195 protein-coding genes and 2 riboswitches (2 of these 197 only partly in view) are annotated in these 230,686 nt (G+C 35.2%); of the genes, 95 read left to right on the top strand and 100 right to left on the bottom strand.

Annotated features, from left to right (window positions below; genetic code table 11):
- A protein-coding gene (locus QMO11_RS08440) for a phosphohexomutase domain-containing protein (protein ID WP_282036883.1) crosses the window boundary here: on the bottom strand, positions 1 to 241 show its start. It extends 1,268 nt beyond the left edge of the window; the window shows 241 of its 1,509 coding nt (coding positions 1-241); it begins with the start codon at positions 239 to 241; its stop codon lies beyond the left edge, outside the window.
- A 227-nt stretch (positions 242 to 468) separates the two neighbouring features.
- Between QMO11_RS08440 and QMO11_RS08435 the strand changes: the two genes are divergently transcribed.
- A complete protein-coding gene (locus QMO11_RS08435) occupies positions 469 to 1,065 on the top strand; it encodes a lactoylglutathione lyase family protein (RefSeq protein WP_282036882.1) in 597 nt (198 codons plus the stop codon).
- On the opposite strand, the gene QMO11_RS08430 is transcribed toward QMO11_RS08435, so the two are convergent.
- Together QMO11_RS08430 and QMO11_RS08425 are read right to left on the bottom strand one after the other, a co-directional pair.
- The gene (locus QMO11_RS08430) at positions 1,041 to 1,400 is read right to left on the bottom strand and encodes a winged helix-turn-helix transcriptional regulator (protein WP_068473766.1); all 360 of its coding nucleotides are present in this window, start codon (positions 1,398 to 1,400) and stop codon (positions 1,041 to 1,043) included. The genes QMO11_RS08435 and QMO11_RS08430 overlap by 25 nt on opposite strands.
- Before the next feature lie 38 nt (positions 1,401 to 1,438).
- Positions 1,439 to 1,762 (bottom strand): winged helix-turn-helix transcriptional regulator, encoded by a 324-nt coding sequence (locus QMO11_RS08425; RefSeq protein ID WP_282036881.1) that lies wholly within the window; start codon positions 1,760 to 1,762, stop codon positions 1,439 to 1,441.
- A gap of 143 nt (positions 1,763 to 1,905) precedes the next feature.
- On the opposite strand from QMO11_RS08425, the gene QMO11_RS08420 reads away from it, so the two are divergent.
- Positions 1,906 to 2,901, top strand: coding sequence for a YhdH/YhfP family quinone oxidoreductase (locus QMO11_RS08420; RefSeq protein WP_282036880.1), 996 nt, complete (start codon positions 1,906 to 1,908; stop codon positions 2,899 to 2,901).
- Between the two features lie 83 nt (positions 2,902 to 2,984).
- On the opposite strand, the gene QMO11_RS08415 is transcribed toward QMO11_RS08420, so the two are convergent.
- The 3 genes from QMO11_RS08415 to QMO11_RS08405 all read right to left on the bottom strand — a co-directional run bounded on the left by QMO11_RS08415 (position 2,985) and on the right by QMO11_RS08405 (position 5,920).
- On the bottom strand, positions 2,985 to 3,512 hold the full coding sequence (locus QMO11_RS08415) for an RBBP9/YdeN family alpha/beta hydrolase (RefSeq protein WP_282036879.1): 528 nt from the start codon (positions 3,510 to 3,512) through the stop codon (positions 2,985 to 2,987).
- Positions 3,513 to 3,792: 280 nt separating this feature from the next.
- Complete coding sequence (locus tag QMO11_RS08410) at positions 3,793 to 4,482, bottom strand: hypothetical protein (protein WP_282036878.1); 690 nt, start codon at positions 4,480 to 4,482, stop codon at positions 3,793 to 3,795.
- A gap of 478 nt (positions 4,483 to 4,960) precedes the next feature.
- A complete protein-coding gene (locus QMO11_RS08405) occupies positions 4,961 to 5,920 on the bottom strand; it encodes a c-type heme family protein (protein WP_282036877.1) in 960 nt (319 codons plus the stop codon).
- A 221-nt stretch (positions 5,921 to 6,141) separates the two neighbouring features.
- On the opposite strand from QMO11_RS08405, the gene mfd reads away from it, so the two are divergent.
- Positions 6,142 to 9,468: a transcription-repair coupling factor gene (mfd, locus tag QMO11_RS08400; RefSeq protein WP_282036876.1), complete on the top strand. Its 3,327-nt coding sequence runs from the start codon at positions 6,142 to 6,144 to the stop codon at positions 9,466 to 9,468.
- Positions 9,469 to 9,530: 62 nt separating this feature from the next.
- Here the strand turns inward: mfd and QMO11_RS08395 are convergent, their stop codons facing one another.
- The gene (locus QMO11_RS08395; protein ID WP_282036875.1) at positions 9,531 to 10,598 is read right to left on the bottom strand and encodes a response regulator; all 1,068 of its coding nucleotides are present in this window, start codon (positions 10,596 to 10,598) and stop codon (positions 9,531 to 9,533) included.
- 112 nt (positions 10,599 to 10,710) lie between these two features.
- On the opposite strand from QMO11_RS08395, the gene QMO11_RS08390 reads away from it, so the two are divergent.
- From QMO11_RS08390 to QMO11_RS08365, 6 genes are all read left to right on the top strand, one after another.
- Positions 10,711 to 11,445: a type III pantothenate kinase gene (locus tag QMO11_RS08390; protein WP_282036874.1), complete on the top strand. Its 735-nt coding sequence runs from the start codon at positions 10,711 to 10,713 to the stop codon at positions 11,443 to 11,445.
- Positions 11,438 to 12,733: a BamG family beta-barrel-assembly machinery protein gene (gene bamG / locus QMO11_RS08385; RefSeq protein WP_282036873.1), complete on the top strand. Its 1,296-nt coding sequence runs from the start codon at positions 11,438 to 11,440 to the stop codon at positions 12,731 to 12,733. Before QMO11_RS08390 ends, bamG begins: the two co-directional genes overlap by 8 nt.
- Positions 12,734 to 12,761: 28 nt before the next feature.
- The gene (locus tag QMO11_RS08380; protein WP_282036872.1) at positions 12,762 to 14,126 is read left to right on the top strand and encodes a tetratricopeptide repeat protein; all 1,365 of its coding nucleotides are present in this window, start codon (positions 12,762 to 12,764) and stop codon (positions 14,124 to 14,126) included.
- A gap of 6 nt (positions 14,127 to 14,132) precedes the next feature.
- The gene (gene lptC / locus QMO11_RS08375) at positions 14,133 to 14,720 is read left to right on the top strand and encodes an LPS export ABC transporter periplasmic protein LptC (protein ID WP_068473798.1); all 588 of its coding nucleotides are present in this window, start codon (positions 14,133 to 14,135) and stop codon (positions 14,718 to 14,720) included.
- A gap of 75 nt (positions 14,721 to 14,795) precedes the next feature.
- Positions 14,796 to 16,055 (top strand): hemolysin family protein, encoded by a 1,260-nt coding sequence (locus QMO11_RS08370; protein ID WP_282036871.1) that lies wholly within the window; start codon positions 14,796 to 14,798, stop codon positions 16,053 to 16,055.
- 116 nt (positions 16,056 to 16,171) lie between these two features.
- Positions 16,172 to 18,265, top strand: a complete 2,094-nt coding sequence (locus QMO11_RS08365) for a peptidylprolyl isomerase (protein WP_282036870.1) — start codon at positions 16,172 to 16,174, stop codon at positions 18,263 to 18,265.
- Positions 18,266 to 18,397: 132 nt separating this feature from the next.
- On the opposite strand, the gene QMO11_RS08360 is transcribed toward QMO11_RS08365, so the two are convergent.
- Entirely contained in the window at positions 18,398 to 18,775 is a 378-nt protein-coding gene (locus QMO11_RS08360; protein WP_282036869.1) for an HU family DNA-binding protein, read from the bottom strand.
- Positions 18,776 to 19,294: 519 nt separating this feature from the next.
- Here QMO11_RS08360 and QMO11_RS08355 point away from each other — a divergent pair.
- A complete protein-coding gene (locus QMO11_RS08355) occupies positions 19,295 to 20,752 on the top strand; it encodes a helix-turn-helix domain-containing protein (protein WP_282036868.1) in 1,458 nt (485 codons plus the stop codon).
- Here the strand turns inward: QMO11_RS08355 and QMO11_RS08350 are convergent.
- Positions 20,749 to 21,147: a hypothetical protein gene (locus QMO11_RS08350; RefSeq protein WP_282036867.1), complete on the bottom strand. Its 399-nt coding sequence runs from the start codon at positions 21,145 to 21,147 to the stop codon at positions 20,749 to 20,751. The two genes, QMO11_RS08355 and QMO11_RS08350, sit on opposite strands and share 4 nt — an antisense overlap.
- Positions 21,148 to 21,480: 333 nt before the next feature.
- On the opposite strand from QMO11_RS08350, the gene QMO11_RS08345 reads away from it, so the two are divergent.
- From QMO11_RS08345 to QMO11_RS08335, 3 genes are all read left to right on the top strand, one after another.
- Positions 21,481 to 23,001: a SulP family inorganic anion transporter gene (locus QMO11_RS08345; RefSeq protein ID WP_282036866.1), complete on the top strand. Its 1,521-nt coding sequence runs from the start codon at positions 21,481 to 21,483 to the stop codon at positions 22,999 to 23,001.
- Positions 23,002 to 23,043: 42 nt separating this feature from the next.
- On the top strand, positions 23,044 to 23,685 hold the full coding sequence (locus QMO11_RS08340) for a carbonic anhydrase (protein ID WP_282036865.1): 642 nt from the start codon (positions 23,044 to 23,046) through the stop codon (positions 23,683 to 23,685).
- 163 nt (positions 23,686 to 23,848) lie between these two features.
- Positions 23,849 to 24,322 (top strand): hypothetical protein, encoded by a 474-nt coding sequence (locus QMO11_RS08335; RefSeq protein WP_282036864.1) that lies wholly within the window; start codon positions 23,849 to 23,851, stop codon positions 24,320 to 24,322.
- A gap of 4 nt (positions 24,323 to 24,326) precedes the next feature.
- On the opposite strand, the gene QMO11_RS08330 is transcribed toward QMO11_RS08335, so the two are convergent.
- Positions 24,327 to 25,886: a sigma-54 interaction domain-containing protein gene (locus QMO11_RS08330; RefSeq protein WP_282036863.1), complete on the bottom strand. Its 1,560-nt coding sequence runs from the start codon at positions 25,884 to 25,886 to the stop codon at positions 24,327 to 24,329.
- 348 nt (positions 25,887 to 26,234) lie between these two features.
- On the opposite strand from QMO11_RS08330, the gene QMO11_RS08325 reads away from it, so the two are divergent.
- From QMO11_RS08325 to QMO11_RS08315, 3 genes are all read left to right on the top strand, one after another.
- Positions 26,235 to 26,543: a hypothetical protein gene (locus QMO11_RS08325; RefSeq protein ID WP_282036862.1), complete on the top strand. Its 309-nt coding sequence runs from the start codon at positions 26,235 to 26,237 to the stop codon at positions 26,541 to 26,543.
- 75 nt (positions 26,544 to 26,618) lie between these two features.
- Positions 26,619 to 27,260, top strand: coding sequence for a YiiX/YebB-like N1pC/P60 family cysteine hydrolase (locus QMO11_RS08320; RefSeq protein ID WP_282036861.1), 642 nt, complete (start codon positions 26,619 to 26,621; stop codon positions 27,258 to 27,260).
- 7 nt (positions 27,261 to 27,267) lie between these two features.
- Positions 27,268 to 28,467 (top strand): aldo/keto reductase, encoded by a 1,200-nt coding sequence (locus tag QMO11_RS08315; protein ID WP_282036860.1) that lies wholly within the window; start codon positions 27,268 to 27,270, stop codon positions 28,465 to 28,467.
- A gap of 62 nt (positions 28,468 to 28,529) precedes the next feature.
- Here the strand turns inward: QMO11_RS08315 and QMO11_RS08310 are convergent, their stop codons facing one another.
- Positions 28,530 to 29,243, bottom strand: a complete 714-nt coding sequence (locus QMO11_RS08310) for a YebC/PmpR family DNA-binding transcriptional regulator (protein WP_068473833.1) — start codon at positions 29,241 to 29,243, stop codon at positions 28,530 to 28,532.
- Between the two features lie 299 nt (positions 29,244 to 29,542).
- On the opposite strand from QMO11_RS08310, the gene ctlX reads away from it, so the two are divergent.
- Positions 29,543 to 30,466, top strand: a complete 924-nt coding sequence (gene ctlX / locus QMO11_RS08305) for a citrulline utilization hydrolase CtlX (protein ID WP_282036859.1) — start codon at positions 29,543 to 29,545, stop codon at positions 30,464 to 30,466.
- A gap of 107 nt (positions 30,467 to 30,573) precedes the next feature.
- On the opposite strand, the gene QMO11_RS08300 is transcribed toward ctlX, so the two are convergent.
- From QMO11_RS08300 to QMO11_RS08250, 11 genes are all read right to left on the bottom strand, one after another.
- Complete coding sequence (locus QMO11_RS08300; protein WP_282036858.1) at positions 30,574 to 32,295, bottom strand: hypothetical protein; 1,722 nt, start codon at positions 32,293 to 32,295, stop codon at positions 30,574 to 30,576.
- 426 nt (positions 32,296 to 32,721) lie between these two features.
- Entirely contained in the window at positions 32,722 to 33,150 is a 429-nt protein-coding gene (locus QMO11_RS08295) for a hypothetical protein (RefSeq protein WP_282036857.1), read from the bottom strand.
- A 146-nt stretch (positions 33,151 to 33,296) separates the two neighbouring features.
- Positions 33,297 to 35,420, bottom strand: a complete 2,124-nt coding sequence (pnp, locus tag QMO11_RS08290) for a polyribonucleotide nucleotidyltransferase (protein WP_282036856.1) — start codon at positions 35,418 to 35,420, stop codon at positions 33,297 to 33,299.
- Positions 35,421 to 35,558: 138 nt separating this feature from the next.
- Positions 35,559 to 35,828 (bottom strand): 30S ribosomal protein S15, encoded by a 270-nt coding sequence (gene rpsO, locus QMO11_RS08285; protein WP_068473844.1) that lies wholly within the window; start codon positions 35,826 to 35,828, stop codon positions 35,559 to 35,561.
- 125 nt (positions 35,829 to 35,953) lie between these two features.
- The gene (locus QMO11_RS08280; protein WP_068473847.1) at positions 35,954 to 36,541 is read right to left on the bottom strand and encodes a hypothetical protein; all 588 of its coding nucleotides are present in this window, start codon (positions 36,539 to 36,541) and stop codon (positions 35,954 to 35,956) included.
- 92 nt (positions 36,542 to 36,633) lie between these two features.
- Entirely contained in the window at positions 36,634 to 37,668 is a 1,035-nt protein-coding gene (locus QMO11_RS08275; RefSeq protein WP_068473850.1) for a potassium channel family protein, read from the bottom strand.
- Positions 37,669 to 37,673: 5 nt separating this feature from the next.
- On the bottom strand, positions 37,674 to 38,945 hold the full coding sequence (locus tag QMO11_RS08270) for a DUF2851 family protein (RefSeq protein ID WP_282036855.1): 1,272 nt from the start codon (positions 38,943 to 38,945) through the stop codon (positions 37,674 to 37,676).
- A 110-nt stretch (positions 38,946 to 39,055) separates the two neighbouring features.
- On the bottom strand, positions 39,056 to 39,883 hold the full coding sequence (gene pyrF / locus QMO11_RS08265; protein ID WP_068473856.1) for an orotidine-5'-phosphate decarboxylase: 828 nt from the start codon (positions 39,881 to 39,883) through the stop codon (positions 39,056 to 39,058).
- Positions 39,884 to 39,951: 68 nt separating this feature from the next.
- Positions 39,952 to 41,040 (bottom strand): peptide chain release factor 1, encoded by a 1,089-nt coding sequence (gene prfA, locus QMO11_RS08260; protein ID WP_068473859.1) that lies wholly within the window; start codon positions 41,038 to 41,040, stop codon positions 39,952 to 39,954.
- A 77-nt stretch (positions 41,041 to 41,117) separates the two neighbouring features.
- Positions 41,118 to 42,287, bottom strand: a complete 1,170-nt coding sequence (locus tag QMO11_RS08255) for an AIR synthase related protein (protein WP_282036853.1) — start codon at positions 42,285 to 42,287, stop codon at positions 41,118 to 41,120.
- 512 nt (positions 42,288 to 42,799) lie between these two features.
- Positions 42,800 to 44,356: a tetratricopeptide repeat protein gene (locus QMO11_RS08250; protein WP_282036852.1), complete on the bottom strand. Its 1,557-nt coding sequence runs from the start codon at positions 44,354 to 44,356 to the stop codon at positions 42,800 to 42,802.
- A 163-nt stretch (positions 44,357 to 44,519) separates the two neighbouring features.
- Here QMO11_RS08250 and QMO11_RS08245 point away from each other — a divergent pair, with 163 nt between their 5' ends.
- Entirely contained in the window at positions 44,520 to 45,140 is a 621-nt protein-coding gene (locus QMO11_RS08245; RefSeq protein WP_282036851.1) for a MarC family protein, read from the top strand.
- Between the two features lie 64 nt (positions 45,141 to 45,204).
- On the opposite strand, the gene QMO11_RS08240 is transcribed toward QMO11_RS08245, so the two are convergent.
- The 5 genes from QMO11_RS08240 to gpmI form a co-directional block, all read right to left on the bottom strand.
- On the bottom strand, positions 45,205 to 47,394 hold the full coding sequence (locus QMO11_RS08240) for a glutamine synthetase III family protein (protein WP_068473868.1): 2,190 nt from the start codon (positions 47,392 to 47,394) through the stop codon (positions 45,205 to 45,207).
- A gap of 354 nt (positions 47,395 to 47,748) precedes the next feature.
- Positions 47,749 to 49,146, bottom strand: a complete 1,398-nt coding sequence (locus tag QMO11_RS08235; protein WP_282036850.1) for a dipeptidase — start codon at positions 49,144 to 49,146, stop codon at positions 47,749 to 47,751.
- Between the two features lie 171 nt (positions 49,147 to 49,317).
- Positions 49,318 to 49,818 (bottom strand): protein-tyrosine phosphatase family protein, encoded by a 501-nt coding sequence (locus QMO11_RS08230; RefSeq protein WP_282036849.1) that lies wholly within the window; start codon positions 49,816 to 49,818, stop codon positions 49,318 to 49,320.
- A 58-nt stretch (positions 49,819 to 49,876) separates the two neighbouring features.
- A complete protein-coding gene (locus tag QMO11_RS08225; RefSeq protein WP_068473873.1) occupies positions 49,877 to 50,458 on the bottom strand; it encodes a DUF3109 family protein in 582 nt (193 codons plus the stop codon).
- Positions 50,459 to 50,556: 98 nt separating this feature from the next.
- Positions 50,557 to 52,086 (bottom strand): 2,3-bisphosphoglycerate-independent phosphoglycerate mutase, encoded by a 1,530-nt coding sequence (gene gpmI / locus QMO11_RS08220; RefSeq protein ID WP_282036848.1) that lies wholly within the window; start codon positions 52,084 to 52,086, stop codon positions 50,557 to 50,559.
- 281 nt (positions 52,087 to 52,367) lie between these two features.
- Here gpmI and QMO11_RS08215 point away from each other — a divergent pair, with 281 nt between their 5' ends.
- The 9 genes from QMO11_RS08215 to cobU all read left to right on the top strand — a co-directional run bounded on the left by QMO11_RS08215 (position 52,368) and on the right by cobU (position 66,107).
- Complete coding sequence (locus QMO11_RS08215; protein ID WP_282036847.1) at positions 52,368 to 54,827, top strand: DNA translocase FtsK; 2,460 nt, start codon at positions 52,368 to 52,370, stop codon at positions 54,825 to 54,827.
- Between the two features lie 60 nt (positions 54,828 to 54,887).
- Positions 54,888 to 55,526 (top strand): outer membrane lipoprotein periplasmic chaperone LolA1, encoded by a 639-nt coding sequence (gene lolA1, locus QMO11_RS08210; protein WP_282036846.1) that lies wholly within the window; start codon positions 54,888 to 54,890, stop codon positions 55,524 to 55,526.
- Between the two features lie 237 nt (positions 55,527 to 55,763).
- On the top strand, positions 55,764 to 57,080 hold the full coding sequence (locus tag QMO11_RS08205) for a permease (protein WP_282036845.1): 1,317 nt from the start codon (positions 55,764 to 55,766) through the stop codon (positions 57,078 to 57,080).
- A gap of 628 nt (positions 57,081 to 57,708) precedes the next feature.
- Entirely contained in the window at positions 57,709 to 60,822 is a 3,114-nt protein-coding gene (locus QMO11_RS08200; RefSeq protein WP_282036844.1) for a SusC/RagA family TonB-linked outer membrane protein, read from the top strand.
- A gap of 18 nt (positions 60,823 to 60,840) precedes the next feature.
- Positions 60,841 to 62,277 (top strand): RagB/SusD family nutrient uptake outer membrane protein, encoded by a 1,437-nt coding sequence (locus QMO11_RS08195; RefSeq protein ID WP_282036843.1) that lies wholly within the window; start codon positions 60,841 to 60,843, stop codon positions 62,275 to 62,277.
- Positions 62,278 to 62,957: 680 nt separating this feature from the next.
- Complete coding sequence (cobT, locus tag QMO11_RS08190; protein ID WP_282036842.1) at positions 62,958 to 63,992, top strand: nicotinate-nucleotide--dimethylbenzimidazole phosphoribosyltransferase; 1,035 nt, start codon at positions 62,958 to 62,960, stop codon at positions 63,990 to 63,992.
- Positions 63,993 to 64,150: 158 nt separating this feature from the next.
- Entirely contained in the window at positions 64,151 to 64,927 is a 777-nt protein-coding gene (locus QMO11_RS08185) for an adenosylcobinamide-GDP ribazoletransferase (protein ID WP_282036841.1), read from the top strand.
- An 81-nt stretch (positions 64,928 to 65,008) separates the two neighbouring features.
- Positions 65,009 to 65,584, top strand: coding sequence for an alpha-ribazole phosphatase (gene cobC / locus QMO11_RS08180; protein ID WP_282036840.1), 576 nt, complete (start codon positions 65,009 to 65,011; stop codon positions 65,582 to 65,584).
- A gap of 13 nt (positions 65,585 to 65,597) precedes the next feature.
- Positions 65,598 to 66,107 carry a bifunctional adenosylcobinamide kinase/adenosylcobinamide-phosphate guanylyltransferase gene (gene cobU, locus QMO11_RS08175; RefSeq protein WP_282036839.1) on the top strand — a complete coding sequence of 170 codons (510 nt, stop codon included), beginning with the start codon at positions 65,598 to 65,600 and terminating at the stop codon, positions 66,105 to 66,107.
- 166 nt (positions 66,108 to 66,273) lie between these two features.
- Here cobU and QMO11_RS08170 read toward each other — a convergent pair whose 3' ends face one another.
- From QMO11_RS08170 to mce, 9 genes are all read right to left on the bottom strand, one after another.
- Positions 66,274 to 66,762 carry a lipid-binding protein gene (locus tag QMO11_RS08170; protein WP_282036838.1) on the bottom strand — a complete coding sequence of 163 codons (489 nt, stop codon included), beginning with the start codon at positions 66,760 to 66,762 and terminating at the stop codon, positions 66,274 to 66,276.
- 29 nt (positions 66,763 to 66,791) lie between these two features.
- Positions 66,792 to 67,499: a BT_2262 family domain-containing protein gene (locus QMO11_RS08165; protein WP_282036837.1), complete on the bottom strand. Its 708-nt coding sequence runs from the start codon at positions 67,497 to 67,499 to the stop codon at positions 66,792 to 66,794.
- Between the two features lie 15 nt (positions 67,500 to 67,514).
- Positions 67,515 to 69,017, bottom strand: a complete 1,503-nt coding sequence (locus tag QMO11_RS08160; protein ID WP_282036836.1) for a SusD/RagB family nutrient-binding outer membrane lipoprotein — start codon at positions 69,015 to 69,017, stop codon at positions 67,515 to 67,517.
- Positions 69,018 to 69,035: 18 nt separating this feature from the next.
- Positions 69,036 to 72,188, bottom strand: a complete 3,153-nt coding sequence (locus tag QMO11_RS08155) for a SusC/RagA family TonB-linked outer membrane protein (protein ID WP_282036835.1) — start codon at positions 72,186 to 72,188, stop codon at positions 69,036 to 69,038.
- A gap of 829 nt (positions 72,189 to 73,017) precedes the next feature.
- Positions 73,018 to 74,271: a sodium ion-translocating decarboxylase subunit beta gene (locus QMO11_RS08150; protein WP_068473906.1), complete on the bottom strand. Its 1,254-nt coding sequence runs from the start codon at positions 74,269 to 74,271 to the stop codon at positions 73,018 to 73,020.
- 2 nt (positions 74,272 to 74,273) lie between these two features.
- Complete coding sequence (locus QMO11_RS08145; protein WP_282036834.1) at positions 74,274 to 74,699, bottom strand: biotin/lipoyl-containing protein; 426 nt, start codon at positions 74,697 to 74,699, stop codon at positions 74,274 to 74,276.
- Between the two features lie 104 nt (positions 74,700 to 74,803).
- Positions 74,804 to 75,187 carry an OadG family protein gene (locus QMO11_RS08140; protein WP_068473912.1) on the bottom strand — a complete coding sequence of 128 codons (384 nt, stop codon included), beginning with the start codon at positions 75,185 to 75,187 and terminating at the stop codon, positions 74,804 to 74,806.
- Between the two features lie 16 nt (positions 75,188 to 75,203).
- Positions 75,204 to 76,763 carry an acyl-CoA carboxylase subunit beta gene (locus QMO11_RS08135; protein ID WP_068473915.1) on the bottom strand — a complete coding sequence of 520 codons (1,560 nt, stop codon included), beginning with the start codon at positions 76,761 to 76,763 and terminating at the stop codon, positions 75,204 to 75,206.
- Positions 76,764 to 76,787: 24 nt separating this feature from the next.
- Positions 76,788 to 77,198, bottom strand: coding sequence for a methylmalonyl-CoA epimerase (gene mce / locus QMO11_RS08130; protein WP_068473918.1), 411 nt, complete (start codon positions 77,196 to 77,198; stop codon positions 76,788 to 76,790).
- Positions 77,199 to 77,893: 695 nt separating this feature from the next.
- On the opposite strand from mce, the gene QMO11_RS08125 reads away from it, so the two are divergent.
- Complete coding sequence (locus QMO11_RS08125; RefSeq protein ID WP_282036833.1) at positions 77,894 to 80,005, top strand: M3 family metallopeptidase; 2,112 nt, start codon at positions 77,894 to 77,896, stop codon at positions 80,003 to 80,005.
- A gap of 65 nt (positions 80,006 to 80,070) precedes the next feature.
- Here the strand turns inward: QMO11_RS08125 and QMO11_RS08120 are convergent, their stop codons facing one another.
- Positions 80,071 to 80,583, bottom strand: coding sequence for a biopolymer transporter ExbD (locus QMO11_RS08120; RefSeq protein WP_282036832.1), 513 nt, complete (start codon positions 80,581 to 80,583; stop codon positions 80,071 to 80,073).
- 167 nt (positions 80,584 to 80,750) lie between these two features.
- A riboswitch (cobalamin riboswitch) is annotated at positions 80,751 to 80,949 on the top strand.
- 255 nt (positions 80,950 to 81,204) lie between these two features.
- Between QMO11_RS08120 and QMO11_RS08115 the strand changes: the two genes are divergently transcribed.
- The 3 genes from QMO11_RS08115 to QMO11_RS08105 all read left to right on the top strand — a co-directional run bounded on the left by QMO11_RS08115 (position 81,205) and on the right by QMO11_RS08105 (position 84,023).
- A complete protein-coding gene (locus QMO11_RS08115; protein ID WP_282036831.1) occupies positions 81,205 to 81,834 on the top strand; it encodes a peroxiredoxin-like family protein in 630 nt (209 codons plus the stop codon).
- Between the two features lie 193 nt (positions 81,835 to 82,027).
- Positions 82,028 to 83,152: a metallophosphoesterase gene (locus tag QMO11_RS08110; protein ID WP_282036830.1), complete on the top strand. Its 1,125-nt coding sequence runs from the start codon at positions 82,028 to 82,030 to the stop codon at positions 83,150 to 83,152.
- 79 nt (positions 83,153 to 83,231) lie between these two features.
- Positions 83,232 to 84,023: a hypothetical protein gene (locus QMO11_RS08105; RefSeq protein WP_282036829.1), complete on the top strand. Its 792-nt coding sequence runs from the start codon at positions 83,232 to 83,234 to the stop codon at positions 84,021 to 84,023.
- Between the two features lie 121 nt (positions 84,024 to 84,144).
- On the opposite strand, the gene QMO11_RS08100 is transcribed toward QMO11_RS08105, so the two are convergent.
- From QMO11_RS08100 to QMO11_RS08070, 7 genes are all read right to left on the bottom strand, one after another.
- Positions 84,145 to 85,950, bottom strand: coding sequence for a methyl-accepting chemotaxis protein (locus tag QMO11_RS08100; RefSeq protein WP_282036828.1), 1,806 nt, complete (start codon positions 85,948 to 85,950; stop codon positions 84,145 to 84,147).
- A 190-nt stretch (positions 85,951 to 86,140) separates the two neighbouring features.
- Positions 86,141 to 86,926 (bottom strand): T9SS type A sorting domain-containing protein, encoded by a 786-nt coding sequence (locus tag QMO11_RS08095; protein ID WP_282036827.1) that lies wholly within the window; start codon positions 86,924 to 86,926, stop codon positions 86,141 to 86,143.
- A 54-nt stretch (positions 86,927 to 86,980) separates the two neighbouring features.
- Positions 86,981 to 87,928, bottom strand: coding sequence for an aldo/keto reductase (locus QMO11_RS08090; RefSeq protein WP_282036826.1), 948 nt, complete (start codon positions 87,926 to 87,928; stop codon positions 86,981 to 86,983).
- A 69-nt stretch (positions 87,929 to 87,997) separates the two neighbouring features.
- A complete protein-coding gene (locus QMO11_RS08085) occupies positions 87,998 to 89,560 on the bottom strand; it encodes a sulfatase family protein (RefSeq protein WP_282036825.1) in 1,563 nt (520 codons plus the stop codon).
- 322 nt (positions 89,561 to 89,882) lie between these two features.
- Positions 89,883 to 90,593 (bottom strand): SGNH/GDSL hydrolase family protein, encoded by a 711-nt coding sequence (locus QMO11_RS08080; protein ID WP_282036824.1) that lies wholly within the window; start codon positions 90,591 to 90,593, stop codon positions 89,883 to 89,885.
- A gap of 89 nt (positions 90,594 to 90,682) precedes the next feature.
- Entirely contained in the window at positions 90,683 to 93,973 is a 3,291-nt protein-coding gene (locus QMO11_RS08075) for a DUF5107 domain-containing protein (RefSeq protein WP_282036823.1), read from the bottom strand.
- A gap of 111 nt (positions 93,974 to 94,084) precedes the next feature.
- Entirely contained in the window at positions 94,085 to 95,485 is a 1,401-nt protein-coding gene (locus tag QMO11_RS08070; RefSeq protein ID WP_282036822.1) for a sugar porter family MFS transporter, read from the bottom strand.
- A gap of 296 nt (positions 95,486 to 95,781) precedes the next feature.
- On the opposite strand from QMO11_RS08070, the gene QMO11_RS08065 reads away from it, so the two are divergent.
- Entirely contained in the window at positions 95,782 to 96,660 is an 879-nt protein-coding gene (locus QMO11_RS08065; RefSeq protein WP_282036821.1) for an AraC family transcriptional regulator, read from the top strand.
- Positions 96,661 to 96,769: 109 nt separating this feature from the next.
- On the opposite strand, the gene QMO11_RS08060 is transcribed toward QMO11_RS08065, so the two are convergent.
- Positions 96,770 to 98,371 (bottom strand): glycoside hydrolase, encoded by a 1,602-nt coding sequence (locus QMO11_RS08060; RefSeq protein ID WP_282036820.1) that lies wholly within the window; start codon positions 98,369 to 98,371, stop codon positions 96,770 to 96,772.
- Between the two features lie 11 nt (positions 98,372 to 98,382).
- Complete coding sequence (locus tag QMO11_RS08055) at positions 98,383 to 101,592, bottom strand: discoidin domain-containing protein (protein WP_282036819.1); 3,210 nt, start codon at positions 101,590 to 101,592, stop codon at positions 98,383 to 98,385.
- 409 nt (positions 101,593 to 102,001) lie between these two features.
- Between QMO11_RS08055 and QMO11_RS08050 the strand changes: the two genes are divergently transcribed.
- Positions 102,002 to 104,893 carry a sugar-binding domain-containing protein gene (locus QMO11_RS08050; RefSeq protein WP_282036818.1) on the top strand — a complete coding sequence of 964 codons (2,892 nt, stop codon included), beginning with the start codon at positions 102,002 to 102,004 and terminating at the stop codon, positions 104,891 to 104,893.
- A gap of 151 nt (positions 104,894 to 105,044) precedes the next feature.
- Here QMO11_RS08050 and QMO11_RS08045 read toward each other — a convergent pair whose 3' ends face one another.
- From QMO11_RS08045 to QMO11_RS08020, 6 genes are all read right to left on the bottom strand, one after another.
- Positions 105,045 to 106,949: a sulfatase family protein gene (locus QMO11_RS08045; protein ID WP_282036817.1), complete on the bottom strand. Its 1,905-nt coding sequence runs from the start codon at positions 106,947 to 106,949 to the stop codon at positions 105,045 to 105,047.
- 119 nt (positions 106,950 to 107,068) lie between these two features.
- Positions 107,069 to 108,658, bottom strand: coding sequence for a sulfatase (locus QMO11_RS08040; protein WP_282036816.1), 1,590 nt, complete (start codon positions 108,656 to 108,658; stop codon positions 107,069 to 107,071).
- A gap of 28 nt (positions 108,659 to 108,686) precedes the next feature.
- Positions 108,687 to 110,150 (bottom strand): hypothetical protein, encoded by a 1,464-nt coding sequence (locus tag QMO11_RS08035; RefSeq protein WP_282036815.1) that lies wholly within the window; start codon positions 110,148 to 110,150, stop codon positions 108,687 to 108,689.
- A gap of 97 nt (positions 110,151 to 110,247) precedes the next feature.
- Positions 110,248 to 111,816 (bottom strand): RagB/SusD family nutrient uptake outer membrane protein, encoded by a 1,569-nt coding sequence (locus tag QMO11_RS08030; RefSeq protein ID WP_282036814.1) that lies wholly within the window; start codon positions 111,814 to 111,816, stop codon positions 110,248 to 110,250.
- Positions 111,817 to 111,833: 17 nt separating this feature from the next.
- Positions 111,834 to 114,869, bottom strand: coding sequence for a SusC/RagA family TonB-linked outer membrane protein (locus QMO11_RS08025; RefSeq protein ID WP_282036813.1), 3,036 nt, complete (start codon positions 114,867 to 114,869; stop codon positions 111,834 to 111,836).
- Between the two features lie 152 nt (positions 114,870 to 115,021).
- Positions 115,022 to 116,548 carry a cadherin repeat domain-containing protein gene (locus QMO11_RS08020; RefSeq protein ID WP_282036812.1) on the bottom strand — a complete coding sequence of 509 codons (1,527 nt, stop codon included), beginning with the start codon at positions 116,546 to 116,548 and terminating at the stop codon, positions 115,022 to 115,024.
- A 284-nt stretch (positions 116,549 to 116,832) separates the two neighbouring features.
- Positions 116,833 to 117,034, top strand: a riboswitch (cobalamin riboswitch).
- Between the two features lie 131 nt (positions 117,035 to 117,165).
- On the opposite strand from QMO11_RS08020, the gene QMO11_RS08015 reads away from it, so the two are divergent.
- From QMO11_RS08015 to QMO11_RS07880, 28 genes are all read left to right on the top strand, one after another.
- Entirely contained in the window at positions 117,166 to 117,543 is a 378-nt protein-coding gene (locus tag QMO11_RS08015; protein ID WP_282036811.1) for a sirohydrochlorin chelatase, read from the top strand.
- A gap of 5 nt (positions 117,544 to 117,548) precedes the next feature.
- The gene (locus QMO11_RS08010; RefSeq protein ID WP_282036810.1) at positions 117,549 to 118,268 is read left to right on the top strand and encodes an energy-coupling factor ABC transporter permease; all 720 of its coding nucleotides are present in this window, start codon (positions 117,549 to 117,551) and stop codon (positions 118,266 to 118,268) included.
- Between the two features lies 1 nt (position 118,269).
- Positions 118,270 to 118,566, top strand: a complete 297-nt coding sequence (locus QMO11_RS08005) for an energy-coupling factor ABC transporter substrate-binding protein (RefSeq protein ID WP_068473941.1) — start codon at positions 118,270 to 118,272, stop codon at positions 118,564 to 118,566.
- Complete coding sequence (gene cbiQ, locus QMO11_RS08000; protein ID WP_282036809.1) at positions 118,557 to 119,315, top strand: cobalt ECF transporter T component CbiQ; 759 nt, start codon at positions 118,557 to 118,559, stop codon at positions 119,313 to 119,315. The genes QMO11_RS08005 and cbiQ overlap by 10 nt, the downstream gene beginning before the upstream one ends.
- Positions 119,315 to 120,127 carry an energy-coupling factor ABC transporter ATP-binding protein gene (locus tag QMO11_RS07995; RefSeq protein WP_282036808.1) on the top strand — a complete coding sequence of 271 codons (813 nt, stop codon included), beginning with the start codon at positions 119,315 to 119,317 and terminating at the stop codon, positions 120,125 to 120,127. Before cbiQ ends, QMO11_RS07995 begins: the two co-directional genes overlap by 1 nt.
- Positions 120,127 to 121,479, top strand: a complete 1,353-nt coding sequence (locus QMO11_RS07990; RefSeq protein WP_282036807.1) for a cobyrinic acid a,c-diamide synthase CobB — start codon at positions 120,127 to 120,129, stop codon at positions 121,477 to 121,479. The genes QMO11_RS07995 and QMO11_RS07990 overlap by 1 nt, the downstream gene beginning before the upstream one ends.
- Positions 121,458 to 122,093, top strand: coding sequence for a precorrin-8X methylmutase (locus tag QMO11_RS07985; protein WP_282036806.1), 636 nt, complete (start codon positions 121,458 to 121,460; stop codon positions 122,091 to 122,093). Before QMO11_RS07990 ends, QMO11_RS07985 begins: the two co-directional genes overlap by 22 nt.
- 113 nt (positions 122,094 to 122,206) lie before the next feature.
- Positions 122,207 to 123,976, top strand: coding sequence for a cobalt-precorrin-5B (C(1))-methyltransferase CbiD (gene cbiD / locus QMO11_RS07980; protein ID WP_282036805.1), 1,770 nt, complete (start codon positions 122,207 to 122,209; stop codon positions 123,974 to 123,976).
- Positions 123,977 to 124,075: 99 nt separating this feature from the next.
- Positions 124,076 to 124,636 carry a precorrin-6Y C5,15-methyltransferase (decarboxylating) subunit CbiT gene (cbiT, locus tag QMO11_RS07975; protein WP_282036804.1) on the top strand — a complete coding sequence of 187 codons (561 nt, stop codon included), beginning with the start codon at positions 124,076 to 124,078 and terminating at the stop codon, positions 124,634 to 124,636.
- 104 nt (positions 124,637 to 124,740) lie between these two features.
- Complete coding sequence (gene cobI / locus QMO11_RS07970; protein ID WP_282036803.1) at positions 124,741 to 125,427, top strand: precorrin-2 C(20)-methyltransferase; 687 nt, start codon at positions 124,741 to 124,743, stop codon at positions 125,425 to 125,427.
- Positions 125,428 to 125,469: 42 nt separating this feature from the next.
- Positions 125,470 to 126,231, top strand: a complete 762-nt coding sequence (gene cobM / locus QMO11_RS07965) for a precorrin-4 C(11)-methyltransferase (RefSeq protein WP_282036802.1) — start codon at positions 125,470 to 125,472, stop codon at positions 126,229 to 126,231.
- 86 nt (positions 126,232 to 126,317) lie between these two features.
- Positions 126,318 to 127,334, top strand: coding sequence for a cobalt-precorrin 5A hydrolase (gene cbiG, locus QMO11_RS07960; protein ID WP_282036801.1), 1,017 nt, complete (start codon positions 126,318 to 126,320; stop codon positions 127,332 to 127,334).
- 71 nt (positions 127,335 to 127,405) lie between these two features.
- Positions 127,406 to 128,140: a precorrin-3B C(17)-methyltransferase gene (gene cobJ / locus QMO11_RS07955; protein WP_282036800.1), complete on the top strand. Its 735-nt coding sequence runs from the start codon at positions 127,406 to 127,408 to the stop codon at positions 128,138 to 128,140.
- A gap of 65 nt (positions 128,141 to 128,205) precedes the next feature.
- Positions 128,206 to 128,952 carry a precorrin-6A reductase gene (cobK, locus tag QMO11_RS07950; protein WP_282036799.1) on the top strand — a complete coding sequence of 249 codons (747 nt, stop codon included), beginning with the start codon at positions 128,206 to 128,208 and terminating at the stop codon, positions 128,950 to 128,952.
- 78 nt (positions 128,953 to 129,030) lie between these two features.
- Positions 129,031 to 130,170, top strand: a complete 1,140-nt coding sequence (gene cobA / locus QMO11_RS07945) for a uroporphyrinogen-III C-methyltransferase (protein ID WP_282036798.1) — start codon at positions 129,031 to 129,033, stop codon at positions 130,168 to 130,170.
- Positions 130,171 to 130,228: 58 nt separating this feature from the next.
- The gene (locus QMO11_RS07940) at positions 130,229 to 131,017 is read left to right on the top strand and encodes a DUF4382 domain-containing protein (protein WP_282036797.1); all 789 of its coding nucleotides are present in this window, start codon (positions 130,229 to 130,231) and stop codon (positions 131,015 to 131,017) included.
- An 82-nt stretch (positions 131,018 to 131,099) separates the two neighbouring features.
- Positions 131,100 to 131,651, top strand: coding sequence for a sigma-70 family RNA polymerase sigma factor (locus QMO11_RS07935; RefSeq protein WP_282036796.1), 552 nt, complete (start codon positions 131,100 to 131,102; stop codon positions 131,649 to 131,651).
- 5 nt (positions 131,652 to 131,656) lie between these two features.
- On the top strand, positions 131,657 to 131,926 hold the full coding sequence (locus tag QMO11_RS07930) for a hypothetical protein (RefSeq protein WP_282036795.1): 270 nt from the start codon (positions 131,657 to 131,659) through the stop codon (positions 131,924 to 131,926).
- Between the two features lie 152 nt (positions 131,927 to 132,078).
- Complete coding sequence (locus tag QMO11_RS07925; protein ID WP_282036793.1) at positions 132,079 to 132,498, top strand: thioredoxin family protein; 420 nt, start codon at positions 132,079 to 132,081, stop codon at positions 132,496 to 132,498.
- 100 nt (positions 132,499 to 132,598) lie between these two features.
- Positions 132,599 to 133,168 carry a peroxiredoxin family protein gene (locus QMO11_RS07920; protein WP_282036792.1) on the top strand — a complete coding sequence of 190 codons (570 nt, stop codon included), beginning with the start codon at positions 132,599 to 132,601 and terminating at the stop codon, positions 133,166 to 133,168.
- 46 nt (positions 133,169 to 133,214) lie between these two features.
- A complete protein-coding gene (locus tag QMO11_RS07915; protein ID WP_068473999.1) occupies positions 133,215 to 133,721 on the top strand; it encodes a DinB family protein in 507 nt (168 codons plus the stop codon).
- On the top strand, positions 133,709 to 134,434 hold the full coding sequence (locus QMO11_RS07910; RefSeq protein WP_282036791.1) for an NRDE family protein: 726 nt from the start codon (positions 133,709 to 133,711) through the stop codon (positions 134,432 to 134,434). The genes QMO11_RS07915 and QMO11_RS07910 overlap by 13 nt, the downstream gene beginning before the upstream one ends.
- A gap of 5 nt (positions 134,435 to 134,439) precedes the next feature.
- Entirely contained in the window at positions 134,440 to 135,393 is a 954-nt protein-coding gene (locus QMO11_RS07905; protein ID WP_282036790.1) for a DUF6695 family protein, read from the top strand.
- Between the two features lie 605 nt (positions 135,394 to 135,998).
- The gene (locus tag QMO11_RS07900) at positions 135,999 to 136,706 is read left to right on the top strand and encodes a DUF6261 family protein (RefSeq protein ID WP_282036789.1); all 708 of its coding nucleotides are present in this window, start codon (positions 135,999 to 136,001) and stop codon (positions 136,704 to 136,706) included.
- Between the two features lie 82 nt (positions 136,707 to 136,788).
- Positions 136,789 to 137,637, top strand: a complete 849-nt coding sequence (locus QMO11_RS07895; RefSeq protein ID WP_282036788.1) for a pyruvate, water dikinase regulatory protein — start codon at positions 136,789 to 136,791, stop codon at positions 137,635 to 137,637.
- Between the two features lie 189 nt (positions 137,638 to 137,826).
- On the top strand, positions 137,827 to 138,669 hold the full coding sequence (locus tag QMO11_RS07890; protein ID WP_068474016.1) for a GTP cyclohydrolase I: 843 nt from the start codon (positions 137,827 to 137,829) through the stop codon (positions 138,667 to 138,669).
- A gap of 28 nt (positions 138,670 to 138,697) precedes the next feature.
- Complete coding sequence (locus QMO11_RS07885) at positions 138,698 to 139,303, top strand: 6-pyruvoyl trahydropterin synthase family protein (RefSeq protein WP_282036787.1); 606 nt, start codon at positions 138,698 to 138,700, stop codon at positions 139,301 to 139,303.
- Between the two features lie 62 nt (positions 139,304 to 139,365).
- Positions 139,366 to 139,710, top strand: coding sequence for a hypothetical protein (locus QMO11_RS07880; RefSeq protein ID WP_068474023.1), 345 nt, complete (start codon positions 139,366 to 139,368; stop codon positions 139,708 to 139,710).
- A 129-nt stretch (positions 139,711 to 139,839) separates the two neighbouring features.
- Here the strand turns inward: QMO11_RS07880 and QMO11_RS07875 are convergent, their stop codons facing one another.
- The 6 genes from QMO11_RS07875 to frr form a co-directional block, all read right to left on the bottom strand.
- Complete coding sequence (locus QMO11_RS07875; protein WP_282036786.1) at positions 139,840 to 140,127, bottom strand: hypothetical protein; 288 nt, start codon at positions 140,125 to 140,127, stop codon at positions 139,840 to 139,842.
- A gap of 63 nt (positions 140,128 to 140,190) precedes the next feature.
- Positions 140,191 to 140,679: a DUF4252 domain-containing protein gene (locus QMO11_RS07870; RefSeq protein WP_282036785.1), complete on the bottom strand. Its 489-nt coding sequence runs from the start codon at positions 140,677 to 140,679 to the stop codon at positions 140,191 to 140,193.
- A 24-nt stretch (positions 140,680 to 140,703) separates the two neighbouring features.
- On the bottom strand, positions 140,704 to 142,173 hold the full coding sequence (locus QMO11_RS07865; protein ID WP_282036784.1) for a PspC domain-containing protein: 1,470 nt from the start codon (positions 142,171 to 142,173) through the stop codon (positions 140,704 to 140,706).
- A gap of 30 nt (positions 142,174 to 142,203) precedes the next feature.
- Positions 142,204 to 143,169: a PspC domain-containing protein gene (locus QMO11_RS07860; protein ID WP_282036783.1), complete on the bottom strand. Its 966-nt coding sequence runs from the start codon at positions 143,167 to 143,169 to the stop codon at positions 142,204 to 142,206.
- A gap of 20 nt (positions 143,170 to 143,189) precedes the next feature.
- On the bottom strand, positions 143,190 to 143,516 hold the full coding sequence (locus tag QMO11_RS07855) for a PadR family transcriptional regulator (protein ID WP_068474038.1): 327 nt from the start codon (positions 143,514 to 143,516) through the stop codon (positions 143,190 to 143,192).
- Positions 143,517 to 143,757: 241 nt separating this feature from the next.
- Complete coding sequence (gene frr / locus QMO11_RS07850; protein WP_282036782.1) at positions 143,758 to 144,321, bottom strand: ribosome recycling factor; 564 nt, start codon at positions 144,319 to 144,321, stop codon at positions 143,758 to 143,760.
- Between the two features lie 466 nt (positions 144,322 to 144,787).
- Here frr and QMO11_RS07845 point away from each other — a divergent pair, with 466 nt between their 5' ends.
- The 4 genes from QMO11_RS07845 (at position 144,788) to QMO11_RS07830 (ending at position 149,099) form a co-directional block, all read left to right on the top strand.
- Positions 144,788 to 145,474: a succinate dehydrogenase cytochrome b subunit gene (locus tag QMO11_RS07845; RefSeq protein WP_068474043.1), complete on the top strand. Its 687-nt coding sequence runs from the start codon at positions 144,788 to 144,790 to the stop codon at positions 145,472 to 145,474.
- 29 nt (positions 145,475 to 145,503) lie between these two features.
- Positions 145,504 to 147,441 carry a fumarate reductase/succinate dehydrogenase flavoprotein subunit gene (locus QMO11_RS07840; RefSeq protein WP_068474046.1) on the top strand — a complete coding sequence of 646 codons (1,938 nt, stop codon included), beginning with the start codon at positions 145,504 to 145,506 and terminating at the stop codon, positions 147,439 to 147,441.
- A gap of 37 nt (positions 147,442 to 147,478) precedes the next feature.
- Positions 147,479 to 148,234 (top strand): succinate dehydrogenase/fumarate reductase iron-sulfur subunit, encoded by a 756-nt coding sequence (locus QMO11_RS07835; RefSeq protein WP_282036781.1) that lies wholly within the window; start codon positions 147,479 to 147,481, stop codon positions 148,232 to 148,234.
- 166 nt (positions 148,235 to 148,400) lie between these two features.
- Positions 148,401 to 149,099, top strand: a complete 699-nt coding sequence (locus QMO11_RS07830; RefSeq protein WP_282036780.1) for a hypothetical protein — start codon at positions 148,401 to 148,403, stop codon at positions 149,097 to 149,099.
- On the opposite strand, the gene QMO11_RS07825 is transcribed toward QMO11_RS07830, so the two are convergent.
- Positions 149,096 to 149,722, bottom strand: coding sequence for a CPBP family intramembrane glutamic endopeptidase (locus QMO11_RS07825; protein ID WP_282036779.1), 627 nt, complete (start codon positions 149,720 to 149,722; stop codon positions 149,096 to 149,098). The two genes, QMO11_RS07830 and QMO11_RS07825, sit on opposite strands and share 4 nt — an antisense overlap.
- A 127-nt stretch (positions 149,723 to 149,849) precedes the next feature.
- Here QMO11_RS07825 and QMO11_RS07820 point away from each other — a divergent pair, with 127 nt between their 5' ends.
- Positions 149,850 to 150,008 (top strand): hypothetical protein, encoded by a 159-nt coding sequence (locus QMO11_RS07820; protein WP_282036778.1) that lies wholly within the window; start codon positions 149,850 to 149,852, stop codon positions 150,006 to 150,008.
- A gap of 75 nt (positions 150,009 to 150,083) precedes the next feature.
- Here QMO11_RS07820 and QMO11_RS07815 read toward each other — a convergent pair whose 3' ends face one another.
- The 6 genes from QMO11_RS07815 to rsgA form a co-directional block, all read right to left on the bottom strand.
- On the bottom strand, positions 150,084 to 151,079 hold the full coding sequence (locus QMO11_RS07815; RefSeq protein WP_282036777.1) for a beta-ketoacyl-ACP synthase III: 996 nt from the start codon (positions 151,077 to 151,079) through the stop codon (positions 150,084 to 150,086).
- Between the two features lie 250 nt (positions 151,080 to 151,329).
- Positions 151,330 to 151,515, bottom strand: a complete 186-nt coding sequence (rpmF, locus tag QMO11_RS07810; RefSeq protein WP_068474062.1) for a 50S ribosomal protein L32 — start codon at positions 151,513 to 151,515, stop codon at positions 151,330 to 151,332.
- 15 nt (positions 151,516 to 151,530) lie between these two features.
- Positions 151,531 to 152,070: a YceD family protein gene (locus QMO11_RS07805; RefSeq protein ID WP_282036776.1), complete on the bottom strand. Its 540-nt coding sequence runs from the start codon at positions 152,068 to 152,070 to the stop codon at positions 151,531 to 151,533.
- Positions 152,071 to 152,208: 138 nt separating this feature from the next.
- Positions 152,209 to 153,345, bottom strand: coding sequence for a sensor histidine kinase (locus QMO11_RS07800; RefSeq protein ID WP_282036775.1), 1,137 nt, complete (start codon positions 153,343 to 153,345; stop codon positions 152,209 to 152,211).
- A gap of 70 nt (positions 153,346 to 153,415) precedes the next feature.
- Positions 153,416 to 156,226 carry a response regulator gene (locus QMO11_RS07795; protein WP_282036774.1) on the bottom strand — a complete coding sequence of 937 codons (2,811 nt, stop codon included), beginning with the start codon at positions 156,224 to 156,226 and terminating at the stop codon, positions 153,416 to 153,418.
- Positions 156,227 to 156,301: 75 nt separating this feature from the next.
- Positions 156,302 to 157,228, bottom strand: a complete 927-nt coding sequence (gene rsgA / locus QMO11_RS07790) for a ribosome small subunit-dependent GTPase A (RefSeq protein ID WP_282036773.1) — start codon at positions 157,226 to 157,228, stop codon at positions 156,302 to 156,304.
- Positions 157,229 to 157,562: 334 nt separating this feature from the next.
- On the opposite strand from rsgA, the gene QMO11_RS07785 reads away from it, so the two are divergent.
- From QMO11_RS07785 to QMO11_RS07765, 5 genes are all read left to right on the top strand, one after another.
- Positions 157,563 to 158,279 carry an ABC transporter ATP-binding protein gene (locus tag QMO11_RS07785; RefSeq protein ID WP_282036772.1) on the top strand — a complete coding sequence of 239 codons (717 nt, stop codon included), beginning with the start codon at positions 157,563 to 157,565 and terminating at the stop codon, positions 158,277 to 158,279.
- Positions 158,280 to 158,286: 7 nt separating this feature from the next.
- Positions 158,287 to 159,528, top strand: a complete 1,242-nt coding sequence (locus QMO11_RS07780; RefSeq protein ID WP_282036771.1) for an ABC transporter permease — start codon at positions 158,287 to 158,289, stop codon at positions 159,526 to 159,528.
- 20 nt (positions 159,529 to 159,548) lie between these two features.
- Positions 159,549 to 160,829: an ABC transporter permease gene (locus tag QMO11_RS07775; protein WP_282036770.1), complete on the top strand. Its 1,281-nt coding sequence runs from the start codon at positions 159,549 to 159,551 to the stop codon at positions 160,827 to 160,829.
- Positions 160,830 to 160,901: 72 nt separating this feature from the next.
- Positions 160,902 to 161,984, top strand: coding sequence for an efflux RND transporter periplasmic adaptor subunit (locus QMO11_RS07770; protein WP_282036769.1), 1,083 nt, complete (start codon positions 160,902 to 160,904; stop codon positions 161,982 to 161,984).
- Positions 161,985 to 162,027: 43 nt separating this feature from the next.
- Complete coding sequence (locus tag QMO11_RS07765) at positions 162,028 to 163,389, top strand: TolC family protein (protein ID WP_282036768.1); 1,362 nt, start codon at positions 162,028 to 162,030, stop codon at positions 163,387 to 163,389.
- Between the two features lie 39 nt (positions 163,390 to 163,428).
- Here QMO11_RS07765 and QMO11_RS07760 read toward each other — a convergent pair whose 3' ends face one another.
- Positions 163,429 to 164,421, bottom strand: coding sequence for a helix-turn-helix transcriptional regulator (locus QMO11_RS07760; protein ID WP_282036767.1), 993 nt, complete (start codon positions 164,419 to 164,421; stop codon positions 163,429 to 163,431).
- Between the two features lie 158 nt (positions 164,422 to 164,579).
- Here QMO11_RS07760 and QMO11_RS07755 point away from each other — a divergent pair, with 158 nt between their 5' ends.
- Positions 164,580 to 164,741 carry a hypothetical protein gene (locus QMO11_RS07755; RefSeq protein ID WP_282036766.1) on the top strand — a complete coding sequence of 54 codons (162 nt, stop codon included), beginning with the start codon at positions 164,580 to 164,582 and terminating at the stop codon, positions 164,739 to 164,741.
- Between the two features lie 62 nt (positions 164,742 to 164,803).
- Here the strand turns inward: QMO11_RS07755 and QMO11_RS07750 are convergent, their stop codons facing one another.
- On the bottom strand, positions 164,804 to 167,863 hold the full coding sequence (locus QMO11_RS07750) for a cytochrome c biogenesis protein (RefSeq protein WP_282036765.1): 3,060 nt from the start codon (positions 167,861 to 167,863) through the stop codon (positions 164,804 to 164,806).
- 306 nt (positions 167,864 to 168,169) lie between these two features.
- Here QMO11_RS07750 and QMO11_RS07745 point away from each other — a divergent pair, with 306 nt between their 5' ends.
- Together QMO11_RS07745 and QMO11_RS07740 are read left to right on the top strand one after the other, a co-directional pair.
- A complete protein-coding gene (locus QMO11_RS07745; protein ID WP_282036764.1) occupies positions 168,170 to 169,396 on the top strand; it encodes a hypothetical protein in 1,227 nt (408 codons plus the stop codon).
- A 75-nt stretch (positions 169,397 to 169,471) separates the two neighbouring features.
- Positions 169,472 to 169,939 carry a DUF4268 domain-containing protein gene (locus QMO11_RS07740; RefSeq protein WP_282036763.1) on the top strand — a complete coding sequence of 156 codons (468 nt, stop codon included), beginning with the start codon at positions 169,472 to 169,474 and terminating at the stop codon, positions 169,937 to 169,939.
- A gap of 4 nt (positions 169,940 to 169,943) precedes the next feature.
- Here the strand turns inward: QMO11_RS07740 and QMO11_RS07735 are convergent, their stop codons facing one another.
- The 3 genes from QMO11_RS07735 to QMO11_RS07725 all read right to left on the bottom strand — a co-directional run bounded on the left by QMO11_RS07735 (position 169,944) and on the right by QMO11_RS07725 (position 172,294).
- Positions 169,944 to 170,381 carry a hypothetical protein gene (locus QMO11_RS07735; RefSeq protein ID WP_282036762.1) on the bottom strand — a complete coding sequence of 146 codons (438 nt, stop codon included), beginning with the start codon at positions 170,379 to 170,381 and terminating at the stop codon, positions 169,944 to 169,946.
- A 112-nt stretch (positions 170,382 to 170,493) separates the two neighbouring features.
- A complete protein-coding gene (locus tag QMO11_RS07730) occupies positions 170,494 to 171,450 on the bottom strand; it encodes a glycosyltransferase (RefSeq protein ID WP_282036761.1) in 957 nt (318 codons plus the stop codon).
- 64 nt (positions 171,451 to 171,514) lie between these two features.
- On the bottom strand, positions 171,515 to 172,294 hold the full coding sequence (locus tag QMO11_RS07725) for a radical SAM protein (protein ID WP_282036760.1): 780 nt from the start codon (positions 172,292 to 172,294) through the stop codon (positions 171,515 to 171,517).
- 114 nt (positions 172,295 to 172,408) lie between these two features.
- Here QMO11_RS07725 and QMO11_RS07720 point away from each other — a divergent pair, with 114 nt between their 5' ends.
- The 7 genes from QMO11_RS07720 (at position 172,409) to QMO11_RS07690 (ending at position 178,046) form a co-directional block, all read left to right on the top strand.
- Entirely contained in the window at positions 172,409 to 173,551 is a 1,143-nt protein-coding gene (locus QMO11_RS07720; RefSeq protein ID WP_282036759.1) for a DNA polymerase III subunit, read from the top strand.
- 72 nt (positions 173,552 to 173,623) lie between these two features.
- Positions 173,624 to 174,952 carry a PSP1 domain-containing protein gene (locus QMO11_RS07715; RefSeq protein WP_282036758.1) on the top strand — a complete coding sequence of 443 codons (1,329 nt, stop codon included), beginning with the start codon at positions 173,624 to 173,626 and terminating at the stop codon, positions 174,950 to 174,952.
- Positions 174,936 to 175,409 carry a gliding motility lipoprotein GldH gene (locus QMO11_RS07710; protein ID WP_282036757.1) on the top strand — a complete coding sequence of 158 codons (474 nt, stop codon included), beginning with the start codon at positions 174,936 to 174,938 and terminating at the stop codon, positions 175,407 to 175,409. Before QMO11_RS07715 ends, QMO11_RS07710 begins: the two co-directional genes overlap by 17 nt.
- 31 nt (positions 175,410 to 175,440) lie before the next feature.
- A complete protein-coding gene (trmB, locus tag QMO11_RS07705; RefSeq protein ID WP_068474101.1) occupies positions 175,441 to 176,196 on the top strand; it encodes a tRNA (guanosine(46)-N7)-methyltransferase TrmB in 756 nt (251 codons plus the stop codon).
- Between the two features lie 11 nt (positions 176,197 to 176,207).
- Positions 176,208 to 176,546 (top strand): MGMT family protein, encoded by a 339-nt coding sequence (locus QMO11_RS07700; protein ID WP_282036756.1) that lies wholly within the window; start codon positions 176,208 to 176,210, stop codon positions 176,544 to 176,546.
- Positions 176,547 to 176,645: 99 nt separating this feature from the next.
- The gene (locus QMO11_RS07695; protein WP_068474105.1) at positions 176,646 to 177,755 is read left to right on the top strand and encodes an Mrp/NBP35 family ATP-binding protein; all 1,110 of its coding nucleotides are present in this window, start codon (positions 176,646 to 176,648) and stop codon (positions 177,753 to 177,755) included.
- Positions 177,756 to 177,809: 54 nt separating this feature from the next.
- Positions 177,810 to 178,046, top strand: coding sequence for a NifU family protein (locus QMO11_RS07690; RefSeq protein WP_068474107.1), 237 nt, complete (start codon positions 177,810 to 177,812; stop codon positions 178,044 to 178,046).
- A 7-nt stretch (positions 178,047 to 178,053) separates the two neighbouring features.
- Here QMO11_RS07690 and QMO11_RS07685 read toward each other — a convergent pair whose 3' ends face one another.
- Entirely contained in the window at positions 178,054 to 179,391 is a 1,338-nt protein-coding gene (locus tag QMO11_RS07685; protein WP_282036755.1) for a sigma-54-dependent transcriptional regulator, read from the bottom strand.
- A 259-nt stretch (positions 179,392 to 179,650) separates the two neighbouring features.
- Between QMO11_RS07685 and porW the strand changes: the two genes are divergently transcribed.
- The 4 genes from porW (at position 179,651) to trpS (ending at position 186,219) form a co-directional block, all read left to right on the top strand.
- A complete protein-coding gene (porW, locus tag QMO11_RS07680; RefSeq protein WP_486660038.1) occupies positions 179,651 to 183,121 on the top strand; it encodes a type IX secretion system periplasmic lipoprotein PorW/SprE in 3,471 nt (1,156 codons plus the stop codon).
- Positions 183,122 to 183,133: 12 nt separating this feature from the next.
- Complete coding sequence (gene porX, locus QMO11_RS07675) at positions 183,134 to 184,699, top strand: T9SS response regulator signal transducer PorX (RefSeq protein ID WP_282036753.1); 1,566 nt, start codon at positions 183,134 to 183,136, stop codon at positions 184,697 to 184,699.
- Positions 184,700 to 184,701: 2 nt separating this feature from the next.
- On the top strand, positions 184,702 to 185,127 hold the full coding sequence (tsaE, locus tag QMO11_RS07670) for a tRNA (adenosine(37)-N6)-threonylcarbamoyltransferase complex ATPase subunit type 1 TsaE (protein ID WP_282036752.1): 426 nt from the start codon (positions 184,702 to 184,704) through the stop codon (positions 185,125 to 185,127).
- A 102-nt stretch (positions 185,128 to 185,229) separates the two neighbouring features.
- Positions 185,230 to 186,219 (top strand): tryptophan--tRNA ligase, encoded by a 990-nt coding sequence (trpS, locus tag QMO11_RS07665; RefSeq protein ID WP_068474118.1) that lies wholly within the window; start codon positions 185,230 to 185,232, stop codon positions 186,217 to 186,219.
- Between the two features lie 111 nt (positions 186,220 to 186,330).
- Here trpS and QMO11_RS07660 read toward each other — a convergent pair whose 3' ends face one another.
- The 4 genes from QMO11_RS07660 to dxs all read right to left on the bottom strand — a co-directional run bounded on the left by QMO11_RS07660 (position 186,331) and on the right by dxs (position 192,718).
- A complete protein-coding gene (locus QMO11_RS07660; protein ID WP_282036751.1) occupies positions 186,331 to 186,942 on the bottom strand; it encodes a T9SS type A sorting domain-containing protein in 612 nt (203 codons plus the stop codon).
- 459 nt (positions 186,943 to 187,401) lie between these two features.
- A complete protein-coding gene (locus QMO11_RS07655) occupies positions 187,402 to 188,001 on the bottom strand; it encodes a T9SS type A sorting domain-containing protein (RefSeq protein WP_282036750.1) in 600 nt (199 codons plus the stop codon).
- 355 nt (positions 188,002 to 188,356) lie between these two features.
- Positions 188,357 to 190,756: a TonB-dependent receptor plug domain-containing protein gene (locus tag QMO11_RS07650; RefSeq protein ID WP_282036749.1), complete on the bottom strand. Its 2,400-nt coding sequence runs from the start codon at positions 190,754 to 190,756 to the stop codon at positions 188,357 to 188,359.
- A 9-nt stretch (positions 190,757 to 190,765) separates the two neighbouring features.
- Positions 190,766 to 192,718 carry a 1-deoxy-D-xylulose-5-phosphate synthase gene (gene dxs, locus QMO11_RS07645; RefSeq protein ID WP_282036748.1) on the bottom strand — a complete coding sequence of 651 codons (1,953 nt, stop codon included), beginning with the start codon at positions 192,716 to 192,718 and terminating at the stop codon, positions 190,766 to 190,768.
- Positions 192,719 to 193,102: 384 nt separating this feature from the next.
- Here dxs and QMO11_RS07640 point away from each other — a divergent pair, with 384 nt between their 5' ends.
- A complete protein-coding gene (locus QMO11_RS07640) occupies positions 193,103 to 194,110 on the top strand; it encodes an OmpA/MotB family protein (RefSeq protein ID WP_282036746.1) in 1,008 nt (335 codons plus the stop codon).
- A gap of 82 nt (positions 194,111 to 194,192) precedes the next feature.
- The gene (locus tag QMO11_RS07635; RefSeq protein ID WP_282036745.1) at positions 194,193 to 195,131 is read left to right on the top strand and encodes a radical SAM/SPASM domain-containing protein; all 939 of its coding nucleotides are present in this window, start codon (positions 194,193 to 194,195) and stop codon (positions 195,129 to 195,131) included.
- A gap of 58 nt (positions 195,132 to 195,189) precedes the next feature.
- Here QMO11_RS07635 and murA read toward each other — a convergent pair whose 3' ends face one another.
- From murA to QMO11_RS07610, 5 genes are all read right to left on the bottom strand, one after another.
- Positions 195,190 to 196,503 (bottom strand): UDP-N-acetylglucosamine 1-carboxyvinyltransferase, encoded by a 1,314-nt coding sequence (murA, locus tag QMO11_RS07630; protein WP_282036744.1) that lies wholly within the window; start codon positions 196,501 to 196,503, stop codon positions 195,190 to 195,192.
- Positions 196,504 to 196,533: 30 nt separating this feature from the next.
- The gene (locus QMO11_RS07625; RefSeq protein WP_282036743.1) at positions 196,534 to 197,211 is read right to left on the bottom strand and encodes a DUF4290 domain-containing protein; all 678 of its coding nucleotides are present in this window, start codon (positions 197,209 to 197,211) and stop codon (positions 196,534 to 196,536) included.
- A gap of 98 nt (positions 197,212 to 197,309) precedes the next feature.
- Complete coding sequence (locus tag QMO11_RS07620; RefSeq protein ID WP_068474135.1) at positions 197,310 to 199,613, bottom strand: ATP-dependent helicase; 2,304 nt, start codon at positions 199,611 to 199,613, stop codon at positions 197,310 to 197,312.
- A 131-nt stretch (positions 199,614 to 199,744) separates the two neighbouring features.
- Complete coding sequence (locus QMO11_RS07615; RefSeq protein WP_282036742.1) at positions 199,745 to 200,428, bottom strand: GIN domain-containing protein; 684 nt, start codon at positions 200,426 to 200,428, stop codon at positions 199,745 to 199,747.
- 560 nt (positions 200,429 to 200,988) lie between these two features.
- Positions 200,989 to 201,336 (bottom strand): peptidase associated/transthyretin-like domain-containing protein, encoded by a 348-nt coding sequence (locus tag QMO11_RS07610; protein ID WP_282036741.1) that lies wholly within the window; start codon positions 201,334 to 201,336, stop codon positions 200,989 to 200,991.
- 1,016 nt (positions 201,337 to 202,352) lie between these two features.
- Here QMO11_RS07610 and QMO11_RS07605 point away from each other — a divergent pair.
- Positions 202,353 to 203,060, top strand: coding sequence for a DUF6261 family protein (locus QMO11_RS07605; protein ID WP_282036740.1), 708 nt, complete (start codon positions 202,353 to 202,355; stop codon positions 203,058 to 203,060).
- A gap of 465 nt (positions 203,061 to 203,525) precedes the next feature.
- Here the strand turns inward: QMO11_RS07605 and QMO11_RS07600 are convergent, their stop codons facing one another.
- The 3 genes from QMO11_RS07600 to QMO11_RS07590 all read right to left on the bottom strand — a co-directional run bounded on the left by QMO11_RS07600 (position 203,526) and on the right by QMO11_RS07590 (position 207,225).
- Complete coding sequence (locus QMO11_RS07600; protein ID WP_282036739.1) at positions 203,526 to 204,074, bottom strand: REP-associated tyrosine transposase; 549 nt, start codon at positions 204,072 to 204,074, stop codon at positions 203,526 to 203,528.
- A 277-nt stretch (positions 204,075 to 204,351) separates the two neighbouring features.
- Complete coding sequence (locus tag QMO11_RS07595; protein WP_282036738.1) at positions 204,352 to 205,371, bottom strand: 2-oxoacid:ferredoxin oxidoreductase subunit beta; 1,020 nt, start codon at positions 205,369 to 205,371, stop codon at positions 204,352 to 204,354.
- Positions 205,372 to 205,374: 3 nt separating this feature from the next.
- Positions 205,375 to 207,225: a 2-oxoacid:acceptor oxidoreductase subunit alpha gene (locus QMO11_RS07590; RefSeq protein WP_282036737.1), complete on the bottom strand. Its 1,851-nt coding sequence runs from the start codon at positions 207,223 to 207,225 to the stop codon at positions 205,375 to 205,377.
- A 293-nt stretch (positions 207,226 to 207,518) separates the two neighbouring features.
- On the opposite strand from QMO11_RS07590, the gene QMO11_RS07585 reads away from it, so the two are divergent.
- Both QMO11_RS07585 and QMO11_RS07580 read left to right on the top strand, forming a co-directional pair.
- Positions 207,519 to 208,046 (top strand): gamma carbonic anhydrase family protein, encoded by a 528-nt coding sequence (locus tag QMO11_RS07585; protein WP_075603453.1) that lies wholly within the window; start codon positions 207,519 to 207,521, stop codon positions 208,044 to 208,046.
- 58 nt (positions 208,047 to 208,104) lie between these two features.
- Entirely contained in the window at positions 208,105 to 208,329 is a 225-nt protein-coding gene (locus QMO11_RS07580; RefSeq protein WP_075603454.1) for a hypothetical protein, read from the top strand.
- Between the two features lie 100 nt (positions 208,330 to 208,429).
- Here QMO11_RS07580 and QMO11_RS07575 read toward each other — a convergent pair whose 3' ends face one another.
- From QMO11_RS07575 to QMO11_RS07520, 12 genes are all read right to left on the bottom strand, one after another.
- Positions 208,430 to 208,972 (bottom strand): chromate transporter, encoded by a 543-nt coding sequence (locus QMO11_RS07575; RefSeq protein WP_075603455.1) that lies wholly within the window; start codon positions 208,970 to 208,972, stop codon positions 208,430 to 208,432.
- The gene (locus QMO11_RS07570; protein WP_282036736.1) at positions 208,972 to 209,544 is read right to left on the bottom strand and encodes a chromate transporter; all 573 of its coding nucleotides are present in this window, start codon (positions 209,542 to 209,544) and stop codon (positions 208,972 to 208,974) included. The genes QMO11_RS07575 and QMO11_RS07570 overlap by 1 nt, the downstream gene beginning before the upstream one ends.
- Before the next feature lie 45 nt (positions 209,545 to 209,589).
- Positions 209,590 to 210,423 carry a glutamate racemase gene (gene murI / locus QMO11_RS07565; RefSeq protein WP_282036735.1) on the bottom strand — a complete coding sequence of 278 codons (834 nt, stop codon included), beginning with the start codon at positions 210,421 to 210,423 and terminating at the stop codon, positions 209,590 to 209,592.
- 63 nt (positions 210,424 to 210,486) lie between these two features.
- A complete protein-coding gene (locus QMO11_RS07560; RefSeq protein WP_075603458.1) occupies positions 210,487 to 210,999 on the bottom strand; it encodes an OmpH/Skp family outer membrane protein in 513 nt (170 codons plus the stop codon).
- 72 nt (positions 211,000 to 211,071) lie between these two features.
- A complete protein-coding gene (locus tag QMO11_RS07555) occupies positions 211,072 to 211,584 on the bottom strand; it encodes an OmpH/Skp family outer membrane protein (RefSeq protein WP_075603459.1) in 513 nt (170 codons plus the stop codon).
- An 83-nt stretch (positions 211,585 to 211,667) separates the two neighbouring features.
- Positions 211,668 to 212,180 carry an OmpH/Skp family outer membrane protein gene (locus QMO11_RS07550; protein WP_075603460.1) on the bottom strand — a complete coding sequence of 171 codons (513 nt, stop codon included), beginning with the start codon at positions 212,178 to 212,180 and terminating at the stop codon, positions 211,668 to 211,670.
- 55 nt (positions 212,181 to 212,235) lie between these two features.
- Positions 212,236 to 214,842: a BamA/OMP85 family outer membrane protein gene (locus QMO11_RS07545; protein WP_282036734.1), complete on the bottom strand. Its 2,607-nt coding sequence runs from the start codon at positions 214,840 to 214,842 to the stop codon at positions 212,236 to 212,238.
- A 28-nt stretch (positions 214,843 to 214,870) separates the two neighbouring features.
- Positions 214,871 to 215,608: an undecaprenyl pyrophosphate synthase gene (uppS, locus tag QMO11_RS07540; protein ID WP_282036733.1), complete on the bottom strand. Its 738-nt coding sequence runs from the start codon at positions 215,606 to 215,608 to the stop codon at positions 214,871 to 214,873.
- Positions 215,609 to 215,623: 15 nt separating this feature from the next.
- Positions 215,624 to 216,394: a type IX secretion system protein PorG gene (porG, locus tag QMO11_RS07535; protein ID WP_282036732.1), complete on the bottom strand. Its 771-nt coding sequence runs from the start codon at positions 216,392 to 216,394 to the stop codon at positions 215,624 to 215,626.
- Positions 216,395 to 216,629: 235 nt separating this feature from the next.
- Positions 216,630 to 217,511: an NAD kinase gene (locus QMO11_RS07530; RefSeq protein ID WP_282036731.1), complete on the bottom strand. Its 882-nt coding sequence runs from the start codon at positions 217,509 to 217,511 to the stop codon at positions 216,630 to 216,632.
- Positions 217,512 to 217,619: 108 nt separating this feature from the next.
- Complete coding sequence (locus QMO11_RS07525) at positions 217,620 to 218,960, bottom strand: BamA/TamA family outer membrane protein (RefSeq protein ID WP_282036730.1); 1,341 nt, start codon at positions 218,958 to 218,960, stop codon at positions 217,620 to 217,622.
- A 115-nt stretch (positions 218,961 to 219,075) separates the two neighbouring features.
- Positions 219,076 to 219,741, bottom strand: a complete 666-nt coding sequence (locus QMO11_RS07520; protein WP_282036729.1) for a CBS domain-containing protein — start codon at positions 219,739 to 219,741, stop codon at positions 219,076 to 219,078.
- Positions 219,742 to 219,906: 165 nt separating this feature from the next.
- On the opposite strand from QMO11_RS07520, the gene QMO11_RS07515 reads away from it, so the two are divergent.
- Positions 219,907 to 220,623, top strand: a complete 717-nt coding sequence (locus QMO11_RS07515) for a pyridoxine 5'-phosphate synthase (protein WP_075603466.1) — start codon at positions 219,907 to 219,909, stop codon at positions 220,621 to 220,623.
- Positions 220,624 to 221,433 carry an alpha/beta fold hydrolase gene (locus tag QMO11_RS07510; protein ID WP_282036728.1) on the top strand — a complete coding sequence of 270 codons (810 nt, stop codon included), beginning with the start codon at positions 220,624 to 220,626 and terminating at the stop codon, positions 221,431 to 221,433.
- A 256-nt stretch (positions 221,434 to 221,689) separates the two neighbouring features.
- Here the strand turns inward: QMO11_RS07510 and QMO11_RS07505 are convergent, their stop codons facing one another.
- Positions 221,690 to 222,412: a 3'-5' exonuclease gene (locus tag QMO11_RS07505; protein ID WP_282036727.1), complete on the bottom strand. Its 723-nt coding sequence runs from the start codon at positions 222,410 to 222,412 to the stop codon at positions 221,690 to 221,692.
- 82 nt (positions 222,413 to 222,494) lie between these two features.
- Here QMO11_RS07505 and QMO11_RS07500 point away from each other — a divergent pair, with 82 nt between their 5' ends.
- Together QMO11_RS07500 and QMO11_RS07495 are read left to right on the top strand one after the other, a co-directional pair.
- Entirely contained in the window at positions 222,495 to 222,845 is a 351-nt protein-coding gene (locus tag QMO11_RS07500) for a Dabb family protein (RefSeq protein ID WP_282036726.1), read from the top strand.
- A 7-nt stretch (positions 222,846 to 222,852) separates the two neighbouring features.
- Positions 222,853 to 223,941, top strand: a complete 1,089-nt coding sequence (locus QMO11_RS07495) for an SGNH/GDSL hydrolase family protein (RefSeq protein ID WP_282036725.1) — start codon at positions 222,853 to 222,855, stop codon at positions 223,939 to 223,941.
- A gap of 56 nt (positions 223,942 to 223,997) precedes the next feature.
- Here the strand turns inward: QMO11_RS07495 and QMO11_RS07490 are convergent, their stop codons facing one another.
- The 4 genes from QMO11_RS07490 to QMO11_RS07475 all read right to left on the bottom strand — a co-directional run bounded on the left by QMO11_RS07490 (position 223,998) and on the right by QMO11_RS07475 (position 227,882).
- A complete protein-coding gene (locus QMO11_RS07490; protein WP_282036724.1) occupies positions 223,998 to 224,225 on the bottom strand; it encodes a hypothetical protein in 228 nt (75 codons plus the stop codon).
- 260 nt (positions 224,226 to 224,485) lie between these two features.
- Positions 224,486 to 225,334: a hypothetical protein gene (locus QMO11_RS07485; protein WP_282036723.1), complete on the bottom strand. Its 849-nt coding sequence runs from the start codon at positions 225,332 to 225,334 to the stop codon at positions 224,486 to 224,488.
- Positions 225,335 to 225,407: 73 nt separating this feature from the next.
- A complete protein-coding gene (gene lysA, locus QMO11_RS07480) occupies positions 225,408 to 226,559 on the bottom strand; it encodes a diaminopimelate decarboxylase (protein WP_075603472.1) in 1,152 nt (383 codons plus the stop codon).
- Positions 226,560 to 226,571: 12 nt separating this feature from the next.
- Positions 226,572 to 227,882, bottom strand: coding sequence for an aspartate kinase (locus QMO11_RS07475; RefSeq protein ID WP_282036722.1), 1,311 nt, complete (start codon positions 227,880 to 227,882; stop codon positions 226,572 to 226,574).
- Positions 227,883 to 228,391: 509 nt separating this feature from the next.
- Between QMO11_RS07475 and QMO11_RS07470 the strand changes: the two genes are divergently transcribed.
- Positions 228,392 to 230,686, top strand: partial view of a VPS10 domain-containing protein gene (locus QMO11_RS07470; RefSeq protein ID WP_282036721.1) — the 5' portion only. The gene runs 1,602 nt beyond the window's last position; only the first 2,295 of its 3,897 coding nucleotides appear in the window; its start codon is at positions 228,392 to 228,394; the stop codon falls past the right edge of the window.

The following is a 230,686-nucleotide window of genomic DNA, read 5'->3' as shown; positions in this document are numbered from 1 at the left end:
CAGATGTTAAGCCACTAATAAATGCGGCGCTTAAGCTTTCGCCCGTTAAACGCGAATCGCGCCCAACAGCAACTGTAATATCAGTAATGGTTTGATTTTGTTTAACCCACTGTGCAAACGCTTTTCCTAACTGAGTGGCCACCTCAACTGTAAGGTTTACCTTTTCTCCGGCAACGCCATCCATGGCTACCCCTCTAATATCGGAACCGTTCTGAAGTTTCTTCCAATTCACTTGATTCATGCTTGTATTTTTTAGTTTGTGCAAAAGTACATATAGTTTGTTAGTATTTTACAAGTAGTCATTAACGACATCTTAGCCCAACCAAAAATTATTTCATTTTTTTTAATCTAATAAGCCCCTCCAAACCTGTATTATACACATTTATGTTACTATATGCATTTTTTGTAAGCTCTTGTTTCACAACGCAATCCCCTATACTTTTGTTATAAATTAATAACACAACGAAAATGTATAAAGGATTATTTGCAATTGTTATTGCACTACTGATTTCAACGCAAGGTTATTCACAAAAAACAGCTATTATGAATGAGAATAATGGAAATGCCAAAACCTACCCAAAAACATTCTCGCATATCGGAATTACGGTTCCTGATTTAGACGAGGCAGTTAAATTCTACACCGAAGTAATGGGTTTTTATGTAATTATGGAACCTACCGAGGTTATTGAAGAAAATGAAACGGCCATAGGCCAAATGTGTATTGATGTATTTGGCGAAGGATGGGGAACTTTTAGAATTGCACACTTATCAACAGGTGATAAAATTGGTTTTGAGCTTTTTGAGTTTAAAGAAAGTAAAGAGTTAAAGCCTACTTTTGAACCATTCAGAACGGGTTTGTTTCACTTTTCGGTTCAAGATCCGGATGTAGAAGGATTGGTTAAGAAGATTGTGGCTGCCGGAGGAAAACAACGTATGCCTATTCGCGAATATTATCCGGGCGAAAAGCCATTTAGAATGTGCTACGTAGAAGATCCGTTCGGAACGGTATTCGAAATTTACTCTCACTCTTACGAATTACACTACTCTCCAGGCGCATACAAGTGATGATCGGCTGCAAAATCTTGTCCCCATGTATTCAATTGCAATATGATGGGGACTAATGATTTTCCGGCATCGGTTAATTCGTATTCTACCTTTGGTGGTGTAACCGGATGAATAGTCCGCTTTACTAAAGCATCCTTCTCGAGCCCACGAATGGCGTATGTAAACATCCGATTAGAAATATCAGTGATGCTTTTCTGCAATTCTCCCGAACGCATAGCGCCATCCTTAAGGTGATAAATAATTAAACTCTTATACTTATCGCCAATAAGGTGCAAGGTAAAAGCCAAGGAACAATTAAACTCCTTGTCGTTATATTGTATTTTATCTTTACTCATAGCTGCCAAATATAATTATTTTCACTACTCTTTTTCCATCACCCCTCTTCTTCAATAAGCTTTTCAAACATAATACCTCCTCTGAACATGCTCTTTAGTGTTGGGTGAATTTCTTTACCCATATCGCTTAAACTGTACACTACCTTTGGTGGCACTTGCGGAAATACGGTTCTAATAATTAAACCATCTTCTTCCAATTCCTTAAGCTGTTTGGTAAGCATACGCTCACTAATATCGGTTAATAACTTAACCAACTCGCCATAACGTTTATCACCTTGGAATAGATGTAAAATAATAGTTGCTTTTCGTTTTCCCTTTATCACATTAATAAAGGTATCTATGGGACAATAACTTTTTTCCATTTTTTTCTATTCTCAAAACATGCATCAACTCTAAATTCGGAACAAAATGTTCGTATGCGCACCTAATGTAAGCTCTTGTTTTACAACACAAATAGCTCGACCTTTGCTCAAAATAAGAAATTTTATAACACAATAATAAGGCCATGGAAGCAAATACAACATTTAAAGCGCTAAGAATAGAAGAAAACGACGCTACTTTTAGTTCAAGCATAAAAGACATTTCTTTTTCAGCTTTAGCTGAGGATGAAGTATTGATAAAAGTAAAATACAGCTCTTTAAACTATAAGGATGCCCTTTCGGCCTCGGGTAATAAGGGTGTAACACGCAACTTTCCGCATACACCGGGTATTGATGCTGTAGGTACCGTAGCCGAAAGTTCTAATGCTGCCTTTAAAACAGGCGACTCAGTAATTGTAACAAGCTACGACTTGGGTATGAATACCGATGGTGGTTTAGCTGAGTTTGTTAAAGTTCCGGCTGCTTGGGTAGTTGCTTTACCTGAGAATTTAAGCATGCAAGAAGCCATGATTTATGGTACTGCAGGTTTAACTGCCGGCATGTCGGTACAACGATTAATTAAAGAAGTAAAACCTGAGGATGGTAAAATAGCCGTTTCTGGTGCTACTGGTGGTGTTGGTGCAGTTAGTGTGGCTATTTTAGCTAAACTAGGTTATACTGTAGTAGCTATTACTGGTAAAGAATCGGAAAAAGATTACCTAACACAACTTGGTGCTAGCGAAATAATGCTACGTAGCGATATAGAAGCTTTGGATAAAAAACCATTATTAAAACCTCTTTTCGCTGGTGCGATAGATACCGTTGGTGGTGTTATTTTAGAAAACATTATTAAAACCACCAAACCTCTTGGTGCAGTAACCTGCTGCGGAAATGTGGCTAGCATTAAATTAGATTTAACGGTATTTCCATTTATTTTACGCGGAGTTAGTTTAATTGGTATCGACTCGCAAAACTACCCAATGGATGCCCGAACAAAGGTTTGGGAGAATTTATCAACAGCATGGAAACCCGCCGAACTTAATGCGGCATGTGATGAAATTTCACTTGATGAAGTACAAGCTAAGCTTGATTTGATGCTTAAGGGACAAGTAAAAAGAAGAACTGTTGTTAAGATAGGATAATTGAACTCAAGTTCATAAAAAACATATTTCAATTCTGTAAGATAAAAGTCTCACTGGAAAATTATTCCGTGAGACTTTTTCGTTTATACCAAAGTTTTTAAAAGTTCTAAACCATCTGGCCAAGCACCATAACCTGCAGCATCGTTAACATGGCCGGCTTCACCAATTTCAACTATGCTACTCCCCCATTGTTTGGCAAAAAACAAAGCACGATCCTTTGCACACCACACATCGTTGGTACTATAAGCCACTATACTTTTAAATGGCAATGCGTTTAATGGTAAGGGTAAAAAGGTATGTACCCCAAAATCTTCGTGCGGATTTTCGATATCAGGCGGAGCAACTATTAAGGCACCTTTTATTGTTCGTTTGTATTTAGCTACCCAATGCGCCAAGGTAATGCCACCTAAACTATGCGTTATTATAATGGTTTTGGATAAATCCTCGTGCTGAAGCACCTCTCCTATTCGAGTAAGCCAATCTTCAAGAACGGGTTTATCCCAACTATCTTGTTCTATTCTATGGCAATTATCTAGTTTTTGCTCAAAGTAAGTCTGCCAATGCTCAGGGCCAGAGTTCCCATATCCTGGGAGGGTAAAATATTTTATCATAGTAATTTGCTTTACAGTCTTAGTTGATAAAATAAAGCAAAATAATTCGTTTTTGTTTACTGTAAATGCCTCCTCTTTAAGTGAAAAAAACATAAAATGACTCGAGATCTACATTAAACTACACGAGATCAGGTTCAAGTTACTCGAACTCTACTATATTTTGATCGTGTACTATTAATATTTACTCGAGGACTTGCATATATTACTCGTGCACTATTTAAAAGTATTCGTTCATAGATACAACATACTCGGGGACTAGTAAAATTAAGGGTTTTAGTAATTAACTATCGATATATTTAGCTCTTCTTTTATCGTTACGCCAAAAAATGAATCTTCCATATTCTCGTATCTCTCTTACCTTATTTAAAAGTAAGGTATAGGTTTTATCACGCAGAAGTTTAGCCATATTTTCAGAACCCCTATCGCCATTGGCTAATGCCAACAGATCTCTAAGCGAATGCGAAGTATCTTTGGCTAAATCAAGCTTCGATAAATCAAAGCCAATTGTAATTAAAGGCTCTGGATACTTTTTGCCTAAGGTTCCTAACTCCAATAAATTTTGAATCATATCAATATGTCCGGAGCTTTTGCGCATAGGCTGAAGTGCTTTAGTAATATTAGGACTTTTACGATAAGCAAAAGTAAAAAAATGAAGCAGTTCACTTTTTAGTTCATAACCTAATGGATTGGCAGCATTCCATTTCTCCTGAGCTTCTTTTTTTGTTCTAAATTCGCCCATCCATCTTGCCTGACAATAACGTAGAGCTCCTGTTAAGGAAGGCAGCTCATCGAGCAATGTAAGATCTAAACCCACAGTTTTAAGGGATTCCCTATCTTTATTGGCCTCAACAGCTAAGGTTTCACATTTTGCCGCAAACACATCAACAGGTTCGCGAAGCTTGATAAGTTCATTATTTTGTACCGATTTAATTCTCTCTTCCCATATTTCATAGTCACGCTGAAAACTCATATTTTATCCGGGTTTAAAATTAAATTGCGCGAATTCCGTTGGACTAGTCTTTTGTATATGACCAAGCAACGGTTTATTTGCGCAACACCTTACATTAAAACTAATAAAAATAATTTCGAGGGCTTGTAGTTTTTACATCAATGTTGTCCTAATTAAATTTTCACTCAAGCCGTGAAGGCTTCTACTTTTTTCTACAGTCAAAAAAGTAGACAAAAAGACCGTCGACTGCACCCTTTTCACTCAAAAAACTAAAGTCAATGCTGAAACAATTAAGAATACTCAATTCTTAATCGTCCCGATATTTTAAACTCGCACTTTTTCGTGCCTCAAAGTACTCAAACAGAAAACAATTTTTAACCGTCATTTCAATCCAGTTTTTTGGTTCACTGGCTGAGGTCGATGCTAAACAAGGCGTGCAGCACATTATATAAAAACGTTTAGGATGAGATTGTTTTCACATTAAAACAACGCTGCTAAACTATTCCTTATCCATCTCAATAACCCATATACCTCTTAGCTCGTTTTCTTTATAAGCTATGGCTTTATCATTGGGGTAAAGCGTTTTTATTTTAGATAAAACATCAGGTTTGATATCGGAATTAATAGTTCCATGGCATTGCATACACATTTGATTTGTCACTATTGGATAGTAACCCACATGTTTATTATCTGAAGATATTAATTGAGGTTTTACTTTGCTTCCATTGGCTATGGCACGTTGCATTGTGGCAATCACCTTTAACTCATCAGAATTCGCAGCATTATTGGGATTTCGATTTTTATCGGATACTCGTTTCACTGTCGCATTTAATGCGATGGACATACTATCGGTAATTGGTATGGCTTTTATCGAGCAGAAAGATAAAGCTCCTAAAGTTCCTTTTTGTTTAATGGCACCCAATAGGTTTTTACCCAAAACACCCTTGGTATTCATAGCTATTTGTTGTCCTTGCTCTAGAGGCGATAATGCATTACTCTTTATATGCTTATTCATTTCTTTGGGATATTGCTTTGTAAACCAATCGGGGTTTTCAATATCAGAATGATATAAATAGTTGCTTATTTTTGAAATCTGCTCATCAGTAAAACTCATTTTAGGCATCAGATTATACGCTTTGATGGCTTCGGGCATTTTGGAATTTTGCTCGCTTGGATTATTTAAAAATGCACTAATATTATAAGCAAACTCTTTGTAAGATATACCTTCCTCCGCATAATGCTTTTTAATAGATGCCATAGATGGTGCCACTTTATTTTGTATTCCTGCATTTGGACTGTGGCACGAGAAACAATTGTTTTTCATCAGGTGAAAACCTTCGGAAAATTCTTTTTTACTTTCTGCTAGAGATGCACTTTCAGCTTTCTTTTTTTTAGAACTATTACAAGCTAATAACAGAAAGGGTATAACTGCGATGAAATAAAGGAACTTACTTTTCATATAACTAAAGTTTACATATCAACATAAATCATATTCATTTTTGTCAGACACTAACAAGCAGACCTTAATATAAGGATTTACTAATAATAACTTAATTCTAAAGAATTAGCAATTCATTAAGGAACGGACACCCAGATACACCCAATATTAAATAAGGATGTGAATACCTTTTTAATAATTAGTTTTACTTTTGTGAGCATTAACAATTAGTACTATCTGTAATGATTTCGCAATATCAGAACCATCCTTTAATAGAGAAGTTAAATAAAAGTTTAAAACAACAGCATTTATTTCTGTCGGGAGCCACAGGTTCATACAAAAGTATGCTACTTGCCATGATGCATAATCAAGGTGCACACTTGGCAATACTAAACGATAAAGAAGAAGCAGCATATGTGTATAATGATTTGTGCCAATTAATAGGCGAAGATCAGGTGTACTTTTTACCTTCTACATACAAGCGCTCGCCAGAGTATGGTAACTTAGAATCAAGCAACATAATATTACGTACCGAGGCATTAAATTATTTAGCCAACACATCTAAGCCATCTATTGTGCTTACTTATCCCTTGGCAATGTTTGAGAAGGTGCCTACCAATTCTGCTTTGCAGGATTCTACTTTAAATATTAACACCAACGAGCAGTTGGATATTGCTTTTGTAACCGAAGTATTAACTGAGTATGCTTTTGAGCGAGTAGATTTTGTGTATGAGCCTGGACAGTATTCAGTGCGTGGTAGTATTATTGATATTTATTCTTTTGCAAACGAAGATCCATATCGCATCGACTTTTTTGGTGATGAAGTGGATAGCATCCGAACATTCGATTTAGAAAACCAGCTTTCAAAAACTAAATTAGAGTCGGTGGCTATTATTCCGAATATGAATAGTGAAGAACAACAAAAGGAGTTTATTTCGCTATTTGAATTTATAAATAAGGAAACACGTGTTTGGGCTTACGATTTTAGTTTTGCTTTTGGCAAAGTGCAAGAGGCTTACAGCAAAGTAAAACACCGCAACGAGAGTCATAACGAGGAAGAAGATATTCCTAGCTTGAGCCTTTTTGAAAGTAGCGAAAACCTAAATAAACAAATTAGTGGCAGACAAACCATTGAATTTGGCAAACGAAGTATTTTTAAAGATGCTGAAGAAATTGCGTTTAAAACATCGCCACAGCCAAGCTTTAATAAAAACTTTGATTTACTAGAGGAGAATTTACTTGCCAACGAAAATTCAGGATATACCAATTATATATTATCGGATAACGAGAAACAACACGAACGCCTTAAGGCAATATTTGAAGATAAGGGTAGTAATATAAAATATACGCCCATCAATAAAACATTGCACGAAGGGTTTATTGATCATGATTTGATGTTGTGCTATTACACCGATCATCAAATTTTTGAACGTTACCATAAATTCAGTCTTAGAACAGATAAGGCACGCATTGCTAAACAAGCTATTTCACTTAAGGAACTCAGCCAGCTTAATCCGGGTGATTACGTAGTTCATGTGGATCATGGCATTGGTAAGTTCGGAGGATTGGTTACGTCTACACAAAATGGAGCCAAGCAAGAGGCCATCCGATTAATATTTAAAGATAACGATGCCCTTTTGGTAAGTATTCACTCGCTGCATCGTATTAGTAAATACAAAGGTAAGGATGGTGAACCACCACGTGTTAATAAACTGGGCACACCTGCATGGCAAAAGCTAAAGGACAAAACAAAGAAAAAGGTTAAGGATATTGCACGTGAGTTGATAACGCTTTATGCCCAACGCAAAGAGGAACCAGGTTATCAGTTTTCACCGGATACTTATATGCAAACCGAATTAGAATCTTCATTTATATATGAGGATACTCCCGATCAGGAAAAATCCACTCGCTTGGTGAAAGAAGCCATGGAGAAGGAAACTCCAATGGATATGCTAGTTTGTGGTGATGTAGGTTTCGGAAAAACCGAAATTGCCATACGAGCAGCCTTCAAGGCTTTGGCCGATAATAAACAAGTAGCAGTTTTAGTGCCTACTACTATTTTAGCCATGCAGCATTACAATACTTTTAAGGAGCGATTGAAAGAATTCCCTGCGGAGATTGATTATGTGAGTAGATTACGCAAACCTAAGGAAATAAAAAATGCACTGAAAAGGTTAGAAGACGGTGAGGTAAATATTTTAATTGGTACACATCGCCTTATAGGAAAAGATGTGAAGTTTAAAGATTTAGGACTTTTAATTATTGACGAAGAGCAACGTTTTGGAGTTAGCATAAAAGAAAAATTAAAGAAAATAAAGGTGAATGTAGATACATTAACACTAACCGCTACTCCAATTCCACGTACATTACAATTCTCGTTAATGGGCGCACGCGATTTGTCTATTCTAAATACCCCTCCGCCTAACCGCCAACCCATATTAACTGAACTGCATACCATAAATGATGAAATTATTAAGGAGGCCATTAGCTATGAAATAGATAGAAATGGTCAGGTTTTCTTTATTCACAATAGAGTACAGAATATATTTGAGGTAGAAGCGATGGTAAACCGCATTATGCCTCAGGTAAAAACCATTGTTGCCCACGGCCAGATGGATGGCCCACAGCTTGAGAAGATAATGCTAGGGTTTATCAATGGCGATTATGATGTTCTGATTGCTACCACTATTATTGAATCGGGCTTAGATATTCCAAACGCCAACACCATTATAATAAATAATGCACATCACTTTGGACTAAGTGAATTACACCAGTTACGCGGACGTGTTGGCCGATCAAATAAAAAAGCTTTTTGTTATTTATTAGCTCCTCCACTAACGGGGGTTACACAAGAAGCGCGCAGAAGACTCAAAATTATTGAAGAATTCTCTGATTTAGGAAGTGGTTTTAATATATCGATGCAAGATTTGGATATTCGCGGAGCAGGTAACTTACTCGGAGGTGAGCAGAGTGGTTTTATTGCTGATATTGGTTTTGAAACTTATCACCGTATACTTAATGAGGCTATACTTGAGCTTAAGGAGACCGAATTTAAAGAGGTGTACAAAAAAGAAATGGAAGCAGAAGACATCAACATGAAATTTGTGAACGACTGCACCATTGAAACGGATGCTGCATTGCTTCTACCAAACGATTATGTAGAGAATGTAGCTGAACGTATGCAACTATACCGTAAGTTGGATGGACTAAAAAATGAAGAAGAACTAGAAAAATATAAATCAGAACTAATTGACCGATTTGGCCCGATACCTGATACTACTGAAGAGTTAATACAAGTGGTACAAATAAGGTGGTTAGCTATTGATTTGGGGATTGAAAAAATCATCTTCAAACATGGCAAAATGATTATATACTTTGTTTCTAATCAAGAGTCTCCATATTATCAATCTAAAGTATTTACTAACATGCTTGGCTTTATTCAGGCCATGAAGCGACAGGTCAAATTACAAGAAAAAAGCAACAAGCTTAGTGTGGTATTTACTGATATTAAATCAATATCTGAAATAAAGGCCATATTTGAAGATATACATACTGGTGTACTAGCATAAAAAAGAAAGGTCCAACTCAATAAGGCATATTATTAAGTTGGACCATTTATTCTTTAGTAAAGCTATTGTTGAATAAATAAAATTTCTTGAAACTTTTTGACAGTACAAGTTTTAGGAAAGCCTGTAAAAGAAATACAGTCGTCATTCTTAAGCATTAATTTAATATCAAAGCTCTCACAACTTTCAGTCTGAACTTTATCTATTTGTTCCTTAAAAGAGTCGACATCCTTAATTATATCCGAAATTTCTGCTTCAACCTCTCTTTCTCCAAAGAGATTGCTTTTTAGACTATAACTTAACAATGTTGGTTTGTATTTCTCATCAATTCGGAAAACATACTTATCACCTTCGGCAATAACAGAATCAAGTGCTTTTTCCTTTTTTAAACAGCTATTATCCAACGAAATGTTATTCAATAATAATTGAACAGTTTCCTGATTATTAAACATCACTTTAGATCCCTTTATTTCACACCAAAAAGCATCACCATGAACCGTACGAAACTGAACTGTTTGAGGAGTCAATCTACTGCCCTTATTTAATAAATCTTCAATACCCTTTTTTAATACAGCGTAGCTTTCTTCACCGATAAAAGATTTAATACCTTGCCCCATTACATCCTCAATATAATGCGTTTTCAAAGTATCGAGAGCGGAGTTATTTATATATAGTATACGCCCATCTCTAATTAATATAATAGGCATGGGTGAATCTGAAATAAACTCCCTATAACCTTGTTCACGTTGCTTTTGCTCCTGATCCACCTTATACTTATAATAAGCCAAATCCACAGCAATACTTAACTCTTGCTTATTAATGGGCTTTACTAAGAAGCCATAAGAGTTAGAAACAACAGCTCGTTCTATCACATCGGTTGAAGTGTCACTTGAAACATAAATAACTGGTACACCAATTTCTCGCTGCAAACGAGCAGAGGTTTGAATACCATCAAGCTCACCCTCTAAATGTATATCCATTAATACAACATCAGGTTTCACCTTTTTAGAAATCTCGAGAGCCTCAATACCTGAAGCACATCTGCCAATCAACTCATGACCAAGTTCTTTAATAAACATGGTGAATATCGCTGTTATAAAACGATCATCCTCAACAATCAAAATTCTCCTCATAAAATATATGGCTATGTTTCAACTCTCTTATATATTTAAAAGCATGATTAAGAACATCTTTTATATCGAATTTAAAAATGCTATTTTTGGACGCTTTTAAAATTAATTATTCGTGAATTTAGTCATTGATCAGGGAAATACCTTCAATAAAATAGGGGTTTTTGATAAGGGTCAACTTGAATATTCTTATTCAGGCAAATCTCTTGATGAAAATACTCTTAAGCAGTTACAAGTAAACTACCCGATTAAAAATGTGATTATATCATCGGTACGTGATAAAGTAGAACAGAGTGCTATCTTTAATGGAAGTGAAAAAGTATTTGGCTCTTCAAATATTTTATTGCTTGATACTAACACTCCCGTACCCTTTAAAAATGAATATTTAAGTCCGCAAACACTCGGCAAAGATAGAATTGCAGCGCTCGCTGGAGCTTATAACTTATTTCCAGATAATCCGAAATTAATTATCGATGCTGGCACGGCAATAACGATTGACTATTTACGTTCTGATAATGTGTTTAATGGTGGAAATATATCTCCAGGATTACAAACACGTTTCAATTCATTAAAGCAGAATACAGGTAAATTACCACTATTGGAACTGAATAATAATTCGCCCTTTTTGGGTCAAAATACTCAAGAGGCAATTTGGTCAGGGGTACAAAACAGCCTTATTTTCGAAATAGAAGGCTACATAAACCACTTTAAAACACTGAATAACAACACCAAAACTATTTTAACAGGTGGAGATGTAGATTTTTTTGCCAACAATCTAAAAAATCGCATCTTTGTAATTCCAAATTTGGTACTAACCGGATTAAATACAATACTAGATTATAATGCATAAATACAATAAATTAACACTCTTGCTAGTGTTATGCGTAACCATTTTAAGCACACTTTCAGTTTCGGCTCAGCAACGTACGTATTCTCCATTATCGAGATATGGTTATGGTGAGATGCAAAATATTTCCTATTCGGGATATGGAGCTATGGGACACACCGGAATTGCATTCCAATCAGCATATGGAATTAACAATTTAAATCCAGCTGCTAATGCATCGATGGATTCGCTTTCATTCTACTTTGATGCTGGTATGTCGTATTTTTGGCAAGGAATAAATAGTGGAAATGAAAAAGCGTACTATAGCAATACCGTATTTGATTACGTAGCACTAGGTTTTTCAATTACCCCCAAAGCATCTGCAACAGCAGGGTTTAAGCCATTCTCAAGTGGTGGGTATAAATATCAAACCATTACAGAATACGACAATACCACTTCTGTTTCAAATTTAACTGGTGATGGAAACTTAACAGAACTCTATCTAGGTTTATCTTATAAAATAGGGTCTAACCTTTCGATCGGAGCAAATGTAAATTACATTTTTGGTACACTTGAGAATATGTCTCAAGCTACATTCAGTGATGCCACAGCTCAAAAGTATGGTTCACACAGAAAGATGACTGTAGGAAGCGTAAATTTTGACTTTGGTGCACAGTATAAAATAAATATTGCTGATGATAAATCATTAATCATTGGAGCTACATATCAACCAAAACAAGGCCTTAGCGGTGAGAGAACCTTATACCAAGCAAGTGGAGAGACTTTTGGTGATGATTTTAACCTATTTAGCCCTTCAGGCAGAATTGACACGATAACCTATAATACTGGATCGTATGATGGTGATGAATTTCAGATACCAGCCAAACTTGGTTTAGGATTATCGTACAACATAGAAGAAAAACTAAAGTTAGGGTTTGATTACGAATTTGAACAATGGGAAGATATCAACTTTAGTGATGACTACTTAAGAAATACTCAAAGATACTCCGTTGGAGCCGAGTTTATTCCAAAAGATAGAGCCGTTAATAATTATCTATCGCGTATTAGATATAGAGCAGGTGGATTCTACAAAAACGAATACGTAAGTCTCTCAGGAGAAGACCTTAACAACTATGGCATAACTTTTGGACTAGGTTTACCACTAAGGAGATCTAAAACAATGATAAATCTTTCGTTTGAATACGGACAACGAAATTTATCTGGCGCAAGCGATTACACTGAAGATTATGGTCGTATTACTGTTAACTTTAGTTTACACGAATTTTGGTTCGCTAAACGCAAATTAGATTAATAAACAATTAATATAACAATTAAGCATCATGCCAACATTATTTAAAAAATTATTATTCACAGGAGTGATAGCCCTTTTTTGTGCTTCATCATTTGCTCAAAAAGGTGTTGAAGATGGTTCAAAGTATGGACACGGAGAAGACAGTGTACGTTGTTTAAAGAACTATTCCTTATTTACTGAGTATGTAAAACAAAAAGCCTATTTGGATGCTCTTCCTTCATGGCAAATTGTGTATAACGAATGTCCTTTAGCAGGTAAATCAGTATACTCTGACGGTATCAAAATTATAGAGTACCGCATTAACAAAGAAAAAGATAAAGCTAAAAAAGATGAGTTAATCTCAGAAATGATAGCTATTTATGACCAACGTATTAAATACTTTGGTAACGACAGAAAGTATAACGAAAGTTGGATTGTAGGTCGTAAAGCAACATCTCTATACAAATACAAAAAATCTGATAGAGATTCTAGAGTACAAATACAAGAGTGGTTAAAACAATCGATTGATGCCAGAAAAACGTCAAGTGAAATTACTGTTTTAGTTACTTATATGCAGAATACAGAAAGAATGTATGAAGCTGGTCAGGCTGGTCCTGAGGATATGGTTAATAGCTACATCTATGTAAATGACATTCTTGGTCAGATGATTGAGAAAACATCAAAAGAGAAATCTAAAGAAAAGATACGTTCTATTAAAGATAACGTAGAGAAGTTATTTGCTACAAGTGGAGCAGCAGACTGTGAAACAATTGAGAAAATTTTTGGTCCTCAATTAGCAGAGAACACAGAGAATTTAGACTGGCTTAAAATGGTTAACAAACTATTAGCTAGAGCTGATTGTGAAGACGCACAGTTATTATATGATATCTCAGAGAATCTTCATGTAATTGAGCCTTCTTCTTCATCTGCTTATGGTTTAGCTCGCATGTACTTAAAAACACAAGATCTAGATAAAGCTGTTGAGTATTATAACGAAGCTATTTCACTAGAGGAAGATCCTGAACAAAAAGGTACTTTCCACTATCAGTTAGGTTTAATCATGTATAACAAAGGTAAATTAGCTGATGCTAGATCTAATGCTAGAAAAGCCATTGAATTAAGATCAGACTGGGGTGAGCCATATATCTTAATAGGTAACCTATATGCACAGTCGGCTAAAAACTTTGGTTCTAATGAATTTGAGCACAAAACTGCTTATTGGGCAGCTGTTGATCAGTTTGTTAAAGCAAAAAGTGTTGATTCTAATTCTGCGGCTAAAGCAAATGAGTTAATCAAGCTATACTCACAATACTTCCCAGGAACTGAAGAGATTTTCTTTAATGGTTTAACAGTAGGTTCGTCTTATAAACTTGGGGGATGGATTAATACATCAACAAAAGTAAGAGCTAAATAATTAACAATGAAGTTTAGTTATTCAGAACATAAAAACATAAATCAAATAATAAAAACAGCAAGTAGCTTAGTGCTACTTGCTGTTTTATTTTTAGCAGTAGCCTGTACTTCTAATAATCCAGAAGAACTAAAAGCTATAGAAGACCAAACTATATTACCTTCGCTAGAGGTTACTGACTTCGAAACATTTGTTACCGATTCAGGTAAGGTTCGGTATCATATTATTACACCTCTATTATTAAACTTTGATAAAAAAGACGACCCTTATACTGAGTACCCAAAGGGAGGACAAATTATCACCTTTAAAGAGGATGAAGTAATTGATGCCCAAATTAAGTGTAAATACGCAATTCATAAGGATAAAGACCAACTTTGGGATTTACGCAACAATGTGGAAGCTGTAAACCAAGATGGTGTTGTTTTCAACTCAGAACAACTTTATTGGGATGAAAAAGAGGAAAAGATTTACACCGATAAATTTATTAAAATTACCACTGAGGATGAAGTAATAACCGGATATGGTCTTACTGCAAACCAGAATATGAGTGAATACGAAATTACCAAAGTTAGTGGGATACTAGATATCAAAGAGTAATAAATAACCCAAACAACAATTACATTATAATATCATTTTTATAAATTTGTAATTCATCACACCCTATATTCCAATATGGACCAAATAACAGTCATTCTTTTAGTACTTGTATTTTCAGCCTTCTTTTCGGGCTGTGAAATGGCGTTTATTTCATCCAATAAATTATTGATTGAGCTTAATAAAAAGAAGTATCCACGCTTAAGTAAGATAATTGACCTCTTTCATAACAATTCTCCCACATTTATTTCCACTCTACTCATCGGTAACAATATTGCCTTGGTAATATATGGTTTGCAAATGGGTAGAATATTGGAGCCGATTATAGCAGGTTATGTTGATAGTTCACTAGGGATATTATTGACACAAACTTTAATATCAACCATAATCATACTGATAACAGCAGAGTTTCTGCCAAAGGTATTGTTCAGAATCAACCCTATATTGGTTCTTAATATTGCGGCAATTCCTTTAATGTTATTTTATATTATCCTCTACCCTATTTCAAAAATTACAGTTTCATTATCTGATTTTTTAATGAAAACTGTTCTGAAAACAGAACACGATCAGTCTCCTATTGTAATTGGCCGCTTGGATTTAGATAACCTATTATCCGAACACCAAGATAAAGCCATTGATACAGAGCAAGGCTCAAGTGAAGTGAAATTACTCAAGAATGCATTAGACTTTAGTAAGGTAAAAGTACGTGAGTGCATCATTCCGCGTACCGAGATCGAAGCCATTGAAGTAAACGATACCTTAGATGTACTACAAAATGCATTTATAGAAACCGGATATTCAAAAATATTAGTTTACAAGGATTCCATCGATAATATTATTGGATACGTTCATGTATCGCAATTATTTAAGAAACCCCAAAAGCTAAAAAACATCGTTAGCTCAATCTCTATCGTACCAGAAACCATGACGGCAAATAAATTGCTCGAAGTTTTTACAAAACAACACAGAAGTATTGCACTTGTTGTGGATGAATTTGGAGGAACAGCAGGCATTGTGACAATGGAAGATATCCTAGAGGAGATATTTGGCGAAATTGATGATGAACATGATATTTCCGATTTAATTGAAAAGAAAATATCTGATACTGAGTATGTTTTTTCTGGTAGAACCGAGATTGATTACCTAAACGAAAAATATGCTCTTAATATTCCTGAATCTGAAAATTTTGAAACTTTAGCAGGATATATACTTCATCATAATGAATCTATACCAAAAAATGATGAAATTATTGAAATTAAGAACCTCAGATTCAAAATACAGATTGCATCAAACAATCGTATAGACCTAGTTAACACCCAGTTAATAAACCAACATTAAACATTTAACTTTTTTTCATCTTTTTTCTCAATAGCCCGTGTTATCAGGCTCGTGTTATCCTTTTTTTTGTATATTCGTACCCTATTTTTGAAGAGTATAAATAAACATAATTTAGAATGGCAACATTAGAAAGAATAAGGAACAAAGGTGGGATTCTTGTCGCATTTATGATTGGATTCGCCTTACTTGCTTTTATCTTAACTGACTTCTTCGCTGGTAAAGGCGGAAATCAACCACAAAGCATGGAAATTGGCGAAGTAAACAATTCAACAATATCTTACAATGCTTACCAAAGAGAATTAAGCCAAGCAGAGGATTTTAATAAACTACGTACAGGACAGTCTTCTGTAGACGAGAATACTCGTTACCAATTGCGCGAGCAAGCCTGGAACCAAATGGTTCAGGATATAGTAATGGGCGAAAAATACGAAAGTTTAGGTATTGATGTAACTACTGATGAAGTATTAGACTTAGCAACAGGAACTAACGTTCACCCTGCAATTAGTCAAATGTTTACTGACCCGCAAACTGGTGTATTTAATCAAGCTGCAGTAGTAAACTTTTTACGTAACAGAAAAGCAGATCCGAATGCGAACTTCTATTGGGAATACCTAAAAAAGGTAATCGTTAGCGAGAAGTTATTTGCAAAATATTCAAACCTTGTTAAAAAAGGGTTATACATTACGGATGCTCAAATCAACAGCGAAGCAGCTGCTAAACAACGTTCAGTTGATTTTGACTTTGTAGCAATTAAGTATAATACAATTGCAGATAGCACACTTAATATCAGCTCAAGCGATATTAAAACATACTACAATAAAAATAAAGAAGACTTTAAGCAAGATGCTGAAAGAGGTATTGAGTATGTAACCTTTACTGTAAATCCTTCTCAAGAAGATAAGGATATGGCAGAAAAGTGGATTACAGATACTAAAACTGAATTTGCTGCTGAGAGTACTGACCCAGTTCAGTTTATTGCAATGAACTCGGATATTCCTTACACAGATATCAACTCGAAACTTGAAAATGTTGAGATTGTATTAAAAGACTTTGCTAAGGATGGTGAAAAAGGTGATGTTTACGGACCATACTTCGAAAACAATACTTATAAATTAAGCCGCATTGTTGACGTTAAAATGTTAGCTGATTCAGTTAAAGCACGTCATATCTTAATTCAAGAGCAAAACCCAACTGAAGCCAATAAAATTGCTGATAGTTTAATGACAATCATTAATAAAGGTGGCGATTTTGCGGCATTAGCTCGTAAGAACTCTAAGGATACGGGAAGCGCAGTAAACGGTGGCGACTTAAACTGGTTTACTGAAGGTCAAATGGTAAAACCTTTTAACGACGCTTGTTTTAACGGTAAAAAAGGTGATGTTGTTAAGGTTGAAACACAGTTTGGTGTTCATATCATCAACATTCAGGCTGTTGGTAAAAAAGTGAAGAAATACAACATTGCTACCTTAGGTAGAGAAGTAAAGTATAGCTCTAAAACATACCAACAAGTATATTCAGAGGCCAATAAATTTGCTGCAAACAACAATACAGCAGATAAATTTACTGCTGCCATTAAAGAGCAAAACTTAACACCTCGTTTTGCAACACTTAAAGCAAATGATAAAGATGTTAGCGGATTAGAAAACTCAAGACCATTAATCCAATGGGCTTTTGAAGCTTCTGTTAACGATATGTCTCCAACTATCTATGAATTCGGTAACCAATTTGTTATTGCTGCGGTTACAGAAGCTAAAGAAGACGGTTATGCCTCAGTAAGCGACGAAGATGTTGTAAGAAACATTAAGCGTATTGTTGCTAAGGATAAAAAAGCAGAAAAGATAATTGCTAAATTCAATAAAGAAGCTGCTTCAAGCCAAAGCTTGTCGTCTGTAGCACAAAAAATGAATAGCAATGTACAATCAGCAAACAACATCAACTTTGGTTCATTCCAAGTTCCTGGTGCTGGTGTTGAGCCTGCTTTAGTTGCTTTAGCAAGTGTTAGCGAAGTAAATGCTATATCTTCTGCAGTTCAAGGAAACGACGCAGTATATATTGTTAAAGTTACTTCTGAAACAATTGCTGAAAACCCAGATGTAAGCACTACTAAATTACAGTTAACTCAAGGTAATGGATATAAAGTGGATTACCAGTTAATGCAATCATTAGTTGATGAAGCTAAAATTACTGATGAAAGAGCTAAGTTCTTTTAATCATAAGTAATTAAAATATATTAAGAAAGGCTATCCGATTTGGATAGCCTTTCTTGCTTTACAACGCAACAGTTTGTTGCAAAAAAACCGGATCTATAGAACCGGTTCTCCCATTTTAATCAAGTATTTCTTTTATTGAACCTTTGTATATTCAACGTTTTTCATTTCTTTCTTCACCTTTACGCTGGCCTGATAACTGATCTTATTACTTTTGATCATTTCCTTTTTAAAGTCTTCTTCTGATTCAGCACCATCGCTTGATATATTTACTCTAAACCGGCCTAAATCACCAAGCTCAACAGTTGCACCTTCTTTTAAAAACTCAGGTAATATTTTAGTAAAGGCTACTAAAGCTGTTTGAGTGTCTAACTCATTAACTGGTGATACTTCTGAGATACGTTTAGCTAACATATCTAATGAAACATTTTTAGGGCGAACAATGCTTGCGTAAAATTTTACAGGAAGTTCAGGTTTGCCCGGAATCGGTCTGCTGATTAATTTGTAATCCATAATTAAAGATACTATTAGGTTATTCTTAGATACTGGCAACTAAAATAGCATTCCTTATTGTTAAACACAAATTCTTCAACAATTAATTATAAATCGACTAAAATAAATTACAAAGCATCCATAATCAATAAGTTCGCGTTGTAAACTAATTTGGGTTCTGTCTATTTTCAATAATGATCCTACATTTTAAAAAAAACACCCAATGTTTTTTAAAAATTACCCAACGTTTTTCAAAAAATGTTGGGTGTTTTATTCGGTGAATGAGATGTTAATCCCCGCACCCTATTACTAAGGTTAATCAAAGTATCAAAAATAAAAAAAATAGATACATTAGTAACTATGTCTTTCACGTATTAAATGTAATTCTCCTCCCAATAAATATGGTTAGTATTACTAATGAATATGCTTATTGGCTCATTTCTAATCTGTTTAATAACATAGTAAAATGATATAGTTTAACCGCTAGTTGGCATATTGTTTGAGGATTTAAAGTCAGCTTTGATCTACAAATTAATACTTATGAAAGGAACTCGTATTTTTAAAATACTATTTACCCTGCTGGTTATTGGTATTCTGGTAACCCATTGGTCGGTAAAATCGAAAAGTCAGGATCATTTTAAAGATACCCGGGTACACACCTTTACTAGGTACATAGAAGATGACATTTATGAGCTGGTAAGAATTATAAAATCAAAGAAACTTTTACTGGCAAGCATTGGCGATGGGCATTTATATTCGAGTGATGATATTGTGAGCTGCAATGCCGATTTTAAACATGTGATATCAGTTCTTCTGAAAAACAACGAACACATTAGCTCCATCAAATTATATTGCGATAACAACAAGCAAACTACATTTTATAAAAAAAACGATAAAGTTTATACTGCCACCGAAGCCATCGATTATGCGGCACAACGCACATTACATCTCCAAAATTTTGGCAGCAAGCACAGGGCCATGATAAGCAAAGGAGAATCTGCTCTTTTATGGGATAAACCACATATCAATAGTTTCGATAAATACTTAAACTTTAATGCTTGGTATTTTAAAGATCATTATCACATGGTGGTAAAATCAGATATTAGCTCCATTAACTCAGCTTACCTATTCAATAGCAAAAATGACTATTACCGTTTTTTAGTAGACTCGGCAGGAAATCCCATATCGAAACACAAATTAGGCTTTAATACTGGCGGCTTAAACAGGAGTCTTATTCCTATAAAAATGCTTCCTACTGATACCTTTAAGCTCGATAGTGGCATTGAAAAACCAACGTTTAAGAATACCTATAAAACCATTCACCGAAAGGAAGGCGATTATGCCATTAAACTTGTAAAGCTTAATAAATCGAACTTAGACTCATTGTACCTATTGTTTATGATTCCGTATGACCATCTTGAGATGCACAGTAGTTATGCTCGAGTGTTGGGAATATTGGAATGGATACTGCCGCTATTATTACTTTTAATTACTGTTTTTTATTTTGTAACACATAAAACCATCCGTAATAACAGAGTAACAAAGGTGCTTGAAAAGGGTGCATCTAGCCTTTTGAAAACATTCAATAGTAACAAAGCTAGTGGTGGAATGCTAAATGCAGCATCAGGCAACATTAACGAGGCAACTTTTTCGCATACCAAACAAAAGGTATATGCCATGATTGCCGATAAACTGTATTTACAAAATCAGTTATCGCTTGAAAAGTGCGCGGCAGAATTAAAAATTGACAAACAAATACTCTCTCAATTCATACAATTTACCTACAACTGCTCGTACAGAAATTTTATTAATGAATTGCGCATCAAGGAAGCTTTAAAAATTATGCAGCGCAATCCTGATTTTGTAGATAAATACTCATTTGAGCACTTGGGTGAGATGGTGGGTTTTAACTCGAGAACTTCATTTTATCGGGCATTTAAACATCATGCAGGTTGTGCTCCTACCGAATATTTTAAAAACGAAACCGAATTGACTTAGTTCTTCTTCTCAAATTCTTTACGTTTTCGCAATGCCCATCCATAAAAACCTCCCGGAGCAAATACAAAAGTAGGTATTGTAGATATAAAAGGCTCTGGAGTTCCCTTTATAGAATGCATACCATAAGTGAGGATGGAGGTTAATAATGTAGGCACTAGCGTAGCCAATAATAAGGCTTGCTTTCTATTGGTGAATCGCAGTGCTAGGTTCTCAGCCATTTTTGTCATTACTCCTCCAATAAAAAAGGTATAAAGGGCTTGCTTTCCGGCAGCAATACTCGCCAATTCCCAACCATGATTATAATTAATCATAAAAACTATACCTCCTAGAAAGAAGGCACCAATGGTTCCCATCTTTACATCAAAGAATGAATTCTTGCCTAATTTATTCGCCATATACTGAGCTTAACAAATAATGAACCATAATATTCTTAAATCTCCGTTTCACTTTTTATAAAAATGCGAGTTGAAGTTGCAAATTATACAATCTCCTTCTGAAAACTGAATAATTCATCCTTTTATTTCTGAAAATTAAAAGCCACACCTAATTGCGTTTGAAAGCGTGTAAGCATATGCTTTTATTCATTTTTAGAGTGTTTCAATTTTTCTGCAACTGTTTCACTTTAGCAAATGGGAATTAACAAACTGAAAATGGGATTCTACAAACAACTGGAATTCATAGCTTAGCCATACATCATTCGTAAACTATTAACAACAAAACATACAACTATGAAAACAATAAAGTTTGATGCCATGGCTAGCATCGTAGTATTTTTAGTGGCGCTTCCGCTTTGTTTAGGAATTGCATTAGCATCTGGCGCACCACTTATATCAGGATTAATTACCGGTATAATTGGTGGTATTGTAGTAGGATCGCTCAGCGACTCAAAAGTAAGCGTTAGTGGACCGGCCGCAGGATTAACTGTAATTGTATTTAGTGCCATTGCCACAATTGGTTCGTTTCAGGCATTTTTGGTGGCCGTAGTATTATCAGGTGTAATACAATTAATACTGGGTTATCTAAAGGCCGGAGTTATTGGTCACTTCTTTCCATCGTCGGTAATTATGGCAATGTTAACGGCAATTGGTATTACTATTATTATTTCTCAAATACCACATGCCATTGGCTACGATATTGTAGAACAGATGCGCGAACATGGCCTAGTAGCCTTGGCACATAGTTTTGAACATGCCATAATTGGGGCTACAATAGTGAGCATTATTTCTTTGGTAATATTATTAGTGTGGGATACGCCAAAATTTAAAAATCATAAGATACTGAAATTAATACCGGCTCCTTTGGTGGTTGTGTTTGTTGGGGTATTGTGTAATTTGGTATTTAAGAAATGGTTCCCTGCTTTTTATATAGATACCACGCACCTGGTGGCTTTACCCGAGTTTACTTCAGCTGCTTCTGTATGGAACGAGATGAACTGGCCCGACTTTAAAGGCCTTTTAAATACCAATGTGTATATGGCTGCAATTACAATTGCCATTATAGGAAGTTTAGAATCGCTTTTAAGCTTGGAGGCGGCCGATAAATTAGATCCTGCCAAACGAATTTCATCACCAAACCAGGAGTTGAAAGCACAGGGTATTGGTAATATAATAGCTGGGTTACTCGGTGGTATTCCTTTAACTGCAGTAATAGTGCGTAGCTCAGCAAATATAAACGCTGGGGCTAAATCAAAAAAATCAGCCATCTTACATGGTGTGCTTCTTCTTATTGCTGTTCTTTTCTGTGGTTCCGTTCTTAATTACATTCCTCTAGCTGCTTTAGCTGCCATACTTATTCATGTAGGTTTAAAACTTAATAAAATCTCGACCTACAAAAAGGTTATTGCAGGCGGGGCCGATCAATATATCCCCTTCTTCACAACCATTGCCGTAGTATTGGCTACCGATTTACTTAAAGGAATTATAGTGGGAATTACGGTAGGATTCATTTTCATGATAAAATCAAACTTTCGTTCTGCCATTCTCAAGGCCAATGTGAATAACAACTATTTAATTAAAATGACGAACAACATGTACTTTTTTAATAAAGCGCAACTCCGTAAAGCATTACAGAAAATACCTGCTAACTCTAACGTATTAATTGATGGTACACACATCGACTTTATTGATCATGATGTTGAAGAAATTATTGAAGATTACATTGCAATGGCAGCTGATAATAACATTACCGTTACCCTAAAAAAGTCAACTACAGCAAACATCTCCCTTTTTAAACAAGATGCTAGTGCGTAAAAAACGGCGCACTAGAAAACAATCACTTTAAACTTTGAAACAATGAAATCATACGAACAAATATTTTTAGCTAACAGAGAGTGGTCACAGTCGAAACTAATAAAAGACCCCAATTACTTTAAACGATTATCTCTTAACCAAAGTCCACAATATTTATGGATAGGCTGTAGCGATAGTAGAGTTCCGGCAAACGAAGTAACAGGTACCGGTGCAGGCGAATTATTTGTACACCGAAATATTGCCAACCAAGTATTTAGTACCGATAAAAACTTTATGAGCGTACTAAAATATGCGGTCGACTATCTAAAGGTTGAACACATTGTTATATGTGGGCATTATGGTTGTGGTGGTGTAAAAGCTGCCATGTCTGATTTGCAAGATGAACATATTACCCCTTGGATAAATGGAATTAAAAAAACTGCAGAGTGTAATAAAGATACCCTTAACCAGATTAAAGACGAAACAACTAAGATTAACAGCATGATTGAGATTAATGTAATTGAGCAGGTGGATCGCTTATATAATAATCCCATTGTTAGGGCAGCTTGGGCACGAGGGCATCATTTACATATTCATGGATGGATATTCGATCTTGAAACAGGAGAGTTAAGCACTTTAAAAGAAGTGAACCCCGACGAACTACCCCTTGATATTTATAATAATCAGGAAACATTAGTCAATTAGTTTGTAATAATAACCTGAGCTCTTCAAATACGGCTGAGCTCAGGTTAATAGTATGGCCTCTATTATTACTCCAGGCTATTATATAATATCAGAAGCATTTACTCACCAATAGCAATTACCATGATTTGATAACAGTACTAACACATTACCAAAAAACTACATCATGAAAATCTATCATCTATTTACAACTATATGCATTCTATTTATAGGAAGTATTGAATGCACAGCAAATACCGATTCTATATCTACTAATAAATATGCTGAAACAACATTTCATTATGCACACCACAAACCAGTTATACTAAAATGTGAACAAGGAGATGCTTTTGAATTGAGTATTAGAAAATACAGAACAAAGCATGCTTTTAAAATTATCCCTTGCGGATTTAAGTACATCAACTTTAACAAATTAAGCTTTGTATTTTCTGATGGACAAGCAGTTACCATAGAAAACAAAACCCCTACAAATGGGATAACTTGCTATTTTGGTGATATTTGGGAGAATGAAGAGTTATGGCATTGGCTAGAGAATAAAGATTTAGAATCCCTTGTAATAAATGATATGAATGAAATCTACCTGAAAGATAAATCCTTAATAAAGTCGATACTAAGCACCTTAGAAGACAAACGTTTATAAAACACTAAACCTTATACCTCCAAGCATCAATATTGTATTTTTTGATACGAGTACCAAGCTTACGTTCTGTTATCTTAAGAATTTCAGCTGCTTTTGATATGTTTCCTTTGGTTGAAGTTAAACCTTCAAGGATTAATTGTTTTTCCAAACGTTCTAATACTCCTTGCATACCATCTTGCGAGCCTGTTGCGGTAGAATCAGCAGTTTGCAATGTTGGAGGTAAGTTATAACTATGCACAACATTATCTTTTGATAAGATACAAGCACGCTCAATTACATTTTCTAATTCTCTTACATTTCCGGGCCAGCCATAAACCATCAACATATTAATGGCCGAGGTGGTAATACGCGTAATGTTGGCTCTATTTTTATTATTAAACTTACTAATAAAATGATCTGCCAATAATGGTATATCATTTCTTCTTTCACGAAGCGCAGGCACAAATATCGGAAATACATTTATTCGATAAAAAAAGTCCTCACGGAACAAACCATCCTCAATAGATTGTTCAAGATGCTTGTTGGTAGCACATACAATTCTAACATCAACCTTAATTGTTTCAGAACCTCCCAAGCGTTCAAATTCGCGCTCTTGTAGAATTCTCAATAATTTAACTTGCGTTTGAAGCGGAAGGTCTCCAATTTCATCTAAAAATATGGTTCCTCCATCAGCCAACTCAAACCTACCTACCCTTCTTTGATCTGCTCCTGTAAAAGCACCTTTCTCATGCCCAAACAATTCACTCTCAATTAAAGAATCTGGCAGAGCTGAACAGTTTACCTTAACCATTTTTTTATTAGCTCTCTCACTCCTATTATGAATGGCCTCAGCAACCAACTCCTTCCCAATTCCACTTTCACCTCGTATCATTACAGTACTATTGGTTTTAGCCACCATTTCAACAAGTGAAAATACATCTTGCATCTTAGTACTATTCCCCACCATATTCGACGAGAAATTACCTCTATCAATTTCTGATTGTAACTCTTTATTTTTTTGCTTCAGTTCTTCAAGCTCTTCAAGTTTAACTTGTCGAGTTTCAACCGTTTTTGCAATTAATGAACCAATAATTGAAAGTAAATGAATATCTTCTTCATAAGTAATGTGTGGGTTAAAAGGACGAACAACACTTAAAGCACCCGAGGTTTTATTAAGTACCATAATGGGTACACATATAAAGGTTAGCTCTCGACCTGCCTTACGCACTTCGGAACGGGTTTTATTTAAAAATAAATTTGATTTTGATATTTCTTGTATCACAATTGGTTGTCCCAGTTCAACAACTTTACCAATTACGCCTTCTCCTAATCGGTACTTTCCTCGAGATTGTTGCTGATGACTAAGACCATAGGCAGCCTCAATCCCTATATTTGAGTTGTTTCTATTGTATATTGTTAAAAAGCTTCGCTCCGCATCTAAGTACTCCACGAGCATTTTAAGAATAGGACTTAAATCGTTCTTTAATTCTTTACTGGTAATTAAGCGTTGACCAATTTCAAATAGTAGGGTCATTTCTTTTAACCCATAACATTGCTCGCTTCCTTTCTTACACTTTGTATGCATCTGCTTCGGTATATTTCAGTTTATAACTTAGGTTCGACCAAATATAACAATTCCTAAGTCCAATAAACCAAACTAACAAAACAATTAACACAATTTATAACTAATAAAAACAAAACCCCCTCAAAATAGTTCATTATTCACATAAAATTAACTTAATATAAATATACCCCCATCATATTAAGCCTGCACAAATAAAATAACTCAACTTAAACCAATAACAATTTATAAGCACTATAATATAATTCCTTTATTAACTACAGGGTAAATTTTGATAAAAAAATAATTATCAATAACTTAACAATAAATTAGTCTACATATACAATAGTAAAACCCTTAAATTTATTTCTTATGATTCACTTTTCTGATATTGAGATTAACAAGTTTCAACTAAACTCTCTATTAAATCAACACGAAAAAAAAGGATTTAAGTTTTTATTACGAAACGAAATTTGTTGTTCTTCTTGTAAGAATAAAGATTCTCAAATTATTAACAAACATACTTTGTATTTAGATCGGTTTAATGATTTAAAAATTAGTGGTGAGTGTAGTAATTGCGGATCAAGTATAAATTACATAATACCATTTGGCCATAGCGAAACCTTTTTCAGAAAAGCAATACAATTCAGACACAAGCAGCTCGAAACAGTAGACAATTAAGTCTATTTCAATAAATCAATAAAAGCATAAAGGCTCGAAGTACCCCCTTCGAGCTTTTTTTATTAGTTTTGCTCCATGAAAAATAAAGAATACCTATTGAGTGTTATTATACTACTTACATTCTCAATAGCTTGTACAAGTCCAAACTCAATGAATCAAATTAAAACAGGAGATATACTTTTTAGAGGTAATACACAACAAGGTCTTTCCGACGCAATTAATAAAGTAACTCAAACCCAAAAAAATACGAACTATTCACACATGGGAATCTGTTATGTTTCAGCTGACACCATTTGGATTTTTCATGCTGCTCCTGAGAAAGGTGTATGTAAAGAAGAGATTAATTTATTTTTATCTCCGAACAACGAAGCTAAATACACTACTGATTTGTATCGTTTGAAACCAGATTTAGCGCAGTCAGCTATTAAAGCTAGCCATAAAGCTAAAAAATATATAGGCCTACCTTATAACTACTCCTATATTATTGAAGATACTGGCATGTACTGCTCTGAGTACATCTATGAACTATTTAAAGAAGATAGTGTTTTCACCTTAGATCCAATGACTTTTAAAGATGCACATAGCAATACTTTCAATAAAACTTGGATACAACATTATCAAAATTTAGGCATTGAAATTCCAGAAGGCGAGCTAGGATGTAACCCAAATGGAATGGCGGCTAGCGAAAATTTAATATACATAACGAATATTCAGTAAGAACATAATGGAATATAGAAGGTTTGGCAAAACAGAAAAAATGCTGAGTGCCATAACTATGGGAGGAATGCGCTTTAAGCATTGTTGGGAAGATCCGTATGATGAAATACCGTCAGATACGCAAGAACATTGCAACCAATTGGTACAATTAGCTCTTGACTATGGTATCAATCATTTTGAAACTGCACGTGGCTACAAAAAAAGTGAAACTGTATTTGGTCGTACATTAAACGAACACCTTAAGGTAAAAAGAGATCGCTACTTTTTAATGACAAAAGGTGCTCCGGTTACTGCCGAAGATATGCGTATTAAAGTTGAAGAACAATTAACTACGCTAAAAACAGATTACCTAGATTTTTATGCCTGGCACGGCATTAATAACTTTGATATACTTAAAGAATCGTGCAAAACAGGTGGCGCAATTGAAGAGCTTCATAAGCTTAAGGAAGAAGGTATTGTTAAACACATCGGTTTTAGTACGCATGCTCCGCTAGAAGTTATTATTAAAACAATTGAAACCGATTTATTTGAATTTGTAAATCTTCATTATTATTACTTTAATCAACGAAATGAGGCCGCAATATCTATGGCTGAATTAAAGGATATGGGAGTGTTTATAATTTCTCCAAACGATAAGGGTGGCCAATTATTTAATGCTCCTCAAAAAGTGAGGAATGCCATACCGCATGCTACACCAATACAGTGGAATGCGCGTTTTTGCCTACAGAACCCTTCTGTTCACACCTTATCTTTTGGTATGACAGAGCCAGAACATTATGCAGAAATGAATAAAATTTTCCCATCTCACATACCATTATCTGGCAATGATTTGGAAAGTAAATTTAAGTTGGATAAAATGATAGGCGACGATCCCTACGCGGCCTATGGTGGATTTAATTTAGGTAATGATCGTTCTAATATCGACATACCAGAGATTTTAAGATGGCGTAAACTTTGGAAATGCTACGATATGCTTGATTTTGCAAGGTATAGATACAAAGAGCTGAACAATGAAAATCATTGGGTAAGAGGAGTTCTTGCAACACCCTCAAATATTAATAAAATAAATTGGGATAAAGTTCCTCAAGATATTCCTCTAAAAGAAATGCTAACTGAAGCGCATGAAGCTTTTTACAAAAATCCATCTGTAATAAAAAGCATCAACCCTAAAGACCTCACTTTCATTAAAAACAAGAATACAAATTAAAAAAAACGCCTTCTAACAATAAATGTTAGAAGGCGCATATATACTTTTAGCTTAATCAAATACTAAAGCTCTGCTGTATGATAAACATTTACAACGTCATCATCTTCCTCAAATTTACCTAGCATTTTCTCAAACTTAACTGTTTCTTCTTCAGAAAGTTTCTTAGTTGTTGTTGGAATTCTTTCGAACTCAGCACTTACTAATTCAAATTCATTTTCCTCCAAAAATGCTTGGATAGAACCGAAGCTACCAAAATCACCATAAATAATGATATTCCCTTCTTCTTCGAAAATTTCATTAGCCCCTGCATCAATCATTTCGAGCTCTAATTCCTCAAGGTCTAATCCTTCCTTTGATTTAACCTTAAAGTGACAATTATGCTCAAACATATAATCAACACTACCTGTTGTACCTAATGAACCACCAGCTTTACTAAAGTAACTACGAACGGCGCCAACAGTACGCGTATTATTATTGGTTGTCGTTTCAACTAATACTGCAACACCAAATGGACCATAGCCTTCAAAAACAACTTCTTTCCAATCCTCTTGATCTTTTTCTGTGGCCTTTTTTATAGCACGCTCAACATTATCCTTAGGCATATTAGCTGCCTTTGCATTTTGGATAAGTACTCTTAAACGTGGGTTAGCTTTTGGATCAGGACCGCTCTCTTTAACAGCAGTGGTTATTTCACGGCCAATTTTAGTGAAAGTTTTGGCCATTGTTCCCCAACGTTTTAGTTTCGTTGCCTTACGATATTCAAATGCGCGTCCCATATTTATATTTTAATATTCTGATTTTATAATTTGACTGACAAAGCTATAATTCCTATCATAAAAAATCAAACAATGCGATAAGTTTTATACTAAATATAAACAATAAGTTGTGTTGGGGTATAATTATCTATCTAATCAGATTGATTTGAACAAGTATGCCAAGCATCATTCTTTAGAAATATTGATAATAATATATTTAGCTTTTATAAGCTAAGGTAATATTCATTGAATTTTAAACTAATTACAACTCTGGTAAAACTATATTACTTCGAGTTAATACATGAATTAAACAAAATTATATGCAACAAGTAACCGACACTATCTTACTAATCAGACCTGCTAATTTTGGATACAATACGGAGACAGCAAGCTCAAATGCATTCCAGAATAACGTAGAACTATCTCCTAACCAAATTAAGGATAAATCATTATTAGAGTTTGATGAAGTAGTTAAACAATTAAGAGAAAACTTTATTAATGTAATCGTATTTGATGATACAATATCCCCAATCAAACCTGATGCTATATTTCCTAATAATTGGGCAAGCTATCATCATGATGGAAAGGTTTTATTATACCCAATGGCTGCGCCTAACAGACGCCTTGAGCGTAGAATGGATATTATTAATTCACTCTCTAAAGAATTTGAAATAAGTGAAATGATAGACTTATCTCATCACGAAAAAAAAGGTAAATATCTTGAATCTACCGGAAGTATAATATTCGATCATGTAAATAAAATAGCTTACGCTTGCTTATCAGATCGTACCAATAAGGAACTCTTGTTAGAAGTGTGTGATCTATTAAAATATAAACCAATACATTTTAACGCACTGGATGATAAAAATAAGGCTATATATCATACCAATGTAATGATGTGTATAACCGAAAATACAGCAATTGTATGCTTAGAGAGCATAAAAGATGCATCAGAAAAAAAGATAGTTACAGACTCATTAACCGAATCTGGTCACGAAATTATAGATATATCATTAAAACAAGTGAAGGCTTTAGCGGGAAATATGTTAGGCGTTATCAACAAAATGGGCGATCGCATATTAGTTATGTCGAAAAGCGCACACGAAAGTCTCAATACTGATCAGATAAACAATATATCAGAACATTCTAAAATACTACCATTAGATGTTAGTACAATTGAGAAGATAGGAGGAGGAAGCATAAGATGCATGATAGCTGAAATCTTTTTACAAAAGAAACCGTAGCATCATATTTTAATCTAAAGATTCTAATTCTGATCAAACAGAAAATACAAGAGCATAAAAAAGGCTGTCCAAAATGGACAGCCTTTATATTTTAGACTTAAATCTAATTATTGAATAATAGACTTAAATGTAGCATCTTCGATGAATTTACCGAACTCCATGTCTTTAGCAGCAGCAGCTTTTAAAGAATCATCAAGCTTAACAGCTTTACGTAAGCTATCAAATAATAAATCGTTATCAGCAGTGCGAGCACCAACGATAGCTTTTAAATAATATTTGAAACCTACTTCATGAGTATTTGCGTTTAATGTTGATAAAGCAGCATCATATTTAGTAGCTAATATTTTAGCTAAAGCAGCGTTACAAGATGTAGAGTTTCCGAAATAACGCATAGCAGCATCATAATCACCTTTGTGAATTGAAACGATTCCTAAGTTCTCATCTAACTCAGGTCCAGCTCCAGCAGCAGCTCCAAAAAACTCTTCAGCTTTAGCTAAATCACCTTCACGTAAAGCAATTACACCCAAATTATTGTTAATGATAGGATTGTTAGCGCTGATTTCATTAGCTTTTGTTAAAGAAGCTTTAGCTTCAGCTAATTTATCTTGCTTCACTAAGATGTAAGCTACATCGTTGTGACCTCTCCAACATTTAGGGAATACTTCGTTTACACTTTTGTAAATAGATAATTGCTCATCTAAATCTTCAGTTAAAGTAGCAGCATATAATAATTCTTCAACATTTAACTCTGAAGGATTAGAAGCAGCTAATTCTTTAATTTCTTCATCAGACTTACCAATTACTTCAACATCTACAGAAATCTGTGAACGACGTAATTTTGGTAAAACTTCATCAGCAATTGCTTTATAAGCCTCTGCCATATTTTTGATTTCTTTTTCACGTACTTCAGGATCTGAGTACATAGAAAGAACTCTTAAGATTAACTCTTTGTCTTGAATACTTGACTTCTCCATCATTTCTTGGAAACCTTCCCAATCTTCAGGAGTATTTTTTGTAGTTACAAAACCTTCTTCAGAAACATCAACTTTTGATCTTTTTAACTCTCTAGTTAAATAAGAAGCAGAGGCTTTTTGTCTTTTCTCAGAAAGAGATGTATTTAAATCTGTAGGACCATCTGGAGATGCATAAGCAGAAACTTTAGCTCCTTTGAAATTAATATTTTCAGCAGCTTTTGATTCTTTTACAAATGCTTTTAAAGCAGCAACCTCATCTTTTCTTAATTCAGTACCTCTCAATGAAGCTTGTTGAATAAGGAAGTAAACGTATGCCTCTTTAGACTCGTTAATTACTCTTTGGAAATTATCTTTTCCTAAAGCAACAGCAGCACCTTTATCTTTTACTAACTCGGCTGTAGCAATAACACCATCAGCAATTTTGTAATCATCAAACTCAGCAACTTTACTTCCTTTTGTAGCCTTGATACGAACTACTAACTCAGACACTTTCATGTTTTCGTTGTAAGGAACTGTTCCTGTGTAAGAATATTGTCCACCGTTAGCATAAGAAATAACTTGATTGTTACCTTCTACGCTCTCACCTTGTACTGTTTTTGATGGGAAAACTGTTTCACCACCATCATACTTAAGTACTGGCGTTAACTCAATAACAGCTTTCTTATCCATGTACTTTTCTGGAACTTTTACACTGATAGCTACATCTACGTTACCTGCATGTGCCTCCAATACTTCTGGAGTAACAGTATATTGTACGTCTGACGCTCCACCTTTCATCTTATTTAACCCAGCACAGCTAGCTAATAACGCTACTAAGGCTAATGAAGCAAAAATGTTGATACTTGATCTTTTCATAATAATTTAACCTAATTATATGTTTCCAATTAACTTTCTAAAATAATTGCACCTTCCATTTTTAGAGAGGTGCTACAAATTTAGTAATGTTTTTAATAAAAAAAAGAGTACTATTAATTAAATGCAAATATACACATCATAGGCAAATAACATAAATTTCACCTTGATTATGCTAAAAAAAAAATTCTGTTAATTATTTAAGGATATCCTTCTTATCACAATGATTAAAAAGTCAACTTAATTTTTCCTTAAAAAGTAATCCAATTAATAAATTTCCGTTTAAAAAAGGATATACTCGCTACAATCTTAAGATTTCTAACTAATGCATAGTAATACTAGCCAAGTTAGTAAATTCATTGATTCGACAACTTATGGTATCTATGTTGTAAAACAGACAAAAAACAATCGTTAGTGAATAATCCAAAACTAGAAAATTAGTCCGTTTTTTTTCATCTTCTTTTCAACACGCTTTCCCCAAAACCATCCCGATAATGTACCTAACAGCCATCCCATAACAACACCTGTTTTCATTAACTGTGGTTCGATAAGTCCTAAGAGAAACCCTATAAATAATCCCACTACCATCAATACAACAGTTTTATAAGATAAAACCAACCCTTTAGGGCGAATGCCATGAGCAGACTTGAGGTGTTGCATTGTTTCGTCCACCACGTTCTCAAATTCTACCAAATGATCATTCCCATCATCAAAAAATTCTTCAAATGCAATTGTAGATTCTTGTAGTTTACACCAATAATTTCTGCAATCAGGACATGAATCCTTTTTCGCCTCAAGCAATTCTCCAAGGCGCGGTAACATTTCAAAATTTGCTAAACGAGACTGAATTCGTGGCATTTTTTCCACTTTTTGATCAAGCTCATTTATCCAATCTTCACATGACTTTAATTCATTCATAATAATATATTATAATCTAAATGTAGAAATTTAGACAAAAAAAAAGGCCTCGAAAGGCCTTTTAATTATAGTAATCGTTTTATCAACTAGTTTTTCGGCTTACGCTCTGGACGAGGTAAAAGCACTTTGCGAGATAATTTTAATTTACCAGAACGCTGGTCAACTTCAATTAACTTCACTTCTACTTCTTCGCCTTCTTTAAGTGCATCTTCAACTTTCTCAAGTCTTTTCCACTCAATTTCAGAGATGTGTAATAAACCATCTTTACCTGGCATAATCTCAACGAATGCACCAAAAGGAACGATAGATTTTACTTTACCTTTGTAAACCTCTCCTACTTCAGGAACAGCTACAATACCTTTAATTTTTGCTAATGCAGCATTAATTGAATCCGCATTATCAGCAGAAATACTTACTTGTCCGAAATCACCATCTTCTTCGATAGTAACTGTAGACTCTGTAGTAGCTTGAATCTCTTGAATAATTTTTCCACCTGGTCCGATTACTGCACCGATCATATCTTTCGGAATAGTAATTTTCTCCATACGTGGAGCATGAGGCTTAAGATCGGCACGTGGCTCAGTCATTGTTTCCTCAATCTTATCCATAATATGTAAACGACCTTCGCGCGCTTGTAATAAAGCTTGCTCTAACACTTCGTAAGGTAAACCATCTACTTTAATATCCATTTGCGTAGCAGTAATACCATCGCGAGTACCTGTTACTTTAAAGTCCATATCACCTAAGTGATCCTCATCTCCTAAGATATCAGAAAGAACTGCAAATTTTTCAGAATCGGTAATTAATCCCATTGCAATACCTGTAACTGGTTTTTTAATAGGTACACCCGCGTCCATTAGAGCTAATGTTCCTGCACAAACTGTTGCCATTGATGACGAACCGTTTGATTCAAGAATATCAGACATAATACGAACTGTATATGGATAATCCTCAGGTAACATATCTTTTAGTGCTCTAAATGCTAAGTTACCATGACCAATCTCACGGCGGCTCGTACCACGTGAAGCACGTGCATCACCAGTTGAGAATGGAGGAAAGTTATAGTGTAATAAGAATCTTTCAGTTGTTCTGTTTAATACATCATCAACTAATTTTTCATCTAATTTAGTACCTAAAGTAACTGTTGCTAATGCTTGAGTTTCTCCACGTGTAAAGATAGATGAACCATGAGGACCTGGAAGGTAATCAACCTCAGACCAAATAGGACGAATCTCGTCAGTTTTACGACCATCTAAACGTACTCTTTCATCAAGAACACAACGGCGAACTGCTTCTTTTTCAACATCGTGGTAATATTTACCAATTAAACCTGCAGGAATTTCATCTTCCTCAGTATAATTAGCTGCAACATACTCTTCTTTAATGGCTGCAAATTTATCTGCACGCTCATGCTTTGGAAGACCTGCTTTTGCTACTTCGTATACTTTATCGTAGGTAGCTGCTTTGATATGATCAAATAATTCTTGATCATTCTCTTCGTGACAATACTCACGCTTAGTAGTAGCACCAACTGCTTCTGCTAATTCTATTTGAGCTTGACACTGAACTTTAATTGCATCGTGGGCGAATTTCATAGCTTCAAGCATTTCTGCTTCAGAAACTTCTTCCATTTCACCCTCTACCATTAAAATATTTTCCATCGTTGCACCAACAACAACTTCCATATCAGCAGCAGCTAATTGTGTACGTGTTGGATTAAGAATTAATTCTCCTTCAACGCGAGCTACTCTACATTCAGAGATTGGCCCATTAAACGGAATATCTGAAACTGCTAATGCAGCAGAAGCAGCTAAACCAGCTAAAGCATCAGGTAAATCTTCTTTATCACCAGAAATTAAGTTAATGGTAACAAATGTATCAGCGTGATAATCCTCTGGAAATAGAGGACGTAATGCTCTATCGACTAAACGACAAACCAATATTTCATTATCAGAAGGACGAGCCTCCCTTTTCATAAATCCACCTGGGAAACGACCTACGGCCGAAAATTTCTCTCTGTACTCTACAGATAAAGGCATAAAATCTGTACCCGGTGTAGCATCTTTTGCAGAAACTACTGTGGCTAGCAAATAAGTATTGCCCATTTTAACAACTACCGAACCGTCAGCCTGTTTAGCTAACTTCCCTGTTTCGATAGTAATTGATCTTCCATCGCCAAGATCAATAACTTTTTCAATTGGAGTAATCATATCTCTTTTCTTTTTCTCTTATTGTCGCCCAAATATATAGATTATATTCTTAATCAGCGATTTATTTTATGTGAAATACCTTGGTCCATAAAAAAAGGCAACCCACAATGGATTGCCTTTTTAATTTTTGAAGTTGGATTACTTACGAATACCTAATTCTTTAATTAAAGAACGGTATTTTTCAATGTCTTTGCTCTTGATATAATCAAGAAGACTTCTACGCTTACCAACTAATTTTTTCAAAGCGTGCTCTGTGCTATAATCTTTTCTATTAACCTTTAAATGCTCGGTTAAATGCGAGATACGGTAGGTAAATAGTGCCACCTGGCCTTCAGAAGAACCAGTATCAGTATTAGACTTTCCGTATTTTTCGAAGATTTCTTGCTTCTTTTCTGCTGTTAAATACATAACGCTGTTTATTTATATGATAAAAATTGCGGTGCAAAGATAATTATAATTTGATTCTCTGCAACCTATAGCTTAATTTATTTTTAATCAAGTAATTATTCAGCATCAATGCATTTGACTAATGCTTATTTCCCTTGCTCCTCAGCCATTTTATTCATCTCTTGATTGTAAATTTCTTCAAATTTCTTTTTGTCATAGTCAACTTGAAGTTTAGCATCATTAGAGATTCTGTTATTCATGCTATTCATCAAGTCTTCTTTATCAACCTCAATGGCAACAAATGATCTGTATTTTCCATCTGGCAATACACTTGATTTCTCGCAAGCAACAACAATATTACTAATTGTTTCATCAGCAACCTCACGAGTTAAGTTCTCAAATTTTTGTTCAAATTCTGATGCTGATCCCATTTCACGTTCATTCACATAACGATCCGTAACCGATTTTGTGTTTGATTGAATTAAAGTTACCAAACGTTGTTTGGCTAATAACAATGCTTTTTCTTTTGAAAGAGTTAAATCACTACTTGTTGCCATTGAGAATGAACGGAAAGTATTTTTATCTGACCTACCATCTTTTTCACAAGGTAAATCTTCTAAAACTTGACCAACCTCGCTATTAGTTGCTACTTTCTCTTTCGACTTACAGCTGTATACTCCAAATGATACTACTAGAGCTATGGCGCTCAACTTTAATACTTTTGATAATTTCATAACTATTCGTTTTTGGTTTTTTATACTAATACTCTTAACCTAAGCAACAAAAAATAGGCCATTAAACTTAGGATAATGAATACAATTAAAACTTATACTTGAGATTCTTGCAATATTTTTTTAAACTTTTCAACCTGCTCGTGTGTACCTAAAATAAAAAGCTTATCTTCTTTTGATATCTTTATTTGAGGAGAAGGGTTAAAAATATAAGTACCTTCTGGTGTTTTTAAGCCCACCAAATTAGCACCTGTTTTCTTTCTAAGGTTCAACTCATGAATATTCATTTTAGTATTCTCTTCAGAAATATGATCGCACGAAATCTCGGTTAAACGCACATCCATACTTCGTTGTAAAAGAATATTCTCAACAAACTCCACTACATCGGGCTGAGTAACAAGCTTAGCCATACGCTGCCCTCCTATTCTATCCGGCATGATAACATTAGTAGCACCAGCATGTCTCAACTTTAAGTCAGACCTAAACTCGCTTGCTCTACTAATAATTTTAAGCTTCGGATTCATTTCACGGGCTGTTAAAACTACAAAAATATTATCAGCATCATTGGGCAAAGCTGTAATTAATGCCTTTGCTTTTCTAATTTGAGCCATTTCAAGCACCTCTTCAGAACTTGCATCACCCTGTACGTATAGTAGTTTCGGATCTTCGAGAATACGCGCCACAACATGATCGCGTTTTTCTAAAATAACAAACTTCTCCCCATGTTCTTTTAATTCAACACAGGCCTGAAATCCGTTACGCCCATAACCACAAACCACCACATGGTTTTCGAGTTTTACAATTTGTTTTTTCACTTGATACTGTTTATATGATTGTTGCAATGCTCCTTCTACCACCAAACGAGTAACAGAAGTAATTACATAACCGAAAATTCCGAAACTAAAGATAATGAGAAGAACTGTAAATAACTTACCGCCATCTGACAAAGGAACAACTTCTCTGAACCCCACAGTGGAAATTGTAATCATGGTCATGTAAAGTGCATCGATAAAACGTGCACCTTCAATAAGCATAAAACCAATAGCACCAACAACAACTATTAATAGCAAGGCACTTACGCCATATACAATGGCTCTAAAATTATCTAAGTAGGGTACTCCTTTATTCACAGTTACTATTTAATGGCTAATACTTGATGACCTATTCTGCAGTGCAAGCACTTTTTAAGTTTACAATAATTATTAAACAAATATATTAAAGCCTGAGAATCTCCGGCACTTTTAACAGGTATTTCATTACACTTCCATTGATTAATTATTGAATTTCGTTCAGGTTTCATTTCAGAAAGCCATTTTAAGGCCTTTTGTTCATAGCTTACATTGCCATTCTTTTTACCAAATGTAAAAATATAAGGTATTATTGTATTGATGATGATATTTGAAATTGAAGTTTTTCCTAATCGTTTCTGAGTATCTTTAGATTCTTTACTGAAGGTATAATGCTTATCCCAGTAAACTGAGGCATCTACATTTAATAGTTTCTCAATATTTCTAATTTCTTGCTCCTCGGTTAAATTGCCAAAAACGCCTTTTAATTTATGCATCAAATTGGCTAACTGAGATATTCTAATGGTCGGGAAATTACTCGGACGCAATCTTAAAAATTTCCAAAGAAAAGAATCCATCGGCTTTAAGCCGTGCTTTTGTTTTAAAAACTGATAATCTGTCTGAAGCCGGGCGTAGTAATTATCGCCACCTGGCTCACTTAACATTCCGGCCTGACCGAATAGTAAAGCCTCTAATAAATCAATATCGTTACTATATTTTAAAAGGACTGATAGCGGAATAGATTGAGCCAATAGCTCAAAGGCAGTGCCATTTACACCCAATCCGAAACTTCGAAATAAGAGACGATAAAAAACCTCATCCCAATTATTGGTTGTATTATTTAACAAATGCTCTATGGAGTTTACTTTATGCTCTAAACGTTCAACTAACATTCGTTGTACCCATAAAGATATTTCAAAGGAGTTAATCTGATGCAAATGAGAGGCACATGCTAAATCGTGTACACTTGATGTTAAACTTAAATATTCATCATATAAATCTTCTGAATATTTTATCTCCAAACATGGAATTACCTCACCTTTCTGGTTTATTGCATCCTGATCAAACTGAGTAACAACATGCAAAATAACATTACTGTAGGCCTTATCTGTTTGGTGATTATGAGCAAGCCAATCGGAACTTTTTATATGAATTTCAACATTGCCAGCCCAAAGTGTATTCTCAATCTTAACTTTTGAGTTAAAGAAATCGGCACCAGCATTTGTATTTAGTTCACCAGGATTTATAATCTCAATTGTTTTACCACAAACAGTAAGGAGGTTATCGAGCTTGAATAATTTATGCTTCCATATATATTGTATGAATTCTTCATTTATCATGGAGTGTAAGTCTTAGGTTTAATACTGACCATTAAGATACACAACAATATATACAAACAAAAAAAGCTCCCATAAATGGAAGCTTTTTAAATATGATAATAGTTTTTTATCTACAATAAACCTTTGGCTTTTAAAAGATCAGCCATTTCTAACTGAACCTCTTTGGCTGCCTCGCCTGCTTTTACAGCAAAGTCTTCTTGGTTGCTAGCATAAATAATACCACGCGAAGAGTTTACTAATAAACCACACTTGCTATTTAATCCGTTTTCGGCCACTTCTTTTAAGCTTCCGCCCTGAGCACCAACTCCAGGTACTAATAAAAAGTGATTTGGAATTATATTTCTAATCTCTTGAAGCTTTTCTGCTTTAGTAGCTCCAACAACGTACATTAAATTCTCTTCGGTACCCCACTCTGATGACTTTTTAATTACTTTTTCAAATAATCTTTCATCCCCTTCGGTTACATACTGAAAATCTGCAGCTCCTTTATTCGATGTTAAAGCCAATAAAATAACCCACTTATCAAGGTAAGTCATAAAAGGCTTCACTGAATCCTCGCCCATATAAGGCGCAACAGTTACTGAATCAAAGTCCATTGTATCGAAGAATGCTTTGGCATACATATTAGAAGTATTTCCAATATCACCACGTTTAGCATCTGCAATAACAAAAATCTCAGGATAGTTATTTTTAATATACTTCACAGTTTTATCTAAACTGTTCCATCCTTCAACACCCATACTTTCGTAGAATGCTAAGTTTGGCTTGTAAGCAACAGTGAATTCCTGAGTAGCATCAATAATTTCTTTATTGAATGCGAAAATAGGATCTGTTGTTTCTTTAAGATGTTGAGGAATTTTAGCGATATCAGTATCTAAACCAACGCATAAAAAACTTTTCTTCTTCTTTATATTTTCAAATAACTCTTGAGAATTCATTACTTCTAATTTAGCATCTAGCAACAGCTAGATTTATTACTAACTAATTTTTAATACTCTACCGAACCTTATTCAAGTTCACTAGCCTTTAAGCGCTCTGCATTTTCCTCTACAATTAAGCGATCGATGATACCTTGAATATCACCATCCATAACTGCAGGAAGATTATACATTGTAAAGTTTACGCGGTGATCGGTAACTCTACCTTGTGGATAATTGTAAGTACGAATCTTAGCTGAACGGTCACCAGTAGAAACCATTGTTTTACGCTTAGATGAAATAGCATCCAGGTACTTTTGGTACTCTAAATTGTATAAACGAGTACGTAACTCGATCATTGCTTTATCTAAGTTTTTAAGCTGCGATTTCTGATCCTGACAAGTAACCACAATACCTGAAGGAATGTGTGTTAAACGGATGGCCGAATAAGTAGTATTTACCGACTGACCACCAGGCCCTGATGAACAATAAGTATCCTTACGAATATCCTCTGTTCTTAAATCGATATCAAACTCTTCAGCCTCAGGTAATACAGCAACCGAAATAGCTGAAGTATGTACACGACCTTGTGTTTCTGTTTGCGGTACACGTTGCACACGATGAACACCCGATTCGTATTTTAAGATACCATAAACGCCGTTTCCGGTAACATTAAAAACCACCTCTTTAAAACCACCAGAAGTACCTTCGCTTGAATTAGTAACAGATACTTTCCAACCTTGTTTTTCGCAATATTTGGTGTACATGCGGAACATTTCACCAGCAAAAATACTGGCCTCATCGCCACCTGCACCTGCGCGTAATTCAACCACACAGTTTTTATCATCTTCGGGATCGGCAGGAATTAACAGTAACTTGATATCTTCTTCCATTTGCGGAAGTTTAGCCTCAAGCTCGTCTAATTCCATTTTAGCCATCTCCTTCATTTCAGCATCGTCCTCTTCCTTAAGAATAGTTCTAGCCTCGTCGATGTTTTCGAGCGTAGTTTTATACTCATCGTGAGCAGTTACTACACGCTCTAATTCTTTATATTCTTTATTGAGCTTGATATACCTTTTAGTATCAGCAATCACCTCTGGGTCTGTAATTTGTTCCGACACTTCTTGGAACTTGATTACTACGCCACCCAACATTTCTAATAATTTATTCTCGCCCATTTTATTTTTGTTTTAAATATTCAATTATCAAGTTATTCTTCACACAATAGTGTTATTTGTTTACCAGATAATTGTAGCTAATATTTAAACTTACCGAATTCACTTTCGATAGTTAATTCAGTTTTTTCGCTTGCCTCAACTCTACCCACAATTTGTGCATCGATATTGAAAGACTCGCTTATTTTAATAATGTCTTCTGCAATTTCTTGAGGAACATAAATCTCCATACGGTGTCCCATATTGAACACTTTATACATTTCGTCCCAAGCTGTACCCGATTGTTCTTGAATTGTTTTAAACAATGGAGGAACCGGGAATAAGTTATCTTTTATAACATGTACATTCTCAACAAAGTGAAGCACTTTTGTTTGTGCACCACCAGAACAATGCACCATTCCGCTAATTTGAGAACGATGTGCATCTAAAATTTTCTTGATTACCGGAGCATAAGTACGTGTTGCAGATAAAACTAATTTACCGGCATCAATATCTACACCTTCAACAGCATCCGTTAATTTTAATCCGCCCGAGTAAACTAAATCAGAAGGAACTGAAGGATCGAAACTCTCAGGGTATTTATCGGCTAAATATTTAGCAAATACATCGTGACGAGCAGAAGTTAATCCGTTACTTCCCATACCACCGTTGTACTCTTTTTCGTAGCTAGCCGTACCTGAAGATGAAAGACCAACAATTACATCGCCCGCTTTAATGTTATGATTTGAGATTACCTCATTGCGCTTCATACGGCAAGTAACCGTTGAATCAACAATAATGGTACGCACTAAATCACCCACATCAGCCGTTTCGCCGCCTGTTCCATGAATAGAAATACCCATTTCGCGTAGCTCAGCCAATAACTCCTCAGTACCATTAATGATAGCTGAGATTACCTCACCAGGCACTAAATTTTTATTTCTACCGATGGTTGATGAAACTAAGATACTGTCGGTAGCACCAACACATAATAAATCATCAAGGTTCATGATAAGGGCATCTTGAGCAATACCTTTCCAAACAGAAATATCTCCTGTTTCTTTCCAATATAAATAGGCTAAAGAAGACTTTGTACCAGCACCATCAGCGTGCATGATATTACAATATGCTTCATCACCGCCCAAAATATCAGGTATAATTTTACAAAATGCTTTTGGATATAAGCCTTTATCAATGTTTTTTATTGCGTTATGAACATCCTCTTTAGATGCCGAAACGCCTCTCTGATTGTATCTTGAATCTGAACTCACAAATTTTTCTTTAAGAAATTCGGAGGACAAAAGTAATACAAATTACTTAGAAAAATGAAGTTTATGGTTTAAAAGCTTTCGTAAAACAATTCTTAAACAAGCTTAGCATTAGTAAAAAATCAATGGTAAACACTCAAAAATGATTTCAATTGATTTTAAGCTGTTTTGCCGTGGCAAAGTGCCAAAGCTCATTTAAGACTTAGGCAGTGAATGGCAGTTTGCCAAAGCTTATTTAAAACCTAGGCACGTAATGGCAAAGCGCCAAAGCTAATTTAAGACTTAAGCAGCGAATGGCATTTTGCCAAAGCTCAACCAAAACCTAAGTAGCCAATGGCAAGATGCCAAAGCCCGTTTAAAACATAAGTATAGAATGGCAAGGTGCCAACGCTCGAAAAAAACCTAGGCAAGCTTTGGCAACACGTAAACGACTTCAACAATAAGCATAGATTTAAACGGTACCTTATCAAAGGTAAAAATCTACAATGTCACAGATATATAGATTTACCCCAACCTTAGTTTACCTTCTGAAGGGGCTTTTCCATTACTATATTGTATTCGAAGCTTTTATCATTCACTTCTCCACTGGTAGAAAACTTCACCTTTTTATTAAGATATCCTTCCGCTGCAACTAAGAAAACATAATCGGTATTTGGCTTTAGTTTTACCTTAAACTTACCATCCGATGGTGATTTTACTTTCATAGTAGTACCATCACTTCCAATCAATCGCAGATAAGAACCTGTTACTATTTCCTCGTTATTATTGGTAATTAAACCGGTAAGATAAAAGTTTAATTTAGGTAAAACGAAACTATATATATTATCAATCCCTTTTGTACTGCCTCGCGAAGACGAAAATAATCCTACTTCATCCTTCCCTTGAAATACGATGCCAAAATCATCGCCAATACTATTTATTGGTTCACCCATATTGGTAACATCCCAGTTACCTTCTTCATTTAATTCTGCTTTAAATAAATCTAAACCACCGAATCCAATATGTGTATCTGAACTAAAGTACAGAATGCCATCCTTACGGATAAAAGGAAACATTTCGTTACCCGGAGTATTTATTGCCGATCCCATATTTATAGGTTCACCCCATTGTCCTTCTCCTGCTTTTTCAGCTTTCCAAATATCCTTACCTCCATAACCACCTTCCATATCGCTAACAAAGTATAAGGTTTCTCCATCAGCAGAAAGAGCTGGATGTGCAATTACAGTACTGTCGAGCAAAGTACTATCCAAGGCCAGACTTGCGTTAATTGGTTCGCCCCACTGCCCTCCTTGTCGTTTACACGAAACAACCTCGGCCCCTGTAGGTTTTTCATTATCGAATTTACACCTGGTAAAAAACAGCTCTTTGCCATCGTGAGAAACAAATGGAGAACCATCGTCGAATTTAGGATTATTGATGGGCTCCTCAAATGGAGCCGGATCTTCCCATGCCCCTTTGGCATTCTTCTTAGAATAAAAGATACTTGAGGTACCCTGACCGGTAATTCTATTTTTACGCTTACTTTTTCCCTCTACACGCATAGAGGCGAAAACCACGTAATCAAACTCTGTACCTGCATAGGTAGGAGAATAATCGCTGTATTTACTGTTTAAATCTTTCTCCTTAGCTATAATGTATCGATTGGGTTGTGGTTCTTTTTGCAGCATCATGCACGATGCTAAACCACGTTGTGCTCTAATATCAGCAGGCACCTTCTCTAAATATTCTTCATACTCAGGTATTGCCTTATCAAGCTTACCGGCTTTACGGTAACTTTCGGCCATGTAAAATTGAGCCTCACGTTCTGGGTACTCGTAACGAACCGCTTTTGAGTAGGCTGATGCGGCCTTCAAAGGTTTATTGGTTATACGATAACTCTCGCCCATATACCAGGCATATTCACCTTTATAGTATCTGTTTTTCTCTTTTGCATAAGCTTTTTTGTATAACTCAGCAGCACGAGTATATTCACCAATAGAAAACGACTTTTTGGCTTGAGTAAGTTTCTTACTTCCAGAACACGCAGTGATCAAGACAATAACAACTAAGTAAAGTATATTAAATTTTCGCATTGGTATAAACCACAATTTTCAAATGAGTTGTAAAAATAGATAAAAATACCTCAATAAAAACGTTGATAAGAAGTGTTATATTGTACAAACTTATAAAAACAGTTTTTTTTTATAAACTAAAACCAGTATTACATATTACAACAAATAAAGATATTTACACTTTATGTACGAAAACTTAATAACATTTACATTTTCAGCATTAACTGCATTCTTTGCTATAATGAATCCCATAGCAAACACTCCAATTTTCATAGGATTGGTAGATGGACAGAACCCTAAGCAGAAAAAGAAAACAGCTAAAACTGCTTGCATCACCGCATTTTTAATTGTTACTGTTTTTATTCTATTAGGCAAATATATCTTTAGCGCTTTTGGCATTACCATTCCTGCTTTTAAAATTACTGGTGGTATCCTATTGTTTTATGTAGGATTTGAAATGCTACAGTCTAAAAAATCTAAAATTAAACACAACCAAATTGAAATTGAAGAAGATGACACTCTCGCTATTTCTCCTTTAGCAATCCCGATATTAGCAGGCCCTGGAACTATAGTAACAGCTATGAACTTTGTAACAAAAAGCGATTTTATCCATATAGGAATACTAATAGCCTCATTTGCAATAATGATAGGCTTAACTTACCTATTTTTTAGATTAAGCGATAAGGTAGTGAGTATTTTAGGAGTCAACTTAATTACTGTTATACGCAAAATTATGGGGCTAATACTTGCGATTATGGGCACTGGAATGACAATAGAAGGAGTAAAGCTAGCTTTCCTGAATTAATACATATTACAAAAACAAAAAAGGGTCGCAAATTGCGACCCTTATATCTGAAGTATTCTGAATACTATAAGTTGAATAAAATCTCACGATATTTTGGCAATGGCCACATTTCATCGTCAACGATTAATTCTAATTTATCAACATGATAACGAATTTGATCTAAGAAAGGACGAACTTTTTCATCGTAAGCATAAGCTTTATCTAAACCTTCTTCGATTTTATTACACTCTTTACGAGCTTCAATCATTTCTCCTCTCATCTTCTTAATTGCAGAAGTATGTGAAGAAATAGCTTTAATTAACTCTAAACGACTTCCAGCAAGAGCTTCAAACTCATCAGCAGGGAAAAGATCTTTAAGACCTTGTACATTCTGAATTAACTTAGTTTGATAAGCTACTGCAGTTGGTACAATATGGTTGATTGCTAAATCACCTAATACACGCGCTTCAATTTGAATTTTGTAAGTGAACTTCTCTAATTCAACTTCAACACGAGCCTCAAGCTCTTTTTCACTCATAATACCACCGTCAACTAATACTTTTTTAGATGGAGCATCAAGGTAAGTACTTAATGATTGTGGTACACTTGTAATGTTAGTTAAACCTCTTTTTTCAGCTTCAACTTTCCACTCATCAGAGTAACCATCACCATTAAAACGAATTGGTTCGAAAGCAATAATCATCTTCTTAAGAACTTGGAAGATAGCTTCGTCTTTCTTAACACCTGATTCAATAATAGCGTCTACAGCTACTTTAAACTCTTTTAATTCAGCTGCAACAGCTGCACTTAACATTGTTGTAGATACAGCTGCATTAGAAGCAGAACCTACAGCACGGAACTCAAAACGGTTTCCTGTAAATGCAAACGGTGAAGTACGGTTACGATCTGTATTATCTAAGATAATTTCAGGAATACGTCCGATACCTAATTTAAGAGCTGTTTTCTCATCCGGAGTCATTTTGTGATCTGGTACCTCAGCTACAATTTTATCTAACATGGCAGAAACTTCAGTTCCTAAGAATGCAGAGATAATTGCTGGAGGAGCCTCGTTAGCACCTAAACGGTGGCTATTAGAAGCTGTTAATATAGATGCACGTAATAAATCTTGGTTTTTATATACAGCCATTAATGTGTTAACCACAAAAGTTAAGAACTGTAAGTTTCCTTTAGGATTTTTACCAGGAGCTAATAAAACTACACCTGTATCAGTTCCTAAAGACCAGTTGTTATGCTTACCAGAACCGTTGATTCCAGCATATGGCTTCTCATGGAATAAAACACGGAATTTATGGTGACGCGCAACACGCTTCATCACATCCATGATTAACTGGTTATGGTCATTACCTAAGTTAGCCTCTTCGTAAATTGGAGCAAGCTCGAATTGTGAAGGAGCCACCTCGTTATGACGAGTTTTAATAGGCATACCTAATTTATGCGCTTCAACTTCTAACTCAATCATGAATTTAGATACACGCTCTGGAATAGAACCAAAGTAGTGGTCATCTAATTGTTGATCTTTAGAAGAAGAGTGTCCCATTAAAGTACGACCTGTTAAAGCGATATCAGGACGAGCTTGATAAAGAGCCTCATCAATTAAGAAATACTCTTGCTCCCAACCCATGTTGGTATGTACTTTTGTTACATTTTTATCAAAATATTGACAAACTGCAGTTGCAGCCTCATCAACAGCAGCTAGTGCTTTTAATAAAGGAGTTTTATAATCTAATGCCTCACCTGTATATGAAATAAATACAGTAGGAATACATAATGTAGTACCTACGATAAATGCTGGTGAAGAAGTATCCCAAGCTGTATAACCACGAGCTTCGAATGTTTGACGAATACCACCATTAGGGAAAGAAGAAGCATCAGGCTCTTGCTGTGCTAATAATTTTCCTGAAAAGTTTTCGATGATAGAACCATCATCACCATAATCGATAAAACCATCATGCTTTTCAGCAGTTCCATCAGTTAATGGTTGAAACCAGTGAGTATAGTGTGTTGCACCATTTTCAATAGCCCAAGCTTTCATACCTGAAGCAATACCATCGGCTTGCTTACGGTCAATTGTACCACCTTTTTGGCTTGCAGATTGAACTGCTTGGAAAGCATCTCCTGAAAGGTACTTTCTCATTGTATCCTTATTGAATACATTTTGCCCGTAATAATCAGTTACCTTATTTGATGGTAACGTTACTTCTTTAGCTGATCTAGAAAGAAGCTCTGATAATGCTTGAAATCTTAATGTTGCCATAATTCTTTATAAAAATTAAGTTTTTCTTCGAGTTAGCGAAGCAAAAATATATAATTTCAATTTAAAACCTCGAAAAAATGCTTTTTTTTTCAAAAAAGTGAGGACTTTAACAAAAATAAAGACATTTTTAAGCCAAATACACCCTATTTATTAACACTTCCTTAATTATTTTTTAATTTCAATCGGATCTAAGCTCAAAAAAACACGGAGCCCAAAATATTTTAACACTTTCAAAGCTTATTTACTTACAAATTGTAAGTAAAGTGAACTTTTATTTGTTTATTCTAGCTGTATAAAACCAAAAATAGGCTGAATAAAGAATTATTCAGCCTACTTATTAACAAAATATAAGTTTTACTTAGATAAGTCTGCAAACTCTTTATAAAAGTATGGAATAGCTTCGATACCTGTATAAAATTGCTCTAAAGGATAATTCTCATTTGGTGAGTGAATAGCATCCGACTCTAAACCAAAGCCCATTAAAACAGTTTTTACACCTAATATTTTTTCAAACTCAGATATAATTGGAATTGATCCTCCGCTACGAACAGGAACTGGTTTACGACTGTATACCTTTTCATAGGCACGCTCTGCTGCCTGATAGGCCGGCAAGTCAATAGGACAAACATAACCTTGACCTCCGTGTAAGGATGTTACTTTTACTTTTACACAATCGGGCGCAATGCTTTCAAAATGCGCTTTAAATAACTCCGCTATCTTTTCATGATCTTGATTTGGCACTAAACGTGATGAAATTTTAGCGTAAGCTTTTGATGGTAGCACTGTTTTTGCACCTTCGCCAGTATAGCCACCCCATATACCACAAACATCAAATGATGGACGAATTCCGGTATGCTCACTTGGTGTATACCCAGCTTCACCCAATAAGGCATCTACCCCAATAGCGCTTTTATACACTTCGGGATCGAATGGTGCTTGTGCCATTTTTTTACGTTCGGCATCTGAAACCTCAATCACATCATCGTAAAAACCAGGTATAGTTATATGACCATTCTCGTCGGTCATTTGAGCAATTAACTTAGTAAGTTCGTTAATTGGATTCGCAACTGCTCCTCCAAATAAACCAGAGTGCAAATCTCTATTAGGACCTGTTACTTCAACCTCCCAATAAGCCAAGCCACGCAGACCGGTGGTAATTGATGGAATACCTGGCGCTATCATAGAGGTATCTGAAACCAAAATCACATCACTCTTCAACATTTCTTTATGTGCCTCGCAAAAAGCAGGTAAATTCACAGAACCCACTTCCTCCTCACCTTCGATAAGGAATTTTACATTGCAAGGCAGCTGATTGGTTTTAACCATAAACTCAAAAGCCTTTGCATGCATAAAACTTTGTCCTTTATCATCATCCGCACCACGAGCTATTATTTTACCATCTTTAATAATCGGTTCAAACGGATCGCTTTCCCATAAATCAACCGGATCAACAGGCATCACATCCATATGAGCATAAACCAAAACTGTTGGTAATTTCTCATCAATTATTTTTTCGCCATAGGTAATTGGATTACCTGGCGTTTCAAAAATCTTTGCTTTATCAGCACCACCCTCCAATAGAATTTTCTTCCATTGCTCAGCACATTTGTACATATCAGGCTTATGACTTTCGATACTACTAATAGATGGAATTCGAATTAATTCAAATAACTCATCTAAAAAACGTTGCTTATTATCGCTTATGTATGTTTTTAACCCTTCCATAATAATTGTATTTTTTACCTTATCCATGCATTGTTATATCATAATAATAAGGTAACGATTAAATTTAGTGCAATGTAGAGAAGCAAAAGAGCTGAAAGAATGAGCATTGTCAAGTATCTATAAAAATAGATCGCCAGAATTTAGATAATAGGCATTAAAAATTCGCCGCAACATGAATTATCACAAAATTAGGCACGACTATTTAAAATTAATCACAAAATTACGTTGCGTATCTCTACCTGGAGATTTCTTCTCGTTAAATGGACTAGTGCGTTTTAAATAATCAATGATATCAAAAACATTATCGGCATTAGCCATTTTACTATGCATTAAATAGCTGCCCGCAACCGTTCCAGTTCTGCCAACACCTCCAACACAATGGAAATAAACGGGCTTATTTTCCACTAAACTGTCATCTATTATTTCAGCAATCTCACGCATGGTTTCAACAGTAGGAATTGAGGCATCTTCAACTGGTTTTCTGTACATTTTAGCCTCTGATGAATTAAAGTGTGCATCGTACCTAAAGTTAGGCGATCCATCTTTTTGTGTTTCATCTTCTTCAGTCAGGTTTACAAAGGTTTTTATACCAAGTGCTAATAAAGCATCTAATTCTTCTTGCGTTTTAGGATATTTACCTGCCAATAATTTACCGGGTATAATCCAATAACTATGCTCAAAAGGCAATACATTACTCATACCATCACATTTTAAAATTTTACTCTGATAAAGATATACCAAACAAAAAAAGGAATGATTAAATCATTCCTTTTTCTTTTAAATATTCTTCTGAAGCTTCCATTTCTTTATAGAACTCTTCTCCGTATTTTCTGATAAGAGGTTCTTTCAGGAATCGATATACCGAAACTCCCTTCTTCTCTCCCAACTCGATAGCATCTTTGCAAATTGGCCAAACATCATAATTTAATGCTTCGCCTTGCGATAACTTTTTAGTACGAATTGGATATAGATGACAAGAAATTGGTTTACGGAAATTTACCTTACCTTCTTTCCAGGCCATCTCTATAGCACAATGTATTCCACCTTTCTCATCAAAGTAAGTATACACGCACTCTTTACCATTTACTATAGGCGTTACCAATTCATCTTCAAAGTCGATTACCGAAGTACCTTCTTCTTCAATTACCTGAATTGATTCTTCAGAAAGTAAATCTTTAATTTTAGGATAGATTTCTTCAATAATATCAGCTTCCTCTTTTTCAAGTGGCGCACCAGAATCACCTTCAACACAGCAAATGCCATGACACTTGGCAATATTACAGATGAACTTTTTTTCGAATAGGTCGAGGCTTAATATTTTATCTTCGATTTGAATCATGTGAAATAAGTATAAAGGTTATAGTATAAAGACAAAAGACTGATCTGCAACACAAAGAAGCAAATCAGTCTTAATACTTATGTCTTGATACTTATGTCTTATTTTAAAGTAATTAAAGACTTACCTGTCATGTCAGCAGGTTGCTCAACTCCCATTAATTGTAGGATTGATGGAGCAACATCAGCTAATACACCATCAGCAACTTCACCTTGACGCTCAGTAACCCAAACAAATGGTACTGGGTTTAAGGAGTGAGCTGTATTTGGAGAGCCATCAGCATTAACAGCATTATCAGCATTACCATGATCGGCAATAATAATAGCTTCGTAACCATTTGCTTTGGCAGCTTCAATAACTCCTTCTAAACACTCATCAACAGCAGCAACTGCTTTTTCGATTGCTTCATAAACTCCTGTATGACCAACCATATCAGTATTGGCAAAGTTTAATGTGATGTAGTCAAATTTATTAGCATTTAACTCAGCAACAACTTTATCTTTTACCTCGTAAGCACTCATCTCAGGCTGTAAATCGTAAGTAGCTACTTTTGGAGAGTTTACTAAGATACGCTCTTCGCCTTCGAACTCAGCCTCGCGACCTCCTGAAAAGAAGAATGTAACGTGTGCATATTTTTCTGTTTCAGCAATACGTAATTGCTTTAAACCTGCAGTTGCCACAACTTCACCAATTGTATTTTGTACATTTTCTTTATCAAAAAGAATGTGCATTCCTTCGAATTTAGCATCATAAGGAGTCATTGTACAATAGTGTAAAGGAATTGTTTTCATTCCTTCTTCTGGCATATCTTGTTGAGTTAATACTTGCGTTAACTCTTTTGCTCTATCGTTACGGTAGTTGAAGAATACAATTACATCACCTTCTTCGATTTTTGCAACTGCATTTCCATCAGCATCAACTTTTACAATTGGCTTGATGAACTCATCAGTTACATCAGCATCGTAAGAAGCTTGAATAGCAGCAGTCACATCTGTAGTTGACTCTTCGCCAACACCAGCTACCATTGCATCGTAAGCTACTTTGATACGCTCCCATCGCTTATCGCGATCCATTGCATAATAACGACCTGTAGCACTTGCTACTTGACCTACTGATTTAGCCATGTGAGCTTCTAACTCAGTCATGAAACCTTTACCACTTTTTGGGTCAGTATCTCTACCATCCATAAAAGCATGTACAAAAACATCAGTTAAACCATTGTCTTTAGCTACATCTAATAAAGCGTGAATGTGTGCTTGACTACTATGAACACCACCTTGAGACATTAATCCTAAAAGGTGAACTTTTTTGTTGTTTTCTTTAGCGTAAGCATATGCTTTTTTAAGCTCTGGGTTTTCAGCAAGAGATCCGTCTTCACAAGCTTTGTTAATTTTAACTAAGTCTTGAAAAACAACTCTACCAGCACCAATATTAAGGTGACCTACTTCAGAATTTCCCATTTGCCCATCAGGCAAACCAACAAATTCGCCAGAAGCTTGCAGTTGAGAGGTTGGATATTTTTCAACTAATTTATTCCAATAAGGAGGATTTACAGTTGAGATTACGTCAGATTTTGATTTGTTTCCAAATCCCCATCCATCAAGAATAACAAGAATCGTTTTCTTATCCATGATAATTATATTTTATTATATGTATTAACTATTTTGAATAATTCTAAATTGTGCGCAAAATTATCTAATTATAAGCTAAAAACAAATTATATAGACAGCTACTTATTGTATCAGCGCCTCTTTTAATAATTTATAACTTTAGTTTTACATACATCTATTTAAAAAATGGGTTTAATAATAAATATTAAGCACAAAAGTTTTACGTTGATTTAAAGGATAAGTAGGAGCAATTATTAATTTTGTGAACCGATAAGTATAATGTAAAAAACATAATATTTCGTATGGCGAGTAAGTCAAGAAAAAGTAAAGCAAAACAACCAAGCCTAATCGACAAGCTAAAGGTGAAGCTAAGTGATTTTAGAGTTCGTATTATTAGCGGATTGTTCTTAATAGGCTTTTCAATATTTTTATTTGTTGCATTTATATCCTTCATTTTTACAGGAGGTGCTGATCACAGTAAGTTTAACATCGATTTTTTTGAGTTTATTAGTAATTCAGATATCAATGTTGAGAACTGGACTGGTAAAATTGGTGCCTATTTTGCTGATTTATTTATCAACACAGGGGCAGGCATTAGTGCCATTTCAATTATTGCAGTATTAATTGTTTTGGCATTCCGTTTATTTAGAATACGAATTACATCGCTAAAGAAAACCGTGCTCAATAGTTTTTTTATTACAGCGTGGCTATCTACTTTTTTAGGTTATCTGTTTATCTCATCAGTTAACGATAGATATTTACTACTAGGTGGCGAGATGGGCTATTTCACCAGCAAATGGATTGTATCTGCCTTGGGCAATGTGGGTATAATTTTAGTTCTTTGCTTTACTCTTACTACTTATTTAGCCTTTACCTTTGAAGGATTTATTCCGGCGGTTAAAAAGCTATTCGCAAAGAAAGAACCCATCCCAAATACGGTATCAAATGCTAACACAAGTGTTGATAATGTACAAAACGAAGAAACTGTAATTACGGAAGAACCAATAGCAGAAGAAGAGATAACTACTACTGATAGTAAGGAAGAGACTGTTGCTGAAGAGGAGGAATCGTTTACCATTACAAAACCCATTGAAGAAGAAACTATAGAAGCGACTACTCCTGTTGAAAAAGAAACTGAACTTACGTTTGATATTTCTGAAAACAAAGGAAGTGATTCTGAATCAGAAGATACATTTACAGTTGAACAAGGTGTAGAAGAAGAGGTATTGGAAAGTAACGACAATACACCTTTGGGAGATTATGACCCAACCCTAGATTTATCGAATTACCAATTACCTCCGCTTGATTTACTCGAAGAACACCATTTAGGAAACCAACAAGTTAGCGAAGAAGAATTAAATGCTAACAAAGACAATATTGTAAATACACTTATTGATTACAAAATTGAAATTAAAAGCATTAAAGCCACAGTAGGGCCAACCATTACTCTATATGAAATAGTTCCTGCTCCAGGTGTTCGCATCTCAAAAATTAAGAATCTTGAAGATGATATTGCCTTATCACTAGCTGCATTGGGTATTCGTATTATTGCCCCAATACCAGGTAGAGGTACTATTGGTATTGAAGTGCCAAATTCGGTACCTGAAGTGGTATCGATGAAAACAATATTAAGCGCAAAAAAATACCAGACATCTAAATATGAATTACCAGTAGCCTTAGGTAAAACCATTTCGAACGAAACCTATGTTATTGATTTAGCAAAGGCTCCGCACATGCTTGTGGCCGGTGCTACAGGTCAGGGTAAATCGGTTGGTTTAAATGCCATTATTACATCTCTACTATACAAGAAACATCCATCGCAATTAAAGTTTGTTTTAGTTGATCCTAAAAAAGTAGAGCTGAACATCTATAGCAAAATAGAACGTCATTTCTTGGCTAAAATGCCTAGTGAAGATGATGATGCCATTATCACCGATGTACAAAAAGTGGTTAATACACTTAACTCATTAACCATTGAAATGGATACGCGTTACGATTTGCTAAAAAAAGCACATGCTCGTAACATTAAAGAATACAACCATAAGTTTGTCAAACGAAGCTTAAACCCCGAGAACGGTCACCGTTTTTTACCGTATATAGTGGTTATTATTGATGAGTTTGCCGACTTAATAATGACGGCTGGTAAGGAAGTAGAAATGCCAATTGCCCGTATTGCACAGCTTGCACGTGCCGTGGGTATACATATGATAGTTGCTACTCAGCGCCCATCAACCAATATTATTACGGGGGTTATTAAAGCCAACTTCCCAACTAGGGTGGCATTTAAAGTTGCTTCGATGATTGACTCGCGAACTATTTTAGATTCCCCGGGTGCTAACCAACTTATCGGACGTGGTGATATGCTTATTTCTCAGGGTAGTGACTTGGTTCGTGTACAGTGCGCCTTTGTAGATACACCAGAAGTGGAACAAATTAACGACTTTATTGGATCGCAGAAAGGATATGCCAGTGCATTTGAATTGCCCGAGTATGTTGGTGAATCGGCAGATAGCGGACCAGGCGAGGTAGACATGAGTAACCGAGATGCCATTTTTGAGGAAGCTGCTAAAATTGTAGTGGCCAATCAATCAGGATCAACCTCTCTTATTCAACGTCGTTTTTCTATTGGTTACAACAGAGCAGGTAGGGTTATTGACCAACTTGAAGCTGCTGGAGTTGTGGGCGAATTTAAGGGAAGTAAAGCACGCGAAGTTAAAATACAAGATGAAGCTGAGCTACAAAGACTATTAGATAGCTTGTAATGATGGTATCATTTTTGAAACACTAAAGAGTAAACTCATTAATTATAGATTAAAAAACGCATGAAGAAACTACTATTTATACTAGCTATTTTACCCACTTTGGTAATGGCGCAAGATGCTGAAAAAGCAAAAGGAATACTTGATAAGGTTACTAACAAAACAAAAACGTATACTACCATTCAAGCTGATTTTTCGTTTGGAATGGAAAACAAACAAGAAGAAATAAGTGAAGAGTACGACGGTATCATATTTATTAAAGGAGAAAAATACAAAGCTTCATTAATGGATGTGGACTCTTATTTTGATGGCAAAACATTATGGACGCATATGATAGATGCGGAAGAAGTAAATGTAGATGAACCCGATCCGGAAGATGAAGAAACTTTAAATCCTGCTACTATTTTTACTATTTATCAAAGCGGTTTTAAGTTCGCATATAAAGGCGAAGAAACTATTGATGGCGTCACAGTTGAAGTAATTGATCTTTATCCTGAAAACAGAGATAAACCTTATTCTCGCATTAAATTAAAGGTAATTAAAGAGAGTAACGATATTTACTCAATAGAGCAGGTAGGAAAAGATGGCAATAATTACACCATCACAATCAAAAATATGAATACCAATAACACAATGGAAGACGCTATGTTTGTATTTGACACAAATGCAAATCCTGATGTTGATGTGATTGATATGCGTTAATCCTATCGTTTTTTAAGTTTTCGGTTAGAAGTCAGAAGAATAAAGTGCAAAATATTAAGCACTCTTCACTTCGCAATACACTCATTGCTCAACAAACTTTTTAAGATTTTAAAAATCATTAGATACAAAATCCCCTTTCGAGGGGATTTTTTTATGCCTAATAATTAAATACTTTTACAAGCCCAATTCAAACACTAGTCCTTTTAATACGTTTAGTATAAAACAGAAAAAAACATCATGCAATATATATATCAATTCTTTCAGGAACTAATCAGCATCACCAATGAAATGGCCCCATATTTATTATTAGGCTTTTTCTTTGCAGGAGTACTTAAGGTATGGTTTCCGCAAAAGTGGATTAACAGATATATGGGCAAAAATAATTTGATGTCGGTTATTAACACGGCACTATTAGGCATCCCACTTCCTTTGTGTTCATGCGGAGTTATACCTACCGGGATTTCTTTTTATAAGAACGGAGCTTCAAAAGGTTCTAGTGTTTCCTTTCTGATTTCAACACCCCAAACAGGTGTAGATAGCGTATTGGTAAGTTATTCTCTTTTAGGTTTGCCCTTTGCAATCATCAGAGTTATTGTTGCACTTATAACAGGTGTATTAGGAGGTGTTTTAACTAACGCGATTGATAAAGAGGAAAAAATAGAGGCAGCTCCCATAAAAAGTGGCACAAAAAAAACGGATCATTCCTTAGGCCGAGTCTTAAAATATGGTTTCAATGAATTTTTAATGGATATAGCCAAATGGTTAATTATAGGTTTATTGATTGCCGCTGCACTGGCAACCATAATTCCAGATAACTTTTTCATCCAATACATCAACAACGAACCATTAAGCATGCTTATGGTACTATTGGCTTCTATCCCACTTTATGTATGTGCCACAGCTTCGGTACCCATTGCGGCCATATTAATGATGAAAGGTTTATCACCTGGGGCTGCACTTATTTTTTTAATGGCCGGACCAGCAACAAATGCGGCAACCATAACAGTAATAAAAAAGGTATTTGGTAATAAAACACTATTCAGTTACCTATTTTCAATCATTGGAGGTGCAATTGCTTTTGGATTTCTTATCAATCACTTTTTACCAAGTGAATGGTTCAATATTGCTCAAAATGAGCACATGCATCACAACCATGAAATGTTACCGCATTGGTTTAAAATATTATCGTCTTTAACACTTGTGGGGTTAGTAATTTATGGATATATAAAAAGACATAAAAAGAACAATTCCTACTCAGCTCCAATAACTACCAATACCAGCATTAATATTACCAACAACAAACCTAACTTAAATCCTCAGCAGATGAATTTTGTTGGTGTTAGTAAAACTGCAGAATATTCGGTTACTGGGATGACATGTAGCCATTGCAAGGCTAATGTTGAAAACAACCTTAAACAAAAGGATGGGGTTAGTACAGCAAGTGCCAATCCGCAAAAAAACACAGTTATTGTAACAGGGACCTCAATAAATGATGATATGGTTAAAGAAACTGTTAATTCTTTAGGGTATTCTTACGTAAAAAGGATAAAATAAGAATTACCCCCTATAAAAAGAGGATTTATTTCAAATATTTTTCACTCCAACAATACCTTACATTTACATATCACAGCTTTCAAATTGTAAGCCGCGTATGTCATTTATATACAAGCCATTTACCCAACAACAACTACTACTCACTATTTTTTTGCAAATATTCACACCCACGTTTTATACCTTTTTACTAAAAGATGTAAGTCTCTGATATTTGCATAAATATTTTAGTCAATCTATATTTGCAGCACCTAAAACACACACAAATTACCTTTCACCCTACTCTTATGAATTACCCATTAAACCCGGGTATTACCTTATAATTTGATAAACTCTCAAACCAATACATCACTGTATTAAACTTGCTTTTTGCTTTTACCTAAGCATAACATCTCTCTGTTTTTCGCATTTGGGAATTATACCAAAAACATCATCAAATGATTGATACAAATTGTTTATATAAAGCTTCTACAGCTTCATAAAATATCAATGTAGCCATGGCTATATCTCTATTTTATTCATCGTAGAATCTATAAATAATTCAATTTCTGATCCATCATTCAATAATGCATTTGGTATTACACGCCCAAATAATAGCTATCAACTATTTACACTATTATAATTATTATTTATGCGAAAATTAAAAACCTTACTGTTTTTGCTTGTTATGGCTACGAGCGTAGCTTTTGCCCAAGACAAGAACATTACAGGACACATTTCAGAAAGTGGGACAGATGAACCTTTACCGGGAGTATCAATTGTAATTAAAGGCACTACTGTAGGTACAGTAACCGACCTTGATGGTAACTACAACCTTACAGTGCCTGCCGATGCAGAAACATTAGTATTCTCTTTCATTGGTATGGAGACTATTGAAAGAGCTATAACTTCAGACGTGATAAACGTATTGATGGGCGATGATGCTGTGGCCGTTGAAGAAGTAATGGTAGTTGCTTATGGTGTTGCAAAAAAAGAATCATTTACTGGTTCGGCAACCTCTATTAACAACGAAAAATTAAAAAGTAACTCATCCGTTGAGTCTGTAGATAAAGCCCTAGCTGGTAAAGTTTCAGGGGTACGTATTTCTTCAACCAATGGTGATCCAGGTTCGGCTGGTGAGGTTCAAATACGTGGTGTAGGATCAATGAATGCTTCTACTCAACCACTATATGTAATCGACGGCGTACCAATGGAGACTGGTGATTTCGGTCATGCAGAAAGATCTTCAAACTTATTAGCAACCATGAACCCCGATGATATTGAAACAATGACAGTATTAAAAGATGCTGCTGCTGCTTCATTATACGGATCGCGTGCTGCCAATGGTGTTATCATCATCACCACTAAAAAAGGTAAAGAAGGTAAAACACAGTTTAACTTTAAAGCAGAGCACGGTATTTCAGAGTTAGCAACTAACTCGTTTGAAATGATGAGTGGTTCTCAATACGAACAATGGGTACACGATGGTTTTGCTAACGAATACTTAGCTAAGCAAGGTGTATTTAACCCATCAAGCCCAAACTATGGCAATAGAGATGCTCATATGAATGAGGCTAATGCATATGCTAACGGAGCTTCTGGCGCATATATCAATACACCAGGACATAGCACCGATTACCGCGATATTGTTTATGGCAACGGTTCTTCTATGGACTACCAATTCTCAGCTTCTGGTGGAAACGAGAAAACAAACTTTTATGCTGGTGCCGGATATAACAAAGTTAACGGTATGGTTTTAGGTACTGATTTTGAGCGTATCTCTGGTCGTGTTAACTTAAACCACAAAGCCAACAACTGGTTTTCGTTTGGTGTAAATCAGTCGGTAAGTAATACAACACAGAATGGTAAACGAGATCAAAGTGATCAATCGCAAGGTATTGGAACCACTTCTCCTCTTGGAATTTTATTCCAGATGAACCCAACAGCTCCAGCTTATTTGGCAGATGGATCATATAACCCAGAATCAACAAACCCATACAGTAGAGCCCCTCACCCCGAAGTTGGTTTAGGCGGAACGGGTCGTGAGCGCGAAACATTAACTACAACTACATTCCGTTACTTAGCTACAACTTATGCTCAGGCGGATATCACAGAAGATTTAATGGTTAAAACTACTGTTGGTATTGATCATTCAGCAATTGATAGCAAAGAATTTTGGAGTCCATATTCATTAAACGGAATGAATTACAATGGATATTTAAATATGCAAGGTTACAATAACACTAGCATAACCAACTCAAATATCTTAAGCTACACTAAAACTTTAAACGAAAAACATAACATTAATGCCATTGGTGGTATGGAAGTGCAAGCTCAAACTTATCAATTTAAAGGTATGACCATGCAAAACATGCCTACCGATAAATTGGATGAAGCTTCTTTAGGTACTCCAACTAGCTCAGACTCACAAACTGATGTTGCAAAATTAGTTTCTTATTTATCTAGTTTTAACTACAACTACGATAACAGATATTACGCTTCTGCATCATTACGTGCGGATGGTTCTTCTCGTTTAGCTTCAGATAACAGATGGGGACAATTCTGGTCTGTATCAGGTAGCTGGAGAATTTCTCAGGAAAGCTTTATGTCTGATGCCACTTGGGTTGATGACTTAAAAGTTCGTTCATCGTATGGTACTAATGGTACTTTACCTCCAGGGTATTACGATTATATGTCGTACTATTTCTTAACAGGAAGTATTAATGGTGCCCCTGGATTTTTCCCAGGAAACCTAGGTAATGATGAGTTAACTTGGGAGAAATCGAAAAACTTTAACATAGGAGTTGACTTTTCTTTTCTAAGCCGATTTAATGCTACGGTTGAGTACTACAACAAATACACTGATGACCTTATTATTGAGTTCCCAACTAGTTGGGTAAATAACGGATTTGGAAGTTATGTTGGTAATGCAGGTTCTATTATTAACTCTGGAGTTGAGTTTCAATTTAACGCAAACATAATCGACAAAGGCGACTGGCGTTGGGATGTTGGTTTTAACGTTACCAAGCAAAAAGCTATTGTTGATCAATTACCAAATAACGAAGATATTGTTACAGGTGATGGTGGTATGTATATTTATCGCGAAGGCGAAAGTATGTACTCTTATTACTTACCTGAATGGGCTGGCGTTGATAGCCAAACTGGTTTAGGAACATGGTATAAAGAAGATGGCTCAACAACTACCAACATTAACGAAGCTGAAAGAAGAGTTGTTGGTAAAGCAGTTCCTGATTTTATGGGATCGGTAAATACCGGATTGAAATTTAAAAACTGGGAATTAAGCGCCTTAGTAACCTATAGTTTTGGTGGCGAAATGTTTAACTACCCAGGTTATTTCTCTCATCACGATGGTTTAAGAGCAGGTAACTTTACTCCTGAATCTACTGCTTCTGATTATTGGCAACAACCTGGTGACGATGCAAAAAACCCAATTCCTGTTTTTGGTGGAATGTTAGGTGGTACTGATGTAACAGGATCTTACTACAGATCTGATCAATTTTCATCACGTCATATCTTATCAACAGATCACATCAGATTAAAAGAGCTACGTATTGGATACACTTTACCAAAGCAAATGCTTACCAAAGCAGGCTTTAGCGATGTTACCGTATATTTTGTAGGTGGTAACTTATTAACATGGACTAAAGAAGACAACATTGAGCCTGAAGTACCATTAAATGGATACAGAACGGCAGATACACCTGCGGCACGTACTTATACTTTAGGGGTTAACTTAAGTTTCTAATCACAAAACACTACAATTATGTACAAAATAAAATTATATACAATTCTACTGACTATTGCATTTGCTTTTAGCTCATGTATGGAAAGTTTCTTAAACGAAGACCCTTCAACAGGTCTTCCCGACGATGAAGTCGTTGAATCATTAACTGATTTTGATTACGTTGTAAATGGTGTTTACCATTTAATGAATCACCGTTATTACTATTCAGGCGATTTTGGTGTAACAGGTGCTTTACGTGGCGATGGTTACAAATCATTAAAATCGTTCAACCAGTTTTCACCTGTAGGTCGTTACGATACCAACCCAGTTTCGCATTTCGCATTAGGTTATTGGGAGCAAATGTACAAAGCTCTTGGTGCAGTTAACAGAGCAATTGAACTAAAAGAAAATGTACCTGCCGACGAACAAGAAGATCCTAAGTACGATCAATTAGTAGGCGAGCTTTATGCAATTAGAGCTACCATCCATTTTGATGTGGCCCGTACGTTTGCCGACCTACCAACTTATGCATCTCAATCGAGTAATAAAGATGCAAATGGTAATGTAATGGGAATTCCTTTGGCTGATAAATTATATGGTACCGATCATTTGCCAACAAGAGCAAGTCTTGAGGAAACCTACGATTTTATTGTAGCCGATTACGATACAGCAATCACTTTCTTAAACGAAGATATTACACGCGGTGGCGGTGGTGTTGGTGTTTCGGCAGCTAAAGGCCTTAAGGCAAGAGTTCTTTTATATTTAGAAAGAGACCAAGAAGCTTTAGACCTAGCCAAAGAAGTTATTGAAGGGTCAAGTATTCCTTTGGTAGATGCCTCAAACTATGTGGATGCATGGACTAAAGAAAACGGACCGGGTAACTTATTTGCCATTATAGCTAATGCACGTTACAATGCTTCATTAAACAGTGTTGGTTACTATACACAGCCCGATTCGTACGAAGAGGTATTTCCAACAGATGAAGAAATTGCATTTATTCAATCTGATGCCAATGATGTACGTAAAGACGTTATCATCACAAGCCTTAACGAAGGTGGTGAAGAAATGACTCATTTAAATAAATTTGCAGGTAGAGATAACCAAGTAACCATTAACCCGGTTCAGGTAATCCGTATTGCCGAGCTTTATTTAATTGCTGCCGAAGCTGCTGTTAAAGAAGGTAACAGCACCGACGCACTTAAATATTACAACGATCTACGCAGAAACAGATTCACTAATTACACAGATGCTACTGAGGTAACATTAGATGATATTTTAGATGAGCGTAGAAGAGAATTTACTGGTGAAAACCACCGTTCGTACGACTTATTAAGAAACAACAGATCTTTCTTAGTACCTAACGTTGGTGAAGAGGAAATTTCTCAAGCTTCAGGTAAAAACTTATTTGCCATTCCGCAGCGCGAAATTGACGCATCAAAAGGAAGCATACAGCAAAATAGCTACTATGCCAACTAAGTATTTGTAATACCAATTACATCATATTCAAAAGCCACTTTGTATCCGTACAAAGTGGCTTTCTTCATTTATAGTTATTCTGTCCCATTCACAACAAAAGCCATCAAAAACCATATAATTACAAGTCAAACTAATTTCAAGGGCAGCTAAACGGGCTTTACACATTATTGGGCACCGTGTTGGCTAAGTATTATATGGTTGCTGCGTGGGCTTCCTGCGGTCGCCTCCACCCTCCCTATAAAACTAAGCCAACAAGGCACCCAATGTCATTCCAATCCCTGCTGCTAAAGCATATATAAACCTCTTAAACCCGAAAAACTAAACCACAGCCCAAAAAGGCAATGCCCTTTTTCAAAAACTGTCTCCTTGACATAAAAAGGAGAGGTATAGTGGTAAAAAGGCAAGGTATGGTGATAAAAAGGAGAGGTATTATTGTAAAAAGTGACTCTTTGTCATAAAAAGGCTAGGTATAGCGGTGCAAAGGCTAGGTATGGCAACAAAATGGATCATTTCATCACAAAAGAAGAAAACAAAGCATTAACCCTGTTGAATGCAATCAAAGTCATACCATTATTATGGCAAATATTACTATCCGCAAACTAAAATTTAAACTAAATTAGCCTTACATTTAGACTCTTGTTAAATAAAAAACTAAAAAGTCTAAACACATATCAACGCTTATGAATTTCAACATCGAACCCATTTCTACTCAAATAGAGGAAGCACTTCAACAAAAAATAGATACCAAAACCAAACCACAAGGATCGCTAGGTAAATTAGAAACCATCGCACTCAAAATTGGTAAAATTCAGGATACATTAAGTCCTGCCTTAAACAAACCGGCTATTTTAGTTTGTGCGGCCGATCATGGCATAACGCAAGAAGGTATTAGCCCATTCCCTCAAGAAGTAACCTTTCAAATGGTGATGAACTTTTTAGGTGGTGGTGCTGCAATAAATGTTTTCACACAGCAAAACAACATAGAACTTGTGCTAGCCGACACGGGTGTTAACTTCGATTTTGAAAAACATCCTAGTTTACTAGATTACAAAATTGCCAAAGGCACAAAAAACTTTGCCTCCGAAGCTGCCATGACTATCGCTCAGTGCGAACAAGCCATGCAAAATGGTGCGGCAATTACCGAAAAATTGCACGCCAACGGAACTAATATTATTGGTTTTGGCGAAATGGGCATAGGTAACACCACCGCTGCAGCAGCACTTCTCACGGCTTATACCAATATTGATGCTAAAGATGCTGCCGGAGCAGGTACCGGGCTCGATGAAAAAGGAATTGCACACAAGGCTGAAGTTATTGCTAAAGCCATAGCCAAACAAGGCATACCCAATTCTCCACTAGAAATTTTGGCCACCTATGGCGGTTTCGAAATTGCCACCATATGCGGAGCTATGCTTAAGGCAGCAGAATTAAAAATGATTGTGATGGTAGATGGTTTTATTGTTACTGCGGCATTTTTAGCAGCTTCAAAAATAAATGTAACCATTGCTGATTATGCACTATTCTGCCATAAATCAAACGAAAAAGGGCACGCATTAATGCTCGATCATTTAAATGCAGAACCCATTCTAGACTTAGGCATGCGCTTGGGCGAAGGTACCGGAAATGCGGTTGCTTATCCAGTTATTAAAAGTGCGGTTCAATTCCTAAATAATATGAGTAGTTTTGCCGATGCTGGAGTAGCCACAGAAAAATAAATTATTCAAAATAGACATAAGTCCAAAGTATAAAGACATAAGATTTATTGCCTATAGAAAAAGCAAGGATGCTACATATAGAGTAACGAACGCTTATATCATCTCGATAATTCGAAATAAATCTTTATACTTTTGTCTTTATACTTGATACTTATTAAATGAAACATCAATTACGCTTATTCTTCACGGCCCTAATGTTTATAACGCGCATACCTGTGCCAAAGTGGGTTGGGTATTCTGAGCACAATTTAAACAAATGCAATCGTTACTTTCCTCTTGTGGGAATAGTAGTTGGAAGCATTGGGGCATTGGCCTTTTATGTAGCTAATTTTCTTTTCAATATTGAAATAGCCGTCATATTATCTATGATCGCCACAATTATAACAACGGGTGCTTTTCATGAGGATGGTTTCGCCGATGTTTGTGATGGTTTTGGCGGAGGTTGGACTACCGAAAAAATAATGGATATCATGAAGGATTCAAGAGTAGGCGCCTATGCCTTGATTGGCACTATAATGCTACTACTTTTGAAGTTTTATTCCATTACCTCGCTACCACTTGGCATCATCATTCCTAGTATTATTGCCGGGCACAGCATTAGTCGCTTATTTGCCGTTTCTACCATGTATTCCCTCTCGTATGTAAGAGAGGATGAATTAAGCAAATCGAAACCAGTAACTAAAAATTTAAAGTTTAAAGATTTATTCATTGCATCCATTATTGGTCTACTCCCCTTGCTTTTATTCAAAAACTGGATCATATTTCTAAGTATTGTACCACTTGTTATTACGAAAGTTTGGTTGGAAAAATACTATAAAAAATGGATAGGTGGTTATGTGGGAGATGCTCTTGGAACAGTTCAGCAGGTAACCGAGATAGTATTTTACCTAAGCATAATTGCACTCGGCACTTTAATTGAAAAAGGTATTATTTAGAAATTGTTTGAATCGTATCAGAAATCAATATCCCGACAAAGTCGTGATACTTGATACTTGATACTTGATACTATTTAACTGATGAAAACACTATATATCATTCGTCATACCACACCCAAGGTAGAACCTGGTGTATGTTACGGGCAAGCCGATTTAGATATTACAGCTTCATTTCACCATGAAGCTAATGAAATCAATCAACTACTAAATCAGGCCGAGATTGATACCGTATATTCCAGCCCCCTAAAAAGGTGCAAAGTATTGGCACAGGAGTTATTTACGGATAAAACCATTCGTTACAATGACTTGCTCAAAGAAATTGATTTTGGCGATTGGGAGCTAATGAAATGGAATGATATACCCAAAGAGCAAATGGAAACTTGGTCGGCCGACTTCGTTCACCTACCCCCTCCAAATGGAGAGTCGCTCGGTGATATGAACAACAGAGCCAATGCCTTTTTAAAACATTGCAAAACTTCAATTGAGGATGACAGCACAGCAGCAATAGTAACTCATTCTGGTATAATACGCTGCTTAATTGCACAATGCTTAAGCATTCCTTTAAACAAAATATTCCGACTTAAATTAAACTATGCATCTGTTGTAAAAATAGTTTTATTTGATTCGCATGAAGAAGTAGAAATACTCAAATCTTAATTAACAATTACATATGGCACATATAATATTTGTAACAGGAGGACAACGCTCTGGAAAAAGCCGTTGGGCTGAGGAAAAAGCCTTAGAACTGAGCGACAATCCCATATACCTAGCCACATCACGTATCTGGGACGATGAACATGCTGCACGCATTCAGCGCCATAAAGATGACAGAGACGACAGGTGGGAGAATATTGAAGAGGAGAAGAACATATCGAAATACAATTTCACCAATCGAGTAGTATTAATTGATTGCGTTACGCTTTGGTTAACTAACTTCTTCTTTGATAATGATAGTAACATTGATGTTGCCTTAAATTTAGCCAAGGAAGAGATTAACAAGCTCAAAAAACAAGATGCAACCTTTATCATAGTTACTAACGAAATAGGCCTAGGCGGAATGCCTCAAAATGCCGTACAACGCAAATTTACCGACCTACAAGGTTGGATGAACCAATATATTGCCCAACAAGCTAACGAAGTAAATTTAATGGTAAGTGGCATCCCTGTAAAAGTAAAATAGCACAGAACGAAATAACACAAAAGCCCCATTGCAGATCTAATGCAATGGGGCTTTTTGTTTACGTAAGAAAGGGCAGATTCTCAAGAATCTGCCCCCACTCACACAACTAAACCTTTAATCTATGTCCCACCATAGCTTAGCTGTAAGTTTTTATGGGAATGCTTCATTAATGTTCGTCTTCTAGGAAACCAGTTCTTCTTATACCTGCAACGACATAAACATTACCAGGATCATCACTATACTCGATTTCCATATAAATACTATCAGTTACATTACCTACCTCTGTAATGCCTTTTCCTGGAAAGACTTCACCATTAGTAACGGTAAAAGTCATATCATAATAACTATTTTCAACGTCAGTACCACTAAATGTATTATTTTTAGTATCGCAGTCTAGAACACCCTTCATATCCCATACATTTTCATGATCATCGATCTGCATCTTCGTTGAAGTATTAGCAGCAGTATTAGTGGTTGTAATTTTATTATAACCAGTAAGAGCACTTTCTTCTAGATAAAACTTTACATACCATTCGCCTGCTAGCATTTTACCAACTTCGGTTGTAGCTTTTTCTGGTTCGCCCATTGTATCGTATGGATCACAAGAATATAATCCAACCAACACTAACAACACTATTATATAATTTAATTTCATAAGAATATTTTTAAGTTATAAATCATAGATTAGTCCTTTTGAAGACTAATATCAAAATTATATTTACCTAACCATTTTGCTGTATATGTAATAGAACCCGTAGAAGCATCAACAATTACGCTTTCCACACTATCAAATGGATCACCCCAAGCATTTGACATTGATACATGCTCGAATTCAGTATCACTAATCATTTGTAAGTATCCCGGAAATGCATAACCTGCTCCATATCCATACCCTACAGCATAAAATCCAGCAATCCAATCACTAATCATATATAACCCTTCAACTGAAGTCTTACTAATTACAACTGGATTACCCGCAAAAGAGACACTTGAATTATCGTCAGTATTTAGACGAAAAACATCACCAGTATACTCCCCAGATATATCAACAGAAGACAAACCTGAACTATGCACTATAACCTCTCTGCTAACTGCACCACTATAACCATCAGAATTAGTAGCTGAATAACTTAGAGTATTACTCCCTAATACAGAAACATCTGGTTCTGTTGCAATAACGGCATCTGTTACATCATCCTCTCCTTCAGTAGCAGAATAGCCTGGCTCTACCCAAGGTGTATCCTTTTCGTGATATACAATTTCATCACCCTCTAATACAATTGTTACATAATATGTAATATCAGAAATTCCTTCAGTCTCCTTTTCTGCACATGAAGCAAAAACTAAAACAGCGAATATAAATGCTATGTATTTAAATATATTTATTTTCATATCTTTTATGTTTAATTATTTTGCCCACCATACATTTGTTGATATATCAACTTTTTCTGGCGTATTGGGATTACGAGAATATTCAATATCTGGATACACAACCCTTTTTGGAAACTTACCACTTGTTACACCTTCCAATGAATAAGTCAATTCGCCTGCAACATAAGTAGGATCAGACCCTTTAACAGCACTATACTTAGGATAACCAGTCCTATTTGTTTCAAAGTATGCTTCTAAGGAATGTGAACCAACACATGATAACCATTTTTGAGTAATAATAGCCTCTAATTTATCCTCAAAGGCACCTGTTGGATATTCATAACTTCCACCAACGGCAATTAGGTTGGTTGGATCTAAATCTAAACTACCATATAGAACCGGATCGAAATCAAATTGGCTAAATGCTGCTTGTACACCCAAATCATACAAAGCTTTTGCATCACCTGCAACGCCATATCTTTCTACAGCTTCAGCTTGCATAAAATAAGACTCTGCAGCAGAAATGAATCTAACAGGCTCTAAGGCTGATTGTTTCGCGACTGAAGGTTTATCTGGATCAACTTCTGTAGATGGAGCACTGAATTGCCCCTGATAAAGAGCAAAATGACCTTCACTACCCTCTTTATAAAAAGCATCGATACGAGGATCTCCATTAGATATTAAGTAAGACATCATAGTATTACTAGCCCTAAGGTTTGTTGCTACATTTAATTGTCTAAAATTATATTCATAAAACGGATTACTTTTATCCGGAGCATCTTCAAACTGAGTCATAGCAGCATCGATACTAATAAATCCAATTCCACTACTAAAAACAGCTTTTACTCCATTTTCCGCAGCCGTAGGATCAACATTAACCATTCTTAAATACATCTTTAATTTAAGAGTATTTGCAAACTTTAACCAACTATCCACATCTCCATTAAAAATAAAGTCTTTAGATCCCGGTTTTGAGTTAGTAGCTGACGATAAATCGGTAGCCATAGCAACATCAAGTTCTGCTAATAAGGCATCATAAATTGCACTTCCATTGTCATAACTAGGTGTTAAATTCTCATTACCCATAAAGGCTTCAGAATATGGTAAGTTATCATACAAATCAGCCATTACTTGCATGGTATATGCCTTCATAACTGTACCCATTAGATAATATATCCAATTTTCTGTTTCCTCTGCCTTATTTATAACCGCATTATAATCATTTAATGCACCTGCATAAATTTCTTGGAAAGAACCATTTAAATTATTTGTTGTAACATTATATTGATCAATATACTTATACTGATTAGCGGCATTACTTTGAGTCCAAAATTGAGACCACATTCCACCTAGTATTGCATATTCTCCGCCAATTCTAACGGCACTTGATGCAACTGCAGCAGGAAAAATCAACTCCGGCGTTCCTTCCTCTGCAGCTGGATTATTCGGATCAACATTTATATCTAAAAAGTCCTTTTCACAGCTAACAATTGAAAAGGCAGCCACTAGAACTAATATATATTTAAATATGTTTTTCATATTATTTAGTTTTAAAAATTAGAATGAAGCCTTAAGCGAAAAACCATAACTTCTTACAGATGGCCCACCTGCGAATTCTCCGAATTCACTTCTTAAATCATTACCATATGTAGAACCCTCTGGATCAACAAAATTATTCTCCTTTGGAGTCCACAAGAATAAGTTACGTCCATATCCAGTTATCGTTAATTGTGATAAAGGTGTATTCTTCAAGACGTCGTTGCTAAATCTATAAGAAAGAGTTAAGTCTCTTAGTTTAATGTAAGTTTTATCTACAACGTGCTCACGAGACATTGAAGGGTTGTTAGTTTGATTCCAATACTCATTAATATGCTGCTTATCTACAGGCGTTGTATTTTCAGAATAACTTCCATCATCATTTTGTATAACAGAACCTGGCACAATAAATGGATTACGATCATTATAAGATGTTTTTGTTGCATTACCAACAAAATAGTTAAGTCTAGCTGTATATGAATACATCAAACCGCCTTGCCTATAATCAAATGAAAAACCTAAATTCCAGTTCTTATAATTTAAGTTATTCACTAAGCCCATCTGAAAATCACTTTGAGCATTTCCATATACCTCTTTCTCACCTTCTAATGGAATACCAGTACTTGGATTAACTACAATATTTCCTTCAGGATCCTTAAGCGCAGAATGCCCTCTAAATACCCCTATTGGCTCATCAACATATGCATTAAATTCTATTCCATATGCATCATAAATAGTTACTTTATCAAGCCCATCAGGAAGCTCTAAAACTTTATTCTTATTATTGGCATAAGTCCAAGTAAGATCCCAAACAAAATCTTTAGTCTTTATAGGAACTAAATTTACCGCTAATTCAACACCCTTATTTTCTACAACTCCAAAGTTAACTATTTGTGTTGTATAACCTGTTGTTGCAGCAATATCAACCGGTAGTATCTGACCATCTGTTTCTTTAGAATAATAAGCAAAATCAACACCAACACGGCTTCTGAAAAATCTAGCATCTAAACCGAATTCTATTTCACTAGTAAGTTCAGGTTTTAATGCTGCATTTCCTAACTGATTTGACACTTCAAATCCAGCCACTCCCCCGAGAGGAAAAACCAATTGTCCAAATCCTCCATTAGCAGATCCACTAACTAATGTATTATATATTTGGTAAGGGTCAGCATCATTACCCGTTTTACCCCAACTTGTTCTTAACTTAACAAACGATAAAACGTCTGATTTTAATGACTCAACGGCATCAGTCAAGATAAAACTAAGGCTAGCTCCCGGATAGAAAAAAGAGTTTGCATCCGTTGGAAGTGTAGACGACCAATCATTACGCGCAACTGCTGTTAAGAAAAGATAGTTCCTAAAAGATACATCTACTTGCCCATACACACCAAAAAGTCGTTTTTTGCTGTAATATGTTTCCGTAGTTGCTGGATTAGGGCTATTGGAAAGATCATAAAATCCTGGGATAGTTAACTCCTCGATAGAACTAGTCTGTCTTCTATAATTATTTTGATTAACATTAAAACCAGCAAGGCCATTTAATCTGAAATCATCACTTAATTGCTTATCATATTTCAATAAAACATCAGTATTAAATTCCCTTGAGTGTCTTGATTCTTCAAGAACACCACCTACATCTGGAGTTCTACTATAGTTTGGGCTACCTTCACTAGGGCGTCCAATTGCCTGCCAATCTTTTAAATAAGAATTTGTAACATCTGTACCAATACGCGCTGTTGCAGATAACTCATCAGTAAAATCATAATCTAAAGAAACGTTTCCATAAACTCTATCAGATATGAAATTATTACCATTTTCATTTAATACAAAATATGGATTTTGCGCATAAGGGGTATAAAAATTATCAACATTATTAAACTTATTGTTATAATCTTTCATATCCACAATACTAATATCCCTAGGTATCTGCAATATTTCCTGAAATAAAGTTGCTCCTGTACTACTTCCTTGTCCTGTCGCTACAGATTGAGCTTCTTTTCGCACATAATTCATATTAGCCGAAGCTTTAAATTTCTTGTATTTTGTGGATCCAGAGAAAGATAAAGCATTTCTATTGTAAGAATCTGCATCTGTTGGGATAATACCATCTTGCCTAACGTTATTATATGATAAGAAAAAAGTAGTATTCTCAGAACCTCCACTAACAGAAAGTGAATTATTATAAGAAGTACCAATATCGTAAAAATCTCTCATATTATTTTCTTGCGCAGCAAAAGGTTTTGTTTGTTGAGAGTTATCAACAACATTACCCCAAGGACGAACAACACCATCCATTTTAGGTCCCCAAGATCCATTTTCATTTGAAGCCCAATGACCATTCCAACCCTGACCGAATTCGTTCTGTAATTGAGGTAACCTAAGTGGTGTACTCCAATCAAAAGCTCCGGAATAATCCACTTTAACCTTACCGGCTTTACCCTTCTTTGTGGTTATCATAACCACACCGTTAGCAGCACGAGATCCATATAATGCGGTTGCAGAGGCACCCTTAAGAATTGTCATTGACTCAATATTCTCAGGATTTATATCATTTGCATTATTACCAAAATCAGTAGATCTTGTTGATCCATTTTCTCCCACACGTCTATTGTCAACAGGTGTACCATCAACAACATATAAAGGTTGATTACTACCTGTAATGGAAGAATACCCTCTAAGAATCACTTTAGTAGAAGCTCCTGGCGCTCCCGAAGCAGTAGAAATATTAACTCCGGCCACTTTTCCCTGTATACCCGCAAGAGCACTTACAGGAGCAGCTTTTAGAAGCTCTTCATTACTAACTGAAGTAGCAGCATATCCAAGGCTTTTTTCAGACCTTGAAACACCAATTGCAGTAACAACAACCTCATCCAAATCTTCAGAATCTGAAGCTAAGGTGACATTAATTGTAGTTTGATCTCCTACAACAACTTCTTGTTCTGCCATACCTATATAGGTAAAAACTAAAGTTGTATTAGTTGGCACCTGTAATGTATAAGTACCATCGAAACGAGTTGTAGTCCCGTTAGTTGTGCCCTTGATTACAACAGCTACACCAGGTAATGCCTCGCCAAGATCGTCGACAACTTTACCTGATATGGCTTTTGTTTGAGCCGTAATCGTTTGTAACCCTACAAATAGAGTCAAAAACAGAAATAATGCTAATTTCCGCATAAAACAAAAGATTTAAATTAATAATAGTGTATTTAAATAAAAGACAATGCAATATAATAGACCATTAAGATGACAAGTCTTAATAGCATAACAAACCCAATAATGTACTATCTTTAGTACAATAGAGGTTATGGAATATTTATTCCTTTAATAATGTTGTTCTGATTTTATGTTTTTGATATTCATGAGACAAAAGGTTTTTGTTGTTTTTTTTTGATAATTACAATAGTTATGTGAGTTGTATTTATAAAAGCGGGGGAACACTTAAACTTATAAATACGCTACAAATATAGTAATGATTTTTAAAACTGCAATTACAATCCATAATCTAAAGCAATTCTAAAGTAATAAATCATAAGACAAAACTTGTCTTTTGTAATACTCTTGATTAGATATGAATCACATTGCAAATGTATATATAAATCTATATTTTCCAAACATACCCCTAAATATTTTATAATAATTAGCAATTATTATCATTTACAGGAGGTGTTTGAGCAAAAAAATAGGGGTGTGAAAAGATTTTTTACAATTACAATCACTAAGCAGACATTCCAATTTCCATAATTAAATCGCCACATATGACATATGTAATCAAATACCAGATATATTATTTTTCCGACGATAAAAATAAAAATGTAAGTAAAACACCCTAATTAATAACAGTCAATAACTGAACCTACACAAACGAAAACCGTAATTTATCAACCACAATTCATCATATAAACAGTAATAAACCTATACAAGCTGCACAACCCCAATACTACTAAATAAAAAAAGCCGATTCGTAAGAACGAATCGGCCATTATATAAATCAAAGATGATATATCTATTTCATCAAGAAACTAAGCATAATACCTGCAGCTACAGCAGATCCAATTACACCAGATACATTTGGTGCCATTGCATGCATAAGCAAGTGATTATTAGGGTCAGTCTTTAAACCTTCCATCTGAACCACCCTTGCAGAATCAGGAACTGCAGAAACACCAGCAGCCCCGATAAGAGGATTAATCTTATTATCTTTATTTACAAAAACATTTAAAAAGCGAGCAAATAAGAGACCTCCTGCTGTTGCAACAACAAATGATAGCGCTCCTAATCCGAATATTTTAAGTGAATCAGTGGTTAAAAACACATTAGCTTGCGTTGACGCACCAACAGTTACACCTAATAATATGGTAACAATATTAATTAACGAATTTCGAGCTGTATCCGCTAAACGCTCTGTTACTCCAGATTCCTTCAATAAATTACCAAAGAATAACATACCTAATAACGGTAGAGCTGATGGAGAAATAAATGTAGTTAATAATAGAGCAATTAACGGGAACATTATTTTCTCTGTCTTTGAAACTGCTCTAGGCGGTTTCATTTTAATAGCACGCTCTTTTTTAGGAATAATTAATCGCATAATTGGTGGTTGTATAACCGGAACCAGAGCCATATAAGAATAGGCTGCAATTGCAATTGCCCCCATAAGGTGAGGAGCCAACTTAGAAGAAAGGAAGATTGCCGTTGGACCATCTGCTCCACCAATAATACCGATCGCTCCAGCTTCTTGAGGCGTAAAACCAATAGCAGATGCACCTAAGAAAGTTGCAAAAATACCTATTTGTGCTGCTGCTCCCAATATCATTAACTTAGGATTTGATATCAACGAGGAAAAATCTGTCATTGCGCCAATACCTAAAAATATAAGAGGCGGATATATACCCTGCTCAACACCAAAGTATAAGTAATTCAATACAGATCCTTGCTCATAAATACCAATTTTATAACCTTCTGAAAAAGGAATATTCCCTAAAAGAATACCAGTTCCAATAGGAATTAATAATAAAGGTTCGTAATCGTACTTAACTGCAAGAAAAATAAAGAAGAGACCTACAGCAATCATAATAAGATTGCTGTAACTACCATGCAAATTAGCAAAGCCTGTGAAATTCCACAGTTCTGTTAATCCATCTGCTGCACTCAGTCCACCAGTACTTTCAGTTACGGCTGCCATAACATCAGTACCAAAAACTATTTGCAAGCAAAACAAAAGTGCTAAAACACTATAAACTGTTACAAATTTTCTCATGGCTATTCGAATTCAATTAAGATATCATTTTGAAGAACTGCATCACCTAAACCTACCTTAATCTCTTTCACTACACCATCTTTCTCTGCTAAAACATTATTCTCCATTTTCATGGCTTCCATTACTAAAAGCACATCTCCTTTAGATACAGAATCGCCAACCGCAACATTTAATTGAAAAATATTACCTGGAAGTGGAGCTTTTACAGCACCTGCTCCTGTTGCCTTTTGAGGCACTGCACCTTCACCCGGCTTGCGAGCAACAGGTTTGCGTACTAACTTAGGCGTTTTTGAAACTGCCTTTTTTTCTTGATGAACCTCAACCTCATACACTGTACCATTAACAGACACTGTAGCAATTGAGTCTTCGAAGTCTTTAACTTCTACATTATATTTATTTCCAGATACGGAAAAATCAAATTTCTTCATTTGAACTAAGTTTATTTCATTATCCTAAACGAAAATGATAGTCACACCTGCATTTACGAAATGAAAGATTTAAAATATAAATCAAAAAAACCCGAAATAATAAATTATTTACGGGCGTAACGATTTTGCTTTGAAACGTTATGAGGAAATCCATAATTGGTCATCCCATACAGCTTAGAACTCCATGGTGAGTATCGCTTCCACACTTGTTTTATTGTGATTACATTACTCTCATCATCGTGTTGCTCGTTTAAAAACAGGTGCAATGCGGTAGCAATTACCGCATTGGTTTCTCCTGAAATATCGTTAATATCCTTAACAACTTCTTGCCCGTTTTCAACGACTTTAATTTTTCTGTTGGTAACCCATTTTAAAATTTTAGGAACCGTAAGAAAAATACCAACCAAAAAGAGAAGTGCGCAAAAAACAATTGCCCACCCCAATAAGGTAATGGTCCATGTACTTGAATCAACAAATAGTAAAGTCATATCTACTTATATAATATTATAAAGGAATATTTCCATGTTTTTTTGGTGGCATACTTGCCTTCTTAGTTTGAAGCGACTGGAATCCTCTAATAACACGGAATCTTGTGTTACGAGGTTCAATAACATCATCAATATAACCATGAGCGGCTGCATTGTATGGGTTAGAGAATTTCTCAGTATACTCAGCTTCTTTTTCGGCTGCGTATTTAGCTCTTTCTGCTGGATCTTCAATTTTTGACATTGCACGACCCTCTAGAACTTCGATAGCACCTTTAGCTCCCATAACTGCAATCTCAGCTGTTGGCCAAGCATAGTTAAGGTCAGATTTCAATTGCTTACAGCTCATTACATCGTGTGCACCACCATACGACTTACGTAGGGTTACTGTAATTTTTGGAACAGTAGCCTCACCATAAGCAAACATTAATTTAGCACCATGTGTAATAATACCTGCATACTCTTGTCCTGATCCTGGTAAGAATCCTGGAACATCAACAAGTGTTAACAATGGAATGTTAAATGCATCACAGAAACGTACAAAACGAGCTGCTTTACGAGAAGCATCACAATCTAATACACCTGCAAGGAAACTTGGTTGATTTGCTACAACACCTACTGATTGACCGCCCATACGAACAAAACCAACTAAGATGTTTTTAGCGTAATTTCTATGTACTTCTAAAAACTCGCTATCATCAGCTAAAGTATGAATAACCTCTTTCATGTCATAAGGCATGTTAGGGTTATCAGGAATAATTTCGTTTAAGGCATCATCCATACGATCGATAGGATCGCTAACCTCTAACATTGGTGGTTCCTCAAGATTGTTTTGAGGCATATAAGAAAGAAGTTTTCTAATTAATAAGATTCCTTCTTCTTCATTTTCTAACTCAAAGTGAGACACACCTGATTTAGACGCGTGTACGTGAGCACCACCTAAATCTGCAACTGTAATATCTTCACCCGTTACTGTTTTTACAACCTTAGGACCTGTTACAAACATGTAAGAGTTATCCTCAGTCATCATAATAAAGTCAGTTAGTGCAGGAGAATAAACGTCACCACCAGCACAAGGACCGAAGATTGCAGAGATTTGTGGAATAACACCAGAAGCCTCGATATTACGTTGGAATATCTCAGCGTAACCAGCTAATGCAGTAACACCCTCTTGTATACGCGCACCACCTGAATCGTTAATTCCGATCATTGGAGCACCAGCTTGCATTGCCATATCCATTACCTTACAGATTTTTCCGGCCATTGTTTCTGACAATGAACCACCTAAAACAGTAAAGTCTTTAGAGAAAACATAAACAATACGACCGTCGATTGTACCGTGACCAGTAACAACACCATCGCCCATGAATTTCTTCTTCTCCATACCGAAGTTTACACAACGGTGTGTAACAAACATATCAAACTCTTCGAAGCTACCCTCATCTAAAAGAGCCTCGATACGCTCGCGAGCTGTTAATTTACCTTTTGCGTGTTGCGCATCGATACGCTTTTGACCACCACCTAATTTAGCTTCGGCGCGTAGGTCAATTAATTTTTGTACTTTATCTTTATTAGACATCTTATCTAAGTTATAATCTGTTTATTATTTATTTGGATCTTCGCAAAGCTCAGTTAATACACCGAAAGTTGATTTTGGGTGAAGGAAACCTATATTTAAACCTTCAGCTCCTTTACGAGGTGTTTTATCGATAACTTTTACACCAGCTTCTTCGATAGAAACCAATTTCTCAGCTAAGTTCTCAACAGCAAAAGCAATGTGATGAACACCAGGGCCTTTTTTCTCAACAAATTTACCAATTGGGCCTTCTGGATCAGTAGACTCTAACAACTCAATTTTTGTTTGACCTACCATAAAAAAAGCAGTTTTCACTTTTTGCTCTGCAACTTCTTCCACTGCATAACACTCTAAACCAAAAACGTTTTCATAAAAAGGAATAGCCTCTTCAAGACTTTTTACTGCAATACCAATGTGCTCAATGTGCGATGGTTTCATATCTAAATTGTTTTAATAATTATACTACTTAAAGTACTGTTTATAAATCTATTAAATTTAGGCGTGTTTTCTACTTTATAAGATTACACCCCCTATTTTAACCTATGTTGTTAAAATTAACGGCGCAAAAATACGATATATTACCACGTTTTCAATAGGTTTATTTTAATTATTTGATTGTTCTACAACATAAGAACTGAGCGTGACAAGTTATAAATCAAACATTTATGAGACTACTTATATTAAAGAAGTTTTTCTTTAATTACTATATTTCAGCTACTTATACATACCTAAAGAGATGTGAAAAACACAAGCTTATAAAAATAGCTTAATATTTTGATGTATAACATTTAACAGTTATTCACAATTACACTTGCTGCTTATTTTAAACAATGCATTTCTGCGAATAAGATTGCGTTAGCGATTGCAGCGGATACCCCACAGCGAGGAACGAAGCGAGGAGTATGAGCGTAAAGCGCGCCCCCAAATTATAGTTTTATTATTAATTACTATATTCTTTATGGGGGAACGCCCTAAAAAACATAACTATATTAATTAGCTAGGGGTATTTAAAAAGCTGCAATATGTCATACACTATGTTTTTTCAAAGTAATAGCTTTGCGAGTTAAACTAAAAAACAAACTATTGAGTATCTATATGGTGGGACTATGGAGCTCGGTAATAAAAATAAGTAAATGAAGTATTTATTAACTGTAAGTATTTGTATGGCCCTATTATTTAATGCCTGCACAAACAACCAAAAAAAATGCTGCGATGGAAATCCTTTTTTCCACGAGTATAGCACTCCTTTTGGAGTAGCTCCTTTTAACGAAATTAAAATAGAGCATTATTTGCCTGCATTTGAAAAAGGAATGGCTCAACAAAGTGCAAACATTGAAGCTATTGTAAACAACGCAGAAGCTCCAACGTTTGAGAACACTATTGAAGCAATAGAATACAGCGGTCCGCTTTTAACAAAAGTGAGCAGTGTATTTTTTAACATGACAGGTGCTAACACAAACGATGATATTAAGGCTATTGCAAAAGAACTGGCACCTAAATTATCGAAACACAGTGATGACATTAATTTGAATCCTGCTCTTTTTACTAGAGTTAAAGCTGTTTACGAACAGAAAGACGGTTTAAACTTGAATCAGGAGCAAGGTATGTTACTAGAGAAGACATACCAAGGTTTTGTTCGCGGTGGTGCTAACCTTGAAGGAGAAGCTAAAGAGAAATTCAGAAAGATAAACCAAGAGTTGTCGTTACTTACTCTAAAATTTGGCGATAATGTATTGGCTGAAACCAACAGTTTTGTAATGGTGGTTGATAATGAAGCCGACTTAGCTGGCTTACCGAAAGGAAGTATTGATGCAGCTGCAGCAACGGCAGAAGAAAAAGGAATGGCTGGCAAATGGGTTTTTACCATTCACAAGCCTAGTATGATTCCATTTTTACAGTACGCTGAAAATCGTGAGTTGAGAGAGAAAATATTCAAAGCCTATATTAATAAAGGCGATAACAATAACGAGTTTGACAATAAGGAAACTATTAAAAAGATTGCTTCGTTACGTGTTGAACGCGCTAATTTATTAGGTTTCGAAAGTCATGCTGCTTTTATACTTGATAAGAACATGGCAAAAACGCCAGAGGTTGTAAACGAGAAGTTGGCCTTTTTAATGGAGCGCTCTACCAAAGTAGCTAAGCAAGAATTAAAAGATATGCAAGCTATTGTTAATGCTGAGGGTGGCAAATTTAAAATTGAGGCTTGGGATTGGTGGTTCTACTCTGAAAAAGTAAAACAAAAGAAGTTTAACTTAGATGAGAACGACATTAAGCCTTATTTTGAATTAGAAAATGTGGTTAAAGGTGCTTTATATACCGCCGAGCAATTATATGGTTTACAATTTGAGGCACGTGCTGATATCCCTACTCCGCATGCTGAGGCGAGAGCTTACGAGGTAAAGGAAGCTAACGGTGACCATATTGGTGTTTTATTTATGGACTTTCACCCGAGAGAAAGTAAAAGAGGTGGTGCATGGATGAACTCGTACCGCAAGCAAGAGGTTGTGAACGGAGAATTTATTCACCCTGTAATTACAATGGTGTGTAACTTCACAAAACCAACTACCGACACCCCTGCCCTATTGAGCTTTGAAGAGGTCACTACTTTATTCCACGAGTTTGGGCATGCTTTACATGGTTTATTATCTAAGTGTACTTATTATTCGTTATCAGGAACAGCAGTGCCTAGAGATTTTGTTGAGTTACCATCGCAAGTGATGGAACATTGGGCATCGGAACCTGAGGTTTTAAATGTATATGCAAAACATTATAAAACAGGAGAAATTATCCCAACTGACTTGGTAAATAAAATTCAAAAAAGTGGAACTTTCAACCAAGGTTTTATTACAACTGAATATCTAGCCGCAGCTATTTTAGATATGGACTACCATACGTTAACAGCTCCGTTAACACAAGATATTAATGCTTTTGAGACAGCTTCTAACAAAAAGATGGGTTTAATTCCTGAAATTGTAACACGCTACCGCAGCACCTATTTTAACCATGTGTTTAGTGGTGGATATTCTGCAGGATACTATGCTTACATTTGGGCTGCCATTTTAGATTCGGATGCTTTTGATGCTTTTGAAGAGAACGGTATTTTTGATAAAGAAACTGCTGCCAAATTTAGAACTAATGTACTTGAAAAAGGAGGCACTGAAGATCCAATGGTATTGTATAAAAACTTTAGAGGACAAGAACCAAACGAAAAAGCTTTATTAGAAGATAGAGGGCTTTTATAAAATTCAAAATATCGAAAATTTTAGCTTCGTAATTAAGGGCATTCAGAAATGGATGCCCTTTTATGTTAATAATACCAAGAAGAATTTCGCCTTAACTCCCCATCTTTTCCTCTTACCCAATTTGGTTCTGCTTCGGATATTCGAATTGGAAATACGGTATTAATTGCCTTTTGCTTTTTTGAAGATAAAGAACCATAAGTAGTCCCAAATTTCTTTTGAGCCAATTCTTCTCGCAGTTCAGCATATGCTTTCTCTAACTCATTCTGAACATCGATATAAAACCCATACGTAACATCACGATCTGTTTGTATTGAAACAACTGCTATAGACACTTGAGTATCTCCGAAAAAGTGCACACGCTTTGAACGTTTACTAGGCAACCAAGACTCATTGTTAGGGTTTGCAATGTATTCCTTCGTTAGTTCTTTTAAATCAGATAACTTTCTTTCTTCTCCTTTAACTAAAATAATATCACCACTCTTTACCCATACTGTAAAAAGATTCCTATCTGTCCACGAAGTACAAACTACCAAAACAACGAAATAAGACACCAAATAACAATAATATTTTTTTGACATAAACCACACTTTTTAGGAGACTAAATCTACAGATAATTCCTACAAAAGAAAACAATACTATTTTTACTCTATCACTAAATTCAGAATACCAACACTATAGAGGAATATTTTGGACAACTTTTAAATAAATCCGTTTAATAACATTGCCAAATAGATAAACATTACATACATTTGTTTCAGATTTTGGAAGTGCAAATATTTTATTTGCCAAGGGAATTAGGTGAGAATCCTAAACAGTACCCGCTGCTGTAATCTCTAGCCGTTAGGCTAATCTTTTAATTAACATGTCACTGTTGCTCCCAAAGCAATGGGAAGGCAATTAAAGGAGGAGTAAGTCAGAATACCTACCAATAATCAATATTTGAAAGTAGCTTTCGGGAGTTAAAGCAAAATCGGTTAAGTACCTAGGGTACTTTCTATCCGTAAATTATATCCCCACGCATTTTCAAAAACATTTTATTGCAACAACGTAGACCGATATGCCAATTGGTCGAATCTAGTATTATCTGTATAACAATGTTTTTCAAAGAAAAGCGCTCCAAAGGGGGTGCTTTTTTTTATTCATACTGTCAGGTTCATTAATTTATACGACAATAAGAATAAACAACTAATACTAGCATCATGAAAACATTATCACTAATAGCCGCAATACTATTAAGTATTAATATTTATTCGCAAGAAAAAATTAAAGCCATAGATGCAAAAGGCATAGATATAGGAAGCTACATTAATAATTTTAAGGCCACTACGGATAAGGGCGAATTGTTTTCGTTAAACGATGCTTTAAAAGATGGCCCTGTTGTGATTATATTCTATCGAGGATTTTGGTGCCCTGTGTGCAACAAACATTTGGCTGCAATGCAAGATAGCTTACACTTAATTGCAGATAGAGGTGCACAACTAATAGCCATATCTCCAGAAAAACCAGAGTATCTTAATATCATGAAAGATAAAACTGGTGCCAAATTCACACTTCTTCATGATGAAAATTACGAAATATCGGATACTTTTGGTGTTACCTTTACTCCTTCTAAAACAACGCGAACCATTTACAATATAGCTTTAGGTGCCAAATTAAAAGAAACACATTCCGACGAATCAGAACAACTACCCATACCCGCCACATATATTATTAATACAGATGGTACAATCATATGGCGCCATATTGATCCGTATTATAAAAACCGAGCAAACGTAAAAGATATTCTTAATAATTTGCCAGTTATAATAGATACTAATCCATTATATTAAGATTAAACCACCCAAGATCTTATTTAGAAATTCTGCACAAATGGCTTAATCTAATTAATAGATATACATGATAATATGCAAATACTTTTGATGGAACTACAAGAGCTTTTTCAACAATTACTATATCCATTATACTATTTATAATATTAAAATTACTATCTTAAAACTTCGAAAATCAAACCCTTATATTTATATGAGACATTTATTCTTCACTCTACTACCTACCTTTGTGTCCATTGCAATTATTGTTGTTAACATCTATCTCATTAAACGATTCTACGGTTATTTCATCAAAGAATTAAACAAACCTTTTTATGCAATGCTTTGTATTGTACTATTCTTTGTAGCTACAAGCTTCTTAATGATTAGACATGAAATGGGGAGCTTTAGCGATTCGCAATTTATTATTGCCTCCGTATTAATGGGAACATTAGCATTCTTAGTATTCGCTGTTGTATTAGTAGACATTGTATTAATCTTCATACATATTGAGCCCAAATACGCAGGTATCGTTGTATTATCTACCACCCTTTTGATTATTGCTTACTCTATTTGTAATGCATCACACACACGTGTAAAACATCAGGAAATAAAAATAGAAGGCCTAAAAAAAGAATTACACATAATGCACTTATCTGATATGCACATTGGTCCATTTAGAGGGCACGAATTTGTTAAAAACATTGTAAACAAAACTATTGATGCCCATGTTGATGCAGTTGTAATAACAGGCGACTTATTTGATGGCGTTGTTGAATTAGACAAAAACAGCATCGCTCCCTTCAAAAAACTAGATGTTCCCATATTCTTTATCGAAGGTAATCATGATATTATTATAGGTTCAAAAAGGGCGAAGGAGGCTGTACGGGAAATTGGAATTACGGTTCTTGAAAACGAAATATTCAATTTTGAAGGAGTACAACTTATTGGACTTAATTACATGGCAGAGGACGACTCTGCATATTACAAAGAAGAACATATTGAGGATAAAACAGCTGAAAGAAAAACCATAAAAAGCGTATTGGATGATTTAGTATTAGACGATAATAAACCTAGTATTTTGCTACACCATAGCCCTGCTGGCATTAAATATATCAATGAAAAAGGTATTGATTTATTTCTTTCAGGACATACGCATGCCGGGCAATTGTTTCCATTTACCTGGCTCATTAAATTAATTTTTAAATATTCGTATGGCTATCATAACTTCAACGGAACCCAGATGTTTGTTTCGCAAGGTATTGGGACTTCCGGCCCTCCCATGCGATTAGGCTCCAAGAGTGAGATGGTAGTGTTGGATTTAATGCCACTTGATTAATAATACGTGAAATTCGAGATTAGATTGTCTAAATATTGAGTTCAAAAAACTCATAACCAAAAACTAAGACAATCTAATCATGAAAAATAACATTCTGCTAATCACCAGTTTTACTCTTATTAGCTTTACAGCATGTACCTCTTTTCAATTTACATCGCTGCAGAGCAATCTCCTAAATCTTGATTCAAATTATTTCTTATATCAGGATGATACGCTAGAAGTAAAATACTCTTTTGCAGGCAGAAACTGCCCATTACAACTAACCATCTACAATAAATCGGACGACCCAATTTTTATCAACTGGGAACAATCGGCAGTAATAATTAATGGACAAAGCCTACCAATTAACCCCTTAAATTCAATAATGTCGTCCAGAAGCCAAACTTCTACTTATGCAATCGGAAATCACTACGAAAGTAGCAGTAGTATCAGCAATGGAGTTATTGAACATTCCGACAGGTCGGGTTTTATACCACCTAAAGCTAGTATTACAATAAACAGTTATAATCTAAGCAGTGGTTTTATTAACACTACCCTAGCCGATTCTACACAAAAAGTATACGAAGAAAGCGCACTCAGAACAGTAACCAAACACTTCTTCACAAAAGAAAATTCACCCCTTAAAATCAATTGTTTCTTAACTTACAATAACGATACTAAAACTCAGAAGAATTATATCAAAAGCAAATTTTGGTGTGCTTCAGTTTATAAAACCAACTACCAATCGTATAATAATAGAGGCGATCAATATTTTGTTTCTCGCTCTAGCGTTGCTGGCGATATATTAAGTACAGCAGCCATTGTTGGCGTAGCCATAGTAGCCGTTAAAGCAGACCTTGAATATGACGACGAATGTTGTCACGAGCGATAACACAATAATAATGAAGCTACAATATACATTAAGACTTTCGCATATATAGCTTGCAAGAAATTCAGTCTTAATATAAAACATATTTTTGCTTTATATTAAGACTATTTACAAATGGTTAAACTTATAATTTAAAGAATTTAACCTGCTCCCTCAATAAAGAAGCATGCGAATTTAACTCCTCAGCTTGAGCTGATAACTCTTCGGCTTGAGAAACGTTATTTTGTGATACATTACTCAAAGCAATCAAGGCATCCTTGATGTATTCTGATTTCTGACGTTGAGAATTACTAGCCCCTGAGATATCTTGTATAAGTGCGTTTACATTTTGGATATTTGGCAATATTACCTCTAACATCTCACCACCCTCTTCTGATAATTTAACACCATCTTTGGTTATGCCTGTTATTACCATCGAGGCCTCTTTACTGCTTTCTGCTAATCTTTTTACCTCATTAGAAACCACACCAAACCCTTTACCTGCATCACCTGCTTTAGCCGCTTCAATAGCCGCATTTAAGGCTAAAATATTAGTTTGAAGAGCTAAATGATTAACAAACTTAGTTTGAGCCAATATTTCCATTGATTTTGATAATTGCTCAGAGTTCTGATTCCCTAAATTCACAATATGATTAACAGACTCATCAGAAAGTTTACTTGTTTTAATCGAATTATTAGCATTCTTATCTATTTCAACAGTAATATCCTCAACAGTAGCACTTATTTCTTCAATCGAGGCTGCTTGGTTATTTGCATCTGCGGATAAGTTTTGAGCACCACCATTTAGTTCCTTAGCCGATTCTTCAAGTGTATCCGATGTGTGTTCAATATTCTTAATGATACTTATCAAACTTTCCATCATTTTTGAGAAAGATACATTTACAGCTCCTATCTCATCTTTTCTGCTTAACTGACTTTGAGTAAAATTTACTTTTAAATCACCATTGGCAATACTCTCTGCTGCATTAGCTACAATACCGAGTCCGTTAGAGATTGATCTATTAATTAAAACAGCAACCAAACAAATTAAGATAATTGATAAAAGAATAACTATTCCGATAATAATAATTTGTTGATGCAATGATTCTTTAAAAACTAAGGCAGACTTTTTAGAAATTTTTGCCAAGCGTACCGTTGAATTGCTCGAAAATTGTTCAACTTTCCACCCTAACCAACCTGCATTTTTTGCCTGAGCTCGAAATTCGATTATAGTTGTATGGAGTTTATCTGCACAATTAACTAATTCGGGCGACAAATTTTTATTTAAACTTACAAGCTTATCACCCATTAAAGATAAGTTTGCCATAAGCTCCTCATCTTCGGTATACCTCCCCAATTGAAAAGAATGAGATTTTAGTTCAACATTTATTACATTTAGATAACTATTAAACTCAAATTTTGCCCTATTTGAAATATTTTTTTCTTTATTGAGTAAAGAATAAAAATCAGTAAGACTCTGTATACTAACACCCATTAGACTATCACACTCTTGGGCCTTATCAAAATATTTACGTGCGTAATTTGGCATTTGAGCAATCTCGCTTTGTACTGAATCAAAAACCAAAACCAATTCGTTAGGAATATCCTGTTTAATAGCATCCAATTCTTTTGCTGCTGCCGCTGCCCTATCTATTACAATCCTTGGCCTATAGTCTTTCCTATCCGTACGATAGGCAATCATATGCTGGTCGGTTATCCTAAGTATCGAAATAGAATATTCTATTTTAGCTTGAATAGTAGATAATTTTTCAGATTTGTAAACTGTAATAACACTTATTACGGCAACCAATAACATTAACGTTAACACTATCGCATATGAACCTACAAGTTTTGTAGATATTTTAATATGATCCGGATTTAGTTTCTGTAATATCTCGGAAAGTTTACGTTTTTTGTTCAGCTCTCGTAACTCTTCTACCCCTCTTTTCATGCTCTGTAAATCAATATAATCAGCCTAATTCTTTAACTCATTTATAATCTTACTCTAGCTGCGCATCAAGAATCAATAAATTGTAATATTGAACTATGACTGTATAGCAACTGTAAAAATAACCAAGCCCTTATCATTGTTATAAATAATAAGGGCATATTTGGCTATTTAATATGTGTATAATTTGAGATTACTGTACAATAAGTTTTTGAGTTGTTGTGCCTACTTTAACAATATATAATCCTTTTGCTGCTACGTTATACTCCATTGAAATCTGCTTTGCAGAATACACCAAGGCTCCTGTACTATTAAATATCTTTATCTGCTGAGCATCGTTTGTTCCTGTTTTTACAATTATCGAACTATTACGACTGTAAACCTGGTGTTGACTTGGAGACTTATCAAAATCAACTGACGTTGAAGTACTGCGAGGCTCTGATTCACTATTCACAATAATTTCATCGATTAAACCAACCTTTCCATCTACCAAAATCCCATTAAATACATATCCTGGAAGTGTATAGGCTACATCTCCTAAAACTCGTATATATGTTACATCAATATCTGTTGCTCCTGCAGTATATTCAAAAACAAGATCTTGCCATTCTCCACGATTTGTGTAAGCATTAGAAGTTGGCGCTGGCGTATTATTGTTAATTCGAATACTGATAGCTGGTATATCTTGATAATTTACCATCATATGTAAATAACGAGTTTCTCCTGCAGGCACAGTAAAATTGCATGGTATATCAACGAGTGCATACCAATTATTGGTATTATTTCTACCAAACTGACCACAAGTATTACTTGTATTCAACCCTGTATTTGATGGGTTAGAGATAGTCTCAAAGGATGCCCCAAAATATGGTGTAACATCAATTGGACTTTCAAAATCAGTAATTAAAATGTCCTGAGCATTTACATTTAAAAATGCTAAAATTGTAGCTGTTAGAATAAGTGTAATTCTTTTTTTCATATTGTTTAATTTATATTAATTAGTGTGTTTCTACGGTTAAATATTCAGGGCAAATCAATCCCATAAATTAGCTAAAGAATAAGGGCCACCTTCGGTAACAAAAAAGTTACCGTGAATAAATCTATGATTCATATCCATATTATGCATAGCAGCTATATCATCAGCATTCAGTTTTACATTTATAGCTTCAAGGTTCTGTTTTAAACGAGCTTCGTTGGTTGATTTTGGTATTACCACAATACCTTTTGCAACACTATATGCTAATACCAATTGCGCTATGGAGCAATTATTCTTTTCAGCCAATATTTTAAGCTTTGGATCGGTAAGTACACTTGGGTCATTTATATGCTTCAGGTGATCGGGCCTGTCTGACGATCCCAATGGAGAATATGCAGTAACTACAATATTATTGGAATTACAAAAGTTAACCAGTTCTTTTTGCTGTAGATAAACATGTAACTCAACTTGGTTTACTGCAGGTTTTATTTCCGCTTTACTAAGTAGATTCGAGAGTTTTTTAACACTAAAATTGCTTACACCTATGTTACTTACTAAATTCAATTGATATGCTTCTTCAAGACCTCTCCAGGTATCAATAAGTGGTTGTTCCTCTAAAGATAAGTAGTGAGATGCCTCTGTAGCATCATTTACGTCAGGCTTAAAAGCAACAGGCCAATGAATTAAATATAAATCAAGATAATCTAATTGTAGATCAGCAAGGGTTTGTTTTAAGGCTGGCATTACATTGGATTTGCCATGTGCATTATTCCACAATTTTGAGGTAATCCACAAATCAGAACGTTTAACAACGCCTTCGGCTATTGACTCAGAAATTGCTTTACCAACTTCCCTTTCGTTACCATAAACACTAGCACAATCAATGTGCCTATAACCGATTCGAATCGCTGCTTTTACAGCCACATATACTTCACCAGCACTTGCTTTCCAAGTTCCGAGGCCCACAAGGGGCATATGCCCTTTATTCAATTTAATAGTATTCATAAGGTAATCATTTAGATAAATTGAAACATATCAATCTCTAATACTTTTAGTATTAAAACGATACTTGTTTTATTCTCTAGTTACTAGGTGTGATTGCTTAGCTTTAAGTAAAAGATTTTTGAGCTCTTCTGTTTTATCAAGATACTGATCAACAACATTATTTTTCTCCTCCGGATCATCTTCTAAGTTATACAACTCATAACCCACAACTGGTCTTTGCTCAAAGGGTTTTCCCCAGGTATGAGGCTTGTGTAACTCTACATACTTCCACTGTGCTTTTCGGATAGCTAAACCTGGTTTTAAGCCGGTAGCTTGTTCTATTAATATATCTGCCCCTTTAGAGTCTTTACCTATTAATGACGGCCATAAATTGCGACTATCGGGAGCAGCATCTGTGGGCACATCGATATTTAGCATTCCTGCAAATGAGGCAAACAAATCAGCCTGACTAATTAATGCATCACTAACTCCTGGTATAATTTTATTGGGCCAATTAATAATAAATGGTACCCTTGTTCCACCTTCCCATATTCTGTACTTCCCTCCAGTATATATAGACGATGCATCATGACCTCTATCAACTTCTTCAGTCATTGCAACACAACCATCTTCATAACCTCCATCTTCATAAATAGGACCATTGTCGCTTGAGAATATCACAATCGTATTATCATCAATTCCTAATTCATTAATGGCACGCATTACTTCACCTACACACCAATCAAGCTGAACCATATTGTCTCCTCGATAGCCCAAAGTAGTTGCCCCTCTAAAACGTGGGTGAGGAATACGCGGTGCATGAATATCACTTGTTGTAAAGCATAATAAGAAAGGACTTTTACAATTATTAGTCATAAAATCCTTGGCTTTTAAGTATAAATCCTCAGCCATATTCTCATCGCTCCATAATGCACTCTTGCCACCTTTCATATAACCGATACGACTTACTCCATTTATTACAGAGCAACTGTGCTGACCATCACTTTTATACAGTGTAACTGCTTCTGGTTCTAATCTCGCATCAGGATACTGAGTACCCTTTACCGATTCCGGTATTCTTTTCCAATAAGAAACCGTTAAAGGATCTTCCGGTGAAAGGTTTACAACAGCGCCATTTTCAACATAAACACAAGGTACTCGGTCGTTTGTGGCTGGTATTATATATGAATAATCGAAACCCAAAGAGTTGGGAGTTAAATTTATTTGGTTATTCCAGTCGATGGTTCCATCGCCTAACCCTAAGTGCCACTTGCCAACAATGCCAGTTTTGTAACCCGCATCTTGAAATAAATTAGCTAAAGTATATTGTTCTGGTTTAATCAGCATTTCAGAGTCGCCCTGTAGAATGGCTGCTTTGGGATTTCTAAAAGCAAGTTCGCCTGTAAATAGCGAATATCGCGAAGGAGAACATGTAGCTGCCACTGAATGAGCATCGGTAAATCGCAATCCGTTATTGGCTAAAGCATCAATATTTGGGGTGGGAATTAATTCAGAACCATACACTCCAATGTCTCCAAAACCTACATCATCAGTATAGATGATAACCACATTGGGTTTGTTTTCTTTTACTTTACATGAGGTAAATAGAATTCCGAAAAGGAATATTGCGAGTAACTTAAATGTGCTTTCCAATTTGCTTATTTATTTAGTAATCAACATTGCTTTATAGCTCAAGAATTCATTCTTGATTAATTAGAGAAAACCCTAATATTTGTAGAGAATGATTTATATCTATAAACAACATTTAACAAATAAACAAAAACTCAAAAGCGTGTCAAATAGACAATATTGGCATAAACCTAGATTATCTTACTACAAAAAACCCATAGAACCGAAGTTCTATGGATTCCCTTTACAATAAACATTCGATTACCAAATAACCTTAAATAAAGGTAAAATTAATGGCTCTAAATAAATATTGCACTCTTACTAAAACCAGATATCACTCAAGTTTCTATTTATTAAAATAGCTCATGATTTTTTTTGCTATTAATATATGACCTGCGTCATTAGGATGATTAACTGTAGCCATGAAATCCTCAACTTTGGCTCCTGCTGCAATAGCATCTTTAAATCCTCTATAACTATCTACTAATCCTACTTCATATTCTGCAGCTAGCGCTCTAATTTGATCGCTATGCTGATCTAAAATAGTTGTATCTACTTTTAAATCCACCCTTTTATCTGGAGAAGGCGTACAAAGAATCACTTTTACATTTTTCTTTTTAGCCATAACAATCATCTTTGACCATGCTTTACGCGCCTCCTCTAGGGTTACATTTCTATCATTTAAAGCGTAATCAATAAATAATACATCAGCATTATGCGGTAAAACTTCTGCTTTAAATCGTTTAACACCTTGCGTTGAATTTTCACCTCCTATTGATGTTGTTATTACATTTACTACAGCATGTGGGTATTGCTCTTTTATACCTTTTAGTACAAGATGAGGATATGCCTGTAAGGTGTGAACATTTGGTGTATTGTAATATCCCGATGGAACTGAATGCCCATGAAAAACAACATTAACAGTTCGATTCTTAGGCCACTTTTTATTTAACTCAACTTTTACGTTATCTAAATAATCGCTTGAACTTGCTACCCCTTGCCCAATGGCATTAAAACTTAACAAGCATATTACTATACATCCTATTATTTGTTTCATAAGTACTAATTTTTACAATTTTATTTAAGCGAAAAAAGAGACTTCTTATTCAAGAAGTCTCTTATCTCAGTATGTATAATTACTTACACCTATAATAAAGCTTTATGAATTAAGGCTCCAACATGGTATAAATCGTTTTCTAAAACGGTATCAAATTCTTTTGCTGCATTAGCTGCATCTTTAAGACCAAGACTACCTAGTGCCATTAAGTAATGGCAATGTTGCTCGTGGCGTATTTGCATGTCCTCTTCAAAGATTAATAAATCTGGAAGTGAAACGGCAAAGTAATCCATTTCGAATGGTACGAACAACTGTTTCTCGCCATATTTAAGTAATCTATTGTATCTACCTCTAGCATCGGCCTCACAACCTAATTTTTCTAAGGCAAGACCTTGGTAATAAATCTTATCAGGTTGCTGATCGTTATAATATAAAGCAGCTGTTGGTTCTGATTGACCTATGGCAGCCATCTCCCAATATTTTTTGGCCGACTCCATATCTCCTAAACCTTCGTATGCTACTCCCATATGGAAGTGAATATCATTTTCTTCAGCTCCAGGAAGCTTTCCTTCACCTAAATTATCAGGATAATAATCCGTTTGGTTTAGATGGTCAATAGCTAACTTAAACTCTCCGTTAGCAATGGCTTTCTTAGCCAATTCAATATGGGCGTATAAATACTGACCTGATACTTTACCTTCTCCACCTTCCCATGGGTGGAACTGACGTGCCATAATCATTTCTAAAGCTTTTGCATACTCACCTTTTAAATTGGTAAGAGTAACACGCTCAAGATATAAATCATCACGGAAGTTTACGGCATCAAGGTTATCTTCAAGTACTGCTAAACGAGCATCAAGACTATCGCCCATCTTCTTATAAAGCTGATCTAGCTCCATTAAGATACGCGCATCTGTTTTATCCAAATTATAAGCAGTCTCTAACGCTACACGTGCTTTTTGAGGATTGTTCTGCTTGTTGTAATAAGCCAAAGCTAAGTTACGGTGTACAGTAGGGAATGAAGCATCTAAGTCTTTAGATTTTTCCCAACACTCAACTGCATTATCGTGCTGACGAGCACCATACCAGAAGTTACCTGCATAGTAATATGCTTTACTATCTGTTGGGTTTACTTCTGTTGCATATTGTAATGCAATAAGTTCTTCTAATTTATTAGGGAAACAGTACTCTGGATCCATATCGGCAGCTTTCTTTAAAGATGCTAAAGCAGCAGCCTCGTCGCCAGCTAAGTGATGGTAGTATCCATGGAAATATTGTGCCGTAGCGTAAACGTTTCCTTTATCTGCAAGATGGATATTTATAAAATCGATAGCTTCTGTATAGAAACCTGCTTGTGCATAATCTAAAGAGAATTCAATAAAGTTGTGTACATAATCGCGCATCAACTCTTTTAATTCATCAAGAATAGCTTGGTCGTTTGTGATCAAGAATTTCTCGTATGATGCACCAAAGTTAAATTGATCCAATTTCAGAGTTTCCTCGATAAGAGCCAATGCCTCTTCAGTTCTGTTTGCACGACGCAACAACATAATTTTAAGATGACGCGCTTTTTGATTTACCCAGTTACGGATTAATGAGCGGTCAACTAACTCTAATGCTTTTGCTACATCTCCTTTGATAGAATCTAACTGCGCACAGTGGAAGAAACCTGAATCTTGCCAAGCACCATTCCAGGTTGCTTTAAATAAGTTGTCGTACGCCTCTTTGTTTTTACCTTGATATCTTAAACAAAGACCTAAGTTATATAATGGCTCGCCATCGTATGGATTTGGACTGCGTTCTGTAAGTGTTTCAATTGCTGTGCGGAAATAAGGTTCTGCTTTAGCAAACTCACCACGTTTCATATACCACGCACCCATTGCATTGTTACAACGCACATCGCTAGGCTCACGCTTTAATCCTTCTAAATAATAATCCAATGGATTAAAAGTTGCATGACGATACTGCTCAAGATGAAGACCACGTAAGAAAAGTTGCTCTACTGAATTTATTTCTTCAGGTTTTTTAGCCGCTTTTGCTGCATCAGGAATTGGCTTTAACTCAGCCGGAGCAGTTTGCCAATCAACAACCGCATTTCCATCGGCATCAACAATGGCTAAATAGCAATCATCCATGTTAATATCCGCTTTAAGCTTATGCTCAAAACTCATTTCAGGATTCATATCTACTTTCTCTTCAAAAAGTGTTTTACCTTCTGATTTTAATACGATAGTAGAACCTGGGAAAATACCTGTAGTATATGCTTTAACAACATACTCATCACCTTCTAGCTCAAGGTTAACCATACCATCCTTAGTTGCATTTTTCACTACACCAAGGTCGCGGTAAGGCATAAAGTATTGCTTAAAACTCTTCTCCTCAAATGGTTGTAACCAAGTAAAATCGGGTTGATTATCTGTGTAAACACCACACATTAACTCAATATACGGGCCATCTTCGTCAGTTAAATTTCTGTCCCATGCCTGTCCGAAATCACCATGTCCCCAAGTCCATTGCTTTTTACCTGGTGATTGGTGATGATCTGCAACGTGTAATAATCCACCTTGAGAATCGTTTTCAAAACCACCTACAAAATCGTGCTCCGACTTAATAGCCATGTAACTTGTTGGTACTGGTACATTCTTATATTTAGAAATATCAACACCCGAAGAATAATCAACTTTGTAATACTCACCTGTTGCGATTGGGAAACTAGATACATCACGTTTACCATGATCGAAAACTGCATTTACATCAGGTGGAAATACCGATTGGTAATCATCATTAACCTTAACAGCTGGGTTTGCCCACCATAGGAATGTTTGAGGATGATTGGTACGGTTATATAGTTTTACTTTAATTTCTAAGTAAGCTTTATCGGGATGTAAAGTAAAACCTGCCATACCCTTGGTACGGAACATACGCTCTACTTCGCTACACCATACGGTAACACTTCCATCCTCGTTATATTCAATTTTAGAATCTACCGGATCGTAAGTTGAAGGACGGTGATGCTGAGGCCAGTTGAACTCAATACCTCCAGAAATCCAAGGTCCTGTTAACCCTACTAAAGCAGGTTTAATTACTTGGTTATAATAAACAAAATGACGCTCCTTGGTTTTATCATATGCCATTTGAACACGACCGCCTAATTCAGGTAAAATCATGATCTTAACAAAGTCATTCTCCAAGTAAACTGCATTCCAAACTTTATCTTCTTTCTCATCCTCAATCTTTTCGATTACTGGATGTGGATAAACAACACCACTGCTTCCTTGGTAAACTCTTTTTTCAAGAAAGATTGGGTTTTTCTCAGGCTTACCAATACCATAAGTAGGGATTGTTACCGCCTCGTTCCAAGCTTTTACTGTTGTTTTCATAATTGTTAATTTTGAAATCTGGGACGTTTAATTCTAAGACCTATCCTATTCTGTTATGAATAAGGTAAGAACATCACCAATTATATTTTTTTACTATTTTATTATATTGAATTATTTATCAGACTTAATCAATTCGCTTTCAATTTCCTCGAGCGACTTACCTTTTGTTTCAGGAAGTTTTAAATGAATAAACAGATATCCTGCACCGCAGATTATACCGTATACCCAAAACGTACCCGATGCCCCAAAAGATGAATTAAGAAGTGGGAAAGTATAAGTTAACAAGAAACTTGCTATCCATAACGATGCTGTAGCTATTGACATGGCAGCTCCGCGTACTTTGTTTGGAAATATTTCGGATAAAACAACCCATGTGATTGGACCTAATGTCATTGCATAACAAGCTATGGCTAATACTACCAAAACCAATAACATTACTCCAGATATTTGGAAGTAGTAAGCTGCGCCAATCAGGCAATATATCCCAACCAAACAAGCTGAACCAATCTTCATAAGGGTTCTTCTTCCTAATTTATCCACAGTGAAGATGGCCATAAATGTAAATACTAGATTTACACTTCCGGTGATAACAATATTCATTAAGGTATCTGAAACACCGTAACCTGCTGCTTTAAAAATCTCATCGGCATAATTAAATATCACATTAATACCACACCATTGCTGAAATGCTGCTAAAACAATCCCTACAATAAGAACCGTTCTCATACTTGGATGAAAAATTGCAGAAAGAGTAGACTTGTTATCATCCTTATCTAAAGCTCTTTTAATATTATTAGATTCGACCATGGCATAAGCATTACCGCCAATTTTTTCTAATATATTATGCACTTGTGTTTCGTTTCCATTTTGCGCTAACCACCTCGGACTTTCGGGTACAAAAAACATTAGTACAAAAAACAAACCTGCTGGTATAGTTTCTGCCCAAAACATAATACGCCATCCCATCTGTCCGTTCCATGAATTAAGAATTTCTAGGTCTGTGGCATCAATTGAGACTGGTTCTGCAATTTGCCAATTGGCAATTTGAGCTGCTAGGATACCAATTACTATAGTCAATTGATTTAGTGACACAAAGCGTCCTCTAAGACTACTAGGTGAAACCTCTGCAATATACATTGGGGATAGGTTTGATGCTAAACCTATACCAATTCCTCCAAGAATACGATAAAAAATAAACATCGAATAACTATCTGTTGCACCTGTTCCGATAGCTGAGGCTGTAAAAAGAAACGCCGAAAAAATTAACAATCTTTTCCTTCCGTATTTATCACTAAGTGCTCCCGATATCATTGCACCTAATAAACATCCAATTAGAGCGCAGCTCATAGTCCATCCTTGCAGAAATGGTGAGTTAGCGATATCAAAAAAGCGCTCGTAAAAAGGCTTTGCTCCTCCGATAACAACCCAGTCGTAACCAAAAAGCAATCCCCCTAAAGCAGACACCAATGATATCCCTAATAAATAGCGTGTATTATATTGTATTTTGCTCATTCTTCTATTATTAATATTCAAAAAGACTATTCTATTACTTTAACCAACATTACAAATAAAGGGCATTCAACTAAAGTACAAAATGGAACATTTCAGCAAAAAACTAGAGAATATTACTAATATTGAATTAATACATTATTATCTGTAATAAATAGGCTAAAAAGAAGATTTTTCAACAAAAAAATAGCCAATATCTATAATAAGAATTAACATGTTTTATTAATAAAATCTTGTAACTTGCACACCCCCTAGTATGCCCCTGACAATAAATAACACAAATAATAAAAACACTACTTATGGCTAAGATCGAAGGTTTCAAAAACCAACGAACCATAATAATCCCTGACTATATTATTAATGAAATTGAAAATGATCCATTTAAATGTAACTTATATATTACAGATATAGGTTATTATCCTGACGCAAATGATCATTATAGATCTAGACCAAAAGGATGCCCTCAATATATACTTATGTATTGTATTAAAGGCCAGGGATGGATCGAATTCAATAATAAGAGAATAACAATTCATCAAAACCAGTATTTTGTAATACCGCCCAATACACCTCACAATTATGGTTGTTCGGTAAATGATCCTTGGAGTATTTATTGGGTTCATTATTCGGGTACAAATGCACATAACTTTACCGAGAGCCTTGACGAAGCAAATACTATTACACCCTCACAGGTTGATAGAATAGACGATCGGATTAATATTTTTAAGGAAATAATTACAAGCCTTGAGATGGGTTTTAGTAAAGAGAACATCGGATACTCAAGCATACTGTTAGGATACTTTTTGTCCACCTTTAAATACATTGACCAATTTAGGCATATACGCACAACCAAAGAAGGGGATGCCATTGGTAAGAGTATCTTGTATATGAAAAATAATATTCAAAATAAGATATCATTGGATGAACTTGCGGAAAACGTTGCTCTATCGGCCTCTTACTATTCTTCAGAATTTAAGCGCAGAACGGGTAAATCGCCAATTGATTATTTAACCAACCTTAGAATACAGGAAGCTTGCCAATTACTTGATCATACCTCTTTACGCATTAAAGAGATTGCAATTAAAATTGGCTTTGATGATCCGTTTTACTTTTCACGCGTGTTTAGAAATATTATGGGAGTATCACCAAAAAAATACAAATCGAATCCGAAAGGATAATATTTTTAATAAAAAAATCCTGCGTCTGAATTATTCAGAGTCGCAGGATTTAATAAAATTGAGCTCAATATAAATTATTTGGGTAATATCTTATACCACATGGTATGCCTTATTTAGACATTACAATTGTAGTAACTGATTTTCCTGATAGTTTAGGCTTTAATTTTTTTAGCTTTGTGTGCTCGAGGTTTTTATCTTCGGATGTTTCATAAGCAGAAATGGTATAATCCTTAATATTATCTATTCCGTCAATACTTATGGATTTACTTGCATTAGTATAGTTAATGGCTACTAAAACAATTTGATTGTTTGATTGATAAGCTGAAATCATAAGGTCCTGAGACTTCTCTACATCTGATGAGTCTGATAAATAATCAACATCAATACGTTTCATTCCGGGTTGAACAAATCTACTATAGTTACCAAAGGCCCACAGCAACTTAGAATCTAGTGGAGTACCATCATACTTGGCTTTTTCACTATCAAAATTACCATCGGTATCTAAATAAATTAATCCGTCTTTAAAATCGCATTGCGATAAAGCCGTCCACCATTGCCATGAAGTAGCATTAGCTAATACTAAGTCACTATGCATAATACGTGCTACAAACAAAGCCGTTCCCATACCCAAGTCTCGTTTACGACCTTGTCCAATATCATCGTTTTTTTCCAATACGCAATATTCACTTTGCCAAAATGATACATCAGGATTAATATTCTGGATGGTCTTATTAAGTCTATTACGAGTATCTACCAAAGTTTGAACTGGCCATGTTGAAAAATAACTATGCCCTGAAATGGTATTTTTAACATGTGGCAAATCGCCAATGTAAGTAGCACACTCCGGATTAAAAAAGAAATTAACCTGATCTGCTCTTTCTTTTACATTACGAAGTCGCTTTACTTCATCCGAAGACTCTATTGCATAATCAGATAAATGCTCTAGCATACCTGATTCTCCCAAAACAATTTCACAATCTATTTCACGATCATTAAGCTCCTTTGATAAATACTTAGTCAGCAAATACAAATCTTCATTGGATGCAGGACTTCCCTCCTGACTACCACTATCCCAACCCCATTGTGGTTCATTCATAGGACTGATGTAATTGATATTTATATTTTTCTCGTTATTAAAATATTCAACCACATCACTCATGTACTTGGCAAAACTAGATATCTCACCTGATTTTATATTGAGTTGTGTCGTTCCTTTATCAGAAAAAGCTTTACCATTACTGGTGTATTGCACAGGTGGCGAAATCATAAAAGCTAAAAAATTCTCTACTCCATAGCCTTTTGCTTTCTCTAAGAACCATTGTTGACCTTGCTGTTTATTCCAATCAAAAGTACCATCAGGTGATAAAAAACATTCGCCTCTGCGCCATTCGTTTTTAATACCGCTAGAATCTGCCTGTTCTGTACTTCCTGCTCCCAGATAAAATCGCCAGGTTGATAAGCCAATTCCTTTAGGATTTCCTTTGGTATCAAGCTCTTTACTAAAAAGCCATTCTGCTATTTGCTCTTTTTTCTCGATAGGCCAATTTTTACCAACAAATTGACATCGCCAAGCATCAGAAGCGCCCCAACTATGTATGGTTTGTAATTCGGCATCCGTATTAAGGGATACCGAAATTACATCATTTTTTTTTGCACTTACCAATGAGGTGTGCACCATAATTACAGCAAACAATAAATAAAATAAGCGCATAATTAACCTTATTATTCAATAATTTCTACTTCAGCAATTGCTGTATATGGTTTTCCGTTTTGAGAAGAAAGCACCTTAATTTTAATATATCTGCAATCAAATTTACTCTCGTCCATATATTCTTGCGAAAATAAAATATCGTGATAAGGCTCTCCTTCTTTACACTGACCAACAACCTGTGGTTTATCGAATGAAGCCTTATCTTTGCTTATATAAACTTCAAATTCTTTAACATGTCCGTTTCCACCTTTTGATCCTCGTTGAACCAAACGTATTCCTTTAATTGATAATACCTCTGAGGCATCAATCACAATTTCGTGAGGAAATTCTTGCTCATTGCCATTCCACTCAGTATGCCATAAACTTCCGTGATCTCCGTCAAGAACATTCTTAGCTTCGTAACCTTTTTGACCTGGAGTGCTGCTTACAATAGTAGAACTTTGCCAAGGATGTTTACTTAAAAATAAATCATCTAAGTCTGTTTGAGCTATTTCAACCTTTGGAGCAAAGGCATCCGATTGAGCGTAAGTTTGTAGTGATTTAAGCATTTGACGCGCAACTGGTCTTTCGTCTAAATTATTAGTGATATCAAAGGCCGAAATAATTAATGACCCTTTACCAACCTTCACTTCCATTACACCTGAGAGCTTAGCATTACGAGCAAAATTATCAATAACCTGAACAATAGGATCAATCTCGGCATTAAGATCTGAGATATCAATAACAGACATTTCTCTGGTCATATCCCACCATTGCCAATTGCTATGATAATCCGTTGGAAAATCAGCCAAAGCATCATGCTCAGGGTTACATAAAATACCCATTGTACCTGCTTGTTTTGGAAAGTGAACCGGGCTCCAGAATACAGGAACAAATTTTCCGCTCACCTTTTTCTTCATATTACGAACCGAAGGATTATAAATTACTTTTCTTCCTTTAGCTAAGGCAGCCTTTACTTCATCCAAATCGTTTGAAACTAATACACCTTTTGGTTTGCTAACTTTATCAGTTGGATACACCCAAAGATCCCAAGTATTTTCAACCTCGGTATTGTTAATTTGAGCTGATAAGGTAAAGTGAGTGGCTTTATCCAAGCTACTAAAATCGATATTAATATCTCCAAAAATAAAATACTCACCTTGAGCTACAGCATTATTATTAAAGCTTCCCTCTTTAAATACATTTCCTTTTTGATCAGCCAAAACCCATTTAACTTCGGCATTATCAAATTTATTGGCCGAGTAATTGGCAAATTCAATAACCCCTTTAAAGGTTTGATTATTTTCATAAATAAAATGATCAGTACGAAGCAACAGTACAGATTGAGAACAAAATGCCTTAAACGACTTTTCGGTAATAATGCCTTTTGATTCCCAAAATGCATCTAACAAACCAACATGAGCTGTACTTTGCCCAGGAAAATCGGTCAACTGTAACAACTGAAAACCTGCCTGATTTGGTGTACGGAAAGCTCTCTCTATTTCTTCTTTATAAAGTAACTCAGCTAATTTACCCGATGCCAAAGTAAAATCCTCAGCTTGGTGTAATAAACCTTTTTCGCGTAAATCTTCTCTAATGGTAACCAAAGAAAAAGGATCTAATACTCCATCGTATTTTTCAATTTCGGCCATACGTGGATATACCGAGTATTGTCCGATCTCATGTGAGATAAGTGGCACTGGTAATCCATCTATCGAAGCACGGTAATCATCTTTACTATTCGGAGAGAACTCATTAAAGAATCCTTGTCCTCGTACCCATCCTTTTTTGGTAATTTGAGTAATAAAATATTGCTCCGATGGCTCAGCCCACTTACCATGCCCTTTTTGGAAAGTAAATGCAGAAACTGAATATAAATGACGGTTATCTAACTTACGTAAATCGTTAACCATTGCATTCATATAATCGTAATCACCTTCCAGCTCATTACCTAAAGTAAATAAACAAAACGAAGGATGATTTCCGTATTCTTTGATCATTCGCTCAGCTTCTTGATTAAAGAAAACGTTGGTTGGTTCATCTTTACCAAAATTAAAACTCCACGATGGTAATTCAACCTGCAAATAAACCCCTAATTGATCGGCAGCTTCAAAGGCAGCCTTTGGCGGACACCAAGAGTGGTAACGAATATGGTTTAATCCATAGTCTTTAGTAGCCTTCATAATTTTTATCCAATCTTGTAATTCCGTTGGCGGATGACCCGTTTTAGGATAGATAGAACAATCTAAAGTACCACGTAAGAATATTTTATCACCATTCAAGCGAAAGAAATGACCATCAGATACAAGATCACGCATCCCAAAGGTTGTTTCGTATTTACTTGTAAATTCCTTTTTACCTTTTCCTCCGGCAATACATACTTTTAAATTATAAACGTTGGGCGAAAATTCGCTCCACATATATTTTTCATCGCCTAATGCGTATTCTAACTCAACAATACTTTCTCCAGGTTCAAAAGTCTGCTCAGCAATAATTTCGTTTACCTTATGGTTTTTTACATTGGCTGACAAATTCACACTACCTTTTACTGCTTTTTTATTGCCGTTATTAATAGTGAGTGCTACTTTAACTGTATTCGCTGTAACATTAGGATATGTTGCCACATGGCTAATTCTGATAGGGTCATGAGCTGTTATATCCATATCGCCTAAAATACCATTCCAAATTGTTTGGGTTTCTTCGGTATAAGCGTGTGATAAACCCACATCAAAATGCTGAGTATTATCAACTGCTATAGCAATACTATGTGTTCCGGGCGTTAAATATTCACTAACATTATATTTATGCGGAGCTATCAAACTATTTTGAGTATCCACTTTTTTACCGTCAATAAATAGTTCTGAAGTCCATTTTACCATTTCAAGGTTTAAATCAATGTACTTCCCTTTCCAATCGGCAGGAATCTCAACTTGACGATAGTACCAAGCTTTACCAATAAAAGCATATTTTCTGAAAAGGTGCTCAAATGGCTTTTGAATGGTATCGGTATTTAATTGCGTACCTAATTTAAAATTATCAGTGGTTCCGGGTAAATTAACTTCTTTATCAAAATCTGTAGCAATAGTATTTGCATTAGAAACTGAATTTTCATCATCAAGCTTCACTTTCCACTTTCCATGGAGTGAAATATTTTGCTGTGCCATTAATCCGGATATACCGAAAAACAAACAGGCCAATGCCATAATATGGCGATACTTAAGGCTTCTCTTTACTTTACTCATAATAGATAACTATTAAATACTATAGATGTATTCTCCCATAGAGATAATACACTTTTTTAAAACTTATTTACTCTCACAAAATCTTACTATTTATAGAATTCAACAATAGAATAAGGCATGAAAAAAATGGATTATATGATTGTACTATCACTACGATTTGCAGGAATAAATTTAATTCTGAGTATCTGCTTTTAAGATAGATATAGGAAGGACACATTATTTATATCAAAAAATAAAAAATAAGGTATGTAAATTGACATTAGATATATACATCAAAGGTAATAAGTATATTGTATTATATCTCAGCCTATATATAATTGTCCATTATTAGGCATAAAAACTCCATTTCTTAAAAGAAATCTTATCTGTTAATTTATCGTATAAAATAATAACCACAAGATATTTTTTCATGAAAAAAAAATGGAATAGGCAACACACACGAAGTCTTATAATAATGCTGTTCAGTTCTGCTTTATTTGGATTTCTTTTAAGTAGCTGCTCAAGCAAAGTTAGTACGAGTATTGACTTAACTGGCAAATGGAATTTTAAAATTGATAGCCTAGGTGTAGGCGAATATCAACAATGGTATTTTTTAGATCTTGAAGAGACTATTGAACTTCCAGGCTCAATGCCTGAGCGCAAAAAAGGAAATATTGTTGGATACGATACCAAATTTACAGCCAATACTTGGAAAGAATATGACGAAGGAAAATCTTGGCGCGATGACGAAAACTATAAACCTTATTTAAACAATGATACTTTTAGATTTCCCTTCTGGCTCATCTCCGATTATCATTATGTAGGTGCTGCTTGGTATCAAAAGGAAGTTATGATACCTGAAAATTGGAATGGTAAAAGCATTGAACTTTACCTAGAACGACCGCACTGGGAAACCCGAGTATGGATTAATGGAAATTACATCGGATTACAAAATGCATTAGGTTTAGGGCATCGTTACAATGTTGGTAAATACTTAAAAACAGGCCTCAATAAAATAACAATTTGTGTAGATAATAGCATAAAGGATATTGATGTTGGTATTGATTCACATAGCATTAGTGATAATACACAAAGTAACTGGAACGGTATAGTTGGAGATATTAAACTTATTCAAAAGGATGCCATATCCATTTCTAACGTTAAAATATATCCCGACATACACAAAAAGCTCGCTCAACTAGAAATTAGTGTTAAAAATGAAACGCCTAAAAAGCAAATGGGCAACTTAAAGGTTTCCGCTAAAGCTATCAATTCTAAAAACAAGCATAAGGTTAAAGATGTATACCTGAGCTATGCAATTGCTCGAGATTCAACTACTATTGTTATGAATTATCCGATGGGTGATGAAGTGCAATTATGGGATGAATTTAATCCAAACTTGTACGAACTAAGTGTTGAGATCGAATCAGCTGGATATAAGGATGCATTTACAAGCAATTTTGGGATGCGTGAATTCCAAAACCAAGGCAAAGGTTTTGTAATTAATAAGCGCCCGGTTTACCTACGTGGCACTTTAGATTGTGCTATTTTTCCCAAAACAGGGTATCCGCCAACTACGATTGAACCTTGGGAAAGAATTATAAATATTTGTAAGGCACATGGATTAAACCATATTCGTTTTCATTCGTGGTGTCCACCAAAGGCAGCTTTTGATGCAGCTGATAAACTGGGATTTTATTATCAGGTAGAAGCATCATCGTGGGCAAATATACTAGGTGACAGTACAGCACTAGATCAATGGGTATACGACGAAAGTGAGAGAATGGTAGCAGAATACGGCAACCACCCTTCCTTTTGTTTAATGCCATATGGCAACGAGCCTCATGGCCAACACCATAAAGCCTACCTAACAGAATTTGTTAAGTATTGGAAAGCCAAAGGAGATACAAGACGTGTATACTCCACTGGGGCAGGATGGCCTATTATTCCGGAAAACGAATTTCATAATACACACCGTGGCACACGTATTCAAGGATGGAACCAGAACCTAAATAGTGTTATTAACAAAGAAGCCCCTCGTAGCGATTACGATTGGGAAAGTACAGTGGCTGATTTAACAGCGCCTATGATTAGCCATGAAACGGGTCAATGGTGTGTTTATCCTAACTTTAAGGAAATATCAAAATATGATGGAGTACTTAAAGCGACTAACCTTGAAATATTTCAAAAAAGTCTAGAGGCTCACGGAATGCTTCATTTAGCCGATGATTTTGTGAAAGCTTCAGGTAAGCTACAAGCGCTTTGCTACAAAGCAGATATTGAAGCAGCATTAAGAACCAAGGGATTTGGCGGTTTTCAATTGTTAGATTTAAATGACTTTACTGGCCAAGGAACAGCACTTGTTGGAATATTAGATCCTTTTTGGGATGAAAAGGGATACATCTCACCTGAAGAATTTAAACAATTCTGCAATGAAACGGTGCCTTTAGCTCGATTTAAAAAAATGATTTTTACGAGTAACGAAACCATAAGTTGCGATATAGAAATTGCTCATTATGGTGCGAGCCCGTTGAAACAAGTAGTACCTAATTGGAAAATAGTAGATGAAAAAGGGAAAACAGTTAAGGAAGGTACCTTAATAAAAACAGATATTAATTGGGGACATAATATTAAGCTAGGTTCTATAAACGAAACAATTAATATTGAGAAAGCTGCAAAATATCAACTACAAGTAGATGTAGCAGGGTTTATAAACACTTGGGATTTTTGGGTATACCCAACTAAACTACCATCAATTGAAGACAAGGTACTACTTGTATCCAAACTTAATAAGGAAGCTATTGATGCACTCGAAAAAGGCGGTAAAGTTCTACTCACCATTGAAAAAGGCAGTATAAAAAATGGCAAAGGTGGCGAGGTTGCCGTAGGTTTTTCAAGTATGTTTTGGAATACAGCCTGGACCAATGGGCAAGAACCTCATACACTAGGTATTTTATGCGACCCTAAGCATCAGGCACTAGCTAATTTCCCTACGGAGTATCACTCCAATTGGCAATGGTGGGATGCCATGAGTCATTCCAACGCTATTTCTCTTGAGGACTTTAAGTCGCAACCTACACCAATTGTGCGCATTATTGACGACTGGGTTACCAACCGCAGCTTAGCCCTTATTTTTGAGGCTAAAGTGGGCAAAGGTAAATTGATGATGACGGGAGTTGACTTGCAAAAAGAGTTGGAAAATAGGCCCGAGGCTCGCCAATTACTTTTCAGTTTAAAAGATTATATGAATAGTAATCAATTTAATCCGCAAACTGAAATATCAATTAATGAAATAAGAGATCTTTTTATAGAAGATAATTAGATATAAAGTTCAGAAATATTTAACAAGAGGCTGTCTTATAGTGAAATAATTCAGCCTCTTGATTTTTTTAATTATGCAGCTATAATATAAACTGCAGATTATGAAGTACTCGTAAATTATATAAGTAAGTTCCGTTACACTAGGTCTATCTTTACCAAAAGGTCTTGTACTTTAGTTCCTTGTTACTCACTTTATATTCTAACAACTCCCCACATTGTTTAAACACTTCATGCTCTGAAGAACTTGTTATTTCTATAAACTTATTATATGTTTCTATACTCAATTGATCTTGCAAAAGCATAAGCTCCGCTGCCAAAAGTGCAAGTTCCAAAGAATCTCCTTTCATATATTCCAACAAGCTAGTTTCGGCTCTGGTATTATTTAAATAAAATGCTTTTATCGCCTGTATAAATATATCTGCAGGAGGATAATTATCATCTTGTAAATCACTCATACATTTATTAAAGCCAAACATTCTGCAGTGGCTATAAAGCCCAATTGCAGACCAATAACGAACAATATCATTTCTATTATCACTAGCATTAAGTAATTCTTTTATTTTATTCTTTTCTCCAATTAAGAAAGCTGTTTCAACAACCTTCTTTACAGGATAGAATTCCTCATCTCGGCTCAATTCATACGGACTCAACCCTGATATTTTATGACTATACTCTGGTATAAAATGGGCATCTCTTTTATTAATTAATTCCTGCTTAAGAAGGTCTTTCATTTTAGCGATTTCTTGAGACAGTCCCTTCTTATTAATAAGGTTATGCACTTCCCATTCATCATTTTCTAAGTCAAAAAATGTAGCAGAGCTTAATTCTTCAATTATATATGACTGCGTCTTATTTAATCGTCCCTTCTTAAAATCATCTCTAATTAAATCATTTTGCTTAGAAGCATCAAAATACTTTTGCCAGCGCATTTCGGGTTGAAATGGCATAAAATGATGATTATACATCCATCTTCCATCGGTTATACTCCTACTAAGAGTCAGGTTTTCGCCTGTTTTATCAAGGCTTCCATAGGAATATTGGCGTTTAGGTTTTTCATCATTTCCAAATATAGGAAACCCTTCTATGTAATCAGGACTTTGAATGCCACATAAAGTCAACACTGTTGCTGTTAAGTCAGTAAAATCAACAACATCGTTAACAATAACACCTCCACTACCCCATGGCGATAGATACTTATATTTTTCGGGTATCCATACTATTAAAGGTACGCGATATCCCATTGCTCTCGCATGTGCTTTACCTCCAACTATACCTTCTCCATGATCGCTAAAACAAAAAACAATGGTATTATCACGCAATCCTTCATTTTCGAGGCGTTCTAAAATATCGCCAAAGAATTTATCCGTAAGTTGTATGCTATTGTATACGCGCGAATGCTCTTTGCGCATAGCATTCGAGTCGTATAAGTAAGGGGGCATATCAAAAGCATCATCCTTTATAACATCACCTGTATCAATATTGTCTAATATTTGCTCTTTATACCTCCACCAAGGATTAGTCATTACCCTACTCTGATGACTATGCGCACAGTTAAATACCGAGAAAAAAGGTTGACCATCCTTACGCTTCCACCATCCGGCATTGTTGGACGATTCATCCCAAGCTGTTTGAATAAAGTGACGTGCTTTTGAAGTATTGTAATCGGTTTTAGAGTTATTACTGGTATAATACCCTTGCTGCCTCAAGTAAGTTGGAAAGGCCTCAATAAAATTAGGAACTGCATATGAACTTCGGTGATGTCCTGTACCATATTTCGTAGGCCTAGTCCCGGTGATTAACGCATACCTACTTGGCGAACATACAGTTCCTGTTGAGAAAGCAGAGGTAAAACGTAATCCTTCGGATGCTAAGCCATCCATTACAGGAGTTTTTGCAGCATTATTTCCATAACATCCAATGTATTGAGGTGACGTATCTTCAAAGGTTAACCATAGAATATTTGGTTTGCTAGATGGCTTCTGAGCCAATACTGTGATTGAAGTATTTAGCAAGAACAGCAATAAAAAAAATAACTTACTCACTTTTATAAAAATCATATATCAGAAAATTTTACAAAAAAAAAGAGCTACCAATTAAGATAGCCCTTTAATTAACCCGAATTATGCGCATAAAAACATTCTAACACATAATTCGGATGAATGCATATAACAAATTATTAGTCGTTAATAATCATACTTCCCCACCAATCTTTATTTGGTTTCCAATCTTCTTTGTACATGTCTGTACGTTGTTTTTCAAGATTGGCTTTCGTATTTCTCATTCTTCTTTTTACGTAAGCCTTACGCTTAGCATCATCATATTGAGGATCTGCTTTTGGATATTTAGCATGCACACTCTCTAACCATCCAAAAAGCTGAGCTTTCAATTGCTCTGTAAGTTCAGTATTTTGCTTCGATAGGTCATTGTTTTCACCAATATCTTCAGCTAGATTATATAATTCAATATGTTGATCATCCCAAAAATAAAGTAATTTCCAATTGCCCTGGCGAACCATTGAAGCTGGATCTCCACCTTGATTTCCGTAATGTGGATAATGCCAATATAAAGGACGATCATCCATTTTTTGATTCATCAATGCAGGCTTTAAACTAATACCATCGGCATGCGCCTTAGGCTCTAAAGGAGCATTTACTAAATCTAATACAGTTGGGTAAAAATCAACACCACTTGCTGGTGTGCTATTCCAAGTTCCATGATTATCCATCCAAGGAACCGAAATAATATATGGAATACGAATACCCCCTTCGTAGGCCTGTCCTTTACCTCCTTTTAATGGCGCATTAGATGTTGAATAACCATCACCTGAAGTTACCCCACCATTATCTGATGTGAAAATCACGATTGTATTCTCATCTAAACCTAATTCTTTTAAACCTTCAAGAACAACACCAACGGCATCATCCATTGTTTCTACTAAACCTGCGTAAACTGGGTGATCTTGATTTTTTCTGCGTGGCAACAAAGGATCCTCAACAAAACCCTCATCTTCAACACCTTTTGCAAGTATCTTTTTTCTGTATTTACTCCATTTCTCTTCCGAAGTTTGAATTGGCCCATGTACAGCGTAAAATGATAAAAATGCAAAGAATGGCTCATCTTTATTAGCTTTTAAAAACGATACCGTTTCATCAGCTAAACGCATTGAAAGATTTTCGCCTGGTTTACGGTTCTCCATTTTAGGATTAATAAATGGATCGAAATAACCACCTTTAGGACCTCCAACTTCCCATCCACCAATATTGATATCGAAACCATGATCTTCTGGTGTAGAACCTACATCTCCGGCGTGCCATTTACCAGCAAAAAAGGTTTTATATCCATTTTTCTTCATGGCCTTAGCCCATGTTAAATTTTGGTTAGAAAAACCATGCTCATATTCCGGAGGCAATAACTTACTAAACTGACCGTAAGCGCGCCAATCTTCGCCAGAGCTATCACCTATCCAAGTAGTAACGCCATGGCGTGCAGGAAACTGACCTGTTTGTAAACTAACTCTAGAAGGGCTACAAACCTGACAAGCTGCATAACCATCTGAGAAACGAACCCCATTGGCTGCTAATTCATCTAAATTTGGAGTTTCATACAAATCGCTACCTGTACAAGCTAAATCGGCATATCCTAAATCATCAGCTACAATAAAAACCACATTGGGTTTTTCTGGAGCTTTTGTTTCTGTTTTTTGACTACTATTGTTGCATGAAACTAGCCCCATAAGGGCTAATGCTGCTATAAAAATCTTATTCATTATTGTGTATTTAGTATTTTACAATCTATTATTCCACTTCTAATACAAACTTGTAGATGCAGAAAGGTCGGTTTTCATTCATATAGAAAGTAAGGGTATTACCAGTTAAAGCATAATCAGCATTTTCTAGAATAGTCATTGGCTGTGGGATATTAGTTTCGCTGCTTGCTGGCATAAATAATTGGTGCGATTTTACCGACTTAACAGTTTCTCCTTCTATATCCATATCAACACGTGACCAAACATTTAAATGACCTACAACATATACAACTAGTTCATTTTCATCTTTTGAGGCAATAGCACGCATTCGCTCACCATTTTCGCCCATTTTACCATCGGTAACTTTTAAAGATTGTCCTTTAAAGTTTTCAGCTAAATCGCCAAATAGTTGACCCGTTGGATAAATAATATTAAAGGCTGGATTAAACAACCCTAATCCAACAATACTTGTATTTAATGGAGGCCAAAAAGCACCAACATCAGCGCCCGATCTACCAAACTCATAAACCTGCTCTACCAATAGGTTTGCTCCTTCAGCGTACATTTTATGATTGTTATAATCCTTAGATGGTGCCCATTCTGAAAGGTGTACATAATCTTTACCCAAGTTATCTCTACACCCTTGAATCAATTCAACTAACATATCAATATGATGATTAGGAGAATTAGATGGAGGATTGTAACCTGCATATGGGTGTAAAGCTGAACCATCAATTAAATCAAGTTGATCGGCAAATACTTCATTGATTTTAGCAAATTCTTTAGGATAAACGAAATCACCATTTACTAGAAGCTTAAACTCAGCATCAGGATACTCTGCTCTTATAAAGATGGCAATCTCCTTTGCGATGTGCGCATAATTCTCAAGCTTTTTAGTTCTATTTTTTCCGCCTGCATATTGCAACCACCACTCATTGCCAATTTCTACGGTCATGATATTACTTGGCCCAGTTAAATCAATGGCATCTTTAGCCATTTCTGTACAATATTTAATCCCTGCATCCCAAGCTTCAGTATTTAATGTTGCATTCATTGCTTTTACTGTAGGCACAACAATACTTAAACTTTTTGGATTAGAGGCCAAAACCTGTTCTATGGTAGCTCCGTTTTCCTCAGGAATTTTATCCCACTCTGGAGTGGTATTGGTTTTCCAATCGTAAAATTCAGACTCCCACCCTCCAGGAAACCTCAGGTTTTGAGCATTTATTTGTGATAATGACGATGTGAATTTTGAAAAATTATCACTACTAATAACAGACCAATCGTTATTTACACCTAATAAATAAGGCGAAATTGCAATTGCATCTTCTTTATGAATTTTAATGTTAGTTTGGTATCTAGAGTTATTAAATTCACTGGAATCCTTTGGCTCATATGTAAAAGGAGGTGTATAATCAAAAGAACTATCTTCTTCTTTACACTGGCAGAATAAGCTCAATACAAGAGAGAGCAATATAAAATGCCTTAGTCTGAATGATATAATATTTTTCATCGCTATTATAATATTAATTAGAGTATATACCCATTGATAAAATATACTTGCACTTATAATTAGTGCAAGTATAAGAATGAGTTATCAACATCAATTTTTAAAAATTTGGATTTTGTTCTACAGCACCTTCAGATTGAATTACATCTGTATGTGGTATAGGGAATAGTAAATCTCTATCTTCTCTAAAGTTAATTCCTTTATTACTGTTCTCTTTCTGATTAGAAACTTCAAACTCATCCGTTGACTCGTAAAGGTTGTATTTTACAAAACTTCCATCAGGCCCCATTACATTACAAAGAGCTTTTTTACCATTATCATCGTCCCATCTGCGAAGATCGAACAAACGGTGATTCTCTAGTGCTAGCTCTAAACGACGCTCTAGTCTAATTGCCTTACGTAAATCAGAACCAGTTGCTGTTACCTCATCCAAATTAACACGAGCTCTTACTTTGTTTAAAGAACTTCTTGCACCTGTTTCGTCACCCGTTTCATAACACGCTTCGGCATGCATTAATAATACATCAGCATATCTAATTAAACGAATGTTTAATGGATTAGACTCTCTATTATAAACAGCAGGTCGTAAAGCCTGTGGGATATAATACTTACGATTAATACGTGCCGATTTATGCTTATCAGGCGTGATTATATAGCTAGTAGCAGCAGGGTCGCCCGCTACAGGATCACCATGTTTTACTATTGTCCATTTTAAACGCTCTGTATCTCCTGCATCAATAAATGCTTTTTCAAGGTTACTTGTAGGTAATCCCCACGACCAACCAAGATCATCTCTTGAACCTGTTAAAACTGGTAAACGATTTCCTAATGTATATTGTGTTGATCCATCAAATTGAATTTCGAAAACAGACTCAATACTATTAGGTGTTTCCACACTCCATACATCTTTAAAATCAGGAAGTAAAGAATATTCATTTTTCTGCATCAACTCTTCAAAGTGCATTTTAGCTTCAGCAAAATCGCCTTTAAATAAATATGTTTTTGCCAATAAAGCTTTCGCTGCACCTGAAGTTGCTCGTCCCATATCTTCGCGCGGATATTCGCTTTTTTGAGGTAATGCCATAGCATCATTTAAATCTGCAATGATAACCTCATAAACTTCATCTAAAGTATTTCTGCCAATGCCACTTGCTTGATCTGGTAAAATAATATCAGTTATAATTGGTACACCTCCAAAGTTCTTAGCCAACTCAAAGTAATTGAAAGCCCTTAAAAATTTAGCCTCTGCCATTAAGCGATCAAGTAATTCTTTATTTTGCACAGGAGAAAGAGGCAGCCTGTTGATAACAATATTGCAACGGAAGATAGCTTCGTATCTGTACTGCCAAAAGTTTTTTACATCCTGATCTTGCTTAGGATTTCCGTAGTGACTTGTTCGGATATATCTATCGTTAGGCTGGCTTGTATTACCTGCCCATAAATCATCAGAACACATATCAGACATGATGGCAAAATTTGCCATTTTCCACCACGCCTCACCATATAATGCATTATAACAACCTGTAACAGCAGCTAAACATTCTGTTTCTGTTTTAAAATAATTATCTAAGGTTTGATCTCCTTGAACAGGTTGCTCTAAGAAATCTTTACAGCTTGTGCCAACAATAGCTATTAGCACTAGTATATATATTTTATTGAAAACTCTCATAATATTACGCTTTTGTATTAGAAATTAAAATTCACCCCAAAAAGGATAGTTTTAGGATTAGGGTAGCCATAATTATCAATTCCTGAACTAATAACCGAATCACCAGACATGGCTCTCTCTGGATCCATCCCTGAATAATTTGTGATAGTAAATAGATTCTGTCCTGATAAAGACAATCTTAATTCTTTGCCATTCAATAATCTGCTTGGCACAGAATAACCTATTTGAATAAGACGACAACGGAAATAAGATCCATCCTCAACAAAGAAGTCTGATACATTTCGGTAATTACCATTAGGGTCAATTTCTGTTAGGCGAGGATATGAGTTGGTACTTCCTGGGCCGCTCCAAGCTTGGTCATAAGCACCTGCTCTAACATTTACCCTATTGGTTCCACCATCAAGATCAGTCATGGTGCTATTATAAATATCGTTTCCAAAAGTTCCGTAGAAATTTGTTTTTAGATCCCATTGCCCATAACTAACCCCAATATTTAAACCAACCATCAATTTAGGAAATGGATTTCCGATAAAGTCTTTATCGTTTTCATCAATAATACCATCTCCATTCAAATCTTTATATCTGATATCGCCTGGTTTAGCATCGGGTTGTAATACTAAGCCATTCTCGTTTGTATGGGAATAAACTTCAGACATATCTTGGAAAATACCATCTGTTTTATAACCATAAAATCTACTTATTAAACCACCTTCTTCATTTCTGATAATAAAGTCATTATTAAAGTCGCCTTCTAAAATTGGCTTATCACCCACTAACGTAAGTGCCTTTGTTTCAACCGATGATAAATTCAAACTCACATCATAACCCCATTTACTTCCAATATTATCTTGCCAATTAACTGAGAACTCCCAACCACGAGCTTGCATACTACCAACGTTCATAACCATTTCACCATTCCACATAGGATAACCAAGGAATAGCAAGTTTTCGCGTGTTAAAAGCATATCTCGCGATGTTTTTTGAAATACATCTCCAACAACATTTAAACGTCCTCGCAACATACTTAAGTCTATACCAACATTAACATCCTCAACAGTTTCCCAAATTAAATTAGTATTTCCTAACTGTGATAAAGAAGTACCTACCCAACGATCACCTCCAAAAATATAATCAGCATCTTTAAGTAAATCTAGATAACTATTCGCTGGTATATTTTGGTTACCAACTTGTCCCCAACCACCTCGTAACTTAAGATCAGTAAGCCAATCAACATCTATTAAGAAGTTTTCTTGAGAAGCACGCCACGAAGCCGAAACAGACGGAAATACTGCCCATTTGTTATTGGTTGGAAAACGTGATGATCCATCTGCTCTAACAGAAGCTGTTACATAATACTTATGGTCGTAATTATACATAAAGCGGCCTAAACCAGACATTAATGTATTATAAGTTGATTTTCCAGAAACATCAGGATTAAGAGTACCAGAACTCAAGTACCAAAGGTTTCTATCACTATTAGGTATACCCTCAATATAACCCTCCATTGTGTGTGTTGAGAACTTCTCAGCAGTATAACCTGCCATTATTGAAAGGTTGTGCTTATCTGCAACCGTAAAGTTGTAGGTTGCTGTGTTAGTCCAATTCCAATCTATTCTGTCGGTAGCTTTTTGCTTTACAGAACTTATATCGTTTCGCTCTAAGTTATCGATAAAAAACTCAGGACTAAAGTTGTTACTTCTATTGAATACAGAGTTAACACTGTACTGCGTCATTATTACCAAACCTTTTACCGGTTTATAGGTTAATTTTGGATTTACCAAAAATCGATATACTGAAGTTTGATTGGTTTCGCCGCGTTTTACAATACCTGCTGGATTCCAAACTGTGTTGTTGTTTGAACGTGCATAATTGTTATACTCATTATCATCTAAAGGCCCCTCTGGACGAACCGATGTGGTTGGATCCATTCTGATTACAGAAGACAAAGCATTAGGTGTATTTTGCCACTCTTCCATTACAGGAACAAAATCAACAGATAAATCTAATTTATTTGTTAAGTCAACTCCAACATTAAATCTACCATTAATACGATTCCAATAACCTGTATCAAAATTCGAATCCTCGCCATAATAACCAATACTACCACTATAACGAACCTTTTCTTTACCTCCTTGGAAACTTAGAGAGTGACTTTGCACCATGGCAATGTCATTTACTACTTCATCCCACCAGTCGGTTCCTTCACCGGGCTGCCAATTCGTTTTACCATTCCAGCTAGATCCAGTACCATCGTTAGCAAATCGAGCTTGAATTACTTTTTCGTACTCATGTGCATCTGCTAAATCAGGCTTTGCTAAAGTATTGAAACCTATTGATGATGAAAACTGAAATTTAGTTTTACCAGACTCACCTTTTTTTGTGGTAATTAAAATAACACCATTAGAACCTCGTGTACCATAAATAGCCGCTGCTGATGCATCCTTAAGAATTTCCATACTTTCGATATCGTTTTGATTTAAAAAACTAATATCTGTTCCCATTGGTACACCATCAACAACATATAGTGGATCAGATCCATTAATAGTAGTAGCTCCCCGAATCACAACTTTAGGTTGAGAGCGCGGACCTCCTCCATTGATAACTTGAACACCGTTAGCTTTACCTTGCAATGCATTAACAGGGTTACCGGTGGTTATTTCTTTTAAGTCATCTCCTTTTACTGAAGTAATAGAACTAGTTAGATCGCTCTTTTTTACAGCTCCATAACCAACTACCACCATTTCTTCAAGTTCAAGAAAATCTTCTTTTAAAGTAATTTTCAAATCTTCGCCACCATTCACTACCTTCTCTACTGTTGTAAAACCAATCATAGAAAAAATAAGCGTAGCAGGGGCTTCCTGAATGCGCAATTCAAAATTACCATCTATGTCAGAAATAATACCATTTGTAGTTCCTTTCTCAACAACGGTTACTGCTGCCATGGGCTCGTTACTTCCCGATATTATATTACCCCTAACGGTTTGGCCTTGTGCAAAAGACAAGGTAGTACAGAGTACTCCCAGTAATGTTAATAAAATCTTTGATATCTTCATTTGTATATATTTTTATTTCATTCTTTAATTGACATTTCAATAAAGTTTCAACCTCTTAAACCCCAATCTAACAGGCATTATAAATCACCCCAGCATGCATAGCTAATAAAATAGCTATGCTGTGGAATCTTATAAAATGTTATGTTTTATGCTTAATCTCTCTTCAAATACAACTTAGGTCTAAGCAAGTGTGCATCAAATTCGAAGCAATAAGTACCGCCTACAGGAACTGACCAATTCCCAGGATTATTACCTGCATTTAACAGTACAGCTTCAGGATTATCTAGATCATCCCATTTATAATTAGGCTTATGCCACCACGTTGGTTGCGCTTGAGTAGATTTAGGAGCTATTATAAATTTCACATTAGTAGTACCATCAGGTACGTGAAATTCTGTTCTATATATATATGGATTTTGGTCATCCTGAACTAACATTTGAGGGCTAACTAATTCCCATGCCATATGACCAAACCATGTTGCTGGACAAACCAAACCTAATTCTACAGGTACATCTGTTTGTCCTCCTGGAGATCCATTAAGAAAACCATCAGTAGGAATAGCATCCGTTGGTGTATATTTAGTTAAAGAGTATTCTCCGGTTAAAATATTAATTCGAACTTTTGTATAACCAGCTTCGGCAATTACAATTGGCAAAGCATCATCCATTTCTTTGGCAGCTACAATTAAATCTGTTTTAGAATCAATACCGTACCAAACCGGAGTAAAGCCATCTTTTTGCGGTAAAAATCTTATTTCAGTATTAGGAGTACTGACATAATAACCTGTTTCGTAGACAAAATCATCAACACGTTCAACCATCATTGGTACACCAAAAATATTGTTCTCAAAAACACTCTCATCATCCCCTTCTACTACATAAAGCTTTTCGTAGTTAGGAATTTCAGAAACTTTAATAATAGAAATATGCTCAGACACATTATTCTCATAATCTCTAGCCTGAATAACAACTTCATAATCTGCAGACTCCCCAGGAAGCTCTAAGTTAATTTGAGTGGCGAATTTTCTATAATCATCAGGAAAGTCAACAAAAACCTCGTTGTATGATATTTTCTCAACTTTTACAGATACTTCAGCAAGTTCCTTGTTATCCTCTACTTCTAATTCAAATGAATAAGAGATAATATTATCACCAGAAGCAATGTAATTAATTAAAGGTGGCACTTGAATAAATTGAGGACTTTCAAAGTCTCCTGTAAAATCAACCTTAACTTCTGCTTCAGTAGCATTACCTAACACATCGTAAACTGTTACCAAAACATTACTTAAAGCGGCATGCATATTATCATTAGATGTAACTGCATAATCTAATTCATATTCATGCAATAAATTATCGTATAAATGAATTAAATCAATCTTCTTATTAATATTTAACTCACTACTTTTAATTGTAATATGGCTCAAACCATCATTATCCTTTGCAAGTCCTTTTAGCACAAACCCTGTTGCAACATCGGTTCTTATATCGGCATCCTCCATTTCTAAAGTTGGGTTATTGCCATCAACCATCTTAAATCCATCATCATCGGAACATCCGTATAGACATAAAATCAGTTGTAATAGAATAATAAAACTGTACTTTCCCCTCATAATTATTTGTCTTTTCTTAACATTACTATAATCATACCAAACCGAACACTTAAATAGTGTTAATTTCATTGGTGTAAATATAGGGTGGTATTAAAATCCTAGAAATGGAACATTACACTCAAAAGATGGAGGATATTATTGGTCACAAAACAAAATAATGACCATATTACAAACCTGCATTTACATGCAACAACCCAGCTATAATACACTAAGCAACAACTTTATAGTAAACAAGAACACATATTCATTTTCTTATCTCTATAACTATTAACGAACAAAACATTAGCTATTTAGATTCGCTATACAACATGTTAATTTTATTAAATAATTATGCATTCCTTTACTTCAAATAATTATATTTGCAGCGCATTGGTGGTATGTTGCTTTTCAGCAATTACCTTAAAATGGGAATCTCGTTAAATTCGAGAGCTGTACCCGCAGCCGTATGCTTCAAAAAGTTTCTTATCACTACTTTTTGCCACTGTCTGATCGTTAGATGGGAAGGCCGATAAGAATGAAGCGAGCCGGAAGACCTGCCAAGAAACAATTAATTCAGTGCTTTCGGGATAAAAAGCAGAATGAAATAAACATCATTTCATTTGCTCTATTTGATTATAGAATTGGTAACTCCATAATTAAATACTCACAGGCATTGAACTACTTATTCATTTAAAAACTGTAGATCGATGCAAAATACAACATTGATTATTTTAGGCCATGGTAGCAAATCAAAAAATGCTATTGAAGATTTTAATTACATCGTAAAGCTTGTTGCCGATAAAAACGAATTTAAAAACGTGGCTGGCGCGCACATGGAAATTGCTGACCCATCGTTACAAGATGTGGTGAAAGATTTATATGAAAAAGGAGAACGTGATTTTGTTATATTCCCTTACTTCTTGTACAACGGCATGCACATCCGCTTCGATATCCCAGGCATCTTAGAAAAATTAACAGCAGAATACGAAGGCATCAGCTTCGATTTTACTGCTCCAATTGGTCAGGATCCTATTATGGCGGACTTAATTGTGAATAAGGTATCAACACATATAGCAGCAAAATAATTTCGATGAAGAAGATATTCGCAACGCTCTCTGCCCTACTCATTGCAAATACGCAACTAAGCGCCATGCACATTGCCGAAGGTTTTTTACCTGCTAAATGGAGCATCCTTTGGTGGATTGCATTTATCCCTTTTTTATTAGTTGGATTCAACAAACTAAAAAAGATGATTAACGAAGTACCGCAGGCCAAAATTCTTTATGCTGTAGTGGGTGCATTTGTGTTTGTATTATCTTCTTTAAAACTGCCTTCCCTTGCGGGGAGCAGTTCTCATCTTACTGGTATTGCTATGGGAGCGCTCTTATTTGGCGCTTCAAGCATGTCGATAATTGGAATCATTGTTTTGCTTTTTCAGGCATTATTATTGGCACACGGAGGGATAACAACCTTAGGCGCCAATGCTTTTTCAATGGCAGTGGTTGGCGCTTTTGTTGCGGTAGGTATTTATAAATTAGCTGCTTCATTAAAAGCTCCACAGTGGTTGTCTATCTTTTTAGCTGCGTTCTTTTCAGATTTATGCATTTACATGTGTACTTCTGTTCAGTTGGCCATGGCTTTTCAATCCGAAGCAAATACCATTATGGATAATACAATAAAGTTTCTTTCGGTTTTTGCGCTGTCGCAATTGCCATTAGCCATTATCGAAGGTATATTAACTGTACTATTCTATCAGCTGATTACGCGTTATAACAGCGAGGAAATTAAATTACTAAGCAAACTCAATTAAAATGACGAAAACAAAACGCATTACACTTTGGGTAGGGATAGCAGTTGTTGCAGCCGTTTTATTTCAGATTGGAATGGCCGATACTTTATCTCTTTTTGATGGCACCGATGATCAATCTGTTGAAGTAATTCAACAAATTGACGCTTCGTTCGAACCTATATTCGAACCTTTTTGGGAACCGGGAAGTGATAAAGCGGAAACTTTGCTATTTGCTTTACAAACATTAATTGGAGTTGGTATTATAGGCGCTTATATTATTTATAGCGAAAAAAGAAAAAAAGCTAAGGCATGCAAATAAGCGAGTTATACCAAGGTAAATCGAAAGCAGCTAAATGCAATTTATGGCATCGGAATATTTTTATATTTCTGTCGCTGGCTTTTGCTATATCGTCTAATTCGGTGTTTTATTCCCTTGGTATTATTGCTTTATTTTCAGCACTCATTTTACTATTCACAAATACTTCTATCGCAAAACTCGCTAAATTATTAAGCATCCCACTTTTGTTTGTTACCTTTAGCTGTTTGGCTATAGTGATAAATATAAATGCAGGAACTCCATTTATTAAACTGGAGCATTTTTATCTGGGACATAGTAATGAATCCATCATGCAAGCATTACTTATTTGCGGTAAAAGTATAGGCATGTGTACCATATTTCTGTTTTATATGATATCTACATCAATATCAGAAATGGCCACAAGCATGCGAAAAATTGGTATTCCGTGTTTATTTATTGAGCTATTTATATTAACCTATAAGTATATTTATTGCGTAGTAGAAAGAGCTAAACAATTAATGATTGCACAGAAATCGAGAATGGCCTATACCAAACGAAAAGGCATTTACGAGTCTATTTCTTTTTTGATAAGCAGTTTATTAATAGGTTCTATTCACGAATCGTCGGTAGCACATTATGGTTTGCAATCAAGAGCTTTTGATGATAAATTTGAATTTATACACGCCCATACAAAACAGTCGGCAAGTTTTAGTTTAACCCTTGCCACTATAGTGAGCATACAAGCATTGGCTTTATTTTTAACATACTAATGAGCATCATCAAGTTAAATAATATCGTATACAAATATCCCAATGGCGACAAAGGGTTAAATGGGATTAATTTATCCATTCCTAAAGGTAAAAAGATAGCCTTGCTCGGCGCAAATGGTGCGGGCAAAACCACTTTAATGATGATGCTAAATGGAGTTTTCAAGCCTAGTCAAGGAGAAATATGCTATAAGGATGTGCCATATAAATACAATAAAAAAGGCCTACGCAACATTCGCGAAAAAGTAGGTGTATTATTCCACAATCCCGATCATCAATTATTTGCACCAAGCGTATTCGAAGAAATATCTTTTGGCTTATGCCAGATTTCAAATGATAAGGTTTGGATACATAAAAAAGTACAAGCTTGTCTGCAAGAATTTGAATTGGAAGATATCGCCGACAAAACACCGCATCAATTGAGTACCGGACAAAAAAAGCGCGTTTCAATGGCTTCTGTACTTGTAATGCAACCCGAGGTATTGGTTTGCGACGAGCCTTCTGCCAGTCTCGATCCTTACCACAGCGATTTAATGTTCGCCGAATTTGATAAACTAAATAAAGCAGGAACAAGTGTTATCATTTCCACTCACGATGTGGATAAAGCCTTTGATTGGGCCGATGAAGTAATCATTATGCACCAAGGCGAAATATTAGCCATGGGTAATCCAAACACTATACTAAGCGACGTTCAACTGCTCAAAAAAGCCAAACTAAAACAACCTAGAATATTAGAAATATATCAAAACCTAGGTATTGATTATACTAAGGTTGATGCTTTTAAATCAGAAACCATTCAACACACACTAAACTAATGAGCAAGCAAGGTTTCGTAATAGCAGGCACAAACAGCGGTTGTGGAAAAACTACCATAACCATTGGCTTAATGCACCTTTTAAAGAAAAAGGGATATAATGTGTCACCCTTTAAAGTGGGTCCCGATTTTATCGATCCTCGTTTTCATGAGAAAGTAGTGGGCACGCCATCCTACAACCTCGAAAGCTATTTTATGGATGATAAAACCCTTAAATATTTGTTTAATAAACATGCAGCTAAAGCCGATATTGCCATTGCCGAAGGTGTTATGGGAATGTACGATGGCTTGGGATTAAAGGGAATCGGTAGTACTTATGAAACGGCGAAAAAAATAGAAGCGCCCATTGTTTTAATTGTGGGATGCAAAGGTTTATACCAATCTGTTTCGGCCATTATAAAAGGTTTCATGACCTTGAGAGCCGATAACAATATAAAAGGAGTCATCCTCAATCATGTGTCGAGCGACATGCTATTTCAGAAATACAAAGAGTTTATTGAAACAGAATGTGGCATTAAATGCATTGGTTATGTTCCGCCGCTGAAGGATATGGAACTCAAAAGCCGTCACTTAGGTTTGGTACAAGCCGAAGAAGTGGAAGCACTTAACGAGAAAGTAAACCAACTTTCTGATATTCTTGACAAAACCATTGATACAGAAACCTTACTTGACATCGCAAAAATTAAAGTTAAAGACTCTGAAGCTTTTGAAATTCCTTTTAAAAAGGACGAACTAAAAGGTTTAAACCTTGCAGTTGCCTACGATAAAGCTTTCAGTTTTTATTACAGAGATAATCTTGAACTATTGGAAGAACTCGGCGCCAAGCTTCAGTATTTTAGTCCGCTTACGGATGATAAACTACCTGATAATTGCAATGCCATTTATTTTGGTGGTGGTTATCCCGAGGTTTTTGCCGATCAATTAAGTGAAAATACACAGCTTCTGCAGCAAATAAAAACTGCAGCAGATAACAATATGCCCATTTTTGCAGAGTGCGGTGGATTAATGTATCTCACCAAAGAAATCATCAATACCGATGGCGCAAAAAACAATATGGTGGGTATTTTCAATTGTGCCACAGAAATGACTGCTCGCTTAAAACGATTTGGCTACGCCGAGTGTGAACTAAACGGAGCAAAAACAAAATGCCACGAATTTCACAAATCAACATTAAGCGAGGATGCACAAAATATTCAGCATCAATATAAATTAAGTAAACCTTTAAGCAATATAAAATGGGAATGCGGACTGCAAAATAAAAATGTATTGGCAGGATATGCACACATTCACTTTTGGTCAAATTTCGACTTCACAAAACAAATATTCGACTTATGGAAAAGAGCAATTATATAATATTAAACCCTCAAGGTATTGAAACCGAGAGCATGCAAATTATTTCGCGTGAATTAATGCACCTTTCATTGCCCGAAAATTTAGCACCCATCATCAAAAGAGTGATTCACACCACTGCCGATTTTGAATATGGACAGTTATTCGAAGCACATCCTGATGCTTTAGAAAATGCTCAAAAAGCAATTAAAGAAGGCTGTAATATTTACACAGATACCTCAATGATTATTGCTGGCTTAAGTAAACCATCATTGGCAAAATATGCTTGCGAAGCAAAATGTTTTGTGCACGACGAAGGCATAAAAACCGAAGCCAAAGCAAAGGGAATTACACGTTCTATTGTAGGTATTGATAAAGCCTCAAGCGATAAAAGTTTTAAAATATTCGTAATCGGAAATGCGCCAACAGCATTGGTTCGTTTATGCGAATTGTACAAAGAAGGTGTGGTAAAACCCGATTTAGTTATCGGCGTTCCTGTTGGTTTTGTGGGCGCTGCCGAAAGTAAAGACATGTTGCGCGATTCAGGTATGCCGTACATGTTGGTTCGTGGTCGTAAAGGCGGAAGCACGGTTGGCGTAGCTATTTTAAATGCCATTTTATATGGATTGGGAAAGTAGTAAAATGATAAGTGCTAAGTTATAAATGATAAATGATAAATGGTTTTACAGCTTGATTATGGCCATGTGCATCGTTTATAACCTATCATTTAACACTTATAACTATTAAGGAGATGTCAAAAAAAGATTTTCATACCGAACTAAAAAGTGGATTCACAACGGGTACATGCTCGGCTGCTGTGGCTAAGGCCTGTACTTACATGCTTGTGCATCAACAATTGGTGCATCACATTAATGTGCGTATGCCCGATGGTTCTGAAAGCACCCTTGAAATATGTGAACCTCAGTTCAATGAAAACTCTGCCACCTGTTATACCATTAAAGATGCAGGCGATGATCCTGATGCCACGCATCGTATTAAAATTTATGCAAAAGCTACACATCGCGATGAAGCAGGTTTTGAATTAACAACTGGGCCAGGAATTGGAATGGTTACCAAACCTGGACTTGCAGTTGAAGTGGGGAAGCCTGCCATAAATCCTGTTCCGCTAAAAATGATTCATCAGGCCATAGCCGAGGTAATTGATGATGAAGGCATAAAAGTGGAACTGAGCATTCCTGAAGGCGTTGAGATTGCCAAGAAAACATTTAATCCGCAATTGGGCATTGTTGGTGGCATTTCCGTTTTGGGCACCACAGGCATTGTTAAACCCATGTCGGAGGAAGCTTTGAAAAGTTCACTTGAATTAAGCTTAAAACAGTTGGCAGCTTTCGGTCACGATGAAGTAATTCTTGTGCCAGGCAATTATGCAGTAAGCTTTCTGAAAAAATATTACGATGTACCCGATAAGTTGGTGGTGCAAACCAGTAATTTTATCGGATTCATGCTCGAAAAAGCTGTGAAACATGGCTTTAAAAAGATAGTTTTGGTAGGTCACATTGGTAAATTAGTGAAACTAGCTGCTGGTATATTTTATACCCACAGCAGAATTGCCGATGCCCGAAACGAAGTAATGACGGCGCATTATTTAAAATATAGCAACGACACCTCAACGGCTATTAAACTGATGGATACCAATACCACAGAGGAAGCTGTTGATATAATTGAAGATGCCAGCTTTTGGAATTACATAGCCAATCAAATAAAGCATCGTGCCAATAAATATATTTACAACGAAACAGAAATTGAGGTTATCACCTTTTCGCAAAGCAAAGGCTTATTGGGAAAAAGTGATAGGGCAAATAATCATATTGAATTATTGAAAGCCAATTCTACCAACAAGAAAAGTCAAGAAAAGAATAGTACTATTTCTATTTGCGGCATAGGTCCTGGTAATCCAGATTTTATTTTACCCGAGGTTTTTAAAGAAATCGCGAAAGCGGATATTATTATAGCAGGAAAACGCCATCTTGAATTGGTAGAAAATTCGAATAAGGAGAAGTTGATTTTTACCGGATATTTGGATCAATTGCAGACGGATATTACTGCAAATAAAAACAAATACATCGTAGTTCTAGTTTCAGGTGATACCGGATTTCATAGCTTAAGAAGATTCATAATGGCAACTTTTGCCGATGATAATGTAAAATGCATTCCGGGCATCAGTTCGTTTCAATACCTGTATGCTAAAATGAATATGAGCTACGAAAAAGCACATTTAGCTTCCTTGCATGGTACCGAATTTAATTTTGTAGATGCCCTCAAAAAATACGAATCTGTTTTTCTATTAACCGATAGAAATAACAATTATAAAACCATTGCCCAAACGCTAATCGACAATAACCTGCCCAATGCCCATATGATTATAGGCAGCAGATTATCATACGAAAATGAACAAATTGAAACATGCACTGCATCAGAAGCTATTCACAAAGACTTTGATGCGAATTTGTGTTCGATAATAATTAAAGCACAAGTAAAAAGTATTAAGACAAAAGTATAAAGACTTTTTTCAGCTTTAAAAGAATAAATTTAAACATATAGTATTCAGAACAAAGTAGCACATCTTACTACTTTATACTTTATACTTTATACTAATAAAATGAAAGACAAAGATTTTATACGCGGCAAAGTGCCTATGACCAAAGAAGAAGTAAGAGCTATTGTTCTGAGTAAATTAGAATTATGCAGTAGCGATAACTTCATGGATATTGGTGCAGGCACAGGTTCTGTGACCATTGAAGGAGCATTAAAAGCTTACAATGGAAAAGCGTTAGGCATTGAGCAAAACGAAGATGCTGTGGAGCTCATCAAACAGAACATAGCCAAATTTAATATTCAAAACCTAGAGGTGATTCATGGCAAAGCACCTCTAGGAATGGATAAAACGGCGGAGTATAATAAATTTTTTATTGGTGGATCGAGAGGTAACCTGACTTCAATAATTGAAACCATTACCCAACAAGCACCAAAGCAACATATAATTGTGGTAACTGCCATTGTTTTAGATACGATGATAGAAGCTTACAATCATTTCAAAAACCAAATTAATTACGAAACGGAGTTGGTTCAAGTAGCAGTCAATCGCATTGAGCCCGATAAAAAACCAGCCATGTTAATGGCCAACAACCCTATATTTATTATTACGGCAAAAAGTTGCTAGAGAAAAGGCTGAAGTGCATGCCTCTTTTAAATAACTGCAAGTACTAGGCATTAAAGCTGTAAATCAGTCTTAATACTTGATACTTGATACTTGATACTTACATAATGAAAGGAAAACTATACGGAATTGGAATTGGCCCTGGCGATGCCGATTTATTAACACTAAAAGCTGTTAAAGCATTAATAAATGCCGACGTGGTATTTGTTCCAAAATCAAAGGAACAAGCAAGCACTGCGCTAAAAATAACATCCGAATTCATTAACGAGAATGCTGTAATAGAGCACCTCGAATTCCCAATGGCACGTGATATTCAGGTACGATTAGATTCGCGTAAAAACAACGCAATCGCAGTATCCAAAGTTTTAGACGAAGGAAAAAATGCGGCTTTTTTAACTTTAGGCGACCCAATGCTATACAGTACTTACAGCTATGTATTGGAGCATCTAATTAGCGATTATAGCATCGAAACCATTCCGGGTATTTACTCTTTTTCTGCCATCAGCAATACATTAAATACGCCCTTGGTAAAAGGTAACGAAACTTTGTCGGTCATTTGCAATTGGGGTGATAACGAACTGCAATTATTACAGCAGGCCAACACTATTGTTTGCATGAAGATATCAGCTTACTATGCTGATTTATATACTTTCCTAAAAGAAAACGAATCGTACGAATTTAGCATGATTACCGATGTGGGTAAAGAAGGCCAAAAGGTTTTTACCGATATTGAAATATTAAAAGATAAAGTACCTTACTTTTCAACGGCAATTGTAAAACGCATTGTTCAGTAGAGGTACACATTTACAATTTTAGACTTTAAAAATATACATATAATGAACCCAATAGCATTTATAGGTGCAGGTCCGGGCGATCCTGAATTAATCACAGTAAAAGGACAAAAGGCAGTGAGCAACGCCGATATTATTATTTATGCAGGCTCACTTGTTCCTAAGGCTGTAATCGAAGATCATAAAGAAGGTGCTGAAGTTTACAACAGCGCAAAAATGGATCTTCAGGAAATTATTGAGGTAATAAAAAATGGTTACGAAGCTGGTAAATTAGTAGCTCGTGTACATACTGGCGATCCTTCTATTTACGGTTCGCACCGCGAGCAGATTGAGGAGTTAAAGAAATTAAACATCCCATATTACGTGATTCCTGGGGTGAGTTCATTTTTAGCATCAGCGGCAGCTCTAAATGTAGAGTTTACCGTTCCTGGTATTTCGCAAACCGTAATTTGTACACGCTTAGAAGGTAGAACTCCCGTACCTGAGTTAGAGCAAATTGAACGCTTGGCAGCACATCAAACTTCAATGTGTATCTTTTTATCTGTTGGCATGATGGATAAATTGGTAGGCCGATTAACGCAGCACTATCCAATGGATACACCTGTGGCCATTGTACAACGTGCCAGTTGGCCCGACCAGAAAATTGTACGTGGAACACTCGATAACATCGCTTCTATTGTTAAGGATGAAGAAATTACAAAAACAGCCATGATTATGGTGGGCAAGTTTTTAGGTGATGATTTTAATAATTCACTTCTTTACGCTAGCCATTTTACACACGAATACAGGGATGCTAAAAAGGAGTAGTAAGACAAAAGTATAAAGACATAAGACTCTTGTGCTCTTCAATTATCTTTATACTTAAATCTTAATACTTTATACTAAAAAAGAATATGACCGCAATAATATCCATAACAGAACAAGGAAACCAATTGGCTCTGAAACTTTCAAAGTTTCTAGACCAAGCCGTTTGTTATACCTTGCCAAAGTATGCTTCTGATGATTTAAAATCCATCAATGGCAAGCTAAAGGATTTCTGTGCGGAATTATTTAGCACATACGATAACTTGGTTTTTATAATGGCTACAGGCATTGTAGTTCGTAGCATTGCACCGCACTTGCAAAGTAAAACCACCGACCCAGCGGTTATTGTGCTCGATGAGAAAGGCAACAATGTAATTTCGCTTTTGTCGGGTCACTTGGGTGGAGCAAATGCTTTAACACAGCAAATAGCAACGCATCTAAACAGCAACCCTGTAATTACCACTGCTTCCGATGTGAACCGACTTCCATCGGTAGATATGTTAGCGCAGGCAAATGGTTTACTGATCGATTCAATGGTTGATGCAAAAGACATCACTGCTCTCATTGTAAATCGAAAAAATGTGGTCATCAACGATCCCTTTCATATTCTTCCCCCATTAAGCCTTTCGGCTGATGAAAAAGATATTGAGGGAAAAATAATAGTCAGCAACCTTGATAAACAAAATGAGGATATTCCTTTTGTAAAGCTCATTCCCCAAAACATCATCTTAGGGATGGGATGCAAAAAGGATACGCCCACTGAGCAATGTTTATCATTTATTAAAGCTATGCTTGATAAATACAACATTGATAAACGAAGCATCGCTTTAATTGCATCCATCGATGTAAAAGAAAACGAACGAGCGCTCATCGATAGCGCAGCATATTATAAATGTTCTTTTAAATGCTTTGGGGCGGATGTTCTACTAACAGTAGAATCTTTATTCGAAGGATCGGACTTTGTAAAACAGACAGTAGGAGTAACATCAGTGAGTGCACCATCGGCATATATTGCAGGCAAAAAACAAGGGCGCTTCATTTGCGAAAAAGAGCGCCAAAACGGAATAACAATTTCAATATTTGAACAAATTCAGACAAAAGTATAAAGTAGTAAGACAAAAGATGCAATCGCTTTTTAGTCTTTATACTTTATACTTTCATCTTTATACTAAATAGAATGAACGGAAAAATATACATTATAGGAACAGGTCCTGGCGACAAGGATTTTGTGATACCAAAGGCATTAATCTCAATGCAAAACAGTGATATTATCGTAGGATATAAAACTTACATCGATCTTATCCGACCTTTTATTACTGATGTTGAATTGGTATCATCAGGAATGAAAAAAGAGGTGGATCGCTGCAGCGAAGTGCTTGAGATTGCCAAAACAGGAAAAACAGTGAGTTTAATCAGCAGTGGCGATGCCGGAATTTATGGTATGGCCGGAATTATGCTCGAAATTGTTGAAAAATCAGGTACTGATATCGAAGTTGAAGTAGTACCTGGAATTAGCGCAGCTACATCGGCAGGTGCTTTATTGGGCGCACCGCTAATGAACGATTTTGTTACGCTTAGCCTGAGCGATTTAATGACACCTTGGGAGCTAATTGTAAAACGTATTAAAACGGCTTGTTCAGGCGATTTTGTAATGGCCTTGTACAATCCTAAAAGTAAAACTCGCGTGAAGCAATTAGAAATTGCAATAAACACCATGCTTGAGTATTACAAAGGTGATACGCCCGTTGGTATTGTTAAACATGCCATGCGCGAAAAACAAGAAGTGAGCATTACCACCCTAGATGATGTATTGAATCAGGATGTTGATATGTTTACAACACTCGTAATTGGAAATTCGCAGACTAGAGTTATCAACGGTAAAATGGTCACCAAACGAGGTTATACTTATTAAACAATTGGCAGATGCAGAGCGCGAAGCCATTAACAATTGATAATTAACAACTAACAATTAAAACCGTGATTTGGATAATTGGAGGCACCAGCGATGCCAATAATATAGCATCAGAATTGGCCCAAAAGGGATTTAGCATTAGCATTTCAACCGCCACAACCTACGGAAGTCAATTGGCTTCGATAAACAATGTAAGTGTGGTGCAAGGGAAAATGGATGCTGCGCAGATGGCTAAAAAGTTTGCAACATGCGAATTGGTTATTGATGCCAGTCATCCCTTTGCGGCCGATGTTTCAAAAAATGCCATTACTGCCTGCCAAACAGCAAAAGTTGAGTACATCCGCTTTGAGCGCGAAATACAGCACTTTGCTTATGCCAATTATTATCAATCGTACAGCGATATGATAGTTGCTTTGAGCAAGCTCGAAGGAAATATTTTTTTAACCATTGGCTCCAATAACATCCATTTATTTACGCCTTTGAAAGATCGCGTAGTTGCAAGAGTTTTGCCTGTTATAGATAGTCTGCAGAAATGTATTGATGCCGAAATTCCAACTCATCACATTATTGCGAGTAAAGGTATTTTTAAGGCAACCACAAACAAAGCCATGTATCAAGAATACGAGGCCAAGCACTTAGTGACTAAGGATAGTGGCGAAGCGGGTGGCACCTCTTCAAAAATTGAAGTAGCCCACCAACTAGGTATGCAGGTGCACATTTTACAGCGACCAAATATCAATTATCCGCTGGTAAAGAATACTATTGAAGATATTATTTTAACTATTGATAAGACTTTAAGCGCAAACAAATAAAAATTTTGTCTGTTTCATTTATCTAACTAATTAAACAACATCAGTAAAACGGTAAGTTTTACGCACAAATAAACAAATATGAGTTTTTTACCCATTTCGGTTAACATCAGCAACAAAAAAATAGTAATTGTTGGAGGCGGTAACAGTGCCTCAAAAAAATTACGCTCCCTATTAAAGCATACACAGGAAATTACTGTGGTGGCTCCTAAAATATCTGACGAGATAAAAGTATTACCACTAAACTTTATTGAGGAAGAATACAATAGCGAGCACATAAAAGATGCTTTTCTTATTTATGCTTGCGCCGATGTTGTTGCAGTAAATGAGCAAGTACAAAAGGATGCCGACGAAATGGGAAAACTGTGCAACCGAACAGATGCTCCTGAGGTTTCGGGCTTTCATTCTCCTGCAATTTTGGCCACAGAAGAGTATAACATTGCAGTTACCTCTAAGGTAAAAAAGTGCAGAAAGTCGATCGCACTTAAAAATAAAATTGATGTCTTGTTCGATATATTTGAAAAACAAAAAGCCGATTTTCCTGCAGGAAAAGTGTGGTTGGTTGGTTTTGGTCCGGGTAATCCAGAACTGATGACAGTGAAAGCTCAAAAACTTTTATTCGAGGCCGAAGTAATTGTATACGACGATTTATTAGACAAAAGCATCCTTGATAAATACATGGCTACTAAAGAGTACGTTGGCAAGCGTCGCGATAATCATCATAAAACACAGGACGAAATAAACGATATACTCGTAAAATATGCCCAAGAAGGCAAAAAGGTAGTCCGACTAAAAGGTGGCGATCCACTAATCTTCGGAAGAGGAACCGAAGAAAAACAATACCTCGAAAAGCATGGCTTAAGTGTTGAAATTGTACCAGGAATAACATCGGCCATAGCCGCTGCTGCGCTTACTGCAACTCCTTTAACACACCGAGGATTAGCCTCATCCGTTGCTTTAGGAACAGCGCACACAAAAAATAGCTTTAAAATATTAAGTGCCGATACTTCGGTATATTACATGGGAGCCCGCAATATTAAAGAGATTGCGCAAAAATACATCGACGAAGGATATTCTACAGACTTTCCTGTGGCTGTGGTGTACAACGTTTCGTTACCCGGACAAGAAGTTACCAAAACTAATCTTGGCAACATTATTGCAGAAAAGCATCAGTTTAAAAGTCCAATAGTGAGTATATTTGGTAAAACGGCAGGTTTGTAACTAATACTAAAATCAAATTTGTGCCGTTTATCAACATACACACAATAACACACATAGTATGAAAAATTTATTTTTGATGGCCTTAGTTGCCATATTGTTTACGGCATGTAACGACAATGATTCTAATTCATCAAATCAAAATGCCAAACTAAGCATCCGTTTGACTGATGCTCCTGCTGATTATGAGCAGGTTCTTATCGATGTACAAGAAATCCACATTAATGCTTCCTCGGAAGAGAACAGTGGATGGCAAGAATTGGAAGTTTTAAACCCAGGCGTTTACAACTTACTCGATTTTAAAAACGGAATGGATACTTTATTGGTAGATCAGGAATTGCCTGCAGGTAAAATATCGCAAATGCGTTTGGTATTAGGTGATAACAATCAAATTATGGTTGATGGGGATTTACACAATTTGGATACGCCATCGGCACAGCAGTCGGGTTTAAAGTTTAAGATTAACGCTGAGTTGGTTGAAGGAATCACCTATAAGTTATGGATCGATTTTGATGCAGGCCGCTCAATTGTAGAAAAAGGTAATGGAGGATATTCGTTGAAACCAGTTATTCGCACCTTTACAGCAGCCACAAGTGGTGCCATTAAAGGAATTGTAACTCCTGTTGAAGCCAATACTTACATTATGGCTATTTCTGCTAGCAACGATACAGCCAGTACTTTTGCCGATGAAGAAACCGGTGAGTTTTTAATCAGAGGAATTGAAGCAAGTACTTATAAAGTTGATTTTGTTCCTAACGATGATTACCAATCACAAACTATTGAAGATGTAAATGTAACTATAGGTGAGGTTAACGATCTGGAATTAATTGAACTAAATGAAATAGAATAATATATATAAAGGCATCTCTGTTTGAGGTGCCTTTGTTATTTAATCCAAAACCAATAAAATTCAGATCTATTCTATATGCCCCATGAAAGAAAACAATCTAGAAATATGGGTAAATCAATACACCGAAGACTTATATCGGTGGGCCTTGCATAAAACCTCATCTCAACAGGTAGCAGAAGATTTAGTGCAAGAAACCTTTCTGGCTGCAGCCGAAAAAATAGATTCTTTCAGAAGCGATAGCACACCTAAAACGTGGCTGTTCTCCATTTTAAACTTTAAGGTTATAGATTATTACAGAAGTAAAAGCAAAAAAGATATTACCCTAGAAAATGATGCCCTAGCTCATTTTTTTGATCAAGATGGCGAATGGAAACAAAACGTTAACATCAGCATTTGGGATGCTGATGACGCCAATCTATTAGATAACACTGATTTTCGCACTACTTTAGAACATTGCATAGAAGCTCTACCTCCAAAATGGCAAAGCTGCGTTAAGCTGAAATACCTCAGCGAGAAAAAAGGTGAAGAAATTTGTCAGGAATTAGGGATTGCCCCGACTAACTTATGGCAAATGATACACAGGGCTAAACTTCAGCTTCGTGGCTGCTTGCATACTAATTGGTTTAAACATTAAAAAAAATGGACAAGTTATTTCACCTCTTATTTCTATCGTGCCTAAAGGCCTCTGAGCTTGTTGAAAAACGGTTTCATTTTGCCCTTTCCTTCAAAGAAAAAATACAACTACGTGTGCATATGACCATGTGTAAAAGTTGCACCCAATACAGCGAACAAAGTAAATTTATTGGCGAAGGCATTTCAAGAATACAAGAGGCAGATGCGAGCCAACAAGATATTGAGGCCTTGAAAAAAAAGATATCAAAGAGCTTAAGTAATTCTTCTAAGCAATAAGCTTATTTATCTTGTGTCATTGAGGGATTTTCATAACACACAACAAACAATAACATTTTATAAGAATAAGCTGTCATCAAAAAAAAATCATTTCTTTTTGTCAGGTTTTTAAAATCTACCGACTGTTTCATCAAATCATAAAAGAAACAGTCATGAAAAAGTTACTTATTTTATCTGCAGCAATACTATTTTCAATAGTGATAACGGCGCAAACATCCAGCACTAGTGGTATAACTTTCGAAAACGCTGAATGGAGCAAAGTATTAGCGAAAGCCAAGGCCGAAAACAAACCCATTTTTATCGATATCTCAACTTCATGGTGTGGCTACTGTAAAAAAATGAAAACGAAGACTTTTACAGATAGTGAAGTTGGTAAATTCTACAACAAGGAATTCATCAACGTAAGTTTTGATGCAGAAAAGGGAGATGGCATCGCGTTAGCTGAAAAATATAAAGTAAATGGTTATCCAACTTTTGTATATCTAAATCCCGATGGATCTTTAGCTGAACAAACTTCAGGCTATCGTAATGCTGAGGAGTTTATAAAAGTTGGTCAGCTAATTACTAAATAATATTATACTCATCCTCACACATTAAACTTTATCAGATTCTGAGAGTTATTCTTATAACCTCAGAATTTTCACACTTATTAAAAACTTAAAAAACTAGCTTATGAAATTATTTAATGGAAGCAAAGCCATCGACTTTATTACTACAGATATTAACGGAAAAACAATTAAACTATCTGACTACAAGGGGAAGAAAATAATTCTTAGTTTCTTCAGAAATGTAAATTGCCCATACTGCAACAGGCAGGTTCACCAACTTATTACTAGTAGCAAACGAATAAAAGAAACCGGCGCCGAAATCATCTTCTTTTTTGAAAGTTCGGCCGATAAGTTAACTTCTAGCACATTTCATCAGGGGATTAGTCCTTGGCCACTAATCAGTGATTCAGAAAAGGTGATCTATCAAAAATATGGCATTGAAAAATCGACCCTTAAGATGATGAAAACAATGTTTGTGAGTAGCCTAGGCAAAGCGAAAAAAGAAACCGAGGCACATAATCTACCAGAAGATAAGGAGGCTACTCTAAATCTAATTCCGGCTGATTTTTTAATTGATGAAAATTTCAATATTGTAAAAGCACATTATGGAAAGCACCTAGATGATCATCTTACAATTGATGAGATAAAGGAATTTGTTGGCATAGTAAACCCGTTTAAGAAAAAAACAGCGTAACTTATGCATTGCCAATAAGAAACAGTAAACCTAAAAAAATCAATAAATGAAGTCAGTAGCTAAAGACAATTTAAACCAATTAAAATCTCTACTTTCTGAGTTAAACGAAAACCAATATAGAGCTAGCCTTGATATTTTATCAAGGGCTAGCATAGGTAAACATATTCGTCATATTCTTGATTTATATCTACAATTAATTGATGGGGCACGCAAACGCCGCATTACCTATGATGATAGAAACAGAGATGTTAGTATAGAGATTGATATAGATGTAGCTATTCAAAAAATTAATCAGCTTATTATTGATATCGATAATATTGATGAACAAGAAGCCGTTAAGTTTGAATCGGATTATAGCATTACAGGCGAATCGCCAGATAAAATAATGAGTTCGGTTGCGCGTGAACTAGCCTATTGCATTGAACACAGCATACATCATCAGGCCTTAATAAAAGCGGCTTTAATTACTTTGGGATTACGCCATTTGGTTGACAATAATTTTGGCGTAGCTTACTCAACTATTCGACATAGAGACAATACATGTGCACAGTAAGCTACATACCACCTTTTGGAGATAAAAGTTTTATACTTACCTCAAATCGCGATGAAGTTGATTACAGACCCACTGCGGCGCCAAAAAAACATTTAATTGGGAATACCGAATTGGCCTTCCCTAAAGATCAACGCGCTGGTGGTTCGTGGATTGCCGCTAAAGAAGAAGGTCGTTTATGTTGTTTGCTTAATGGTGGATTTATCAGTCATTCCAAACAAAAACACCACACTGTTAGCAGAGGAACAATTGTGGTAGAATTAACTGCATCAAACTTAAGTGTTAAGGAATTCTTTAAAAATAGACTACTCAGTAATGTAGAACCATTTACAATGGTTACCATCGAATTCTCTCCTGCAGGAGCGCATAGTATTTATGAGTTTATATGGGATGGCCAATTAAAACATTATCAAAAACTCGATAAAAACAAACCTTACATATGGTCTTCATCAACACTCTATAGTAGTGAGCATAGAGCACTGCGTCAGGGATGGTTTAATAAGTTTTACAATTCAACAAACAAAATGCTAGTCCCAGACGATGTTTACCACTTTCATGCTGGAACCCATACTTCCAACACTGCAATAAACACGGTAATGGAAGGGGATAATGGCTTAAAAACCTTAAGCATTACACAGGTTTTTATTCGTCATAATAAACTCAAAATGTATTATCATAACCTTGTTAATAATACAAAACATAAACTTACATTTTAACAAACTTGGGGTTCAAAACAACACATACTGGTTTTGCTATTGCCATTGCTTGGCCTGATACTTATTGTAAACAACCTGGCTCTTGGTACGATCCTCTTATGTTACTTTTAGGCATCAATAAGAGTAATTACTACAAAGTTGGCCATGCTGCTTTGTGTCTTATAAACTCAGAAAATGGAGAGGTGCTTTATTTCGATTTTGGTCGATATCATTCCCCATTTAAACACGGTCGTGTTCGTGGATCTATAACTGATCCTGAACTAAGAATAAAAACAAAGGCACAAATTGATGAGAAACATAAAAAACTTATAAATTTTTCAGAAATACTGAATGAATTACAGCAAAATGCATCCTGCCATGGCGAAGGACCTATACATGCTTCTTATTGCACAATCAATTTCAATCAAGCCCATCAGAAAGTACTTCAATTGCAATCTGACTTTATTCCGTACGGACCATTCTTATTAAATGGGAGTAATTGCTCTCGTTTTGTAAATACAGCAATACTGGCAGGAAACCCTAATTTTAAAAGAAAGGTTATACTTAAATTTGGTATTCCATTAACCCCTACTCCTATAGGTAATGTAAAAGCATTAACTCAATACACCACACTTGCCAAACAATTAACTTCTGAGCCATTCTACCCAAATAGAAAACTTACTAAAGAAGATAGAAATTCGGTATTAAGACAACCTAGGCTACCGAACTCAATCTCCTCCAATTCGCAATGGCTTAGCGGTGAGGGAGCTGGATCGTGGTTTTGCCTCTACCCTTCAGGAAACCTCATAAAGGTAATTCGATATTCTCCATTAGGCTCCATTGAGGATAAAGGACACTTCTGTTACTCCAAAAAAACAGATAATTCTATCAAAAATGGAGTGATTACTTATCCAAGTAATAGTAAAGTGATTACCCTTTTCCATAAAGAAAAGAAAACAATTCTCTATAGAATCCAATAATTTGCAGATCATTCCCATTAAAGTTTAACATCCTAAAAAAAGGGGTAGCCACCACAAATATCTCCCAACTTAAGTCCAAAAGGTATATTACAAAAACCACATTACATCAAATTTTATTTGCTCGGTTATCAACAGAATCTAAATCTGAGGCAAGCAATCACAGAAGAAACTAAAGCTATTAACAAAAATTAATAAAACGAGTGTTCAATTTACAAAATTGACATATTAACTTCTGTTGAAAATTTATAATATTTTATCAGTAGTTGATTAACGGAGTTATATTAATTAATTATATCATATATAATTGAAACCTTACCTATCTATATATTTTACAATAATACTTAAACGATATCCTCTTTTATTAAATAATTAGATTACTTTTGCGCAATTATTCAGCATACAGTATAATGTCCATTATTCTCAAGATTAAGGATTCAATATCTTTTAGTAATATTTGGAATATTAATGGAAGGATTCAATTATAAAATACGATATAGCTAATGCATATATAAATCGTAAATAAGAAGTTGAATCTAGAAGAATGAGTTATCAACACTATCACTTACACTAGTGAAAATTCAAAGGCTAAAAAGTAATTGTACTAAATGATTAAGAAAGTAATATCGCAAACAAGAACTACAGAGATTAATATGGTGGCCTACTATATTATCGATTGCTTTACGCAAGCTAAAATAACAGCAGATGATTATGCCAGTGAGCTTTTTCATAATGTTGCTATGAAGGCTGAAGAATTAACCAGTGCAATAAACCCAACCAAAGTTAAATCAGACCTGAAAGAGAAAGATGAACTTAGAAAACTATACTTGGTAGCAATGCACCATTTATTACTCGGTTTTGTTCGGCACCCAAATAAAGATGTAAACCAATCGGCCTTAGTTATAAAAGAAATATTTGATAAATACGGTGTTAAACTGGCATACGATAGTTATGCCGTTAAAACAGCCTATATAAATGCACTATTAAAAGAGTTACACGATGCCAAAAAAGATATCGACACACTCCCTGGTTTCCCAGATTTAATTAGCGGGCTAAATAGTGCTGAGTTAGCTTTTGAAGAAGCTGAGGATGAATATGCCACTCGCGTAAATGAGTTTGCGCAAAAGAGCAGTGCTACACAAATAAAAGCAGAACTAATGACCTTAATCAATAGTAAATTAGTTCCATATTTACAGGCTATGCTGCATGCAAAACCTCATAAATTCGAAAGCTTAAGCAGAAATGTTGCAGCTATTATAGATGACAATAACCAAACTGTTAAAGCCAGAAGCAAACCAAGAGGCATAAAGAAGTAACTCAATATTTCTTTCCTACACTTTTACTTGTTCGTAGATTTTATAATGGATAAATTAGATATCTCATATAAAATCTACAACTATGGAACAAGAATCTAATGTCCCTCCAATTTACATTGTATCAGGCGGAAAAGGTGTGGCTGGTCACACCCTAGTAGAATCAATGCTGATCCAATATCCCGATCATAAAATCCCCGTTATGATTGAACCTGAAGTAGCTACACAAGAACGTATTGACGAGATTATTAAAAAAGTACTTAAAACAAATGGTGTTATTGCGCATACCATGATAGACGTTAAGGTGCGAAGATGGCTAATTGATAGTTGCGAAAGCAACGACATCAGGCATTTTGATCTAGTTGGTAATATGACTGATTACCTAGATAGCGTTCATGATTTAAAACCAACTGCGCAAGCAGGCTTGTACCGAATGCGAGATATGGAATACTACCGTAGAGTGCGAGCCATAGAGTTTACCATGCAGCATGACGATGGTATGCATAATGATAAAATAGCAACAGCTGATATTGTATTAGCCGGTGTTTCGCGAACAGGAAAAACTCCTTTAAGTATTTATTTAGCCATGTTTGGGTGGAAAGTTGCCAATGTACCAATTGTGCCTGGCACACCAATACCACAAACATTATTCGAAATTGATCCGAACAGAGTTTTCGGACTAACTATTTCTATGACGTATCTAATTGCCCAAAGAAGCAGCAGGGTAACCCGAATTAACATGAACCCCAACACCGATTACGTTGAACCTCGGAAAGTAAGAATGGAATTAGATTATGCAGCCAATTTATTTAAAAAAGGTGGATTCAAAGTTTTAAACATCACAAACAAACCTATTGAATATTCGGCAAATGAAATAATCACCATTTTAACCTCTCGCTTTGGGAGCGATAAGTGGTCAAACGAGGAACATTAGTTATCTAATTAACTATCATCTTATTTTTTGTTTATCTTTTTTATCGATAAATTAAACATTTATGCAATTGTTGATGTTATCTTAAAGAACAACAATAGCAAATGTTGTGTTTACTTATACAGATGAAAATACATTTTGAATGCACCCAGCATAAATAAGCGAAAGTATTTTTCACTAAAATTAAACAAGATGAAAGAGGTCAAAACAAAAAATGGGATAAAAAAAATATCACCTCGCAAGATTAATGGTTTAGATAGAAAGGTAACTAGCTCAAGCGAACATCACTTTAGTTATTTAAAAGAATATGTTGAAGCTATTTTCCTTCAAAAATATCCAAAAACAGATTTTATTCTTCCTTGGATAGAATATAATAATTTATCAGATTTTAATATTTCTGATAATGTTGAAAGCGTTGGAGGTATTTCAGAGGAAGCACATTTTATAATGAGGATTGTAACTGAATATCATTTAAAACAAGCTTTTAAGGCAATGAAGATTGACATGAACGATCCGAATGTTGGCGGAGAAAAGGGTACTCCTTACCGTATGACAAAAATGTATTGCGGAAACGGTTTAGATGATGACAGTGAGTTACTATCTGGTAGATGGAGTAACAGACCAAATATGGCGAGTTTCCCTAACGAAAACCAGCAAAAGTTTCCTATAACAAAACGAGTAGATATCGTTTCTGTTTGTTCGCATCATGTGGCACCGTTTAGTACTTTATTCAGAGAAGATGCTTATGCCATTATTAGCTATATCCCCGACCGTATGGTTTTGGGAATATCAAAACTTCAGAGAATTGTTGATTGGGTGGCTAGGCGCGGGCACCTGCAAGAAAATTTAACAAAAATGATTTATGATGAAGTAAGTAAAGCTGCTGAATCTACATCAGTATTTGTTCGCTTAAGCGGATTGGTTCACACCTGTGAGTCTTTGCGGGGTACACAAAGTAATGAAGGTGCTTTTACTAGCGAATATTATGGCGGCGATTTTGAAAACTATGAACTAAGACGCGACATAAAGGGTTAATAAATAAAACAAACTAATTTAATAGATTATGATCATACGTAAACAATTCAAATTTGAAGGAGCACACATAGTGCGCGATTGCTCAAGCGATAGATGTAAAAAATCGATTCATGGACACAGTTATGTTGTTGAGGTTTTTTTAACATCAAATAAACTTGATTATGGCCATATGATATACGATTTTGGCTTAACAAAAGGAACAATTAAAGACGTAATTGATAGCTTTGATCATGCCTATGCCATGTGGGATAAGGAAAGTGATGATTTTAAATCGTTTATAAAAACCAATAGTGATAGGTACGTTCAAATGCCTGTTTCACCTTCGGCAGAATGTTTTGCTTTAACCTTATTGTTTATAATCGATAAAATTCTAGGAGCAACTCACTTTAATAATGGCGAAGGAGATGTAGGTGTTCAATCCGTAAGGGTACATGAAACAGAAACAGGCTACGCCGAAGCTTTTCAGGATGATTTGAGATGGTTTAACCATACACTTGAAGAAGTTATTTTTAGTCAAGCTATTAAAGACGAATGGAAAGATCCGATGATGTATGATAAACTCATTGACTATAACAAAGATAAAAAATCAATCAAACCATTTGAAAACCCAATTATTGAAAGAAAATTTAAATAAGTGCTAAACAATTTTAATTCATTGAGGTTATTAAGTAAGTCTTTACTGATAAGAATTAATTTATGAGCAATAAAATAAACAGAAAAAAATTCTTTAAAAGAGTTGGTATGTCCTTAGCAGGAGTTATGGCTACAACCGTTAGTGTTTCTGCAGATGCCACTAGAAATCCTTTAAGACCTCAGCAAAAAGAGTTTTTAGCTGACTATGAAGAATGGCTTAGAGAATTTCATAAATATATTAAACGTAAAAACATCAACACCTCTGATATTAATAACAATAAGGAGTTAATGAGATTAACTGAGGTTGCTGAAAATAGAAAAGAAGAGTTGGCTCTTCACATGAAAGATCCACTGTTTGAACGCCATTTTAATAATATTACAAAAAATATTACATACGAGATTACTTGATAATTAAGACGATTAGTTTGTTACCCTTTGATTTTTTTAGAATAAAAAAGCTCGGAAATTCCGAGCTTTTTTATTTACACTACTATTATCAATTGTCCAATATATCATGTTTAAAACACATGCAATCTGTTAATCACAAAATAATAAATACAACCTGCGATTATTACCGTTAAACAAGCTACTTATTATCCTTTTTATTCTTTTCTCACGTATTAATTGCAGCCTAATCCGTTGTTTAATAGCTATCAATTTTTCACTAGATAACTTCACTTCATGGGTTCCTATAGGATGTTTCTTTCGTACTTCTTCTTGATAGGCATCTCTAATTTTTGAGATTCTTTCAATACGTTTTTTTCTAATGGAATCGTTATAACGCGATCGCTGAATCATATCCATTACATGGCCGGCAGAACTCATATTATAAAATTTGCGGTTAAGAAATACAAGTTAACAAAACATCCTTAAAAAGACATTTTAATCTTATTTATAATCATCAACCTTAGTGGTTATTTTATCCAAATCATCAATTTTAAAATCTCCTAAAAAGGACAATAACACCCCATTTTGTTCACCCTGAAATATAACATGACACTCACTTATTCTGCGACCTTTCTTTTTCACCCACACTTCCGTATCGTCATCAGAATCATTTTCTTCTACTAATTTATAATTCCCTTTTTCAATATATTCGTAAACAAGGCTTTTAAAACTAGCATTTGGCTCTGATTCTGGTTTGTAGATAACTACTTTTAATTCATCTAAGTCACCACTTATATTATCATCCTTATCATCAACACAATCAAAGTTCATCATACCAAGCAAACTCTTTGAAAATGATAAATAGGTTACATCGTCCATTAAATTAAAATGCTTGTACATTTTATCAACTATCGATGATTGTGCCATTGTTGGAATGCTTACAAAAGCCATAACAACAAGTACTAAACTAAGCTTTATTAAATTTTTCATCGTGTTATAAATTTAAGTTATTTGTTAATCTAGATTATTATAAATAGACCAAGCAAGATTACCATCTACTTCAACTTCTATATCAGAAGGAATCGAAATTGTAACATCCAATTGCTGATCTTTTAATTTAATACCATCCTGTAAAGTAAACGCAGGGTCGATATACAACACAGAATCTTTAAGTATCCAAAAGAATTCAATTCCTTCAGCATTAGTAATGGCCTCTTTCATATCGCCTCCCCTAGCCTCACGGTTAATTGAAATATTAAATTCATCCCCGTCAATAAGTTCAATTTTAGGAGTCCCCTTCACTAGAATTTCATTCTGGCTTGAGAAAATTTCAAGTTGATTCATTTCAAATAAGTGTTCCTTATCCTCAGGAAAATTCATCTTATTATTAGGCTTTATATATAATGTATTGCCTGATGGAAGAGGTAAACGATCTTCTGACAGAACTTTTTGAGAAGTTGAATAACTTTTGGCTACTTTACCTGCAGAGAACACAACAATGGCAATACCTAATAACCAAAACAACAGAGCTCCTAAAACAACATACCTAATCTTATTTTTAACTTTAAAAGTTAATTTAAACCCTAAGAAAAAGAGTATTAAAAGAGGCATTACAGCTAATAAAATAATTCCGATAGAGGCATATGAGAATTGATGTCCATCCATGAATAAGCTAGGGATTGTAGTAATGTAATTACCTACTCCAGAAAAGTCGATAAACGAATACCCGAAAACCGCAGTCACCACAATGCCAATAATACCAACAATACTAGAAATCATTAAAGCAACACCCAAAGTGATCACAAAGAAGTTGATGATTTTTCGAAGTGCAATACCCATTACATCATTCGCCTTCCCCATTCCACTGTTTACATTCTCATAAGCTTTACTTTGCTTAAAACGAGTACTAACATCATTATACTCATTTCGAATATTTTGCTCCCAGTTTTCGTAATCAGAAGGACCCTTCATTTCCATACGCTGGGTTAATGTGAGGGCTTTAGGCATCACAATCCAAAGAATTAAATAGATAGGCAATGATGCTCCATACAGAATAAAAGCAATAAAAAATATTACTCTAAAAACCAAAGGATCCATATTAAAGTATGCTCCCAAGCCACCACAAACACCTCCAAACACCTTATTATCGGTATCTCTATAAAGCCTTTTTTTATAGTTAATAGAAGTCTCTTCGTTAACTTGCGTTTCTGCGTGTTCCTCGGCTTCATCAGCAAACTCTTGTGGTTCACCCATGGTTTTTATAACCTCTTCAACTTCAGAAAGACTAATTACTCTACCTGAAATACTTTTATTTTGAAATAATTCTGCAAATCTGCCTTCGATATCAGCAACTATCTCTTCTGCTTCTTTTTTATCAACAAAGCTATTTTCTACTTTTGTTAGATAAGTTTCTAAAGCCTTAAATGCATCTTCATCAATATTAAATGCAAACCCAGCTAAATTTATATGTAAAGTCTTCTTCATTTTTTATTAGTTTAAATTATATGATTGGGTTTAACACAACATAGCTACGCTGCCTACGAAAAAACCAACTACTTTTAGTGCTAAAGCAATTATAAATAGGAAAGCAATTATGTAGATGATAATTTTAAATAAGGTTTTAAATACAAACCCGATTAATAAAAGAATTAAGGTTAGAATTAGAATCCCCGGAAAGTGAAGTATTGGCACATGCGCCATATGGTAGCTCACATTTGTAGTCATTGGCTCCATTGCAGGAAATGCATTGAATAAACCTGTTAATAAAGATACTGAAGCAATTACAGCCACAACAAGCATCAAGTTTTTATCTCGCTTTGTGAGGCGTCTCCACCACGACTCACTTTTTTTATAGGTTTCTGTATCCTTTACTTTGCTAAACCTATCTTTTACATCTTCATATTCCCTCTTAATGAATTTTTCAATATTATTGATAGTCACATTTTCGCCTCGCATCTCCAATTTTTGAGCAGTTGTGATAGCGGCAGGAATTAAAATCCAAAGGATAATATATACCGGTATTATTGTACCTGCACTGAGAAATAGGAAAATACCAAAAGCAACTCGAACTAAAACCGGATCAATATTAAGATAAGCAGCTATACCTGAACAAACACCTCCAAGTACTTTATTATCTGCATCTCTAAATAAGCGCTTACTCCTACTTGAAGTAGTATAAGCTTGATAGTGTGATTTTTTCTCCTTTTTGGGTTCTTCATCCTCATCAAACTCCGATGGATCGCCCATGATAGCCATAACTTCAGTAACCATAACTTGAGTAACTACACCACTTTCATGATTAATCTTCTCACTAAAAAGTTCGGCAATTCTACTTTCAATATCTTTTATTACCTCTTTACCCTCTTCTTGATTCTTAAAATGCAATTCTAGTCGGTCTAAATAAGATCTTAAGGTTTTATATGCATCGTCGTCTATATAAAAAACGACTCCGTTTAAATTTATATTTACAGTCTTTTTCATAACATTTATAATTATTGTTGTTAGGAGTTTTTAATGTGAGCAACTGCATCAACTAATTCATTCCACGATACATCTAACTCATTCTGAAAGGATTTACCCTCTTCTGTTAGTTCGTAATATTTACGAGGTGGTCCTTGTGTAGATTCTTCCCAACGATAACTCAATAACCCTGCATTTTTTAGGCGAGTTAATAAAGGGTAAAGTGTTCCTTCAACAACAATCATTTTTGCCTCTTTTAATTCTTTAATAATATCTGAGGCATATTTGTCGCTTCTTGAAAGGATTGCCAGAATACAATATTCCAAAACTCCCTTTCTCATTTGTGCTTTTGTATTTTCTAACTTCATATCAGGCTCCTCATTTTTATATATTACTATCCATTACATTGAATATTGCATTACAAATATATGGCTTTTAAATGGTACTTTGTAATACATACTACTATATTGTTTTTAGAAATAGACTTTCAAATCATACAAATCCCTTTATTTACGGGATATACAAGACCGAAAATTTTTTTGAAAAAAAATCAAAAAAAAAGCACCACTTTCGAAAAAGTGATGCTTTATATAGTTTTTTTAGTAATTCTTAGATTGTTAAGATATCTGCTTCTTTCTTCTCAACATGTTGATCAACAACCTTAGAATATTGATCCGTCATTTTTTGAACATCTGCTTCAGCATCTTTTTCAAGATCCTCAGAAAGACCTTCTTTCTTTAATTTCTTTAATTCTTCATTACAGTCTCTACGCGCATTTCTGACACTTACTCTTGCATCCTCAGCACATTTTTTCACTTGTCTAACAAGATCTTTTCTTCGTTCCTCATTTAAAGCAGGCACGTTAATTCTTACAATCTCTCCGTTATTTTCCGGATTCAAACCAAGGTTTGCAGCCATAATTGCTTTTTCAATAGGTTCAATCATAGCTTTTTCCCAAGGCTGAATAGCTAAAGTTCTTGGGTCAGGAGTATTTACATTTGCAACCTGTTGCAGAGGAGTCATAGATCCATAATAATCTACCATTATACCTTCTAACATCGCAGGACTCGCTTTACCAGCTCTAATTTTAATTAACTCATGCTCAAGATGTGTGATAGATTTCTCCATCTTCTCCTTAGCATCTTCCATTAATATCTCAATTTCTTCAGTCATAACCTATTTGTTTAAAACATAGCAAAAATAAAAAAACTTGGCTTAATACAAAAGCCTCATAAATATTAGAAAAATACTTTAATTAATAGAGTCATGTAAATACAATAGGATACTATAATAGTATGTACTTTACTTAGTATGACCTAATCAACAGAAACCCCTTAGATTACAGCGGTGGTGAGTACTTTATCGATTAAAGTAATAGCAAAAGAATAAATAAACACAAAAAGTGGTTGTACAACACAATCTATTTTTACCCCTTTTTTACCAAAAAATGTATTTTCGGATCGTTTTTGAATTATTTGAAATACCTAAAACGCTTACTGAGTGTACTTTTGAACATGGTGCTTAGATTGATTTTAAATAAAGATTTATTTCTTTATTTCCCATGGAAAAATCCCGATTTCAAATTACATTTGCATGCTTAAAATACTAATATAACTTAGAGATTTAAATATTAAACTGTATGAGTAATTTATTGAGTTCGTCGATTGGACGAAAGCTGCTGATGAGTTTGTCAGGGCTTTTCTTGATTACCTTTTTGGTAGTCCACTTATCTATTAACTTGTTGCTATTAATCCCTGATGGCGGGGAAGCTTTTAACGTTGCAGCTAATTTTATGGCTTTACCGTTAATTAAGTTCGGATTGCAACCTGTTTTAGCTTTAGGGTTTATTGTTCATATTGCTTACGGAGCAATATTGACTGCAAAAAACAACAAAGCACGCGGTAATAACAAGTATGCTTCAGGTAACAACACAAAAGAGGTTATGTGGGCATCAAAAAACATGGCTGTATTAGGAGTTACAATTTTAGCTTTCTTAGCAGTTCACATGGTTGATTATTGGATTCCATTACAAATTACACATGCTGTAGGCAGTGTTACTATTGGTGGTGTTGAAATGCATGATACTTATTCTTTAGTAGCAGCAAATTTCCAAAATCCACTAAAAGTTGTTTTATATGTGATTGGTTCTTTAGGTCTAGCTGTGCATTTAACACATGGTTTCTGGTCAGCATTCCAAACTTTGGGTGCAAGTAATACTATCTGGCGTAAGCGTTGGACAGTTATCGGAACTGTATTTGCTTGGGTTGTAAGCCTAGGTTTTTGTGTTATCGCAATTGCAATGTATGCTTGCGGAAGCTGTTGTTAATAAAGTAGTAACTTTTTAATTTACAAAAAATGAAGTTAGATTCAAGGATTCCTGAAGGCCCATTGGCTGAAAAATGGAACAACTATAAGGCTAACCAGAAATTGGTTAACCCAGCAAATAAAAGAAACTTAGATATCATCGTAATTGGTACAGGATTAGCTGGAGCTTCAGCTGCTGCATCTTTTGGTGAAATGGGTTTTAAAGTAAAAAACTTTACTATTCAAGATTCTCCACGTCGTGCGCACTCTATTGCTGCACAAGGGGGTATCAATGCTGCTAAAAACTATCCTAATGATGGTGATTCTGTTCACCGTTTATTTTATGATACAGTAAAAGGTGGTGATTACCGTGCTCGTGAGGCTAACGTTTACCGTTTGGCTTCTGTAAGTAACGATATCATCGACCAATGTGTAGCTCAAGGTGTACCTTTTGCTCGCGAATATGGTGGTATGTTAGATAACCGTTCTTTTGGTGGTGCGCAAGTTAGCCGTACTTTTTATGCAAAAGGACAAACAGGACAACAGCTATTAATTGGTGCTTACCAAGCTTTAATGCGTCAGGTAAATGCTGGTACTGTTGAAATGCATACTCGTACTGAGGTTGTTGATTACGTTATTGTTGATGGAAAAGCTCGTGGTGTTATTACACGTGACTTAGTAACTGGTGAGTTCTCTCGTCATTTCGGTCATGCAGTAGTAATGGCAACTGGTGGTTATGGTAACACATTCTTCCTATCTACTAATGCAATGGGATCAAATGGTTCTGCTGCTATTAAAGCTTACGAAAAAGGTGCTGCTTTTGCTAACCCTTGTTACGCTCAAATTCACCCAACATGTATTCCTGTTCACGGTGAGTTCCAATCAAAGTTAACTTTGATGTCTGAGTCTTTACGTAACGATGGTCGTATTTGGGTTCCTAAAAAGAAAGAAGATGCTGAAGCTATCCGTGCAGGAAAGAAAAAAGCAACTGACCTTTCTGAAGACGAAAGAGATTATTACTTAGAAAGAAGATATCCTGCATTTGGTAACTTAGTACCTCGTGATGTTGCATCTCGTGCTGCTAAAGAGCGTTGTGATGCTGGTTTCGGAGTTGGTACTACAGGTTTAGCTGTATACCTTGACTTTAAAACTTCTATTGAGCGTTTAGGTGAGGATACAATCCGTGCACGTTACGGAAACCTTTTCCAAATGTACGAGAAGATTGTTGATGACAATCCGTATGCTGAGCCAATGATGATTTACCCTGCTATTCACTATACAATGGGTGGAATTTGGGTTGATTACGAATTACAAACAACTGTACCTGGTTTATTCTCTGCTGGTGAAGCAAACTTCTCTGATCACGGTGCTAACCGTTTAGGAGCTTCTGCTTTAATGCAAGGTTTAGCTGATGGTTACTTTGTATTACCATTTACAATTCAGAATTACTTGGCTGATGATATTCGTACGCCACGTATGACTGGAGACGAAAAAGAGTTTGTTGAGGCAGAAAAAGCTGCTAAAGCTAAATTTGAGAAGTTAATGTCAATTAAAGGATCACGTTCTGTTGATAGCTTACACAAAGAGCTTGGATTAGTAATGTGGGATTTTGTTGGTATGGCTCGTAACAAAAAAGGTTTAGAAGAAGCTATCGAGAAAATCGCAGCTATCAAAAAAGAATTCTGGACTAACGTTAAGATCCCTGGATCAGACAAAGGAATGAACGTTGAGCTTGAAAAAGCATCTCGTTTAGCCGACTTTATTACAACTGGAGACCTTATGGCTCGCGATGCATTAAATCGTGAAGAATCATGTGGTGGTCACTTCCGTGAAGAGTACCAAACAGAAGAAGGTGAAGCAAAACGTCAGGATGACAAATTTACTTACGCCGCTTGTTGGGAATATAAAGGAGAAGACAAAGCACCAGAGTTACATAAAGAAGAACTTAAGTTTGAAGTGGTTAAAGTTGCACAACGTAACTACAAATAATTAAGTTATTAACGTTCATTAGTTAAACAGAGAAAAAATGGAAAATAATATAAGTTTGACTCTAAAAGTATGGCGTCAGAGCGACTCTAAAGCTAAGGGTGGTTTTGAAACTTACAAACTAGAGACAGTATCTACCGACAGTTCATTCCTTGAGATGATGGATATCTTAAATGAGCAATTAGTTGGTGAAGGAAAAGAGCCTGTTGCATTTGATCACGATTGTCGTGAAGGTATTTGTGGTATGTGTTCATTATACATCAACGGACGTCCTCATGGGCCAGATGATGATGTAACAACTTGTCAGTTACACATGCGTAAATTCAAAAATAACGAGACTATTACAATTGAGCCTTGGCGTTCTGCTGGTTTCCCCGTAATTAAGGATCTTATTGTTGATCGTACTGCTTTTGACCAAATTATTGCTGCAGGTGGTTACACTTCAGTAAGTACTGGTGGTGTACCTGATGCAAATGCACTTCCTATTCCAAAGGATGATGCGGATGAGGCTATGGATGCTGCTTCTTGTATTGGTTGTGGTGCTTGTGTTGCCACTTGTAAAAACGGATCAGCAATGTTATTCGTTTCAGCAAAAGTTAGTCACTTAGCATTATTACCACAAGGACAAGTTGAGGCTGCACGTAGAGCTAAAGCCATGGTTGGTAAAATGGATGAGTTAGGTTTTGGTGCTTGTACAAACACTGGAGCTTGTGAGGTAGAATGTCCGAAAGGCGTTTCTATTGCAAACATCGCTCGTTTAAATCGCGAATATTTAAGTGCTAAGTTGAAAGACTAATCACTTTTATTAACATATTTAATCCCCAATTTTCTTCGGAAGATTGGGGATTTCTATTTTTATATTAGTTCAATTAAGCTGAATTCACAATTAATGTTAAATAAAGATTTGTATTTACTTATATTTTTTCTATTTTTCGCTTGATACGCTTATGTAAATGTAATTCATGCCCTATAGAAGACTCCCTAATACAGATCAGGCTAGATTAAGAGCTTTAAAAGCTGCTTTGGATGAAGGAAGTAAATACTATCCTTTCGACTTAGCATATCCCACCAAACTACACCTCGACTTAAAGTCATTTTTACCACAATTCGAACAATCAGTTAATCAATATAACTCTAGTAAAGACCGTCAAGCTCAAATTGGCAAGCAACTGTCAGAATGTTTTAAATCGTCTAAAATATACCTCTCACACTTTATACAAGTTGTAAATTTCAGCATCATCAGAAAAGAATTAAAACCTGAAGTAAGAGAGGAATACGGGATGGATATTGATGATAAAGCCGTACCAGAATTAGGCACAGAAGCCCAACTATTACAATGGGGTGCCAAAGTTATCCCTGCTGAAGAAAAGAGAATGGCACTAGGTGGAAGTAGAATCTACAATCCATCCATTGCAATGGTAAAAATTAAATTTGAAAAATTTAAAGAGTGCTACAATAATCACAAAAACCTTTTATCTACAACTCAGAAGATGTTAGAAAAAGTTAGTGAATTAAGAGCTCAGGCAGATGCAATTATTCTTAACTTATGGAATTCGGTGGAAGAAACATATAATGAATTAGAACCCTCAAAAAAGAGAGAACAATCTGCAAAGTATGGGCTTGTTTACGTATTTAGAAAAGAAGAAAAAGAGCTAAACTAACTCTCTCTTACCTTTTCTACATTTTTCATCATTCGTATAGCAATAACAAATCCCACAAGGCTTACACCTAACCAAACGTAATTGATTGATTCTGTTGCTGCTGATAATGGATCTTCATCTAAGAAATTATTCTGATATAATGCAAACATCAGCAAGGCTAAGAAGTTATTAACAAAATGACAAAATATAGGCAACCATAAACTTTTTCCATACATCACCATATAACCAAATAAAGCACCCAATATCAGGCGTGGGAAAAACCCGAAAAACTGCATATGAATAGCACTAAACAAAAAAGCACTTAACCACACACCAATATGCTTATTTTTAAACATACGCGCAAATAATGGCTGTATACCACCTCTAAACAACAACTCTTCCCCTACTGCAGGAACTATTGCAACCACAAGAATATTAAATATGAAACTTATCCGAGAATCATTAGAAAGAATAAGCTGTGTTAGATCGTTAGCCTGATCTTCTTGAATTCTCAACCACTTTTCTACATCTGCTAAATATTCAGAAAAAGGAATTAGCTGATTTATGTATCCCAAATAACTTACCAATGGCTGAACCAACATCACTAACAAAAAACCTAAAGCAAATAAACTTAACTTAGGCATGTTACCTATTTGATAATACTGCTTAATATTTAAACGATAGTATTTAGCATACAGGATAGGAGGTAAAATAAATAAAGATACACTTTGAGAAAGCTGATAAAATCTCAAATAGTTTATATCGCTCAAAATGATTGAAGGATTATTAAGTATTTCTGTTCCGAAGAAAAATATTCCGATTACAGAACATACAATAGTACAAACAACAAAACATACTAAAACAGTAAACAATAAAAACAGCAGTTGTCTTAAGGCTGAAGTATACATATTCAATAAGGAGTTTATCTAATAAAAAAAAGAGAAGCACATGGCTTCTCTTTATATAATATCTTAATTCAGATTAAAACCTGAGCATATGGCAAAATTAACTATTGTAGCCCCATTTTATGTAAGTAGATCCCCAAGTGAATCCAGCTCCAAATGCTGCCAATACAATATTATCACCTTTCTTCAACTGCTTCTCCCATTCCCATAAACATAAAGGAATTGTTGCAGATGTAGTATTTCCATAACGATGTATATTTATCATTACTTTTTCCTTATCAATACCCATTCTACGTGCAGTAGCATCAATAATTCTAAGGTTAGCCTGATGTGGTACAAGCCACGCAATGTCATCAGCAGTTAAATTATTTCGTTCCGCAATCTCGGCAGAAACATCCGCCATATTTGAAACAGCACGTTTAAAAACAGCTTGACCTTCTTGATAAACAGAGTGCATTTTTGCATCTATCGTCTCGTGAGAAGATGGATTAACAGAACCTCCAGCTTTCATTAATAAATGCTGACGCCCAGAACCATCACTTCGTAGTATAGTATCCATTACCCCAACTTCTTCCTCAGTTGGTTCAACCATAACAGCTGCAGATGCATCTCCAAAAAGAACACATGTGGTTCTATCTGTATAGTCTGTAATTGACGACATCTTTTCAGCGCCCACAACTACAACCTTCTTATGCATTCCTGACTTTACGAATTTATTAGCAACATCTAAGGCATATAAAAAACCAGAACAAGCTGCATTAACATCAAAACTTTGGATATCTTTAATACCTACTTTATCACAAATTATTGGGCCTGTTGCAGGAAAAACATGATCAGGAGTAACCGTTGCACAAATTAATAAATCAACATCCTCTGGAGCAGTATTTGTTTTCTTAAGTAATTCTTTAACAGCCTCAGCGCCCATATCAGAAGCACCTTTACCTTCACCTTTAAGAATTCTGCGCTCCTTAATACCAACACGAGTCATAATCCACTCATCAGAGGTATCAACCATTTTGCTTAATTCTTCATTTGTCAATACATAGTCTGGAAGATATGCACCAACTCCTGTTATAACGGCGTTAATGTTTTTCATTTGATAGTTTTTATTTTTTAATAGTCGTAATCAATAATATAACTAGCATATCCATCAGCATAACTAATGCTAATAAAAACACATGCCCGAATAATAGATAATTCGGCAACTACTATTTTGAGTGTTTAGGCTCTTTAATTGCAAAATCCCTAAACAAATAACCTTTTCGAAGTTAATTTACAAATGCCTTAAAGCAAAATTTGCCTCGCATATGCGAAGCAAATTTATAAAGACTTTTGACAAAAAAAAATTATGCTGTCACTTCTTGTGCTACAGCTAATTTTCCTCTATAAAAACCACACTCACCACATACGGTGTGTAGCTTTTTTGTAGAACCACAGTTAGAACATACTCCTAATCCTGGAATAGCAGCTTTATCGTGAGTTCTTCTTTTATCTCTTCTAGTTTTAGAAATCTTTCTTTTAGGATGTGCCATCTTAAAACGCTTTACTTATTTATTATTCTTTAATTTTCTTAGTGCTTCCCAACGGGGATCTATATCATCTTCGCTAATCGCTTCTTCTTCGTGATGATTTTGCTGATTTAATCTGTCAATCATCTCATCATCACAACTATCATCATCAGTTTCGTTGCTATGCACTGAACGCAAAGGCAAACTAACGACAATAAATTCATATATCAATTGAGCTAAATTAATCTCATGTTCTTCGTGCGGAAGTATTATTATCTCCTCACTAGGTTCATCATAAATAGCACCAAACTTAACATACATGGTACCTTCAAAACTTACCGGAACAGTTAATGCTGCCAAACAATTATCACATATTGAATTCACTTTTCCTTCAATACTAAAATCAAGCTGCAACATTTGCGACTTCTTCAATAAAGTAACTTCTACTTTAAAATCGCCATTTTCAACTACTGAATCATTGATTTCCTTAAAAAAAGAACTATCAACACTGTAGTTAAAAAAATGCCTACCTTCTTTTAACCCTTTGAAAACTAGGTTATATTCATTCAGTTTAGCCATTTAACCCGATATAAAAACTTTGCAAAAGTATAAAAATAAATAGTAGTAGCGAAGAAATACACTCTTATTTTTCATTTATTTTTTTCGTGCATCTATTTGTAATTGTGCAAATAAGCTAACATAGTTGCGAATACATGCTTACAGGATAATTCTAAAGGTGGTTCCTTTTCCTAATTCAGATTCTTTTACAAATATCTTTCCACCATGATATTCTTCAACTATTCTTTTTGTAAGAGTTAAGCCTAAGCCCCACCCTCTCTCTTTACTTGTATAGCCAGGCTCAAATACTGTGGCATGTTTTGATTTATGAATACCCTTACCGTCATCACTAATATCAATAACAATTTGATCTCCTAAATGCTGCGAAGAAATCGAAATTACTCCCTTTCCTAAAGTTGCATCAATGGCATTCTTTATCAAGTTTTCGAGAACCCACTCTAACAATACGGCATTAGCGTTTATTGTTTTGCTTTCTTCAAAATCTAATTTAAACTGAATTTTGGAGGATACTCTATTCTGAAAGTAATCTAGTGTACCCAAAACTAGTTCTTTTAAATCTAGGGACTTCAAAATAGGTTTAGAACCAATTTTTGAGAAGCGATCCGCTACATTCTGCAGACGAGAGATGTCGTTCTTCATCTCTGGCACTATTTTACTATTTTCATCCTTTAGAGCCAACAAATCGGCCCATCCCATAAGGGATGAAATAGGAGTACCTAATTGATGAGCTGTTTCTTTTGACATACCAACCCATACTTGATCTTGCTCTCGCTTGCGAGCACTATTAAATGCAAAATAAGCAGTTAATACAAACACTATTATAATAATTAACTGAACAATTGGAAACCACGTTAATTTAACAAGCAATAAAGATGATCTGTAATACAGGTACTGAACCTCGTCATCTCCCAAATTTATAACAATGCGCTTACCTGTTTTTTTCATCCGCTCTAGCTCAGACTGAAGATATTGTTCTGCTCCTTGTTTAGGTAGCTTTATATTACGATGATGATAAATAATTCCCTTATCGTCAGTTAATAAAACAGGAACAGTATTATTATTTTTCAGAACTTCAAGCATCAAACTAACTGCCTGCTCATCAATATCGGGCTGTACTAACTGCCTTGTAGCTTCCGCCCACAGAGCTACCTTTTGCTCTTCTTCAATTTTTAATTCATCAGTTAATAGTTTAGTATAAATTAAGGAAGCACTCCCAATAATAACAGAGCCAATTAAAATAAAAAGCTTAAACAATCGCTTACGAGAATAATACATGTTTGATTATAAATTAACAAAAGTGAATTTAATTAATTATTGAACGTTCAAACACTTATCTTATTATAATTTATTTAGCACACCACTTTAAAATCATTCTATTAATTTCTTCGCGTTGCGCTGGCTTCACAATAAAATCATCCACACCTACATTAAATGCTTGATCTTTTATCGAAGAATCATTATTTGCAGTCATGGCTATAATAGGGCAAGTTGAATTCAATTTCTTCACTTCTGCTGTAGCTTCGAATCCGTTTAACTCAGGCATTTGCAGATCCATAAATATAATATCATAACTACATTCCGTGAACATTTTAATCACATCATTTCCATTATTAGCTATGTCAATTGTATACCCCAATTTACTAAACAGATTACTTGCTACTTTTTGATTGAAAAGGTTATCCTCTGCTACTAAAATTTTCAAATCATGAGGAACAACCTTACCAACCATACTTGTTGTATCTTTAATACTTGTGAAGTAACGCAATAAGAAACTTTTAAAAATATCAATTTTAACTGGCTTACGCAGATAAATATCAGCTCCTAACCGTTTACCAATATTGGTGTTCATTTTTTGATAATCTGAGCTTTGAAGAACAATCAGATACTGCGTATGAAGGTTATAGTTATAAAGTTCCTGCAAGAAATCAATTCCGTTAAAATCAGGACGTTGGTCTACTATGATTGCATGATACTTTTTAGTATCTCGAAGAGAGACAATCGTTTCTTGGGATGGCGACATAATCTTATATTTTATACCAAGAGCCATCATATTTTTTGTAATAGCTTGTACCTGAAGCAGGTCGTCACTTATTACAAGAACATTAATCTGAGTCCATGCAAATATATATGAGAAATCTAAATTCTTTCTTTTTCTCATGCTCAACAGCGGCAGTGTGAAACAGAAATCTGAGCCTGGATATTCTTCATTCGTTGATATTGAAGATGGACTTACAGCCCATATTTCACCGCCCATCAACTGTACTAAATTTTTCGATATTGAAGTTCCTAAACCTGTCCCTCCAAATTTTCGAGTAGTACTTTCATCTTCTTGAGAAAAAGATTGAAAGATAGTTTGAAGTTTATCTTTATTTATGCCAATACCTGTATCACTAACCGTAAACTTAAGAACAGAATTACCATTTAAAGCTTTTACTTTCTCAACCTTTAATCTCACCTCTCCGTGGGCCGTAAATTTAATAGCGTTTCCTATAATATTTATTAGCACCTGTTTAATTCTTAGAGGATCGCCCAAATAATCTTCTGGAATATCCCCGTCTGATTCCCAGCTTAATTTTAAATTACGCTCTTTTACTTGAACCTCGAAATCGCCTATTATATGCTGAATTTCTTTATTCAGATTCATCGGAATAGCTTCGACCTCAAGCTTTCCTGATTCAATTTTAGAGAAATCGAGTATATCGTTAATTAAGGCCAACAAAGTATCTGCTGATCGCTTTACAATGCCCAACATATCGCGCTCTGCATCCGGTAGGTTATTTGACAGCAGCATTACATCAGTCATCCCTATAATACCATTTAATGGCGTACGTAGTTCATGACTAACATTAGCAATAAAAGTAGTTTTTGCAAGATGCGCCTTCCCACTTGGTTCAACTATTTTCTCAAATGGTGTTGACTCTATAAATACTTCAATAGTATATTGTTCATCCTGCAGAAAGAAAGGAACTGTTTCATTTAAAAGGATCTGCTGATTTCCTTGGCCATTATCAAGAACATACTTACTTGATGTTTTAGTGATATCAATGTGTTGTACTACTTTCTTTTTCTCAAATATTACATGATAGTTTACTGTAGAATTAAGTAATAAATCTTCATCCTCGTAATCAAATAAATTAAGGGCAGCTCTGTTAACTTGTTTAATTCGCTTATTACTATCTAGCATTACCACGCCTACAGGTAAATAATGCAGAACTTTTTGTAAAGCTTCCTCTGATTGATTTAATCGAATTGCATTTACTTTATTTTTACTTACTACACGTAAGAAAAACAAAACGATCAACATAATAATCACAAAAGTAATAAGAGCAATAATTGCAAAATTCATTAAAATTGAATCTGTAATTGGCTTAACTCTCAACGAGAAGGCCATAACCACAGGGTTACCTGATATCTTAATTACCTCAAATGAAGTTAGTACTTTTTCACTAACACCATTATGATTCATTGTGTGAATTATAGCGGTATCACCCATTAATACAGAAGCATATAAATTTTCCTTCTTTTTACTAGCTAAACTTAAACCTTCCTGAGTAGAGAATATTACATTATTATTATGATCTAAGATCCATTCTACTTGATGACCTCTGATACTGAAATTATGAAAAAGATCTTTATAAAACCGCTCCGCATCAATACTAAAACTAACATAACCATAAATATAGCTATCAGCGTACAGTGGCTGTTTGTATTCAATTGTATTATTTTTAATATTTAGATTAACTGTTTCTTTAAAATACTCCTGCCGATACTGCTCACTATATTTAGATACAAATACGCCATTATTCATTTTACTGAGTGTATAACAATGCCCTTTAGTATCACTCACGGTAAGCTCTTTTAGCACATCACCATATCTATTGTATAGCAATTGCGTACGCTCTTGTACAATTGTATTTTCGGCAATCGTATTAAACTCAAATAAAGCATTCAGCTCCTTTTCGTTTAATAAAAGAAGAATATTGGTTTTGGTTTCCTTGAAGAATTTCTGATGATTTTCCTTACAAGTTCGTATTTCTTTGGTAAGTACTTCTTGGTGAATATTTAATTGCCAATTATAGGTATCGTAATAATAATAAATATTAGATGCAATTAAAAAAACTACACTTGCTATTACTATTCCAATGGCTTTATTCATATTATTTTAGATAAACTAGGCGCAATAATTCTTGCAGGTTCATAACTTGTAATGCGTTAATATCTTGTTTAGGTTTTAGCGATATTTCTCCTCGTTCGATTCGAATATACTTAAATAACTTTGATATCTGGTAAGGGCAATTTCACCAACTTCCACTGCATTTTTTACAGCACATCCAGGTTCATGAATATGAGTACAATTACCAAACTGGCAGTACTCCGACACTTTAAAAATCTCAACAAAATAATGATGTAACTCTTCTTTTTCAATATCAATTAAACCATAACCTCTTATACCAGGAGTGTCAATTATGTATCCTCCAAAATGAAGCTCATGCATCTCGGCAAATGTAGTAGTGTGTCTTCCACTTTGATGAACATCTGATATTTCGGCTACTTTCAAATTTAAACCTGGTTGAATCCGATTTACTAAGGTAGATTTGCCAACACCTGAATGGCCTGCAATAACACTAACTTTATCTTTTAATAAATTAGTTACTACACTTAAATCCTCATCCTTTTTAGCTGATATCGCATAGGTTTCGTATCCTATACTTTCATACATTTCTCTGCAGTCATCAACCAATTGAAGATGTGCATCGTCATAACGATCTATCTTGTTGAAAACTATCCTAACAGGTATACGATAAGCTTCTGCTGAAGCCAAAAAACGATCGACAAAAACATTTGTAGTTATAGGATAATTAACGGTTACGAGTAGTACAGCCTGATCAATATTTGCTGCAATAATATGTGTTTGTTTTGATAACTTTGAGGCCTTTCTGATAATATAGTTTTTTCGTTCTTCAATTTCAGCAATAACACCAACGTCGTTAGCCTCATCCCATGAGTAATGCACCACATCACCAACACTAACCGGATTTGTACTTTTGATATCTTTCATACGAAATTTACCTTTAATGGTACAATTTACCATTTCACCTTCGGTAGTTTTAACAATGTACCGGCTCCCTGTTGACTTAAAAACTATCCCTTTTTTCAATTTGATATTGTTGATTTTGTAATGATAAGAATATAATCCGACTAGTGCATCTTACAACGCTAAAAATATATTTTGCAAAATATCAGCGTCATATTTATTACAAACACTTCACAAAGATAATAATCATGTGCTAATACTAAATTAATTAAGCATTGATAATACGTAATAAATGTACTAATTTATGGAAGAATATTTTTTTTGGATAAAAGTCATTTCTATCTGTAACTATTTTAAGTATTAAAGCGTCACATTCTAAAATACTCTAATCTTGACTTAAAATACACTTGATTTGATTATTTCTACTTATACCATAACAACTTAAATCTATATAATTGTGAGTAATAGTATAATAAAAGTAAATTCTCTTCATAAATCTTACACAACGGGTGCTAATTCCTTACACGTATTAAAAGGTATTGATGTGGATATACTTGAAGGAGAAATGGTTTCAATAATGGGATCTTCTGGTTCAGGTAAATCTACGATGCTTAATATTTTAGGTATTCTGGATAATTACGACCAAGGTGAATATTACCTTAATAATATTTTAATTCAGAAAATGAATGAAAGAAAAGCAGCCGCTTTCCGAAACAAATATTTAGGTTTTATTTTCCAATCCTTCAATCTTATTTCTTTTAAAAATGCCATGGAAAACGTAGCACTACCACTGTATTATCAAGGCGTAAGCAGAAAAAAAAGAAATGAAATTGCATTAGACTATTTAGACAGGTTAGGACTTAGAGATTGGGCTGAACATTTACCTAACGAATTATCGGGAGGGCAAAAGCAAAGAGTCGCAATTGCTAGATCACTAATCTCGAAGCCTAAGGTAATATTAGCCGATGAGCCTACTGGAGCTCTTGATACACAAACCTCTTATGAGGTTATGGAGATTTTAAAAGAAGTAAATGACTCGGGTATAACAGTAATTATTGTTACACACGAAAATGATATTGCTGAGAAAACAGGGAGAATTATTAGACTAAAAGATGGATTAATAGAATCCAATACCTCCAATATTATTCAACCTGTAATCAACTCAGTAAATTAAAAGTGTTATGATTGACTATATTCAGGAGATTCTATCTACTTTAAAGCAAAATAAACTTAGGGCAATAATGACAGGCTTTAGTGTTGCTTGGGGAATTTTTATGCTCATATTATTATTGGGTTCTGGTAAGGGGCTACAAAATGGTATGGAAAATAATTTCAGAGGAACTTCAAAAAATGCACTATGGATTTGGAGCCGAAGAACACAAGTAGCTCACGACGGACTAAAAGCCGGTAGACGAATTCAGTTCACTGATCAAGATGTTGAAGCTTTAAAACTCCACTTTGATAAAAATATTGATAATATTTCTGGTAGATTTTATTTAAATGGAGAAGCTAGAATTACTTACAATAATGAATTTGGCACTTTCAATACTGAAGGTGTAATGCCCGAATTTAAAGAAATTCAAATTGTGGATCTTAAAGAAGGCAGGTATATAAATAGTATTGATATTGAAGAGTATAGAAAAGTTATTATTATATCTATACCTATTAAAAATGCTCTTTTTAAAGATGAAGATCCTATTGGTAAATATATTCGCGTAAATAACGTGCCTTTTTTAGTAGTGGGTACCTTTACAGACCCCCAGGATAAAGAAAGAAAAAGGGCCTACCTCCCACTCACCACAGCACAAAGAGTATTTAACGGCAGTAATAAGCTTGGTGAAATGGCCATTGCTACCAATGCAACTACTGTAGAAGAAAATAAGCGCATAGAAGAAGAGGTTAGGTTACTATTAGGCAAACGCCACAGGGTGGCACCGGAAGATAAACAAGCCTTAGGTATTTGGAACACACTTGAACACTTTAAACAATCTCAAGGCATTTTTGCTGGCATAAGGATGTTTGTTTGGATAATTGGTATTATGACCATTATAGCAGGTATTGTGGGAGTAAGCAACATTATGATTATAATGGTTAAAGAACGCACCAAAGAAATTGGCATTAGAAAAGCCATAGGAGCTACACCATTCTCTATTATTCGCTTGGTACTTTCTGAATCTGTTTTTATTACGGCCCTTTCAGGATTCTTCGGTTTAGTGGCTGGAATGGGAATCTTGTCATTGGTATCAACTGCACTTCTACAAGCTGGTAGCGATGTCGAAAGAACTTTTTGGAATCCATCAGCTAGCCTTGGAGTCGCTTTATGGGCATTACTTATACTCATTACTGCTGGATTAATTGCAGGATACATCCCTGCAAAGAGAGCAGCTTCCATTAGACCAATTGAGGCTTTACATGTTGATTAACTTAAACTAAAATTATCCTAATGTTTGACAGAGATAGGTGGCAAGAAATAATAAATGCCATAAAAACTAATAAGCTAAGAAGTGCCCTTACCGCTTTTGGTGTATTCTGGGCAATATTTATGCTCATTGTAATGACAGGTTCTGGCAATGGTTTAAAAAATGGCATCACCGAAGGTTTTAAAGACTTTGCCACCAACAGTGGCTTTATGTGGGCTAACACTACTACAAAAGCACATGAAGGTTATAATCGAGGCCGTAATTGGCAAATCAACAACAAAGACATTGAAGAAATTAAGGATCAAGTTGCCGGAATTGATGTAATCTCACCAAGATTAAATGGTTGGAATTTGAGAAATGGTGAAAATATTGTCAGAGGAGAACGATCTGCTGCATTTAATGTAATGGGCGATTATCCATCATACCGTAAAATAGACCCTTGCACTATGGTTTGGGGACGTTATATAAATGATGAAGATATACTTCACAAACGAAAAGTATGCATCATTGGAGAAAAAGTTTACGAGATAATGTTTGATGAAGATGAAGATCCGGTAGGAACTTACATCAGAGTTAATGGAGTTTACTTTATGGTTGTTGGCGTGTTTAAATCGAACAACCCGAATATTAACATCGGCAGTAACAAAAAGGAAACCGTTTATCTTCCTTTTACATCAATGCAGCAAACTTTCAACTATGGAGATCAAGTTCACTTTTTTGGTATTACTGCCCAAAAAGGAACTAAGATTAGTAAGGTAATCGACTCAATTAAACCTATTTTACAAAAAAATCATAAAATAGCTCCAAAAGATGATGAAGCCATTGGGCAGGTCGATCTTGAAAATGAAATAAAAGGTATGTTCTACATGTTCTTAGGTATCGATATTTTAATATGGGTAGTTGGTATTGGCACTTTGATAGCTGGCGCAATTGGGATTAGCAACATTATGCTTATTGTAATTAAAGAAAGAACTAAGGAAATTGGTATTCAGAGAGCGATTGGTGCAAGACCAAAAATTATTATAGGACAAATTTTAATGGAATCAGTATTTCTAACAACAATTGCTGGCTTCCTAGGCCTCGCATTCGGAACTATTGTTCTTTACCTTGTAGATATGGCAGTAGACACATCAATAGCTAATGCTGGACCTGATGACCAAACATTTTTTATGAATCCTGAAATTGGCTTACCCATTGCAATATCAGCATTACTAATGTTGATTACTGTTGGTTTTATAGCCGGACTAGTTCCTGCTTTAAATGCTGTGAAGATAAAACCAATTGATGCATTACGACACGAATAAAAACAAATAAACAAAACAATAACCTTCAATACATTACAAACAACTCTAGGTATTGAACTAATAATAGTGAAAATGAAAAAAGCTTTTAAAATTTTAGGTGGTCTATTAATATTAGCCATTTTGGGATGGGTAGTGTATTACTTATATAACCAAACTAAAAAAGATCCAATAGTCTACGAAACTGAAGCAGCTGGATTGGATAATGTTATTATGAAAACTGTTGCTACAGGCTCCGTTGTTCCAAGACAAGAAATTGAAATTAAACCACAGGAGTCTGGAATTATTACTGATATATATGTTGAACCAGGTGATGAAGTTAAGAAAGGCGACTTAATAGCCAAAATACAAATCATCCCAGAAATGGTTCAAGTTAACAACGCTGAAACACAACTTAAAAAAGCGAAGATTAATTATAAGAATGCTGAAGTTGAATACAAGCGCAAAACTGAATTATATAACAACGGAGTTATTGCCCAATCTGAATTTCTAGATGAGCAAACACGATATGAAAATGCCAAAGAAGATGTTGAGGCTGCTGACAACAACCTTCAGTTAATTAAAATGGGTGTTACCAAAAAAATGGGTAATCAAACAAACACCATTATCAAAGCTACAATTGAAGGAATGGTATTAGATGTACCTGTAAAAGTAGGGAATTCGGTTATAAAAAGTAATACGTTTAACGATGGAACAACAGTAGCTTTTTTAGCCGACATGAACGAAATGGTTTTTGAAGGCAAAGTGGATGAAACTGAGGTTGGTAAAATCGAAGAAGGAATGGACCTTTTGCTCTCTATTGGCGCCATTGATAAAGAAAAATATCATGCCAATTTAGAGTTTATCGCCCCTAAAGGCGTTGAAGAAAATGGAGCTATTCAGTTTGAGATTAAAGCTGCAGTTAGTTTAAAAGAAGGCCAGTTTATTCGAGCCGGATACAGTGCTACTGCCGATATTGTTCTTGACAAAAGAGATAGTGTACTTGTGCTAAAAGAGAAACTTATCACATTTAGTAATGATTCTGCCTTTGTGGATGTTAAAACAGGAGAACAAGTATTTGAAAAGAAATTCATTGAAACAGGTCTGTCTGACGGGATTAAAATAGAAATTCTTTCAGGTATCAACGAGGGTGATGAAATTAAGATCCCCAAAAGCTAATCACTAACCTAAATACATAATCTAGTATAAAGATATTTTCGCCATGAATAAAATGAAAATACTCATTTCAATTATAATTACATTTACACTTTTTGGTTATTGCCCTGCTCAAGATAGTTTAGCAATTAATTCAAACACATGGAGCTTACAACGCTGCATTGAGCATTCATTTGAAAATAACCTTACGGTGAAACGTCAAATGCTCAATGTTGATGTTCAGAAAAATGAACTGAAGCAGAACAAACTCAACAGACTTCCTGATTTAAACGCAAGATTGAGTGGTGGCTACAACTTTGGCCTTACCTGGATTCAGCAAGAAGGACAAAACATTGATGCTAATAACAGCTATGTGAGTCCTAGTTTAAGTAGTAACATCCCAATTTATCAGGGATTAGCCATCAATAACAGCATTAAAAAAAGTGAATATGACTTATTGAGCGCCACAGAGACAACTAATAAAATTAAGAATGATATCTCTCTACAAATAACAGCTCAGTTTCTACAGATAATTTTAAATAAGGAATTATTAAACGTAGCTGAAAAGCAATATGAAACAACTGAACTACAAGTTGAAAGAACAAACAACCTCGTAAAAGCAGGAAGTGTTGCAAAAGGTAACTTACTTGAAATTAAATCACAGGCGGCTAAAGAAGCGCTTGTTGTAACACAACAAAAGAACGAGCTTACCATATCATTACTTACATTAGCTCAATTATTAGACATTGAGCGACCTATTAATTTTGACATAACAACTCCTGATATGCCTGAAATGGCAACTGAGTTTGCTGAACAACTGCCAAATATTATTTACGACAGGGCTGTAGAAAATATGCCTGAAATTAAAAGTGCAGAATACTCCGTAACAAGTACCGAGTATGATTTAAAAATTACAAAGGGAGCACTACAACCGACACTTGGTGTTGGCATGGGAATGGACTCTCGCGCGTCTTGGCTTCTTGACGATCCTAATAATGTAAATCGCGACTTTCTTGATCAATTAGAGAGTTCGAGAAATATATACATTGGTGCGCAACTTAACATTCCCATATTTGGTCGTTTACAAACAAGAACAAATATTTCTAACGCTGAAATTAGAGTAATGGATGCTAAATATCAATTGCAAATACAAAAACTCACTCTAATTAAGGAAATACAACAAGCTTATGTGGATGCTCTTGCATCGTACAATAAATATTTATCGAGTTTAGAAGCTGTTGAATCATTTAAAGAATCGTTTAAATATACAGAACAAAGGTTTAATGTAGGAATGGTAAACTCGGTAGATTACAATGTTGCAAAAACAGACTATACTCGAGCCCAATCTAATTTATTGCAATCTAAATACGAATACGTATTACGAACAAAAATCTTAGATTTTTATAATGGTATCCCGATAGAACTATAATTGAAATTAATTGGCTTGGCAGAATTAAATCCTGCCAAGCTAAATAACACCAAGCTTAACAACCTCATTGGGTAAAATTCCTTTTACCTTTTTAAACATCTCTGTAAATTTAGACATATTAGTATATCCCAACTCAAATCCAACTTGGGTGATATTTAAATTCCCTGTTTTTAATAGTCGATATGCCTCATCCATTTTAGCATGAGTGTAAAACTGATATATAGAACAATCAAAAAGTGTTTTAAAGTCACGCTTTAATTTTGACACACTAACACCAAACTCCTCTGATAATCCTTGTATTGTTATCTTTTGATTAAAGCTAGATAATAACTTTTCTTTTATTAAAAGAAGCTTTGAATAATCTTCTTTATGCAGTCCTTTAAGCCCACCTTCAATTAAATGTTGCTCTGCATTCATGATAAATACACAAAAAGCCTCAATGGCTCTTGCCTTGATAAATGCAACACGCCCATAGTCGTGTTCATTAAAGTAAAAAATATCATCTGTTAATCGTTCAACCTGCGTAGAAAGTGGCATGTGATATGCAACAGGATCTTGCGTTCCAAATAAAGATTTATATAAATGATCAGCCTCAGGTAATAAATTTAAAAAAGCACCCTTCGTTAGCTTATAAGTAATTGTTTTTACTTTCATATTTGCAGGAAACTCTGTTACAAAAGGAAATAAACCATTATGCACATAAGCACCTAAAAGGGTATCTGCTTCAATTAACTGCCTTCTATCCAAATCTGTATGAGGAACCTGCCCTTTCTTAAAAAAGCTAATATGAATATAGTCTGGTTCACCATCAGCAATTCTTTCAATTACAACATGTTTATTATGCCCAGCATCAGTCAAAAGCAACTCCATACCATCAATAACTTTGACACTTTGAAGCATTATACTACTATCATTGTTCTCAAGTTTATATGAATCAGCACTAAACTCACCACCTAAAACATCATGCAGTGCTTTAATGTAATTTACACCCGGCCCTTCTTGCACCTTAATATGTAACTCCTTATCACTCATATTGTAATATTTTATAATCAACCTTCAATTGTTATATGCCAATAATTATGCCAATTGAGCTAATAGGATTAGTAGATGAGCCTTTTGGATTAGATCAACACTACTAGTACGCCCTATATTTGTATTGTTAAAATTAATACACAATTAAAATTAATAAGATGAAAGCTTTAAAAACATTATTTGCAGCAAGTTTACTATTAGGATTAGGTTTTACATCATGTAACAAAGATGATGATTCTGTTAGCCCAGATGCTCCAGTGCATTTACCAGCAGAAAGTCCAGAAAACCCAATTGGTGTGGTACCAGAACCAATGAACTAATTGATAGTAGTTACTAGCAATAAAAAAGTCCTGAAGAATTAATTTCTTCAGGACTTTTTTGTTTAAAGTTGTTTCAACTTTCTTTGATTTATTATTGCAAATATAACAATTACAAAAACGGTTATTACCATATAATATATGGCACTTGGTATAGGCACCGGATCTCCTTTTGCATAGGAGTGCATTCCTGCCAAGTAATAATTTACACCTAAATAAGTCATAACTACCGAAAAGAAACCTATAACTGCAGCAACATTATACCACAATAAATTCTTTACGCCTGGTATCATCCGCATATGCAATACAAATGCATAAATAAGTATTGTAACCATTGACCATGTTTCTTTAGGGTCCCAACCCCAATATCTTCCCCACGATTCATTTGCCCAAACACCTCCTAGGAAAGCTCCGATAGTTAAAGTATATAAGCCAATGGTTAATCCTAGCTCACTTACATAACTTAATTCTTTTATGGCTATTTTCACTTTATCATCACCTTTGGCCTTCTGTAATCCCATTAACAATAGGGCAACTAATGACATTAATGATGCTAAACTTAGAAACCCGTAACTACCCACAATTATTGCCACATGAATCGTTAACCAATACGATTTTAGCACAGGAACAAGATTCGTAATCTCAGGATTCATCCAACTTAGGTGAGCCACAAAAAGAACGATACCCGAAAAGAAACTCCCTACGGATAAAACCATCGGACTTTGCTTTGTAAAAACAATACCTGCCAATAAAACGGACCAACCTATATATAACATTGATTCATATCCATTACTCCATGGTGCATGGCCTGAGATATACCACCTCATGGCTAAGCCTGCTGTGTAAACAATAAAGCAAATCAATATTAAATACATCCCTGTAATATTTATTGCTTTGGGAGTATTCTTTGGTAAGAATAAAAACACAAGTTGCAGTAATAAAAGAATGATTCCGATTACAAAGATAAAAGGGGCTAACATCAAGAATATATTACTCTTATTATAGAATATCTCAAGATGTTTCATTCTATCTGAAGATAAAATGGAGCTAGCTTTATTAGATTGATAAGTAGCCAATGCACTAATAAGCTTATCTGCTTCTTCGGTATCTTTATTTTTTAAGGCATTGATGTAGTAATAATATACTTTAATGGCAGAAGCTTTCTCTCCAAGTGATTCTTCACTAGCGGTGGTTAATGGTGTGATCCAAGGAATACCAACATCTTCTCCGTCCGGAAAAATTCTTAATAAAGTTCCGGATTGAGCCAAATAGAATACATTAACTTGTTCATCAATTTTAATTAACTCATTCTGAAGTTTATTTCTGTAAGCTGGCCTCGTTCTATAAGCTTCATTAATCATATCACTTAACTTATAAGTCCCTGATTCATCAAAAAACTGTGCAAACGAAGCTTTTTTACCCTCATTACCAACTATATCTCTTACTGGATCTTCTTTTACAGTAATTAAAGGAATATGGGCCCATTTCTCAGGTACAATCAACATACTCAATGCCACCTGATCGGCACTATAACCTTTATAACTATTATGCTTTACTAACTTCCTGAGGATCTCTCCCGACATTGTATTCATCGGCTTTATTCGTCCTCCATTATCTTGAACCCAAAGTTCTCCAAATTTTTGCGCTTGCTCTTTATCAACAACAATAACATCCTTAATATCCTGCGCTACAAGATTACCTCCTATTAAGAATATGCCTATAATCATTAAAGATTTCTTTTCTTTACTGAGCTCTGTAATTTGTTTCAATAAAAATTGAAATCTACTTTTTGAAGAGAATAATGACAAAATCATAAATAAAGCTAAGAGTGCATAGCCAATGTAAGTAACAGTTGTTCCCCATAAATCGTTATTTACAGATAATACAGTTCCCTTTTCATCCGTATCATAGGAAGATTGATAAAAGCGATAACCTCTATAGTTTAGAATATTGTTCATGAAGATTCTAAAATCCTTTGTCACATTCTTCTCATTATCTATTAAAGTAACTTCGCTAGCAAAAGAAGAAGGACTATCTGAACCTGGATAGCGTTCGAGCTGAAACTCATTTAGTTTTATAGTAAACGGTGTTTCTAATAATTTAGCTCCATACCTCACTTTTACATTTACGCCATTTATTGTTTTTGAAGAATACTCTCCTATTTCATCCTTACTACCTGTCAGATAAATTCTATCCGTTCTATTATCAACAGTTATATCTAAGGCTACTGCCTGAAGAGGGGCATTTTTATTTTGAGATGGAACTGCTTTAAACGAGGCTTTCTCAAAAAAACCAGTTTGGATGATAAACAAATCTTCAAAACCTAACAACACACTTTGATAGAATACCTGTTGCTTATCCATATCAATATCTGTTCGTTCTTTAGTAGCCATATTGGTACTAAACACAGAATGTGGAGAAGAAAAATATAATACATCATCCTCTATATAGATATTAAAATCACTTTCACCATCATACTCAAATCCTATAGTATAACCACCAACAATAGTACCCTCTCCTTTAGTAAGATTAAGATTATTTCTACCATTACCTGTCGATACAACTAACGAAATCATTGGTACTCCGTTTTCATCCTCAACGGGCACTAACTCAGCATTCGGAATATAATCAACACTCTTAATACTAACTTTATGACCATCTACCTTAAGGCTTTCGCTAAAATGATCTTTACTTTTTAAGGACATAAATACATGACCCTCGAATTCTTCAGTCTCAGATCCTGAAGTAACTTCTCCGTTTATAAATGTATCTGATGAAAGGAAAATATTACTTGTTTGTCCTTCTCGGATGTGCATCATACCCTCAAAACCAATAAATCGGGTTAAAGCAGCACCTACAACAATTAATACAAACGAAAAGTGAAAAAGAACAATTGCTAATTTCTCTTTTTTCCAAAGGTGGGGTTTTAATAAATTCAGGAACATGTTTATTCCTAAAAGCAGAAAAATTCCTTCAAACCACCAAGCATTATAATAAAGGGCCTTGGCAGCATTGGTACCAAAATCATTTTCTACAAACGTAGCAATACCCATAGAGGCAGCAAGTAATAACAACAGAGTACCCATTAGTATGGGAGAAGAAAGTAATGCTAATATTCTTTTCATTATAGTGAATTATTATATTTTGGTACGAAAATAAAAACAGCAACAAGCAGAGTTAGTTCTGAAATACTGCGAGTTTTAGACAATTACTTTGCTACTGCGCGTTTAATATAAATGAAATATTTTAATAACGCTGTCTGAAATATTATTCAAACCAATAAAATATCCTACTAGGATGCCATTTTTATTGTAATGTATATGCAAAAAATTAGGCTATAACCATAGCTTATAGTACTTTTGTCGGCTCAAATTTAGCATTTATACTAGCTAAATAATAAGCGGATAACTCTATCAATAAATAACATTAACATGAAAAAGGCAGTAACACTATTGCTACTTATAAATGCAGTTTTAGTTCAAGCACAAGAAAAGAAAGTTAAAGTAACACCATACGGTTTTGTGGCTTTAGATATTATGGCTGATACCAGAGAAAGCGTTACATCTCGATCGGGCCATGTATACTTGTATCCTAAAAGACCTGTATACGATATTAATGGAAATGACATAAATGCCAATGGCAATTTAGATTTTAAAGCAGCTATTAGTAGGTTTGGAGTTAAAATTGCCGGTCCTGATGCTTTTGGTGCAAAAACATCAGGTGTTTTTGAAGTAGATTTTGCCGGCAAAGGAAGTACTGACTTTTCGGTAAGACTTAGGCATGCTTTTGTAAAGCTTGATTGGGATAACCAAAACCTAATACTAGGTAAGTATTGGCATCCTTTTTTCATTCCTGAGAATTTCCCTCAAACGGTTAACTTCGTGGTAGGAGCTCCTATTCACCCCTTATCAAGGGCTTCTCAAGTTAGGTTTACTCAAAGTATTGCAGAGCATACCTCAGTTGCCTTCGTTATGCTAATGCATGGTGATTTTAGTAGTGTTGGACCTGCTGATCAACCACAAATGACTAATATCCCTGAAACAATAGTTCAACTCAAACACAAAACAAATAATTTATTGCTTGCTGCTACTGCAGGAGTAAAACCACAACTACCCTATTCTCCTACGCTTGACTCAGAAGGTTACGTACATGAAAGCGACGTAGTTTATTGTCCTGAATTTAACGTGTCTGCTAAATATATTTTTGATAAAATAACCGTTAAGGCAGAAGCCATTTACGGAGGTAGCATGACTCACTTAACTATGATTGGTGGTCTTGCTCAAAAAGCAAAGGACGGAGTTGCGATAGAAGGTGAGTATACTCCAATTATGACCTCAGCCTACTGGGGCGATGTTTCAACCAACGGGAAAGTTGTAAAATTTGGAGTTTTTGGAGGTGTAACAAATAACCTAGGTACAACCACTGAGTCGGTTAAGGCTGATGGATATACGCGTGCTGCAGATATGGGCTATACCTATATGGTGGCGCCTCGTGTGGTTTGGTATTCTGGTAAAATGCAAGTTGGCTTAGAGTGGCTTTACAGTGTTGCTGCGTACAATAATGATATTGCATCGGACTACGATAAATACTCAAGACCAACTAATTTATCAGATGTGCATAACAACAGAATTACTTTAGGTATGCGCTACCATTTTTAACAAAAAATGGTTTAGCACCTCAAACCTATTCCTTTTACTAATTTTTAAGTTTTATCATTTATAAATAATAGCTACATGTTTTCAAAAGACGAAGAGAAAGAATTAAAGCTTGAGTTTTGGAAGAAACTAGGAAATAGAACTCGTAGGCTACCTGGTCAGCGTGGCCGAGTTAAAGTTTGGGTAGGTGAAAAAACAGGGGTAAAAGGAGTAGACCTACGTTTTGAAGTAGGAAGAAAGCTAATAATAGTTGCCCTAGAAATAAATCATAAAAACGAGCAAAAGAGACTTAACTTATACGAAAAATTAGAAGCAACAAAACGTATTTTTGAAAATGCGTTTGGAGAACCTCTAATCTGGGATTTTGCTTGTGAGAAAAAGTATGGAGAAGAAGTTTGCCGTGTTTACGTTCAAATGGAGGGAGATTATTTAGTATCTGAACAGTGGCCTCAGATATTCCCTTTTATGATAGAGAAGATGGTGAAGATGGAAAAAGCATTTGCCGAGGTTCAAGACTTTTTAAAGTATGATGAGCTAGGTCAATAATTACTTAACCTACTAATAAACCTTCCTTTTTCATCTCCGTATCCTTATTGGCATCAACACAGTTAAAACTATCGTTAAAAGCACTGTATTCATTTAAGAATAATTTGTAGAAATCAATTTGCTCAAAGTAACTCAGTTTTATTTTTGTTGGACTTGACAAATAGGTTCGCACCCAAAAATCAACTGGTTTCTTCATGTTAATGATTTGATTACCCTTAATCTTATAAAAGTAATCCAGAACATTCTCATCGTAATATTTATGGTTTGTAATTTGATGTATACTTTTTAATACTTCTTGGCGAGTAAATTCTCCTTCTGAGAAAATTTCATTATCAATAAATGGCCTAGCCTTTTTCTCCGATATTAACTTAATTATTGGATTGTAGAAAAATGCAATAGCACCTATTAGTCCTATGATTAAAGCAATTATAATATATGGCATTTGTGCATACAAGTTAAAGTAGTGTTGTTATTGTATACTACGTAATACTGCATTTTAACACAAATGGTTATGTAAATTTTAAGAAAAAGTTAAAAAAAATAATTTTTCATTTTTAACCCCTTGCTAATATTCTACTTACCGTTATTGTAATAGTCTCTCTCAGATCTTTTATTGAAGTACAAAAGTGTTTCTGCTTTAAATGAACAGCCAAATACTCCTGCTCCGTTTGACCAATTGTAGGAATGATGATCGCCTTCTTATCCAATGCATTTAAATCCATAATACTTGAGTAACCCGATCTACAAATAATCAATTTAGCATTTAATAAATGAGTTTTAAGCACTCCTGTTTCTAGGTGGGGAACAATCTCGATATTAGTTCCTACAGTTATGTTATCACAATTCACACTAGGCCTTCCCTCAACAACTAAACAAGTTAGTACACCTTGCGACAATGCACTGACAATCTCATTCTGCAAATAAGTTCGTTGAGGCTCCGGGCCCGATAAAACAACTACGCAATCATATGACCTAGTAACTACACTTCCTTTAGTTTCGGTAAACCGACTGAGGGGTCTGATAAACTTCGTATTAGAAGATAGAGGGTACTTATGACTCAAATCTCCCGACAAATTATCTACAGTGTCAGTATCTGGCACCCAACATTCATCAAATTTTGATATTGCCTTTTTTATAAGTAGATGAACGATGCCTTCAAATGTTTTAAATGGCCGTGGCAACTTTAGCATTAACTGATGCGTAACAAATATTGATTTTATACTGCTATTCCACAAACCATATCTATTGTCTGAAATTATTACATCAATATTTAACTCTTTAATTAAAGATTTTAAAAATGCATGCTCCTTAATACTATTCATTATAACTGAAGTGGCTATAATCAAAAGAGTTCGAACATTGAAACCTTTTCTTAAATTTAATTGTAGGTCAGGAATATTTACCCAAGCCAATTTGGGAAACTCTCGTCTTAAAATTTGGAGTGCTTCACCATCTCCACCAATAATAACTTTATTATTATCTTTTAAAAGTCGATGAATTATTGGTATCAACCGAGTGGCATGACCCAACCCCCAATTTAGAGGACAAACTAAATATGTGCCTTGAACCGCCAAATTAACCCGACACCTGTGTTTGAATGCCCAAAAGATTTACGCGCTCAGCAATTGTATCCATTTCATCCTTCCCTACTTTTATTAGTCCTTTAGCGGGAGTATCCCTATCAATGGAATATAACATTACACTTTTAGGCTTTATTTTAGAAAGTAGCTTAAGCCAGGCATCAACGTTTTCTTCTGTTGTGTTATCCACATCAACTCCATTAAATTCGCCTTTCACAAACATGGTTTGGATAATTAAATTCCCTCTAAAACTAACCATTTGATCAACTACCTTTTCTAATGAAAAAGTTTTATTGGGTTGATCTAATATTTTAATAACCTCAATTAACCCACCATCTAACTTAAGTATATTATCTTCAATTTTTGATAGTGCAGCTACAACTGCTGGTTTGTGCAGAACCGTAGCATTAGAAAGAACCGCAACTCGTGCCTCTTTGCAAAATTCATCGCGCAAAGCGATAGTATCATCTATAATCTCGGCAAACTCTGGATGAATAGTAGGCTCTCCATTACCTGCAAAAGTAATTACATCAGGCTTCTCGCCTTTTGATAACATAAATTCTAATTTTGATTTTAGAGCTGTAGCTACCTCTTTTCTACTTGGCAGTTTTGTTTTTAACGAATGATCTTTGGGGTTAAAACCGCACTCGCAATAAATACAATCAAATGTACACACCTTTTTATCTGTAGGTAATAAATTTACTCCTAAGGAGATTCCAAGCCTTCGACTTTTGATTGGACCAAAAATAATTTCACTAAACAAAAAAGTACCCATTCTAAATTAATTTACTAGATGCAGAAAGCGCAAATTTAGTTATTTTAAGCGAACAAGGATATATAATGGTTTTTGCTATCTTTGAAAAATTGTAAACACATGTGATTTTCAAGAATGTTATTTGAGCAAGTAGTAGGGCAACACAATATAAAACAAAGCTTAGTGCGGATGGTAAAAGAAAACAGAGTGAGTCACTCTTTATTGTTTTCTGGTGCCGAAGGAAATGGGAAGTTAGCCATAGCTCTTGCATTTGCTCAATATATCAATTGTCTAAACCCAAAAGAAAACGACTCCTGCGGTACTTGTAGCTCGTGCATAAAATACACAAAGTATGTGCATCCCGATTTACATTTTGTTTTTCCTGTTATTAAAAGCAATAGCGATAAAAATCCTGTAAGTTCAGGATACTTAACTCAATGGAGAGAGCTACTTAACGAAACTCCTTATTTTGCGTTGGGTACTTGGCTAAATAAAATAAGAAAAGAAGGCGAAAATAAACAAGGAGCCATATTTGCATCTGAAAGCACTGAAATAATAAAAAAGTTAAGCCTTAAAACTTTTGAAGGAAAGTATAAGGTGATGATTATTTGGATGCCTGAAAAAATGAATGAGGCTACTTCAAATAAGCTATTGAAAATATTAGAGGAACCATTGGGCAATACTGTTTTTATAATGGTATCTAACCAGCCCGATCAAATGATTTCAACAATCCTTTCGCGCACCCAACAATTAAAAATACCACGCTTATCAGACGAAGAGGTGGAAGGCTTCTTAACTTCAAACAAAGGCTTACCTTCAGCTGAAGCTAAGGGAATTACCAAAGTTGCTAATGGCAGTATTATTGATGCCATGGAGCAAATTAAAATGAGTGAGGATAACCAGTTGTTCCTTGACTTATTTATACGAGTTATGCGATTAAGTTATGCGCGTAAAGTTGGCGAGCTTATGAAATGGGTTGAGGAAGTGAGTCGCTTACCTCGAGAATTACAACGAAATTTCTTAAATTACGCAATTGCCCTTATCCGAGAAAATTACATAATGAACTTTAAGCGTCAAGAAATTGTTTACCTCACCCCTGAACAAATGGCTTTCTCGCAAAAGTTCTCTCCATTTATTAACGATGTAAATGCTATGATAATTGCTGAAGATTTTTCTTTAGCAGATTCGCACATCGGGCAAAATGGAAATAGTAAAATTGTATTGTTTGATTTAGGTCTAAAACTAATCATCTCAATAAAAGCAGGGGTTGAAGTATAGAGCACGTAAAAGTAACATGCAAATGTTACTAATTAATATATATTCAGGCGAAAGCCTTTAAAAACATTAGTAATGGAAGAAGTACAATCTAAGTGTAGTACTTGTAGCAGTAGGAGTGAAAAACTAAATGTCTTCGATTGGTTGGCAGATATACCAGAAGGCTGCAATGTTTCAGATATAGTAGAAGTTCAGTTTAAAAATACACGTAAAAGTTATTTTAAAAACAGCAATGGTTTGCGCCTTAAAAAAGGTGATGTAGTTGCGGTTGAAGCCTCTCCAGGGCACGATATTGGTAAAGTATCATGTACGGGTGAGATAGCTGTTCTTCAGATGAAAAAAAATAAATTATCGCTTCATAGTTACGAGTTCAAACGATTATATCGTCATGCTAAACCTGTTGATGTTGAAAAATGGGAAGAGGCAAAAGGATTAGAGCATGAAACAATGATTGAAAGTAGAAAAATTGCTCTTGATCTCAACTTAAATATGAAAATTGGTGACGTAGAATACCAAGGAGATAGAACTAAAGCTATTTTCTACTACATTGCTGATGAACGTGTTGATTTTCGTCAACTAATTAAAGTACTTGCAGATAGATTCAAGGTAAGAATTGAGATGCGTCAAATTGGAGCCCGTCAAGAGGCTGGCCGCATTGGAGGTATTGGCCCATGTGGTCGCGAATTATGTTGCTCGTCTTGGATTACCAATTTTGTATCTGTTACAACAAATGCTGCTCGCTATCAAGAGATATCTTTAAACCCTCAAAAACTCGCAGGGCAATGTGGCAAACTTAAATGTTGCTTAAACTTTGAGTTAGATGCATATATTGATGCTCAAAAAGATTTCCCTCGTATTAACATTCCGTTAGAAACTGTTGATGGAACTTATTACCATTTTAAAACAGACATTTTCAAGGGAGTTATGTGGTATTCTTCAGATAGGATGGTACCAGCTAACCTCGTTGAAATGCCGGTAAGTCGTATTAAAGAAGTAATCCGATTAAATAAACGCGGTAAAAAAGTTGATCAGTTAGTTGACGAGCGTGTAGTTACCAAAAGAGAAATAAAAACTCTCGATTACGAAAACGTAGTTGGTGAAGATAGTATTTCAAGATTTGATGAACCTAAAAAGAAACGTCCATCTAAATCGAGAAATGCAAACAAGAAAAGACGTAAGCCTGGAGGTAATAATCCTAATGCTAACAAGCAACAAGGTGAACGATCGCAATCTGATAAACCAAGAGGTGATAAGCCAACTCAAAACAAAAGAGAAGGCGGAAAACCTAATAACAGATCGAGTAACAGAAATAAAAGGCCGAATACTAGGAGTAACAATAGACCAAACAGGCCTAATAATTCAGCACCTAAGAACAATAAACCAAGTGATGAATCATCAAAATAATTATTGGCTTATCATATTTGTGTTTGCCCTAGTTTCTTGTGGCCCAAAGGTTGTATACGAAACTAACATCAATATTAGCGATACGGGTTGGCATAAAGATTCAGTAGCTGTATTTAAAAGTGAAGTTACTGAGCTTAACAGGGATTATCACTTGCTTTTACAGCCCAATGTTAATATGGATTATGCCTATAATAACATTTGGTTTTTTATTGATGCAATAGCTCCATCTGGTCATATTCAACGCGATACTGTTAGTTGTTATTTATCGGCTGTTGATGGTGAAATGTATGGAAATAAGCAATGGTTTAGTGATGATTACATCTCTATTCAACCCTATAAACTGAACATTCGGTTTCCCGAGAAAGGCGTATATACATACCGTATTGCACAGGGAATGCGCGATGAAAAGATTATGGGGTTAAACTCCATCGGATTAAAAATAATAGAAGTAGAATAAAGCTAACCTTGGTTAGTTGATAATTAGAGAAGTGGGAAAGAATAAATTATTTAAGTTTGCGAAGTTAGAAACTTACCCTCATGTTTTTCAGGCAACTTTTGATGAGCCAAATCGTGAAGATTTTCACATGAAGGGAAAATGGAGTAAAGAGTTTTTTAAAAACGATAACCCTATTGTATTAGAATTAGGTTGCGGAAAAGGTGAATATACAGTTGGTTTAGGCGAATTATATCCTGATAAAAACTTTATTGGAATGGATATTAAAGGTGCTCGTATCTATACTGGCGCTACTCAAGCTTTAAACAAGGAAATGAACAACGTTGCCTTTATTAGAGCTAAAATTGAGTTGATTACATCTTTTTTTGCAGAAGGTGAAATTGATGAAATTTGGATTACTTTTCCAGATCCTCAAATGAAGAAAACTAGAAAACGATTAACCTCAACTAGATTTCTTGATTTCTATAGGAATATATTAAAAACAGATGGATTGTTACATCTTAAAACAGATAGTAACTTTTTATATACCTACACTGATGCTTTGGTAAGCGAAAATAAACTACCAACAGAAGTAAATACCGACAATTTATATAATAGTGAAATTGTTGATAAGGTATTATCCATAAAAACCTATTACGAATCACAGTTTTACGAACAAGGTATTCCGATAAAATACTTGCGTTTTAAAATACCTCATGGAGTTGATCTTACTGAGCCTGATATTGAGATTGAATATGATGAGTACCGCAGTTACAATAGAGGCGCCAAAATGCCAGACGAAAAAAAGTAGAATTCACATATATGCTTCCTACAAACTTTGTTGATGATGTATTAAAAATAACTCGTAAAATCCCGAAAGGCAGAGTAACAAGTTATGGTGCCATTGCAAAAAGCCTTGGGATAGCAAAGTCCAGTCGAATGGTTGGCTGGGCTCTAAAGAAGTCAGGCATGGAAATTGAATTTGTGCCTGCTCATAGAGTTTTAAACCGTAATGGTTTACTAAGTGGTAAAAATGCCTTTAGCTCTGAAACACGAATGCAAGAGCTCCTTGAAGAAGAAGGCATAGAAGTACAAAATGATAAAGTAGTTCGCTTTTCTGAACTATTTTGGGACCCAATTTCCTTGGGCGAAATTCGATAATATATTTATTTACAAGATATTTTATGCAACTGAGCAGTTGTTGTTAATAGATGAATCGTATATTTGTCCTTATTTTTAATAAATTTAAATAAATATAAGATGAGTTTTTATCCTCAATTAGTATTGGATGCCTTAAAGCATGTAAAGCATCCAGGAAAAGGCAAAACTATCGTTGAGCTAGAAATGGTTGAAGACGATATTAAAATTGATGGAAAAAGAATAACATTTAGTTTACTATTTGATAGACCAAATGACCCAATGATTCCTTCAATAAAGAAGGCATGTGTTCAGGCTATTGAAACATATATTGGTGATGGTGTTCAAATTGAAGGGAACATTTATGTTAAGATTAAACCAAAGCCTAAACCAAAAGCTACAAAACTATTACCTCAGGTTAAAAATGTAATTGCAGTGGCATCTGGTAAAGGTGGTGTTGGTAAATCAACCGTTACTTCAAACTTAGCAGTTGCACTTGCAAAAGCAGGATACAAAGTAGGTTTATTTGATGCTGATATTTTTGGTCCTTCGGTACCTAAGATGTTTAAAACAGAGCAAGAGCGTCCATTATTGGATAAGGTTAACGGAAAAGACATCATTATTCCAGTAGAACAATATGGGGTTAAGATGTTATCCATCGGATATTTTGTAAACCCTAATGATGCTACTGTATGGAGAGGTGCAATGGCAACCAATGCACTACGTCAATTAATTTCAGAATGTAATTGGGGCGAGCTTGATTATTTACTCTTAGATCTTCCTCCGGGTACAAGTGATATACACTTAACATTAGTGCAAACACTTTCAATTAATGGAGCTGTTATAGTTACAACACCACAGGATGTAGCCTTAGCTGATGCAATTAAAGGAGTTAGTATGTTTAAAAGTAAAAGTATAAACGTACCAATACTAGGACTAGTTGAAAACATGGCTTGGTTTACACCTGCTGAACTACCGGAGAATAAATATTATATTTTTGGTAAAGATGGGGGTAAAAAACTTGCCGAAGAATTAGAGGTACCATTATTAAGTCAAATTCCAATAGTCCAAAGTATACGAGAAGGAGGCGATGGTGGTGAACCTGCTGCTCTTGATGAAAATACGGCTACGGGTATTGCATTTACAGACTTAGCTAATAAAGTAGTGGCAGCTATTGAAGAACGTAACTCAACCTTACCTCCAACACAGGTTGTTGAAACACAAATAAAATAAATTTATAATATTCTCCTCTACTTTAATGTAGAGGAGAGCAATTAATATTTTAGTATGGAATATACAGATTTAGTTGAAAAAGCCCTAGACGAAATTAGACCATATTTAAAAGCCGATGGCGGTGATATTGAATTGGTAGAAATAACTGATGATTTAGTGGTTAAAGTACAATTGAAAGGCGCTTGCGTAGATTGCCCGATGAGTTATCAAACCATGAAGAATGGTGTAGAACAGGTAGTAAAAAAGGTTTTACCACAGGTTAAATCAGTAGAAGCAATTGAGGTTGAATAGATATTTTTTAATCCATATTGAAATCTTTATCTTTCTGATCTCGCTTTTTCATATTGTAGATGGTTGATTTACCGATATCGAGAATTTGAGCCACTTTTAATACATTGTTATTATTTTCTTTTAAAAAGTGCCTAATAATTCTCTCGGTATATTCCTTCAACGTCATCTTTTCGGCCAACAAATCAAGTTTAGCATTTGAAGAGGTTAGCATAACATCCTCTTCATCTACTTTACCATCAGCCGCCATTACAGCACTTAATTCTACAATTGCTTTTAACTCGCGCACATTACCAGGGTATGCATAACTCATTAATTTTTGCTTAGCCCCAGTTGTAAATGTTTTTTTCTCTAAGCTATTATTGGAGCAAAAAACATCTAAAAAATGCTGACCTAATAATATAATATCGTGCTTTCGTTCTTTTAGCGAGGGTATATAAATTGGTAATCCGAGCAAACGATAATACAAATCTTCCCTAAAATTACCTGCACTTATTTCGTCTAATAAATTTTTATTGGTTGCAACAATAATTCTGCAATTAACCTTAGTCCCTTTCCTACTCCCACTCTTCTTAATCTCTCCTTCCTGAATAACGCGCAACAGTTTAGCCTGCAGATTTAAATCCATTTCACCAATTTCATCAATAAAAATGGTTCCTTTCTCAGCATCTGCAAATTTGCCCAATTTATTTTCATTACTCGACCCAAATAGTTCCTCTTCAACATACTCCTTGGGGATTGCACTCATATTAAGAGTTACAAATGGTGCGTTCTTACGCGATGAATTATAATGAATCGTTTTGGCAGCAAGCTCTTTCCCTGTTCCTGACTCTCCATAAATTGATATATTAATATTCGGAACTTTTATGGCCTTCTCAATAAGTGCCAATACATTTTTCATTGAAGGGCTATCTCCTAATATGGCAGTTCCAAAACTATATTTCTTAGAAATTTCATTCTTAAGAAGAGAAATCTCGTTAATCAAAGATTTTTTATTAATAATATTATGAATCGAATTGTGTAATCTATCCTTTATATTATCATCCTTAATAATATAATCATACGCACCCTCCTTTAGTAATTGTACGGCACCCGAGACACTATCTTCTCCCGAAATAATAATAACATCAATGTTCGCATTAAATTTTTTAATCCGTTTTAAAATTTCGAGTCCTGAGTAATCGGGTAAACCAAGATCTAGGGTAACTATATCTGTATCTTCCGTTAACTGATTTAAAAAACTTTCGCCATTAAAGAATGGAATAATCTCAACATCTTCAACTTCAGCAATAGAACGTTCGATCAATTTGTTGTATACTTTATCGTCTTCAACAACATTAATTTTCATAGTAAAGAGCCATTAAAAGAGAGCTAAACCTGAGTAAAGTTCAATAATTAGGTAAAATCATTAAATATGTTTGATAAAAGGTAATAAAAACCAAAGATGAATGTTTCATTACACTGTTAATTCAAATATATTTGTTTGCTAGTTAATGCTTAAATATATAAAAATGTTTTAGCCAAGCATTCAAAAATTAGAGCTGTTCAGATAATAATTTTACAGAATGCCTGTTTTATTATGGGGAAAGCCTTTTTAAGAAATAAAAATGACCATTAAAAAACTCTTCATTTATATACCTATCGTTATTCTATTAATCGGATGTTCTACAAAAAAGAACACCTGGCTTAGTAGAAACTATCATAACATGACAGCTCATTATAATGTATATTTTAATGGGAAGGAAAGCATGAAAGAAGGTGTAAAATCCATTCAAAAATCGAATCAGGATGATTACACGCAAATCCTCACAGTATTTCCCGATTCTAAAAAAGAAGCGGCTAGCGTAGCATCTTCTAATATGGATAGATCTATTGAAAAAGGTGTTAAACTAATTAAGAAACACTCCATACGTAAAAAGCCAAAGAAAAAGGATAACGACTCTCAACAATATAAAAACTTTATAAGCCAGAATGAATTTAACAAATGGGTAGACAATGCCTATTTAATGATTGGGAAAGCACATTTCATGAAACATGAATTTTATGTGGCGCAGCAGAGTTTCTCATATATGTTTAGAGAATTTAGAATAGGACCTGAGTGGTATGAGGCGCAACTTTATATGGCTCGTTCCTATATCGAAATTGGTGATTATGCAACAGCAAAAATTATTTTAGATGTTTACGATTTAGAAGGCAAAGCTCCTTATAAATTATATGGTTTCTTTTCGGCTATTTATGCCGATTATTACCTGCGACAAGGAGATGTTGCGTCAGCCATTCCGTTTATGAAAACTGCGGCAGAAAGCATTACTGGTAAATATTATCGCACACGCTTTAACTTTATTTTAGCGCAACTGTATCACGATCAGAATATGTATGCTGAGGCAAGTGCAGCCTATAAAAAAGTAATTCAATCTAATCCACCTTACGAATTGGCATTTAATGCAAAAGTGAATAGAGTGAGTGTAGTTTTTGAGGAAGAAGGATTTGCAGCTGTTTTAAAAGAAGTGAAAAAATTGCTGCGCGATAAAAGAAATCAAGATTATACCGACCAAATCTATTACGCATTAGGAAAAGCCTACTTAGCAGAGCAACAAGAGCAAATAGCCACCGATAACTTTGTTTTATCTATCCAATCAAGCATCGATAATACACACCAAAAGGGATTATCGTTTTATGAACTTGCCAAAATAGAGTACAATAAACCAATTTACCGTACAGCTTATTATAATTTAGATTCTGCCATGCTAAATCTAAATAAAGACTTTCCGAGGTACGAAGAGTTATCCGAACTCAACGAGACTTTATCTGAACTTGTAACTAATTTAGATATTATAGCTCATGAAGATAGCATCCAACGCATTGCTAAAATGGACTCTTTAGATCGCTTGACTTATATCGATCAGTTAATTGAAGATGAAATTGCAAGAGAAGAAGCATTGAAGAAACAACAAGAAGAGTTTGATAATGGAGATTTCTTCTTTGATAATAATATGAGTTCATCAAATCCATCCGAAGGAGGTAAGTGGTATTTCTACAATCAGAATTCCATTTCAATGGGTAAAATGGAGTTTGAAAAACGATGGGGACGACGCAAATTAGAGGATAACTGGCGAAGAGCAAATAAGGAAGTAGTGATTGAAGACCCGATGGCTGAGCCAGAAGCCGATTTTAATGATGATGATCCATGGGGAGAATTAGCAAACGATTCTATCATTTCTGCTAGTGGTGGCGACGAAGTTACCGATTTAAAAAGCAGAGATAGCTATTTACGAGGATTGCCATTAACTGAAGAGGCTATTATTGCATCTGATAAAAAAATAGAAGAAGCATTGCTTTCTGAGGGTTTAATATATAAAGATGACCTTGAGAACCTTCCTTTTGCCATAGATGCTTTCAATGAGTTAATCAGACGATTCGGCAGTAGCACCTATACCGAAGATGCATTAATGAACCTTTATTTGTGTTATCAAAAGCAAGATGATTCGCAAGGTATGGCACAAACTAAAGCTCAGCTAATGCTAAGGTATCCTGATGGTGAGTTTACGGCTTTCTTAAATGATCCATTGTTCTTTGAGAAAAGAGAAGCCCGAGAAAAGGAAATAGAGATACTATATCAGAATGCGTATAATCGATATTTATTTAACGATTTTGTAACGCCTCTGAACAATGAAAAACAAGCATTTATAATTGATGAGAAAAGTGAATTGTTACCTAAATTCATTCTACTATCAGCCTTATCCAATGCTAAAACAGGAGTTTTAACGGAGTTTGAGGGCGACTTAAAAAGGATTATTAACGATTATCCTGAAAGTGAACCGGTGCCAATGGCCAAAGAGCTGCTTGCCGAATACGAAAAAGGTAGAGTTCCTGTAGTTGGTCCTGTTCAATCTAATTTGATAGATAAAAGGAATGAACAACTTGAAGAAGATCGAAGAAATAGTTTAGGAGACTCCAAAGGAATCGAAATTCCTTCATCGTATAACAGGTCGGATAAAGCGGTTCATAGTTTGGTAATAATAATTAATCCTGAAGCTGATATAAATAGGCTACGTTTTAACTTGGCAGATTACAACTTCTCTAAATTCTTACTGAACGATTATGAAATGTTGGCTAAGAAATTACCGGATGGAACGCCAATACTTGAAGTTGCAGGTTTCAAAAACAGACTTGAGGCGCAAGATTATTTCTATTCCTTACGTGAACGTGAGCAAGTTTTTGATGTACCAGATTTAAGCAGGTACAACTTATATGTAATTACTCAAGCTAACTTAGAGTATATGATTTCTTCTGGCGATCAAGGGGCATATAATAGATTTTTTGAAGAAAATTACTTAAGTGCTGAATCGTTCAAAAACTACTCTTCTGAGGAAGTTGAAGAACTTATTTCTACTGATGAAGAAGAAGCTCCAACTATAGATGTAGAAGAAAAATTAATTGCTCCATTAAATAAAGAAGAGAATATTTCTACTAACAACAATGAGACTAATAATTCAGTACAGAACAACAATAATGAAATAAAAGAAGAAGCAAAAACTTCTGACGTAACAACCGAAGTACAAAAAGAGCCACATAAAGAAACGGAAGTTATTGCTCCTCCAGTTGCTATCGAAGAAACAAATAAGCCTGCTGAAAACACTGTAGCACCAGAATCGACAACTGAGGATACCGTTAATACGGTGGTAGAAACAGAAAGTCCAATAGCTGAAATAACGCCAGAAACCTTTATTGTAGGTGAAGGTGCGCATAACGCATACGTGCTGTTTAAAAAAGGTCGAATTAATACCACACGATTATCAACGGTATTTACTAACTATACAAAAACAACCTTTGGAACGGAATATACTGTTACATCAGGAGAAATAGTTGGCTCTTACTTTTTTGTAAAAATAGCTGGCTTTACAAATAGCAAGTCAGCAGAAGATTATATACAGAAAGTGAATTTAAACGACTTTTTAATGCGCGATATCAGGAGAGTGGAGCATTATTTGTGGTCGATTACCGATATCAATTTAAATAATATCAAGAACAAAGAATCTATTGAAGAATACCAACAATTTTACAAATCGAACTACTAAAAAATAATAGATATGGTTGAAGCTAAAAACGTGCGCATTTTATGGGTTGATGATGAAATAGAACTATTAAAATCGCATATCTTTTATTTGAAGGAAAAGGGATTTGATGTTGATACAGCCACTAACGGACAAGACGCCTTGGATATGGTTGAAGAAATTCAATTTGACATTGTTTTTTTAGATGAAAACATGCCCGGATTAAGTGGCCTAGAGGTATTAAACCAGCTGAAAAATATATTGCCAACAGTTCCTGTGGTAATGATTACCAAAAGCGAAGAAGAGGATATTATGGATCAGGCAATTGGTAGCAGAATTGCTGATTACTTAATAAAACCAGTTAACCCAACTCAAATACTATTAACCATAAAAAAACATGTTGATCAGCGTAGGTTAGTTGCTGAAAAAACAACACATAGTTATCAAAGCGAATTTGGTAAAATTGGGTTAAAGATTAACGAATCGTATAACTTTAACGATTGGTCTGATGTATACAAACAACTTGTTAATTGGGAAATTGAACTTGAAGAAACCAAAGGCGAGATGGATGAGGTGCTTAAAATGCAGAAAACCGAAGCCAACCATGCTTTTACAAAATTTGTAAAAAAGAATTATCACGATTGGATTAAAGGTACAGATGATGACGCTCCTCTCATGTCGCACCAACTTATGAAGTCTAAGGTGCTGCCTATGCTCGAAAATGGTGAGAAGGTAGTAATGTTAGTAATTGACAACTTCAGATATGACCAATGGGTTACAATCCGTCAAAATATCTCGGAAAGTTACCGAGTTGATAGCGAAGAAATCTACAGTAGTATTCTTCCAACAGCTACACAATATGCGCGCAATAGTTTGTTTTCGGGCCTTATGCCTGCTCAAATAAAACAATTGTATCCGCAATATTGGTTAAATGAAAATGAAGAAGGCAGCAAAAATCAGTTTGAAGATGAGTTGGTAAAAACCTTCTTTGACAGATTCAGAAAATCATATAGTCATTATTATCACAAAGTAACAAATACCGATTCAGGGAAAGAGTTACTCGATAATTATAATAAAATGATCACTAATGATCTTTCTGTAGTTGTTTTCAACTTTGTTGATATGCTTTCACATGCTCGTACTGAAAGTAAAATGATTAAAGAACTAGCAAGTGATGAGTCTGCCTATCGATCTCTTTCAAAATCATGGTTTTCGCATTCCGTAATGAAGTTATTATTAGATAAGCTAGAAGACGAAAATGTAAAAGTGATTATAACCACTGACCACGGAACCATTAGAGTGAAAAATCCAGTAAAAGTTGTTGGAGATAAAAATATCAGCTTAAATTTGCGCTACAAACAAGGAAAAAATTTAAACTATAAGGCAAAAGAGGTGTTTGAAATAACAAAACCAGAAGAGGTGATGTTACCAAAATCAAATGTATCTACAAGCTATGTATTTACGTGTAACGATGACTTTTTTGCCTATCCAAATAATTATAATCATTACGTAAGTTATTATAAAGATACCTTTCAGCATGGTGGTGTTTCAATGGAAGAGATGCTTATTCCTTATGCTGTTATATCTCCAAAGAATAATTAATTATGCAAACATTTACTATTCAATCGATAGAAACTATTGATGAAGTAGCCGCACAGTTTTTAAACAAATACAATAAACCTGCTGTATTTTGTTTTTATGGTTCAATGGGAGCTGGTAAAACTACTTTTATAACCGCTTTATGCCAGCAACTAAGGGTGATTGATGTGGTGAATAGTCCAACATTTTCCATAGTAAACGAGTACGATACTGAGGCAGGGGACAAGGTATATCACTTCGATTTTTATAGAATCAAAGAACAAGAAGAGGCATTAGATATGGGATGTGAAGATTATTTCTACTCCGACTCTTATTGCTTTATTGAGTGGCCAGAAAAAATAGATACTTTATTACCTCCGGATAGATACGATGTAAAAATACTAGTTAACGACGATTTTACACGTCAAATTACAGTTACAGAGCAACTATAAACAAAAAAGGGCATAAAATATTCTATTTGCTGAAGCTACGTTTCAGAAAAAAATGCGATTTTTGTGCTCTCAATAAATTAGAATCAGATAAACAGACATATTATGCAAAAAGTAGTTAGTGGAATTCGTCCCACAGGAAACTTACACTTAGGAAATTATTTTGGTGCCGTTAAAAATTTCTTGCGCATGCAAGAGGAGTATAACTGTTATTTTTTCATAGCAGATTATCATTCGTTAACTACGCATCCAACACCTGAAAATTTGCATAATAATGTACGTCAGGTATTGGCTGAATATTTGGCTTGTGGTTTAGATCCTGAAAAATCAACAATCTATATACAGAGTGATGTACCCGAGGTTGCTGAGCTGAGTTTATTAATGAGCATGAACGCATACTTAGGCGAGTTAGAGCGAACTACTTCTTTTAAAGATAAAGCCCGTCAACAACCTGAGAATGTAAATGCAGGCTTATTAACTTACCCTGTTTTAATGGCCTCTGACATTATTATGCACAATGCAGATAAAGTACCAGTAGGTAAAGATCAAGAGCAAAACCTTGAAATGACACGTAAGTTTGCAGGTCGTTTTAATCATATTTATAAAACAGATTACTTTACCATTCCTCAATCATTTAATTATGGCGAAGCTTTAGTTAAAATTCCAGGATTAGATGGAAGTGGTAAAATGGGTAAATCAGAGGGAAATGGTATTTACTTGGCTGATGAAGCTAAAGCAATCCAAAAAAAGGTAATGCGCGCCGTTACTGATAGTGGTCCTACTGAAATGAATTCTCCTTTAACTGAACCTGTTCAAAATTTAATAACGCTGATGGAGGTAGTTTCTACTCCAGATACTGTACAGTACTTCAGAGATAAATATGCTTCGTGTGAAATACGCTATGGCGATATGAAAAAGCAGTTGGCTGAGGATATCATTAAATTCAATGCACCAATACGTGAGAAAATTGAGGCAATAAAGGCAGATGAAGCTTACTTAAGCAAAGTAGTAGCGATGGGTAGAGATAAGGCTAGAGAGAGTGCTCAAAAGACATTAAAAGATGTTAGAAGCATTATTGGAATTAAACAATTCTAGAATGGTAAATTATTCATTGTGAATAAGTTTTAATACAATAAGGCACATATAAAAAAAACGGGTGCGATTCATACGAATCGCACCCGTTTTTTTATACCTTAATCAAGAAGACTATTTGCTAAATACATAGCTATATTGTTCTTCTCCTGATTTAATCTTTACACTATAATCTCCATTAGGTAGTGCTGAAATATCAAATTTACCTGAGAAAGTATTGTTCCCCTCATAACCTTGTTCAAACACCTCATCACCAATTGCATCTTCAATTGAGATACCGAAGTTATTAGCTCCAAATGCAATATGACTTACATATAAGATATTGTCGTTAAGACGAAAGAAAGCCTTTAATTCTTCAGCTGACATAATTGTAGCATCAGTAACTTTGTTATTAATTAAAGCAAAATTCTCCTTAACTGGTTCCATATCTTTTGTGCTTAAAACAGCAGTATATTTACCATCATTAAGATTAGTTAAATCAAGAATCTCTTGTGAGTAAGAATCTTTACTAATTGATTTTTTAACGACTACTTCACCATCTTGATCTTTAATGATCAAACAAGCAGACTTGTTGGTTGGATTTGAAACTGAAACTACTGAATAATCTGTATCTAAATATTTAAACACTTTTACAACAGCTTCTTGTTGCTCTTCTTGTGCACTAACTACTAAACCAAAGGCTAACATTACTCCCAATGCGATACCTTTTAATAATCCATTTTTCATATCTTATAATTTTATATTTCTATTTTAACGATCAGCCAATCAGATAGCTTATATACTTTTGACTTTGTAAAACTAGCCATTATCTTCGAAGGAGTATCAAAATCAAGCAGTTGCAGACATACGATTTAAGTTTCTTTAATAGAATAGCAAAATAAGGCCTTCTAGTAACGACTAGATGATATTTAGTTAACATTAAATTAACATTGGATATTTTCCTTAACAAGAGGCCATTATTTTAACAGAAAATAGAAAAGTAGGATGAGATTTGTTAATTAACCATATGCGAAAGAGGGATATGTTAAAAGCTGTTTCGGCATTAGAGCACCGAAATATGAATTGAAAATAAAAAAGGGATTAAACAAGCCTAGACAAGTAAGATTAATAACAAAAAAATGCGCAACCTATAACAAGGTTGCGCATTTATATAATTTATATCTACCTAAGTAGAATGTATTCTAATTACTTTTTGAACACGTAGCTATAGTGCTTCTTACCAGACTTAATTTTAACGCTATATTCTCCGTTAGGAAGTGCTGAGATATCAAATTTACCTGAGTAAGTTGAGTTACCTTCAAAACCTTTTTTGAAAATTTGGTCGCCAATAGCATCTTCAATTGAAATACCGAAGTTGTTAGCACCAAAAGCAATATGGCTTACATATAAGATATTATCATTTAAACGGAAGAAAGCTTTTAGTTCTTCAGCTGACATAATTGTAGCATCAGTTACTTCGTTATTAATTAAAGCAAATTTTTCTTCAACTAATTCCTCATTCTTATTTGATAATACTGCAGTATACTTTCCGTCGTTTAAATTACTTAAATCAAGTATTTCTTGAGAAAAAGCTGCACGTGTAATACTCTTTTTCATTACAACTTCACCTTCAGAATCTTTAATAATTAAACGAGCTGACTTCTGAGTAGGATTTGCTACAGATACAACTGAATAATCTGTGTTTAAATACTTGTTTACTTTTACAATTGACTCTTGTGCACTTACGCTTAATACTAAGGTTAACATTACTCCCAATGCGATACCTCTTAATAATACTTTTTTCATATTTTTATCTTTATTTTTTTCAACAATATGTGGTTTGATCTTATTTCCGTTGTAAAAGTATATGTTTTTTGTGGGAGCGTATATAAAATAGGGGGGTCTCAGCCATCTGTTTTAAGTTTCTTTAAGAGGGTAACATTAAATCATGCTGAATTAACAAATGAGACACACTGAGTTAACATTGAGTTAACATACGAAGTTTATATTAACAACAAGACTGTATATTAACACATAATAGTACTTTAATAGTTTTAATGTTAAGAACCGTAAGATTTTACTGTTATTGTTAATTCTTGTATAGGGTAATATTGCTAAGTAAATAAGTTCCATTTTACTTATAAGCCCTAATTAATGAGGCTTACAGCGTGCCTGTTAGGCTAATGATTATATTACGTCCCGGAGAACTTATGGGGGAAGCAAAACTTTTATAATGTTTATCTAAAATATTCTCAACCGAGGCCTGAATATAAATTTTATCAATTATTGGGTATTGAAAGGCAATATTTAAAGTTTGCCACGATGGAAAACCAATATCTGCGGCAGCATCATCATTATCTTCACCATATGGCGACATATCCTCAAGTTTTTTTGTGGCTTGGTAATTTATATAAACCTCTGAAACCAACTTCTTATACTTATATTCTGCCCCAACCCTTCCGAAAATAGGTGGTATATGCCCCATTGGCTCATCTTTTGATAAACTCCTGCCTACAGTATAATTATAAGTACCACTGATTTTAGTATTAAATAATGGTTGCAACTGAAAAGCGGCACTAATACCTTTTATTAAAGCCTTGTCAACATTGTCGTTTGTTACCATTCGGTACCAGTCACCATCGTATAAAATAGAGTCTTTGCCATTAATAGTAAGATTGGTGCGTAATATGGCATCGTGCAAAACCGTATGAAAGTAAGTTAGATTAACAGAAGCAATATCATTACCAAATACCTTTGTTGCTGAAAGTTCAAAATTAACGGCCTTCTCGGGATCAATTGCTGTATTAGGCAAGGATATCTCAGAATTCTTAGCCCTAATTTTACCATAATCATCAACATTTGGAACCCTAAACCCTGTGGTTACATTTCCGTTAAATCGCCATCCTAAACCTGGTTTAAATACCAAGCCTATACTAGCTGATGGTGCACCATTGGATGTTTTAAACTCATTTACTGGTGGTGTAAAAAAATCATTTGCATTAAATACGGAATTATAGAAATAATACCCATATCTGAATCCAGCATTTAAAGATAATAGATCATTCAGTTGACTATTATAATTTGTATATACTGATATTGAAGACGTATGAGAACCTCCATTAGGGTATCGCGTAGGAGCTATCCCGCTAAAATTTCCATCAATTGTATAATCTGCTTTTGAGGTAACATTATTATAGGTGTACTCTAAACCATAGTTCAACTTAGTAGTGAGGGTAAAGTCTTTCTCAAAATCAACATTTAAACTTAATACATCAACTGTCTCAAGTTGGTTTAATTGTTCTAAGTCGTTGAATTTACGACTATGACGATCCTCTTTTATATTTTGATAGGCTGCAATTGTGTTAACCGAATTAAACAAAACACATTCTTTGCTATACTTACTATTGATAGCTGCTAATAAACGTTTTTGAGGTCCGTAATAAAAATCGGCATACTTCAATGTATTGTCGTCATTATAACGTATTAACTGATCGAAACGATTTATATTAGATGAGTTGGAGTACTGAAAATTTAGTCCGAGTTCATGATGATCAGATACTTTATACCGCACCTTTTGCATGATATCGTATTGAGTATATCCTGTTCTTCGTTGCACATTTGGATCACTATTGGGTAGCATAATGTCCTTTCCATTTTCAACATCTGCATAATGGTATACTTTTCCCCAATCAGAAGGCGTTACATCAGAGGACCTGTTCTCTCCCATCTTAATATCTCCAAAATTGCTATAGGAGATACTTGTTAATGATGCCCATTTTTTACCACCTACACTATAGTTAAAATTTGAGCGCATAGAGTTACTTGCACTCATGCCCTGTATACTAAATTGGGCTTCAGAATTTAGCTTATCATCAATTGAGAAACGAGGATTCTTTGAAATGTAATGAATTACTCCACCTAGAGCATCACTTCCGTACATAACCGATGACGGCCCAAAAATGACCTCAGTACTTTGTAAAATGTTAGGATCAATGGTAATACTATTCTGCAAATGGCCACTTCTATAAATGGCATTATTCATACGTATACCGTCAACCACAAGTAATATTCTATTAGCTTCAAAACCTCTAATAATAGGGCTTCCACCACCACTTTGAGTTTTCTGAACAGCAATATGACCAGTCTTTACAAGGATATCGGCAGCAGTAGGTGCATTTTTATATTCTATACTACCGGTATGCAAGCTTTTAAGATAATATGGTATTGTTTCTGTTGTGTTTTGACCACGGGTAGCAGAAATAACCAGCTCATCCATAACAATAACCTTTTCTTCTAGTATTACTGTAGAGCCTATTTCTGATAATGAAGAATATTCCTTGATATGATAACTTGGATGCTGGAAGAAAATAGCTTCATTAAGTGAGAAGGATGACAGGTTACAGATCCCTTCTTCGTTACCTAAAACATGAATATTTTTGGATTGATTATAAACGACAACGTAAGGAATTACCTGCTCTTCACTATTTGTGATGCGCACCTGCTGTGACAATAAATTAGAATATGAGGCAACTATAAGTAATATTAATATCGTTACTCTCATATAATAATATTATTGAAGCATCTCTAATGCATTTTTAAGCATAGTTTTTTTATCAAGGCCACATTCAGCATATAGCTCAGTTTGAGTACCATGATCTACAAACGAATCTGGAATACCCATTTTTTTAACTGTAGCATGATATCCATTTTCAACCATAAATTCAATTACTGCAGTTCCTACTCCTCCAATTACAGAATTATCCTCAACAGTAATTACTTTAGTATGGGTGCGGAATAAGCTATGAAGAAGCTCCTCATCTAAAGGCTTAACAAATCGCAAATCATATAAAGCAGCAGAATAACCTTCACTCGCCAATTTTTCACAAACCTGAAGTGCCTTGTTAGTAATTGGACCTAATGTTACAAAAGCAATATCACTACCCTCTTTTAAAACCTCACCCCTGCCAATTTCAATTTCTTGCATAGGAGTCTTCCAATCAATTGTAATACCTAGTCCTCTAGGATATCTAATAACGAATGGTCCTTTATTTGGGAGCTGAGCTGTATACATTAAGTTTCGCAACTCTGATTCATTACGAGGTGAGCATATTGTCATATTCGGTATAGGCCTAAAGAAACTAAGGTCATATACTCCATGATGCGTAGCACCATCAGCACCCACTAAACCTCCTCTATCTAAGCAAAATACCACATTCAAATTCTGTATGGCAACATCGTGAATTACCTGATCATAGGCACGCTGCATAAATGTTGAATAGATATTACAAAAAGGCATTAAACCAGATATAGCCATTCCTGCTGAAAAAGTAACCGCATGTTGCTCAGCTATACCAACGTCAAAAGCCCTATCAGGCATTTCATCCATCATTATATTTAAAGAACAACCAGATGGCATTGCAGGTGTAACACCAACAATTTTTTCGTTCTTCTTAGCCAACTCCACAATGGTCTGTCCAAATACTTCTTGATATTTTGGTGGTCGTGGCTTAGTTGATTCTGGTTCAGTCTTCTTTCCTGTGGTTTTATCAAACTTAGCGCCTGTAGCATGCCAAGCCGTTTGATTTTCTTCAGCTAATTTAAAGCCCTTCCCTTTTTTGGTTATACAATGTAGAACCTTTGGTCCGGGAATATCTTTTAAATCTTTCAGTACTTTAACAAGATGGTTAATATCATGACCATCCACTGGTCCGAAATAACGAATATTTAAACCTTCGAATATATTAGATTGCTTTGTTAATAGGGATTTGATACTGTTGTTGATGGCAACAATTTTATCTTGCGCATTGGGCCCTGTTAGCTTCTCAATACCCTTCATCATCTCTTTCCTAATTTTATTATAGGTATGAGAAGTACTGATATCAACAAGGTAATCACTTAAACCTCCAACCGCAGGATCGATGGCCATATTATTATCATTAAGCACAATCAGCATATTTGCTTTGGTCGTACTCAAATTATTTAAGCCCTCAAAGGCCTGACCACCGGTCATGCTGCCGTCCCCAATAACAGCTATCGACTGCTGTTTTGTTTTTCCCATTTGCTGAGCGGCAATAGCCATACCCAAGGCTGCTGATATTGATGTAGATGAATGACCAACCCCGAAAGCATCAAATTCACTTTCGTTAATATTCGGGAATCCACTTAACCCCTTATACTTTCTATTGGTATGAAATTGATCTTTACGTCCGGTAAGAATTTTATGTCCGTAGGCCTGATGCCCCACATCCCATATAATCTTATCTTCTGGTGTATTAAATACATATTGCAAGGCTACTGTTAATTCAACAACACCAAGGCTAGCACCAAAATGACCTGGATTACAAGAAACCGCATCAATTATGAAATCTCGCAATTCATCACACACCTGAGCTAAGTCTTGTTCATCGACTTTCTTCAAATCCTCAGGGCTATCAATCAATGGAAGTAATTTATTCACCTTATCGTTCATTCCTCTTAATGCGGTATATTTTTTTACAGAGTGCAAATATAATGAATTACCCATAAGGTTTAATGCGAATACAAAATTACATTGAGGTTAAACTTATAATTGTATCGATTTGTATTTTCGGTTTAGTAAAACAAGATTTCTATGGCTATCACAATACTTCATCTATTTAACTTGAAAGACGAAAAATAGATTGATGAGAAACTGCTATAACCTTAATTCCTGTTTTTATAGGATGTGATACATCCGTAACAAAAAGTGTAGACATTTAATAATGAACTCGAAGGAATATTTAGCAATATTTATTTCAAGGTAATTATTTAATTATCATATTTGGATTCTGTTTTTAGAGAGAGAAACAAAAACGAACACACATGTAATTTCAGTTTGATACAATGACTTGTATTATCCTATGGTTACACCTAATAATTCTTATTAATTATGAATAAACTAATTATTTATGCTGGACTTATTCTAGCCCTATTTTCAGCATGCGTGCCATTAAAGCAATTTCAGGATGTTAAATCACAAGGGGAAGAAGATGCCATTGTAGCAAAGCAATTAAAAAATGAAAACGAAGATTTAATTGTTGATAATAACGAGTTAAAAGCGGAAGCCAAACGTTTAAAAAGAGATGTGGAACTTTTAACGCAAGACACCATGCGATTGGCCAAAAGTAATTGGACACTAAAAAAAAGAAACAAAGAGCTGGCTAATGAATATGCTGAATTATTAAAACGATTTGGAGGAAATACAACAACACAATCGAGTGAACTATTAGCCCATGTTCAGAATTTACATGAAGAATTACAGAAACGTGAAGATGAACTATTGAGAGCTGAACGAGATTTGGCGTCAAAGCAGCAAGATTTAATATTTGCTACAGAGCAATTAGCTAATGCCGAAAAAGAATTAGAAGCCCGAAACAAAAGATTAGTTGAATTAGAGGCAATCCTAAACGAAAAAGATTCGGCCATGAATGCTTTACGTAATTCAATTGCAAGTGCCTTAACCGATTTTGGAGACGATGAACTCTCGGTATATACCAAAGATGGTAAAGTATACGTATCGATGGAAGAAAAACTATTATTCCAATCAGGAAGCTACTCTGTGAGTTCTGCAGGTAAAAGTGCCATTCAAAAAATTGGGAAGGTTCTCGAAAATAAAACTGATATTTACATCATGGTTGAAGGTCATACTGATAATGTTCCTTATAAAAGTACAGTGCTTTTAGATAACTGGGATTTAAGTGTAAAGAGAGCAACTTCCGTTTCTCGCATTATCATTAATAATTCATCCGTTAGTCCTAACAGAATAACAGCAGCAGGTAGAGGTGAATTTGTGCCTATTGACACAGCCAACACGCCGGAAGCTAGAAGAAAGAATAGACGAACTGAAATAATTTTAGCGCCAAACTTTGATAAAATTTTCAACATACTCAACAACTAAAAAGCAGTTTATAGCAAACTTTGCTATACTTGCTTCTTATGTAAGAACTATTTCAAGTGCAAAACTCATCAATATTTTGCACTTGAAATTATCCTACCTACTCAGTACTATATTTAAAACACCACTCCTTCGCACTAAAGCAATGGCTATTAGTATTGAACCCATAAGTATTTGCAATCTAAAATGCCCCGAATGCCCTACGGGTTTGGGTATTTTAAAGCGCCCCAAAGGCACCATTAGTACCCCTCAATTTTCTGAATTATTAAAGCATATCAATAAAGAAGTTTGGCATTTAAACCTCTATTTTCAGGGAGAGCCATATATGCATCCTGATTTTTTCAAACTGATTACCTTAGCAAAAAAAGCCAACTTGGTGGTTTCAACCTCAACCAATGGTCAGTATTTAGATACTGAACGCGCCAATAAAACCATTGCTAGCGAACTTGACTCATTAATAATCTCGTTTGATGGGACTACTCAAGAGGTATATTCAAAATACAGAATTAATGGTCAGCTGAATAAAGTTATTGAAGGTACCAAAGCCCTTGTAAAGGCAAAACAAGAACAAAAGAGTAAATACCCCATATTAACTGCACAATTCTTGGTATTTAAGCACAATGAACACCAGATAGACGACTTTATAAAACTAGCTAACGATTTAGGTATTGATAAAATAGATTTAAAATCGGCCCAGGTTTACGATTCACCTGATGCCGAAAACAGACTTACTACCCTAAATAAATTTTCAAGGTATGAGCTTGATGAGAAAGAGAGCCTCAAAATAAAGGGATCTTACAAAAATAAATGTTGGAAAGCTTGGTCCTCATCAGTAATCACATGGGATGGAAATATAATTCCTTGTTGTTTTGATAAGGATGCAGATTACAATTTTGGAAATGTATATCAATCTAATTTATCTGAAATAAATAATAGCAAGGCTTCTCAACAATTCAAAAAGCAATTACTAACTACACAATCACAAATTGACATCTGCCAAAATTGTCCTTTAGCTAAAAAATAAGGCAAAAAAAGAGCTACTCATTACGAATAGCTCTTTCTAAATATTTTTCTTTTATCGTTTACTGCGCTTGAACCCTTTTTATTTTGGCTCCTAATTTCTGTAAACGAACATCTATATTCTGATATCCTCTATCAATTTGATTGATGTTTTGAATTGTACTTTTCCCATTTGCGGATAGTGCTGCAATTAACAAAGCAACCCCTGCTCTAATATCCGGAGAAGTTAACGTTGTTCCTCTTAAAGCGGTTTCTTTATTTAAACCAATTACAGTGGCTCTATGCGGATCACACAAAATGATACGAGCACCCATGTCAATCAATTTATCTACAAAGAAAAGACGACTCTCAAACATTTTTTGGTGTATTAAAACACTTCCTTTGGCTTGAGTGGCAATTACTAAGAATATACTTAATAAATCGGGAGTTAAACCAGGCCAAGGAGCATCAGCTATCGTCATAATAGAACCATCAATAAAGGTCTCTATTTCGTAAGTATCTTGCTCTGGTATATAAATATCATCGCCTCGGCGTTCTAACTTAATTCCCATTCTTTTGAATGCCTCAGGAATAACCCCTAGCTCATCATAAGCACAATCTTTAATGGTAATCTCAGAACCTGTCATGGCAGCCATTCCAATAAAACTACCAATTTCAATCATATCAGGTAAAATACGATGCTCACAAGAACCCAATGATTCTACTCCATCAATATAAAGTAGGTTTGATCCGATACCCGTAATTTTTGCACCCATACTAACTAGCATTTTACAAAGTTGTTGTAAATACGGCTCGCATGCTGCATTATAAATGGTGGTTTTACCTTTAGCTAAAACAGCAGCCATAACCACGTTTGCGGTTCCGGTTACCGACGCTTCATCTAAAAGCATATAGGTTCCTTTCAGCTCTTTGGCTTCTAGGCTATAGAAAATTTCGTTTGGATTGTAATGAAAGCTTGCTCCTAATTTCTCAAATCCTATGAAGTGGGTGTCTAATCTACGACGACCAATTTTATCGCCCCCTGGTTTTGGAAAATAAGCTTTACCATAACGTGCCAATAAAGGTCCCATTATCATAATTGATCCTCGCAATGAAGATGCTTTTTTACGGAATTCTATGGTTTGTAAATAGTCTAAATCAATCTTATCTGCTTTAAAAGAGCAAACATCTCTACTAATTCTATTGATTTTTACACCAATATCTTCCAGTAAATCTATAAGATTGTTGATATCAACTATATCTGGGATATTTGAAATTGTAATTTCTTCTGGAGAAAGTACTGTTGCGCAAATAACCTGTAAGGCTTCATTTTTAGCCCCTTGTGGAGTAATATCGCCCTTAAGCTTATGTCCTCCTTCAATTTCGAAACAATGCATTTATGGTGGGTAATTTAAATAATGAGCTGTCTACTTTTTACGGTTGTCGTTACTTTTAAAAGGACGCTTATTATTATTGTTGTTGTTGCGATTATTGTTATTACGTTGACCGTGACTTTGGTGTGGCCCTTTATTAGTACGGCTACTACTTGATCTATTGGTGTGTTCGCGTTGTTCAGGAATTTTTAAATCAGGACTGATTTCTAGCTTTCCTCCTGATAGCTTGCGCATATCATCAAATACACGTGCATCGCCCGGAAAATCCTTATTCCACAACAGAAGTGATTTCTTCATATTATTGGCAATAAGCAAAATTAAATGTTGTTTATGCTCGCCATCTTCCATTTGAACTGCCTTATCAATCATTTGCTCTATAGTTCTACCATAGTGCTTATAACGGATGCGTTGTGTATTATAAGGCATCTTTTGCGGACGCTCATTTAATGTTTCAACAGCCGGTAATGGAAATGGTGTTTCAATATTTAATTTAAAATCAGACATGATGGCCAAATGATCCCAAAGCTTATGCTTAAAGTCATTCACATCACGTAAGTGTGGAAACATATTTCCCATGTTCCCTATTATAGAGTGAGCGCATTTTGTGCGTTCCTCAACATCTTCAATGCTAACGCAGTGGTTAACCATTTTCTGAATATGACGACCATATTCAGGTAGAAGCAATTTCTTTCTGGTTGAATTATATTCCATAAATCTAAAAATCGATTGACTTGGGGAGATATTTTATTAATCTCAATCTCTATTGTGAAGTATCTACGAGTTTTTATTGCAGTACTATACTTACAAAACTAAGCCAAAATTTTAAGTTTGGCAAATTTGAGCAATAATTGTTTAATGCCCGCATTTTCAAACTCAACTGTTGCTTTGGTATTTGGTGGATTTCCTTCTATGGCAACAATCTTTCCTCTACCGAAACGAATGTGTTCCACAAGACTACCTTCTTTAAGCCCTCCCACTGTTGTTCCTGAAAAACTACCTTTAGCTTGTGCCGGTTCCGAAGCGGGTCTCTGCCCCACTTTTTTACTGAAATTATAGCCTGGTTTATTGGGTGTTTCGGTTTTTTGGAAGGTACGTTTAAATTGTTGATTTTGAGAAAATCCGTTTGGATTTGATGGTATCTTCACCTGATCACCCATATACTCAACATACTGCTCATCAATTTCAGCCACAAATCTACTTGGGCGGGTGAATGATGACTCGCCATACTGATAACGGGTACGCGCAAAAGAAATCACAGCATTGTCCTCGGCACGAGTAATCGCTACATAAAACAAACGACGCTCTTCTTCAATGGCTTGCTCACTATCGAGTGTTCTTTTCGAAGGAAATAAACCTTCTTCTACTCCCACTACGTAAACGTTTTTAAATTCTAAACCTTTACTAGAGTGGATGGTCATCATGGTAACTTTATTAAAATCGTCTTCTGAATCACTATCCTGATCGGTTAATAGCGAAACTTCTTCTAAGAAATTAACCAATCCCGTTTCGCCACCTTCTTCGATGCGAGAGGTGGTAAATTCTTGTATACCATTTAAAAGTTCCTGTATATTTTCTTGGCGCGATAATGCTTCAGGGGTTCGTTCCTGAAACAAATCTGATTTCATGCCACTTTGTGCTAAAATTTCGCTTACTAAATCGTAGGCTGAGAGCTGATTAATGCTGGCCTTAAAGCCTTGAATCATCCCTGCAAAAGAGGTTAACTTACGTTGGGTACCTGCATTAAATAATTTAGCCAAGTAATCAGGACGAGAAATCACATCCCACATACCAACTTGCGCTTCGTTAGCTGCTGCTTCAACTTTCTCTAAGGTAGTTTTACCAATTCCACGGGTTGGATAGTTTATAATACGCTTCAGTGCTTCCTGATCGGCGGAATTAACGGCCATCCTACAGTAAGCTAAAAGATCCTTAATTTCTTTACGCTGATAAAAGCTTAGGCCCCCGTAAATTTTATACGGAATGGCATTTTTACGAAGGGCTTCCTCAAATATACGCGACTGCGCATTGGTACGATATAGAATGGCAAAGTCGCTATAATCATAGTTCTTTAACTTTCTTTTCTCGTTCATATCTTTCATCACAATAAAGCCCTCTTCAATATCTGAAATGGCATTGTGAATCCTGATTTTATTACCCACATCGTTTTTTGAATAAACGATTTTATCTAAACGGTTTTTATTTTTTGAGATGATACTATTGGCAGCATCTACAATATTTTGCGTAGAACGATAATTCTGTTCCAACTTAAATACATTATAGCCTGGGTAATCGTTTCTGAAGTTTAAAATATTCTCAATTTTAGCCCCTCTAAAGCTGTAAATACTTTGGGCATCATCGCCAACAACACAAATATTTTTATGCTGTTCCACTAATTTTTTAATAATGATGTACTGCGATATGTTGGTATCCTGGTACTCATCAACCAAAACGTAATCAAATTTCTTCTGATACTTTTCTAATACATCCGGATGATCGCGAAACAGAATATTGGTATTGAGCAACAAATCGTCGAAATCCATTACGCCCGATTTGTAACACTCGCGCATATAACGGGCATAAATCTCATAAATCATGCTTTTTCCACTGGCTTGGTCTTCGCTCATGCGGATGCTGCTTTGCGCATATGCCTTGGGTGTAACCAAATCGTTTTTTGCCGATGAAATACGCCCCAGAACACTGGCTACTTTATATTCTTTTTCGTTTAAACGCATCGATTTAATAATCGATTTAATTAAACTTTTTGAATCGGCAGAATCGTAAATAGTGAAGGATGATGGATAACCCAGTTTATCGGCCTCAGAACGCAGTATGCGAGCAAAAACAGAGTGAAAAGTACCCATCCAAAGATTACGTGCTATTTCTTCACCTACAATTTTAGCAATACGCTCTTTCATTTCGCGCGCTGCTTTGTTGGTAAAGGTTAAGGACAATATTTTATAGGGATAAACACCTTGTGTTAATAAATGAGCAATACGATAGGTAAGTACTCGGGTTTTACCCGATCCTGCTCCGGCAATAACCAACGATGGTCCTTTTGTATTTACTACAGCCTCTCTTTGCGGCTCATTTAAATGCTCTAAATAATCTTGCACACTTTATGATTTTTAATTGAGCAACAAAGTTAATTTTTTAATTTTTTTAAGCGTGTAGTATGAAGATTTATTGATTGATAAAAGTAAAAGCTTAATGCTTTCAGCAATTTATAGGGATGATTTACAACTTACTAGAAGCGTATTACATCGCCGCCATTAGAGGCGACTACTTCTACATTTTTAGGAGCTCCTTTGTATTTTATTTCGCCCCCTTTACTAGTTGCCACTAACCAATCGGATACGTATACTTCAATTACTGATCCTAGTCCTACGCTTAAGTTGGCATACTCGGCAATTAGCTTTTTATTGAATACATGGCCTGATGATTCTGCTTTAACATTTAAATTACGAACCGCACCGCTTAGGCTTATGCTTGCTCCGTTTTTAACGTTTACTTTGGCGGTGGTATAGGATAGGTTGCAATAAACATCGGAACCACTTGAAGCTCTGATAAAAACAATATCCCCTTCAATTCTATTCATACTAGTAATATCACTGCCCGATTCGGCAGTTAATGCCAGATAGTAGGGAGCAGTAATATGCACTTCGCGCAATTCATTATTGCCCCAACGGTATTTTCCTTTGGTATAAATAGTAAGACTGTTATTAATTTGCTCGGTGATGATGCGATGAATGGAGCTTCGGTTACATTTTACTATAATGCTAAATGTATCGGCTTGGGTAATAAAAACTTTAATGCCTGATTTTACTTTTATTATTGAGAATTCATCGTGCGCTCTATGCTCTATCTTTTGAGATAGGGTAACTTGAAAAACAAGTTGAACCATTAGTACTATTGAAACTAGTTTAAGCATAACACCTTCATTTATACATAATATACAAAATTAAAACCTATTTTGTTTTATTATTTACACTTGAATAAGGATATACTACACGGAATGCCGATTATATGAATTAAAGCAATAAGTGTTAATGAATACTAAAAGTACCGAATTGAATTATTTTGGCACAGGCTTTGCAATATTCCACACCGAAGAGCAAGAGAGTTTTTCATAGATTAGGTTAGGGTTTAGGTTATTAATCGGAGCGCTTCTAAAGCGTTCCGATTATTTAAAACTCACCACACAAAACAGACATAAGAAGTTTTTTTTCATAGATTAGGGTTTAGGTTAAGAAAAAGGGATACAACAACGGTTGATATCCCTTTTTTTGTACCCGAATATTTACGATGCGATGTGCCATAATTATGCCATACTGCGTGAGCGATAGTAGCGACATCCTTTGTGAGCCCATTTTGGCGATGCAAAGATATAGCGGATAGCGCGACCCTTGTGGGCACGCCCTAATAAACGAAGAAAGCAGAAGTCTTGGTTATGACTTCTGCTTTGAGCTTAACGCTAGGTAAAAACAATTACTATTGTAATTGCTGGTGTATATATTTGGTTTTAATCACCTCTGATGTACTTTTCATAGATAATGCTTCAGCTTTGCGCGTATGGAGCGGTAATGTTTTGAAGGTTTCGGGGGATTGGATAAGTTGGGCCAAAGGAAAATATTTATTGGCATCGGTAATAGTGGAGTAAGAGGTATTTTCAATTATTAGGGTAGCAAAAGCCATTTGGTTTTTCTGACTGTCTACTACTCTACCAATAATTCTGCTTCCAGCCTTTTCTGCTGAGGTTTCATTATCTGCACCAATTGCAGATATGGTTTGCGTGAATAGGCATACCAATAATACCTGAAAAATAAATCGTAGTGTCATCTTTTCTTTTAGTTGTGTTAATAAGAAAAGAAGAGAGTGTTTTATAAAGTTGGTTGGGGATGGACTTATTTTATGACTGCAAATATAGATGACAGAATTGGAGTGAAATCTTAAAATTCCTTATCTAACAAATAGTTAAAGTTGTATGACTCAAACCCACTTTAAATAGTATTGTTACAATTTGGTAATGTTTAACTAACACAGTGCATTATGATTGAAAACTACCGGTATAACGTTGCATGGGTACACTCTTCGCTTATATTGAAGATACTTTACAATTACTGCCAAAAGCTTTATTAAAAGTGTTGAATAAGGTATGCTTACAATCAGTTAACATACGAAAATAGGAGCTTCCGCTTTAGTGTGAATTTGTGTTAAAAAAGATGAGTGTAGCCATAGTTACCGTAAACAGATTGCTTGTTGCTAAGGACATTGGAGTGGTATTAATAAATACCATTCGGCATTGCTAAAAATGTTTTTTTAATTATCTTAGATCATCTTAAAATTAAACCTTTATCTAATGATCTTGATACTTAGGAGTACAAAAGCTAGGCTCAGCTTGCTTTCTAAAACGATTACCTTAAAAACAAGGCTCTCAATAAATACTTCGCCCCCTCATAAAAAAAATTATCCCACAAAGCTATGTGATAGCTTGCTCTACTTTGAGTACAATCTCCCATAAATTTCAACGAAGGCATCATCAAATAGTGATGGCTTACTTTGGGTTCAACGAAGCCATAATCAAATAGTGATAGCTTCCTTTGGGTTCAACGAAGCCATAATCAAATAGTGATGGCTTCCTTTGGGTTCAGTGAAGTCGTAATCAAATAGTGATGGCTTCCTTTGGGCTCAGTGAAGTCGTAATCAAATAGTGATGGCTTCCTTTAGGTTCCACGAAGCCATAATCAAATAGTGATGACTTCCTTTGGGTTCAACGAAGTCGTAATCAAATTAAAATGACGTATTAAAATATAAAATCCCCTATAGTTTTTTAAATCTATAATAATTTAAAACCTATGATTAAAAAAGTAATGACTACTGTACGCAATGCAGATATTCATGCGCTCAGTACAAAAATTGTAGCGGCAGTAAGCTCTGATATATTGGAGTCAGATGCGCACTTAGGTACCATCACCACGGAGATGGATACCAAAAACAGCCTATTGCTTACGGCTATTAATAAGGATAAAATGCACTCTAGCTTAGAAGAACTAGATGATGAACGCGACCAAGCATTTAAATCGATACTGCAACTAACCGAAGGATATAAACATTATCCTGACGCTACCATTGCAGCCGCAGCGTTAGAAATAGGTGCATTAAATAATAAATATAAAAATGATATTTTAGGCAGTAGTTATAATAGCCAGAATACTTATAGCGAATCGTATTCTGAGGATATGACCAAGCCTAAATATGCCAATGCCATGGCACAACTACCAGGGGTGTTGCCACTATTTGAGTCTTTTAACACAAAGCAACAAGCCTTTGCATCGTCGCAAAATACTTTACAAATGGCGCGTGTTAACGAAGATGAAATGCCAGCTGCCACTGAAATAAAAAAAGAACTGATTAAGATAATCAATGGTAAGTTGGTGGTTTATCTGCAGTTTTTACAAAAAATGGCTACACCTGAATATGCTGAGGTGTGTACGGCAATTGAATTACTAATTGATGCCGAAAACACCAAAATAAAGCAACGTAGCAGTAAACTCAATAATTAATAATAAAAAATGGGGATTTTTAAGGCCATCCGGATTGGGTGGCCTTTTTTTTGGATGAATAGCTTAGTGGATAGATTTACGAGTTAAAAACACGAGCTAAAAGCTCGCGCTAGCTAGAAACGAGGCCGTATAGAGAAATAAATTAATAATCTGCACCAAGAGGTACTAGGTTTAACAAAAAACTTATGATACTACCTATAACCATTATTCCATAAAACATAGCCCAAAACCTCTGCCAGCTGTTGACTTTATATTTTGACACGAACATTGATATTACATAACCAAGCACCAATGAACCGAACAATTGTGATACCATTGAGAAAACACCAATATTTAGTTCCGTTTTTTTAATGAAGAAATTGAATATTAGTGACACAACAAAGAATACTGATATTGTAATTTTATTTCTCATGTATTTATATTTAACATGCTAGCTCCACGCTAGCGCGAGCTTTTAGCTCGTGACTAAAGTATTTTTTTAATTTTAATTACACTAAATTCATCAGCATAATTTGTTGCACTACTATATTTCCAATGGTAAGGTTCGCTTACAAAACCTGATACAACAGGATTATTATGGATATAGTCTATTTTCTGCTGAATTACTTCATTACTCCATAATTCAATAGGCTTATTATGTTGTTGCCAAAACTGGCTTCCTTTTACATTACTATTTTTAAACCCTGCCCTTTTAAACATCCATAACATCCACTCTTTTCTGCTTTCTTGTTGATTTTCCTTTATCAACATTTGAAGTTTCTTTGATGTATAGGTCTTTATTTCCTTAATTAACTTGCCTGGGTTACCATTACTATCCTTAAATATTAAATGAACATGGCTTGGTAAAATGCAATAAGCAAAAAGTACTAGACCTTTCTGTTTTTGACAGAATTCTATACTTTCTGCCATAATTGCAAAATATTGTTCGCGAACAAAAACATCAATCCAATTAACTATAGCGAAACTAATAAAATAAATACCGTCCGGATTATGGAATTTATATTTTCTACTCATTTGAACATTACTTTACTTAAAGATAGAACAAAACATATAAGTTTAGCACACCAGCTAAGTTCATTGATGAGTTTTATGGGATCAGCATACTGCGCACACTTATGGGTTTGTTGAAGCACGAGCTAAAAGCTCGCGCTAGCTGTGGCGCCGTGTTTTAATGCTTGCCTTGGGATCACTTTATGCAGAGCGATGACGCAAAAAAAGCAGCAACCAATTGCTCGGTTACTGCTTTCTCACTCTCTAAATACTACTATTATTGTCTTTTGTCTTCATTCTTTTATTTCACCTCCCACACATCACCAGAGTTCACCAGCTCTTCAAAAGTGTGTACAGAGGTTTGGGCCTGAATCTGCTCTAGCTGATCGTTTACACTTTCATCGTAACTTACCCCTTTTACAGAACGAATTACCCCTAAAGCGACTGGCAATTCCGGATACTCCATATTTGACAATTTACGATGCATCGAAACATGATAACTCTCGGCATCGTGTACCAAAATATCCTCCAATGTATAACCTGCCTCACCAATAGTAACCGCTTTTAGGTTATGGTCTTCATCCATCACAAGCCCTTTATTCCTTTCAGCACCAAAAATCATTTTTTCGCCATGCTTTAAAATAATGGTTCTATCGGCCTTGTGCTTTTTATCGGTAATAGCCTCGTGTGTGTTATCGTTATAGATGACACAGTTCTGCAACACTTCAACAATGGATGCACCACGATGCTTGGCCGCTTCTTCCATTACAGCAACTGATAATTTAATTTCCTTATCGATGGTGCGAGCAAAAAACTGGCTTCGCGCTCCCAAGGCTAATTGCCCAGGGCGGAAAGGATCTTCAACCGTTCCGAATGGCGATGTTTTAGATATAAATCCACGCTTGGATGTAGGTGAGTATTGCCCCTTGGTTAAACCATAAATTTGGTTGTTAAACAGTATTACATTGATATCGATATTTCTTCGAATCAAATGAATAAAATGGTTTCCTCCAATGGCCAAAGCATCGCCATCGCCAGTAATTTGCCATACATGCAAATTAGGATTGGCTACCTTAACTCCCGACGCTACTGCTGAGGCACGCCCATGTATGGTATGGAACCCATAGGTATTCATATAATACGGAAAGCGCGACGAACAGCCTATGCCTGATATCACAGCCACATTATGGGGTTCTACTCCTAAGCTAGCCATGGCTTTTTGCACGGCGTTTAAAATGGCATGATCGCCGCAACCAGGGCACCAACGCACTCGTAAATCGTTTTTATAATCGGTATATTTGAATTCGCAATTTTCGCTCATAATTTATTCCTCCAATAGTTTAGTAAAGTGCGCTTTTAGCTCAACCACAGTAAAAGGTAAACCTTGTACTTTGTTATACTGTAAGTATGGAATCTCAGGAAATGTCATTCTTAAATGATTGGCAAACTGTCCCATATTTAATTCACAAACCACAATTTTTTTGTAGCCTTTTAATACATCATAAGTATTCTTTGGCAATGGATTTATGTAATTAAAATGCGCCAATGCCACCTTAATTTTTGATTCACTATAGAGCTCCTCCACTGCAGTATATAGGTGCCCAAAAGTTCCGCCCCATCCTACAACTAATAAATCACTATCGGCATGACCTAAGATATCTTGCTCGGGAATAAAGTCTTCAATTTTTTTGATTTTATCAGCCCTAGTCTGAACCATTTTTTCATGATTCTGAGCATCGTAAGAAACGGCACCCGATTCTTCATCTTTCTCTAAACCACCAATTCGATGCATGTAATCAGGCGTACCCAATTTAACCCACGAACGGACTAAGGTTTCCGGGTCGCGCATATATGGAAGCCAATCCTTACCCGGTACAGTTGGTCGCACTGCTTTTATCTCAGGATAATCTTTTAAATCAGGAATGCGCCACGGTTGCGTTCCGTTGGCCAAGAAACCATCGGTTAAAAGAATCACAGGCGTCATATGCTCCACTGCTATTTTTGCCGCATAAAAAGCATACTCAAAACAATTAATTGGCGACGATGCAGCCATTACTACACAAGGGCTTTCTCCATTTCGGCCATGCAAGGCCTGCATTAAATCACTCTGCTCGGTTTTGGTTGGCAAACCCGTTGAAGGGCCACCACGTTGCACATTAACTATAACCAAAGGCAACTCTGCAATAACTGCCAATCCAATGGCTTCGCCTTTTAAGGCTAATCCAGGCCCTGAGGTTGAAGTTACTGCCATATCACCGGCAAAACTAGCACCTATGGCCGTGCAAATACCCGCAATCTCGTCTTCGGCCTGAAATACTTTTACGCCTAAATCTTTACGGGCTGATAATTCTTGCATTATTTCAGTGGCCGGAGTAATAGGATAAGAACCCAAAAACAACTCCAAATTAGCCTTCTGAGCAGCGGCTATTAAGCCCCATGCAACCGCGGTATTTCCGTTTAGGTTTCTATATTTGCCCGGTTTAATTGATGCCGGATTGATATGATAAGATGGAGTTACAGCCTGAATAATTACGCCGTAATCAAAACCCTCTTTAAGTACTTTAAGGTTAGCCTCAACAATAGCCGGATTTTTAGCAAACTTCTTCTTTATGTATTTATTAGTATGCTCAAGCGGACGATCGAATAACCAATACACCAAACCTAAGGCATACATATTTTTACTACGTAGGATACTTTTGTTATCTAAACCCATATCCTTTAAACTCTCTTTAGTAAGAGCTGTAATGGGCGCTTTAATAATATTATAATCGCCTAGCTTATCTTCCACAATCGGATCATCGCTTACATAGCCAGCTTTGCGCATACCTTTTTCATCAAAGCTATCCACATCCATTATAATGGTACCACCATGTTTTACCCATTTACCATTTGCTTTTAGAGCTGCCGGATTCATGGCCACCAATACATCTGCATAATCGCCAGGAGTATATACTTCGGTACGTCCTAGGTGAACCTGAAAACCAGAAACTCCACCTATGGTTCCTTGCGGCGCTCTAATCTCGGCCGGATAATCGGGAAATGTAGAGATATCGTTTCCAAAAATGGCGGATGCATTTGAGAATAGTGATCCTGACAACTGCATTCCGTCACCAGAATCTCCTGAGAAGCGGACAACTACTTCGTCGCGCTCAATAATCTTTGAACTTCTTGCCATATGCTTAGCAAATTTGAGAGGGTTAAAACCTATGTGAATTTCTTTTAAGGATAGTAAAGGTAGCAAGTGCCCTTTGATTTATAAGTTGATTAACGTCAGTGTTTAAGAACATAAAAAAAACGAATTCCGTCTAATCTAAAAATTTTATAAGCTTATCGCCGATAGAGGTGTTTAGACAGGATGGGTACATCATTTTTTTTATAAAAGATACAATTTCAACCATATGAAATATGAAGTGTACATCAGTTAATTAGAAAATATGTAATTTTGAAGAAATAAATATTTTTTAAACAATGGCATTAATTAAAGAAGTAAGAGGATTTACTCCTGAAATTGGAGAAAATGTATATTTAGCTGAAAACGCTACTATTATAGGTGATGTGGTGATAGGAAACGACTGCAGTATTTGGTTTAATGCTGTTTTACGTGGTGATGTAAACTCTATTAAAATTGGTAATAAAGTAAATATTCAGGATGGCTCGGTATTACACACACTGTACCAGAAATCGACTATTGAAATTGGCGATAATGTATCGGTTGGACATAATGTAACCATACATGGTGCAAAAATAAAAAATGATGTGCTTATAGGAATGGGCGCTACCATTTTAGATGATGCTGTTATTGGCGAGAATTCTATTATTGCAGCCAATTCACTTATTTTAAGCAATACTGTGGTTGAACCAAATAGTATTTATGCAGGTGTTCCGGCAAAAAAGGTGAAAGATATTGAGCCTGAGCAAACCAAAGAAATGGTGAATAAAATTGCCAATAATTACTTGATGTACGCAAGTTGGTATAAAGAGGATGGAGAAGAGTAAATCTGCATGAAAAGTTGTAGTCTAATTTTATTGAGTTCTGAATTACTAAACTCATAGCATGGAGATAATTCTCAATATTATAATAGCAGGCTTTTTTGTTTGGTTAACCACTGATCTATTAACTAATAAAGAAGACAAAAAGAATGTAAAGAAAAGATTAGAAGTTTTAAGCGAGATTAAAGGCGGTGATAAATGGTACCATCTTAAAGGTAAAATGGTTGCATTTATATTAATTACCTCAATCGGAATATTCGCATTTCTCATATCTCTATTCTTATCATAGCTATTCAAAACTTCTTATCTGAATATTCGATAAAAGTAGCTCCCATTACATATTCTAGTATAATTTAAAATCCTGTTAAGTACTTAGCAGGATTTTTCTTTTAGAATAAAAATATCCCTGCCACTCCAGCCAAAACGATGAGAAGTATGGGATGTATTTTTTTTACTTTGGTGCTGATTAATAAACACACTGCGGAAAGTGCAATGGCAATGTAGTTGATGTTTTGATAGTTATTCTCGAAGAAACTTTGATCGGCAATATGGTAACCTGCAAACAATATTAGAGCCACTGTTACGGGTTTGAGCGCAGCAAAAATAGCTGTTTTAAGTTTATGCTCTTTAATACGACGGAGTATTCCGGATAGAATTAGCATTACGATGATGGATGGTGCTGCTAAAAAAGTGGTGGCCACAACTGCTCCGGGTAATCCGGCAACGCCCACGCCAACATAACTAGCAGTATTCATGGCAATGGCTCCGGGTGTCATTTGTGCCAAGGAAAAGAAATCAAAAAACATATCGGGTGTCATCCAATTGTTCCTTTCTAATTCTTCAATGATAAGTGGTATCATGGCCATACCTCCACCGAAGTTAAATAGGCCAATTTTAAAAAATGAGATGGCTAAATTAAACAGATCCTTCATTACTTGGTTTCTCCTTCCTTTGTTTTTGTAATTATAGGTTCTAGAAAATAGATTCCTACTCCTGAAATTATCCCGAGTATGATGGCCATAATTGGATTCAGCCCCAAGAAAAGACCTAACAGAGCAGCTAAAAAGATAAAGAACTGCAAATGGTTTTTAATGCCTGTTTTAAAGAGTTTGTATACCGAATGAATAATCATTGCCACCAAACAGGCACGAATGCCTAAAAAGGCCTTTTGTACGTATTCATTGGTCATGCTATTTCCCATTAAGAAATATAAACTTGTAACAATAATCAGTGAAGGCAATATAATTCCGGCAGAAGCCAAAATACCGCCTAATATACCGCCTTGTTTATTGCCAATATAGGTAGCCGCATTAATGGCGATGGTACCTGGTGTCATCTGCGAAATAGAAAGTATTTCTAGGAGCTCATCTTTAGTAATCCACTTTTTATTTTCAATTAACTCGCGTTCTAGCAAAGGGAGCATGGCATATCCTCCTCCAAACATGAAGGAACCAACCTTTAAAAAGGATAAAAAAAGCTGGAAATTATCTTTAAATTTTAACATTGGAAAGGTGTATACAAATTTAAGACCAAGTGGGCCTTTTAAGTATTACTGAAACAAATTTATTTGTGTTACTTCAATATCCTGCTTGAGAAAGAAACCTGCGGTTTGCTTAAACTTATCGGCATTCTCGGTGGTATAGTATTGAACGCTTCCGCCACGAGTACATTTTTTATCCATCTTGGGGTGACGTTGCAAATAATCGACTAAACTATTGGCTACAATAGAACCTTGAGATAGAATATTGATATGCGCAGGTGTATACAATTTAATTTTATCCATTAACATGGGATAGTGCGTACATCCGAGTATAACGGTATCAATATCAGAATTCAATTGCAAGAGCTTCTCGATATGTTGCTTCACAAAATAATCAGCACCTGCTTTATTTGATTCTCCATTCTCTACTAACGGCACCCACATCGGACATGCTTCTTGGTAAACCTCAATATTACTTGATTGCTTTTGAAGTTCGAGTGGATACGATAAGGATTGTACCGTTCCTGTAGTTCCTAACACACCAACCATGGCTGTTTTTGTAATTTCAGCAACATACTCCACGCTTGGTCGGATAACGCCTAAAACACGCTTATTTGAATCTATATTGGGCAAATCCTTTTGCTGTATTGTCCTCAGCGCTTTTGCTGATGCTGTATTACAGGCTAGAATTACCAAATGGGCACCCATGGAAAACAATTCCTTTACTGCCTCTAATGTGTATTCGTAAACAATATCAAAAGAACGTGTACCGTAGGGCGCACGAGCGTTATCGCCTAAATAAATAAAATCATTATTAGGCAACTTTTTTCGTAATTCTTGAAACACGGTTAAACCTCCGTATCCAGAATCAAAAACAGCTATTGGTCCGCTTATATTATTCATTATATGGTACAAAAAAAGGATGATTATTAAATCATCCTTTAAATATATAGTATTTATTCTTTTTTACATTGTAGCTAACTTAGCTTTTACTAAGTCTTCAACATCTGTACTTTGAGCAGAATGGTAAACCACAATACGAGAGCTTACGTCGAAGATGTAAATGAAGCCATTATCAGCACCTACAGCATCAATAGCTTTTTGTACTTTCTCAATAATTGGCTGCAATAATTGTTGCTCTTGTTGTTGTAAGTTTTGTTGCGCTAATTGTTGGAAATTTTGAAGACGTTGACTGATTTCTTGGATTTCTTTCTCCTTAGTTGCACGAATTAACTCAGCTAACTCGTCTCTTTTCTCCATATAATCTTTGTACTTAGCATCTAACTCATCGTTCATCACCTTAAGGTTTTGATCTAATTTTTGAGCTTCTGCTTGAAGTTTTTGATCAGCTTCTAATTTTTCTGGTAATTCAGATACTAATTTTTGAATATTAAGGTGTCCGAATTTTAAGTCTTGTGCGAAAGTATTTGCGCTAAAAACGATTGCTGCAATTACTAATACTAATTTTATAGATTTCATTATTTCTTTTTATTTGATATCAATTTGATAGTTATAGTTACTAACTAACTTGATGATTAATACAACATTAAATTATAAACCCAATTTAGCTTTTACTAAATCAGATACATCAACACTTTTTTGTGATTTATAAACAGCTAAACCACCAGCTTCTTCAAATATATAAAGAAAACCATTCTCTTCACCTACTTGCTCAATTGCCGTAGTAACTTTCTCGAATATTGGTGTTTTTAACTCTTGCTCTTTCTTTTGAAGGTTCTGTTGTGATGTTTGGTAAAAGGCTTGAACCTTTTGGTTACCTTCTTGAATCTGAGTTTCTAGTGAAGCTCTTTCTTCAGCAGGCATTGTTTGTAAACGGTTCACATAATCCATTTGAATCGTTTTTAAAGACTCCTGCATATCAGTAAGTTGTGCTTCTAATTTAGAATACTCAGTTTGTAACTGCGTTTCAACAGATTTCAATTCTGGCATTTCGGCCAAAATAGCTTGTGTATTCACATGACCAAATTTCATTGGTGTTTGTGCTTTCACAGTGCTCAATCCGAACACAAAAACACATAACATTAATAACTTAAATATTTTCATTTATTTCAATTTAGCATTAGAACCTACATATCAGATATGCATTGTACATATTACAAATGTTCCTTTTGATTTTCAGATTAATATTAATTTTTATATCCTAATTTCTTTAGAATCTCATCACTCTTATCATACTTTGGATCAGAGAATAGCACAACTCCACCTGATGCTTTATCAAAGATGGCTGCGTAACTATTGTCTTCTACCATTTCTCTAATGGCATTGTAAATATCATCTTGAATTGGTTTTATTAAAGCTTCGCGCTTTTTACCTAATTCACCCTCTGGTCCGAAATATTTTGTTTGTAAAAGCCTCGCTGACTTTTCTTTATTAACAATCTCCTCTTCCTTTTTGATTTTCATCTCATTAGATAAAAAAACACTTTCGGTTTGGTAGTTCTTATACATAGTTTCTACCTCACTATAGATTGCTTCTATTTCTTTTTGCCATTTTTCAGATGCCTGATTTAATTGCTCATTGGCAGCTTCGAATGCAGGAACATTTTTTAATATATAGTCCGTATCTACAAAAGCATATTTCTGTGCATACATATTTACAGTACACAAAAGAACAACTAGAAAAAAGAATATTTTTTTCATACTTTATTTAGTTTAACATATTAAACAAGGTTACGTTGCAAAAATCAAACCACAATTAGAACTGTTGCCCAATTACAAAGTGGAATTGACTTCCATTGGCATTTGGATTTCCATAAACATCGTCGAAACCATACCCCCAGTCAATACCCATTAACCCAAAGATTGGCAGGAAGATACGAACACCAACCCCGGCGGATCGTTTCAGATCGAAGGGACTATATTGATCGAACTCACTCCAGGCATTACCTGCTTCAAGAAATGCCAATGCATATACTTGAGCTGAAGGTTGTAAGGTCAGTGGATAACGCATTTCAAAAGTCATCTTATTATAGATATTACCATCTTGCTGACCAAATTGATTATACGGAGTTAATGAATTATTACTGTAACCCCTTAGTCCAACAACCTGACTACCATACATATTAAAGCCAGACATTCCATCACCCCCTAAAGTAAACTTCTCAAACGGGGATCGAACATTTTTATTATAATATCCGAGGAAGCCCATTTCGTACTTGGCCATGATCACCAGTTTTTCTGCTTTATCGAGTGGCGTAAAAATGGAACCTTGCGTAGTCCATTTATGATATTCGATTAATTGGTATAAATCTTCTTGGGCTGCACTTCGCGTATCGTAATCACTTGAAGTTGCATCCGCATTTAATTTTTCATAATCCTTGTCGACAAACATTGACCATGGCGGAGTAAACTCAACTCCAATATTAAATGTTGAACCTCTACGAGTATATAAAGGATTATCAATAGAGTTACGAGATAACATTACTTTGAAATGGAGATTTTGGGAAATTCCATTTTCCATAATAAAATACTGCCAGTTCTTAAGATCATATACTTGGTAACTTGCTTCTGTATAAACCGAGAACCAATCATCAGGCCATGATAAACGTTTTCCAAATCCAACAGAAACTCCTGTTGTTTTCATATGTTGATCAATTTCTGACTGATCGTAAATATAATTTGGATAACCACCATAACCATAACCTCCACCTAGGCCACTATTATAATATGGATTGTTATAACCTGAGCTACTTGAAACTCCACTTTGAATTGAGTGATAAGCAGATACACTTAATGAGTTTGGTTTTTTACCACCTAACCAAGGCTCAGTAAATGAGATACTATATGATTGGAAAAATTTACCATTAGTTTGTGCTCTAAGCGATAAGGTTTGTCCATCTCCTGTTGGTAGTGGTCTCCAAGCCTCTTTATTAAAGAAGTTTCTCACAGAAAAATTTGTAAATCGTAAACCAAGAGATCCTACAAACATACCTGCACCCCAACCTCCGGATAACTCAATTTGGTCATTTGCTTTCTCTTCTAGATTATATACTAGATCTACAGTACCATCTTCTGGATTTGGATTTACCTCAGGATTAATATTTTCTGGATTGAAATGACCCAATTGAGATAATTCTCTAATTGTACGAATTAACTCAGACTTACTAAATAACTGTCCTGGTTTAGTTCTAATCTCACGACGCACAACATGTTCGTGTGTTTTTGTATTACCATTAATAACAATATTATTAATAGTAGCTTGCTTACCTTCGTATATTCTCATCTCCAAATCAATGGTGTCGCCATATACGCGAACCTCAATGGGTTGAATATTTGAAAATAGGTAACCATTATTCATATATAAGTTATGAACAGCATCGTCATCTTGAAATAAACGCTCGTCTAATAACTTTTGATTGAATACGTCTCCTTTTTGTAAACGGAGTACGGCGCTCAAATAATCTCCAGGATATATACTATTACCTATCCAAGAAATATCTCCCAAGTAATATTTGTTACCCTCCTCAACTTTTACTTTAACATCAACAGTATTATCATCATTTCTTGTAATTGAATCGTATTCAATTACCATATCACGATAACCTAATTCGTTATACTTGTCAATTACGGCAATTAAGTCTTCTTGGTACTGCTCATCTATAAATTTCTTGGTTCTAAAGAAGTTAAGGATCTTACCTTTCTCATTGGTTTTCTTCATAGCCCTATTTAGCTTGCTGTCAGAAATAACCTCATTACCAATAAATTCGAGAGTTCTTACTTTTACTTTCTCCTTTTTATCAACAGTAATATCAAGATAAACGTGGTTTACTTTAGCTGTATCATCCTTTTGTACAATACGTACCTCGGTGTTATAGAAACCTTTTGCTACGAAATAATCTGCGATATATTTTTCCGATCTAGTAATTAAGAATGGTGTTACCTGATTACCCTTCATCATGGCTACCTTTTCAGCCACAGTTTCCATTTCTGATTTCTTTAAGCCATAATAGTTGATGTCAGATAAACGTGGTCTTTCTCTCAACTTGATCGTAAGCCATATTTTCCCTTTCTCTGTTTTATCAGCTAAAATCTTCACGTCCGAAAAAAGTCCGTGTTCCCAATATTTCCGTATTGCTTCTGAAATTTCTTCACCTGGGATATTTAACTTCTGACCAACCGCTAACCCTGAAAGATTAACCAATATTTTCGGATCATAGTTCTGTATTCCCTCAACATTTATGTCTGCTATTTCGTATGTGCGAGGTGCACCAGAGTAGCTAATATTCGGGACATTTTGTGCCTGAATATTAAATGCGGTAAATAATAATATGGAAATATAGATTAGTTTTATTTGTTTAAGCATTGCTATACTCTCTATGTATCATTGTTATTTATAATTGTTCACTAGTTTTGCCAAACCTTCTTTCTCTACTTTGATAGTCGAATAAAGCTTCGTAAAAATTTTCTTTTGTGAAATCAGGCCAAAGCACATCACAAAAGTATAACTCTGCATAAGCTAGCTGCCACATTAAAAAGTTACTTAAGCGCAACTCTCCACTTGTTCTAATCATTAATTCAGGATCTGGAATACCGCCAGTTGTTAATCGTGATGAAAATAGGTTCGCATCGATTTCATCAATATTTAAATCATTACTCTTAACAGACTGAGCAATTGACTTAACAGCCTCCGTAATTTCCCATCTTGAACTATAGTTTAATGCTAAATTTAAAGTTAGTCCGGTACAGTGATCTGTATTTTCAATACACTCTTGTAACTTCTTTTGCACCTTTTTAGGCATATTATCAACACCTCCAATAACCTTTAACCTTACATTGTTTTTAACCAATGTTTCAGTTTCGGCACTAATTGTAGATACCAACAAAGCCATTAGGGCATCAACTTCTAATTTAGGCCTATTCCAATTTTCCGTTGAAAATGCGTAAACAGTTATATATCCTAATTCTAATTCTGCTCCTGCCTCTATAACTCTTTTTACCGCCTTAACACCATGTTTATGACCAAACATACGGGAATTCCCTTTCTTTTTGGCCCATCTACCATTACCATCCATAATGATGGCTACATGTTGGGGTAATTTATTTTTTATCAGTTCGTCTTTTACTGACATATCAATTTCTTTGCCTTATCGTTTAAAACCTCCGTTACATTGGCCCTTACGCTTAAACATGCTATAAGTTACCATTACTCCTGCAAAAGAGTACCAATCATTATTATGCACTCCATTATTTGAACCAAACCCATATGGATCGTTAGGATTAATAGGTAAGTTATGTCCAACTACGTCTAAGTCATCCACAAAAGTTTTTCTAAAACTCCACTCTAAACCTACCCTAAACCTATTATTTAACTTATACTTGAGCCCTGCTCCGAATGGCAAAGATAATATAAAAACTGTTTCCTCAGAGTAATTTTCAGGTTCTGTACCAAATCTTTTATAAGCAGTAGTTCCAAGGCCAACTGAAACATAGGGTGTCCAATTTGAATTTTTATCGAACCAATGATCATACGACAAAAAATTAAACTCTAATTGAATTGCTGCATCTCCAATCGGTCTATCAAATGAATATTCCACATTCCCCTCTGGAAAAACTATATCATTTTCGTGATAACTCCCCTTTAACCTTGCCATAGTGAGCGATCCTTTTACAGCATATCTATCATCAATTACATAACGACCAACTCCGCCCAATGCGAGTGAAGAATTATTGAACTGCTTACTCGGGTTTAAATCGCCTAAGTAATAAGAAGCCCCTACAAAACCACCAATCTCAATTCTATCTTGAGAATAAAGCTTATTGAAACCTGATTGGAACACCAATATGCAGATACATACAGAAACACTTAATAATGCTTTATTTATTCTATATGTATTTACAATACTGTTACTCTGCATTTTCTGCTTTAATGTTTTTAACAAAGTGTACAAATGTAATATTTTAATACAAAACTCAATTTTATAAAGCTTGATTTTTGGCCCTTAAACTAGCCTTTAACCTAACTTTAACTAATTGCAATAATCTTATATAGTTATAATAGATATAACCCTAATTGTATAATAATATTGTATTAATATTTTTGCTTTATGAAGTATACCACAAAACTCCCCTAGTAATGAAAGGTATCAATACTTAGTAATTTCTTTTATCTGCTCCCCACATCAGTTTGTTTCTCAAAGTCTGATTGTAGCTTATCCCTGGCAAATCAACAACAGATATGCTAAAATCTGCCTTTTTTACTCTAAGCTCAATTGAATCTTCAAAAACAACACTTCGCGAATCTAGTGATGCCAGAAACTTATCAGCCCTACCTTCAACCTTGAGTGTTATTTGCATATCGTTGGGCACAATAATAGGCCTTACAGTTAAATTATGCGGTGCTATAGGATTAATTATAAAACTTTTAGAGGATGGATGAATAATAGGGCCACCTACACTTAACGAATATGCAGTAGAGCCAGTTGGCGTTGCAATAATAAGCCCATCGGCCCAATAAGAATTTAACAACTCACCATTTAAATAGGTATGAATTGTTACCATTGAGGCACTATCACGCTTTTGAATTGTTAATTCATTTAAGGCAAAGTTTAAATCGCCAAATAAACCGGCGTCCGTTTCAAGGCACAATAAGTCAAGTTGTTTATATTTTAAGTTTCCTGAAAATATGTAACTCAAAGCACTCTCAATTTCTTCTTTTGCCACATCCGCAAGAAACCCAAGGCGCCCACTATTTATGCCTAATATTGGAATGGAAGCATCACGAACTAAAGTTACAGCTTCTAAGAATGTACCATCGCCACCAACACTAATAAACACATTGATATCAGATAATTCTGCACGAGAATTAAAGGTACCATCAACCTTAATAGCATCAGAATCTAGACTCTGTATGAAGTCGTAGAAATCACTATAGATAATAATTTCAGCCCCACGCGAGCGAAGTTCATTGCATAGAAACAAACAGTGTGGAAGAAAACTAGGTGAAAATTGTTTACCAAAGATGGCTATACGCATAATTCAGTTTACCTTAATAATATATCGCAAATGTAGAAAGTAGATTTATTTCATCAAAGTAATAAATCATATTATATCGCAAAGCAGCACATTGTAATTGCGTATGAATTATAAAGACATATTGACGTGAATATAAAAACCACTTTGTCCAAATTTATTTATGGCATAGTTTACACTCAATACTCTATCGTAATAAGTGACCATATCAATACCCAATCCATAACTATATAAAAATGTATTACTCATAAAGTTACTTGGATCTTGATTAGCATCATATACATATCCTGTATCGAAGAAAGTACGAAGGTAAAAGGCATAATGTAGTTTCGAAAACTGCTTTAATGGTATAAATTTCAGGTTCGCGGTTTGGGTTGGCACTAACTCAAAAATTACTTTTTGCTTTGAGTAAGCATAGCTTGTTCCGCGTATTACATTATACTCATATCCATTTAAAAACTCACTGGTCCCTAAACCCTTATTAAAAACAAATGGATTGTCTTTTGATGAACCATATTTACTACCAAACTGCCATCCATAGTAAAACCGTTTATGAATATTACCAAACTGGAGATATTCAAGCTGTAATGCTAAATCGTTATAGGTACTGGTAAAAATACCAAACCCACTTTTTAAAGCACTTGCCCTTAATAGATTTCCGCGCAATGGAAAAACCTTAGAATCTCTATAGTCGATACTGTAACTATACTTTAAACTTAAAAATTCAAGTGAAGTATTTCCATCAAGCAAATAGTCGGGGTTTAATTTAGCAACTGTATCAGCAATGTGTATGGCGTTATAGCCAATATTAACACTATGACGATTTACATGATTGCTTCTATATTTAAAAAGTACATTCACTAAGCTTTCCTGCTGAGCAAAGCCACTTTCTACTTTTATTACATTATCAACATTATTTAATGTATTATAAGATACTTGTGCATTGGCACGATACCTAAGCATAGCTCCCCACCCTAATTTGTAATTGTAATCTGCTGACTCGTATGACAAATCAAATTCATTTAGAAAACCCAGTCTAATTTTAAAGCGAACAATTTCGTTCATACCCCTAAAATTTTCCTTTTTAAGATACAAGCCATAATTAATTCTTGACCAATCCCCAGTCTTAAAAAAGGTACTTAGATTCCTATCCCCTTGTTCTAAAATTGGCAATGCCCACAAATACCATCGTTCATCAACTTTAATATCCATGTAAAGCTGTTCTTCATCGGTAAGCCAATAATTGATATACACAAAGTTAAAGAGAGAAGTATTGTTTAAGTTGTTCTTTGATTGAAGGATTTGATTATGCAGGTCCTCCTTTACAATAGAATCGCCAATATGAAAGAGTAGTTCGTTATAAATTATTTTAGCCTTTGTTTTTTCGTTACCCGAAAGAAATATTTTTGTTACAACAAGAGTATCCTTGGCCTCGGTGAGGTCAATTTCCATAATACTGTCTTTACCTTTTGCAGATGAAAAGGCACCATAAAATAATAGAAAAAACAATAATATGAACTCCGGTTTATTTGTAATAAAACATTTTAACAAAATATATTAGGCATAACTAAACATTTAAATACCTCAATAAGGCATCATAATTTTTCTTGATAACTTCGTCTACTGCATTATACTCAGAATAAGAAGCCAAAACAGTATACTCGTACCGATCAAAGGCATTTAAAACGGGAGAGATATCTTCACGGTTCAGCTTAATGGTTATTTTTAAAAGTGATTCACTTTCGTGTTGATTTACATAAAAACTTAGCACCTTAGCTTCTGCATCTTCAATTATTCTTGCAATTTCTGAAATGGAATAATCATGAACTGGAACTTCAAGTTCAATGATTCCACCTGGTGCATGAGCATCAATTAAACTGGCAAATTCCTTCAGTAAATCAGATTGGGTAATCATACCCAAATACTCCTTATCCCTTGATAAAACGGGAACCCCAGTTAACTGAAGCCTTGATGCCAACTCAATAACACTATATATGTGTTGATTATCATAAACATAAGGAAACGTTAGTGAAAGTTGATGATTTCCTAAGGCTTGATCGGGTTTATTTAAATCAAAGATATCGGTATCAGCTATTAAGCCTAAAAACTCAGTATTGTTAACAATAGGAAGATGCGACACCCTAAATACTTCCATCCAATTAAGGGCATCCAAACCTGTATCTGAAGTTTTCAATGCTGGTATTAAATCTGATATTAAATCCTTTGCTAACATATATTACTTATAAAAATACTCTTACCTTTGCGATTAATTAAAGCCTCTATTTTTAAACGAGACTCAGCTTAAATTTACTTTCATATAACTAAACAACCAAGATATATATAGGTTTATTTAGTAGTTTTAGATTAATGAACTGAGTATCATGATTAACAGTGATTAATGACAAAATTAAGCGTAAACATAAATAAGATTGCCACTCTTCGAAATTCAAGAGGTGGAGTAATGCCAAATGTGGTAAAAGCAGCTACTGACGTTCAACTTTTTGGCGCCGATGGTGTAACTGTTCATCCTCGACCAGATGAGCGACATATTAGATATCAGGATGTAAGAGATATTTCTCCGATTATAAAAACGGAATTTAATATTGAGGGTTACCCTAACAGAGAATTTATTGATTTAGTAAAAAGTGTAAATGCTCATCAGGTAACATTAGTTCCCGACCCTCCTGAAGCCTTAACCTCAAATGCTGGTTGGGATACCATTGCTAATAAAAGTTTATTGCAAGATATTATTGCTGAATTTAAAGAAGCGGGTGTAAGAACTTCAATATTTATTGATACCGATTTAAAAAATATTGAGAACGCTGTTGAAACAGGCACCGATAGAATTGAATTATATACAGAACCTTATGCAACTGATTATCCCAATAACAAAGAAGCTGCAGTAGCACCTTTTGTTGAGGCGGCTAATTTGGCACACAAACTTGGGTTGGGTATTAATGCTGGGCACGATTTAAGTTTAGAGAACTTAAAATTCTTTTCTGAAAACATTCCGTTTTTAGATGAAGTATCTATTGGCCATGCGCTTATTTGCGATGCTTTATACATTGGTTTAGAAGAAACTGTTAAAGCCTACAAGGCACAATTAGTAAAGTAAATGTCGGTTCAGTTATTTTATCGTAAGTTAGGCGAAAATGGGGCTCCACTTATAATTATCCATGGACTTTATGGTGCTTCGGATAATTGGCTCACTATTGCCAAACAGCTTCAGGACAGGTTTAGAGTTTATATTGTTGACCAACGTAATCATGGTCAGTCGCCACATACCGAGGAGATGAACTATGATGTAATGGCCGATGATATTAAGCAACTAATGCTTGATGAGAATTTGGATACGGCTACCATTATTGGACACTCGATGGGAGGAAAAACAGCAATGACTTTAGCGCTAAAATATCCTGAGTTAGTGGATAAATTGGTGGTGCTTGATATTGCTCCAAAATCGTATGGCAACTTTAGTAATTATGCCAAAATAACCAACGATCATCAAAATATAATTGACGCTCTTTTATCGGTTAAACCCGATGAATACAAAAGTCGCAGTGCTGTTGATAAGTATTTAGCTCCAAAAATAACCAATACAATGGTGCGTTCATTCTTGTTAAAAAACATCACTCGAAATGCAGATGGTACTTTAATGTGGAAATTAAACATTAAAGTATTGGCCGAAAATTTGGAGCTGATAATGGATGGATTCTCTGATAAGAACTACAAGGAGTTTGATTTTAACAAAACCGTGGCTTTTATTAATGGCGAAAAATCGCCCTATATTCTTGAGGAGGATTTACAGTTGGTTAGAAACTTATTTCCATCGGCACAAACTGCCACTATTCCTAACGCAGGACATTGGTTACATGCTGAACAACCGGAGTTATTTTTGAAAACATTGCTGTATTTTATTGATTAATTTTTGCTGATGCAAAAGTGAAATACCCTATTGCATAGCTGCAATCGGCGATTACAAAAGTGCAGTTTTTTACAGAAAACATAGTTTATGCCAATGCGCCCAGATAGCAGCGGCAGCCCTTTGTTGTTTTTGCTTAGCAGAACTTAGCTGGCGGATGCGACTTTAGGAGCACACGCACCGCTTAGTAATGCTTGCAAAAAACAAAAAAGGCTAGAGCGAATAGCTGGATAAAGCGCCCCAATTATAACAAACATGGTTAAATTGAGCGCTGAACGTAATCGTCTTCAATTAAGGGTTTGCCCATGAGGCGCAGAAGCAATTGGGCTGTGGCAAGCACATCTTTTTCGCAATAAATGGCAATTCTATCCAAATCGTTATCTTTATAATACACGCTAGCTACTTGACTACCGTCGATATCATCTTTGGGTGTTGGAATGTTAAAAATGGCCGTTAAAAGACTAAGCGAGGTATAGTGTTTATAATCGCCAAATTTCCAAAGATCGAGGGTATCGATAAACTTAACTTCCCAAGGCTTTTTGCCTGCAATATCGAGGCACTGCGGCAGTTTTAGCCCATTGATGAGCATGCGACGCGCAATGAATGGAAAGTCGAATTCTTTAGCATTGTGCCCACACAAATTGTTATCAAAGTTTTTTTGCATAAAACCTTCGAGCATATTTGAGAATTCAATGAGTAATTGCTTTTCATCGTGGCTAGCAAAACTTTTTACTTTAAAATGCATTTCGCCTTTTACCCAGTGTATGATGCCGGCTGAAATGCAAACTATTTTTCCGAACTCGGCATATATACCAGCACGCTGATAAATATCGGCAGGAGTTTGTTCTTCCTTTAAGAAGAATTCGGCTTTTTTATCCCATAGCTTTTGAAATGTTTCGGGCACATCGCTATAATTGGCGTGTTGCGGAACAGTTTCAATATCGATAAACAGGATATTCTCGGGCTTTAAATTGTTTAGCATAATTGAGTTTTTGAATGATAAATATAACAATTGAATTGCAATTTGAGGCGAATAGACCTTTGATAAATTTGCTACTTACGCGATGAAATATTCTATATTTGCAACAATATTTACCTATGAAATTGATAACATGATTAAACACGTAGTACTATTTAAACTTAAGGATTTTGAATCAGCCGAGGCTAAAGCTGATAAATTAAACGAAATTAAAATGGCATTAGAAGGTTTGCTAGGAAAGATAAGCGAACTAAAAACCATTATTGTGGGAATTAACTGTAACGAAAACGAGAGTTTTGATTTTGCGCTTGAAACTACTTTTGAATCAATGGAGGCAATGGATGTTTATGCAAAACACCCTTTACATGTAGCTATTGTTACTGATATTATTAAACCTTTTGCCGAAAGCAGAGCTTGCGTTGACTACCAATTATAAGCTAAATATGATGACTAGACAGCTCTTCGTTATTGTTTTGTTTGCGCTGATTATTGGATGCAAGCAAAACAATAATATAAGTATAGAACCAAGTAACCCTCTGATTAAATATGTTGGTAGAATTGATTTTTCAGATGCCAATGCACCCGAAATATTTTGGAGTGCAAGCGAAATTGAAATTCAATTTACAGGTACTTCTGTTTCGGCCACTTTAGTGGATGAAAAAGGTTTAAACTATTTTAATGTAGTTATTGATAAAGATTCTGTTTATCCGCTAAAGCTGGATAAGGGCAGTAAAACTTATTTACTGGCAGAAAAGCTTGATGGTAACATTCCGCATACCATTGAACTTATTAAACGAAATGAATTTAAAACGGGTAAAACGGCTTTCAAGGGTTTTTATATTGAAGATGGAGAGTTATTACAAACCGCAGCTAACTCGGGCCGCTTAATTGAGTTTTTTGGCAATAGTATTACCTCGGGATATGCTATTAACGACAATACTGGGGGTGATTCGCCCGACAGTACTTACACCAATAATTATGCGACTTATGCTGCATTAACGGCACTACACTTTGATGCGGATATGCATGCAACAGTGCGCGAAGGAACGGGTATTATGGTGAGTTGGCACGAGCATATTATGCCAGAGATTTACAATAGAGTAAATCCTTACGACTCAACCAGTATTTGGGATTTTAAGAAGGCAACCCCTCATTTGGTGGTAATTAATTTAATGCAGAACGATAGTTGGATTGTAAAACAAAAGAATTACCCTGAATTTATCCGACGTTTTGGCGATACTGCTCCAAGCCCACAAGAAATTATTAAGGCTTACGCCGATTTTGTTGCTTTAGTAAGAGCGGAATATCCGAATACTCCTATAATATGTGCCCTTGGAAGTATGGATGCCACAAAAGAAGGTAGTGAGTGGCCGGGTTATATTAAATCGGCTGTGGCTTCGTTAAATGACAAGGCCATTTATACGCACTTTTTTAAATACACTAATAAAAAGGGGCACCCTAGAGCTGATGATAATAAAATAATGGCAGAAAGCTTAATTACTTTTATTGAAGATACTTTAGCTTGGAAATAATATACAAAAAAAATCCTCAATTTGTATTGAGGATTTTAATTAGCGTAGATTCTAACTTAGTTTAGTTTTCTAACAGAATGTCTATCAACCCACATGTTACCGTGTGCAGACTTCCACATAACTCTTGTTTTGGAAGTTTTGTACAATTTTGAATCAGATTCAGTTTTTGCTACCTCGGTACTTGGAGCTTTTGCAGCTTTTGCTCTTGGACGTGTGTTTGTTTTTGCTTCAACACTTACAGCTGTCATTCCTAAAACAGCTAATGCTAATAATAACTTTTTCATACCTGTGCTTATTAATTATTTTCTGATATGATGTTACGCAAATCCCGTACCTAAGATACTTTACAATACACTGCTATACAACACATTAAAATCACACTTAGGGTATGAGTTAGAAAATATATTATTCTACATCATCTAACTACATTTACAGCATAGCTACTTAAAAAAATAACAAACTTTAAGAAGTTGTCACCTCAATAAAAACTAGGCGAATGATAGAAACTAAAAGAAAAAAATATTTGCATTTTTATTAGAACTACCTACAAATACACTCCAAAACCACACGAGAAGAGGTTATATTGTGGATTTGCAATACGAAGATGCTCATAACTTAATGAGAATTTCCACCTTTTAATATGGTAGCTTGCCCTCAATTCTATTGTATTTACATTTTGAGTATTTATTTTACTCCATAAAAACTCTGAATATATACTCACATTATTGATTGCAAAACTCTCTAAATTAAAACCATAAGTAAAGCCCCATTTATTAACACCTGAAGCAATATAATCAGCCCCTAAGGAATACCCTAAATTAAATATTGGAAAACGAATACGATCATATGCCAATGTTGCATGAAAAAGAGAAAGATGCTCATTGCCTCGATCAGGTAAAACTTCGAGTAGCTCGCGATAATCGGCCTTTATATATAAATACTTAGTGGGACGAAACTTTACATTCAGATGGTTACCATATATAGATTCTGTATTTGCAAAAAATGAATTGTGAATATCAATACGAACCTTTTGTACTAAATCAGAACCGGCAATGGCACTAATATAATTACCCGTTTTAAAATCTACATAAGGGTATGTAGTAATGCTATTATGTAAATGATATTCCTTACCGTATAAGCCAACGGTACTCACATAAACTACACCTGCCACAGCTTTTACAAATAGATCGGCAAAAAAATTATCGGAATACTCCTCATCAAAGAAACTTGAGCCAGAACCGCCTGAATGCTGTTCGTAAACTATAGGTGATTGCGAGGATGATGACTGGGATCCTTGTTCTACTTGATCTTTAGAGGTTTTTAATTTACTCTGGGCTGATACATTAAAACCAATTGCACAAACAATTAGTAACGAAACGGTTATTTTAAACATTAGATTAGGGTAACTGATTCAAACAAAAAAAGCCCTCAGTAAACTGAAGGCTTTGCAATATAATTGATTTATTTTATAAATCCGAAGAGTAAATAGCTTGTGGCAGCTCGCGTAAGTTATACTGATTTGCCATTACTTCGCCATAAGCACCCGCTGAACGAATGGCAATTAAATCACCACGTTTGGTTTCTGGTAGAGTAACAGCCTTACCGAAACAATCGGATGACTCACAAATAGGACCCACCACGTCGTACTTCTGATCAGCACCCAATGAAGTAAGATTATCTATTTTGTGATAAGCTTGATACAAAGCCGGACGAATTAAATCGCTCATACCTGCATCAACAATAGCAAATGAAGTATTTACACCTTCTTTCACATAAATAACTTTACTCATTAAAGTTCCGCACTGCGCAACAACTGAGCGGCCTAATTCAAAGTGAACTTCTTGTCCTTCCTTAAGCTCTAAGAAATCACCGAACACTTTAAAGAATGCTTTAAAATCAGGAATTGGGTTTTCCACTGGCTTTTCGTAGTCAATACCTAATCCTCCACCCACATTAATAATCTGCGGGAAATAACGATTCTGCTCAAACCATTCTTGTAGCTCGTTTACACGAACACACAATTGTTTAAACGATTCTAAATCCTGAATTTGAGACCCAATGTGAAAATGAATTCCTTTAAACTCAACATTCTTAAGGTCTTTAAATTTGGCCATTACTTTTTCAAGATCCCAAATATAAATTCCGAATTTATTCTCCTCTAAACCTGTGGTAATATAATGGTGTGTATTTGCTTTAACATTAGGATTTATCCTTAAAGCAATACCTGCAACTTTACCTGCTTTCTCAGCTAATTCATTAATTACTTCTAGCTCAGGAATCGACTCCACATTAAAGCAACCAATATTATTATTTAAGCCAATATTAATTTCCTTATCTGATTTACCAACACCTGCAAACACTACTCTATCTGAAGTAAATCCTGCCTCTATAGAAGCGGCAACCTCATTCCCACTTACACAGTCAGCACCAAATCCGAACGAATTAATGGTTTTAAGTATACGCTGATTGGCATTAGCTTTTACCGCGTAATGAATATGGTAATTGTATTTTTCCGATTCCTTTTTAATGGTTCTGAGGGTATCATCCAACAAATCCATATTATAATAATAAAAAGGAGTTTCTATCTCTTGCAGTTTATTTAACGGAAACATGCTCATTCTCTTCTGCTATTAAAACAAATTGTTATTTAGCACATTAAGTGCCTCTTTTTTAAATTGACTCTCGATAACTACAGAAACATTAAAGTTACTTCCTCCATATGAGATCATACGAATAGGAATTTCTTTTAATGCCTCAAATATTTTATTGGCATGACCTTTTGTATCACTTACTAAATCGCCAACAATACAAACGATAACCTGGTCTGTACATACATCAACCGTTCCAAACTTCTTTAAGTCGTCAACTATTTCATGTACATGTTTATCATCATCAATAGTTATAGATACACCCACCTCTGACGTTGATATCATATCAATAGGCGTTTTATAACTTTCAAATATTTCAAACACCTTACGCAAGAAACCGTATGCTAATAACATACGTCCCGACTTAATTTTAATTACAGTAATATTATCCTTTGCAGCAATGGCTGTAATACGTCCTTTCTGCTGTTGCGATGAAATTAATGTACCCGGTGCTTCAGGTTCCATTGTATTGAGCAATCGAACGGGGATATTGTTTACCTTGGCAGGTAAAACACATGTAGGATGCAATATTTTCGCTCCAAAATAGGCCAACTCTGCAGCCTCATCAAACGATAAGTTGGTAATAGAATACGTTCCCTCTACAAAACGAGGGTCATTATTGTGCATCCCATCAATATCTGTCCAAATTTGAATTTCAGTAGCATTAAGAGCTGCTCCAACCAAACTAGCAGTATAATCACTACCGCCACGTTGCAAATTATCTATTTCTCCAAAAGCGTTTCGAGAAATAAAACCTTGTGTAATATATATTTCTGCCTCTCCTGCTTTTTCTAATTCTTTTTGAATATTCTCTTTGATATAAGCAGAATCAGGTTCTTGATTCTTATCAATACGCATGAAATCAAGCGCTGGCAATAATGCCGACTTCTCTCCTTGCTCTGCTAAATAATAATGAAACATTGCTGTTGATAACAATTCACCTTGAGCTAAAATAGCTTTCTCTTCGTGAGCAGTGAACATATCAATGGTAAAGCTTTTTATATAATCAAAATGAGAGTTTACCAATTCCTTAGCCTTTGCCTTGGTTTCTTCCTTGGTGTATAGCAATTCAATTTCTTCGTAATACTTTTGTATTAAACCCGAAATTACTTCATTGGCTCCGTCGTTATTCTTTTTATACAAGTAATTTGCAATTTCAACAAGGCTGTTTGTTGTGCCACTCATTGCACTTAAAACAACTACTTTCAAACTTCCATCACAAACTAAAGAGGCTACTTCTTTCATTCGTGCGGCTGACCCTACAGATGTACCTCCAAACTTTAAAACTTTCATATTTATTAGACATTAGAATTAAGACAAAAACAAATTGGCAACTTATTTACACCTAAGTTCATTTTATGTCCCAATGATTTCATTATAATCAAACTTAATTAATTGATACAAAACTAAGAGATTCTTTTTTAATATCTATAAAAGGAAATAATAAAAACAAGAATATCACAAATTGTTAAATATTTAACACATGTTGGAATATTATTCATAATCACGACAAATGGAATAAACCTAAATTACTCGTGCAAGTAGATGTAATAATTTAGTCTATATTATTATATACAGTTTAATAATTCACAATAGTATTTTTTGCCATTTTAATTGAAAATAAAGACAAATAAAAAACATCCATGAATGGCAAGCTCTATAGATAATAGTACCTACAGAACATAATGCATTTAAAAAACCAATATTTGGAATTCACCCCCCCAAACGAGTCCTAATTTCTGCCTAACAATGATGCTAACCTGACCTATTTTTAGAATCTGATTTTTACAAAAGAACATATGATGAAATACTTACTTTTTGCAATACTCAGTTTTATTGCACTTGCTAACATTGAAGCAACTAATTTGATTCCAGATCCAAGTTTTGAAGAAGGTACTGTTTCTGGCAGCATTAAAGATCGCTATAACTATTCAAGCTATTGGCCCCTGTGGCGTGCATGGCCGCAAATTGGTTTTGAAGTTGATACGGAAACAAAGAATTCAGGAGTACGATCTCTTAAAATTATTAACACTGAATATGAGACCCATGCTATTCCGTCATTTAGGTGTCAGGCTTACCCATCATTGGAAGCCAACTCAACTTACACTTTCTCGTTTTATTACAAAACAGACTTGGACAGATCAAGTACAAATTTTAATCTTACCCTAAAAAATGGTACCCAGGAAAGCAATGCTCAAACCATTATTAAGGATGTAAGCATTGCAATTGATGCAGCGGCTAAAGATGGTTTTGTTTTATTAAGTGTAGAATTTGTAACAACTGATGTGGTTGATGCATTTACACCATATATACAAGTTCCATTTATGGATAAAGATGCATCAGCATTCTATCACATAGATGATGTATCCTTAATAAAAAAAATAGAAACTAAAAAAGCTTGGGCTCCTAGCCCTGCTGATGAAAGCGAAAAGGTTTCTGTAATTCCAACCTTAAGCTGGCAAGCTGGAGTTACTGCGGTAAAGCGTAATGTGTATTTTGGTGATGACATAAATGACCTACAAGAAGTAGCAACTGATATTACCTCGCTACAGTTTACGCCAACTAATGAATTAGAGTACGAAACTACTTATTATTGGAGAGTTGACGAGATTGAATCAGATAATACAACACACACTGGTGATGTTTGGAGCTTTACTACGGTAAGGTTTTACGATGTGTATATGGATATGATCAAAACGCAAAGTGTTGATTCTGATAACGATGTAAATTGGAAACAATTTGGCCCTGGAAATTCTGGTTTTGTTAACTTTTTACGTTATCACCCAACACGTGCTGGCCATTGTATGACATCGCCAGATATGCACAACACCTACCAAACCGAAGATAATGGTACAAGTTGGTACACGGTAAGAAATTACGACGAGAGCCCTATGTTCTCACGTTTATACGATATGTTTTACTCAACAAAAGATGAAAATTTTGGTATCGGGATTGAGTGTGCTCGCTTATTTACAAGCAATGATATGGGCAAAACATGGGATAACGTAAAAAACTGTCCTTGGTATACAAATAACAGTGATAGAGACGAGACACGCTCGTGGCACAGAAAAGTTTCTGCTGTAGGCTTAGACCCAACAGATGATAACACATGGTATGTAGGTGAAGGAAATTTTTGCAGAGGACAACAACAACTTTGGAGTTGTATAACTCAGGCAAATGGAGCCAACCCAACAGGAAATGAAAACACTTGGGATAGTGGAACCTGGCAAGGTAAAATATGGAAAACTACGAATGCTGGTGAAACATGGACTGAAGTATCTACGGGTTTAGATGACAAAGCACAATTCTCTCGTATTATTATTCATCCTGAAAATAATCAACTTGTATTTGCAGGTTCTCAAATTGGTTTATACAAAAGTACTGATGGTGGTGCTAACTGGACGAACATAAGCGATGGTCAGTTGGATAATGGTACCATTATGGATATGGATTATTATTACAATGCAACCTCAGGCAAATTTATATTATATGTTGCCGATCAGGTAAGATATTACCCAGATGGACAAACTACCAAGTGTGATGGTGGTATTTTTAAATCAACTGACAATGGGGAAACTTGGACTAATATTAACGGTAATTTAGGTCTAAACATCAATAAATTAACAGGAGGTGTGCCAAACAACTATTATCAATATATTGCAAAATGGTTTGGAATCTCCACTACGGCTGCACAAAGCACCTACCCAATTAAACCAACTGCTGCAATACAATATTTTAACTCTCTTAATGTAGACCAAAGTCAGGAAGACGTACTATATGTTGGTTTCTATCAAGCTCAAACACAGTTCTCGTTTACCCCGGGTCGCCTATGGCAAACTACAAACGGAGGCACCTCATGGATAAATATTGCACGTGACTACGCTCCTGCATGGGAGGCAGACAAGGAATACTGGGAGACCAGAAATAACCCGTACAATGATAATATGGAGGAAGGTCATGCTTTGTTCAACCAACAATGGAGCCAAAATTACCCATTACGTTCACTACGTTACTGTTCTGTTAGTCCGGTTAATGGCGACATCATGTTATTGTATGCTCATAACACATTTTTAAGCACAGATAAAGGAGTCACATTT

Origin of the sequence: Saccharicrinis aurantiacus (assembly GCF_947489045.1) — a bacterium.
Lineage (GTDB): Bacteria > Bacteroidota > Bacteroidia > Bacteroidales > Marinilabiliaceae > Saccharicrinis > Saccharicrinis aurantiacus.
This window is presented reverse-complemented; position numbering and strand designations above follow the sequence as displayed.

What these genes read in the sequence shown, in the direction of transcription:
- QMO11_RS08435 (WP_282036882.1), top strand. Translation starts at nt 469, where the DNA reads ATGTATAAAGGATTATTTGCAATTGTTATTGCACTACTGATTTCAACG.
- QMO11_RS08430 (WP_068473766.1), bottom strand. Translation starts at nt 1,400, where the DNA reads ATGAGTAAAGATAAAATACAATATAACGACAAGGAGTTTAATTGTTCC.
- QMO11_RS08425 (WP_282036881.1), bottom strand. Translation starts at nt 1,762, where the DNA reads ATGGAAAAAAGTTATTGTCCCATAGATACCTTTATTAATGTGATAAAG.
- QMO11_RS08420 (WP_282036880.1), top strand. Translation starts at nt 1,906, where the DNA reads ATGGAAGCAAATACAACATTTAAAGCGCTAAGAATAGAAGAAAACGAC.
- QMO11_RS08415 (WP_282036879.1), bottom strand. Translation starts at nt 3,512, where the DNA reads ATGATAAAATATTTTACCCTCCCAGGATATGGGAACTCTGGCCCTGAG.
- QMO11_RS08410 (WP_282036878.1), bottom strand. Translation starts at nt 4,482, where the DNA reads ATGAGTTTTCAGCGTGACTATGAAATATGGGAAGAGAGAATTAAATCG.
- QMO11_RS08405 (WP_282036877.1), bottom strand. Translation starts at nt 5,920, where the DNA reads ATGAAAAGTAAGTTCCTTTATTTCATCGCAGTTATACCCTTTCTGTTA.
- mfd (WP_282036876.1), top strand. Translation starts at nt 6,142, where the DNA reads ATGATTTCGCAATATCAGAACCATCCTTTAATAGAGAAGTTAAATAAA.
- QMO11_RS08395 (WP_282036875.1), bottom strand. Translation starts at nt 10,598, where the DNA reads ATGAGGAGAATTTTGATTGTTGAGGATGATCGTTTTATAACAGCGATA.
- bamG (WP_282036873.1), top strand. Translation starts at nt 11,438, where the DNA reads ATGCATAAATACAATAAATTAACACTCTTGCTAGTGTTATGCGTAACC.
- QMO11_RS08380 (WP_282036872.1), top strand. Translation starts at nt 12,762, where the DNA reads ATGCCAACATTATTTAAAAAATTATTATTCACAGGAGTGATAGCCCTT.
- lptC (WP_068473798.1), top strand. Translation starts at nt 14,133, where the DNA reads ATGAAGTTTAGTTATTCAGAACATAAAAACATAAATCAAATAATAAAA.
- QMO11_RS08370 (WP_282036871.1), top strand. Translation starts at nt 14,796, where the DNA reads ATGGACCAAATAACAGTCATTCTTTTAGTACTTGTATTTTCAGCCTTC.
- QMO11_RS08365 (WP_282036870.1), top strand. Translation starts at nt 16,172, where the DNA reads ATGGCAACATTAGAAAGAATAAGGAACAAAGGTGGGATTCTTGTCGCA.
- QMO11_RS08360 (WP_282036869.1), bottom strand. Translation starts at nt 18,775, where the DNA reads ATGGATTACAAATTAATCAGCAGACCGATTCCGGGCAAACCTGAACTT.
- QMO11_RS08355 (WP_282036868.1), top strand. Translation starts at nt 19,295, where the DNA reads ATGAAAGGAACTCGTATTTTTAAAATACTATTTACCCTGCTGGTTATT.
- QMO11_RS08350 (WP_282036867.1), bottom strand. Translation starts at nt 21,147, where the DNA reads ATGGCGAATAAATTAGGCAAGAATTCATTCTTTGATGTAAAGATGGGA.
- QMO11_RS08345 (WP_282036866.1), top strand. Translation starts at nt 21,481, where the DNA reads ATGAAAACAATAAAGTTTGATGCCATGGCTAGCATCGTAGTATTTTTA.
- QMO11_RS08340 (WP_282036865.1), top strand. Translation starts at nt 23,044, where the DNA reads ATGAAATCATACGAACAAATATTTTTAGCTAACAGAGAGTGGTCACAG.
- QMO11_RS08335 (WP_282036864.1), top strand. Translation starts at nt 23,849, where the DNA reads ATGAAAATCTATCATCTATTTACAACTATATGCATTCTATTTATAGGA.
- QMO11_RS08330 (WP_282036863.1), bottom strand. Translation starts at nt 25,886, where the DNA reads ATGCATACAAAGTGTAAGAAAGGAAGCGAGCAATGTTATGGGTTAAAA.
- QMO11_RS08325 (WP_282036862.1), top strand. Translation starts at nt 26,235, where the DNA reads ATGATTCACTTTTCTGATATTGAGATTAACAAGTTTCAACTAAACTCT.
- QMO11_RS08320 (WP_282036861.1), top strand. Translation starts at nt 26,619, where the DNA reads ATGAAAAATAAAGAATACCTATTGAGTGTTATTATACTACTTACATTC.
- QMO11_RS08315 (WP_282036860.1), top strand. Translation starts at nt 27,268, where the DNA reads ATGGAATATAGAAGGTTTGGCAAAACAGAAAAAATGCTGAGTGCCATA.
- QMO11_RS08310 (WP_068473833.1), bottom strand. Translation starts at nt 29,243, where the DNA reads ATGGGACGCGCATTTGAATATCGTAAGGCAACGAAACTAAAACGTTGG.
- ctlX (WP_282036859.1), top strand. Translation starts at nt 29,543, where the DNA reads ATGCAACAAGTAACCGACACTATCTTACTAATCAGACCTGCTAATTTT.
- QMO11_RS08300 (WP_282036858.1), bottom strand. Translation starts at nt 32,295, where the DNA reads ATGAAAAGATCAAGTATCAACATTTTTGCTTCATTAGCCTTAGTAGCG.
- QMO11_RS08295 (WP_282036857.1), bottom strand. Translation starts at nt 33,150, where the DNA reads ATGCCACGAATTCAGTCTCGTTTAGCAAATTTTGAAATGTTACCGCGC.
- pnp (WP_282036856.1), bottom strand. Translation starts at nt 35,420, where the DNA reads ATGATTACTCCAATTGAAAAAGTTATTGATCTTGGCGATGGAAGATCA.
- rpsO (WP_068473844.1), bottom strand. Translation starts at nt 35,828, where the DNA reads ATGTATTTAACAGCAGAAAAGAAGCAAGAAATCTTCGAAAAATACGGA.
- QMO11_RS08280 (WP_068473847.1), bottom strand. Translation starts at nt 36,541, where the DNA reads ATGAAATTATCAAAAGTATTAAAGTTGAGCGCCATAGCTCTAGTAGTA.
- QMO11_RS08270 (WP_282036855.1), bottom strand. Translation starts at nt 38,945, where the DNA reads ATGATAAATGAAGAATTCATACAATATATATGGAAGCATAAATTATTC.
- pyrF (WP_068473856.1), bottom strand. Translation starts at nt 39,883, where the DNA reads ATGAATTCTCAAGAGTTATTTGAAAATATAAAGAAGAAGAAAAGTTTT.
- prfA (WP_068473859.1), bottom strand. Translation starts at nt 41,040, where the DNA reads ATGGGCGAGAATAAATTATTAGAAATGTTGGGTGGCGTAGTAATCAAG.
- QMO11_RS08250 (WP_282036852.1), bottom strand. Translation starts at nt 44,356, where the DNA reads ATGCGAAAATTTAATATACTTTACTTAGTTGTTATTGTCTTGATCACT.
- QMO11_RS08245 (WP_282036851.1), top strand. Translation starts at nt 44,520, where the DNA reads ATGTACGAAAACTTAATAACATTTACATTTTCAGCATTAACTGCATTC.
- QMO11_RS08240 (WP_068473868.1), bottom strand. Translation starts at nt 47,394, where the DNA reads ATGGCAACATTAAGATTTCAAGCATTATCAGAGCTTCTTTCTAGATCA.
- QMO11_RS08235 (WP_282036850.1), bottom strand. Translation starts at nt 49,146, where the DNA reads ATGGATAAGGTAAAAAATACAATTATTATGGAAGGGTTAAAAACATAC.
- QMO11_RS08230 (WP_282036849.1), bottom strand. Translation starts at nt 49,818, where the DNA reads ATGAGTAATGTATTGCCTTTTGAGCATAGTTATTGGATTATACCCGGT.
- QMO11_RS08225 (WP_068473873.1), bottom strand. Translation starts at nt 50,458, where the DNA reads ATGATTCAAATCGAAGATAAAATATTAAGCCTCGACCTATTCGAAAAA.
- gpmI (WP_282036848.1), bottom strand. Translation starts at nt 52,086, where the DNA reads ATGGATAAGAAAACGATTCTTGTTATTCTTGATGGATGGGGATTTGGA.
- QMO11_RS08215 (WP_282036847.1), top strand. Translation starts at nt 52,368, where the DNA reads ATGGCGAGTAAGTCAAGAAAAAGTAAAGCAAAACAACCAAGCCTAATC.
- lolA1 (WP_282036846.1), top strand. Translation starts at nt 54,888, where the DNA reads ATGAAGAAACTACTATTTATACTAGCTATTTTACCCACTTTGGTAATG.
- QMO11_RS08205 (WP_282036845.1), top strand. Translation starts at nt 55,764, where the DNA reads ATGCAATATATATATCAATTCTTTCAGGAACTAATCAGCATCACCAAT.
- QMO11_RS08200 (WP_282036844.1), top strand. Translation starts at nt 57,709, where the DNA reads ATGCGAAAATTAAAAACCTTACTGTTTTTGCTTGTTATGGCTACGAGC.
- QMO11_RS08195 (WP_282036843.1), top strand. Translation starts at nt 60,841, where the DNA reads ATGTACAAAATAAAATTATATACAATTCTACTGACTATTGCATTTGCT.
- cobT (WP_282036842.1), top strand. Translation starts at nt 62,958, where the DNA reads ATGAATTTCAACATCGAACCCATTTCTACTCAAATAGAGGAAGCACTT.
- QMO11_RS08185 (WP_282036841.1), top strand. Translation starts at nt 64,151, where the DNA reads ATGAAACATCAATTACGCTTATTCTTCACGGCCCTAATGTTTATAACG.
- cobC (WP_282036840.1), top strand. Translation starts at nt 65,009, where the DNA reads ATGAAAACACTATATATCATTCGTCATACCACACCCAAGGTAGAACCT.
- cobU (WP_282036839.1), top strand. Translation starts at nt 65,598, where the DNA reads ATGGCACATATAATATTTGTAACAGGAGGACAACGCTCTGGAAAAAGC.
- QMO11_RS08170 (WP_282036838.1), bottom strand. Translation starts at nt 66,762, where the DNA reads ATGAAATTAAATTATATAATAGTGTTGTTAGTGTTGGTTGGATTATAT.
- QMO11_RS08165 (WP_282036837.1), bottom strand. Translation starts at nt 67,499, where the DNA reads ATGAAAATAAATATATTTAAATACATAGCATTTATATTCGCTGTTTTA.
- QMO11_RS08160 (WP_282036836.1), bottom strand. Translation starts at nt 69,017, where the DNA reads ATGAAAAACATATTTAAATATATATTAGTTCTAGTGGCTGCCTTTTCA.
- QMO11_RS08155 (WP_282036835.1), bottom strand. Translation starts at nt 72,188, where the DNA reads ATGCGGAAATTAGCATTATTTCTGTTTTTGACTCTATTTGTAGGGTTA.
- QMO11_RS08150 (WP_068473906.1), bottom strand. Translation starts at nt 74,271, where the DNA reads ATGAGAAAATTTGTAACAGTTTATAGTGTTTTAGCACTTTTGTTTTGC.
- QMO11_RS08145 (WP_282036834.1), bottom strand. Translation starts at nt 74,699, where the DNA reads ATGAAGAAATTTGATTTTTCCGTATCTGGAAATAAATATAATGTAGAA.
- QMO11_RS08140 (WP_068473912.1), bottom strand. Translation starts at nt 75,187, where the DNA reads ATGACTTTACTATTTGTTGATTCAAGTACATGGACCATTACCTTATTG.
- QMO11_RS08135 (WP_068473915.1), bottom strand. Translation starts at nt 76,763, where the DNA reads ATGTCTAATAAAGATAAAGTACAAAAATTAATTGACCTACGCGCCGAA.
- mce (WP_068473918.1), bottom strand. Translation starts at nt 77,198, where the DNA reads ATGAAACCATCGCACATTGAGCACATTGGTATTGCAGTAAAAAGTCTT.
- QMO11_RS08125 (WP_282036833.1), top strand. Translation starts at nt 77,894, where the DNA reads ATGAAGTATTTATTAACTGTAAGTATTTGTATGGCCCTATTATTTAAT.
- QMO11_RS08120 (WP_282036832.1), bottom strand. Translation starts at nt 80,583, where the DNA reads ATGTCAAAAAAATATTATTGTTATTTGGTGTCTTATTTCGTTGTTTTG.
- QMO11_RS08115 (WP_282036831.1), top strand. Translation starts at nt 81,205, where the DNA reads ATGAAAACATTATCACTAATAGCCGCAATACTATTAAGTATTAATATT.
- QMO11_RS08110 (WP_282036830.1), top strand. Translation starts at nt 82,028, where the DNA reads ATGAGACATTTATTCTTCACTCTACTACCTACCTTTGTGTCCATTGCA.
- QMO11_RS08105 (WP_282036829.1), top strand. Translation starts at nt 83,232, where the DNA reads ATGAAAAATAACATTCTGCTAATCACCAGTTTTACTCTTATTAGCTTT.
- QMO11_RS08100 (WP_282036828.1), bottom strand. Translation starts at nt 85,950, where the DNA reads ATGAAAAGAGGGGTAGAAGAGTTACGAGAGCTGAACAAAAAACGTAAA.
- QMO11_RS08095 (WP_282036827.1), bottom strand. Translation starts at nt 86,926, where the DNA reads ATGAAAAAAAGAATTACACTTATTCTAACAGCTACAATTTTAGCATTT.
- QMO11_RS08090 (WP_282036826.1), bottom strand. Translation starts at nt 87,928, where the DNA reads ATGAATACTATTAAATTGAATAAAGGGCATATGCCCCTTGTGGGCCTC.
- QMO11_RS08080 (WP_282036824.1), bottom strand. Translation starts at nt 90,593, where the DNA reads ATGAAACAAATAATAGGATGTATAGTAATATGCTTGTTAAGTTTTAAT.
- QMO11_RS08075 (WP_282036823.1), bottom strand. Translation starts at nt 93,973, where the DNA reads ATGAAAACAACAGTAAAAGCTTGGAACGAGGCGGTAACAATCCCTACT.
- QMO11_RS08070 (WP_282036822.1), bottom strand. Translation starts at nt 95,485, where the DNA reads ATGAGCAAAATACAATATAATACACGCTATTTATTAGGGATATCATTG.
- QMO11_RS08065 (WP_282036821.1), top strand. Translation starts at nt 95,782, where the DNA reads ATGGCTAAGATCGAAGGTTTCAAAAACCAACGAACCATAATAATCCCT.
- QMO11_RS08060 (WP_282036820.1), bottom strand. Translation starts at nt 98,371, where the DNA reads ATGCGCTTATTTTATTTATTGTTTGCTGTAATTATGGTGCACACCTCA.
- QMO11_RS08055 (WP_282036819.1), bottom strand. Translation starts at nt 101,592, where the DNA reads ATGAGTAAAGTAAAGAGAAGCCTTAAGTATCGCCATATTATGGCATTG.
- QMO11_RS08050 (WP_282036818.1), top strand. Translation starts at nt 102,002, where the DNA reads ATGAAAAAAAAATGGAATAGGCAACACACACGAAGTCTTATAATAATG.
- QMO11_RS08045 (WP_282036817.1), bottom strand. Translation starts at nt 106,949, where the DNA reads ATGATTTTTATAAAAGTGAGTAAGTTATTTTTTTTATTGCTGTTCTTG.
- QMO11_RS08040 (WP_282036816.1), bottom strand. Translation starts at nt 108,658, where the DNA reads ATGAATAAGATTTTTATAGCAGCATTAGCCCTTATGGGGCTAGTTTCA.
- QMO11_RS08035 (WP_282036815.1), bottom strand. Translation starts at nt 110,150, where the DNA reads ATGAAAAATATTATATCATTCAGACTAAGGCATTTTATATTGCTCTCT.
- QMO11_RS08030 (WP_282036814.1), bottom strand. Translation starts at nt 111,816, where the DNA reads ATGAGAGTTTTCAATAAAATATATATACTAGTGCTAATAGCTATTGTT.
- QMO11_RS08025 (WP_282036813.1), bottom strand. Translation starts at nt 114,869, where the DNA reads ATGAAGATATCAAAGATTTTATTAACATTACTGGGAGTACTCTGTACT.
- QMO11_RS08020 (WP_282036812.1), bottom strand. Translation starts at nt 116,548, where the DNA reads ATGAAATTAACACTATTTAAGTGTTCGGTTTGGTATGATTATAGTAAT.
- QMO11_RS08015 (WP_282036811.1), top strand. Translation starts at nt 117,166, where the DNA reads ATGCAAAATACAACATTGATTATTTTAGGCCATGGTAGCAAATCAAAA.
- QMO11_RS08010 (WP_282036810.1), top strand. Translation starts at nt 117,549, where the DNA reads ATGAAGAAGATATTCGCAACGCTCTCTGCCCTACTCATTGCAAATACG.
- QMO11_RS08005 (WP_068473941.1), top strand. Translation starts at nt 118,270, where the DNA reads ATGACGAAAACAAAACGCATTACACTTTGGGTAGGGATAGCAGTTGTT.
- cbiQ (WP_282036809.1), top strand. Translation starts at nt 118,557, where the DNA reads ATGCAAATAAGCGAGTTATACCAAGGTAAATCGAAAGCAGCTAAATGC.
- QMO11_RS07995 (WP_282036808.1), top strand. Translation starts at nt 119,315, where the DNA reads ATGAGCATCATCAAGTTAAATAATATCGTATACAAATATCCCAATGGC.
- QMO11_RS07990 (WP_282036807.1), top strand. Translation starts at nt 120,127, where the DNA reads ATGAGCAAGCAAGGTTTCGTAATAGCAGGCACAAACAGCGGTTGTGGA.
- QMO11_RS07985 (WP_282036806.1), top strand. Translation starts at nt 121,458, where the DNA reads ATGGAAAAGAGCAATTATATAATATTAAACCCTCAAGGTATTGAAACC.
- cbiD (WP_282036805.1), top strand. Translation starts at nt 122,207, where the DNA reads ATGTCAAAAAAAGATTTTCATACCGAACTAAAAAGTGGATTCACAACG.
- cbiT (WP_282036804.1), top strand. Translation starts at nt 124,076, where the DNA reads ATGAAAGACAAAGATTTTATACGCGGCAAAGTGCCTATGACCAAAGAA.
- cobI (WP_282036803.1), top strand. Translation starts at nt 124,741, where the DNA reads ATGAAAGGAAAACTATACGGAATTGGAATTGGCCCTGGCGATGCCGAT.
- cobM (WP_282036802.1), top strand. Translation starts at nt 125,470, where the DNA reads ATGAACCCAATAGCATTTATAGGTGCAGGTCCGGGCGATCCTGAATTA.
- cbiG (WP_282036801.1), top strand. Translation starts at nt 126,318, where the DNA reads ATGACCGCAATAATATCCATAACAGAACAAGGAAACCAATTGGCTCTG.
- cobJ (WP_282036800.1), top strand. Translation starts at nt 127,406, where the DNA reads ATGAACGGAAAAATATACATTATAGGAACAGGTCCTGGCGACAAGGAT.
- cobA (WP_282036798.1), top strand. Translation starts at nt 129,031, where the DNA reads ATGAGTTTTTTACCCATTTCGGTTAACATCAGCAACAAAAAAATAGTA.
- QMO11_RS07940 (WP_282036797.1), top strand. Translation starts at nt 130,229, where the DNA reads ATGAAAAATTTATTTTTGATGGCCTTAGTTGCCATATTGTTTACGGCA.
- QMO11_RS07935 (WP_282036796.1), top strand. Translation starts at nt 131,100, where the DNA reads ATGAAAGAAAACAATCTAGAAATATGGGTAAATCAATACACCGAAGAC.
- QMO11_RS07930 (WP_282036795.1), top strand. Translation starts at nt 131,657, where the DNA reads ATGGACAAGTTATTTCACCTCTTATTTCTATCGTGCCTAAAGGCCTCT.
- QMO11_RS07925 (WP_282036793.1), top strand. Translation starts at nt 132,079, where the DNA reads ATGAAAAAGTTACTTATTTTATCTGCAGCAATACTATTTTCAATAGTG.
- QMO11_RS07920 (WP_282036792.1), top strand. Translation starts at nt 132,599, where the DNA reads ATGAAATTATTTAATGGAAGCAAAGCCATCGACTTTATTACTACAGAT.
- QMO11_RS07915 (WP_068473999.1), top strand. Translation starts at nt 133,215, where the DNA reads ATGAAGTCAGTAGCTAAAGACAATTTAAACCAATTAAAATCTCTACTT.
- QMO11_RS07910 (WP_282036791.1), top strand. Translation starts at nt 133,709, where the DNA reads ATGTGCACAGTAAGCTACATACCACCTTTTGGAGATAAAAGTTTTATA.
- QMO11_RS07900 (WP_282036789.1), top strand. Translation starts at nt 135,999, where the DNA reads ATGATTAAGAAAGTAATATCGCAAACAAGAACTACAGAGATTAATATG.
- QMO11_RS07895 (WP_282036788.1), top strand. Translation starts at nt 136,789, where the DNA reads ATGGAACAAGAATCTAATGTCCCTCCAATTTACATTGTATCAGGCGGA.
- QMO11_RS07890 (WP_068474016.1), top strand. Translation starts at nt 137,827, where the DNA reads ATGAAAGAGGTCAAAACAAAAAATGGGATAAAAAAAATATCACCTCGC.
- QMO11_RS07885 (WP_282036787.1), top strand. Translation starts at nt 138,698, where the DNA reads ATGATCATACGTAAACAATTCAAATTTGAAGGAGCACACATAGTGCGC.
- QMO11_RS07880 (WP_068474023.1), top strand. Translation starts at nt 139,366, where the DNA reads ATGAGCAATAAAATAAACAGAAAAAAATTCTTTAAAAGAGTTGGTATG.
- QMO11_RS07875 (WP_282036786.1), bottom strand. Translation starts at nt 140,127, where the DNA reads ATGAGTTCTGCCGGCCATGTAATGGATATGATTCAGCGATCGCGTTAT.
- QMO11_RS07870 (WP_282036785.1), bottom strand. Translation starts at nt 140,679, where the DNA reads ATGAAAAATTTAATAAAGCTTAGTTTAGTACTTGTTGTTATGGCTTTT.
- QMO11_RS07865 (WP_282036784.1), bottom strand. Translation starts at nt 142,173, where the DNA reads ATGAAGAAGACTTTACATATAAATTTAGCTGGGTTTGCATTTAATATT.
- QMO11_RS07860 (WP_282036783.1), bottom strand. Translation starts at nt 143,169, where the DNA reads ATGAAAAAGACTGTAAATATAAATTTAAACGGAGTCGTTTTTTATATA.
- QMO11_RS07855 (WP_068474038.1), bottom strand. Translation starts at nt 143,516, where the DNA reads ATGAAGTTAGAAAATACAAAAGCACAAATGAGAAAGGGAGTTTTGGAA.
- frr (WP_282036782.1), bottom strand. Translation starts at nt 144,321, where the DNA reads ATGACTGAAGAAATTGAGATATTAATGGAAGATGCTAAGGAGAAGATG.
- QMO11_RS07845 (WP_068474043.1), top strand. Translation starts at nt 144,788, where the DNA reads ATGAGTAATTTATTGAGTTCGTCGATTGGACGAAAGCTGCTGATGAGT.
- QMO11_RS07840 (WP_068474046.1), top strand. Translation starts at nt 145,504, where the DNA reads ATGAAGTTAGATTCAAGGATTCCTGAAGGCCCATTGGCTGAAAAATGG.
- QMO11_RS07835 (WP_282036781.1), top strand. Translation starts at nt 147,479, where the DNA reads ATGGAAAATAATATAAGTTTGACTCTAAAAGTATGGCGTCAGAGCGAC.
- QMO11_RS07830 (WP_282036780.1), top strand. Translation starts at nt 148,401, where the DNA reads ATGCCCTATAGAAGACTCCCTAATACAGATCAGGCTAGATTAAGAGCT.
- QMO11_RS07825 (WP_282036779.1), bottom strand. Translation starts at nt 149,722, where the DNA reads ATGCCTAAGTTAAGTTTATTTGCTTTAGGTTTTTTGTTAGTGATGTTG.
- QMO11_RS07820 (WP_282036778.1), top strand. Translation starts at nt 149,850, where the DNA reads ATGATTGAAGGATTATTAAGTATTTCTGTTCCGAAGAAAAATATTCCG.
- QMO11_RS07815 (WP_282036777.1), bottom strand. Translation starts at nt 151,079, where the DNA reads ATGAAAAACATTAACGCCGTTATAACAGGAGTTGGTGCATATCTTCCA.
- rpmF (WP_068474062.1), bottom strand. Translation starts at nt 151,515, where the DNA reads ATGGCACATCCTAAAAGAAAGATTTCTAAAACTAGAAGAGATAAAAGA.
- QMO11_RS07805 (WP_282036776.1), bottom strand. Translation starts at nt 152,070, where the DNA reads ATGGCTAAACTGAATGAATATAACCTAGTTTTCAAAGGGTTAAAAGAA.
- QMO11_RS07800 (WP_282036775.1), bottom strand. Translation starts at nt 153,345, where the DNA reads ATGTATTATTCTCGTAAGCGATTGTTTAAGCTTTTTATTTTAATTGGC.
- QMO11_RS07795 (WP_282036774.1), bottom strand. Translation starts at nt 156,226, where the DNA reads ATGAATAAAGCCATTGGAATAGTAATAGCAAGTGTAGTTTTTTTAATT.
- QMO11_RS07780 (WP_282036771.1), top strand. Translation starts at nt 158,287, where the DNA reads ATGATTGACTATATTCAGGAGATTCTATCTACTTTAAAGCAAAATAAA.
- QMO11_RS07775 (WP_282036770.1), top strand. Translation starts at nt 159,549, where the DNA reads ATGTTTGACAGAGATAGGTGGCAAGAAATAATAAATGCCATAAAAACT.
- QMO11_RS07770 (WP_282036769.1), top strand. Translation starts at nt 160,902, where the DNA reads ATGAAAAAAGCTTTTAAAATTTTAGGTGGTCTATTAATATTAGCCATT.
- QMO11_RS07765 (WP_282036768.1), top strand. Translation starts at nt 162,028, where the DNA reads ATGAATAAAATGAAAATACTCATTTCAATTATAATTACATTTACACTT.
- QMO11_RS07760 (WP_282036767.1), bottom strand. Translation starts at nt 164,421, where the DNA reads ATGAGTGATAAGGAGTTACATATTAAGGTGCAAGAAGGGCCGGGTGTA.
- QMO11_RS07755 (WP_282036766.1), top strand. Translation starts at nt 164,580, where the DNA reads ATGAAAGCTTTAAAAACATTATTTGCAGCAAGTTTACTATTAGGATTA.
- QMO11_RS07750 (WP_282036765.1), bottom strand. Translation starts at nt 167,863, where the DNA reads ATGAAAAGAATATTAGCATTACTTTCTTCTCCCATACTAATGGGTACT.
- QMO11_RS07745 (WP_282036764.1), top strand. Translation starts at nt 168,170, where the DNA reads ATGAAAAAGGCAGTAACACTATTGCTACTTATAAATGCAGTTTTAGTT.
- QMO11_RS07740 (WP_282036763.1), top strand. Translation starts at nt 169,472, where the DNA reads ATGTTTTCAAAAGACGAAGAGAAAGAATTAAAGCTTGAGTTTTGGAAG.
- QMO11_RS07735 (WP_282036762.1), bottom strand. Translation starts at nt 170,381, where the DNA reads ATGCCATATATTATAATTGCTTTAATCATAGGACTAATAGGTGCTATT.
- QMO11_RS07725 (WP_282036760.1), bottom strand. Translation starts at nt 172,294, where the DNA reads ATGGGTACTTTTTTGTTTAGTGAAATTATTTTTGGTCCAATCAAAAGT.
- QMO11_RS07720 (WP_282036759.1), top strand. Translation starts at nt 172,409, where the DNA reads ATGTTATTTGAGCAAGTAGTAGGGCAACACAATATAAAACAAAGCTTA.
- QMO11_RS07715 (WP_282036758.1), top strand. Translation starts at nt 173,624, where the DNA reads ATGGAAGAAGTACAATCTAAGTGTAGTACTTGTAGCAGTAGGAGTGAA.
- QMO11_RS07710 (WP_282036757.1), top strand. Translation starts at nt 174,936, where the DNA reads ATGAATCATCAAAATAATTATTGGCTTATCATATTTGTGTTTGCCCTA.
- QMO11_RS07700 (WP_282036756.1), top strand. Translation starts at nt 176,208, where the DNA reads ATGCTTCCTACAAACTTTGTTGATGATGTATTAAAAATAACTCGTAAA.
- QMO11_RS07695 (WP_068474105.1), top strand. Translation starts at nt 176,646, where the DNA reads ATGAGTTTTTATCCTCAATTAGTATTGGATGCCTTAAAGCATGTAAAG.
- QMO11_RS07690 (WP_068474107.1), top strand. Translation starts at nt 177,810, where the DNA reads ATGGAATATACAGATTTAGTTGAAAAAGCCCTAGACGAAATTAGACCA.
- QMO11_RS07685 (WP_282036755.1), bottom strand. Translation starts at nt 179,391, where the DNA reads ATGAAAATTAATGTTGTTGAAGACGATAAAGTATACAACAAATTGATC.
- porW (WP_486660038.1), top strand. Translation starts at nt 179,651, where the DNA reads ATGACCATTAAAAAACTCTTCATTTATATACCTATCGTTATTCTATTA.
- porX (WP_282036753.1), top strand. Translation starts at nt 183,134, where the DNA reads ATGGTTGAAGCTAAAAACGTGCGCATTTTATGGGTTGATGATGAAATA.
- tsaE (WP_282036752.1), top strand. Translation starts at nt 184,702, where the DNA reads ATGCAAACATTTACTATTCAATCGATAGAAACTATTGATGAAGTAGCC.
- trpS (WP_068474118.1), top strand. Translation starts at nt 185,230, where the DNA reads ATGCAAAAAGTAGTTAGTGGAATTCGTCCCACAGGAAACTTACACTTA.
- QMO11_RS07660 (WP_282036751.1), bottom strand. Translation starts at nt 186,942, where the DNA reads ATGAAAAATGGATTATTAAAAGGTATCGCATTGGGAGTAATGTTAGCC.
- QMO11_RS07655 (WP_282036750.1), bottom strand. Translation starts at nt 188,001, where the DNA reads ATGAAAAAAGTATTATTAAGAGGTATCGCATTGGGAGTAATGTTAACC.
- QMO11_RS07650 (WP_282036749.1), bottom strand. Translation starts at nt 190,756, where the DNA reads ATGAGAGTAACGATATTAATATTACTTATAGTTGCCTCATATTCTAAT.
- dxs (WP_282036748.1), bottom strand. Translation starts at nt 192,718, where the DNA reads ATGGGTAATTCATTATATTTGCACTCTGTAAAAAAATATACCGCATTA.
- QMO11_RS07640 (WP_282036746.1), top strand. Translation starts at nt 193,103, where the DNA reads ATGAATAAACTAATTATTTATGCTGGACTTATTCTAGCCCTATTTTCA.
- murA (WP_282036744.1), bottom strand. Translation starts at nt 196,503, where the DNA reads ATGCATTGTTTCGAAATTGAAGGAGGACATAAGCTTAAGGGCGATATT.
- QMO11_RS07625 (WP_282036743.1), bottom strand. Translation starts at nt 197,211, where the DNA reads ATGGAATATAATTCAACCAGAAAGAAATTGCTTCTACCTGAATATGGT.
- QMO11_RS07615 (WP_282036742.1), bottom strand. Translation starts at nt 200,428, where the DNA reads ATGCTTAAACTAGTTTCAATAGTACTAATGGTTCAACTTGTTTTTCAA.
- QMO11_RS07610 (WP_282036741.1), bottom strand. Translation starts at nt 201,336, where the DNA reads ATGACACTACGATTTATTTTTCAGGTATTATTGGTATGCCTATTCACG.
- QMO11_RS07605 (WP_282036740.1), top strand. Translation starts at nt 202,353, where the DNA reads ATGATTAAAAAAGTAATGACTACTGTACGCAATGCAGATATTCATGCG.
- QMO11_RS07600 (WP_282036739.1), bottom strand. Translation starts at nt 204,074, where the DNA reads ATGAGTAGAAAATATAAATTCCATAATCCGGACGGTATTTATTTTATT.
- QMO11_RS07595 (WP_282036738.1), bottom strand. Translation starts at nt 205,371, where the DNA reads ATGAGCGAAAATTGCGAATTCAAATATACCGATTATAAAAACGATTTA.
- QMO11_RS07590 (WP_282036737.1), bottom strand. Translation starts at nt 207,225, where the DNA reads ATGGCAAGAAGTTCAAAGATTATTGAGCGCGACGAAGTAGTTGTCCGC.
- QMO11_RS07585 (WP_075603453.1), top strand. Translation starts at nt 207,519, where the DNA reads ATGGCATTAATTAAAGAAGTAAGAGGATTTACTCCTGAAATTGGAGAA.
- QMO11_RS07580 (WP_075603454.1), top strand. Translation starts at nt 208,105, where the DNA reads ATGGAGATAATTCTCAATATTATAATAGCAGGCTTTTTTGTTTGGTTA.
- QMO11_RS07575 (WP_075603455.1), bottom strand. Translation starts at nt 208,972, where the DNA reads ATGAAGGATCTGTTTAATTTAGCCATCTCATTTTTTAAAATTGGCCTA.
- QMO11_RS07570 (WP_282036736.1), bottom strand. Translation starts at nt 209,544, where the DNA reads ATGTTAAAATTTAAAGATAATTTCCAGCTTTTTTTATCCTTTTTAAAG.
- murI (WP_282036735.1), bottom strand. Translation starts at nt 210,423, where the DNA reads ATGAATAATATAAGCGGACCAATAGCTGTTTTTGATTCTGGATACGGA.
- QMO11_RS07560 (WP_075603458.1), bottom strand. Translation starts at nt 210,999, where the DNA reads ATGAAATCTATAAAATTAGTATTAGTAATTGCAGCAATCGTTTTTAGC.
- QMO11_RS07555 (WP_075603459.1), bottom strand. Translation starts at nt 211,584, where the DNA reads ATGAAAATATTTAAGTTATTAATGTTATGTGTTTTTGTGTTCGGATTG.
- QMO11_RS07550 (WP_075603460.1), bottom strand. Translation starts at nt 212,180, where the DNA reads ATGAAAAAAATATTCTTTTTTCTAGTTGTTCTTTTGTGTACTGTAAAT.
- QMO11_RS07545 (WP_282036734.1), bottom strand. Translation starts at nt 214,842, where the DNA reads ATGCTTAAACAAATAAAACTAATCTATATTTCCATATTATTATTTACC.
- uppS (WP_282036733.1), bottom strand. Translation starts at nt 215,608, where the DNA reads ATGTCAGTAAAAGACGAACTGATAAAAAATAAATTACCCCAACATGTA.
- porG (WP_282036732.1), bottom strand. Translation starts at nt 216,394, where the DNA reads ATGCAGAGTAACAGTATTGTAAATACATATAGAATAAATAAAGCATTA.
- QMO11_RS07530 (WP_282036731.1), bottom strand. Translation starts at nt 217,511, where the DNA reads ATGCGTATAGCCATCTTTGGTAAACAATTTTCACCTAGTTTTCTTCCA.
- QMO11_RS07525 (WP_282036730.1), bottom strand. Translation starts at nt 218,960, where the DNA reads ATGGAAATTGACCTCACCGAGGCCAAGGATACTCTTGTTGTAACAAAA.
- QMO11_RS07520 (WP_282036729.1), bottom strand. Translation starts at nt 219,741, where the DNA reads ATGTTAGCAAAGGATTTAATATCAGATTTAATACCAGCATTGAAAACT.
- QMO11_RS07515 (WP_075603466.1), top strand. Translation starts at nt 219,907, where the DNA reads ATGACAAAATTAAGCGTAAACATAAATAAGATTGCCACTCTTCGAAAT.
- QMO11_RS07510 (WP_282036728.1), top strand. Translation starts at nt 220,624, where the DNA reads ATGTCGGTTCAGTTATTTTATCGTAAGTTAGGCGAAAATGGGGCTCCA.
- QMO11_RS07505 (WP_282036727.1), bottom strand. Translation starts at nt 222,412, where the DNA reads ATGCTAAACAATTTAAAGCCCGAGAATATCCTGTTTATCGATATTGAA.
- QMO11_RS07500 (WP_282036726.1), top strand. Translation starts at nt 222,495, where the DNA reads ATGAAATATTCTATATTTGCAACAATATTTACCTATGAAATTGATAAC.
- QMO11_RS07495 (WP_282036725.1), top strand. Translation starts at nt 222,853, where the DNA reads ATGATGACTAGACAGCTCTTCGTTATTGTTTTGTTTGCGCTGATTATT.
- QMO11_RS07490 (WP_282036724.1), bottom strand. Translation starts at nt 224,225, where the DNA reads ATGAAAAAGTTATTATTAGCATTAGCTGTTTTAGGAATGACAGCTGTA.
- QMO11_RS07485 (WP_282036723.1), bottom strand. Translation starts at nt 225,334, where the DNA reads ATGTTTAAAATAACCGTTTCGTTACTAATTGTTTGTGCAATTGGTTTT.
- lysA (WP_075603472.1), bottom strand. Translation starts at nt 226,559, where the DNA reads ATGAGCATGTTTCCGTTAAATAAACTGCAAGAGATAGAAACTCCTTTT.
- QMO11_RS07475 (WP_282036722.1), bottom strand. Translation starts at nt 227,882, where the DNA reads ATGAAAGTTTTAAAGTTTGGAGGTACATCTGTAGGGTCAGCCGCACGA.